At 64.7% G+C, this 226222-nt stretch carries 222 protein-coding genes and 3 tRNA genes (2 of these 225 only partly in view); 100 read left to right on the forward strand and 125 right to left on the reverse strand.

The genetic code is table 11. The features are described 5' to 3' along the window. The 9 genes from AC07NK_RS00710 to AC07NK_RS00750 all read right to left on the reverse strand — a co-directional run. A protein-coding gene (locus tag AC07NK_RS00710; RefSeq protein WP_495168651.1) for a hypothetical protein crosses the window boundary here: on the reverse strand, window positions 1-664 show its 5' end (the start). The gene continues 677 nt to the left of window position 1, outside the view; the window shows 664 of its 1341 coding nt (coding positions 1-664); it begins with the start codon at window positions 662-664; its stop codon lies beyond the left edge, outside the window. A gap of 64 nt (window positions 665-728) precedes the next feature. Then, window positions 729-1964 carry a glycosyltransferase family 4 protein gene (locus AC07NK_RS00715; RefSeq protein WP_495168652.1) on the reverse strand — a complete coding sequence of 412 codons (1236 nt, stop codon included), beginning with the start codon at window positions 1962-1964 and terminating at the stop codon, window positions 729-731. A 19-nt stretch (window positions 1965-1983) separates the two neighbouring features. Continuing rightward, window positions 1984-3117, reverse strand: coding sequence for a non-hydrolyzing UDP-N-acetylglucosamine 2-epimerase (wecB, locus tag AC07NK_RS00720; protein WP_495168653.1), 1134 nt, complete (start codon window positions 3115-3117; stop codon window positions 1984-1986). Window positions 3118-3124: 7 nt separating this feature from the next. Then, window positions 3125-4225 carry a UDP-2-acetamido-2,6-beta-L-arabino-hexul-4-ose reductase gene (gene wbjC, locus AC07NK_RS00725; protein ID WP_495168654.1) on the reverse strand — a complete coding sequence of 367 codons (1101 nt, stop codon included), beginning with the start codon at window positions 4223-4225 and terminating at the stop codon, window positions 3125-3127. Next, window positions 4222-5262, reverse strand: coding sequence for a polysaccharide biosynthesis protein (locus tag AC07NK_RS00730; RefSeq protein ID WP_495168655.1), 1041 nt, complete (start codon window positions 5260-5262; stop codon window positions 4222-4224). The genes wbjC and AC07NK_RS00730 overlap by 4 nt, the downstream gene beginning before the upstream one ends. Before the next feature lie 12 nt (window positions 5263-5274). Then, a complete protein-coding gene (locus AC07NK_RS00735) occupies window positions 5275-6051 on the reverse strand; it encodes an AglZ/HisF2 family acetamidino modification protein (protein WP_495168656.1) in 777 nt (258 codons plus the stop codon). Window positions 6052-6054: 3 nt separating this feature from the next. Next, window positions 6055-6669, reverse strand: a complete 615-nt coding sequence (gene hisH / locus AC07NK_RS00740) for an imidazole glycerol phosphate synthase subunit HisH (protein WP_495168657.1) — start codon at window positions 6667-6669, stop codon at window positions 6055-6057. After that, window positions 6666-7808, reverse strand: a complete 1143-nt coding sequence (locus AC07NK_RS00745; protein WP_495168658.1) for an N-acetyl sugar amidotransferase — start codon at window positions 7806-7808, stop codon at window positions 6666-6668. The genes hisH and AC07NK_RS00745 overlap by 4 nt, the downstream gene beginning before the upstream one ends. 64 nt (window positions 7809-7872) lie before the next feature. Beyond that, window positions 7873-8640, reverse strand: a complete 768-nt coding sequence (locus AC07NK_RS00750; RefSeq protein ID WP_495168659.1) for a hypothetical protein — start codon at window positions 8638-8640, stop codon at window positions 7873-7875. 188 nt (window positions 8641-8828) lie between these two features. Here AC07NK_RS00750 and AC07NK_RS00755 point away from each other — a divergent pair, with 188 nt between their 5' ends. The 3 genes from AC07NK_RS00755 to AC07NK_RS00765 all read left to right on the forward strand — a co-directional run bounded on the left by AC07NK_RS00755 (window position 8829) and on the right by AC07NK_RS00765 (window position 12393). Continuing rightward, entirely contained in the window at window positions 8829-9731 is a 903-nt protein-coding gene (locus AC07NK_RS00755) for a UDP-3-O-(3-hydroxymyristoyl)glucosamine N-acyltransferase (RefSeq protein WP_495168660.1), read from the forward strand. Between the two features lie 50 nt (window positions 9732-9781). Next, complete coding sequence (locus AC07NK_RS00760) at window positions 9782-11473, forward strand: right-handed parallel beta-helix repeat-containing protein (protein WP_495168661.1); 1692 nt, start codon at window positions 9782-9784, stop codon at window positions 11471-11473. 86 nt (window positions 11474-11559) lie between these two features. Continuing rightward, window positions 11560-12393 (forward strand): class I SAM-dependent methyltransferase, encoded by an 834-nt coding sequence (locus AC07NK_RS00765; protein WP_495168662.1) that lies wholly within the window; start codon window positions 11560-11562, stop codon window positions 12391-12393. 79 nt (window positions 12394-12472) lie between these two features. Here the strand turns inward: AC07NK_RS00765 and AC07NK_RS00770 are convergent, their stop codons facing one another. The 12 genes from AC07NK_RS00770 to AC07NK_RS00825 all read right to left on the reverse strand — a co-directional run bounded on the left by AC07NK_RS00770 (window position 12473) and on the right by AC07NK_RS00825 (window position 25754). Next, window positions 12473-13642: a glycosyltransferase family 4 protein gene (locus tag AC07NK_RS00770; protein WP_495168663.1), complete on the reverse strand. Its 1170-nt coding sequence runs from the start codon at window positions 13640-13642 to the stop codon at window positions 12473-12475. 6 nt (window positions 13643-13648) lie between these two features. Next, window positions 13649-14845 carry a glycosyltransferase family 4 protein gene (locus AC07NK_RS00775; RefSeq protein ID WP_495168664.1) on the reverse strand — a complete coding sequence of 399 codons (1197 nt, stop codon included), beginning with the start codon at window positions 14843-14845 and terminating at the stop codon, window positions 13649-13651. Then, a complete protein-coding gene (locus tag AC07NK_RS00780; RefSeq protein WP_495168665.1) occupies window positions 14842-16101 on the reverse strand; it encodes an O-antigen ligase family protein in 1260 nt (419 codons plus the stop codon). Before AC07NK_RS00780 ends, AC07NK_RS00775 begins: the two co-directional genes overlap by 4 nt. 4 nt (window positions 16102-16105) lie before the next feature. Then, a complete protein-coding gene (locus AC07NK_RS00785) occupies window positions 16106-17545 on the reverse strand; it encodes a lipopolysaccharide biosynthesis protein (RefSeq protein ID WP_495168666.1) in 1440 nt (479 codons plus the stop codon). Next, complete coding sequence (locus tag AC07NK_RS00790; RefSeq protein ID WP_495168667.1) at window positions 17523-18683, reverse strand: glycosyltransferase; 1161 nt, start codon at window positions 18681-18683, stop codon at window positions 17523-17525. The genes AC07NK_RS00785 and AC07NK_RS00790 overlap by 23 nt, the downstream gene beginning before the upstream one ends. Further along, complete coding sequence (locus AC07NK_RS00795) at window positions 18671-19822, reverse strand: DegT/DnrJ/EryC1/StrS family aminotransferase (protein WP_495168668.1); 1152 nt, start codon at window positions 19820-19822, stop codon at window positions 18671-18673. The genes AC07NK_RS00790 and AC07NK_RS00795 overlap by 13 nt, the downstream gene beginning before the upstream one ends. Then, window positions 19773-20330: an acyltransferase gene (locus AC07NK_RS00800; protein WP_495168669.1), complete on the reverse strand. Its 558-nt coding sequence runs from the start codon at window positions 20328-20330 to the stop codon at window positions 19773-19775. The genes AC07NK_RS00795 and AC07NK_RS00800 overlap by 50 nt, the downstream gene beginning before the upstream one ends. Beyond that, complete coding sequence (locus AC07NK_RS00805) at window positions 20327-21391, reverse strand: Gfo/Idh/MocA family protein (protein WP_495168670.1); 1065 nt, start codon at window positions 21389-21391, stop codon at window positions 20327-20329. The genes AC07NK_RS00800 and AC07NK_RS00805 overlap by 4 nt, the downstream gene beginning before the upstream one ends. A gap of 5 nt (window positions 21392-21396) precedes the next feature. Further along, complete coding sequence (locus tag AC07NK_RS00810; RefSeq protein ID WP_495168671.1) at window positions 21397-22698, reverse strand: nucleotide sugar dehydrogenase; 1302 nt, start codon at window positions 22696-22698, stop codon at window positions 21397-21399. A gap of 43 nt (window positions 22699-22741) precedes the next feature. Further along, complete coding sequence (locus AC07NK_RS00815; RefSeq protein ID WP_495168672.1) at window positions 22742-23917, reverse strand: sugar transferase; 1176 nt, start codon at window positions 23915-23917, stop codon at window positions 22742-22744. Between the two features lie 499 nt (window positions 23918-24416). Then, window positions 24417-24575: a hypothetical protein gene (locus tag AC07NK_RS00820; RefSeq protein WP_495168673.1), complete on the reverse strand. Its 159-nt coding sequence runs from the start codon at window positions 24573-24575 to the stop codon at window positions 24417-24419. 30 nt (window positions 24576-24605) lie between these two features. Further along, the gene (locus tag AC07NK_RS00825) at window positions 24606-25754 is read right to left on the reverse strand and encodes an MFS transporter (protein ID WP_495168674.1); all 1149 of its coding nucleotides are present in this window, start codon (window positions 25752-25754) and stop codon (window positions 24606-24608) included. Window positions 25755-25987: 233 nt separating this feature from the next. On the opposite strand from AC07NK_RS00825, the gene AC07NK_RS00830 reads away from it, so the two are divergent. After that, the gene (locus tag AC07NK_RS00830) at window positions 25988-26539 is read left to right on the forward strand and encodes a TetR/AcrR family transcriptional regulator (protein WP_495168675.1); all 552 of its coding nucleotides are present in this window, start codon (window positions 25988-25990) and stop codon (window positions 26537-26539) included. Window positions 26540-26805: 266 nt separating this feature from the next. Here AC07NK_RS00830 and AC07NK_RS00835 read toward each other — a convergent pair whose 3' ends face one another. From AC07NK_RS00835 to AC07NK_RS00855, 5 genes are all read right to left on the reverse strand, one after another. Further along, the gene (locus AC07NK_RS00835) at window positions 26806-27243 is read right to left on the reverse strand and encodes an SRPBCC family protein (protein ID WP_495168676.1); all 438 of its coding nucleotides are present in this window, start codon (window positions 27241-27243) and stop codon (window positions 26806-26808) included. A 300-nt stretch (window positions 27244-27543) separates the two neighbouring features. After that, window positions 27544-27738, reverse strand: coding sequence for a hypothetical protein (locus AC07NK_RS00840; protein WP_495168677.1), 195 nt, complete (start codon window positions 27736-27738; stop codon window positions 27544-27546). A gap of 16 nt (window positions 27739-27754) precedes the next feature. Beyond that, a complete protein-coding gene (locus AC07NK_RS00845; protein WP_495168678.1) occupies window positions 27755-30391 on the reverse strand; it encodes an RHS repeat domain-containing protein in 2637 nt (878 codons plus the stop codon). Window positions 30392-30549: 158 nt separating this feature from the next. After that, window positions 30550-32379 carry a hypothetical protein gene (locus AC07NK_RS00850; RefSeq protein WP_495168679.1) on the reverse strand — a complete coding sequence of 610 codons (1830 nt, stop codon included), beginning with the start codon at window positions 32377-32379 and terminating at the stop codon, window positions 30550-30552. A gap of 202 nt (window positions 32380-32581) precedes the next feature. Then, window positions 32582-32947, reverse strand: a complete 366-nt coding sequence (locus AC07NK_RS00855; RefSeq protein ID WP_495168680.1) for a phage integrase central domain-containing protein — start codon at window positions 32945-32947, stop codon at window positions 32582-32584. A gap of 438 nt (window positions 32948-33385) precedes the next feature. On the opposite strand from AC07NK_RS00855, the gene AC07NK_RS00860 reads away from it, so the two are divergent. The 4 genes from AC07NK_RS00860 (at window position 33386) to AC07NK_RS00875 (ending at window position 36473) form a co-directional block, all read left to right on the forward strand. After that, entirely contained in the window at window positions 33386-34576 is a 1191-nt protein-coding gene (locus tag AC07NK_RS00860) for a tyrosine-type recombinase/integrase (RefSeq protein ID WP_495168681.1), read from the forward strand. A 117-nt stretch (window positions 34577-34693) separates the two neighbouring features. After that, window positions 34694-34954, forward strand: a complete 261-nt coding sequence (locus AC07NK_RS00865; RefSeq protein ID WP_495168682.1) for a helix-turn-helix transcriptional regulator — start codon at window positions 34694-34696, stop codon at window positions 34952-34954. After that, window positions 34911-35213 carry a hypothetical protein gene (locus AC07NK_RS00870; protein ID WP_495168683.1) on the forward strand — a complete coding sequence of 101 codons (303 nt, stop codon included), beginning with the start codon at window positions 34911-34913 and terminating at the stop codon, window positions 35211-35213. The genes AC07NK_RS00865 and AC07NK_RS00870 overlap by 44 nt, the downstream gene beginning before the upstream one ends. 801 nt (window positions 35214-36014) lie before the next feature. Beyond that, window positions 36015-36473, forward strand: coding sequence for a Ros/MucR family transcriptional regulator (locus AC07NK_RS00875; RefSeq protein WP_495168684.1), 459 nt, complete (start codon window positions 36015-36017; stop codon window positions 36471-36473). Between the two features lie 238 nt (window positions 36474-36711). Here AC07NK_RS00875 and AC07NK_RS00880 read toward each other — a convergent pair whose 3' ends face one another. Beyond that, window positions 36712-37176 (reverse strand): hypothetical protein, encoded by a 465-nt coding sequence (locus AC07NK_RS00880; protein WP_495168685.1) that lies wholly within the window; start codon window positions 37174-37176, stop codon window positions 36712-36714. Between the two features lie 225 nt (window positions 37177-37401). Then, complete coding sequence (locus AC07NK_RS00885) at window positions 37402-37941, reverse strand: hypothetical protein (protein ID WP_495168686.1); 540 nt, start codon at window positions 37939-37941, stop codon at window positions 37402-37404. A gap of 178 nt (window positions 37942-38119) precedes the next feature. Here AC07NK_RS00885 and AC07NK_RS00890 point away from each other — a divergent pair, with 178 nt between their 5' ends. Beyond that, window positions 38120-38698: a recombinase family protein gene (locus AC07NK_RS00890; protein ID WP_495168687.1), complete on the forward strand. Its 579-nt coding sequence runs from the start codon at window positions 38120-38122 to the stop codon at window positions 38696-38698. A gap of 19 nt (window positions 38699-38717) precedes the next feature. On the opposite strand, the gene AC07NK_RS00895 is transcribed toward AC07NK_RS00890, so the two are convergent. The 5 genes from AC07NK_RS00895 to AC07NK_RS00915 form a co-directional block, all read right to left on the reverse strand. After that, entirely contained in the window at window positions 38718-38900 is a 183-nt protein-coding gene (locus AC07NK_RS00895) for a hypothetical protein (RefSeq protein ID WP_495168688.1), read from the reverse strand. Window positions 38901-39388: 488 nt separating this feature from the next. Then, window positions 39389-40462 carry a serine/threonine-protein kinase gene (locus AC07NK_RS00900; protein ID WP_495168689.1) on the reverse strand — a complete coding sequence of 358 codons (1074 nt, stop codon included), beginning with the start codon at window positions 40460-40462 and terminating at the stop codon, window positions 39389-39391. After that, on the reverse strand, window positions 40462-41529 hold the full coding sequence (locus AC07NK_RS00905; protein WP_495168690.1) for a serine/threonine-protein kinase: 1068 nt from the start codon (window positions 41527-41529) through the stop codon (window positions 40462-40464). Before AC07NK_RS00905 ends, AC07NK_RS00900 begins: the two co-directional genes overlap by 1 nt. Then, entirely contained in the window at window positions 41513-42640 is a 1128-nt protein-coding gene (locus AC07NK_RS00910; protein ID WP_495168691.1) for a PP2C family protein-serine/threonine phosphatase, read from the reverse strand. The genes AC07NK_RS00905 and AC07NK_RS00910 overlap by 17 nt, the downstream gene beginning before the upstream one ends. A gap of 143 nt (window positions 42641-42783) precedes the next feature. Then, a tRNA-Ser gene (locus AC07NK_RS00915) sits at window positions 42784-42874 on the reverse strand. An 87-nt stretch (window positions 42875-42961) separates the two neighbouring features. On the opposite strand from AC07NK_RS00915, the gene AC07NK_RS00920 reads away from it, so the two are divergent. Continuing rightward, window positions 42962-43816 (forward strand): peptidylprolyl isomerase, encoded by an 855-nt coding sequence (locus tag AC07NK_RS00920; RefSeq protein WP_495168692.1) that lies wholly within the window; start codon window positions 42962-42964, stop codon window positions 43814-43816. A 5-nt stretch (window positions 43817-43821) separates the two neighbouring features. Here the strand turns inward: AC07NK_RS00920 and AC07NK_RS00925 are convergent, their stop codons facing one another. Continuing rightward, window positions 43822-44310: a GNAT family N-acetyltransferase gene (locus tag AC07NK_RS00925; protein WP_495168693.1), complete on the reverse strand. Its 489-nt coding sequence runs from the start codon at window positions 44308-44310 to the stop codon at window positions 43822-43824. A 166-nt stretch (window positions 44311-44476) separates the two neighbouring features. Here AC07NK_RS00925 and AC07NK_RS00930 point away from each other — a divergent pair, with 166 nt between their 5' ends. The 4 genes from AC07NK_RS00930 to AC07NK_RS00945 are packed head-to-tail and all read left to right on the forward strand — an operon-like array spanning window position 44477 to window position 49324. After that, the gene (locus AC07NK_RS00930) at window positions 44477-45982 is read left to right on the forward strand and encodes a TolC family protein (RefSeq protein WP_495168694.1); all 1506 of its coding nucleotides are present in this window, start codon (window positions 44477-44479) and stop codon (window positions 45980-45982) included. Then, window positions 45979-47034 (forward strand): HlyD family secretion protein, encoded by a 1056-nt coding sequence (locus AC07NK_RS00935; protein ID WP_495168695.1) that lies wholly within the window; start codon window positions 45979-45981, stop codon window positions 47032-47034. The genes AC07NK_RS00930 and AC07NK_RS00935 overlap by 4 nt, the downstream gene beginning before the upstream one ends. Next, entirely contained in the window at window positions 47031-48182 is a 1152-nt protein-coding gene (locus AC07NK_RS00940; RefSeq protein ID WP_495168696.1) for an ABC transporter permease, read from the forward strand. The genes AC07NK_RS00935 and AC07NK_RS00940 overlap by 4 nt, the downstream gene beginning before the upstream one ends. Then, a complete protein-coding gene (locus tag AC07NK_RS00945) occupies window positions 48179-49324 on the forward strand; it encodes an ABC transporter permease (protein ID WP_495168697.1) in 1146 nt (381 codons plus the stop codon). Before AC07NK_RS00940 ends, AC07NK_RS00945 begins: the two co-directional genes overlap by 4 nt. On the opposite strand, the gene AC07NK_RS00950 is transcribed toward AC07NK_RS00945, so the two are convergent. The 4 genes from AC07NK_RS00950 to AC07NK_RS00965 are packed head-to-tail and all read right to left on the reverse strand — an operon-like array spanning window position 49269 to window position 52796. Next, window positions 49269-49880, reverse strand: a complete 612-nt coding sequence (locus tag AC07NK_RS00950) for an ABC-type transport auxiliary lipoprotein family protein (RefSeq protein ID WP_495168698.1) — start codon at window positions 49878-49880, stop codon at window positions 49269-49271. The two genes, AC07NK_RS00945 and AC07NK_RS00950, sit on opposite strands and share 56 nt — an antisense overlap. A gap of 8 nt (window positions 49881-49888) precedes the next feature. Next, on the reverse strand, window positions 49889-50860 hold the full coding sequence (locus tag AC07NK_RS00955) for an MlaD family protein (RefSeq protein WP_495168699.1): 972 nt from the start codon (window positions 50858-50860) through the stop codon (window positions 49889-49891). A gap of 8 nt (window positions 50861-50868) precedes the next feature. Beyond that, entirely contained in the window at window positions 50869-51690 is an 822-nt protein-coding gene (locus AC07NK_RS00960; RefSeq protein WP_495168700.1) for an ABC transporter ATP-binding protein, read from the reverse strand. Next, window positions 51690-52796, reverse strand: a complete 1107-nt coding sequence (locus tag AC07NK_RS00965) for an MlaE family ABC transporter permease (protein ID WP_495168701.1) — start codon at window positions 52794-52796, stop codon at window positions 51690-51692. Before AC07NK_RS00965 ends, AC07NK_RS00960 begins: the two co-directional genes overlap by 1 nt. A gap of 120 nt (window positions 52797-52916) precedes the next feature. Between AC07NK_RS00965 and AC07NK_RS00970 the strand changes: the two genes are divergently transcribed. Beyond that, a complete protein-coding gene (locus AC07NK_RS00970) occupies window positions 52917-53567 on the forward strand; it encodes an HAD family hydrolase (RefSeq protein WP_495168702.1) in 651 nt (216 codons plus the stop codon). Window positions 53568-53617: 50 nt separating this feature from the next. Beyond that, window positions 53618-54076, forward strand: a complete 459-nt coding sequence (locus tag AC07NK_RS00975; protein WP_495168703.1) for an ASCH domain-containing protein — start codon at window positions 53618-53620, stop codon at window positions 54074-54076. 27 nt (window positions 54077-54103) lie between these two features. Here AC07NK_RS00975 and AC07NK_RS00980 read toward each other — a convergent pair whose 3' ends face one another. The 4 genes from AC07NK_RS00980 to AC07NK_RS00995 form a co-directional block, all read right to left on the reverse strand. Then, a complete protein-coding gene (locus AC07NK_RS00980) occupies window positions 54104-54382 on the reverse strand; it encodes a PepSY domain-containing protein (protein ID WP_495168704.1) in 279 nt (92 codons plus the stop codon). Window positions 54383-54420: 38 nt separating this feature from the next. Continuing rightward, window positions 54421-55626, reverse strand: a complete 1206-nt coding sequence (locus tag AC07NK_RS00985) for a DUF445 domain-containing protein (RefSeq protein WP_495168705.1) — start codon at window positions 55624-55626, stop codon at window positions 54421-54423. A gap of 130 nt (window positions 55627-55756) precedes the next feature. Beyond that, the gene (locus tag AC07NK_RS00990; RefSeq protein ID WP_495168706.1) at window positions 55757-58891 is read right to left on the reverse strand and encodes an efflux RND transporter permease subunit; all 3135 of its coding nucleotides are present in this window, start codon (window positions 58889-58891) and stop codon (window positions 55757-55759) included. A gap of 22 nt (window positions 58892-58913) precedes the next feature. After that, window positions 58914-60122, reverse strand: coding sequence for an efflux RND transporter periplasmic adaptor subunit (locus tag AC07NK_RS00995; RefSeq protein WP_495168707.1), 1209 nt, complete (start codon window positions 60120-60122; stop codon window positions 58914-58916). A gap of 254 nt (window positions 60123-60376) precedes the next feature. Between AC07NK_RS00995 and AC07NK_RS01000 the strand changes: the two genes are divergently transcribed. Together AC07NK_RS01000 and AC07NK_RS01005 are read left to right on the forward strand one after the other, a co-directional pair. After that, entirely contained in the window at window positions 60377-60637 is a 261-nt protein-coding gene (locus AC07NK_RS01000; RefSeq protein WP_495168708.1) for a GlsB/YeaQ/YmgE family stress response membrane protein, read from the forward strand. A 90-nt stretch (window positions 60638-60727) separates the two neighbouring features. Then, window positions 60728-61444, forward strand: coding sequence for an SIMPL domain-containing protein (locus AC07NK_RS01005; protein ID WP_495168709.1), 717 nt, complete (start codon window positions 60728-60730; stop codon window positions 61442-61444). A gap of 124 nt (window positions 61445-61568) precedes the next feature. Here AC07NK_RS01005 and AC07NK_RS01010 read toward each other — a convergent pair whose 3' ends face one another. The 3 genes from AC07NK_RS01010 to AC07NK_RS01020 form a co-directional block, all read right to left on the reverse strand. Then, window positions 61569-61832 (reverse strand): GlsB/YeaQ/YmgE family stress response membrane protein, encoded by a 264-nt coding sequence (locus tag AC07NK_RS01010; protein ID WP_495168710.1) that lies wholly within the window; start codon window positions 61830-61832, stop codon window positions 61569-61571. A 132-nt stretch (window positions 61833-61964) separates the two neighbouring features. After that, complete coding sequence (gene sciP / locus AC07NK_RS01015; protein WP_495163413.1) at window positions 61965-62264, reverse strand: CtrA inhibitor SciP; 300 nt, start codon at window positions 62262-62264, stop codon at window positions 61965-61967. A gap of 100 nt (window positions 62265-62364) precedes the next feature. Next, window positions 62365-62553, reverse strand: coding sequence for a hypothetical protein (locus AC07NK_RS01020; protein WP_495168711.1), 189 nt, complete (start codon window positions 62551-62553; stop codon window positions 62365-62367). Window positions 62554-62710: 157 nt separating this feature from the next. Here AC07NK_RS01020 and mnmA point away from each other — a divergent pair, with 157 nt between their 5' ends. Together mnmA and AC07NK_RS01030 are read left to right on the forward strand one after the other, a co-directional pair. Further along, window positions 62711-63820, forward strand: a complete 1110-nt coding sequence (gene mnmA / locus AC07NK_RS01025) for a tRNA 2-thiouridine(34) synthase MnmA (RefSeq protein ID WP_495168712.1) — start codon at window positions 62711-62713, stop codon at window positions 63818-63820. Between the two features lie 227 nt (window positions 63821-64047). Next, on the forward strand, window positions 64048-64344 hold the full coding sequence (locus AC07NK_RS01030; protein ID WP_495168713.1) for a hypothetical protein: 297 nt from the start codon (window positions 64048-64050) through the stop codon (window positions 64342-64344). 40 nt (window positions 64345-64384) lie between these two features. Here AC07NK_RS01030 and AC07NK_RS01035 read toward each other — a convergent pair whose 3' ends face one another. The 4 genes from AC07NK_RS01035 to AC07NK_RS01050 form a co-directional block, all read right to left on the reverse strand. Continuing rightward, window positions 64385-65071: a GNAT family N-acetyltransferase gene (locus tag AC07NK_RS01035; protein ID WP_495168714.1), complete on the reverse strand. Its 687-nt coding sequence runs from the start codon at window positions 65069-65071 to the stop codon at window positions 64385-64387. Next, the gene (locus AC07NK_RS01040) at window positions 65071-65991 is read right to left on the reverse strand and encodes a cation diffusion facilitator family transporter (protein WP_495168715.1); all 921 of its coding nucleotides are present in this window, start codon (window positions 65989-65991) and stop codon (window positions 65071-65073) included. The genes AC07NK_RS01035 and AC07NK_RS01040 overlap by 1 nt, the downstream gene beginning before the upstream one ends. Next, window positions 65988-66566: a pyridoxamine 5'-phosphate oxidase gene (gene pdxH, locus AC07NK_RS01045; protein WP_495168716.1), complete on the reverse strand. Its 579-nt coding sequence runs from the start codon at window positions 66564-66566 to the stop codon at window positions 65988-65990. The genes AC07NK_RS01040 and pdxH overlap by 4 nt, the downstream gene beginning before the upstream one ends. A 199-nt stretch (window positions 66567-66765) precedes the next feature. Further along, entirely contained in the window at window positions 66766-67884 is a 1119-nt protein-coding gene (locus AC07NK_RS01050) for a glycoside hydrolase family 130 protein (protein ID WP_495168717.1), read from the reverse strand. Between the two features lie 135 nt (window positions 67885-68019). Between AC07NK_RS01050 and AC07NK_RS01055 the strand changes: the two genes are divergently transcribed. Then, entirely contained in the window at window positions 68020-69069 is a 1050-nt protein-coding gene (locus AC07NK_RS01055) for a LacI family DNA-binding transcriptional regulator (RefSeq protein WP_495168718.1), read from the forward strand. A gap of 15 nt (window positions 69070-69084) precedes the next feature. On the opposite strand, the gene AC07NK_RS01060 is transcribed toward AC07NK_RS01055, so the two are convergent. The 9 genes from AC07NK_RS01060 to AC07NK_RS01100 all read right to left on the reverse strand — a co-directional run bounded on the left by AC07NK_RS01060 (window position 69085) and on the right by AC07NK_RS01100 (window position 83187). Then, window positions 69085-70173, reverse strand: coding sequence for a fumarylacetoacetate hydrolase family protein (locus tag AC07NK_RS01060; protein WP_495169610.1), 1089 nt, complete (start codon window positions 70171-70173; stop codon window positions 69085-69087). A 130-nt stretch (window positions 70174-70303) separates the two neighbouring features. Then, the gene (locus AC07NK_RS01065) at window positions 70304-71878 is read right to left on the reverse strand and encodes an aldehyde dehydrogenase (NADP(+)) (RefSeq protein ID WP_495168719.1); all 1575 of its coding nucleotides are present in this window, start codon (window positions 71876-71878) and stop codon (window positions 70304-70306) included. A 175-nt stretch (window positions 71879-72053) separates the two neighbouring features. After that, a complete protein-coding gene (locus tag AC07NK_RS01070) occupies window positions 72054-72809 on the reverse strand; it encodes a FadR/GntR family transcriptional regulator (RefSeq protein ID WP_495168720.1) in 756 nt (251 codons plus the stop codon). A gap of 182 nt (window positions 72810-72991) precedes the next feature. After that, window positions 72992-75871 (reverse strand): TonB-dependent receptor, encoded by a 2880-nt coding sequence (locus AC07NK_RS01075; protein ID WP_495168721.1) that lies wholly within the window; start codon window positions 75869-75871, stop codon window positions 72992-72994. Window positions 75872-75975: 104 nt separating this feature from the next. Continuing rightward, complete coding sequence (locus AC07NK_RS01080) at window positions 75976-76824, reverse strand: rhamnogalacturonan acetylesterase (protein ID WP_495168722.1); 849 nt, start codon at window positions 76822-76824, stop codon at window positions 75976-75978. After that, window positions 76824-77576 carry an SDR family NAD(P)-dependent oxidoreductase gene (locus tag AC07NK_RS01085; RefSeq protein WP_495168723.1) on the reverse strand — a complete coding sequence of 251 codons (753 nt, stop codon included), beginning with the start codon at window positions 77574-77576 and terminating at the stop codon, window positions 76824-76826. The genes AC07NK_RS01080 and AC07NK_RS01085 overlap by 1 nt, the downstream gene beginning before the upstream one ends. A gap of 9 nt (window positions 77577-77585) precedes the next feature. Further along, entirely contained in the window at window positions 77586-78857 is a 1272-nt protein-coding gene (locus tag AC07NK_RS01090) for an MFS transporter (protein WP_495168724.1), read from the reverse strand. Continuing rightward, the gene (locus AC07NK_RS01095; protein WP_495168725.1) at window positions 78854-81028 is read right to left on the reverse strand and encodes an alginate lyase family protein; all 2175 of its coding nucleotides are present in this window, start codon (window positions 81026-81028) and stop codon (window positions 78854-78856) included. Before AC07NK_RS01095 ends, AC07NK_RS01090 begins: the two co-directional genes overlap by 4 nt. After that, window positions 81025-83187 (reverse strand): chondroitinase-B domain-containing protein, encoded by a 2163-nt coding sequence (locus tag AC07NK_RS01100; protein ID WP_495168726.1) that lies wholly within the window; start codon window positions 83185-83187, stop codon window positions 81025-81027. Before AC07NK_RS01100 ends, AC07NK_RS01095 begins: the two co-directional genes overlap by 4 nt. Window positions 83188-83369: 182 nt before the next feature. Between AC07NK_RS01100 and AC07NK_RS01105 the strand changes: the two genes are divergently transcribed. The 5 genes from AC07NK_RS01105 (at window position 83370) to AC07NK_RS01125 (ending at window position 88403) form a co-directional block, all read left to right on the forward strand. Then, window positions 83370-84278: an SH3 domain-containing protein gene (locus tag AC07NK_RS01105; RefSeq protein WP_495168727.1), complete on the forward strand. Its 909-nt coding sequence runs from the start codon at window positions 83370-83372 to the stop codon at window positions 84276-84278. Between the two features lie 81 nt (window positions 84279-84359). Continuing rightward, window positions 84360-84848 carry an asparaginase domain-containing protein gene (locus tag AC07NK_RS01110; protein WP_495168728.1) on the forward strand — a complete coding sequence of 163 codons (489 nt, stop codon included), beginning with the start codon at window positions 84360-84362 and terminating at the stop codon, window positions 84846-84848. A 141-nt stretch (window positions 84849-84989) separates the two neighbouring features. After that, window positions 84990-85916: a 5-dehydro-4-deoxyglucarate dehydratase gene (gene kdgD / locus AC07NK_RS01115; RefSeq protein WP_495169611.1), complete on the forward strand. Its 927-nt coding sequence runs from the start codon at window positions 84990-84992 to the stop codon at window positions 85914-85916. Window positions 85917-85935: 19 nt separating this feature from the next. Next, window positions 85936-86862, forward strand: a complete 927-nt coding sequence (locus tag AC07NK_RS01120; RefSeq protein ID WP_495168729.1) for a LysR substrate-binding domain-containing protein — start codon at window positions 85936-85938, stop codon at window positions 86860-86862. Beyond that, window positions 86859-88403 carry a carboxylesterase/lipase family protein gene (locus AC07NK_RS01125; RefSeq protein WP_495168730.1) on the forward strand — a complete coding sequence of 515 codons (1545 nt, stop codon included), beginning with the start codon at window positions 86859-86861 and terminating at the stop codon, window positions 88401-88403. Before AC07NK_RS01120 ends, AC07NK_RS01125 begins: the two co-directional genes overlap by 4 nt. 135 nt (window positions 88404-88538) lie before the next feature. Here the strand turns inward: AC07NK_RS01125 and AC07NK_RS01130 are convergent, their stop codons facing one another. Together AC07NK_RS01130 and AC07NK_RS01135 are read right to left on the reverse strand one after the other, a co-directional pair. Next, window positions 88539-90368 (reverse strand): DUF8034 domain-containing protein, encoded by a 1830-nt coding sequence (locus AC07NK_RS01130; protein WP_495168731.1) that lies wholly within the window; start codon window positions 90366-90368, stop codon window positions 88539-88541. Beyond that, the gene (locus tag AC07NK_RS01135) at window positions 90365-91696 is read right to left on the reverse strand and encodes an MFS transporter (RefSeq protein ID WP_495168732.1); all 1332 of its coding nucleotides are present in this window, start codon (window positions 91694-91696) and stop codon (window positions 90365-90367) included. The genes AC07NK_RS01130 and AC07NK_RS01135 overlap by 4 nt, the downstream gene beginning before the upstream one ends. Window positions 91697-91976: 280 nt before the next feature. On the opposite strand from AC07NK_RS01135, the gene AC07NK_RS01140 reads away from it, so the two are divergent. Both AC07NK_RS01140 and epsC read left to right on the forward strand, forming a co-directional pair. Next, complete coding sequence (locus tag AC07NK_RS01140; protein ID WP_495168733.1) at window positions 91977-94766, forward strand: TonB-dependent receptor; 2790 nt, start codon at window positions 91977-91979, stop codon at window positions 94764-94766. A 149-nt stretch (window positions 94767-94915) separates the two neighbouring features. Continuing rightward, window positions 94916-95875 (forward strand): serine O-acetyltransferase EpsC, encoded by a 960-nt coding sequence (gene epsC, locus AC07NK_RS01145; protein WP_495168734.1) that lies wholly within the window; start codon window positions 94916-94918, stop codon window positions 95873-95875. 22 nt (window positions 95876-95897) lie between these two features. Here epsC and AC07NK_RS01150 read toward each other — a convergent pair whose 3' ends face one another. Further along, the gene (locus AC07NK_RS01150) at window positions 95898-96344 is read right to left on the reverse strand and encodes an Lrp/AsnC family transcriptional regulator (protein WP_495168735.1); all 447 of its coding nucleotides are present in this window, start codon (window positions 96342-96344) and stop codon (window positions 95898-95900) included. A 175-nt stretch (window positions 96345-96519) separates the two neighbouring features. On the opposite strand from AC07NK_RS01150, the gene AC07NK_RS01155 reads away from it, so the two are divergent. Next, window positions 96520-97779 carry a D-amino acid dehydrogenase gene (locus tag AC07NK_RS01155; RefSeq protein ID WP_495168736.1) on the forward strand — a complete coding sequence of 420 codons (1260 nt, stop codon included), beginning with the start codon at window positions 96520-96522 and terminating at the stop codon, window positions 97777-97779. A 91-nt stretch (window positions 97780-97870) separates the two neighbouring features. On the opposite strand, the gene AC07NK_RS01160 is transcribed toward AC07NK_RS01155, so the two are convergent. The 7 genes from AC07NK_RS01160 to infA form a co-directional block, all read right to left on the reverse strand. Beyond that, on the reverse strand, window positions 97871-98218 hold the full coding sequence (locus AC07NK_RS01160; protein WP_495168737.1) for a hypothetical protein: 348 nt from the start codon (window positions 98216-98218) through the stop codon (window positions 97871-97873). Further along, on the reverse strand, window positions 98215-98502 hold the full coding sequence (locus AC07NK_RS01165) for a hypothetical protein (protein ID WP_495168738.1): 288 nt from the start codon (window positions 98500-98502) through the stop codon (window positions 98215-98217). Before AC07NK_RS01165 ends, AC07NK_RS01160 begins: the two co-directional genes overlap by 4 nt. Before the next feature lie 39 nt (window positions 98503-98541). Then, window positions 98542-98617 (reverse strand) — tRNA-Phe (locus tag AC07NK_RS01170). A 55-nt stretch (window positions 98618-98672) separates the two neighbouring features. Beyond that, window positions 98673-98867 carry a DNA gyrase inhibitor YacG gene (locus AC07NK_RS01175; RefSeq protein WP_495168739.1) on the reverse strand — a complete coding sequence of 65 codons (195 nt, stop codon included), beginning with the start codon at window positions 98865-98867 and terminating at the stop codon, window positions 98673-98675. After that, window positions 98864-99802, reverse strand: a complete 939-nt coding sequence (locus tag AC07NK_RS01180; protein WP_495168740.1) for a ribonuclease — start codon at window positions 99800-99802, stop codon at window positions 98864-98866. Before AC07NK_RS01180 ends, AC07NK_RS01175 begins: the two co-directional genes overlap by 4 nt. Window positions 99803-99811: 9 nt before the next feature. Next, window positions 99812-100381 carry a Maf family protein gene (locus tag AC07NK_RS01185; protein WP_495168741.1) on the reverse strand — a complete coding sequence of 190 codons (570 nt, stop codon included), beginning with the start codon at window positions 100379-100381 and terminating at the stop codon, window positions 99812-99814. Window positions 100382-100391: 10 nt separating this feature from the next. Beyond that, window positions 100392-100610, reverse strand: a complete 219-nt coding sequence (infA, locus tag AC07NK_RS01190; protein ID WP_066578926.1) for a translation initiation factor IF-1 — start codon at window positions 100608-100610, stop codon at window positions 100392-100394. Between the two features lie 164 nt (window positions 100611-100774). Between infA and AC07NK_RS01195 the strand changes: the two genes are divergently transcribed. From AC07NK_RS01195 to AC07NK_RS01225, 7 genes are all read left to right on the forward strand, one after another. Then, the gene (locus AC07NK_RS01195; RefSeq protein ID WP_495168742.1) at window positions 100775-101347 is read left to right on the forward strand and encodes a NifU family protein; all 573 of its coding nucleotides are present in this window, start codon (window positions 100775-100777) and stop codon (window positions 101345-101347) included. Continuing rightward, window positions 101347-101937: a malonic semialdehyde reductase gene (locus AC07NK_RS01200; protein WP_495168743.1), complete on the forward strand. Its 591-nt coding sequence runs from the start codon at window positions 101347-101349 to the stop codon at window positions 101935-101937. The genes AC07NK_RS01195 and AC07NK_RS01200 overlap by 1 nt, the downstream gene beginning before the upstream one ends. Then, entirely contained in the window at window positions 101930-102559 is a 630-nt protein-coding gene (gene tsaB, locus AC07NK_RS01205; protein WP_495168744.1) for a tRNA (adenosine(37)-N6)-threonylcarbamoyltransferase complex dimerization subunit type 1 TsaB, read from the forward strand. The genes AC07NK_RS01200 and tsaB overlap by 8 nt, the downstream gene beginning before the upstream one ends. After that, the gene (locus AC07NK_RS01210) at window positions 102556-103032 is read left to right on the forward strand and encodes a GNAT family N-acetyltransferase (protein ID WP_495168745.1); all 477 of its coding nucleotides are present in this window, start codon (window positions 102556-102558) and stop codon (window positions 103030-103032) included. Before tsaB ends, AC07NK_RS01210 begins: the two co-directional genes overlap by 4 nt. Before the next feature lie 109 nt (window positions 103033-103141). After that, on the forward strand, window positions 103142-103558 hold the full coding sequence (locus AC07NK_RS01215) for a Ros/MucR family transcriptional regulator (RefSeq protein WP_495168746.1): 417 nt from the start codon (window positions 103142-103144) through the stop codon (window positions 103556-103558). Between the two features lie 135 nt (window positions 103559-103693). Then, window positions 103694-104116 carry a Fur family transcriptional regulator gene (locus AC07NK_RS01220; protein ID WP_495168747.1) on the forward strand — a complete coding sequence of 141 codons (423 nt, stop codon included), beginning with the start codon at window positions 103694-103696 and terminating at the stop codon, window positions 104114-104116. A 115-nt stretch (window positions 104117-104231) separates the two neighbouring features. After that, entirely contained in the window at window positions 104232-105086 is an 855-nt protein-coding gene (locus AC07NK_RS01225) for a lysophospholipid acyltransferase family protein (protein ID WP_495168748.1), read from the forward strand. Window positions 105087-105124: 38 nt separating this feature from the next. Here AC07NK_RS01225 and AC07NK_RS01230 read toward each other — a convergent pair whose 3' ends face one another. After that, on the reverse strand, window positions 105125-105895 hold the full coding sequence (locus AC07NK_RS01230) for a L,D-transpeptidase family protein (RefSeq protein ID WP_495168749.1): 771 nt from the start codon (window positions 105893-105895) through the stop codon (window positions 105125-105127). A gap of 242 nt (window positions 105896-106137) precedes the next feature. Here AC07NK_RS01230 and AC07NK_RS01235 point away from each other — a divergent pair, with 242 nt between their 5' ends. From AC07NK_RS01235 to AC07NK_RS01250, 4 genes are all read left to right on the forward strand, one after another. Next, window positions 106138-106857 (forward strand): murein L,D-transpeptidase catalytic domain-containing protein, encoded by a 720-nt coding sequence (locus AC07NK_RS01235; RefSeq protein ID WP_495168750.1) that lies wholly within the window; start codon window positions 106138-106140, stop codon window positions 106855-106857. 64 nt (window positions 106858-106921) lie between these two features. Continuing rightward, entirely contained in the window at window positions 106922-108970 is a 2049-nt protein-coding gene (locus tag AC07NK_RS01240) for an NAD(+) synthase (RefSeq protein WP_495168751.1), read from the forward strand. After that, complete coding sequence (locus tag AC07NK_RS01245) at window positions 108967-109806, forward strand: metallophosphoesterase (RefSeq protein ID WP_495168752.1); 840 nt, start codon at window positions 108967-108969, stop codon at window positions 109804-109806. Before AC07NK_RS01240 ends, AC07NK_RS01245 begins: the two co-directional genes overlap by 4 nt. Window positions 109807-109868: 62 nt before the next feature. Beyond that, complete coding sequence (locus AC07NK_RS01250; protein ID WP_495168753.1) at window positions 109869-110192, forward strand: hypothetical protein; 324 nt, start codon at window positions 109869-109871, stop codon at window positions 110190-110192. 31 nt (window positions 110193-110223) lie between these two features. On the opposite strand, the gene AC07NK_RS01255 is transcribed toward AC07NK_RS01250, so the two are convergent. Beyond that, window positions 110224-111444, reverse strand: a complete 1221-nt coding sequence (locus tag AC07NK_RS01255) for a phospholipase D-like domain-containing protein (protein ID WP_495168754.1) — start codon at window positions 111442-111444, stop codon at window positions 110224-110226. 133 nt (window positions 111445-111577) lie between these two features. Between AC07NK_RS01255 and rpoZ the strand changes: the two genes are divergently transcribed. The 6 genes from rpoZ to AC07NK_RS01285 all read left to right on the forward strand — a co-directional run bounded on the left by rpoZ (window position 111578) and on the right by AC07NK_RS01285 (window position 117957). Further along, window positions 111578-111922: a DNA-directed RNA polymerase subunit omega gene (gene rpoZ, locus AC07NK_RS01260; RefSeq protein WP_495168755.1), complete on the forward strand. Its 345-nt coding sequence runs from the start codon at window positions 111578-111580 to the stop codon at window positions 111920-111922. Between the two features lie 139 nt (window positions 111923-112061). Beyond that, the gene (locus AC07NK_RS01265) at window positions 112062-113447 is read left to right on the forward strand and encodes a glycosyl transferase family protein (protein ID WP_495168756.1); all 1386 of its coding nucleotides are present in this window, start codon (window positions 112062-112064) and stop codon (window positions 113445-113447) included. Then, a complete protein-coding gene (locus AC07NK_RS01270) occupies window positions 113444-114439 on the forward strand; it encodes a hypothetical protein (protein WP_495168757.1) in 996 nt (331 codons plus the stop codon). The genes AC07NK_RS01265 and AC07NK_RS01270 overlap by 4 nt, the downstream gene beginning before the upstream one ends. A 61-nt stretch (window positions 114440-114500) precedes the next feature. Next, window positions 114501-115415: a sulfite exporter TauE/SafE family protein gene (locus AC07NK_RS01275; RefSeq protein WP_495168758.1), complete on the forward strand. Its 915-nt coding sequence runs from the start codon at window positions 114501-114503 to the stop codon at window positions 115413-115415. Next, window positions 115412-116179 (forward strand): TIGR02186 family protein, encoded by a 768-nt coding sequence (locus AC07NK_RS01280; protein ID WP_495168759.1) that lies wholly within the window; start codon window positions 115412-115414, stop codon window positions 116177-116179. The genes AC07NK_RS01275 and AC07NK_RS01280 overlap by 4 nt, the downstream gene beginning before the upstream one ends. Before the next feature lie 116 nt (window positions 116180-116295). After that, on the forward strand, window positions 116296-117957 hold the full coding sequence (locus tag AC07NK_RS01285) for an ATP-binding protein (RefSeq protein WP_495169612.1): 1662 nt from the start codon (window positions 116296-116298) through the stop codon (window positions 117955-117957). Here AC07NK_RS01285 and AC07NK_RS01290 read toward each other — a convergent pair whose 3' ends face one another. Beyond that, the gene (locus AC07NK_RS01290) at window positions 117958-118653 is read right to left on the reverse strand and encodes a LamG-like jellyroll fold domain-containing protein (protein ID WP_495168760.1); all 696 of its coding nucleotides are present in this window, start codon (window positions 118651-118653) and stop codon (window positions 117958-117960) included. Then, window positions 118643-120130, reverse strand: coding sequence for a M23 family metallopeptidase (locus tag AC07NK_RS01295; protein WP_495168761.1), 1488 nt, complete (start codon window positions 120128-120130; stop codon window positions 118643-118645). The genes AC07NK_RS01290 and AC07NK_RS01295 overlap by 11 nt, the downstream gene beginning before the upstream one ends. Window positions 120131-120361: 231 nt before the next feature. Between AC07NK_RS01295 and AC07NK_RS01300 the strand changes: the two genes are divergently transcribed. From AC07NK_RS01300 to fdxA, 3 genes are all read left to right on the forward strand, one after another. After that, window positions 120362-122848, forward strand: a complete 2487-nt coding sequence (locus AC07NK_RS01300) for a helicase-related protein (RefSeq protein WP_495168762.1) — start codon at window positions 120362-120364, stop codon at window positions 122846-122848. Continuing rightward, window positions 122841-123140, forward strand: coding sequence for an RNA-binding S4 domain-containing protein (locus AC07NK_RS01305; protein ID WP_495168763.1), 300 nt, complete (start codon window positions 122841-122843; stop codon window positions 123138-123140). The genes AC07NK_RS01300 and AC07NK_RS01305 overlap by 8 nt, the downstream gene beginning before the upstream one ends. A gap of 102 nt (window positions 123141-123242) precedes the next feature. After that, the gene (fdxA, locus tag AC07NK_RS01310; protein WP_495163463.1) at window positions 123243-123584 is read left to right on the forward strand and encodes a ferredoxin FdxA; all 342 of its coding nucleotides are present in this window, start codon (window positions 123243-123245) and stop codon (window positions 123582-123584) included. Window positions 123585-123590: 6 nt separating this feature from the next. Here the strand turns inward: fdxA and AC07NK_RS01315 are convergent, their stop codons facing one another. Beyond that, the gene (locus AC07NK_RS01315) at window positions 123591-124469 is read right to left on the reverse strand and encodes a tetratricopeptide repeat protein (RefSeq protein WP_495168764.1); all 879 of its coding nucleotides are present in this window, start codon (window positions 124467-124469) and stop codon (window positions 123591-123593) included. Between the two features lie 254 nt (window positions 124470-124723). Between AC07NK_RS01315 and AC07NK_RS01320 the strand changes: the two genes are divergently transcribed. The 3 genes from AC07NK_RS01320 to AC07NK_RS01330 all read left to right on the forward strand — a co-directional run bounded on the left by AC07NK_RS01320 (window position 124724) and on the right by AC07NK_RS01330 (window position 126851). Then, window positions 124724-125257 (forward strand): CarD family transcriptional regulator, encoded by a 534-nt coding sequence (locus AC07NK_RS01320; protein WP_495163464.1) that lies wholly within the window; start codon window positions 124724-124726, stop codon window positions 125255-125257. Window positions 125258-125367: 110 nt separating this feature from the next. Further along, window positions 125368-126093: a head GIN domain-containing protein gene (locus AC07NK_RS01325; RefSeq protein ID WP_495168765.1), complete on the forward strand. Its 726-nt coding sequence runs from the start codon at window positions 125368-125370 to the stop codon at window positions 126091-126093. A 56-nt stretch (window positions 126094-126149) separates the two neighbouring features. Beyond that, window positions 126150-126851, forward strand: a complete 702-nt coding sequence (locus AC07NK_RS01330) for a GIN domain-containing protein (RefSeq protein ID WP_495168766.1) — start codon at window positions 126150-126152, stop codon at window positions 126849-126851. 8 nt (window positions 126852-126859) lie between these two features. Here AC07NK_RS01330 and pdeM read toward each other — a convergent pair whose 3' ends face one another. From pdeM to AC07NK_RS01345, 3 genes are all read right to left on the reverse strand, one after another. Continuing rightward, window positions 126860-127522: a ligase-associated DNA damage response endonuclease PdeM gene (gene pdeM, locus AC07NK_RS01335; RefSeq protein WP_495168767.1), complete on the reverse strand. Its 663-nt coding sequence runs from the start codon at window positions 127520-127522 to the stop codon at window positions 126860-126862. Between the two features lie 31 nt (window positions 127523-127553). Continuing rightward, a complete protein-coding gene (locus AC07NK_RS01340) occupies window positions 127554-128498 on the reverse strand; it encodes an aspartyl protease family protein (RefSeq protein WP_495168768.1) in 945 nt (314 codons plus the stop codon). Between the two features lie 76 nt (window positions 128499-128574). After that, the gene (locus tag AC07NK_RS01345) at window positions 128575-130983 is read right to left on the reverse strand and encodes a ligase-associated DNA damage response DEXH box helicase (RefSeq protein ID WP_495168769.1); all 2409 of its coding nucleotides are present in this window, start codon (window positions 130981-130983) and stop codon (window positions 128575-128577) included. A 60-nt stretch (window positions 130984-131043) separates the two neighbouring features. On the opposite strand from AC07NK_RS01345, the gene AC07NK_RS01350 reads away from it, so the two are divergent. Both AC07NK_RS01350 and AC07NK_RS01355 read left to right on the forward strand, forming a co-directional pair. Further along, window positions 131044-131373, forward strand: coding sequence for a YnfA family protein (locus AC07NK_RS01350; RefSeq protein WP_495168770.1), 330 nt, complete (start codon window positions 131044-131046; stop codon window positions 131371-131373). Then, window positions 131366-132064 carry an NAD-dependent deacylase gene (locus AC07NK_RS01355; protein ID WP_495168771.1) on the forward strand — a complete coding sequence of 233 codons (699 nt, stop codon included), beginning with the start codon at window positions 131366-131368 and terminating at the stop codon, window positions 132062-132064. Before AC07NK_RS01350 ends, AC07NK_RS01355 begins: the two co-directional genes overlap by 8 nt. A 90-nt stretch (window positions 132065-132154) precedes the next feature. On the opposite strand, the gene era is transcribed toward AC07NK_RS01355, so the two are convergent. Genes era through lepB (AC07NK_RS01370) form a run of 3 tightly spaced genes read right to left on the reverse strand, consistent with a single transcriptional unit; the run spans window position 132155 to window position 134628 of the window. After that, entirely contained in the window at window positions 132155-133060 is a 906-nt protein-coding gene (era, locus tag AC07NK_RS01360) for a GTPase Era (protein ID WP_495168772.1), read from the reverse strand. Window positions 133061-133078: 18 nt separating this feature from the next. After that, window positions 133079-133744 (reverse strand): ribonuclease III, encoded by a 666-nt coding sequence (gene rnc / locus AC07NK_RS01365; protein WP_495168773.1) that lies wholly within the window; start codon window positions 133742-133744, stop codon window positions 133079-133081. Further along, window positions 133741-134628: a signal peptidase I gene (lepB, locus tag AC07NK_RS01370; protein WP_495168774.1), complete on the reverse strand. Its 888-nt coding sequence runs from the start codon at window positions 134626-134628 to the stop codon at window positions 133741-133743. Before lepB (AC07NK_RS01370) ends, rnc begins: the two co-directional genes overlap by 4 nt. A gap of 115 nt (window positions 134629-134743) precedes the next feature. Between lepB (AC07NK_RS01370) and pgi the strand changes: the two genes are divergently transcribed. Next, window positions 134744-136237 (forward strand): glucose-6-phosphate isomerase, encoded by a 1494-nt coding sequence (gene pgi, locus AC07NK_RS01375; protein WP_495168775.1) that lies wholly within the window; start codon window positions 134744-134746, stop codon window positions 136235-136237. Further along, window positions 136237-136536, forward strand: coding sequence for an alkylphosphonate utilization protein (locus AC07NK_RS01380; RefSeq protein ID WP_495168776.1), 300 nt, complete (start codon window positions 136237-136239; stop codon window positions 136534-136536). The genes pgi and AC07NK_RS01380 overlap by 1 nt, the downstream gene beginning before the upstream one ends. Window positions 136537-137006: 470 nt before the next feature. On the opposite strand, the gene AC07NK_RS01385 is transcribed toward AC07NK_RS01380, so the two are convergent. Next, window positions 137007-137870, reverse strand: a complete 864-nt coding sequence (locus AC07NK_RS01385) for an NAD(P)H-binding protein (RefSeq protein ID WP_495168777.1) — start codon at window positions 137868-137870, stop codon at window positions 137007-137009. A gap of 120 nt (window positions 137871-137990) precedes the next feature. On the opposite strand from AC07NK_RS01385, the gene gor reads away from it, so the two are divergent. Then, entirely contained in the window at window positions 137991-139337 is a 1347-nt protein-coding gene (gor, locus tag AC07NK_RS01390; RefSeq protein ID WP_495168778.1) for a glutathione-disulfide reductase, read from the forward strand. A gap of 33 nt (window positions 139338-139370) precedes the next feature. On the opposite strand, the gene AC07NK_RS01395 is transcribed toward gor, so the two are convergent. Next, on the reverse strand, window positions 139371-140708 hold the full coding sequence (locus AC07NK_RS01395) for a dicarboxylate/amino acid:cation symporter (protein WP_495168779.1): 1338 nt from the start codon (window positions 140706-140708) through the stop codon (window positions 139371-139373). A 71-nt stretch (window positions 140709-140779) separates the two neighbouring features. Here AC07NK_RS01395 and glmM point away from each other — a divergent pair, with 71 nt between their 5' ends. Next, a complete protein-coding gene (gene glmM, locus AC07NK_RS01400; protein WP_495168780.1) occupies window positions 140780-142120 on the forward strand; it encodes a phosphoglucosamine mutase in 1341 nt (446 codons plus the stop codon). 36 nt (window positions 142121-142156) lie between these two features. Here glmM and AC07NK_RS01405 read toward each other — a convergent pair whose 3' ends face one another. Then, window positions 142157-142729, reverse strand: coding sequence for a hypothetical protein (locus AC07NK_RS01405; protein WP_495168781.1), 573 nt, complete (start codon window positions 142727-142729; stop codon window positions 142157-142159). Window positions 142730-142824: 95 nt separating this feature from the next. Between AC07NK_RS01405 and AC07NK_RS01410 the strand changes: the two genes are divergently transcribed. Together AC07NK_RS01410 and AC07NK_RS01415 are read left to right on the forward strand one after the other, a co-directional pair. After that, window positions 142825-143049 (forward strand): DUF1272 domain-containing protein, encoded by a 225-nt coding sequence (locus tag AC07NK_RS01410; RefSeq protein ID WP_495168782.1) that lies wholly within the window; start codon window positions 142825-142827, stop codon window positions 143047-143049. Between the two features lie 5 nt (window positions 143050-143054). After that, the gene (locus AC07NK_RS01415) at window positions 143055-143417 is read left to right on the forward strand and encodes a DUF6463 family protein (protein ID WP_495168783.1); all 363 of its coding nucleotides are present in this window, start codon (window positions 143055-143057) and stop codon (window positions 143415-143417) included. Between the two features lies 1 nt (window position 143418). On the opposite strand, the gene AC07NK_RS01420 is transcribed toward AC07NK_RS01415, so the two are convergent. Then, window positions 143419-143892, reverse strand: a complete 474-nt coding sequence (locus tag AC07NK_RS01420; protein ID WP_495168784.1) for an Lrp/AsnC family transcriptional regulator — start codon at window positions 143890-143892, stop codon at window positions 143419-143421. A gap of 112 nt (window positions 143893-144004) precedes the next feature. Between AC07NK_RS01420 and AC07NK_RS01425 the strand changes: the two genes are divergently transcribed. From AC07NK_RS01425 to AC07NK_RS01445, 5 genes are all read left to right on the forward strand, one after another. Further along, complete coding sequence (locus tag AC07NK_RS01425; RefSeq protein ID WP_495168785.1) at window positions 144005-144898, forward strand: EamA family transporter; 894 nt, start codon at window positions 144005-144007, stop codon at window positions 144896-144898. A 57-nt stretch (window positions 144899-144955) separates the two neighbouring features. After that, complete coding sequence (locus AC07NK_RS01430) at window positions 144956-145576, forward strand: FMN-binding negative transcriptional regulator (RefSeq protein WP_495168786.1); 621 nt, start codon at window positions 144956-144958, stop codon at window positions 145574-145576. 310 nt (window positions 145577-145886) lie between these two features. Then, window positions 145887-146756: a bifunctional hydroxymethylpyrimidine kinase/phosphomethylpyrimidine kinase gene (gene thiD, locus AC07NK_RS01435; RefSeq protein WP_495168787.1), complete on the forward strand. Its 870-nt coding sequence runs from the start codon at window positions 145887-145889 to the stop codon at window positions 146754-146756. Continuing rightward, the gene (gene rnhB, locus AC07NK_RS01440; RefSeq protein WP_495168788.1) at window positions 146749-147372 is read left to right on the forward strand and encodes a ribonuclease HII; all 624 of its coding nucleotides are present in this window, start codon (window positions 146749-146751) and stop codon (window positions 147370-147372) included. Before thiD ends, rnhB begins: the two co-directional genes overlap by 8 nt. A gap of 13 nt (window positions 147373-147385) precedes the next feature. After that, window positions 147386-147820 (forward strand): VOC family protein, encoded by a 435-nt coding sequence (locus tag AC07NK_RS01445; protein ID WP_495168789.1) that lies wholly within the window; start codon window positions 147386-147388, stop codon window positions 147818-147820. Between the two features lie 120 nt (window positions 147821-147940). Here AC07NK_RS01445 and AC07NK_RS01450 read toward each other — a convergent pair whose 3' ends face one another. Then, complete coding sequence (locus AC07NK_RS01450; RefSeq protein ID WP_495168790.1) at window positions 147941-149536, reverse strand: isocitrate lyase; 1596 nt, start codon at window positions 149534-149536, stop codon at window positions 147941-147943. Between the two features lie 343 nt (window positions 149537-149879). On the opposite strand from AC07NK_RS01450, the gene AC07NK_RS01455 reads away from it, so the two are divergent. Both AC07NK_RS01455 and folP read left to right on the forward strand, forming a co-directional pair. Continuing rightward, complete coding sequence (locus tag AC07NK_RS01455; protein ID WP_495168791.1) at window positions 149880-151022, forward strand: site-specific DNA-methyltransferase; 1143 nt, start codon at window positions 149880-149882, stop codon at window positions 151020-151022. Between the two features lie 136 nt (window positions 151023-151158). Then, entirely contained in the window at window positions 151159-152247 is a 1089-nt protein-coding gene (gene folP, locus AC07NK_RS01460) for a dihydropteroate synthase (RefSeq protein ID WP_495168792.1), read from the forward strand. Here folP and AC07NK_RS01465 read toward each other — a convergent pair. Further along, entirely contained in the window at window positions 152244-152786 is a 543-nt protein-coding gene (locus AC07NK_RS01465) for a hypothetical protein (RefSeq protein WP_495168793.1), read from the reverse strand. The genes folP and AC07NK_RS01465 overlap by 4 nt on opposite strands. 111 nt (window positions 152787-152897) lie before the next feature. Here AC07NK_RS01465 and AC07NK_RS01470 point away from each other — a divergent pair, with 111 nt between their 5' ends. Beyond that, window positions 152898-153449, forward strand: coding sequence for a cytochrome b (locus AC07NK_RS01470; protein ID WP_495168794.1), 552 nt, complete (start codon window positions 152898-152900; stop codon window positions 153447-153449). Between the two features lie 45 nt (window positions 153450-153494). Here AC07NK_RS01470 and AC07NK_RS01475 read toward each other — a convergent pair whose 3' ends face one another. Further along, window positions 153495-154925, reverse strand: coding sequence for a sigma-54-dependent transcriptional regulator (locus tag AC07NK_RS01475; RefSeq protein WP_495168795.1), 1431 nt, complete (start codon window positions 154923-154925; stop codon window positions 153495-153497). An 87-nt stretch (window positions 154926-155012) separates the two neighbouring features. Here AC07NK_RS01475 and AC07NK_RS01480 point away from each other — a divergent pair, with 87 nt between their 5' ends. The 7 genes from AC07NK_RS01480 to AC07NK_RS01510 all read left to right on the forward strand — a co-directional run bounded on the left by AC07NK_RS01480 (window position 155013) and on the right by AC07NK_RS01510 (window position 160404). After that, window positions 155013-155201, forward strand: coding sequence for an aa3-type cytochrome c oxidase subunit IV (locus AC07NK_RS01480; RefSeq protein WP_495168796.1), 189 nt, complete (start codon window positions 155013-155015; stop codon window positions 155199-155201). A gap of 1 nt (window position 155202) precedes the next feature. Then, the gene (locus AC07NK_RS01485) at window positions 155203-156324 is read left to right on the forward strand and encodes an NAD(P) transhydrogenase subunit alpha (protein ID WP_495168797.1); all 1122 of its coding nucleotides are present in this window, start codon (window positions 155203-155205) and stop codon (window positions 156322-156324) included. Beyond that, window positions 156324-156692 carry a hypothetical protein gene (locus AC07NK_RS01490; protein WP_495168798.1) on the forward strand — a complete coding sequence of 123 codons (369 nt, stop codon included), beginning with the start codon at window positions 156324-156326 and terminating at the stop codon, window positions 156690-156692. Before AC07NK_RS01485 ends, AC07NK_RS01490 begins: the two co-directional genes overlap by 1 nt. 5 nt (window positions 156693-156697) lie before the next feature. Then, window positions 156698-156976 (forward strand): NAD(P) transhydrogenase subunit alpha part 2, encoded by a 279-nt coding sequence (locus AC07NK_RS01495; RefSeq protein WP_300497114.1) that lies wholly within the window; start codon window positions 156698-156700, stop codon window positions 156974-156976. 4 nt (window positions 156977-156980) lie between these two features. Then, on the forward strand, window positions 156981-158414 hold the full coding sequence (locus AC07NK_RS01500) for an NAD(P)(+) transhydrogenase (Re/Si-specific) subunit beta (protein WP_495168799.1): 1434 nt from the start codon (window positions 156981-156983) through the stop codon (window positions 158412-158414). A gap of 37 nt (window positions 158415-158451) precedes the next feature. After that, window positions 158452-159348, forward strand: coding sequence for a hypothetical protein (locus AC07NK_RS01505; RefSeq protein WP_495168800.1), 897 nt, complete (start codon window positions 158452-158454; stop codon window positions 159346-159348). Between the two features lie 132 nt (window positions 159349-159480). Next, window positions 159481-160404 (forward strand): hypothetical protein, encoded by a 924-nt coding sequence (locus AC07NK_RS01510; RefSeq protein ID WP_495168801.1) that lies wholly within the window; start codon window positions 159481-159483, stop codon window positions 160402-160404. 28 nt (window positions 160405-160432) lie between these two features. Here AC07NK_RS01510 and AC07NK_RS01515 read toward each other — a convergent pair. The 3 genes from AC07NK_RS01515 to folK form a co-directional block, all read right to left on the reverse strand. Next, window positions 160433-160508: transfer RNA gene (locus AC07NK_RS01515), tRNA-Lys, on the reverse strand. A gap of 43 nt (window positions 160509-160551) precedes the next feature. Beyond that, window positions 160552-161166 carry a M23 family metallopeptidase gene (locus AC07NK_RS01520; protein ID WP_495168802.1) on the reverse strand — a complete coding sequence of 205 codons (615 nt, stop codon included), beginning with the start codon at window positions 161164-161166 and terminating at the stop codon, window positions 160552-160554. 10 nt (window positions 161167-161176) lie between these two features. Next, window positions 161177-161650 carry a 2-amino-4-hydroxy-6-hydroxymethyldihydropteridine diphosphokinase gene (gene folK / locus AC07NK_RS01525; RefSeq protein WP_495168803.1) on the reverse strand — a complete coding sequence of 158 codons (474 nt, stop codon included), beginning with the start codon at window positions 161648-161650 and terminating at the stop codon, window positions 161177-161179. A gap of 23 nt (window positions 161651-161673) precedes the next feature. On the opposite strand from folK, the gene AC07NK_RS01530 reads away from it, so the two are divergent. Further along, complete coding sequence (locus tag AC07NK_RS01530) at window positions 161674-162330, forward strand: uracil-DNA glycosylase (protein WP_495168804.1); 657 nt, start codon at window positions 161674-161676, stop codon at window positions 162328-162330. 273 nt (window positions 162331-162603) lie between these two features. On the opposite strand, the gene aguB is transcribed toward AC07NK_RS01530, so the two are convergent. After that, entirely contained in the window at window positions 162604-163458 is an 855-nt protein-coding gene (aguB, locus tag AC07NK_RS01535; protein ID WP_495168805.1) for an N-carbamoylputrescine amidase, read from the reverse strand. Window positions 163459-163547: 89 nt separating this feature from the next. Here aguB and AC07NK_RS01540 point away from each other — a divergent pair, with 89 nt between their 5' ends. After that, on the forward strand, window positions 163548-164141 hold the full coding sequence (locus AC07NK_RS01540) for a hypothetical protein (RefSeq protein ID WP_495168806.1): 594 nt from the start codon (window positions 163548-163550) through the stop codon (window positions 164139-164141). Between the two features lie 54 nt (window positions 164142-164195). Here AC07NK_RS01540 and AC07NK_RS01545 read toward each other — a convergent pair whose 3' ends face one another. From AC07NK_RS01545 to rpiB, 8 genes are all read right to left on the reverse strand, one after another. Continuing rightward, window positions 164196-164858, reverse strand: a complete 663-nt coding sequence (locus tag AC07NK_RS01545) for an FABP family protein (RefSeq protein ID WP_495168807.1) — start codon at window positions 164856-164858, stop codon at window positions 164196-164198. Window positions 164859-165051: 193 nt separating this feature from the next. Next, complete coding sequence (locus AC07NK_RS01550; RefSeq protein ID WP_495168808.1) at window positions 165052-166017, reverse strand: agmatine deiminase family protein; 966 nt, start codon at window positions 166015-166017, stop codon at window positions 165052-165054. Between the two features lie 6 nt (window positions 166018-166023). Further along, window positions 166024-167670: a M28 family metallopeptidase gene (locus AC07NK_RS01555; RefSeq protein ID WP_495168809.1), complete on the reverse strand. Its 1647-nt coding sequence runs from the start codon at window positions 167668-167670 to the stop codon at window positions 166024-166026. Between the two features lie 127 nt (window positions 167671-167797). Then, window positions 167798-168412 (reverse strand): 30S ribosomal protein S4, encoded by a 615-nt coding sequence (gene rpsD, locus AC07NK_RS01560; protein ID WP_447727493.1) that lies wholly within the window; start codon window positions 168410-168412, stop codon window positions 167798-167800. Between the two features lie 160 nt (window positions 168413-168572). Beyond that, window positions 168573-169298: an RNA methyltransferase gene (locus AC07NK_RS01565; protein ID WP_495168810.1), complete on the reverse strand. Its 726-nt coding sequence runs from the start codon at window positions 169296-169298 to the stop codon at window positions 168573-168575. Further along, entirely contained in the window at window positions 169295-169771 is a 477-nt protein-coding gene (gene nrdR / locus AC07NK_RS01570) for a transcriptional regulator NrdR (RefSeq protein WP_495168811.1), read from the reverse strand. The genes AC07NK_RS01565 and nrdR overlap by 4 nt, the downstream gene beginning before the upstream one ends. 121 nt (window positions 169772-169892) lie before the next feature. Continuing rightward, window positions 169893-171200, reverse strand: coding sequence for a serine hydroxymethyltransferase (glyA, locus tag AC07NK_RS01575; RefSeq protein WP_495168812.1), 1308 nt, complete (start codon window positions 171198-171200; stop codon window positions 169893-169895). 13 nt (window positions 171201-171213) lie between these two features. After that, window positions 171214-171651 carry a ribose 5-phosphate isomerase B gene (gene rpiB / locus AC07NK_RS01580; RefSeq protein ID WP_495168813.1) on the reverse strand — a complete coding sequence of 146 codons (438 nt, stop codon included), beginning with the start codon at window positions 171649-171651 and terminating at the stop codon, window positions 171214-171216. A 107-nt stretch (window positions 171652-171758) separates the two neighbouring features. Here rpiB and AC07NK_RS01585 point away from each other — a divergent pair, with 107 nt between their 5' ends. The 3 genes from AC07NK_RS01585 (at window position 171759) to AC07NK_RS01595 (ending at window position 174192) form a co-directional block, all read left to right on the forward strand. Further along, window positions 171759-172226, forward strand: a complete 468-nt coding sequence (locus AC07NK_RS01585) for a hypothetical protein (RefSeq protein ID WP_495168814.1) — start codon at window positions 171759-171761, stop codon at window positions 172224-172226. Between the two features lie 86 nt (window positions 172227-172312). Continuing rightward, a complete protein-coding gene (locus AC07NK_RS01590; RefSeq protein ID WP_495168815.1) occupies window positions 172313-173548 on the forward strand; it encodes a BtaA family protein in 1236 nt (411 codons plus the stop codon). Between the two features lie 20 nt (window positions 173549-173568). Next, window positions 173569-174192, forward strand: a complete 624-nt coding sequence (locus AC07NK_RS01595) for a class I SAM-dependent methyltransferase (RefSeq protein ID WP_495169613.1) — start codon at window positions 173569-173571, stop codon at window positions 174190-174192. On the opposite strand, the gene AC07NK_RS01600 is transcribed toward AC07NK_RS01595, so the two are convergent. The 3 genes from AC07NK_RS01600 to AC07NK_RS01610 form a co-directional block, all read right to left on the reverse strand. Further along, window positions 174189-174773, reverse strand: a complete 585-nt coding sequence (locus AC07NK_RS01600; protein WP_495168816.1) for a hypothetical protein — start codon at window positions 174771-174773, stop codon at window positions 174189-174191. The genes AC07NK_RS01595 and AC07NK_RS01600 overlap by 4 nt on opposite strands. 13 nt (window positions 174774-174786) lie before the next feature. Continuing rightward, window positions 174787-175560: an SDR family oxidoreductase gene (locus AC07NK_RS01605; RefSeq protein ID WP_495168817.1), complete on the reverse strand. Its 774-nt coding sequence runs from the start codon at window positions 175558-175560 to the stop codon at window positions 174787-174789. Between the two features lie 104 nt (window positions 175561-175664). Further along, window positions 175665-175955: a 4a-hydroxytetrahydrobiopterin dehydratase gene (locus tag AC07NK_RS01610; protein WP_066581323.1), complete on the reverse strand. Its 291-nt coding sequence runs from the start codon at window positions 175953-175955 to the stop codon at window positions 175665-175667. Between the two features lie 39 nt (window positions 175956-175994). Here AC07NK_RS01610 and AC07NK_RS01615 point away from each other — a divergent pair, with 39 nt between their 5' ends. From AC07NK_RS01615 to AC07NK_RS01625, 3 genes are read left to right on the forward strand one after another with little or no spacing between them, the layout of a single operon-like run. After that, window positions 175995-176402 (forward strand): metallopeptidase family protein, encoded by a 408-nt coding sequence (locus AC07NK_RS01615; protein WP_495168818.1) that lies wholly within the window; start codon window positions 175995-175997, stop codon window positions 176400-176402. A 10-nt stretch (window positions 176403-176412) separates the two neighbouring features. After that, window positions 176413-176997, forward strand: a complete 585-nt coding sequence (gene ccmA / locus AC07NK_RS01620; protein ID WP_495168819.1) for a heme ABC exporter ATP-binding protein CcmA — start codon at window positions 176413-176415, stop codon at window positions 176995-176997. After that, a complete protein-coding gene (locus tag AC07NK_RS01625) occupies window positions 176994-177638 on the forward strand; it encodes a heme exporter protein CcmB (RefSeq protein WP_495168820.1) in 645 nt (214 codons plus the stop codon). The genes ccmA and AC07NK_RS01625 overlap by 4 nt, the downstream gene beginning before the upstream one ends. A gap of 130 nt (window positions 177639-177768) precedes the next feature. Here the strand turns inward: AC07NK_RS01625 and AC07NK_RS01630 are convergent, their stop codons facing one another. From AC07NK_RS01630 to AC07NK_RS01675, 10 genes are all read right to left on the reverse strand, one after another. Beyond that, on the reverse strand, window positions 177769-178653 hold the full coding sequence (locus AC07NK_RS01630) for a class I SAM-dependent methyltransferase (RefSeq protein ID WP_495168821.1): 885 nt from the start codon (window positions 178651-178653) through the stop codon (window positions 177769-177771). Window positions 178654-178725: 72 nt separating this feature from the next. Beyond that, on the reverse strand, window positions 178726-180126 hold the full coding sequence (thrC, locus tag AC07NK_RS01635) for a threonine synthase (protein ID WP_495168822.1): 1401 nt from the start codon (window positions 180124-180126) through the stop codon (window positions 178726-178728). 42 nt (window positions 180127-180168) lie between these two features. Beyond that, a complete protein-coding gene (locus AC07NK_RS01640; protein ID WP_495168823.1) occupies window positions 180169-180819 on the reverse strand; it encodes an SURF1 family protein in 651 nt (216 codons plus the stop codon). Beyond that, a complete protein-coding gene (locus AC07NK_RS01645) occupies window positions 180816-181217 on the reverse strand; it encodes a DUF983 domain-containing protein (RefSeq protein WP_495169614.1) in 402 nt (133 codons plus the stop codon). Before AC07NK_RS01645 ends, AC07NK_RS01640 begins: the two co-directional genes overlap by 4 nt. After that, the gene (locus AC07NK_RS01650; RefSeq protein WP_495168824.1) at window positions 181192-181695 is read right to left on the reverse strand and encodes a DUF3291 domain-containing protein; all 504 of its coding nucleotides are present in this window, start codon (window positions 181693-181695) and stop codon (window positions 181192-181194) included. Before AC07NK_RS01650 ends, AC07NK_RS01645 begins: the two co-directional genes overlap by 26 nt. Before the next feature lie 2 nt (window positions 181696-181697). Next, window positions 181698-182603, reverse strand: a complete 906-nt coding sequence (locus tag AC07NK_RS01655) for a cytochrome c oxidase subunit 3 (RefSeq protein WP_495168825.1) — start codon at window positions 182601-182603, stop codon at window positions 181698-181700. A 110-nt stretch (window positions 182604-182713) separates the two neighbouring features. Next, window positions 182714-183253: a cytochrome c oxidase assembly protein gene (locus tag AC07NK_RS01660; RefSeq protein ID WP_495168826.1), complete on the reverse strand. Its 540-nt coding sequence runs from the start codon at window positions 183251-183253 to the stop codon at window positions 182714-182716. Continuing rightward, window positions 183250-183396 carry a cytochrome c oxidase system small membrane protein gene (locus AC07NK_RS01665; protein ID WP_447727514.1) on the reverse strand — a complete coding sequence of 49 codons (147 nt, stop codon included), beginning with the start codon at window positions 183394-183396 and terminating at the stop codon, window positions 183250-183252. Before AC07NK_RS01665 ends, AC07NK_RS01660 begins: the two co-directional genes overlap by 4 nt. Next, window positions 183393-184295, reverse strand: a complete 903-nt coding sequence (locus tag AC07NK_RS01670) for a heme o synthase (protein ID WP_495168827.1) — start codon at window positions 184293-184295, stop codon at window positions 183393-183395. The genes AC07NK_RS01665 and AC07NK_RS01670 overlap by 4 nt, the downstream gene beginning before the upstream one ends. A 71-nt stretch (window positions 184296-184366) precedes the next feature. Then, window positions 184367-184795 carry a GFA family protein gene (locus AC07NK_RS01675; protein ID WP_495168828.1) on the reverse strand — a complete coding sequence of 143 codons (429 nt, stop codon included), beginning with the start codon at window positions 184793-184795 and terminating at the stop codon, window positions 184367-184369. A 95-nt stretch (window positions 184796-184890) separates the two neighbouring features. On the opposite strand from AC07NK_RS01675, the gene AC07NK_RS01680 reads away from it, so the two are divergent. Next, a complete protein-coding gene (locus AC07NK_RS01680) occupies window positions 184891-185235 on the forward strand; it encodes a winged helix-turn-helix transcriptional regulator (protein WP_495168829.1) in 345 nt (114 codons plus the stop codon). On the opposite strand, the gene AC07NK_RS01685 is transcribed toward AC07NK_RS01680, so the two are convergent. From AC07NK_RS01685 to coxB, 3 genes are all read right to left on the reverse strand, one after another. Beyond that, a complete protein-coding gene (locus AC07NK_RS01685; protein WP_495168830.1) occupies window positions 185228-186325 on the reverse strand; it encodes a serine hydrolase domain-containing protein in 1098 nt (365 codons plus the stop codon). The genes AC07NK_RS01680 and AC07NK_RS01685 overlap by 8 nt on opposite strands. Before the next feature lie 156 nt (window positions 186326-186481). Further along, window positions 186482-188158, reverse strand: coding sequence for a cytochrome c oxidase subunit I (gene ctaD, locus AC07NK_RS01690; RefSeq protein WP_495168831.1), 1677 nt, complete (start codon window positions 188156-188158; stop codon window positions 186482-186484). Window positions 188159-188161: 3 nt separating this feature from the next. Continuing rightward, complete coding sequence (gene coxB / locus AC07NK_RS01695; protein ID WP_495169615.1) at window positions 188162-189298, reverse strand: cytochrome c oxidase subunit II; 1137 nt, start codon at window positions 189296-189298, stop codon at window positions 188162-188164. 305 nt (window positions 189299-189603) lie between these two features. On the opposite strand from coxB, the gene pyrE reads away from it, so the two are divergent. Genes pyrE through AC07NK_RS01730 form a run of 7 tightly spaced genes read left to right on the forward strand, consistent with a single transcriptional unit; the run spans window position 189604 to window position 195989 of the window. Next, window positions 189604-190188 (forward strand): orotate phosphoribosyltransferase, encoded by a 585-nt coding sequence (gene pyrE / locus AC07NK_RS01700; RefSeq protein WP_495168832.1) that lies wholly within the window; start codon window positions 189604-189606, stop codon window positions 190186-190188. Next, window positions 190185-190913, forward strand: coding sequence for a pyridoxine 5'-phosphate synthase (locus tag AC07NK_RS01705; RefSeq protein ID WP_495168833.1), 729 nt, complete (start codon window positions 190185-190187; stop codon window positions 190911-190913). Before pyrE ends, AC07NK_RS01705 begins: the two co-directional genes overlap by 4 nt. After that, the gene (acpS, locus tag AC07NK_RS01710) at window positions 190910-191314 is read left to right on the forward strand and encodes a holo-ACP synthase (protein WP_495168834.1); all 405 of its coding nucleotides are present in this window, start codon (window positions 190910-190912) and stop codon (window positions 191312-191314) included. The genes AC07NK_RS01705 and acpS overlap by 4 nt, the downstream gene beginning before the upstream one ends. A gap of 3 nt (window positions 191315-191317) precedes the next feature. Next, complete coding sequence (gene lepB / locus AC07NK_RS01715; protein ID WP_495168835.1) at window positions 191318-192193, forward strand: signal peptidase I; 876 nt, start codon at window positions 191318-191320, stop codon at window positions 192191-192193. Between the two features lie 6 nt (window positions 192194-192199). Continuing rightward, complete coding sequence (locus AC07NK_RS01720) at window positions 192200-193336, forward strand: AI-2E family transporter (protein WP_495168836.1); 1137 nt, start codon at window positions 192200-192202, stop codon at window positions 193334-193336. Then, window positions 193333-193959 carry a maleylacetoacetate isomerase gene (gene maiA / locus AC07NK_RS01725; RefSeq protein WP_495168837.1) on the forward strand — a complete coding sequence of 209 codons (627 nt, stop codon included), beginning with the start codon at window positions 193333-193335 and terminating at the stop codon, window positions 193957-193959. The genes AC07NK_RS01720 and maiA overlap by 4 nt, the downstream gene beginning before the upstream one ends. Further along, entirely contained in the window at window positions 193956-195989 is a 2034-nt protein-coding gene (locus tag AC07NK_RS01730) for a TonB-dependent receptor (protein WP_495168838.1), read from the forward strand. Before maiA ends, AC07NK_RS01730 begins: the two co-directional genes overlap by 4 nt. Here AC07NK_RS01730 and AC07NK_RS01735 read toward each other — a convergent pair. Beyond that, window positions 195974-197059, reverse strand: coding sequence for a glycosyltransferase (locus AC07NK_RS01735; protein WP_495168839.1), 1086 nt, complete (start codon window positions 197057-197059; stop codon window positions 195974-195976). The genes AC07NK_RS01730 and AC07NK_RS01735 overlap by 16 nt on opposite strands. A gap of 173 nt (window positions 197060-197232) precedes the next feature. On the opposite strand from AC07NK_RS01735, the gene AC07NK_RS01740 reads away from it, so the two are divergent. Genes AC07NK_RS01740 through AC07NK_RS01750 form a run of 3 tightly spaced genes read left to right on the forward strand, consistent with a single transcriptional unit; the run spans window position 197233 to window position 199894 of the window. Continuing rightward, window positions 197233-198162 carry a hypothetical protein gene (locus tag AC07NK_RS01740; RefSeq protein WP_495168840.1) on the forward strand — a complete coding sequence of 310 codons (930 nt, stop codon included), beginning with the start codon at window positions 197233-197235 and terminating at the stop codon, window positions 198160-198162. Further along, on the forward strand, window positions 198162-198695 hold the full coding sequence (locus tag AC07NK_RS01745; RefSeq protein WP_495168841.1) for a DUF2141 domain-containing protein: 534 nt from the start codon (window positions 198162-198164) through the stop codon (window positions 198693-198695). The genes AC07NK_RS01740 and AC07NK_RS01745 overlap by 1 nt, the downstream gene beginning before the upstream one ends. Before the next feature lie 8 nt (window positions 198696-198703). Continuing rightward, window positions 198704-199894, forward strand: a complete 1191-nt coding sequence (locus tag AC07NK_RS01750; protein ID WP_495168842.1) for a glycosyltransferase — start codon at window positions 198704-198706, stop codon at window positions 199892-199894. Here AC07NK_RS01750 and AC07NK_RS01755 read toward each other — a convergent pair. Together AC07NK_RS01755 and AC07NK_RS01760 are read right to left on the reverse strand one after the other, a co-directional pair. Further along, the gene (locus AC07NK_RS01755; RefSeq protein ID WP_495168843.1) at window positions 199884-201422 is read right to left on the reverse strand and encodes an ArnT family glycosyltransferase; all 1539 of its coding nucleotides are present in this window, start codon (window positions 201420-201422) and stop codon (window positions 199884-199886) included. The two genes, AC07NK_RS01750 and AC07NK_RS01755, sit on opposite strands and share 11 nt — an antisense overlap. 98 nt (window positions 201423-201520) lie before the next feature. Beyond that, window positions 201521-203179, reverse strand: a complete 1659-nt coding sequence (locus AC07NK_RS01760; RefSeq protein WP_495168844.1) for a DUF8614 domain-containing protein — start codon at window positions 203177-203179, stop codon at window positions 201521-201523. Window positions 203180-203287: 108 nt separating this feature from the next. Here AC07NK_RS01760 and AC07NK_RS01765 point away from each other — a divergent pair, with 108 nt between their 5' ends. After that, window positions 203288-204910 carry an alkaline phosphatase D family protein gene (locus tag AC07NK_RS01765; RefSeq protein WP_495168845.1) on the forward strand — a complete coding sequence of 541 codons (1623 nt, stop codon included), beginning with the start codon at window positions 203288-203290 and terminating at the stop codon, window positions 204908-204910. Here the strand turns inward: AC07NK_RS01765 and pepN are convergent. Continuing rightward, entirely contained in the window at window positions 204907-207495 is a 2589-nt protein-coding gene (pepN, locus tag AC07NK_RS01770; RefSeq protein WP_495168846.1) for an aminopeptidase N, read from the reverse strand. The two genes, AC07NK_RS01765 and pepN, sit on opposite strands and share 4 nt — an antisense overlap. A gap of 112 nt (window positions 207496-207607) precedes the next feature. Here pepN and AC07NK_RS01775 point away from each other — a divergent pair, with 112 nt between their 5' ends. Beyond that, window positions 207608-209290: a M28 family metallopeptidase gene (locus AC07NK_RS01775; protein ID WP_495168847.1), complete on the forward strand. Its 1683-nt coding sequence runs from the start codon at window positions 207608-207610 to the stop codon at window positions 209288-209290. Window positions 209291-209321: 31 nt separating this feature from the next. Beyond that, complete coding sequence (locus AC07NK_RS01780) at window positions 209322-210146, forward strand: Rossmann-fold NAD(P)-binding domain-containing protein (protein WP_495168848.1); 825 nt, start codon at window positions 209322-209324, stop codon at window positions 210144-210146. Here AC07NK_RS01780 and AC07NK_RS01785 read toward each other — a convergent pair. The 5 genes from AC07NK_RS01785 to AC07NK_RS01805 all read right to left on the reverse strand — a co-directional run bounded on the left by AC07NK_RS01785 (window position 210056) and on the right by AC07NK_RS01805 (window position 215487). After that, the gene (locus tag AC07NK_RS01785) at window positions 210056-210973 is read right to left on the reverse strand and encodes a DMT family transporter (RefSeq protein ID WP_495168849.1); all 918 of its coding nucleotides are present in this window, start codon (window positions 210971-210973) and stop codon (window positions 210056-210058) included. The genes AC07NK_RS01780 and AC07NK_RS01785 overlap by 91 nt on opposite strands. After that, window positions 210970-211971: a threonine aldolase family protein gene (locus AC07NK_RS01790; protein WP_495168850.1), complete on the reverse strand. Its 1002-nt coding sequence runs from the start codon at window positions 211969-211971 to the stop codon at window positions 210970-210972. The genes AC07NK_RS01785 and AC07NK_RS01790 overlap by 4 nt, the downstream gene beginning before the upstream one ends. Before the next feature lie 664 nt (window positions 211972-212635). Beyond that, window positions 212636-213661 (reverse strand): GGDEF domain-containing protein, encoded by a 1026-nt coding sequence (locus AC07NK_RS01795; protein WP_495168851.1) that lies wholly within the window; start codon window positions 213659-213661, stop codon window positions 212636-212638. Window positions 213662-213783: 122 nt separating this feature from the next. Further along, complete coding sequence (locus AC07NK_RS01800; protein ID WP_495168852.1) at window positions 213784-214326, reverse strand: peroxiredoxin; 543 nt, start codon at window positions 214324-214326, stop codon at window positions 213784-213786. 54 nt (window positions 214327-214380) lie between these two features. Further along, window positions 214381-215487 (reverse strand): phospholipase A, encoded by a 1107-nt coding sequence (locus AC07NK_RS01805; RefSeq protein WP_495168853.1) that lies wholly within the window; start codon window positions 215485-215487, stop codon window positions 214381-214383. Between the two features lie 117 nt (window positions 215488-215604). Between AC07NK_RS01805 and AC07NK_RS01810 the strand changes: the two genes are divergently transcribed. Then, window positions 215605-216036 (forward strand): hypothetical protein, encoded by a 432-nt coding sequence (locus AC07NK_RS01810; protein ID WP_495168854.1) that lies wholly within the window; start codon window positions 215605-215607, stop codon window positions 216034-216036. Window positions 216037-216138: 102 nt separating this feature from the next. On the opposite strand, the gene AC07NK_RS01815 is transcribed toward AC07NK_RS01810, so the two are convergent. Further along, the gene (locus AC07NK_RS01815) at window positions 216139-224454 is read right to left on the reverse strand and encodes an Ig-like domain-containing protein (protein WP_495168855.1); all 8316 of its coding nucleotides are present in this window, start codon (window positions 224452-224454) and stop codon (window positions 216139-216141) included. Window positions 224455-224912: 458 nt separating this feature from the next. Here AC07NK_RS01815 and AC07NK_RS01820 point away from each other — a divergent pair, with 458 nt between their 5' ends. Then, window positions 224913-225548: a phage tail protein gene (locus tag AC07NK_RS01820; RefSeq protein ID WP_495168856.1), complete on the forward strand. Its 636-nt coding sequence runs from the start codon at window positions 224913-224915 to the stop codon at window positions 225546-225548. Window positions 225549-225641: 93 nt separating this feature from the next. Here the strand turns inward: AC07NK_RS01820 and AC07NK_RS01825 are convergent, their stop codons facing one another. After that, entirely contained in the window at window positions 225642-225932 is a 291-nt protein-coding gene (locus tag AC07NK_RS01825) for a DUF6916 family protein (protein ID WP_495168857.1), read from the reverse strand. A gap of 103 nt (window positions 225933-226035) precedes the next feature. Here AC07NK_RS01825 and AC07NK_RS01830 point away from each other — a divergent pair, with 103 nt between their 5' ends. Then, window positions 226036-226222: the start of a GNAT family N-acetyltransferase gene (locus AC07NK_RS01830; protein ID WP_495168858.1), read on the forward strand. 380 nt of this gene lie beyond the right edge of the window; only the first 187 of its 567 coding nucleotides appear in the window; it begins with the start codon at window positions 226036-226038; its stop codon lies beyond the right edge, outside the window.

Here is a 226222-nt window from a genome sequence, read left to right on the forward strand (position 1 = left end):
GATGCTGGATATGAGCAGCAGCATTCAGGAACAACGACGCGAAGCCGGGCCGCGCGGCGCGAACTTCCTTTACGAAGACGTCGGTGAGCAGGCGATCGAGCAACATCGCCTTGCGCCACGGCCTGCGACGCGCAGCCCCTACCAGGTCGGAGGCATAGCCCGTGTAGCTTCCCGGACGAGCGTAGCGCACCAGCCCCGCTGCGAGCTGAGCGAGCATGGACGTCGTCATCTTGGCATCGGCGTTGCCGTTCACTGCCGCGGCGACGGGGCGATACAAGCTGGCCAGTGCATCGCCGGTGATGGGCGTGCTCGTCCATGGATCGGGCATAAAGAATGCAGGTTCGCTGCATCGGTTGCTAGCGTTCATTGGACTGATCGCTCCAACCGTCACGCCCTGGCGTTCAAGCACCTCCCATATTTGGTCCAGCGGCCGATCTTTGATGTCGCCCAGACGATAGACGCCGTGGCTCTCGAGCAGAAGACCGGTGTGTGCGGTGACCCACTGGATCCACGGCTCGAGTTCGTCATACCGCTGTTCCGAGGTCGTTGTGGACAGGCCGTGACGCCGCACGAGACCCGCCAGGTTCTGCAGCTTGCCAGCCTCGGCATAGCGCAGCACCTGTTCAAAGTTGACCTCATTAAGTTCCAGGAGGAGGACGCTCATGTGATTTTCCCTATAGAAATCATCCCCGATCCACAATTGCGCTTTTGGCGGAAGCGGATCAGCACTACCCCTTAGGCAACCGTACGCTAACCTCGTGCATCCAACCTTCGAGTTCGTCCATCAGACGCCCTCGCCCGAAAGCATTTTCGCCGTAGCGCATACCGGCCTGGCCCATCTCGGCTCGCGATCGCGCATCCAGCGACATCAGCCTCCGGACCTGCTTCGCCAGCGCCTCTCCGTCGCCGGCGGGTGCCACGAATCCCGCCCCGGCTTCTTCAATGACCCTCGCGCCCTCGCCATCCAGCATCGCGAGCAGCGGCTTGCCGGCTGCCAGGTAGCTCTGGACCTTGCCAGGGATCGTCATGCCCCAGATCGGCTCAGGACGCAGGGTTACGAGCAGCGCGTCCGCTCCGGCGAAAAAGGACGGCATCCGGTCCAGCGGATGTCGTCCGACGAGAATAACGCTGTTCTCAAGCCCGCGGCGCGCGATCTCGTCCCTCAGCATCGGCGCGGCGCGACCGTCGCCGACCACAATCCAGCGCAGTCCCGGCGTGTCCCGCAGCGATTCCGCGGCTTGCAGGATCGCCGGAAAGTCCTGCGCCTCGCCGATATTGCCGGCGAACAGGATCTTGAAGTCTTTCTGATAGGGAGCGAGTTCAGGCGCCGGCGACGCGGGGGTGCCTGCCTTGAAGACGCCCTCGGCCCAACCAGGAAAATAGCGGATCTTGGCGTTGCCGCCGGCCAGCGCTGCCACCTTATGCTCGAACGCCTGCGATTGAACGAGGATACGGTCGCATCGTTTGTAGATGAAGCGGACCATCGCGCCGACCATCGAAAGCAGACGCGGCGACTTGATGACGCCGATTGCGGCTAGCGTGTCGGGCCAGATGTCGAGGATCCACAGCAGCACAGGAGCCCGCTTCAGCTTCCGCAGCAGAATCGCCGGCAGCGCCGTCGTGATAGGGGAGGGCTGAAAGACGAAGATCGCATCGAACCTGCGCCCACGCAATTTCCAGGCGCCAATCAGCGACGCACTCACCGCAGCACTAACATAGCTCAGCAGCAGGCCGATGCTGGTTTCACCGCGCGGGATGATGGGCACCCTCACGACTGGCACGTCGCCAAACCGCGCGAAGGCCTTAGGATCTGCCCGATAGGCAGGGAAAATCCGTCCTTCGGGATAATTGGGCTTACCGGTTAGCACCGTGACCAAGTGGCCGCGTCGCGTCAGTTCCTCTACCAGGTCATTGACGCGGAAATTTTCTGGCCAGAAATAGTGGCTGACGATCAGGATGCGCATGGGATGTCGCCCGACCGGTTCAGTCGTATTCGCGCCACACCACACGACGCACATAGTCGGTGTAGCTGTGCAGGATGCGTACCACCTTGTCCGACACATTGGGCATCGAATAGTCGGCGACGAGGCGCAGGTCGCGGGTGTCGCCGCGTGACTGGCTTTCCAGGATCGTCATGGCCTGCTGGACGCGCTCCAGGCTGAGCCCGGTCATCATCACGGTGCCTTCTTCCATCCCTTCGGGTCGCTCATGCGCCTCGCGGATGTTGATCGCGGGGAAGTTGAGGATCGAGGATTCCTCGGTGATCGTGCCGCTGTCCGACAGCACCACCTTGGCCGACTTCTGAAGACGGACATAGTCGTGAAAGCCAAGCGGCTTGCCGAGCTGGACATTGGCGTGGAACGAGACGCCCGCCGCGTCGATCCGGTTCTTGGTGCGCGGATGGGTCGAGACGATGACCGGACGGTCATAGCGCTCGGCCAGATCATTGATGATGTCGACCAGGCGGAAGAATGTCCGGTCGGACTCGATATTTTCCTCGCGATGCGCGCTGACGACGAAATACTCGCCTTCGCTCAGGCCCAGGCGGTCGAGCACGTCCGACGCATCGATCCGGTCCATATAGTGATGGAGCACCTCGAACATCGGACTGCCGGTCTTGATGACCCGGTCGGGCGGCAGTCCTTCGGCAAGCAGGTAGTCGCGCGCAATGGTGCTGTAGGTCAGGTTGATGTCGGCGGTGTGATCGACGATCCGGCGGTTCGTCTCCTCCGGCACGCGCGCGTCGAAGCAGCGATTGCCCGCTTCCATGTGGAAGATCGGAACGCGCCGGCGCTTGGCCGGGATCACTGACAGACAGCTATTGGTATCGCCCAATACGAGCAAGGCGTCGGGCTTTTCCGCCACCAGCACCTCGTCCATCGCGATCAGGATGTTGCCGATCGTCGCCGATGGGCTGCCCCTGGCCGCTTCCAGAAAGCGATCGGGCTTGCGCAACCCCAGATCGTCGAAGAACACCTGGCTCAGTTCATAGTCGTAATTCTGGCCGGTATGGACGAGCACATGGTCGCAGGTACGGTCGAGCGCTGCCAGCACGCGCGACAACCGGATGATCTCCGGGCGCGTTCCGACCACCGTCATGACCTTCAGTTTCTTCATGTGCGCCTCAAACCTTCATGGCGATCGTGTCAGGACGGGCGCGATCGAAGATCTCGTTCGCCCACAGCATGACGACCATCTCGCCCTCGCCGATATTGGTGATGTTGTGGGTCCAGCCCGGGATGGTCTCGACGATCCGCCCCTCGCTGCCATCAACAATGATCTCGTGGCCTTCGCCGGTTCCAATGTGGCGAAACCCGAAATGTGCCTTGCCCGAAATGACGAGAAACTTCTCGACCTTGCTGTGATGATAATGATCACCGCGGGTGATGCCCGGGCCGGCGGTGAAATAGGAGAATTGCCCGCTATCGGGCGTCTTCAGCATCTCGACAAAGCGGCCGCGCGGATCGGCATGGATCGGCACGTCATAATGGAACGCGTCGACCGGCAGATAGCTGAGATAGGTCGAGTAGAGCGCGCGCACGAGGCCCGTGCCGACCCGCGGCGTGACCATCGTGTCACGGCTTGCGGGGAAGCCGCGGATGAGATCGGCGACTTCGCCCACGGTCGTTTCATAGACCGGTGCCATGTCCTTATGACCCGCATCGAACGCGCCGCCCAGCAGCGGCAGGAACGCATCGATCACATCGTCGACATAGACGAGCCGCAGGGGCGCGGCAGGATCATGGATCTCGATCATCTCGCCACGAGCAATGCGGTGGCAAAAGGTCGCGACGGCGGAATTGTAATCGGGACGCGCCCATTTGCCGAACACGTTGGGCAGGCGGAACACCGCCACGCGCGCACCGGTCGACTGCGCATGGTCAAGCAGCACCCGTTCGGCTGCCGCCTTGCTGCGGCCATAGGGATTGTCGCTCGCCGCCTGGATCGATGAAGCGTACACGATCGGCGCGGCGTTGCTCGCGTCAGCAAGCAGGTCGCACAACCGTTGCGTCAGGCCGACATTGCCCGTTTCGAACTCGGCGGGGTCAAGCGGGCGGTTGGTGCCGGCCAGGTGAATGATGGCTTCGGCATCCCCCGCCGCTACAGCCCAAGCCGCATCATCCGCCTCACGGCCGATCGCCAGTACCTCATGACCAAGTTCGCCGAGCCGGACCGCCAGGTTCTGACCGACGAACCCCCGCGCGCCGGTGACCAGCACCTTCATGCGTAGGCATCCTCGGAAACCGGCTCACCCTTCATCACCTTGTGGATCAGCGGCAGCTTGAGCAGCAGCGCCTTCATCCCCTCGACATCGAGGCGATGGGTATTGTGCGAATTATACTCTTCGCCATGGCTCAGCCGCTCTTCGCCCTTCTCGACGAACTTGTCATAGTTGAGGTCGCGCCCATCGGGTGGCACGCGGAAATAGTCGCCCATATCGTCGGCGACGGCGCGTTCCTCGCGGCTCAACAGGCTCTCGAACAGCTTCTCGCCGTGACGCGTGCCGATCGTGCGCACGTCATGCCCGGGCTTGCCAAGCAGGTCCTTCAGCGCGGCGACGAGCGTGTCGACGGTCGCTGCCGGTGCCTTTTGAACGAAGATGTCGCCATTGGATCCGTTCTCGAACGCGAACAGCACCAGTTCGACCGCATCGTCGAGCGTCATCATGAAACGCGTCATGTCGCCGTCCGTGATCGTGATCGGCCGACCCGCGATCATCTGGTCGACGAACAGCGGGATAACCGACCCGCGCGAAGCCATCACGTTGCCATAGCGCGTGCCGCAGATCGTGGTGGCAGTCCCCTCCAGATTGCGCGACGAGGCGACCATGACCTTTTCCATCATCGCCTTGCTGATGCCCATGGCGTTGATCGGATAGACCGCCTTGTCGGTGGACAGGCAGACGACCCGCTCGACACCGGCGGCGATCGCGGCGGACAGGACGTTCTCGGTGCCCAGCACGTTGGTGCGCACCGCCTGCATCGGGTGGAATTCGCAACTCGGCACCTGCTTCAGCGCGGCGGCATGGAAGAGGTAATCGACGCCACGCATCGCCGGCCCGACGCTGCGCTCGTCGCGCACATCGCCCAGATAGAATTTGATGCGCGGGCTGTTGTACAGCTTGCGCATGTCGTCCTGCTTCTTCTCGTCACGGCTGAAGATGCGGATCTCGCGCAGCCCCGAGTTGAGAAAGCGCCGCAGCACGGCGTTGCCAAAGGAACCGGTCCCACCGGTAATGAGCAGGGTCTTATCGTCGAACATGTGGGTCCTCTGTCAGGCGGCGAGCGCGGCGCGCACCATCTGTTCCTTGGTATCCGGGTTGGGATAGTTGATGAGCACCGCTCGATAGGCGCCCTTGAACACGAACAGGCTGCCTGCCGATGCGCCGACGACGCCGACTTCGCGGATCAGTGCTTCGATATCCGCCAGCGAGCCGGCGCCGCCCAGGAAGGTGACGGGCACGCGTACCGCGTCGCGGATCCGCTTGGCGAGTTTGAGGTCATAGCCTTTCATCGTCCCATCGAGGTCAATCGAATTGACCACGATCTCACCGGCTCCGAGCCGTACCGCTTCCTGCGCAAAGGCGACCGGGTCCAGCTTGTGCGCTTTCTTCCCGTTGTGCGTACGGACCTCAGGGCCGCCCACCATCTTCTTGCGGACGTCGATCACGACCACCACGCTCTGGCCTCCGATCTCCGCCGCGATTTCGCTGATCAGTTCCGGCCGCTCAACGGCTGCGGCGCTGATCGCGACCTTTTCGACGCCCAGGCCGATGATCCGCTTCGCCTGCGCCGCAGTGCGTACGCCGCCGCCATAGCAGAGCGGCATTCGGCATTCAGCGGCAAGATGCGCGATGACCGCGAAATCCGGCTCGACGCCGTTCACCGTCGCGTCGATATCGAGCACGACGAGCTCGTCGCTTTCTTTCTCGTTGAAAATCTTGACCGCATTGACCGGGTCACCGACGTATTTGGGATCCTTGAACCCGACCGTCTTCACCAGGCCGCCTTCGTGGATCAGCAGGCAAGGAATGATGCGCGGACGCAGCATGACTCAGAGCTCCGCAAAATTCTTGAGAAGCATCGCGCCGAAATGATGGCTCTTCTCGGGATGGAACTGCACGCCCCACACATTATCGCGCCGCACGGCGCAAGCGAACGAGGTACCATAGGTCGCGCTCGCGACCCTGTCTGCCAGATCCGCAGGCTCGTAATAGAAAGAATGCAGGAAATAGAAGCGCGCGTCCTGCTCCAACCCCTTGAACAGACCACCATCGTTCGTCGGCGCGACGTCGTTCCACCCCATGTGCGGCAGCGGCAGGTCATCAGGTGTCGGCATCGAACGGAAGTGACGCACCGTGCCAGGCACCCAGCCAAGACCGCGCCCCTGCCCTTCCTCGCTGGTGTCGGCCAGAATCTGCATACCGACACAAATGCCGACCACCGGCACCTTGTCGCTGACCACCTTTTCCTCGAGCAGCGGGCGCATGCCCGAGGCCTCGAGCAACTCCATCGCATGATCGAACGCGCCGACACCGGGCAGCACGATGCGCGTCGCGTCCGCCAGCTCGTCCACCGTGCGGACGGACTTCGCCGGCACATTCATTCGCTTGTACATGTTGAGGAACGCGCCGATGTTCCCCAACCCATAATCGATGATCGAAATCACCGGATGATCGCTCGCTGGATGCCCGCGGCGCGAAGCACCTTCGTGCCGAGATGGATCATGCCCATGTCATTCTTGTAATCGCGGAACGTCTTCTTCGGCCCTTCATGATAGGACCGCAGTTCATCGACCGTGATGCCGAGCTTGGTCGCGATATACTCGAAATCCTCGGCGATCGTATCTGGATCGTACGCCGGGACCGCGATCTTTGCGAGCGCCTCATCCCGGCTCAACTGGCCGGTCAGAATCAGGCTGGAGAAGTGCGCGCGGCGCTTGTCGTACCCGAACTTGGTCGGCAACCAGTAGCTTTCATAAAAGCGCGTGAAGCGCGATTCATAGTGCTTGTGCGCGTATTTCTGCCACCCGAACTTGTCGACCAGCTCCTGCATCGCCTCCTCCTTGTGGAAGGGGATGGAGTTGAGCGGCTTCACCACCTGGACGCCCTTGGCAAAGCGATACCAGATCTTGAAGCGAAAGATGCCCGCAAGCGGGAACTTCTTCAGCGGTCGCGTGCCGAACCGGCGATGGATATCCTTTAATTGCCGAAGATCGGTCGCGTGATAATGCCATTCCAGCGGCTCGCGCACGCATTCCGTGGAGTAGTTCGCACCGGTCAGGATGTACTTTATCCCATTCTTCGCGGCGAAATTGTAGAGGCCAGCGAAGAACGCATGGTCCTGCGGCGTGTCGAGGTGTGGCACGTTCGCCTTAAAAAAAGCGAGCTGCAGATCGCGCATCTCAGGCCAGTCGACGACTTCGGTGAATAGATCGAGATCAAGCCCGTCGACGAGCTTCTCGATATTGTTGACCGCTTGCTGAGAGTTCCAACCCGCGTCAACGTGGTAGAGTAAAGGACGCAATCCAAATTTTTCTTTTGCGATATACGTCACATAGCTGCTGTCGACGCCACCGCTAAGCCCAATCAGACAGTCGTGATCCAGCCCCTTGCCATCGCGCTTGATCCGCTCGACCTGCGCCATGATCTCCCGCTCGCCTCGCTCGTCGGGATGCCAGTTAGGAACGATGTTGTCGTAGTAATTATTGCAATAATCGCACCGACCCCGCTCGTCGAAAACGATACCCGCGTCGCTGGTGTCCATAATGCAGTTTTGACAAATCTGATACGGCCTGCCCGTCACCACCAAACTCCAAATCTCGAGGAAAGCGCTCTAGACGCAGTCCGGAATGCTGCCAAGCTCCTTAAGGTCACAGGCAGTGCGCCTCAGCCCGACCATCCAGCGCGTGTCGATATGCGGTGACCGTTCCGGTGAGCGACCTCAACAAATCTTCCCGACCGGCCGCGTAGAAGCGATCCATCGTCTCAACCGTGGAAAGCGGAGCCTCGTTACACCACCAAATAGGATGGGTCAGAAGCTGAATCGCACGTCCTTGCGCCACGGCAGGATGGTCAAGCGGATGCCCATGGCGCCACGCACCATTGCTATCGGAGACATAACCGATCTCGCTGAAAAAGGCAGGCTCATAACAATGCCTTCGCCCCGCGATTGAGCCTGAGCGGTTCAAATACGCCGGCGCGGGCCGATGAAAGGATACCGACTCTACCGGCGCTCCCGCGCATCGGGCAAGCAAATCACATTCTCGCTGCGCGCAATCATCCAGATCGTCCGATTGGACGGAATACTGTTCTACGTCAAAATGAAGGCCAACGTGGTGGCCCAGATCAATGATCTCGGACAGAATTTTGCGACTATCGGCTGCCGCGATAGAATAGAACGACGTCGACACGAGAACGTAATAGGTCGAACGCACGCCGATATCGCTTTCGCGGCGCGCGAGACGCAACGCATAATCGAGAGACAAGTCGACATCATGACGAAGAAACATGTGTCGCTGCTCGCGATCCAGCTCCGGCAACATCACGTCCCTGTATCCAAGCGCAAGCAGTGCTTTAAGCAACGCTTCATACTCCCGCGCGGGGAATGCGGTTTGCGCCCATTTAGTTCGTTCAGTCACAAATAGTCTCCACCGATATCATGCGCTTTGGCATCGGTTACACCGACTTATCTTCCGGCACGCGCTGATGCGCCGCCGTTTGTGGATGTCCTTGCCGCGATGTCGGCATCGGTGCTAGCTAAATCCGCTCAGCGCAACCGAGAACACGGCGACGAAAGTTAGGGCGCTGCGCGTGGCGAGGTGGTTTCATGTTTCAGTCGAATTCCGGCGAAGTTCTTCGGTTAGCTCTGAAAATAGGTGATGCCTCACTCCGCAACTGCAATGAAAGTCTCCCTATCCTGCAGTTGAGTTCGGCAAACAGCATGAGGCGCGGAAGCCTCGCTTTTGCCAAACGGGCACTTACCGAAGGCGAGATTCCCCTCGCCGACGCCTTGCTAATAACAACTCCGGAAATCGGAGGCGATATCAATATGCCTCTGCTGATCGTGGAGAATCCCCGGCTGACCTTTGCCTACACCGCGAATGCATTGGTTGCACGGGCAGCAGCCATCGGCGGCGGGGAGGAGCATCCTGTATCTACCGACGCCACGATTCACGAAACCGTGAGGATAGGGCACGGCACCGTCATCGGACGCGGCTGTCGGATCGGTCCAGGCACCCGCATCGGTCATTCGGTTACCATCGGCCCCGATGTGTTCATCGGACAGGACTGCGTTATCGGATCAAATAGCGTGATCGGCGAGACAGGATTCGGTGTCGAGAGCTTCGGGAACTTCGAAAATGTCCGTCTTCCGCATGTTGGGGGCGTGGTTATCGGCGACAATGTACATATCGGCGCGCTCAACTCAATTGCGGCAGGAACTCTGAACCCCACGATCATCGAGGATCATGTTCAGACGGACAATTGTGTACATATCGCCCACAACTGCCGCATCGGCCGAGGGACGCTGATCACCGCCTGCGCAGAGATCAGCGGCAGTGTCGATGTCGGCCGGGGCGTATGGATCGGACCAAACAGTTCGATCATGAACGGCGTAACGATCGGCGATCGAGCGCTGGTCGGGATTGGTACGCTGGTTCGGAAGGACTGCGATGCGGGGATGGTCTATGCAGGAACGCCCGCAAAGTGCCTCGGCGAACGCGCGCCATAAGCCTGTGACGCGTTCAGCATGAGGCAAGCGGCAGAGTGGTAAGACGGATTATGAAACCCACGATTGAAACCATCCGGTCAGGACGCTCATCACGCCGGCCTTTCTTGAAATCGATTCTTCTTGCTTTTGGAATGGGCGCGCCCGGCGCGCTTAATGCTGCTCAGACGAGGGCCGACCCTGAGGCTGGAACACGCACCGACACCGATTCACCCGCAGCGCTGCAGCGACTGCAGGATGGCCTGGCCTCCATGAAGTCGGCGCTTGCGCGCGATGCATCGCCGTCGCTCGGACTGAAATATCCGGAAGAAGGGACGCGCACGCGTAACTGGGCAGAGGTGGCGTCCAAACAAATCGAACTGTCGGGGATATCGGGAGCCGATCCTTCGGCAAGATCGGACAGCTACGCTGCAGTCCAACGCGGTCTGCAAATCGCGTCGGAACGCCGCGGCGAATTGATCGTGGACGGCGGATACCGGATCAACGCGGCGGGCCGGATGCCCATCGAGATCACAGCGCCGATGACGCTTCGCGGTGCCCAGCAACGCTCCGGCAACATCCCGTCGCTCGATGGCCACCAGGCCGGCCTGTATTTCGATCACGATGTCGCATCGGGCATCCTTGTCAGGGACAGCCAGCTAACCATCGACGGTTGCGCCATTATCGGCCCTGCACGATTGTCTACCGGCGCCGGCATTCGGGTGACCGGCGAAAACGCGGCCCTGCGGCTGTGTGGCGGCGCGGTCATCCAGTCCTGGCGGACCGGGGTGCGATATGAAAACGGCTATTATCACCGGATTAATGACGCCTGTGTCATCGATTGCATGATCGGCCTGCAGGTCTCGGCATCTTCGGCGCTTCCACCGATCTACAATCTCGTCATCACACAACTGAAGCTGACGGCGGCGGCGGTGCCGGGATCGACAGGCCTCAGCCTGGAGGGAGGAAGCCAGGTCAGCATCGCCCAGAGTTCGTTCGAAAGTTTCGGCAGCGCCGGGATCGACCTCCGGGATTCGAGCCTCGACCTGTTTTCGAATTATTTCGAGGGATATGGCGGCGACAACGTCAGACTGTCCGACAAGGGGCGGGTTAACGCCATCGGAAACCGCGTTTACCTGAGCAAAGGCGCGAGCCGCTGGATCAGAGTTGCCGAAACGGCAGCCGAAACCCAGGTCGTGTCCATCGGCAACCACTTCGTCATGCCGGAAGATGCGGTGGCTGCGGATGCCTATGTGCTCAGAAACGACGACCCGCTCGCCGTGTCGAATATCGGCGAGGACATCATCCTCAATCGGACGACAATCGGGCCAAACGCGCACTACCTCGCTGCGAACTTCTTCGCGGGTCGTGGTCCCGCGGCACTGCGCGGATCGCATAGCATCCGCTTCCCGGTCGGTCATGCTCGCCACTATCTGCCGGTCTCAACGGTGCCCGCTGCGACCTGTCCCGCCCAATCCGCCTTCGAGCCCGCGCCGATCGCGCCCGTCATCCTCCCGTTCGCCTGCACCGGATCGGCAGGGGACGATCCCGGGCGCTGGCGATCGTCGGGATGGGGCGCGCATCCCATGATGATGGCGTTCCATCGCTCTGCCGACATACCCGAGGGGCAATGGGAAAAGGTCGGCCTGCGGCTACCACACGTACCCACACCATCCGGCGGTTCCGTCGTGGACGTGGAGGCGCGGGCAACCCTCTCGGCCTTGCTGCACGCCTTCGCTAAACAGGCCGTCATGCCGCCCCGCTAGAGGCCCCTCGCGCACGACGCGGAACACCTGGCATCAAAGGACCGCGATGCGTATGCCGGCCAGGACACATGAGATCGGAAGTAGTTATGAACGCCAACACCAACCAGATCAACGATCGCCATATGTCCGCTTTCCTCGACGGCACGCGTCTCTACGGCAACGACTTCGAACTCGACGCCCTGCAAAGATGGTATGATGAGGAAGCGGAAGGCTATGCCGATCTGGGCGCGAAGGATAGCGGCTCGTACCGTTACGAATACCATGAACTCAACCGCCAGCATGCTTTCCGGCATCTGCCCGAGCAATCGTCCCTCCGGATCCTGGGTCTGGGCAGCGCTTATGGCGAGGAGCTTCGCCCGTTGCTGCCGCGTGCGCAGTCCATCACGATCCTGGATCCGTCGTCGGCGTTCGTCCACGACACGCTGGACGGCATCCCCCTGCGCTACATCAAGCCGCAAATCTCCGGAGTGATCCCGGCGGACGATGCTAGTTTCGACGTCGCGACCAGCTTCGGCGTTCTCCATCACATCGCCAACGTCGAATTCGTGTTGTCCGAGCTGCACCGCACGCTTGCGCCGGGCGGCCATCTTGTCCTGCGCGAACCCATCGTTTCGATGGGCGACTGGCGCCAACCGCGAACCGGGCTGACGAAGAACGAACGCGGCATTCCGCTCCGCATTCTCGAGGACTTTGCCCGACGAGCGGGTTTCGCCATCGTCGAGGAAACGTTGTGCGACTTTCCGCTGACCCGCCTGACTTTCGGTCGCATTCGCTCCGACGTGTTCAACGACAGGACCGCAACCCTGGTCGATGCGATGATCAGCCGGCTCTTCGCATGGAAAGTTCGCTATCACGCGACGACGGGTTGGCAGAAGCTGCGCCCGGCCAGCTGCGCGATGGTCCTGAAGAAGTCCGACTGAATTCTGCACTCAATCGAGCCGATCTTGCTTCAGGCAAGACGGCTGCATGGGGATGGGCAGAAAACCACGTCGCCGCGCTCTACGCCGTTACCGCGACAGGTCGATCCCGTTCTGTGATCGCCTCCCCTATGATGGAAAGCAGGGCCTCATTATAGCGCTCCGCCGTAAACCGGGTCTTTGCCACGTCGGCGTTGTGTTGCGCGATCGCGACGAGCTTCGCGTTGTCGGACAGGCAGGTTTCCACCGCCTGCCTGATCGAATTGACCGAATGTTTTTCGACCTCCCAACCGTTCTCGCCCGGCGTGAAGATATCGAAGATTCCGCTATGATCAGTGGTCAGGACTGCGCACCCCGCAGCATAACCTTCGAGAATGCTGATCGGCTGACCTTCGAACGGATAATAGGTCGGCAATGCGAGGACATGCGCCTGCTGCAGTAACTGCTTCTTGCGCTCTCCGTTGACCACGCCGTGATAGCGCACATAGGGTCGATCGGCGATCGACGCGAGGAAATCGGCCTTGTCGTCCTCGGTCACGAACGCACCGGCGAAATCCAGCTGTACTGCACCGGGATGGTCACGTTCCAAAGCGTGGACGGCGTCGCGCAGCAGCAGATAGCCCTTTTCGGCGATCATGTTTGACAGGAACAGGACGCGCAGCCGCCCGCGTTCGAGGAACTTGGCTCGAACCAACTCCGCGGGAAGCTGATACTCCTGTTCCGCAAAATTCTCCACGACACGCAGCTTGTCCGGCGCGATGACACCGTCATAGACGCGCCGCAATCGATCGCCGAGCACGATGACGGCCGCCATGCGCCTGAGAAAGGCTGCGTTCAGTCGCCGGATCACACCGACCGGTCCGTGCAGCAGCCGGATCATGCCCGCACCGCCATGAAGGTGAACGACCGTATTCGGCAGAAGGCGACGACACGTCAGATAAATCAGAAGATCCTTCGCATTGCCGAGGATCGATTCCGTGATGGTGAAATAGACCCCGTCAACACCATCGGCCTCGCGTCGCACCTGCCGCAGGATTCCCATGATCTCCTTGACGCGCCCCCAGACGAATCCGCCACTGGCGAGGTCGGATTTGTTGATGTTGATGACGCGGACATCATAATGTTTCGCCAGTTCCTGCAGGAAGACCGCACAGGCCAGCGACTGCCCGGTAATCGGGGGCGGGACAGTGCCGATGAAAAGAATGGTCTTCCTCGTCGGCATGCCGACGGCCGACCCATGTTCCGACGCCACAGTCGCTCAACCTCCGCAATATGTCAGTGTTCTTGCCGCGATCGCGTCATAGTCGAGGATTTCCGCTGCCGTCCGCGATGCCCCGTCCGACATGCGTTTCAGTGCGTCGCGATCCCGATGCAGCCGTTGCAGCTCGCGAGCGATCTGGACCCGCAGAGGCTCTTCCGTATCGAGGACGATCAGGTTGGCGTGCCGGTTCAGATATCCCACGGGTTGCGTTCCCCGCAACGTCTCCGATCGCTCGCTGACGATCAGCGGCAGCCCCATCCCGAGCGATTGCTGCCATAATACGGACTGGCCCGCAGGAAATATCGCGACGTCAGCGGCCGCCATATGCGCATAGAGGCCGGCTCGATCCTGCCAGCCAACTCGATGGATCCGCGGATCTTGATCCACGAGCGCGCCGACGCGTTCGTCGTAAGTCTGGTAGGCGGAGTCGGCGGTCCCGACCAGGATGACGTGGATAGGCGCACCCGGGAGGTCACCGACGGCTTCGAGAACGGCTTCCGTGCGTTTGTACGGCGCGAGCTTACCACCGGTGAACACGACCAGAGCATCGTCGGGAATACCGAGCGCCGACCGGATCTGACCGCGCGCGCCGCTCGCCAGGACGCTGCGCGCAAGAACTTGGTCGGTTCCTAACGGCAGCAAATCCATTTCCGCATCCGGAATATGGTACAGCTCGCGCAGGAACGTCGCGCTCCCCGGTGTCACGGGAAGTATCCGCTTCAGATAAGGGCGGGCTCGATCGAGCATGCGGCGCCGGATGACGCTATGCAGGATTTTGCGTGACACCCAGTTCGCGCCCGAATTGGTATGGTCTCCGTGATAGTCCATAATCATCGCGCAATCGGGATGCTCGCGCACGTAACGTACGCCTTCGGACATGTTCGGGATGATGTCGTGGAAATACAGCAGATCCGGCTGCACTTCCCTGATGATCGGAAGGATCGGTTCGAACCACTTCAATCGATGCGCGATGTTGCGGCGAAACGGAACCCGTATCAGGCGGCCCCATGAATGATTGTCTTCGGTGCCTGGCCCCTGGCCACGATCCCTGTCGTTCACATAGTCGCCCAGCACCCGGATCGTCGATGCGACGACCGTCACCTCGTGGCCTGCCCTGTGATAGCAGCGGGCGAGCATGTTTTCCTGATAGTCGAGCGCGTCGTCGAAGAACTCGCAGATCATGAGAATCTTCATACTGGAACATTCCGGCCAATATCTGCCTGCCGATCCTCCGCAGTGCCGAAATATCCCAAGGCCTGTGGCGGCATGCGCACATCGACCATCGCGCAAAGCGTTGCAAGCCACACCCACCAATAGACATAGCCAATGGCCTGGCTCGGAACGACGCCGATGATCGGAACCCCGAGCGCACCGAGCAGTACCGCCATCCGGAAGCCTTCAGGAATATCCCGGCGGGACAACGCTGTGAGAAATAGCTTCACGATCATTACGACAAATAAGATGAGTGGAATAATACCAAAATTAACGGCGATTTCGAGGAAGATATTATGTGGATTAGGAATTAGATAATTATAGTAATCGATGATATATTCTTCAAATCCACCCGCGCCGATCCCAAACCCGAAGGTCGATATCAACCCTTCGATCCCCGCACCGATCAGACCCGATCGCTGATCGTATGATTCGTCGGTCGCACCGATATATTCAAATCGCAGCGTAGCCAAACCATAGAGATCCCTGATCGCGTCCGCATAGCGGATCAGGATGAACGGTATCGCCAAGAGAAGGACCGGTATCGCGTAGGTCCGAAAGGTTCGGAACCGCACGAAATAGACGACACAAACCAATGAAGCATAGATGAGTGCGCCGCGGCTCGTGTTGACGAATACAACCGCAAGCAGCCCGAGATTAACGGCCAATACCAATAGGCGTTTGCCGATGCTGCGCATTTCGAGAAACATGCCCATAGTGATCGGCAGGCCGAGGCAGAGCCAAGCGCTGAAGTCATTGTAGTTTCCGAACAAGACTGACGCGAACGGAAATTGCCCAAGCCCTCTGATGGTTCGATCGTCGAGCGCGAACTGGAAGTGGTTGCCGGTGGCGAGTTCGTAGAAGGCGACACACAACGACAGTCCGATGACGACGAGCCATGCCGTCATCAAACGGCTGACCCCCAGCGGGCTGAGATCGCTGTGCATGACGATATAGAGCGACAGGGCGCCGACGCCTATCGCGAGGAGGATGCCCAACCCGCCCAGCACATCGACTGTCCAGAACAGCGATATCGCGCCGCCCAAGACCATGACCCCCGCCATCGTCAACATCTGCCTTGTCATCCTGGCCGGCGCCGCCGGTTCCTTCGATGAGATTAGCAGCAGTAATGCAGACGCGATGAGGACCACGCGCGCCGGCTGGAACGAGCCCCCCGCGCCGCCCGCCAGCGTCGCGATGATAACCGTGCAAAGCAGATAGGTAAAAAGCCGCGGCACAGCGTCAGTTTCTCCGCAGAAGAGTTCGGTTTATCAAGCCAATGCCCACCACGAGCCGATGCTGGAACACTACCAGACACCCGACACAAAAAACCGCCCAATAGAGCGGGAAAAATGCCCCGAGACGTTCACCCCACGACAGCGACACAGCGGCGCCGATCACATAGACGATTGCCAGGGCGTACATTCTACGGCTTGGCAAGCGATACCAAAGTTGGGCAGCGATCTCAGTCCGAGTGATCAGGAAGCATAGCGACCCGGCGAGAATGCCGGCTGCGGCACCCTTAGCGCCCAGACCGGGAACCAGCAAGAAACTGACGGAGAATGCAACGGCCGCGCTCATAGCGCTCGCCAGCATCGCGTACCCCATCCGCCGCGACACGCCTATTCCGATCCCGAACGCTTCAGCCAGGATATACAGCAGCGGCAACGCCATGCAGGCAGGGACGAGATAGGCGACGCCCGAATAGTCCTTCGGAAAGATATACGGAAAGAACCATGCTATCGTGGCGATCGCCCCGCCCGCCAGAAACGTCAGCAGGGTCGCGATATCCAGATAGGGTTGAATGACTGCGGCATCCTTGGCGCGCACCTCGTTGCCGTAGACGAAGGGAGCCCAGATGATGGTGAAGATCGAGGTGAAGATCGTCACCGATCCGGCGATACTGAGCGCCACCGCGTATATTCCAAGGTCCCTGGCGGTGCCGAAGAATGCCATGGCGATCCGGTCGGATGATGAAAGCAGCGCGTAGAGAAACGCGGATGCGGCAGCGGGAAGGCCGAACGCCAACAGGGACTTGTACAGCGGCAGCGGAAACCGGCTTGCAATTGCGGTGACGATCTGGCGCCGACAAGCCAAGAGATGAAGAGCGACTGACGCCAACGCACCCGTCAAGTAGCAGGCCAGAACGACCAGAGGGGATCTTGTAGCGGTCATCGATAGCGCCGATGCCAGACATACGAGGGCAACGCCGCGCTGTACCACTTGAAGAACGGCGAAAAGCTGTGGCGTCGCACTCATTCTGAGAGAGGTCGACAACATTCGAATGACGAGACTCGAGACACCGTAGAGCAACGCTATCGCCGTACCCGTCCAGCCAATATTCGGCAGGATGGCGACATGAAGTGTCGAAAGCGCAATGGCTGTCATTATGGCGAAAGCTGTCGCCAATGCCAAAGGTGTCAGGATAGCCGCCGCGAACAACGTCGCCTTATCTTCAGCGCCGGCATGTTCCCGGACATAGGCTTGATCCAGGCCCAGCGTGAACACCATCACGAAAAACAGCGCAACCAGCTCCAGGATAGCCAGAAGGCCGACGATCTCCGGGACGAAGTTCCAGGATATTATGAACGTCAGGACGATGCTGAAGAGTGCCGACCCGAGCGGCCCGGCCGCGATGATGATCGCGCCCAGACCACCGCTACCGCGCAGCACGGTAAACAACCCTGGAGTAGAGGGCGTCCAGCGCCTCGCTGATGACCGCCGCCGAGAAGCGCGATTCGCAGTTCGCACGGATGGCCGCCGGGTGAAAGCCGTCAGCACTTGTTACGATCTCCTCGATCGAATCCGTGACCGCCTCCACACTCCATTCATCAACCAATCGCCCAACATCGCTTGTGACGATGCTTTCTGGCCCACCGGAGCGAGTTGCCACGACCGGCATTCCAAGCGCCATCGCTTCGACCAGGGTCACGCCAAACGTCTCCCGCTCGCTGGCCGAGACGAGTAGGTTTCCCTTCGCCATTTCGGCGGGCATTTCCGTGCTAGCGACTTGGCCGACAAACTTCACCTGCGCCCGAAGTTTCAGATCGTCGACAAGATGTTCCAGGTGAGGTCGCTCAATACCATCCCCTACGATAGTCAAAGTTGCATCAATGCCTCTTTTCCCTAGCAGGGATACAGCACCGATTATCAAGTCCATCCTTTTTCGACGCGATAATAAAGCTACCGAGACAATGCGGGGACGACCGTCAAATCTTTTGACCATTGGGTAAGATAAAAATCGTTCTGAAACAATATTAGGAAGGTATGACCAACTCCCTCCATAGCTATTATTTAGCTTTTCAGCAAATATTTCTGATACAGCCAAATTCGCATTGCTGGCGCTAGCCAGCTGTGAATAAATCAATTTCGAGCTTGAAGAATTTGATACTGCAAGATGGTATGTCGAATGTTCAGTAGTTACAAATGGAATACCGTAACGTTCCTTCACCTGCGCCGCGAAATGAGCGGCCGGTTCCATGCTATGGACATGGATGATATCCGGTTTGCCAAATCGCTCGCAGTAGACATCGAACGCGCGTCGGGCGTGCCAGCACCATAACGTGCGATAACCGGCTGCATTTCGGGAAAACCAGTTGAAGCCGTGCGATCGGACTTCGTTCAGCATCCCATCGGCCTTGACGGCCAGGCCGGATTCCCGGCCAAGACGGAAATACCGCCCCGGTCCCCGCAGGTCGGCAAAGACTACGCCGACCCGCAACCCTCGCGCAGCAAGCGCCTGTGCCTGGTCCCGAAAGAAGCTACCCTCTGCATCGCCGTCGAACCTCGGGTACCAGCTTGGAAGTATCAGGACATGCATGACCTGATCTTCTCGACCACTCGCAATTGCATCTCCGCGCTCAGATAAGGATGCATCGGCAGGCTCAGGACTTGCTCGGCCGCTCTTTCGCTTTTTGCCAGCGAACCAGCCTGTCGGCTTGTCGTCGCATATGCACGCTGGTGGTGGAGAGGTATCGGATAGTGAACGGCCGTTGGGATGCCGGCCTCCTTCAAGGCGCTCACGACAGTTTCCCGACGGTCCAGGCAAATCGTGAACTGACCCCAAACCGACGTCCGGTCGTCCGCTACCCGGATTGTCTCCACGCCCGGGATATTCGCCAGCATCGCAACATATCGATCGCCAATCTCAACGCGTGCTGCGATTTCCTCATCAAATGTATCGAGCTTCGCCAGCAGGATCGCGGCTTGAAGCGTGTCGAGCCGCCCGCCCACGCCGACGCGGTCATGTTGGTAGCGCTTGCTTTGGCCATGGACGCGGATCTCGCGCATCACCTGGGCCAGGCCGGCGTCGGTCGTGAAGATCGCGCCGCCATCGCCATAGCAGCCAAGCGGCTTGCTCGGGAAGAAACTGGTGCAGCCGATCGTCGAGACACCACAGCTGCGCCGGCCCTTGTAGGTCGCGCCGAAGCTCTGCGCGGCATCCTCGATCACCGTGATGCCGTGACGCGCGGCGATCGAATTGATCGCATCCATATCGGCGCACTGGCCGTAGAGCGACACCGGCATGATCGCCTTCGTCGCCGGGGTGATCGCGGCCTCAATGAGCGTCGCATCGATGTTACAGTCGGCCAGGTCGATGTCGACGAACACAGGCGTAGCACCGACCAGTGCGATCACTTCGGCGCTCGCGGCGAAGGTGAAGGGCGTGGTGATGACCTCGTCGCCCGGGCCGACGCCCAGCGCCATCAGCGCGATCAGCAGCGCTTCGGTGCCCGACGCGACGCCGATGCAATGATCGACATCGACGTACGCGGCCAAGCGTGCCTCGAGCTCACCGATCTCGGGGCCCATGATATAGCGGCCATGGTCGAGCACGCTCGCGATCCGCGCGTCGATCGCTGGCTTGAGGTTGCGATACTGCGCCTTGAGGTCGATGAATTCGATCGTATCAGTCATGGAGAATGCAGCTTTCCGTATCGATCGTGTATGTCCGCCCACAGTCGCAGCGGACCTCCCCTTTGCCTGCCAACCGCAAGCCGCACAGACACATCCACCCGATGCGATGCGCCGGCACGCCGACCATCAGCGCATGGGGCGCGACGTCGCGATTCACCACGCTGCCTGCGCCGACAAATGCGTTTTCGCCAATCGTGACGCCGCAGACGATGGTGCAGTTCGCGCCGAGCGTCGCGCCGCGTTTCACCAGCGTCGGGCGGTATTCGTCCTTGCGGGCAACCGCTGAGCGCGGGTTGTAGACGTTGGTGAACACCATGCTGGGGCCACAGAACACATCGTCCTCGAGCCGGACGGCGTCATAGACCGACACGTTGTTCTGGACCTTCACATTGTTGCCGATGACGACATCGTTGGCAACGAAGACATTCTGCCCGAGCGAGCAGCCTGCACCGATGCGGGCACCTGAACAGACATGTGCCCAATGCCAGATGCGCGTCCCCTCACCGATCGTTGCGCCAGCGTCGACAATCGCGGTTTCGTGAATGCTCACTCCCCCCGCTCCAGCGGCAGCGGCACGCGCACACCGTCACGCGCCGAACGGTAGATCGCGGTCAGCAGCTCGAGCGATTGCAACCCCGAGCGACCATCGGTTTCGGGCTGGGCCTCACCGCGCAGCACGTCGATGACGTTGCGATAGTAGAGCGGATGGCCAAAGCCATAGACTGACGTCGTCTCGTAGCTTGCCTCGGCAATACCGGCATCGTCGGGGTGCGGTTCGGCGAATTGCCATTCCTTGACTTCGTTGACCGCGACGCCACCGATCCGCGCAGTCCCCTTTTCGCCCAGGATGGTGATGCTGCCCTCAAGGTTCTTGGGATAGGTCAGCATTGTGACGCTGAGGCTGCCGAGCGCGCCCGAGCGCCAGCGCAGGGCAGCGACCGCGGTGTCCTCCGCCTCGATCTTGCGCTCGAGCGTCGCCGAATAGGCCTGCACGCTCTCGACCGGACCGATCAGCCAGCTGAGCAGGTCGATATAGTGGCTGGCCTGGTTCATCAGCGCGCCGCCGTCGAACTCCCACGTTCCACGCCATTTGGCGGCATCGTAATAGTCCTGTGGGCGGGTCCAGAAGACATTGAGCGCGACCAGGTGGATGCGGCCGAACCGGTTGCCCTCGACCGCGCGCTTGAGCATCTGTAGCGTCGCGTTGCGGCGGTTCTGCTTGACGACGAACAGCTGCACACCGGCTTCGTCGCATTCGCGGACCATGCGCAGGCCATCCGACCAGCGTGTCGCCATCGGCTTTTCCGACACGACGTGACGACCGCTGCGCGCGATCGCGATCGTCTGGTTGGGATGCAGCCCGCTCGGCGTGGTGACGATCACCGCGTCGGCAGTCGTCCTCGCCAGCATCGCGTCGAGCGACGTGTGGCCGGTCGCGCCGGTCTCGTTCACCGCAGCCTGGAGCGCTGCCGCGTCGATGTCGCAGACATCGACCAGTTCGGCATCGTCGGCATGGGCTGCGACAGCGCCGAGATGGTTCTTCGAAATGCGGCCGCAGCCGACGAGGGCGAAGCGGACCTTGCGTCCGGTGACGGGATTTGAAACGGGCATCGCGATCAAGCCTTGATCACATTCGCCGCAGCGGGCAGGCGCCCGCGGCTGTCGACGATCAGCGTCGCCTTGGCGATCAGGTCATAATCGAACCGGTCATGGTCCGTCGCGAGCAGAAGGCAGTCGAACTCGCCGATATTGGCATCGGTCAACTCGACACTCGACAAGTCGAAATGATGTTCGCGCGTCTCCGGGAACACCGGCACGTGCGGGTCGCTGTAGCTGACTTCGGCACCGGCATCGCGCAGCTTCTCCATCAGGATCACCGACGGCGATTCGCGCATGTCATCGACATTCTTCTTGTAGGCGATGCCGAGCACCAGGACCTTCGTGCCCTTGATCGACTTGCGACGGTCGTTGAGCGCGCCGGCGAGCTTCATCATCACATAATCGGGCATGGCCGAATTGACCTCGCCGGCCAGCTCGATGAAGCGGGTGTGGACACCATATTCGCGCGCCTTCCACGTCAAGTAGAAGGGATCGATCGGGATGCAGTGACCGCCCAGGCCCGGGCCGGGCTGATAGGCGGTGAAGCCGAACGGCTTGGTGGCGGCGGCCGCGATCACTTCGTGAATATCGATGTCGAGCTTGTCGGCGACGATCTTCATCTCGTTGACGAGGCCGATATTGACCGCGCGGTGGATGTTCTCGAGCAGCTTGGTGAGCTCGGCTGCGCGTGTCGAGCTCACCGGCACGAGCTTGTCGATGACCTGCCCGTATAGCGCCATGCCGACATCGAGGCAGGCCGACGTACGGCCACCGACAATCTTAGGGATGGTATTGGTGGTGAAATCCGGATTGCCCGGATCCTCGCGCTCGGGCGAGTAGACGAGATAGATGTCTTCGCCGAGCTTCAGCCCCTGACGCTCGATCCGCGGGCCCAGTTCCTCGTCGGTGGTACCGGGATAGGTGGTGCTCTCGAGCGAAACGACCTGGCCCTTGCGCAGATAGGGCAGCAGCGACTGGAGCGTATCGAGCACGAACGACAGATCGGGTTCGCGGTGTTTGGTAAGCGGCGTCGGGACGCACAGGATCAGGGCGTCGGCCTCGCCGATCCGGGCAAAATCGGTCGTGGCACTGAAGCCGGCAGCACATGCCGCGACGACGGCGGAGGACGGGATATGCTCGATCAGCGTCTCACCACCGTTCAGCTTCGCAACCTTGCCGGCATGAATGTCGAAACCGAGGACGCGGTAGCCGATATCCGAATAGCGCAGCGCCAATGGCAGTCCGACATAACCCAGTCCGACGATCCCGATAGTCGCGGTCTTCTTCTCGAACTTCTCGATCACTTCGGCTGTCGTCATAAGTTCCTCAAATAAAGTCCTGTCGCTGGCAGCATCTGCCGCCCTATTTTGCCCCGAACCCGGTCAGCATCGTCATCATCGTGCGGAACACGATGAGGCTGTCGATCCAGAGCGAGAAATTCTTGATGTAGTAGAAATCGTAATAGAGCTTGCTGCGAACCTCACTGACGTCGGCGACATGCCCCTGCATCACCTGCGCCCACCCGGTCACGCCGGGTCGAACGACGTGCCGATAGCGGTAAAAGGGGATTTCGTCTTCATACCATTTCGACAGCACGGCCGCTTCAGGACGCGGGCCGATCCAGCTCATCTCACCTTTCAGGATATTGATGATCTGGGGCAGCTCGTCGATCCGGCTGCGCCGCAGGAAACGGCCAAGGCGTGTGATACGGTCGTCATTGGCGCGCGTGATCGCGTCATCGCGCGCGCCAGCCTGGTCGACTGTGCGGGTTCGCATCGTGCGGAACTTGTAGACCGTGAACGGCTCGCCACGGAACCCAATGCGCTCCTGGCGGAAGATCGCCGGCCCGCTGGAATCGAAACGGATCAAGATCGCCACGACGCCCAGGAAGGGTGCGAGGATCACCAGCGCGACTGCGGCGGCGAGCCGGTCGATGATGCTCTTTGGGAGCATGTAATTGTCGGGCGGTGACAAGGTGCCGTAGCTGGTTTCCGACAGATGCTCGAGTTCGACCCGGCCCGTCAGCGATTCCATCAGATGCTTGCTGTGATAGACCGGCAGATCGGTCAGCGCGAGATCGGCAACCCGCTGATCCCAGGCATCCGGCAAGTCGATTCGCAAGTCGACCGCCACCGCATCAACAACTGGCAGCGTGCGATCGGGTGATTCGAAAACGATCCAGTCGATCCCAGGGATTCCCAGCAAGGATCGAATATCGTCTCCCAGCGGGATCACGGCGATCTTGAGCCGTCTACGGCCAAAGATCTGCGTATAACCGAGGTAGAAGATAAAGATGGCGCAGAAATAGGCGCCACCCAGCGCCCAACGGCTATAGTCGAGCCGAAGCATCAGCAACGAGACGACAAGGATGCCGAATGACACTGAAAAGCCCGGAATAATTGCCGATGCGCGCTCAACACCAGGATAGCGTCCGACATTGCGGATCAGCAAGATGCCGAGAAGGATCGCGATCAATCCGCCCCAGAATGCATTGACAAGGGCGTTGAAGCCTTGCTCCAGCGAATGGTCGATCAGCAAAATTCGAGCGATAATCGGCAAAGTTGCCGCGATCACCCCGGAGACGATCTGCCACCGGAGGCGATACCAATGGTTCCTTTGTAAAGCCGATTCCTGCGTCACTGCTATTAAGCCCTATCAACAAACGCTGCAGGCGACGGGCGCCAAAGATAGACCATCGCAGCACAAAGATCCGACCGACGCCTGGATACCACCGCAAATCCCATGCATCGTTCGACATTCTCGCATTGCGCTGTCTCACAACGCGATCGGAACAATGGTTGACACCCCCATTTGCGTTTTGCGATCGTCGCGACGCTTTACCGATCAAACAGCCTTTGTCGAGGATGATGTGGGTGATGGGTGGCAGAGCCGCGCTGAGCGCCGCTCGTGCGCAATTCCAACTGATGCCTGTCGATAAAACCGGGCGCGCGCTGGCGCATTTTGGCCAGCTTTGGATATGCGTATGTTTCCAGCGAGGTCAGAACGGCGTCGGCATTAAGAGATTGGATGCGAAGCGTCACGGGCTGAGGTCCAGCTGGCCATCGCTCCGGGCATAGGCCCGCAGCTGATGCTCGCGCTTACGGGCGAGTCCAAAGTCTGATTTATGCGGCGCCGCCTTCCGGTCCTTGATGAAGATCTCACGCTTGCCATCGGGCGACACGACAGCGGAACCCATCTCGGCATCCCCGCTTTGACGCCGCGCGCCTCACGGTGCCGATACCCTGACACTGCGCGGCATCAGACTGACAAGGCCGAGCACTGCGAGCGTGACACCGATCCAAAGCGGAGACCGTAATCCGTAGCCGGTGAGAATGCCGATGCCGCCGAGCCAGGCGCCGGCAGCAAGGCCGATATTGATAACCGAGGTATGAACCGTGTTGACCAGCGGACCCGGATGCGCCGCTTTCATCACCCGTGCGATCATCGCCGGATTCATCGGCACGCCCACCAGGCCGATGATCAGGAATGCGGCGACGCTGATGAAATGATTCTCCGCGAACATTGCAAATATCGCGAGTGTCGCAGCCAGCACGGCCAGTCCGCCGACGAGGATCGGGATCGCATGCTTGTCCGCAAAGCGTCCGACGATCAGGTTACCGATCACGTTGGCGGCACCGTACATTCCCAGCAGGATTGGCATGGAGGCAGGGGATAAACCCGCCAGCTCCGTGAAAATGGGCGCAAAATAACTGAACGCTGCGAAGGTCGCCCCGATAATCAGACCGCTGGTGGCATAGGCTGCCCAGAGCTGGCCGCTTCGGAACGACGCCAGTTCCTTGCCCAGGTCAGCCCGGGACGATGGCCTGGATGCGGGGACCAATACGGCAATGACGGCCGCGCATAGCACCGCAAGCACAACGACCAGCCAGAAGCTCGCACGCCAGCCGAAATTCTGGTCGATCACCGTCGCCGCCGGCACCCCAAGCACCGTCGCGAGCATCAGCCCTGCCAGCACGATCGACGATGCACGCCCTCTCGCCTCGGGCACGACAAGATCGGCGCAAATGGCCAATGACACACCGAAGCACGCCGATCCCGCAACGCCGGTGATAATCCGCGCAATGACCATGATGGCATAGCCTTCGGCTGTCGCGGCCACGACGCCTCCGACCGTATAGAGCGCCAGCAAGCAGAGCAGTGCCTGCTTGCTCGGAACGCCCAACCGAAGGAGCATGATGGTGAGCAATGGCCCGCCGACGACCATTCCCGCCGCATAGATCGAGATCAGATACCCGACCTCGGCAATCGAAACGCCGAGCGCCGTCGACAGCGATGGCATCATGCCGGCGACCATGAACTCTGACGTGGTCAGCGAGAAGATCGTCAGCCCGAGGATATAGACGACGAGCGGCATGCCTCGCCGCATCTGCTGGCCTGACCCGGCCCCGGGTAGAACGCCTGCCGACGCGCTGGAATCTACGCTGCTCATCGCCGGCGGATCAATTCTATAATTTACACTACATAATTCGCTACCCAGCTTGCTTCAGAGGGTCAAGCGATTTACATAATTTCGACTACAGAAAGGGCATAGTGGTGACCCGAGGCAGGCCGCGCAGCTTTGATCGAAATCTCGCGCTCCGGCGCATCATGGAAGTGTTCTGGGCCAAGGGGTATGAAGGCGCGCAGCTCAACGACCTGATCGTGGCGATCGGCGTTACCCCTCCAAGCTTTTACGCAGCCTTCGGCTCGAAGGAGGCTGCGTTTCGGGAGGCTGTCGAGCTTTACCTTGCCACCGCAGGATCTGTCGTGCCGCAGGTGCTCGAAGAGGGGCTGACGGCTCATCAATCGATACGCGACATGCTCATGGCCAGCATTGATACGGCGCTCAGCGCTCCGCATTCGGGCGGCTGCCTGCTGATCCTTGGCGTCGTCAATTGTCAGCAGGAAACTGCACCCTTACGCGACCTGCTCAAACGCACGCGCCGGGACACGGAGGCACGCATTCGCACGCGGCTGGAACGCGCTGTGGCAGAGGGCGATCTGCCAGGCTCGACGAGCCCCGATATGCTGGCCAGCTATTATGGCACCGTGATGCAGGGCCTCTCGATGCAAGCCCGCGATGGCGCGACGAGAGAAGCGTTGGAAGCCTTGGTCGCGCCGGCCCTGGCCGCCCTCCCGGCGCCGATTTCGCCCCGCTGACCCCGGTCAGTCACCGTAATGTGCCGAAAGAGAATCATGGAAACAGGCGCGACAAGGTTTTGACCTCACCATTCTAAGGCGATGCCCGGCAGCCGCCGTTCGACGCTTGAAGCGGGCTCGAAGATCTAAGCGTCTGATTGTCGGGAACGGGTTCGCTACCCGCTTTCTCGCAAGCATCGTCGACTAGCTGGCGGTCATCTTGCAGGATGCAATCGGAAATGCGGCAGAACGGTGCCGCGATTATATCCGCGCGCAGGTTGCTGTCGCTATGCACCGGTATCCGTGGGTCCATGACGCCTCTCTGCATAAGCCTTCAGCGACCGCATTGTCTGTGGCAGCCCCTCCCGAACCTGCCTGGCGACACCCGGCCCGAAAAGAAAGGCAAGCGCGCCAGTGAACCAAACGCGATGGACGACTTCCGAACCACCATCCATCTGTGAAACCATGTGCTCGAAATGCATTCTGAACAGCGGAATATAGCCCTCGACGGTGAATGACCGGCCCTCGGTGCGCTCCTTGACGATCATCGGCACACCCATGCCCTTGCGGGGCGTAATTCGCCCCTTTGTTCCGACTGCGAATGGACCATCGAGCCGGGCATTCTTTGTGTCCGGATCCCAGAGAGGCCATTGATCGACCTCGCTCCAGATTCGATCAACCACCAAAGGCGGAACGGCGATGTGGATGCGTTCTTCTATGTGCATGGAATTATTGATGCCTGCCGATGCTGCAAAAAGCCCATCTACACGCGCACAACTGTGACGTCGCCCGTGCGCGGACAGAGTTTCATGAATTGGACACTCATGCCCCTGCCCGCTCCACCCAGTTCAGAGGCTCGCTAGTGGCCCTATGGGATGCCGGAAGGCAGGGAAACCGATCGCATCGTCGGTCTTTCCGCCTGCAGCTCATGCAGCCCGTCGTCGCGGTGGGAAACGCAACGCTGCGTCGTCGTTCACAGTCACATCTCAACGCGCCATATAAAGGCGAGATCATCAAGATACGTATCAGTCATCTTTCCACGGGGCATTTGCCCGAGGCTCATCTTCGATAGTTAAGCCATCTCTTCCATGGGCAAATGCCTTTTTAAGCGCCGCGACGATTTGAACCTTAATATAGTCACTTCTGTGATCCGGCCCTAATTCATCTCCCAATCTCAAAATTCTTCCGGCTTCGAATTCAATCCAATCGCTAAAATTCATGGTAGAAACATTCCTTTCAAGGATAAGGCTCGCGCGGAAGTTGATTAACATCAAATCCACGCTCTTGCAGAACCTGGAGCCTGGTGTTTCCGTTCATGACCGTTCCGTCGCTTTTAACCTTCAAAGATTCTGACCGCCCAGGTTTCAGAGAGTCCACAATCTCATCAGTGCTCCTGCCTCTCCAGTAGTTCGATGAGGATTGATTCCCCCGCATCGCTTCTGAAGAATGCAACCCCCTGAGTGGAGGCATGCCAGCGGCCGAGGCAAGAGCAGCGCCATAATTGACCGAAGAACTACTACCCAGATATGAAAATGCATTGCTGGAAAAATGTGACCCGATAATATCTATCAGCCCGGTTGGAGAGAATGCGCCGCTAGCGCCCTTGACCCCATACGCTTCAAGTTGCGATCCGGCGCTCGCCAATTGCTGCGCTGCTGAACCCTCATGACGCGTAGTAGATGTGTGAGAAATGATATCACCATTCCACTGCGTATCTTTTTGAGTGAAACTCAGCGTCGTGTAATCATTCCCGTCATCCGTTGCCTTACACGTAACAGGACCGCCGTTGATTTGAGTGCACTCAAGGGCCAATGTGCCCGTCGGATCAGTCCCATTAACCGGATCGTTTGCGACATAGCCGTAGAGGTTGATCTGATCTTCATACCCGATGGGATCGGTCTGGAGGAATCGTCCGAGCATCGGCGAGTAGACGCGCGCCTTGTAATGATACATGCGCAGCTCCGGAATCCAGGCTTGGCCAGTGTACTGGAACCGCCCCTCATTGACGCCGGGAACGCCGTACGCATCATAGCTGTTCACCTGAACGCGATTACCGTTCGCATCGGCGACGGCGATGATCGAACCCTGATGATCCGCGAACAGATAGCGCGGCGACGCCACACCCGATCCCACAAATTCCACCAGCGGATCGTCCTGCCCTTCGGCGGTGCCGTGCACGTAGCGCTTGAGCATGTTGCCCGCACCATCATACTCGGCCAGCAGCGCATCGCCATCGTACAGGAACTGCGTCGTCCCGGTCGACGGCGAGTAGGTCTGCGACAAACGCCCCAGCGGATCATAGGTCAGCGTGACGCCGGCGCTGGTGCTCACCAGCCGGTTCTCGATGTCGTAGGTGTAACTGGTCACACCATCTGAGGTCAGATTGCCGTTCGCATCATAGGCGTAGGCGTTGCCGCCGACAGCCGAATATTGATTGAGCCCGTTTGCGACGTAGCCCAGGTTGACTCTGGTGTAGTTGGTGTAGCGGTAATCGTCATTGTTGCGCGTGCGCGAAACGATCTGGTTTGTCGCATTGTAGCCGAAAGACGTTGTGACGTTCGCACCGCTGCTCATGAACACGTGACCATAGCTCGACAGCCGCGCAATCCCGTCATAGGCGAAGTTGGTTCCGAACGTCCAATTCCAGGCCGGAACGTTCAACCGCAGCAACGAGGCGACACGCCCCGCCGCGTCGTAGGGCGTGTGAAACAATGGTGCTGAGCCCGACTCAGCGAAGTAGAGCCGATCGAGGCCATCCCGATGATAGTTGAAATATTGGCCATCCGGATGCGTCACCCGGGTGCGGTTGCCGTTGGCGTTATAGGCGAAGTTGAGGTTCCGGATCACCTCACCGCCGCCGAGCGGCATCACCGCCGTCGTCGCGGTGAGCCGGCCAAACCCGTCATAGGCGCTGGTGATGCCCTGACCCGACAGGGAGTCGAACCGCGCCATGGTCTGCAACCCGCGCAGATTATAGGCATAATAGACCGGTCGCGCGCCGCCGCCGGGATACGTCTTGCTGGCGACGCGATTCAGCGCGTCATAACTATAGTTGATGACCCGGCCATCGCGCTTGCGCAGATACGTCCGGTTCCCGTTGGCGTCATATTGATAAGCCTCATAATCGCTCGCCGACGTCACGCCGGGAGCGTTCCCGTCCGGGAAGTTCCATTGGAACAACCGATCATGCCCGTCGTAGATAAACCGCGCCTGATAGCCCCGCGCGTCGGTTACATATTCCTGCTTGCCGTTGGGCGTGTAGGTGTAGGTCGCATAAACCTGCTCGAGACTCGTTCCCACAGCCTTACGAACCTGCAGCACCTGACCGGCAGCATCGTAAACACTCTTGGTGATCTTGTCCGGACCCTGAGCGCCTTGCGGCCCCAGCACGCATGCACTCGTCGGCAGAGAACCAAAGGTGGCCGAATTCATCCGAACCGCCGTGCACTCGAGCCGGCCGATATTGTCGTAACTGTACTGGGTAACCTTGAATGGCACTCCGTTCGCGTCGGCCAACGCCTCCTTCACCTTGCGGTTTCCGGCATCGTACTCGAAGAGGGTCATAGTCGCGACTGTGAAGCCTGGCCACAGGCCGGGCTTCACATCCTCCCCCTGCCAACTCGCCAGGTGCCCGCTTTCAACCTTGCTCAAGTTGCCGCGCGCATCATAGCTGTTGCGCACCGCAGGGTGACCGGCGGGAGCCGCCCCTCCCGGTACCGGCGCGATGGTACCCGTCACACGTCGTGCATCATCATAACGTGTCGCGTGCGTGAATGCGGATGGAGCACTCTGCGCGAGCGCGTTCGGGGCCGCACACGCCAGCAACGCGATTGCCGCAGCGACCAGCGCAGGACTTCCCACCGACACGCTCATGTTCGGATCTCCTATCGAAAAGCTGCGCTGACGCCGTACGTTCCCGCGTTCGTACCGGAGGTCGCGGCCCGGCCTCGGCACTACTTGACGAGCGCCAGGATCAGGCTTGCCCGGACGCATATGGCCGCCGCCCGCACGCCCGTTTCCCGGGGCCGCGCTCATGGACAACTCGCCAAACCGGCGTTGGGCGACGTTTCCGCGACCTTGTCGCCGAAATAATTGTAGCGGTAGCAGCTCCGGTGAACTTCCATCTGACCCGCTGAATTAGCCGCTGTTACGGCCATGCCCCGCAGGAGCAGGTTATTTGGTCCGGAAATCGGGCCGTAGTCATATTCGGTGATAACTTCGTCAGCAGTCCCTGCGCAGCCTTCCGTTGCGCGACATTCCGACTTGCGCGTGAGCATCGATATCGGCGATCCGGCCGCGACAACACCCCCGCCACTATCGAGGATATATGCCGTACGCATCGTGTACGTGTATGTCGTGATCGACCTTGCAGCGCCCACCGTTGGTGCGGCGCCCGTCATGGTAAGCGCCTGCCCGCTTGAATTATACGTATAGTCCGTACGATTTCCCATCGGATCGAATACCGATGTCGGCAAGTTGCAATAACTCTGCGTCGCGGCACTACAAGACGACATGTATTCATACCGCGTCGTTGCTGCCGTTTCGCTAGTGCCCGGCTTCGGATGCCGGGTGACTTCAGTCACATTATACCGGCCATCGAATTTATACTCGACGCTGTTCCCTTCCGGGTAAACAGCCCTGGAGACGGTTCCCATCGCATTGTACACGAAAGACGTTGTTCGCGATAAACCGTTCGTCACACTATCAAGATTCAGATTTCCCAGCGGCCAGGCGGGAACAACGAGACTGCGTGAATGGGCATTGAGCTGTGCCTGGCCACCTATTGCCGAGGATACTGTAACCTGATGGCCGGTCGGCCCTCCCCAGCTCCCCGTAGGCGAATAGATGTTGTAATAGTCAACAGCTACGCCGTTTACATCTGCGTGGTTCACCAATATCTCGTTATGGGTGGCGCTTCCCGGAGCTCCGTAGCGCATATACGACATGGCAATATTGGGACTCGTCGATCCTGGAAAAGTCACCTGGCTTGGATAATAATAAGTCCATTTGGTGCCATTCCACTGACATGGCTGACCGGGTGGTCCGTAACAAGTGGGCTCGGAGTCGAATGCCTCGATGGGCTCCAGCACGACTTGGGTCAGCTCACCTGCCGCATTCGTAAGCATGATTTGCGAGCGCGAAGCCCTCTGCACCGAAGCGGACCGCACGCTTTGCAGCCCCTGACACTGCACCGTGAGATCATTGTTACAATAGTTCAAAGCCATATTGACGGCTTGGGTTACAAATGTCGGATTCTGGTTCGTCGTGCGCAATCGAAATCCAAAATTGTTCCGGATATCGACGGCATCGACGAAAACTGGATCGACGCCAGTCGAGTATGTTCCTCCGCCGAAAATCTCCCGACCGTCCGGGTACGTCACCTTACCGTGCTCGACCCTGAGGCCGTACTTGTCGGTGAAGACCCAGCTATCCCAGGTCGCGCCTGAAACATACGTCGCGCCGGTAGCATATTCAGGAGTCCAGTTTGACGTGCCTGGCTTGCGCCGGAAGCTGCTGCTGCCCCCCGGGTATCGGACCGTAACGACCTCATATGGATCATACTGGTTCGGAATGTTGCTGAGATTGATCACGGAGTAATGTTGATTGGTAATCGACTGAACGAGCACCTCTCTCCCGTTCTGGGGCGCATAGACTCGAGACAGGGAAGAAGCCTTATCTCCGCCAATGGAAATAATAGAGACACTGAGCCCGCCATAGCGCCCACTCTTCAGCTCCACGCCATAATCGTCGAGCACGGGGCTCTCGATGGGGGGCGGGAAGGTCTGGGCTTCGGCAGAACACAAAGTGGAGAGCGATAGAATAACAAATGCATACGGACAAAAACGCGACCTGATTGCCATACCACCCCCTCCGCGGAATTCCGTTCTCATATTATCGGCCACATTCACCCTGAATATAGCTAGCCGTTACCGTGGACTTCTATCACGGAGCGCCCGTCGCTGATCGCCGCCGCCCCCAGAGATGTTTACCTATGTGAACATCTTTGTGAGGCCTCATCAATCCCAATATTTACACCCGAATTGGAGCGTTATCATAGTCTTGCTACGATTTCTTAATCTTGATCCTGGACTGCTTCATCACGAGATCACTAGCGCCCGCCTTGTGCTTCCTGGCGCGCTCAAACACCTCGACTGCGTGCGGTGACAGCGGGCACGAGATGCGGCATGGCCGCGAAATGCCCCTCCTTTTCGGTTGCCGCGGCAGTCCCTTGGCGAGCGATCGCTTTGGAACCTCAGTCGTGCGAAAGCCCTTCGCGTAGGCCCAGTCGAGGACGGTACCGATGCGCTGCCTGCCTCGCCAGGCCGTCTCCGGCTTCGCCAGCCAGATCGGCGCAAGGACATCACGAATCAGCGGTCTCTCGATCTCGTTGACGGGCAAGGCGCCCAGCTTGGGAAAGGCATAGGTCACCAGTGCCGCAAGCCACTGCTTCTGACGCTTGCCATTCAATTCCAGGAAAAGGCCATCGCCATCGGAATACCGACCCGGTTCGGTCAGTGTCCGGACCTGGTTGCAGTGAGCTTTCCCGTCGCATCCCGCTCCAATTTACCCCACACATTTTGTGAGATGGTGTCGGATCACCTGAAACTCAGCGAGACCAAAGAAGCGCTGATTTCTGCGGTTTTATAGCAGTTTTAGGGGGATTCGCGAGCGCTTCAAAGGGCGCAAGTGGCGGAGCGGGAGGCCGCCAGCACCGATTCCAGAACTTTCCGGTGCGTTCCACAAGCAACTGATATTAGATATGATTTCTAGTACGCGTTCCAGCGCTGTCCGCAACAATCCGGCCTATTCCAGAAAATTATGTTGGGCGCTATGTGGGGTAGAATCGCCAGTTACTGGGGTCCGCCATTGCCAAAGCAGAACGGAAAGCATGAGGAAAAGCGGCTTAGCGCCGCGTTCGTCCGCACAGTTAAAGAGTCGGGTCTATATGGCGACGGCAACGGGCTTTATCTCAAGGTCGATCAATCCGGCGCTAGGCGCTGGATTCAACGGATCGTCGTGCAGAGCAAACGCCGTGATATCGGCCTAGGGTCAGCATCGCTTGTCGGCCTCGCAGAAGCCCGAGAGAAGGCGCTAGAGCAAAGAAAGTTGGCTAGGCAGGGTGGAGACCCGCTAGCGGCAAAACGCCTCGTTACGGGCCTCCTGACGTTCAAACAGGCGGCGTTGAAGGTTCACGAGCTATCCGCTCCGACGTGGCGGAACGATAAGCACAGCAAGCAGTGGCTTAGCACGCTAGAGACGTTCGTATTTCCCGCTTTCGGCAACAAGCCTTCAAACGCGATAACGGGCGCTGACGTGTTGGAGGTGCTGTCCCCTATCTGGAATAAGCGTCCGGAAACTGCCCGCCGCGTGAAGCAGCGCATCGGAACGGTGATGAAGTGGATCATCGCGCAGGGGTGGCGAACCGACAATCCCGCGGAGACGATCAGTAAGGCGCTGCCAAAGCATGACCGGTCCAAGGTCAAGCACCGTCTGGCATTGCCCTACGACGCAGTGCCAGCTGCGATGCAAACGGTTCGCGATAGTGATGCCGGTGCAGTTACGAAGCTGGCGTTTGAGTTCCTAGTTCTTACTGCCACCCGCTCTGGCGAAACCCGACTTGCTACATGGGACGAAGTCGATCTGGAAAAGCGTGTTTGGACCATCCCGGCCAGCCGCATGAAGGCGAAGAAGCTGCACCGTGTGCCGCTGCCGGGTCGGTGCATTGCCATCCTTAAAGAAGCGAAGAAGCTGCAATCCGACGACAGCAATTTAATTTTCCCCGGATCGAAGGCGGGCAAACCGCTGTCGGACATGACCCTGTCCAAGCTGGTGAAGGAACTTGGCATACCAGCGGTGCCGCACGGTTTCAGATCGTCCTTTCGGGATTGGGCAGGTGAGCAAACCTCCCACCCCCGAGAGGTTTTGGAGTTCGCATTGGCGCACGTGATCAGCGACAAAGCGGAGGCGGCTTATGCTCGTTCCGACCTGTTTGAAAAACGAGATAAGCTAATGCGTGATTGGGCCAATTTCTGCCAGTTGATAGATAATCAGAAGTGACTTCTACTTTTCAAGTATAAGGAATAGTATCTAATAATAAACTTCCTTAGCAATTTGAGTTTATTCTTGACGGCTATTTCCGTCGCCGCTAGCCGGACCTTCGAAAGGAACGGAATCTTGGACAAGCTGCTGCGACGATCGGATGTTGAGAACATCGTTTCCCTAAGTAGATCGTCTATCTACGCCATGATGGCGGATGGAAGATTTCCTAAACCGATCCGTATTGGGAAAAATGCCGTCAGGTGGAAAGAGACGGAACTCACTGCGTGGATTGATCAATGTTCGAAGCGATTATGCATGATCTTCGGACTTCATCAAACCATAGGAGCTAATAATGTCTCTAATCGCAGAAATCACGAGAAATTTGCCGCCGGTTGACCGCTCTCTTGTCGTAGGTGTTCAGCTTGAGCGACAAATTCTAGTCGATGGCGATACCCAAGCCGCGAGCCTCATCGTTTACACGGACAGGATGATGACCTTTGATGGAGGCGACGGCCATCACGGTATCGATGCGGCTGCCATTTCCAATCTGCGCAAGGCTGTCCGGCGTGCGCTAATGGACGAAGGGGCGCTGGAAATGGTTAAGCAGATTATCGTTCGACAGAATGACGTGATGGCAAGGTTTTCAAGTCTCTAGTGATTGGGGGTGCATCTATTGATGCATCCCTTTTCCTGCCATTTTTAAAATGGGCACAACTCCGCCTCCGAAGGGGTGATCAACAGCAATGGCTTTTATGCTATCCACCTTCAGGTTTTACCTTATAGGACTATTTGAAGCATCGTATATCCTAACTGCTTATTTCCCTACCCTTGAAAGGTTAGAAGGTAGCCACACCCGGCGATCCCTAGTGAATGCACTAGAACAATTATATCAGCCCACAATGTTAGGTTTGTCCCTTGAGCCTTGGTCCTGCTCTGCGGGAGGGTCGGAGGCAGCCCTACGGCTTAAAAGTTCCCCCGATGCTAACCCTTGCCGTATCTTCAAGGGATATAATTACGGAAAGCTATAAGGCCCATGAGAATGGTATGTAGCGCATCAGGTAAGAACCCTTCGCATACGATCGATCTAAGGCTATAATAGCTTCGGCGATATGAGCCACGCCGGTGGCATTTGTCTTGGATGATTATAGACGTTCCAGCCAAGGTAAGCATCGTCTTGATTGGAATCATATCAAAAATTGGCCAAACATTCAATACTGAACTGTGAGCATCAGGATTCCACGTGAATTTTGTTGCCGATGACGGGCTCGAACCGGATAAATCGGCACATTAGGCCTTATTAGGCTTGATGCTGTCACAATACTCGTTAAGCCCTTAACTTGTTTAAACATTACTTCAGTTTAAATAGTAGCTCATGGTGTAATTTACTAAATATATCTTAGGTTGTGGTATCACTCCGCCTTGCTATGCTCGGCTCGTTCACGTCAGGAGCCAGAACATGAGCGATGAAATCACCCTAAGTCCTGTTGAACTTGCTGCGGAGCTGACCGCCGCTTGGTTGGCCAATAACAACACCCGCGCAACAACGGAGGAAGCGGTCGCCTTCCTAACCGCTATGCACCAGACAGTAGGTAGTCTGGGTGGATCAACGGCGGCAGCGCCGGAAGTAGAGGTCGAGCCAGAATACACCCCGGCCGTTAGCGTGCGTAAGAGCCTCGCCAGCAAAGAGCATATTATCTCGCTTATCGACGGGAAGCCCTACAGGACGTTGACCCGCCACCTTAGCACCAACGGCCTTACACCGGCGGAATATCGCGCCCGTTATAATCTGCCCGCTTCATACCCGATGACTGCCCCTGCCTACAGTGAGCAGCGCCGGGAAATGGCAAAGAAGATCGGCTTGGGACGTAAGGCAGGTCAGAAAGTTCCTAGAAAGGCTAAGGCGAAGTCAGAATAGGCTCTATCTTCATTTCTAAGCCCCGTAGGGCGCAATTTGAGCGATTTGGCAGGTTCGGGGTGGCCATTGCAGTCGGATAGCGCTTTACGGGCGACATCGTGTTTGGTTCTTATAAACTAATAAGGTCGAATCCCAGTCATGATATCAGGAACATTATAAGTGTGAGGGCAGCATAAAATCGAGGCTACTATGTGAAACCACCGGGAATAGGGTTTCGGTGATTTTCTAAGACTTCGACCTATTGGATGGCGTTAATTGTCTCTTTGTATGCGGCGTCTATCGCCTTCATTGCCTCCTTCTGGCACCCACCATCACTTGTTGCCTCGGCGGATGCACGGAGAATGTTGCCTCCTTTCATGCATACTGGATGCAGCTTTCGGAATTGGCACTTCTCGTTCGCTGCCATGCCCGGATTGTCCGTGAGGGAGCCGTTCTCAAGGAGCAAATCCGTACCTCCATCCCGGTATAGAAAACCCTCATTCCCGGTGTATGCGCCGAAGGAGTTCTTCGCGTTGAGCTGACCGCAAACCGAACCATCTTCGCTAATGCGGACGTTGGTGAAGATCACCGAGGTTGGGTCTTTCATCCGCGCAGCGATCTGCCCCTTGGCAGTCGCGATCTTGTTGGCATCTGTACCCGGTACATGCTCACAACCCACAACAAGGAGTGAGGCGATGGTGGTGGTGATGGCGATGGATCGCATTTGGCACCCTCTCAATTTGAAGGGGCAATCCGGCGACAAAGCCGGGTGTTAGACTCCTCGCAGATCGCAAGGCGCGCCGCTTTTAGGCAAGCCTTGGACATAACGACGCCACCCGGCCGAGAAACCTCGACCGGTGATCTGACAAGGGGAGTCTAAGCCCCACGCTTAGGACTCACTAAGCGCGAAAAAACGATGGCGGCGAAATGGATGAACTGCAAGCCTTGGCTAGCCAGCCGCTTTGGTCGGTTCGCCGGGCCATTCTGGGCGCTTAAGGTCTTTACCGGCCAAGAGGTCGCGAATGAGGCCGAGGCGCCCGGATAGGAACTCTCGCATCATATCTCGATCTTCCACGGTCATGCAGCCATCACCGACCGTCGCTTCCAGCGTTTCTAGATAGAGGACCAAGCCCCGAAGCTGGCCAGCGGTGGCGACCAAATGTCGCGCCAATGATTTAGGGCCTTGGTTATCCAGCTCATAGATAGGAAAACGATCAATCTCGCTTGCAACTCCATGCATGGTTGAGGCCGCGAACTTCAACGACAATGATCCGGGCAGGAAATGCGCCGACGTATGGTGATAGCTCTCAACCACCTCATATCCGTTAGCTAACAATCTCGCGCCAGCAGCCCTTAGCTGCCTCTTGCGATGCCAGATTGGCACGAAGGCGGTGAAGTAGGTGATGATCAAAGCGAGCATGGCGCCAGCGAACTGTGCCCACCCTGACAGCTCTTCATGAGCTTCAAGCCAAGTCAATAAACTGCTCATCCTTCCCCCCAATGCCAACCCCTAGGGGATATAGCCCCATTCAGGCGTTGATGGCTCCTAAGTTGTAGGTGTTGAGCCAACCGCCAAACGCCGTCTTCATATGGCTCATATGATATATTGACTCTTTATGATCCTGGCTCATTATATTTAGGTATCTAGTGAGCGAGTTGAGGCAGATATGAGCCGCATTTCCTACCTGCGTTGTTCAACGGGCGATCAAAGCGTTGAGGCTCAACGCAGAGCGCTAGGCGGCGCCTTCAATAAGGAGTTTGTCGATGAAGGTGTTTCGGGCGCGATCCTAGCTGCCGATCGCCCCGGCTTTGCTGCATTGCTCTCTTATATCCGTGAGGGGGATACTCTTTGCATCGCGGCGATCGACAGGCTTGGGCGTGATGCGCTCGATATCCAAGCCACCATCCGCAGCCTTCTTACCAAGGGTGTCACCGTGGACGTTCTTGGCCTTGGTCCCATCGGCAAAGGTGTGGGTGAACTTATCGTCGCTGTTCTGGCGCAGCTAGCTGACCTAGAGCGCAACAGGATCAAAGAGCGCTGCGATGCTGGTCGGGCGGCAGCTAGAGCCTCCCTTGCCTCTACAGGGCGGACCCATCGCGGCAAGGTCAGCCTTGGACGGCCCTTTGCTGCCGATGCCAGTGAGGTCCAAAAATGGCGGAAGGACAATGGTGCAAGCATCGCCACCACGGCGCGCCAGTTCGATCTCTCTCTTGCAACGGTTAAGCGATACTGCGCGAGTTCGTAAGCTAGCGTCTCAACCCTTTTCAAAGGAACTTGAGTAACGCGATCGTGAGAATGGCAAATAAACCCGTGCCGCTCATGGCGGTAAGGCCGGTCGGCGAATGAGCCAATGCCACTATCGTCGCGAGGAACGGCCTTCCCTCACGCAAGAAGGATTGAACCATTTTCGTTTCCGGACGGACGGGTGGCTTGGGACTTCGGATCATTGGGCCTTCCTCACAGCAAAAAAAGCTGGGGTTGGGTGGCTCAACTCCTTCGGAGTGTGTGGACTAGCAGATTCAACTCGTCAACCAGGCTGTGTTCATGTATTGTTCGACTCAACCCTCTTGATCCACCCTAAATTACTCAATTCCCACAGCTTATTCGCGGCCGCAAAGGCTGTGGAGAACCACTTCTAGGACCAACTCACCGCCCCCTTGTGCGGCGGATCGGATCAGTCGCTCATGCGACGAACGATGGGGCAGTTGGAGGGCGCCGTCCTGCTGGCGAAACGCCTCGCAAACGCGGTTCGAATACGCTTGTGCGTCGAAAATGGCTCTGTCCTAGATTTCGGCTTAGGCGCTTGAGGGCGCATCGAAACCGGACGATTTCGGGCTAGCAGATGAGCGTCGAGGCCATATGCTGCGTGGAGAAACGAGGACACGGATACCCAATCCTGCCCAGCAATGTGCGGCATCGCCGACTTTCAGCGAGACTAGTTCGCCAGCCTCACCAACGGGAAGGCGCGATCGTTCCCGGTGCCGGGATGACGCGCAAACCAAACTCGCTGGCCGACAACCGGGCCTACGCCGCCATAGAAGCTATCGACATGGTACATCGCTTCCACGCCCGCATCTGAACGCAGGAATCCCCAATATGCATTTGGAACCTTGGTAATCTGGCCCAGCTCATATTCATCGACTGGATAGCACAAAGGCTCCAAGGCCTTGATAAGTTGTTCAGCGGTTAAGCGCGCCGCCGGGTCGGGATTGAGGCACTGCAAAATGTTATTGTAGAGGTCAGTTCCTAAACCTCGAAATTGCATTGCAGAGATAGCGGCTGGCTTGGGCGGAGGGTCGCCTTTGAGGATGGCCGGGATGCTAAGAAGGCCTTCACCAAATGGCAGTTTTCCCGACAGAAGCTGGTAGGTAATGGCGGCAATCGCCCAAACGTCTGCTGGAGCCGATGCTTCCGAGAAGTTTGTTACGCTTTCCGGCGCCATGTAGGGAATCGCGCCAAGCACCGTCTTGGAGGACGTGGTGCCTCCCTTCCCAACCCCAGCCCATTCGCCAATTTCCGCCTCCGCCATCTTAGCGATGCCAAAGTCGGTTATCTTTACCGATGACAGAGCCGAACCATTCACGACCATTATGTTGCTTGGCTTAAGGTCTCTGTGAACGACCCCGGCATGGTGTGACGCCGCCAAGCCTCGCGCAAGTTGATGAAAAATTCGAGCGCATGCCGATGGAGGCATGATAGGCACTATGCTTGGGAAAAACTTCGAGAAGTCCTCCCCAACGACCAATTCTTCGATGAGGTAAGGCGCACCATCATGCTCAACGTAGTCAAGGGTCTTTGCTACGTTTACATGATTCACCCTAGCGCTCATGACCGCTGATTTCTCGAACCGGGCTAGTGTTGCCCCCTCTTTAGGCGTCTTGAGCGCTACATCGCGCCTGAAAAGCACATCGTGTGCCGCATAGACATTTTGCATGCCGCCTGCGCCAATCCATCGCTGGATTTGATAGCGGCCTGAAATAGGCGGCGAGGAAGCGTTTAATATAGGCACTACAACATAACCTCTGGATGCGAAACATCACAAGTAACCGAAAGCGGCCTTCCTACACCGCGCAATACAATAACGGTCGATCCGGTAAGAATCTGTCCGACAGATGCCGGAGCATTGTTTATAGACACGTCACCAGATACCGATGAAACTTCGAATGAAATTCCACTATAATTTACGCCGATGGCACTACCATTTCCCTTGATGGTTCCATTACGCTTATTCTTGTCAACTATGGCTTGGCTCACCCCCCAAGTTAGCGCCATCTTATGTTGGTCGCGCAGGAGTTCGTCAGCAAGATGACCTTTGCATACAGCCATAGTCGGACGATTGATTGGATTTGGCGCTAGACACTGAAGTAGCAAAGCAGCAGTTGGCGCACCCACCTTCACTGGCAAATTTCCAAAGTCGAAGCCAGCCGGAATAGAGGGCGCGAATCCCATCATCTCGGGCGGGATCGCTCCACCATTCAGGAGCCAAATGGCGACACAACCGAACGCGTACACATCGAGCGGGTAATCAAAGTTGTGCAGCCCATTCACATCCTTTGCAAAGGACTCGGGCGCCGCAAACCCTTCAGAGAAATATAGAATCTTAGTGCCTGGAGCCGCCCCAAGCTTAGCCAACCCGAAATCGAATATCTTAAGCTGCCCCTCTGCATCGTACCGCATATTGTCGGGCTTTATGTCCCGGTGCACACGCTGATGCGCGTGAATATCGGCGATACCAGCGGCTATTGGGTATAGCACCTTGAGCGCATCCAACGTTGTTGCAGTAGCTACACATGGAGGCAGCTCGTCTCCGGGCAAGAACTCCTCAACAAATCCAACGGGCTTGTCCGCATCGATAATAACATCGAATACTTGAACAACATATCTGGAGCGTATAGCCGACAAAGCCGCAAGTTCGTCAATTAGACGATGCGACTCTATACCCGGCTTAAGGCTTTTAATAATAACCTGCCGCTGAAGATGTGAGTCCTCACAGAGCAGCGTATCCGCCATCCCTCCGGCGGTAAATTTATTTAGGACTTTTGCGTATCGCGGCGGCAAACTAATCATCTTCGCCATCGACTTGAAAAATTACATCCATTGGGAGTTCTTTGTCAGCGTCAGGGTTGCCGCGCTGGCGCACGGCTCCTTTCTTGCGGTTCGCTCGCGCTTTGCGGGAACGCGCCGCTCTGGGTAGCTGCGCCTTTTGACCGTCTTCCGATGGCTCCATTGGCACGGAACGGACGCCTCCGGCGTCACTCGTGGGCGCAATCTTTATCACGCTAGGCGGAAGCCAAATATCGAGGTTTCGATCTGGAGCAGTGATTTGAATCGTCAAGCCCTCGTGCTCCTCCGCAGAGGACTTCACATGGCCAGACCTAATACAAATAGCAGTGGCGTTATCTTGCGTGTTGATAGCTTCGGAAACGAACACCAGTTTACGAACCAAGTCGAGCGGATTCCGACTCCCTTCACAAACCCCGGCTAACACCTTTCTTCCCACACTATGGGCGCCGTCCGAAGTTATTAGCCAAAGATCGTGCTCATTGTCATTTGATAGCTCAATCAAATGCGGCTCAACACTGTCCCCAATCCCAACGAACTGAAGTAAGCGATTATCGAGATCGTCCTCGTCGTTTTGACCGAGATGGGCATTAACGGCACCAGAGACGGTATCATCACGGGTCAGAAGATCGATTTTCCGGTATTCATCAAGGCCGTACAGTCGGCTATCGCCCACATGCACGGCCCACCTCGTGCTAACGCCAAGCGCTATTGCGGTTAGGGTCGTCCCGGCCTCACCGCGGAACGCGTTAAACACGGAAAAATTCGCAAATCGGCAAGCCTTATCGAGTCGCTCATTCAACGAGCAATCTGGATCGATCGTAGCGAAAGCAGATACAAATGCCCCCATTGCCAGAGAGGCCGCCTCTCCACCCTTAGCCATGCCCCCCATTCCATCGCAAAGAATGCCTAGCCGCAAGTCTGGGCGCATCGAACCAAACCGAAAACGCACTACAGCGCATCGATCTTCATTGCGTTCTCTATGAGGGCCTTGCGAGGTCGCAACTGCGGCTCCCGCATCAAGACTCGCGCTACGCCCATCAGCCGCTTCGACGAAGAATGAACTCAAACGTTCAGCGATCTCGCGTCGCAGGGCTCCATACGGGGAAAGTGCATCGCTTATCATCAACGCATAGCTAGCCACCAACCATGTAGAATGAAAGCGTCGCGATCCTCTACGGACGCGAACACGGCATGTTGGTCAAATTGTTGGTCGAGAAGCATGAGCCGCAAAATTACGACACGAAATCAGAAACATACACAGAGGCGTGGCGGAGCGGGAGGGATTCGAACCCTCGATACGCTTTTGACGTATACTCACTTTCCAGGCGAGCGCCTTCGACCACTCGGCCACCGCTCCGCATTTGCCAGGAAGGCGCTGCCCTAGTGATTTGCGGCGCGCACCGCAAGCGTTGCGCAGCATGCGCCGTCATGTCAGCCTCGCGCCATGCTGACCGCCCTCCTCGCCCTCACCCTCCAGGCCGCGCCTGCCGCGCCGCCCAGGCCCTCCGACCCGCTCCCCGCCGACTGGCGCGCGGTGCCCGATGACGAGCTGCTGGTGATGACGCTGGCGGGCGAGCGGCGCGTCTATATCCGCCTCGCCCCGCGCTACACCTCGGTGCATGTCGCCAATATCCGCAAGCTCACCGCGGCGCGCTGGTGGGATGGCGAGAGCGTCTATCGCGTCCACGACAATTATGTCGTGCAATGGGGTGACCCGACCGAGAAGAAGGCGCTGCCCGCGGGCGTGATCGCCCAGCCGCCTGCCGAATATGACTGGCCGCGCTACGATGCGGTGACGAAGCTCACCCGCACCGATCCCTATTCGACCGCCGCCGGGCACAGCGCCGATGGCTGGCCGCTCGCCACCAACGGCAAGGTCGCCTGGCTGCCGCATTGCTACGGCATGGTTGGCGTCGCGCGCGACATGGCGCCGAGCACCGGCAGCGGCGGCGATCTCTATGCGGTGATCGGCCACGCCCCGCGCCATCTCGACCGCAACATCGCGATCGTCGGCCGCGTGCTCGAGGGGATCGAGCATCTCTCGTCGCTCCCGCGCGGGACCGAGGGCGGGCTCGGCCTCTACAAGGAAGCGAGCCAGCGCGTGCCGATCGTCAGCGTGCGCCTCGCCAGCGAATTGCCCGCCGCCGAACGTCCCCGCTTCCAGTATCGCGCCGCCGGCAATCCCCGCTTCGCCGCCTGGGTCAAAGCGCGCGAAAATCGCGAGCCGCCCTTCTTCACCTTGCCAGCGGGCGGCGCCGACATCTGCAACGCGATGCCGCCGGTCCGCCGCGCGCCCTGACCGGATCAGATCCTGCGGATCATCGCGCGGGCTTCGTCGCCATAGCCCTTGGCCGGGTCGACGCGCCCGTCGCCGATCTCGGCAAAGCCCTGATGCCGCCAGAAATCATGCGCGTCACCGACCGCGATCAGCGCGATCGTGTCGAGTCCCGCACGGCGCGCATCGGCGACGACGATCTCCACCGCCTTGCCCGCCAGCCCGTGCCCGCGCGTCACCGGCGCGAGCGCGAGGTCGTGAAGATAATAGCAATCCGCCGGCGCGGGCAGCCGCTCGAGCGGCACATGCAGCACCGATGGCGTATCGAACCGCCCCGGATGCGCGATCAGATAGCCGCCAAGCTCACCGTCGCCGCTATCGACGATATGGCAGCCCGCCGGCCAGAGGTGGAAACAGGCAGCAAAGATCGCCGCATCTTCCCAATATTCCTCGTGCGCGATCCGCGTGAGCGCATCCATCCGGGCGAGGTCCGCCTCGGTCATCGCACGCCAGTCCATGATCAAACTCCCATTGTCGCCGCATCCAATGGCCCGCGGCCCGCTCCGTTCCACGACATCGCAGGATTTTCCTTGCCGCCCGGCGATTGTTGGCCGAAATTCCCCCCATGCTTTGCAGGATGTTGGTGGAGCGAATGCGAACGGGCCGGACCGCCGGGCAACAATCATGCTGAGGCGGATCGCGATCGCCGCGCTCTGCACGCCGATCGCAGCCTTTGCCCAAACCCCCGCCAATCCACCCGCCGATCGACCCGCGTCCGCGACCGAACCCGTCGCGCTGTCCTTCGATGCCGCCCGCGCCCGCCTCGACACCGTCTCGCCCACGCTTAAGGGCGCCGCGCTCGATGTCCGGGCGAGCGAGGAGCAGGAAGCCTCGCTGCGCCCGCTCAACCGCCCGCTGGTCAGCGCCTCGGCCTCGGTCATCACCTATCAAAAGTCGCTGTCGATCGACCTGACCGGCCAGAAGAACAGCTTCGATTCGGCCGCCAACGGCTTTCTCGACGGGCTGCCCGCGCAGTTTCCGGGGTTCGAGGGGGTGGTGCAGCAGGTCACCGGCCGCATCGAACAGGCGCTGCCCGGGCTGCTCGGGCTGATCCCCGACCAGCTCGATTTCCGCACGCGCGATACCGTGCTGCGGCCCAATCTGACCGCGGTGATGCCGCTCTATTCGGGCGGCGCGATTCCCGCGGTCCAGCGCGGCGCGGCCGCGGCATCGGCACTGGCGCGCGCCAAACAGGCCGGGGTGCGTGACCTTGCCCAGATCCGGCTGGTCCAGACCTATTTCGGGCAACAGCTCGCCGCCGCGCTGCTCGCCTCCGCGGTCGAGACGCGCGACAGCCTCGACCGGCATTTGTCCAACGCGCAGAGCCTGTTCCGCGAAGGCGTGATCCCGCGCGCCCGCGTGCTCGAGGTTCAGGTCGCGCGCGACACCGCCCAGCGCGCGGTCGAGCGCGCCGAGATGCAGGCGAAGACCGCGAACGATACGCTCGCCCGGCTGCTCGATGCCGATGGCGGCGTGCGCCCGACCACGCCGCTGTTCGTCAACAGCGCTTCGCCCGCGCCGCTCCCCGACTTCCTCGCCAGCGCGACCGGCGGCAATCACCCGCAGGCACTGGCGGCGGAGGCCGCACGCGAGCTGGCGGGCGCCGGGACCGATCTCGCCAAATCGCGGCTGCGGCCGCAGGCGTTCGCCTTCGGCTCGTACAATTTCAACCGCAACGACAGCATCCCGGTCGACCCCGATTGGATCGTCGGCGTCGGGGTCCGCTACACGCTCTTCTCCAATATCGGCCGCCGTCACGCGCTCAACGCAGCGCAATTGCGCGAAGCCGCCGCCGCCGAAGCGGCGCGCGAGGCGCGCAAGACGATCGAGCTCGAAACGACCCAGGCCTATAATCTGACCGAAGCGGCCCGGCGCGCCTTCCTGCTGCTGGACACCAATATCGTCGCGGCGAAGGAAAATCTGCGGGTGCAGGACATCGCCTTTCGCGAGGGCGAGGGCACCGCCAGCCAGCTGATCGACGCGCGCAACGCGCTGACGCTGGCGCAGACCCAGCGCAGCGCCGCCGCCTATGAATATGTGGTGACGCTGGCCGCGCTGCTCGCGGCGAGCAACCGCGGCGACAGCTTCCCCGACTATCTCGCCCGTGCCGACCGGATCGCAGCGCCATGACCGATCAACCCCAGACCCCAGAACTGCCCGCCGAATCGCCTGCCGAACCCGCGCCCGCGGAAACCCCGCCGAGCGGCAATCGCACGCGGATCCTCGTCGCCGTGCTGCTTGCGATTGCCCTGTTGCTCGCATTCGGCCTGTGGGTCGCCGCGCGGCCCGGCCCCGACCAGCTTCAGGGCATGGTCGATGCCGAACAGGTCAATGTCGCGACCAAGGCGCTGGCGCGGGTCGAGCAATTGATCGCCAAACCGGGTGAGACGGTGCAGCCCGGCGCGCTGCTCGCGACCCTGTCCAGCCCCGAGCTCGACGGCGGCAAGCAGCAGGCCGAAGGGATGCTCGCCGGCGCGCGCGCGATGGAGGCGATGGCGCAGACCGGCGCGCGGCGGGAGGATATCGCCTCGCTCCATTCGATCTGGCAGGCGTCGCAGGCCGCCGCCAATCTCGCCGCGGTCACCGCGCGGCGCTCGGACAATCTCTATGCCGAAGGCGTCATCGCCGCGCAGCGCCGCGACGAGGCCCGCGCCGCGCGCGACGCCAGCGCCCGCAATGCCGAGGCTTCGCGCCAGCAATATCTGAAAGCGCTCGCCGGCGCGCGCGTCGAGGAAAAGGAAGCTGCCCGCGCGCAGGTTCAGGTCGCCGCCGCCGGGGTATCGACCGCCAATGCGCTGCAGGCCGAAAAGCGCCTCGTCGCCCCGATCGGGGGGGAAATCGTCAAGCGCCTCGCCGAACCGGGCGAGATCGTCGGGCCTGCCGTGCCCGTCTATCAGATCATCGACACCGCCAATCCCTGGATCTCGCTCAACGTGCGCGAGGACAGCTACAAGGGCTTCGCGAAAGGCCGCATCCTCAAGGCCAGCGTCCCCGCGCTCGGCCTCACCGGCGTGTCCTTCCGCGTCTATCATATCAGCCCGCAGGGCGATTTCGCGACCTGGCGCGCGACGCGGCAGTCCACCGGGTTCGACATCCGCAGCTTTGAGGTCAAGCTGAAGCCCGAACGGCCCGTCGAGGGCCTGCGTCCGGGGATGAGCGTGTTGTTCGACTGGCCGCAATGAGCGGCTTCACCGCCGCCTTCCGGCGCGAATGCACGCATCTGACGCGCAACCGCTGGGATCTGGCGATGGTGACGCTGTTTCCGGCGCTGGCGATCCTGATCGTCGCGGCGATGCTGATTCAGGGCGTGCCGCGCGAGCTGCCGGTCGCGATCGTCGATCAGGATCAGAGCGCGTTCAGCCGCGCGGTAGTGCGCGCCGCCGCCGCCGCGCCGTCGGTGACCATCGCCGAACGCCCGGCCGACATGACCGCGGCCGAGGCGCTGACGCGGTCGGGCAAGGTGTGGGCGGTGCTGCACATCCCCAAGGGCGCGTCCGACGGCCTCGCCCGCAATACGACGCCCGCGATCCATATCTTCTACAACGCCTCGTTCCTCACCATCGGTGCCAGCGCTGCGAGCGGCCTGTCGGGCGCGGTCAAGGACGTGATCGCCGAACGCGGGCTGGACGCGCTGCACGCGCGCGGGCTGCCCGCGGTGCGGATCCATCCGCCACCGGTTCAGGTGACGATCCTGTTCAATCCCCAGACCAGCTTCGAATGGTATCTTCAGGCGCTGGTCCACCCCGCGGTGCTGCATCTCCTCACTGCGTGCGTCGCGGTGATGGCGCTCGGGCGCGAGCTTGAGGGACGCTCGCTCGCACGCTGGAAGCGTGAGACCGGGGGCGGGCTCGCCGCGCTGCTCGGCAAGTTCGCGCCCTATCTCCTGCTGCTCGGCATCTGGGCGGCGGTGTGGATGATCTGGCTGCTCGGCGTGCGCGGCTGGACGATGGGGGGCAGCCTGATGCTGACCCTCGCCGCGCAGATCCTGCTGTTCGCCGGGACGATGGCGATCTCGGTCCTGCTCGTTACCGGCGTGCGCAAGCCGAGCTTCGCCTTCTCGGCCAGTGCGCTCTATGCCGGGTCCGCGCTCGCCTATTCGGGCGGCACGCTCCCGCTCGAGGGCGGGTCGCTGTTCGCGCGCGGCTGGAGTCAGGCGCTGCCCTTCACCCATTATCTGCGGCTGCAGATGGACCAGTTCCTCGGCACGCCGATTGCCGCCGCGGTGCCGGAGCTGCTGGTGCTCGGCCTCTATCTCGTCGTGCCGCTCGCGCTCGCGCTGCTGCTGCTCCGGCGGCCCGAAGCCGAGACCAGCGCAGAGACGGTCGCATGAGCTTTTCCGCCGCCTTCGCGCAGGTGTTCCGGTCGATCGCGTCCAACTTCGCGCTCGCTTCGATCATCGTGCTCGCGGTGATCCTCTACGGCTTCTACTACCCCGCCCCCTATGCGCATCAGACCGCGCGGCAATTGCCCGTGGTCGTGGTCGACGAGGAGCAGACCGCGGTCACGCGCCAGCTGATCCGCAACCTGTCCGACGCGCGCGAAGTGCGGATCGCGGCCGAAGCGCCGTCGGTCGCCGCCGCCGAACAGCTGGTCCGCGCGCGCGAAGCCGATGGCATCCTGCTGCTGCCGCGCGGCCTGACGCGCAGCCTGCTCACCGGCGCGCGCGGCGGCGGGATGGGGCTGTGGCTCAACGGCACCTATCTCGTCCGCGCGCGCGACATTGGCGGGGCGATCCAGTCTGCGGCGCTCGCGGTCGGCATCCAGCGGCTCGGGCCGGTGGCGGAGGGGCTTCACCTCCATCCGCCGATCGAAGTGGTCGAGCGCCCGTTGTTCAACACGCGCGAGGGCTATGCCGACTATATCTTTCCCGCGGTCGCCGCGGTGATCCTCCAGCAGACCCTGTTGTTCGGGTCGGCGATGCTGGTCGCCGGGCGGCGCGAGGAACGGCTACCGCCGATACGCACCGCCGAGTTTTTCGGCACATGGAGCGGGCTCACGCTGATCGGCTGTTTCGGCGCGATGCTCTATTTCGGCTGGATCTACTGGTTCCAGGACGTGCCCCGCGCCGGCAACCTCCCCGCGCTGCTTCTCGCGGTCCCGTTGTTCGCCGCCGCCGTCGCCGCGCTCGGAATGCTACTCGGTGCGCTATTCGATCGATCCGACCGCGCCCTCCACATTTTGATCCCGACCTCGATCATTCTCTTCTTCCTCGCCGGCGCGGCATGGCCGCTGAGCTCCATGCCCGGCTGGGTCGCGGCCCTCGCGCATCTGTCTCCGGCGACGCCCGGCGCGCAGGTCTTTGTTCGCCTCAACGAAATGGGCGCATCGCTGCGCGAGGTCGCGCCGCTGCTCGCCGGCCTTGCGCTGCTAGGAACGCTCTACGGCCTTGCCGCATATGTCCGGACAACTCGCGCGCCTAGTGCCCGACCCAGTCCGAGACCTGAACCGCAACCTGATTCGCCGCGCGGTTGAGCGCCGTCCCCGCCGACGCCGCATCGATCACGGCGACCGGCACGCGCGCTTCGAAGCGCCGCCGCTCGAAAATCTGGGGCGTACGCGCGCCGCTCGCCTCTGCGGGGCGGTCGCGCACCAGCGTCGCGTCGAAGGTCACGACCGCCTCATTCGTCTGCGCGTCGATCCCGAATGCGCGCAGATCGCCGCCCAGCCGCGCGCCCGGATCGGAGAGCGACTGGCGCAGACTCAGCACCACGCGGCCGGTCCGCGCCGAGACGGTGTCCGACAAAAGTCGTCCGAACAACCTGCTCGGTGGCTCGACCCAGTGCGCGTCCTTGAGATAGGCGATGTTCGTCACGTTTGACCGCACCGGAACCCGCGCCACCGCCAGTTCCTGCGGCACATTGAGCGCCGCGACGCTGATCGACTTTGCCGTCGCCGAACTCGCCGTCTCGCCAACCGCAACCGGCGCGTCGGACGTCAGCGTCAGCAACGAGGGCGGTGCGTCGGCGCCAAAGCGGATGCAGCCGCCCAGAATGAGCGGGAGTGCGAGGGCGAGGGGAAGCGTCTTCATGGTCGAACTCACTTCTTCCGGGGTTCATATTCGGGCAGCTTCGGCCCGCCGATCAGCGATCCCGCACCGCCGCGATCGACCTTCTCCGCGACCGACTGCAGCGCAATCGCCATCTCGCGCAGGTCCTGGATGAGCTGGTTGACCTCGGGAATGGTGCGGTTCGAAACCTGATCGATCCCGGCATCGGCCTTGCCCATCGTGCGCTCCAGCGCCTTCATGCTGCTATCGGCCGAAGCGATCGCCTTGCGCAGGTCCTGCATCGCCGGGCCGACCTGGTTTGCCAGCACCTGATCGGTCGTGCCCGAAAGCTTGCCGATCTGCTCGGCGGCGAAGCCGGCCTGCTTGACCGTGTTGCGGAGCTCGCCGATTGCGGCGCGCAGGTCCGGTGCCCCCTTGGCAAGCTCGGCGGTCATTTTATCGGTGTTTTCGAGGATGCCCGCGATCGACGCCTGATTGCGGTCGGACAACAATTCGGTCAGCCGCTCAGTCAGCGTCGACAGCCGCTCGAGCAGCCGCGGCGCGGTGTTGAGCAGCGCACCGAGACCGCCCTGTTTGGTCGGGATCACTGGCACGCCGAGCGGGCAAACGCTGCGCGGATCGACCTCGGGACAGACGATCGGCGGCGCACCCTTGACCGCACCGTCGAGCTGGATCTGACTGACGCCGGTGAAACCGACCCCCTGAATCGTCGCGGTCGTGCCCTGAAGCACCGGCACTTCCTTGTTCACGCTGATCCGGACGCGCACCAGACTGGGATCGGGCGGGAACAGCGCGATTTCCTTCACCTGCCCGGCGGGCACGCCTGAAAAGGCGACCGCCGATCCCTTTGCGATGCCATCGACCGCCTGCTTGAAGAAGATGTCATACTCCTTCTCCGCTGCGGTATTGAGCCGGGCGAGCCACACGGTGAACAGCGCCAGCACGGCGAGCAGGATCAGCACCACCGCGCCGACCAGCACATGATTTGACCGGGTTTCCATCTAGTGCCTCATGCTCCCCCAGCGTCCGACCGGGTCTTGACCCGTTCCGCGCTGCTGACTGCTGCCCGGCCGCGCGGACCGTTGAAATATTCCTGGATCCACGGATGATCCAACGCGAGAAGCTCGTCGATGGTGCCGACCGCGATGACTCGCTTGTCGGCCAATACCGCGACCCGGTCGCAGATCGCGTAGAGCGTGTCGAGATCGTGCGTAATGAGGAAAACGGTCAGCCCCAGCGTGCGCTGGAGCGACAGCGTCAGTTCGTCGAATGCCGCCGCGCCGATCGGGTCGAGGCCCGCGGTCGGTTCGTCGAGAAACAGCAGCTCGGGGTCGAGCGCGAGGCTGCGGGCAAGGCCCGCGCGCTTCTTCATGCCGCCCGACAGTTCCGCCGGATATTTGGGACCGGCATTCGGCTGAAGTCCGGTCATCACCACCTTGTAGCCCGCAATCTCGTCGAGCAGCGCCTGGTCGAGCCTGGGGTAGAACTCCTTGAGCGGCACCTGGACATTCTCGGCCACGGTCAGCGTCGAAAACAAGGCGCCGCCCTGGAACAGCACACCCCAGCGCTTTCGCATGTCGATCGCCTCGGCCTCATCGACGTTCAGCGCATCCTCACCGAACACCTCGACGGTGCCGGTATCGACTTGCTGCAGACCGATGATCGAGCGCATCAACACCGACTTGCCGGTGCCCGATCCGCCGACCACGCCCAGGATCTCGCCCGGCCGGACATCGAGGTCGAGATCCTCATGCACGACCTGCTCGCCAAAGCTGTTGCTCAGGCCGCGCACACGGATGATCGCGTTCCCGTCAAAGGTGGGGGCGGTCATCAGTTCCACCCTACATTGGTGAAGAACACCGCGAAGAAAGCGTCGAGTACGATCACGAGGAAGATCGCCTGAACGACCGCAGTGGTGGTGCGGGTGCCGACCTGTTCGGCGTCGCCCTCGACCTGCATCCCCTGATAACAGCCGGCGATCGCGATGATCGCGCCGAACACCGGCGCCTTGACCAGCCCGACATAGAGATCGGTGATCGGCACCACTTCACGCAGGCGCTGGACGAAGGTGACCGGCGGGATATCGAGCGAAATCCAGCACAGCAGCCCGCCGCCGATGATCGCCACGACCGAGGCATAGAAACCAAGCAAGGGCAGCATCAGCACCGCCGCAATCACGCGCGGCAACACCAGCGCCTCCATCGGGTTGACCCCGATCGTCCGCATCGCGTCGATCTCTTCAGTCAGCTTCATCGTGCCGAGTTGCGCAGCGAACGCCGATCCCGACCGCCCCGCGACCATGATCGCGGTCATCAGAATGCCGAGTTCGCGCAGGGTAATGCGCCCGACAAGATTGATCGTGAACACCTCCGCGCCGAACTGGCGAAGCTGCACCGCGCCCTGCTGGGCGATGACGATGCCGATCAGGAAGCTCATCAGGCCGATGATGCCGAGCGCGGAGACGCCGACCACTTCGAATCTGTGCACGGTGGCGTGGAAACGGAAGCGGCGCGGGTTGAGGATCACCGCACCGAACGCCATCGCGGTCGCGCCCATGAAGCCGAGCAGGCCGTGGAGCGTCTGGAACGCCTGGATCACCGCCCCACCAATTTCGGCCAGCAGGCGCTTGAAGGTGCCATAGGGCGCGGACGGCATTTCGATCGGCTCATCGGCTTGCGCCACCTGATCGAACAGATGCTGCGAGTCGGAGTTGAGACCTGAAACCCTGGCGCCGTGGTCGCGCGCAAAGCGATGGATCAGCCAGGCGCCGACCGTATCGATCCGGTCGATGCCCGCCATGTCGAGGTCGGCGACCGGTTCGCTCACCGCTGCCAGCCGCTCAGGCAGATCGCCAATCGAGCGAAGCGAGAGGTTGCCGCTAAAGCGGAGCGTGCCACCATTGGCCGCGTCGTGCTGGAAATCGGCTGGCGCGCTCATCCCTCATCCATGGTTGATTGGCACTGGAACGGCAAGCGCTTGCCTTTACAGATGTTTCACCCCCGACCCAATCCCCAAAGCGCCCCGAGAGTTCCGATGCGAAGTGTTGCAATTTATGACATGGACAAGACGATCACGCGCAAGGCGACGTGGACGCCGTTCCTGATCCATGCCGCAGTGGTTCGCGCGCCGTGGCGACTGCTGCTGCTACCCGCAGCGGGGATCGCGTCACTCCTGTACATCGCCAAAGCCATCGACCGCGCGAAGCTCAAGGAAATCACCCACCGGCTGATGCTTGGCCGCAGCATTCCGCGCGAGGATCTGGATGCGGTCGCAGAAGCGTTCGCCGACAGCGTCGCGGCCAGCAACATGTTCGCCGACGCGCGCGCGCGGGTGGAGGCGGATCGTGCCGCGGGCTGGGAGCCGGTGCTGGCGACCGCGAGCCATGGCTATTACGCCCGCGCCATCGCCGCGCGGCTGGGCATCACGCAGGTGATCGCGACCGAGGCGCGGCGTGACGCCGACGGCAATGTGCTGGCGGGGATCGAGGGCGAGAATTGCTACGGCCCCGCCAAATTGCGGCTGATCGAGGCATGGATGGCACGCGAGGGGATCGCGCGGGGCGACATCCGGGTACGCTTCTACAGCGACCATGTCTCCGACGCGCCGGTGCTGGAATGGTCGGACGAGCCGTTTGCGGTGAACGCGCACGGACCGTTGCGAAAGCTGGCAGCGGCACGCGGATGGACGGTGCTGGATTGGGAAGGATGACAGCGCCTGTCCCGCTTGAGCGCGAGAGATTTCGCTGATAGCGCAAGGACATGAACCCTTCAGTAGCCGCGCTCTGGGAGCGTTACCGCCTTGCCGATCCGTCCGCCCCCGTCGAGGCGCAGGCCGTCTACCATTTCTGTGACAATCAGGAAGATGCGGACGTTTGCGCGGACCTCGTCGTGGCGGGGCGCAAGTGCGCGACCGCGACCTCGCTTGCCGAGCTGGAACGCGACAGTATCCCGACACCCGAAGCCGGCGACTATGCCGTGATCACCGGCTGGAGCGGTGATGCGCGCGCGGTGATCCGGACCACATCGGTCGAAATCCGCAGGTTCGGCGACGTCGATGCGGATTTCGCCCGCACCGAGGGTGAGGGCGACCTGACGCTCGAATGGTGGCGCGACGCCCACCGTGCTTATTATGAGCGCGCGCTGGCAGGTACCGACTACACCGTCGACGACGATCTGCTGATCGCCTGCGAACGGTTCGAAGTCGTGTTGCTGCCCTGAATCGCGCTCCGGATCAGCGGCGCGGCGTCAGTCGTCGCGTTCGGTCTGGAGAAGCTTCAGAGTTCGCGGCTCAAGCTCGATATCGAAGCGCGGGCCATTGCCCTTGCGGGCATCGTCGATTTCCCATTTCGGCTGATGATGGGGCCGGTCGTCGTCCAGCTTGATGTCGTCCCAGCTGGTATAGCCCAGACCGCGCAGCGTCTTCTCGATCGCGACCCGCTCAGCCGCGGTGGGCGACCGATCCTTCGCCGCCGCAGGAAGGGACAATCCCATCGCGATCAACATTGCCGCTGTGAAGACCTTCATGACACTCTCCAACCTTGCCGATGGATAGGGATGCCATCCTATAGCACGGTATGTAACGTGTGGATGACGAGACCGACCAGCCCCCCGACCAATGTGCCATTGATACGGATATATTGCAGATCCTGCCCCACGGCATTTTCGAGCCGCCCGGTGATCGTCCGCGCGTCCCAGCCGCGCACCGTGTCCGATACCAGCCTGACAATACCGTCGCCATAATCGGCCGCGGTGCCGACCGCGGCGCGGCGGACGAAGCGGTTGATCATGTGGCTGAGGCGCGGGTCGTTCTGCAGAGTCTCGCCCAGCTGGCGCAACGCGTCGCCCAGCTTGCCGGCGAGCGCCGCATCGGGATCGCGCGCGACGCGAAGCAGCGCGGCGCGGGCTTGTTCCCACATCCCCTCGATCCAGCGGGCGAGCGCCGGGTTATCGAGCAGGTCGGCCTTGAACTCCTCGACCTTCATCCGAGTCGGAATGTCGAACTGGAGGTCGAAGGCGAGCTTCTCCAGCCCCTCCTCCACCTTGGCGCGCAGCGGGTGGGCGGGGTCTTCGGCGACATCGGCGACGAGCTTGTAAAGGCCGTCGATGATCGCGTTCGCCAGCGTCTCGTCGAGCCCGGTCCAGCGCATGATCGAGCCGGCGCGCTCATGCACCATCTTGCGGATCAGCGCTTCATTCTGATCGACCACCTTGGCGAGCCAGCGCAGCGAACCGTCCATCAGCGGCGTGTGGCGCCCCTCGGCGATCGCGGCGCCCAGTGCCTGACCCATTAGCGGGGCGATGTCGGTCTGGCGGAGGCGATTGGCGACCGCGCCCTTGATCATCCCGCCCAGTTGCTCCTGATCGAGCGATTCGAGCAGGCTTGCTGCCATGCGCGACGCGCCGCGGCGCAGGCGGCCTGAGCTTCCCGGCGGCTGCGCAAGCCATTTGCCCGCGGCGGTCGCGACATCGACGCGGTGCATCCGCCGCGCGACGACCGATGGGACCAGAAAATTGTCGCGCAGGAAATTGGCGAGCGCGGTGGCGATCCGGTCCTTGTTGCGGGGAATGATCGCGGTGTGCGGGATCGGAAGGCCTAGCGGGTGTCGGAACAGCGCGGTGACCGCGAACCAGTCGGCAAGGCCGCCGACCATTGCGGCTTCGGCGAAGGCGCGCACGAACCCGATCGCGGGATAGGTCTGCTCATAATGGCGCGCGGCAAAGTACACCGCTGCCATCGCCACCAGCAAGCCGGTGGCGATGAAACGCATGCGCCGCAAACCCGGTGGCGCAGGTTCGCGGCGAACGCGGGCGGCGAACACGCCGCCGGATCCTGTACGGCGAGACTGCGTGCGGGGGACCGGGTTCATGCCCGTAACAATCCCCCCGCGCGCGATTGGTTCACTCGGCAGGCTGGGTACCCTCCCCGCCCTGATGGCCAAGGCGGCCCTGCTGCTCGATCACCGGCCCATCCTGCGGCCCGTGCTCGTCGCCGGGGGTGTAGGTCAGCAGACGGCGGCGCAGGCGCGGCCCCATCCACTTCTCGACCCCGATCGCGAGGCTGAAGCTCGCCGGGACGATCAGGAGCGTCAGGATGGTGGAGAGGATCAGGCCGCCGATCACGGTAACGCCCATCGGCGCGCGCCACGCGGCATCGCCCGACAGCGCCAGCGCCGTCGGCACCATGCCCGCGACCATTGCCACCGTGGTCATCACGATCGGCTGGGCGCGCTTGTGCCCGGCGTCGATGATCGCCGTCATCTTGTCGACGCCCTTCTCCATCTCCTCGATCGCGAAGTCGATCAGCAGGATCGAGTTCTTGGCGACGATACCGAGCAGCATCAGGATACCGATATAGACCGGCATCGAGATCGGCTGGCCCGCGAGCTTGAGCGCGAACAATCCGCCCAGCGGCGCGAGCAGCAGCGACCCCATGTTGACCAGCGGCGAGACGAAGCGGCGATAGAGCAGCACCAGCACCGCGAAGACGAGGAAGATACCCGCCACCACCGCGATGATGAAGTTCTGGATCATCTCCGCCTGCCATTTGGCCTGTCCGACCTCGAGCTTGCCGACGCCGATCGGCAGCTTCTTCATCGTCGGCAGCGCGTCGATCTGCTTCATCGCGTCGCCGCTGACCACGCCGGGGGCAAGGTCGGCACCGATCATGATGCGGCGCTGCTTGTTGATCCGGTCGATGCGCGTGGGGCCCGCGCCGAAGCCGATGTCGGCGACCAGGCTCAGCGGCACCGAACCGCCCGACTGGGTCTGAACCGGCAGGTTCTGGATCGTCGACAGCTTGGCGCGCGCATTCTCCTCCAGCGCAACGCGGATCGGGATCTGGCGATCCGAAAGCGAGAAACGCGCGCTGTTCTGTTCGATATCGCCCAGCGTCGCGATGCGGATCGCACTGGAAAGCGCCGCGGTGGTGACGCCAAGATTGGCAGCCAGGTCCATGCGCGGGCGGATCACGATCTCGGGCCGCTGGAGGTCGCCCGAGATGCGTGGTGCGACCACGTTCTTGAGGCCCTCCATCTCCTCGACGATCTTCTGCGCGGTACGGGTAAGCTGCGCCGGGTCCTCACCGCCCAGGGTGATGGTGAGGGCTCGGCCCGACCCGCCCCAGCCCTGCTGATTGCGGAACGACACGCGCGCATCGGGGATGGCCGCGAGCGCGGGCGTCATGCGCCGCTCGAACTCGTCGCTCTTGAACGGGCGCTCGTCCGCCAGCATCGCGGTGACGCGGCCATTGCCCACGAACGAACGCGAATAGGTGTTCTCGACCCCTTCCTGCTTGGCCAGAAGGTCGCGAACCCGATCGACGACGACCTTGGTCTGCTGAAGCGTGGTGCCGGGCACCATCTCGATGCTTGCGGTGACCGAATCCTGGTCGAGATTGGGCTGGAAGGTCTTGGGCAGATCATAGAAGAGCCAGACGGTGAGGCCGAGCGACACCGCGCCGCCCACCACCGCCGACCAGCGATGACGCAACGTCCATCGCAGGATCTTCATATACTGGTCCATCATCCACCCTTCACCATGGGTGGCGTGGCCCTTCGCCTTGAGGAAATAGGCAGCGATCATCGGTGAGATGAGGCGCGCGACGGCAAGGCTCATCAGCACCGCCGCGACGACGGTGAGACCGAAATTCTTGAAGAACTGACCCGAAATGCCCGGCATCATGCCGACAGGCAGGAACACCGCGACGATCGACATGGTAGTCGCGACCACCGCGACGCCGATCTCGTCCGCCGCGTCGATCGACGCCTGATAGGCGGTCTTGCCCATGCGCATGTGTCGGACGATGTTCTCGATCTCCACGATCGCATCGTCGACCAGCACGCCGGCCACCAGGCTGAGCGCAAGCAGCGTCATCTGGTTCAGGTTGAACCCGAGCAGCTCCATGAAGAAGAAGGTCGGGATCGCCGATAGCGGAATCGCGAGCGCCGAGATCAGCGTCGCGCGCCAGTCGCGCAGGAACAGGAAGACCACGATCACCGCAAGGATCGACCCCTCGATCAGGGCTTCCAGCGCGGAGTGATATTGCGATTCGGCATATTCGCTGTTGTTGAACAGGATCTCGAAGCGGACCTTGGGATTGGTCTCCTGAAGCTTCTTCAGCTTCGCCTCGGCCTCATGGAACACCGCGACATCGGATGCGCCCTTGCCGCGCTTGATCTCGAAGGCGAGCACCTGGTTGCCGTTCCATTCGGCATTGCTGCGCAGCTCGGCGTAGAGATCCTTGACCTGCGCGATGTCGGACAGGCGAACCGTCCGGCCGCCGCCGATCGCGATCTGGGTCTGGCCCAGCGCATGGGCATTGGCCGCGTTGCCGAGCACGCGCACTGACTGTTCGGTTCCCGAAATCTCGGCGCGACCGCCCGCAGCGTTCAGGTTCACCTGGCGCAGCTGCTGGTTCACCTGGCTCGCCGTCAGGCCATAGGCCTGGACCTTGGCGGGATCGAGGATGATGCGGATCTCGCGGTTGACGCCGCCGATGCGATCGACCGCGGTGAGACCGGATACCGACAACAGCTCCTTCGTCACCGAATTGTCGACGTACCAGGACAGCTCCTCCATCGTCATGTCGGTGGCGATGGCAGTGAAGCTGGCGATCTCGTTATCGGTGGTGTTGGCGCGGAACACCTGCGGCTCGAGAATGCCATCGGGCAGCTGGCCGCGGATCTGGTTGACCGCCTCGCGCACGTCGTTGACCGCACGATCGATCGGCGTGCCGATGTCGAGCTGGATAACCGTGGTCGAGTTGCCCTCGGTCACGTTCGATTCGATCTGGTCGATGCCCTGCAGCGCGCGCACCGCGGATTCGACGCGCTGGGTGATCTGGGTCTCCAGCTCAGTCGGCGCGGCGCCGGGCTGGCTGATCGTGACGATCGCGACCGGGAAGTCGATATCCGGATCGTTGTTCACGTCCATCCGCGCGAAGCTGACGAAGCCCGCGATGGTGAGCGCGATGAAGAGCACGATCGGCGGAACCGGGTTCCGGATCGACCAGGCCGAGATGTTGCGAAAACCCATGCCTCTAGTCCTTAAGTCCGCGTCAGCGCTGCAGCTTCATGAGGTTCGGCTTCACCTTCTGCCCCGGGTTGAGGAAGGCGCCGGCGGTCACCACGACACGCTCGGTGCCCTGCAGACCGCTCGGGATCGCCACACCCGCGTCCGAAACGTCGCCGGTGGTGATCGCACGACGCTCAGCCTCGTCCTTGGCATTCAGGATATAGACGAAATTGCCCTTGGTATCGCTCTGGATCGCCGATTGCGGGAGCAGCGGCGACACCTGTCCGCCCGAATGGATGGTCGCGCTGGCGAAGCCGCCGGGACGGAGCGCCTTGCTGTAGGTCAGCGCGACGCGGGCGATGCCCTGGCGGGTCTGCGGATCGATCACCGGAGACACCTGCCACACCTGGCCCGCGAACTTCTCTTCGGTGCCGACCGGCGTGACATCGACGCGCGCGCCGACCGGGATACGCTGGAGATCGGCCTCGCTGAGCTGAACGCGCATCTCGAACTGGCCGCCCTGCGCGACGCGGAACAAGGTCCCCGAACCGGCGCTGACGATCTGGCCCGGCTCGACCGCGCGGGTCAGGACCAGACCAGCCGAGGGCGAGCGGATGTCGAGACGGCGGTTGCGCGCGTTGGTTTCCGAATGCTGCGCCTGCGCGACGCGGACGCGCGCGGCCGCAGCATCGCGGGTCGCGGTCTTGCGGTCGATGTCGGCCTTCGACACGAACCCGCGCGCGACGAGCTGCTTGGCCCGATCAAGTTCCGCCTGGGCGATACCCAGATCCGCCTGCGCGACCCGGACATTCGCCGCCTGCGACTGCGCAGTCTGCGCCTGGACCGAGCGATCGACCGTCGCCAGAACCTGTCCGGCGGCGACCCAGTCGCCCGGTTCGACCAGCACGCGGGTAACCTCGCCACCCTCGCCCGCGACACCGACCGGCATCTCGCGGCGAGCGGCGAGCGAACCGGTGCCGGTGATCGTGCGATCGATTGCCTGACGGCCGGGCACCATGACGCTCACCACGGGAAGCTGGCGATTGCCGCCCTCGCCCCCGGCGCCCTTGGCCGCAACAGCAGCCTTATCACTGCTCGCGTTGCCCGAGGCGAAGGCGAACCAGGCACCCGCGAGTACAGCAACCACGATCAGCGCGCCGATGATCCACCAGAGCCGCCGCGACCGACCTTCACCCTCGCCAGCAATCGCCAGCTGCTCGTCCCTGCCAAACATCCGTGCCTCATAGTTCATGCGCGACCCCATTACCCCGGCCATTACGGCCGCTTCGGGCCATCCCGTCGCGCTGTATTATCTGAATATATCACCGGCCTCAAGAGCCGTCGTTACGCTCTTGGTTTACCTGCCCGGTTTCGGTTTGTTCCGCAAGGGGACAGGCGGCCGTTTCATGCTGCGGCGCATGGTCGAATCGGGGTTTGCAGCGCCCGCATCCTAAGGCAAGTTCCCGCCCGGTTCCCCGGGTGGGGGCCGCAGAACAGGAGGAAGGCATGCCCGACGGTATTATCGGTTGGATCCTCATTGGCCTCGTCGCAGGGGCTCTCGGCAAGCTGATCATGCCCGGCAAGGACCCGGGCGGCATCATCGTTACCATCCTGATCGGTATCGCGGGCGCGTTGCTCGCTGCTTTCATCGCGCCGGCAATCGGCATCAACCTCACCGGTAAATTCGCCAGCTATATCGCTGCCACGGTTGGCGCGGTCGTCCTGCTGGCGCTCTATCGCGTCGTTATCGCCCGCCGGGCAGCCTGATTACGGGTTCGCCTATTTGGGTCCGTTCAGCTTCCGTTGTCCCGCCGCCCGGTAGCGCGGCGGGACAATTAGCTGGAAAGGCCCTATTGAATGGTTCGATTGCTGACCCTCGCGGCCGCTGCCGCCGCGCTTCCTCTGACCGCCGCCGCCGCACAGGTGCCGGCACCGGGTTTGCTTATGTCTGAAGGCACGCTGCTCGATGTGGTCGCCGAGGGAGAGGCTAACCGCGTACCCGACATCGCGACGATTCGCGCCGGCGTGGTGACGCAGGCGCCAACCGCCGCCGCCGCGCTTTCCGCCAATGCCACGCAGATGAAGAGCGTGCTCGCTGCGCTGAAGGCGGCCGGTGTCGCCGATCGCGACGTGCAGACCGCAACGATCTCACTCAATCCGCAATATCGCTATGCCGAGAATCAGCCGCCGGTAATCACCGGCTATCAGGCGTCGAACACCGTTTCGGTCAGGTTCCGCGACATCGCCAAGAGCGGCAACATCCTCGACGCACTGGTCAAACAGGGTGCCAACCAGATCGACGGGCCCAACCTGTCGATCGATCAGATCGAAGCCGCGCAGGACGAGGCACGTGTCGACGCCGTCAAGCGCGCCCGTGCCCGCGCCGACCTCTACGCCAAAGCGCTGGGAATGCGCGTCGAGCGACTGGTATCGCTGAGCGAGGGTAGCGACGTCGGGATGCCCGGCCCGATGCCGGTGATGATGGCCCGTATGGAAGCCAAGGATTCGACTCAGGTCGTGCCGGGCGAACAGCGCGTCGGCGTCACGGTCCGCGTCCGCTTCCTGCTCAAGTAGATCCTGCTCAAGGAAATTGAGAAGGGCCGCCCCGAAAGGAGCGGCCCTTCTTGATTCAGAGACACGGTGCCGCCCGCGGACCTCCCGTTCAGACTAGCGAGCCGGTGCGGTACAGAGCAAAATCTCAGCGCACCGAACCGCGGCGCACCAGATTGACGATCGCCAGCAGAATGATCGCGCCGACCAGCGACACGATGAAGCTGTACACGGTCAGCCCCTGATTGATCGATCCGCCGCTGAAGATCAGCCCGCCGATGAACGCGCCGACGATCCCGACGACGACATTGAGCAGGATGCCCTGCTGCGCATCGGTGCGCATCACCAGGCTGGCGAGCCAGCCGACGACGCCGCCGATCACAAGCCACACGATGAGTCCGACGAGGTCCATGTTTTTCCTCCATCTTTTCGCGCCCGCCTTGCTGCGGGGCCGTGGAGGGAAAGACTCGCGACGCCCAAAAATGGTTCCGCCCGCGTTTTGAGGCGCGGGCGGTGGGAGAGACCGATATTCAGGGAAAGCGGGTCAGTATTTCTGCTGCCGCTCGTACAACGAGCGGTAGTGCTGGATGCGCGTCACGCGCAGGCCAGGCATGCCTGACCGGTCGATCGCGCGCTGCCAGCCGGCAAACTCCTCGACGGTGAGGCTATAGCGATCGCACACTTCATCGACGGTGAGCAGCCCACCATTGACGGCTGCGACCACCTCTGCCTTGCGGCGGACCACCCAACGGGTCGTTTCGGGCGGCGGCAGCGAGTCGAGCGTCAGCGGCTCGCCGAGCGGTCCGATCACCTTGGCTGGTCGGATCTTCTGGTTTTCAATCATTACCTACCTCGATCAGGGCGGGGGGTCCCCGTCTTTGTTCTGTAACGACCATAGTCGTCCCGGCTTGAGCATCGCCTAAGCGGCACGGTAAACGCCGCCTTCATAGCTCTTTCCAGTCGGTTAGCGTGGCCTCCATCGCGCGGCTGAACGCACCGTGCACGGGGGCGAGCAGCGCGCCGGCCGGCAAGGGCCGGTCGAGCACTGCCTGAAGCTGCGCAGTCGGACTCGCCGCCTGACGGGCGGCAATGCCGACCATCAGCACCGCGAGTTCGGTGGGAATTGCGGTCATCACCGCGACGTCCCGGTCGAATCGGAAGCTCAGGTCCACAAACGCTACTCACCTTGAGGTCGAATCCACCCATTTTGGATAGGGCCGAAGGTTGAAGGGGGAGTAAACGCCGGCTGTTTTTTGCATCTCGCCCTCCAAATCCCTATGTGGCGGCGCGATGACCGGACCCGATTTTCAGTTGAGCGGACCGCTTGAGAAGCGTCGGATCGTCGTCGCCATGTCGGGCGGCGTCGATTCCTCGGTAGTGGCCGCGCTCGCCGCGCGCACCGGCGCCGAGACGATCGGCGTGACGCTCCAGCTCTATGACCATGGCGAAGCGACCGGGCGCTCGGGCAGTTGCTGCGCCGGCCGCGACATTCGCGACGCGCGCGCGGTGTGCGACCGGCTCGGCATTCCGCATTATGTCTTCGACCATGAGAGCAGCTTCCGCGAGCAGGTGATCGACGATTTCGCCGACGAATATCTCGCCGGGCGCACCCCGATCCCGTGCGTGAAGTGCAATATGGGGCCCAAGTTCACCGATCTGTTCGCGCTCGCTCGCGACCTCGGCGCCGACTGCCTCGCCACCGGCCATTATGTGCAGCGCGTGCTCCGCCCCGAAGGTCCGGAACTGCATAGAGGCGCCGACCCGGCACGCGACCAGAGCTATTTCCTGTTCGCGACGACGCGCGACCAGCTCGATTTCCTGCGCTTCCCATTGGGCGCCCTGCCCAAGAGCCGGGTGCGCGAGATCGCCGCCGAAATCGGGCTGGGCGTGGCGACCAAGCCCGACAGCCAGGACATCTGCTTCGTCCCCGATCGCAACTATGCCGGACTGGTCAAGAAGCTGCGCCCCGAGGCTGACACCGCAGGCAAGATCGTTGACGAGGCAGGCAATATGCTGGGCGATCACAAGGGCCTGATCCACTTCACCGTCGGCCAGCGCCGCGGCCTCGAGATCGGCGGCAGCCCGGAGCCGCTTTACGTCATCCGCCTCAACCCCGAGCGCCGCGAAGTGGTCGTCGGCCCCAAGGCCGCGCTCGCCGTCCGCGCGGCGCGGATCGAGGGGGTGAACTGGCTCGGCGGCAGCTATGACGGCCCGATGACCGCCAAGGTCCGCTCGATGGCCCGCCCCGCCCCGGCGCGGTTCGAGGATGGCCGGGTGGTGTTCGAGAACCCCGAATATGGCGTAGCGCCAGGCCAGGCCGCGGTGCTCTATGCCGGCGAGCGCGTGCTGGGCGGCGGCTGGATCAGGCAAACCGAACGGGCGGAGCTGGCGACGGCCTGAGGCACCTGCGACGATTGCGACGTCGAGTGACGGCCAGATTCAGGCATTGCCAATAGATCGTCATCCCGGCCCTGTGCCGGGATCCACCGGGAGGCCAGCCGAAAGCAAGAGGCTCAATCGCACCCTTTACGGCACCGTGGATCCCGGCACAGGGCCGGCATGACGGAGAAGAGGAATGACCGCTAGCGACCCATTGTGGTCGTTCGTTTCGCTGATACCCTCTCGCCATGAACGACGCGCCGGACTGGGAAGGTGACTGGTATGAGGTCACCAGCGAAACCGAGAAGCGATGGCTCGAAGAAGAACTCGTCAGTGAGCTAAGTCCGGGGCACGTACTCTACGGCGTTGCAGCGACGGCTTTGGGTCGGCGGTGGCGCCGCGACGATGTGTTGTTTCAACTTTCCGACGGTAAATATGCTCGACTTCATCTGACCCGTCGCAAAGAGAGCAATCCTGCTTGGCCTTCGACGGACATTTTTGAAAGCTTCGCCGCCTGGAAGGCCCTGCCGATCGAGGATCGCTGAACGGCAGCTTCCCACCCAATTGCCGCCGAAAGCATCTCGCTCAGTCCCGCCGCTCCAGAAACGTCGCGATCACCTCTCGCCGGACACGAAACCCCAGTTTCTCGTACAACGCGATCGCTCCTGCATTGCTGGCATAGCTGTGAAGAAAAGGTGTCTCGCCGCGCGCGACGATGCGGTCCATCACCACGCGCATCAGCTTGCCGGCAAGGCCGCGGCCACGCCAGTCGGGGTGGGTGCAGACCGCGCTGACCTCGGTCAGGCCCGGCGCGCGCATGCGTTCACCCGACATGGCGACGAGCTGGCCATCGACGCGGATGCCGATGAACTCGCCCAGCCGGTGAGTCGCCTCTACGAACGGCCCCGGCTCGGTCAGCGCGGCGAGCGCCAACATCTCGGGCGCGTCGGCATCGACAAGGTCGAGAAAGTCGAGCGGCTCGGCAGGTTCGGGGTTTTCCGCGATCATCTGGACGAGCATCGCCTGCTTCACGACGGCCAGCCCCGGTGGCACCGGGGTCTCGATGCTTTCGATCGTCGCAACCTTCCCACCGACCGGCACCAGCGCAGCGAGCGCCGCCAGCGCCTCAGGCGAATCATCGGCGGCGGCGGCGAGCAGGTTGATTTCCGGCCGGTAGCGTAGCGCAAGCCCGTCGCCCGCAGCGAAGGCCGTCTGCCGCCCGGTCAACGCGGTCCATACGGGCCGGTCGAGCGGGTGCGAAGTGTCAGACATCAGTTATCCTTGAGCCGTTCGATCTCGTCGGCCTCACGCAGGTCATTGCCGGGATGATCGACATGTCCCGCGGGATCGACATGGATCAGAATCTCGGTGCCCGGGAACGCCGCTTCAAGCCGCCCCTCAAGCTTTTCGACCAATGTATGTGCGTCGGCCACCGACGTCGTGCGGGGAAGCGTGATGTGGAACTGGGCGAAGTCCTGCGATCCGCTGGTGCGGGTGCGCAGGTCGTGCAGGCTCTCCAGCCCCGGCTCGCGCGCCGCGACCTCGACGAAAGCACGGCGCTTATCATCCGGCCATTCGCGATCCATCAGTTGGCCGATCGCCTCGCTCGCTCCGTGCCATGCACCCCACAGCAACCACGCGGCGATGGCGATGCCGAACAGCGGGTCGGCACCGGTGAAGGCGAGATACTGGTCGGACACCAGCGCCACGATCACCGCGGCGTTGAGCAGCAGGTCCGACTGATAGTGCAGCCGGTCGGTCTTGATCGCCACCGATCCGGTCGCGGCGATCGCACGGCGCTGATAGGCCGTAAGCAGCAGCGTCACCACGATCGCCGCGAGCGACACAGCGATCCCGGATTCCGCGTCCGCGGCGACGTCCCCGGAGCCAAGCCGTTGCACCGCCCGCACCGCGATCAGACAGGCGGAGACCGAGATCAGGGCGACCTGGAACAGCGCCGCCAATGCCTCCGCCTTGCCATGACCGAAGCGATGGCCGGCATCCGCGGGCTGCGCGGCAATATGCACCCCGGCCAGCGTCACCAGCGAGGCGACGAGGTCGAGCAGACTGTCGGCAAGGCTGGCGAGCATCGCCACCGACCCGGTCCGCCACGCCGCCCACGCCTTGAGCGCGCCAAGCAGCACCGCCGCACAGACACTGGCGATCGCGGCCCGGCGGGCAAGGTTGCTCACGGGAACAGCAGCCCTTCATCCCACCCGTCAGTGGTGCGGGTGAAGACGCGGCGTTCGTGCAGCCGGTGTTCGCGATCCTGCCAGAATTCGATCCGCTGCGGGGTCACGCGATAGCCGCCCCAATGCGGCGGGCGCGGCACGTCCGACCCCTCGAACCGTTCGCGCGCGGCTTCGTAGCGCGCTTCGAACGTCGCGCGCGCTTCGAGCGGGCGGGACTGGTCGCTCGCCCAGGCGCCGAGCTGCGAATCGCGGCTGCGGCTGGCGAAATAGGCGTCGGATTCGGCATCAGTGGCGAGCGTCACCGCGCCCTCAATCCGGATCTGCCGCCGCAGCGATTTCCAGTGGAGCAGCAGCGCCGCGCGCGGCACCGCCGCCAGCTCTCCCGCCTTGCGGCTCTCGCGGTTGGTGTAGAAGACGAAGCCGTCGGGGCCATGGCCTTTGAGCAGCACCATCCGCACCGACGGCTGGCCGGCGACGTCCACCGTCGCCAGTGCCATCGCGTTGGAATCATTCGGCTCGGTCGTGCGAGCCTCGGTGTACCATTGATCGAACAGCGTGAAGGGATCGGTCGTCATGCGCCGGCCTCATACCGCTTCGGGTCACACATAAAAAGGCGCCGTATGGACGGCCCTTCAATCCTCTCGTCACCCCGGACTTGTCCGGGGTCCACCGCGCAGCCCGGTACGGATTTGAAGGTTCCCGGCACGACCTCAATACCCGTCCCTGTGGGCGGGTGGATGCCGGAACAAGTCCGGCATGACGGCTTGGACGGGTTCAGGCGAATACGGACTTGGGGATGTGCGTGATCCGGCAGGCCAGATCCGCCTCGCCCGACGCGACGACATAGTAATCGCCCGCATCCACGATGCCGGTCGTGAACACCACGTCGTGGATGTACATGCGCTCGGCGAGCGGCGCGGTCAGTTCGGGGCTGGCTTCGAGCAGCGGCACATGTTCGGTGTGCAGCGTGATCGAGGGATCGTCGCGATCAAGCAGCGACCAATAGGTGCGGTAGATGCCGACCACCTCCTTGGGCTCCACGCCGTGCCACAGCGTCAGCCAGCCGCGGTCGGTCAGAACCGGCGGCGTCCCCCCGCCGATCCGCGCGGTCGCAACCGTCCCGGCATGGGGGCGGATGCCGGGGTTAAGGTGCGGCTTCCAGTGCCGCCCGTCGGGCGAGGTGGCAAGGTTGATCGACGGACCCGCACGCCAGCCGCTCCCCGGCGGATAGGCAAAATAGAGGTCCCCCAGCGGGCGCGTCTGCGCCCAATATTGCCCGCCCGCCTTGCCCTCGAAGATCAGCATGTCCTTATTCTGATGGTCGAGCACGATGCCCTCGAACCGCCAGTCGATGCCGTTGTCCGAAGCGTAGAGCGTGGTCGAATGACGCTCCGGGCTGACCGAACAAGTGGTCATCAGCCATTCGTCGCCGACCCGACTGATCCGGGCATCCTCAACGCCATAGCATTGCACATTGTGCCGCGGCGCGATTGCCTTGTCGTAATGCGCAGTAACGACCTTCAGCCCGTCCGGCGTCAGTTCCACTGGCAACAGCCATGACAGCGACGTCAGCGCCATGATCTTCCATCCCCCGCCATGCAGCAGAAATTTCCGCGGGTCCGACGTATCCACCAACGCCAATGGCCAGCCGTCGAGGACATAGCGCCCGTCCTGCCAGCGGATCGCGTGCACCTTGCCGCCCCGTACCGGCTCTTGCAGCGCCTCGGCGACGCGTACCATCATCAGCAGATTGCCATTGGACAACCGCGTCAGCCCGGGATTGAACGCGCCGAGCACATAGGTTTCCGCATCAAACTGGCCAGCGAGCGGCGAGCGCGTGAGATCGATATCCGCCGGGCCGAACACCAGCCGGTCGGTCGGAAAACGGGTCATGCGGCAGCACTCGGCATCGGGAGCTCCAAGGCAGTAGCTAAGGTCTCAAGCCGCCAAGTAAGCTCAGGTTCCATCTTGGGCCGCCCGATTGCAATGTGTGCATCCCGCCCATATCCCGTGCCCCGGGAGATTTTGATGAGCCGTTCGACTCGCAGGACTTTGGGCGGCGTGACCGTACAGGACGTAGCACGCGCCGCCGGGGTCTCGGCGATGACCGTTTCGCGCGTCATGAACGGCGGCACCAATGTGCGCGAGGATACACGCAAGGCCGTACTCGCGGCGGTCGGACAGTTGAACTATCGCCCCAACGCCGCTGCACGCTCGCTCGCTGCAGGCGGCGCGTCGCAAATCGGCCTGCTCTATGCGAACCCCTCGGCGGGGTATCTCAGCCAGTTCCTGATCGGCGCGCTCGAAACTGCCCGGCGCACGGGCTGTCATCTCGTCCTCGAATCGTGCGAAGACGATAGCGCGGCCGCGCAGGAAGAGGCGGTGCGCCAACTGATCGATGCCGATGTGCGTGGCGTGGTGCTTCCGCCACCGCTCTCCGAATCCACTACAGTGCGCAAACTACTCGCCGAAGCAGGCATCCCCTGGGCGGCAATCGCGATGGGATCGCATGAGGCGGGGACGCTCAATGTGCGGATCGACGATTTCGGGGCCGCGCGTACGATGACCCGGCACCTGATCGAGCTCGGCCATCGCGAGATCGGCTTCATCAAGGGGCACTTCAACCAGATCGCGAGCGCCGAACGCCACCGCGGTTTCGTCGCGGCGCTGGAAGAAGCGGGAATCGACCCTGCGTCAGCCCATATCGAGCAAGGGCTGTTCACCTACCGCTCGGGCCTCGACGCGGCTGAGCGAATTCTTGCGGGCACCAGCGCGCCGACGGCAATCTTCGCGTCGAACGACGATATGGCCGCCGCTGCAGTAGGCGTCGCGCACCGACGCGGGCTTCAGGTGCCGGGCGACCTCAGCGTCGTCGGGTTCGACGATACCGCGATCGCCACCAGCATCTGGCCCGCGCTCACGACGATCCGCCAGCCGGTCTCGGCGATGGCCGAAGCCGCGATCACCATGCTGCTGCGCCGCGTGCGCGAGCGGCCGGGCGAGACCGAAACGGTCGAAGAAGAAGTGCTGCCCTACGAACTGGTGTTGCGCGATTCGGCGGGGCCGCCGAAACGCTAGGCTGCGCTTGCGCGTTCAGGCAGGCTCCGCCCCCCGCCGCGCCGCGATGCTGCGATAGAGGTCGCGAATGCCGAAGGTCCACGGGACCGCATCCTTCGATGTCGTGACGACATTGGTGAGCGTACCGAGGCGGGGCGATGAAATGCGCACCGTGTCGCCGACCTTGTGGGTGAAGCCGCGGCCCACATCATCACGATCCTGTACCGGCGCGAACAACGTACCGAGGAACAGCGCAAAGCCGTCCGGATATTGATGCTCCGACAGGGTCTGGTGCACCAGTTCCAGCGGGTCGCGGCTGATCTGGTTCATCGAGCTATGCCCTTCGAGGCGATAGCCCTCCGGCCCTTCGATCAGCAGGTCGAGTTCGGCATTGCGCACATCGTCGATCCCGAAATGCGCGTCGAACAGCCGTACGAACGGCCCGATCGCGCAGGCGGCGTTATTGTCCTTCGCCTTTCCGAGCAGCAGCGCACTGCGCCCTTCGAAATCGCGCAGATTGACGTCGTTACCCAGCGTCGCGCCGATCACCTTGCCCGCTGCATTTGCGATCACCACCACTTCGGGCTCAGGATTGTTCCAGCTCGAATCCGACCGAATTCCGACCTGCGCGCCCCAGCCGACCGAGGACAGCACCGGCGCTTTGGTAAACACCTCGGCATCCGGGCCGATCGCGACCTCAAGATATTGCGACCACATGCCGACGTCGATCAGCGCAGCCTTGAGCTTCGCGGCTTCGTCGCTGCCCGGCACCACCGAACGGATTCCGCTACCGATCTTGCCTTCCAGCTCGGCACGGATCGCCGCCGCCTGGCTTGCATCGCCGCGTGCACGCTCCTCGATCACCCGCTCGATCGCAGAGACCGCGAAGGTAACGCCGCACGCCTTGACGCATTGCAGGTCGATCGGCGCGAGCAGTGCATAGGCACCGCCACCGATGGTGAGGTCCGCGACCTCGCAGAGATAGCGGCCCTCGACGCTTGCCGGATCCGCGAGGTCGAACAAGTCAGCGGTCGTGGCCGCCACGGCCGATACGTCATAGACCCGGCCTTGGCGGACGATCACCGGCACCGGTCCGTCGGCGAGCATCACGCGGCCGGCGAGCATGGCGCGCTCGGCATCGTCGGGAAGCGCCGAGACATCAAAAGCTACAGGCACAAATCTCTCCTTCACTCCGTTCCAGACGAAGCAATGATGGCGCGATTGCCATTCCTACCGGCCCGCAATGGGCGCGGCCTCAGATCGTCCAGACCCCGTCGATCCGTGCGACCATGCCGACCTGCCCGCCCTCGCGCAGGCCCGCAGGCAGCAGCGCGTCGGGCATGCCCTGATAGCTGACAGGGCGCAGGAAGCGGTCGATCGCCAGCGTGCCGACCGAGGTGCTGCGCGGGTCCGAGGTCGACGGATAGGGACCGCCATGCACCATCGCGTGCGCCACCTCGACGCCGGTCGGCCAGCCATTGGCGATCACGCGGCCGACAGTCCGTTCAAGCACGGGCAGCAGGGCGCGCGCCGCATCATAATCGCCCGCATCGACCTGCAGCGTCGCCGTCAGCTGCCCTTCCAGCTCGCCCAGCACCGCCGTCAGCTCGTCGAGGCTGGCGCAGCGGACCACGACCGAAGAGACGCCGAACACCTCGTGCAGATGCACCGGGTCGGCGAGGAAATCCTTGCCCGCTACGCTGAACAGCGCCGCGCGGCCGCGGTTCGGCCCATCGGCCTCGACGCCTTCTGCCACCTTCGTGACGAACGCGCTGCCCGCAAGCTTCGCCTTGCCGCCTTCGAACGCTTCCCAGATACCGTCGGTCAGCATCACCTGCGCCGGCTGGCCCGACAGCACTTCGCCCGCACGTGCGATGAAGGCGTCGAGTTCGGGACCATCGACGCCCATGACGAGGCCGGGGTTGGTACAGAACTGGCCCGCGCCCATCGCGAGGCTCGCGACAAAGGCTTCAGCCAGCGCGGTTCCACGCGCTTTCAGCGCTTCAGGCATCAGGATAACCGGGTTGATCGCCGCCATCTCGGCATAGACGGGGATCGGGCGCGGACGTGCCGCGGCGATCCGCATCAGCGCCTCACCACCGCCACGCGATCCGGTGAAGCCCACTGCCTGGATGCGCGGATCGGCGACCAGCGCCTCGCCCACCTTGCGCGAGGTACCATTGACCATCGAGAAGGTGCCTGCGGGCATCCCGCATTTCTCGATAGCGCGCGCAATCGCCGTCGCGATCAGCTCTGCGGTACCGGGGTGTGCACGATGTCCCTTGACCACAACCGGACAACCCGCAGCGAACGCCGATGCGGTGTCGCCACCTGCCGTGGAAAAAGCGAGCGGGAAGTTGGATGCGCCGAACACCGCGACGGGGCCGAGCGGGACCATGCGCAGGCGCAGATCGGGCTTGGGGGGCGTGCGCGCCGGGTCAGCATGGTCGATCCGCAGCTTCTGCCATTGGCCATCGCGCACTTCCTTCGCGAACAGGCGAAGCTGGCCCGCCGTGCGCCCGCGCTCACCGGTGATACGCGCGGCGGGAAGGCCGGACTCGCGCGACGCACGCTCGATCAGCACGTCTCCGAGTGCCTCGATCTCATCAGCGATGGTTTCGAGGAAGCGGGCGCGCTCCTCGAGCGGTTTGGTCGAATAGGGCAGAAAGGCGGCTTCAGCGGCCGAACAGGCGTCCGCGACATCCTGCTCGCTCGCACCGGCGAAGCCCGCATCTTCGATGTCAGCACCCGCGGCGGGATCATAGGCGTAGAAGCGTGCATCCGACTGACGGCGCTCGGCGCCGATGAAAAGTCCGCCCGTCAGTTCCATGATCGTCTCCGTAGATCGGCTGCCGCGGCGTCGCGCGGCAAGGGACATGCCCCGCCCATCTACAAACATCATACGAATTTTCAAGCCGGGCGGGCAAGATTGGTAGCGCTGCCCGATTCTGGCGCGGGCACGGTAACGCCGTCAACGCGCGATCATTGCGTTTTCGGCTCGGATCTCAGCGCAGCCGCGCACTCATCAGGAAGCGCTCGCGGCTCTCGGCCGCCTTGCGCCGCAGTTCGGAGATGGCGTGCTCCTCGGTCGCGTCGAGCATCGCTTCGAGCAGCCGGTTGAAATGCTGGCGCATCGCCACGCGCGCGCCATTGGAATCGCGCGCGCGCAGCGCATCGACGATCGCGCCGTGCTCGCGCCGGCGGGTGCGCCCATCATGCTGGCAGACGCTGGCATAGGTCGTACGCACCTCGGGCACCTCGGTGCGCATCCGCCACAGCGACTTGATGACGTGGATGATCGCCTGATTGCCCGATGCCGATGCGATCAGCAGGTGGAACTCCTGATCCGCCTCGGTCGATTTGGCGTCGTCGCCATCATCATTGCCCATGATCTCGAGTAGCTCGTCGAGCCGGTCGAGCATTTCGGACGTGACGGTCGATGCCGCCAGCGCCGCCGCCTCGGATTCGAACAGCGACCGCGCCTCGGTCAGCTCGAACGCGCTGACCGCGGGCGGCTCGTCGGTACGTATCGCCTTGGCATCGGTAACATAGACGCCCGATCCGGTCTTGATGCGGATGCGGCCATTTGCCTGCAGTGCGATCTCGGCCTCACGGATCGTCACGCGGCTGACGTTGAACCGCTCGGCCAGTTCACGCTCGCCGGGCAAGCGCGAACCCGGCGGGTACACACCCTCATCGATCAGTACGGTGATCTGATCGGCAATGCTCTGGTATAGCCGGTCAGCCACGATGATCCTCACCAATTCCCCTGGCCCGATCCTTATTCGGTCCGCCTGAAAGCGCAAGCGCCCCCGTTATGGGCTTCACGCGCAGCGGCTCGCGCCCCGAACCGGGCGCCTGCGGGGAGGTAGTGCAGACGACCGGAAGGGGAGCGAGCCGACACCGTTGCGGCAATGCCGAACGGGAAGCCATGATCGGGCGCCTAGAGCCTGACGCGCGCGCCGATGAAGTAGCGCGGGCCATAATAATGGTACTGACGGATGCTGCCCTGCACCGGCATGTCGGTGATCTTCGGCGAGTCGAGGATGTTCGTTGCCTCAAACCGCAGCGATACATTGCGGTTGATGTCGTACGAGGCGCGCAGATCGACCGTCTCGTTGCCACGGACGTAACGCAGCTGCGAATTGCCGCCGACAAAGTCCTGATAATAGTTCGAGCGGTAGTTGTAGATGCCCTGGATCGAGAAGCCCTTGAGCTGATAATAGAGCTGCGCCGAAACAACGTGCTTCGAGAAGCCCGACAGACCGGCCGGCGGCACGATCCGCGGCGTCGTTACCCCTGTCGCCGGGTTGAAGATCTCGCCGAGCAGAATGTCCTCATTCTCGAAATTGGTGTCGGCATAATTGTAGCTGACCTTGCCGCCAAACCCGTCGAGCGGCTTGGGCAGCCACGAGAAGCGGTTGGCGAGCGTGATCTCGACACCCCAGAGCTGGCTCTTGTCCGGGCTGTTGGCGGTCTGGACCACCGGCACGCTGACGTCGCGGCCGCCGATGCTGAAGGTCTCGTTGCCGACCACCGGCATGAACCCGCCGCTGAACTCCTTGAAATAGACCGTCGCCGAGAACAGCGAATCCCGATTGGGATAATATTCGAGCGCGAGGTCGCCGTTCCACGACATCAGCGGCTTCAACGCCGGGCTGCCATTGGCGCGGATTTCGCTGATCGCATCCTCGATCGTCGTACCGCTCGAATCGAGGAAGAAGGTACGGCCAGCTCCCAGCGCGCTCGGCGCCGGGCGCGACATCGCGCGATAGGCGGCGGCGCGCAGCAACAGCCGGTTAGGCTGAAGCTCGAAGATCGCATTGACGCTTGGCAGGAAGCGGGTGGTCTCGCTCTCCAGCGTCACCGTCTCGAACGTGTTCGGGGTCGGTGTCAGCGAAATCGTGCCGTCGGGGTTATTGACCACGGTGAACGCGCTGCGCAGGCCGATCGAGCTGACCTTGGTGTTGACCACACGCGCACCGAAATTGCCGCGTACAGGCATGTCGCCGAGGTCACCCGAATATTCGGCCATGATGTAACCGGCGAGCGTCTTCTCGGTCACGTCGCGGTTGGCGGGCGAGCGCATTTCGGCGGGACGGCCCGGATCCTCGGACCCGGTATATTCGCGCATCAGGCACAGCGGATCAAAGGTGGCCCAGCTGGTGATGGTGTTGCCGCGCGCCTGTTCGAGGAAGCCGGTCTGCGGGAATTGCGTGCGGCACATCGTGTTGATCCGCGCATCCTCGCGCCCCGCCTGGGGCGGTCCCGACGGGTTGAGGTTGAACTCGTTGCGCACGTCGTAATCGGCATAGGTCTGCTGCGCCCAGCGGCCGCCCACGGCGACGTTGGTGATGAACCCGTCGAGTTTGTAGTCGGCGTCGAGCCGCACACCCCAAATCTCATTCTGTCGACGAGCCTCGTCGCGGCGGGCGCGGGCGTCGTCCCAGAACAGCGCATGGTTGTTGGGATCGAAGCGCGGGTCGAAGGTGATGCTCGGCGCATAATTCCCCGGCTTTACCTCATAGGTGTAGGGAATTCGCTGATTGTTGATCGCGGTGCGGTTGCCGTTCATGTCGAACGGATCGGTGCGCAGACGAACCTGACGTTCGATCTCGGTGCGGATCGTGCGCGAATAGGAGCCGTCGAGCACCAGCGTCAGCCGGTCGGTTGCCTTCCAGCGCAGGTTGGCGCCGCCGCCCAGATATTCCTCGGAACGCTCGAGGTTCGACGCGGTCGACTCGATCGAGCTCAGCCCGTTCATTTTCTGGATAACGCCGTTCGAATCATAGACGACGTTGGTCAGCCCGTAGCGCATCTCCGAAATGTTCAGATCGCGCCGGTTCTCGACGAAGGTGCGGTCCGAATATTGCCCGTCGATGTTGAGTTCGACCCGGTCCGAGAAGCGCCACTGGAGCGCGCCGAAGATCGCATCGCGCTGATCGCTTTCGCTGATCTGGCGCCAGGTCATCGCATTGGGCGCGAGGAAATAGGGCGTACCCGCAGCCGCCTGCGCTGGCGTCACCGCGGTGCAGTTGTTGTTGGCGACGACGATATTGGCGTTGCACGCGGTCCAGGTCGAGCTGCCCGCGACCGTCTCTTCGGGGTTGTTGGTGCTGTTGCGCTGCACACCGATCGCGATGCCGACCTCGCCAAGACCGCCCAGCTCATACTGGTCGATATAGGACAAGGTCCCGCGCCAGCCCCAGGCCGACGAGCCGATCACTTTGTCCTGATAGGGGCTGTAGTTCGCCTTGATCTCGCCCTGGATGCGGGTCTTGCCGAAATCGAGGGGGCGGAGCGTGCCGATGTCGATCGTGCCGGCGACGCCGCCCTCGACCAGATTGGCCTGCTGCGTCTTGTAGATCTTGATGTTGTTGACCAGTTCCGACGGGAACTGGTTGAAGTTGACCGAACGGTCGCCCGAGCCGTTGGTGGCGTCGCGGCCGTTGAAGGTCGAGTTGGACAGGAACGGCCCGAGGCCGCGCAGCGCGATTTCCGAGGCGCCGCCCTTTTCGCGGTGCGTGGTCGCGCCGGTGATCGTCTGGATCGCCTCGCCCACCGACAGCGCCGGCAGGTCGCCGATCTCGTCGGTCGACAGCGCGTCGACGATCGCAGTCTCGCGCTTCTTGACGTCGATCGAGGTACGAAGGGTCTCGCGGATGCCGGAGACGACGATCTCCTCCTCGTCCGCCGGCGCGTCAGCGGCGGGCGGCGGGGCATCCTGCGCCATCGCCTGCGTCGCCGCGAACAGCGACACGGCAGCGCCTGCCATCAACCACGCGCGGGTGCGCGAGCGCTCGGCGGTTGCCGGCTTACCCATTCGTCCTCTCCCTGAGTCCAATTTTGTTAATTCACCCTTGCCGGTTGCAAACCAGTTGTCAACCTAAGTCACATGCCAATTATCGAATAATTGGTCCTACCAATTTACGGCACGAGCTGTGAGGCCAGCGCCGGAACGGCGCGCGCGAGATCGTCGGCGACCAGCTTGGCGAACACGCCGGCGCCGGTCTCCCCGACATGGGTATAGTCGAACTTGCGATTATGCTGGCCGCGCGGTCCACCGGGCTTGACCGGGACGTCGGGCAACCGCGCCTCCTCGGCAGAACGCGGCTTGAGCGTCGTCCCCGCCTTACCGGCAGCGCGTTCCTCTGCGATCGGCTCGGCCTGAGCCAGCGCCATCGAATCCTCCGGCCCCAGCTTCTGCACCACCGCCGCGCTGCGCCGGTTGAGATCGACCAGCGGCGCCTTGGTCTCGGCCGCAACCTTGCGCACCTCCTCCGACCAGGCGTCGAGCGTGTTGTCGAGCTTGCCGTCCTTGAACTCGCGCCGCGTCAGCGGGGTGACGAGGATGGGAATCGCGCCCGCCGCGCGGACCTCCTCGACCATCTTGCGCAGGTTCGCGGGGAACTCGGTCGCGCGGTCGGTCCAGCGCTCGGGCCGGGTCGACTGATCGTTATGGCCGAACTGGATGAGGACGTAGCTGGCGCGATAGCCAGGCACCTTGGCCTCGGCCAGCGCGATCGCCCACGACCCTTCCTGACGATAGCTGCGGGTCGAGCGGCCGCCGCGCCCGACATTGAGGCAGGCGACCGACGACTTGACGTGCCGCGCACAGAAGATCGAGGCCCAGCCGCTGGCCGGAGCCATCGTCGAATCCCCCACCAGCACGACCTTATAGGGTTCAATCGGCGGGGCGTCGGTGCGCTCGCGCGTCTGCTGCGCGAGCGCGGCGGGAACCGCGATCAAAGCGGCGGCGGCGAGCGCAAGCCGCATCACGAGAAGAACAGCCCGCCGTTGATGTCGACATTCGTACCGGTGAGGAACGAGGCGTCGCCCGAAGCGAGGAAGGCAACCGCGGCCGCGACCTCATCGGGATGGCCTTCGCGGCGCAGCGGGGTGTTGCCCGCCACCGCAGCGCGGCCCTCGGGCTTGGAGAAGATGTCGTGGAACGAGGTGCCGATCAGGCCCGGGTTCAGCGCGTTGACGCGGATGCCCTGCGGCCCCAGCTCCTTCGCCCAGCTGCGCGTCAGCGTCATCAGCGCGCCCTTCGACGCAGCATAGATGCTCGCGCCCGGCCCACCGCCGTCACGGCCGGCCTGCGAGGCGATATTGACGATCGCCGCGCCGCTTTCGAGATGCGGGAGCACCGCCTTGGTGACGAGGAAGGCGGATTTGAGGTTCAGGTCCATCACCGTGTCGAAGAACGCCTCATCCATGTCGGCGAGCGTCTTGCGTGCGACCATGCCGCCCGCGCAGTTGACGAGGATGTCGACCTTGTCGCCAAACGCGTCGGTCGCGGCCTTGACCAGCGCCGCGACCTCATCGGCCTTGGTCACATCAGCGCGCGCGAGCAACGCGGTGCCGCCCGCCGCTTCAATCTCGTCGAGCGTCGCCTTCGCCGCCGCCTCGTCGCTGCGATAGTTGATGACGACCTTTGCGCCTTCGCTGGCGAGACGCAGCGAGATCGATTTGCCGATATCGCGTCCGCCGCCAGTGACGATCGCGACCTTGTCCTTGAAACGCATAAATGCCCCTTAGTCTTGATTTTTGGGTTGAACGGGTTCGATCCGGCCGCCGAGCCAGATGCAGAGAAGGGAGAGCGGCACGAGCGCCGCGCCCAGGATGAAGATCGGCGCGAAGCTCGTCTTGGTCATGACGGGCACGAGCCAGGTGGTGATCAGCGTGCCCGCGACCGCGGCGGTGCCGCTGATCCCGGCGAGCGAGCCGACCGCGCCGCCACCGAACCAGTCGCTCGGCAGCGTCTGGATGTTGTTGATCGCGACCTGAAAGCCGAACAGGATCGCCGCGATCAGCAGCACCGCATAGAGCGGGGTCGCAGCGGTGGCGGTGAGCAGCAGCGCCGGCAGCATGATCACGCAGCCGAGCGTGATCGCGAGCTTGCGCGCCTTGTCCGCGCTCCAGCCACGCTTGATGAGGGCGCCCGACAGCCAGCCGCCCGAGAGCGAGCCCGCCATTGCGCCGACAAACGGCACCCAGGCGAACATGCCGATCTGCTTGACGTCGAAGCCGAAGCTTTCGTTGAGGTAGATCGGCAGCCACGACACGAACAGCCACCAGATCGGATCGAGGAAGAAGCGCCCGGACAGCAGCGCCCATGTCTGGCGATGGCGCAGCAGCTGCCCCATCGCCGGCGCATAACCGGCGGGCTTCGCGCCCGCATCGATGCGCTCGTTCGCGCCCAGAATATGCTCGCGCTCGGCCTTGCTCAGCCACGGATGCGCATCGGGATCCGACTTGTAGACCCACAGCCATGGCAGCAGCCACAGGAAGCCGAGCACGCCGATGATGGCGAACGTCATCCGCCAGCCGACAAAGCCGAACAGGATCGCGATCAGCGGCGCCGAGACGATCGCACCCATCGATGCGCCCGCGTTGAAGATGCCCTGTGCGAATGCACGTTCGGAACGCGGAAACCAGGTGGCGTTCGCTTTGGCGGCACCCGGCCAGTTACCCGCCTCGCTAATGCCGAGCAGACCGCGCAACGCGCCGAGCATCAGCATCGACCGGACCATCGAGTGCGCGGCTATCGACAGCGACCACACCACGATCGAAATCGCAAAGCCCATACGCGTACCGACCACATCGAAGATCTTGCCGAACAGCGACTGGCCGAGCGCGTAGAAGACCATGAAGATGGTCACCAGCAGCGCGTAATCTTCCTTGCCGGCGCCGATATCCTTGGCGACCGCAGGCCACATCACGGCGAGCGCGTTGCGGTCGATGTAATTGATCACGGTCGCGACCGCGATCAAGGTGATGATCCACCAGCGGAAACCCGATTTCATTTGCCTGCCTCTCCGTCGAACCGGCCGACCGGTCCGCGCCATTCGAGCTTGCGCCCGTTCGCGGTGACGCTGTGCGCCTTGTCCGCTGTGGTATCTGTCGCGATAGCGACGAGGATGTACCGCCAGCCGGTGAGCGAAATCGTTGCGACGCGCGCGCCGCCGGACTCGGTCATGGTGAGGCCCGTCACCGCGCTGCGGCTGTTGGTGGTGGTCTCGGTCGCGGCGTCGTAGCGGCCATGCGGCTCGACCAGGCTAACGAACGCCGCGTCCCCCGCACCCGCGACCCGCTGGATCACCACCGGCTCGCGCCGCAGGTTGAAGCGCGGATCGTTGGCACCGCTCTCCGCGAGGATCACCTGCGCGCCAGCCGTCGCCATGCGATAGGTGTAGAAACGGCCGTCATTGATCCAGGTGACGCGGCCCTGTCCATTGGCGAGCGGCGCGGTCGCATCGACCCAAAGGTGCTGATAGCCATTGGCCTTGCCCAGTACCGGCCGCGCCGCGACGTTCGAGGTCAGCTTCAGATCAGTGTCGATGATATGCCCGGCAAAGTGCAGCGGCAGATCGTAGGTCGCCTTGCCCGCATTCTTCACGGTGAGCAGATCGAGCACCAGCGGGGCGCCTTTGCCCATCTCGAGCTGCACCAGCGCGCGGCGGAAACTGACGCCGGGATAGGCGCCCGTCATCTCACCAATCGACCAGCGCGCCGGTCCCTCGCCGTTGAAGGCGAGCTGCACCGGCGACACCGCTTCGGCGGGCTTGAGCTTCGTCTCGAAATGGCTGGTCTCGTTCACCACCAGCGTGTTGTGCGCGATCGTCTGCTGCGCCCAGCTGTCATTCTCGGGCAGATAGCGCCCGCCGTCCTTGGCCTCGATGTTCAGGAACCGCGCCGCGCCGTAATCGGTCACGATCGCGTTGCCATTGTCATAAAGCAGCCAGTTGAGCTTGTCGAAATGGCCATGGCCCATGCCCTGAGCGGTATTCTTGGCGACGACGACCTGCGCCTTGTCCTCCGGCCCCGAGCGCAGGATCGCGAGCGCACCGTCCTTGCCCTCTGGCCCGTCGCGCAGCAGCGTCGAGGCGAAAGCAAACGGCTTCGCCTTGCCCGCTGCGAGATCGCGCGCGACCGCGAACCCCTGCGGCGACAGCGCAACCTTGTTCTGCCACTGCGCGATGTCGAGCAGCCCGGTGTCGCCGCTCGCCGTGTAGCCGATCGCCACGCCCTGATAGAGCTCCTCGGTCTTGAGGCTCTTGTCGGGCATCGCGTCGTTGATCGGGAAGAAATAACCCGCATAGGTGGTCTGCACTGCGGTACGGATCGCCTTCAGGACGATGCCGTCGCGGTAGGCGAAGATCTTCCGCTCCGGTTCATTGTCCTGGATGGCCTGCGCGAACACCACGAAGGGCTGGAGCGCATAGCGCTGGTAGTAAGGTCCCTCGGCATAATAGCCGTCGGGCGAGAAGAGCAGGTCGAGCTGGCGCAGGAAGCCGACCTTGCCCGAGCGGTCGCTGCCCTTGAGCGCCTGCTCGACCAGCAGCTTGTCGCGCAGCACATAGCCGGTCATGCCGACCCCGGCATTGGCCCAGGTCGAATGGTTATGGATGCGATCGAACGTGGTCGGCTCGCCGGTCAGGAAGACGGCCATGCGGCGGAAGACATTGTCGTCGATCGTCTTGCGATCGACAGACGTCAGGTCGCCGCGCACCGCGTCATAGCCCTGGATCGCATGGACCAGCCACACGCTGTCGTTCAGGCTCTGCCAGAACAGCCGTCCGGGCACCTGATTGGCGGCGGCGGGATGCTTGCCTAGGCCGGGATAGAGCTTGGCATAGGCGAGCAACATGTCGCGAACATAGTCGGCATAGCGCTTGTCGCCGGTGACGCGGTAGAGCGTGCCGGCCATCTGGATCAGCTTGTAATTGGCCTTGTGCCGCTCATGCGTCGGCCCGCCGCCGCGATCCTTCGGCACCGGCACGTCGATGCCGGCGCGGATGCCCGCCTCGACCGCTTTCTTCGCCGACGCCAGCTCGCGCACGAACAATGGCGCGCGGGTGCCCTCGGCCGCCATGGCGCGATAAGCCTCGGTGCTGGCGAGGACTGGGGCGGCGTCCTGCGCGAAGGCGGGGACCGCGCCGGCGAGCAGCGCGGCGATGAATGCGGCGCGGATCATGGACGGCCCTCCGTGATGTTGCCGTTCAGCGTCACGTCGGGCTTGCCCTGCGGGTAGAGGTTGGTGACGCGCGGTTCGGGAGTCGCGGCGAAGCGGTTGTCGGCGATGCGCACCACCGGCGCGCCGACGCTGTTGGCGACATCGATGCCGGTCGAATTGGCGAAGCGGTTGCGCGCGATCTCGACCCACTGCACGCCCGACAGGCGCACCGCGCCGCCGCCGCTGACGCTATTGCCGGTCATGGTGAAGCGCGGGCCGAAGGTGCTCTCGTCGGTGCCGAGCCGTGCAAGGTTGGCGATCACCGCAACCTCAGCGAAGCTGTTGTCGGCAAGCTCGACCTGCTCGGCGCTGTAGAGGCCCTTGCTGCCGGTCTCGGCCGCCGCAGCGACCACCGCGCCAGACACTTTGGCGAAGCTCGACCCGCGGATCTCGACCGCGTCGGCGAAGGTCGCTGGGGTCGCCGCGACGACATCATAGGCGGGGGCGACGAGATCGCGGACCGCGACGGAGTCGAGTGTCACGCTGTAATTCAAAGTGCTCACCGACTGCGGTGCACGCACGAGCGCGTTGCCCGCCACAGTCGGTGAGGCGGCGCCGGAGAGGGTGGCGCCACGAAGAACGATGCTGCCGCCCGGCAGCAGCTGAAACAGAGTAGACGCTGCGCTCTCGATCACCGCCTCGCGCGGGCCGGAGACGGTCAGCGAATGCGCGACCGCGATCGGCGCGGTGACGCGGTGGGTGCCTGCGGCGATGCGGACAGTGTCGCCGGCCGACGAAACCGCGACGGCCTTTGCCAGCGCGCCTTCGCTGGCCGGCACCGCGATCTCACGGCCTGTCGCGGTGGCGGGCGCGTCCTTTGCGTACCAGGTTGGCCCGGCCTCGACGCGCTTCAGCACGGCCAGATCGCGCGGGGCGCCGACGCCCGCAAGCGCGGAATCGGCGGGGTAGAGCAGGCCATTGGTGGCCCGCTCGAGCTTGATCGCCTGCTTCACGTTTCTGGACAACGCGATGCCGGTCACAGCGCCTTCGAAGCGGACAATGTCCTTGCCATCGGCGTTGGCGATCAGGTTGCGCTCGAACCAGCTGCTGATGGGCGGGGCGCTGCGTTCGGCGTCGGCGCCCGCGCCGAAGGTGATGCGTGCCGCCTCAATGATCGAGTTGCGCTCGATCCGGGCGTTGGCGACCTGATGATAGCGGTTGATCACTGAGTTGGGCACGCCGTTCATCACCGCGATCGCGCTCAGGAACGAAGTGCCGGTGACGCCCTCGAGGTAGTTGTCGCGGACGATCTGGTCGCGGTTGATGACGCGGATGCCACCGGTGTTGGGCTTGCCCTTGCCGAGGAAGATGTTGCGCTCGACCAGATTGCCGTTGCCGTGACGCAGCACTACCGCGCCCTGCGATTCCAAGAACATGTTGCCGCGAATGATGTTCGCGCCCGACTTGATCGAGACGATCTCGACCTCGCCATCGCATTTCTCGAACCAGTTGCGCTCGATCACGCTGTTCGACTCGTTGAGCGATTCGTCGCTGGTGCCGACGCGGATCGTCTCGCCGCCGTTCGAGCCGAGCGGCGGGCGCGGCCCGAAATAATTATGGTCGATCCGCGCGCGGTTGGCCTCCGGCTGGCCCTTGGGGCGGATCACCGCAAGCGTAACGCCGGCATTGCCCTTGCCCGCGAACCAGCTGTGGTCGACGCGGTTGTCGGCGCCGTAGATCGCGACCCAGATATCCTCGGCCCGGCGATCGGGATTGGTGAAATTGTCGACGACGATTTCGGTGAGTCGCGCGTTGCGCGCGGGAGTCTTCGAATCGCGGCGGAAGGCGATCAGCTCACGGGTCGGCGAGAAGCCGTTGCGGAAGACCAGGCCCGACACCACCAGATGCGCACCACCGATGCGCAGGTTCGACTGGCCCGAGAGAATGACCTTGCCCGGAGTCTGCGCGGCGAGCGTGATCGGCTTCGCTTGCGTGCCTTGCCCGGTGAACACGATCTGGAAGTCGCGCCATTCGCCATCGGCAAGGAGGATGCGGTCGCCCGGCGCCGCTTTCTTGACCGCAGCAGCATAGGCCGCAGGATCACGAACCAGATGATCTGCGGCGAGCGCGGGCACCGGCGCCAGCAGCACACAGGTGATCAGTGCTCCCATTGCCCGCATATCATCCGCTCCCAGCTACTGTTCTGCCCACTGGACTAACCAAGTGGCATGTACTGTTCAAGAGTTGAATATACCACTCATCGCAATTGGTATGATCCATCTCCGAGCGCAACGCATGGCCCGCGCATTGACATTTGCGCCGAACAGGCGCGCCATGCGCACTCCTCGGCAGGGAGAGAGACATGCGCAAAACGGCTTCGTTCGGCATCGTATCCGTCATCGCCACCGGCATCGCCGCGGCCATCATCGTCCCGGGCATGGCCCAATCCCAAAGGATTACCGCGAAAAACAACGCGCCCCTCAAGGCCGCGCCAAGTCCACAGGCGGCGATCCTCGCGACCGTGCCGCGCGGCTCCACCCTCAGCCTCGAACATTGCAACGCCGATCAATGGTGCCGCGTTCAGTTCGGCCGGCGCTCCGGATGGATGGCCGCGGTCAACCTCAACCTCCCCGCAGGCCATGAGACCGGCCGCATCACCGGCCGCGCGCAGCTGCGCGCGGGGCCAGGCACGCAGTATCAGGTACTGGGGACGCTTCAGCCCGGAACCCGCGTCAACGTGATCCGCTGCCAGCCGCAATGGTGCAACGTCGTCGCCGGCCAACGGCGCGGCTGGGTCGCGAGCCGGCTGGTCGACCGCGGCGATGACTGGAATGAGCCGCGACCGCCGCTGCCCGGCCCGGGCGCGCGGTCCGAGCTTCAGATGTTCACCGAGCGGAACTGCCGCGGCAACACCTATTCGACGCGCGAAGCGGTGCCCAACCTCAACTACCCGGTCCGCTCCGCGCGCGTCATCGGCGGCAGCGGCGATGTCAGCCGCGACGGCTGGCAGCTGTGCGTCGGCACCAACTATAACGGCGTCTGCACCTCGACCACGCCCAGCTGCTCGAACCTCGACGAGCTGGGCGGCCGCGGTTTGCGTTCGGTCCGCCCGGCCCATGGCGAGGGCAGCGGCATGCCCCTGCCCGCCATCTGCACCAAGGAATATGCGCCCGTCTGCGGCCAGTTGGGTCGCGAATACAAGACCTTCGGCAATGCGTGCGAGGCGCGCGCGGCGAATTACGCGATCCGCTATCAGGGACGCTGTCGCTAAAGGCGGGAGAATAACGGCGCGGCTGAACATATCAGCCGCGCCGTCTTTGCCGTGACGCCGCGCATCGCTATAGGCGCGCGCATGGCAGACATCCTGATCCTCACCACTGGCGGCACCATCGACAAACTCTATTTCGATGCGCTGAGCGAATACCAGATCGGCGACAGCGTCGTTGCGCGCCTGCTCGCGGTCGCGCGCTCGGCGCTCGACGTCCGCGTGGTCGAGCTGATGCGCAAGGACAGCCTCGAGCTGACCGATGCCGATCGCGCGACGATTGCGCAGGCGGTGCGCGATGCGCCCGAAGATCGTATTGTCATCACCCATGGCACCGACACGATGACCGATACCGCCGCGGCCCTGAAGGACATCCCCGGCAAGCGCGTTGCGCTGCTCGGCGCGCTCGCCCCAGCACGCTTTGCCGAGAGCGACGCCGCGTTCAACCTCGGCATGGCCTTTGCCACAGTGCAGGTCGCCGCCGAGCCGGGTGTGTGGATCGCGATGAACGGAACGGTCTTCGCAGCGGGCAGCGTGCGCAAGGACCGCACCCGCAACAGCTTCGTCCCAATCTGATCTCCCCCTGATCGATCCAAGTCGCGCATCGATTGATGGCGGCTTTGGTTTGGACGCCCGCGCGCCGACCCAATAGTCACACCCTCGAAGCGTTTCGCGCATCGATGCGGAACGGCGACTTGGGAGACGCATGTGACGACGATGAGCCCGGCCGATATGGGCCGCAGCCTTGGCCAGGGCCTTCTTTCCTTCCCCGTCACGCATTTCGACGCCGACGGCCGGTTCGACGAAGCCCCCTATCGTGCGCATTGCGCATGGATGCTCGAGCATGATCTGGCCGGCCTGTTCGCCGCAGGCGGCACCGGCGAGTTCTTCTCGCTCACCCCGGCCGAGGTGGTCGAGGTGGTGAGAGCCGCTGTCGCCGAGGGGCAGGGCAAGCTCCCGGTGATCTCGGGCTGCGGCTACGGCACCGCCATCGCGACCGAGATTGCGCGCGGCGCCGAAGCTGCGGGTGCCGACGGCCTGCTGCTTCTGCCCCCCTATCTGGTCGGATCGAGCCAGGAAGGTCTTGCCGCACATGTCGAGGCGGTATGCCGCTCGACCGGGCTCGGCGTGATCGTCTATAATCGCGACAATGCCGTGCTCAACGACGACACCCTTGCGCGGCTGTGCGATCGCAACCCCAACCTCGTCGGCTTCAAGGACGGCGTCGGCGATATCGAGCTGATGACGCGCGTCTTCCTGCGGATGGGCGATCGCCTCACCTATATCGGCGGCCTCCCCACCGCAGAGACCTTCGCGACGCCCTATCTGACAATGGGGGTCACCACTTACTCCTCGGCAATCTTCAACTTCATGCCGCAATGGGCACTGGCCTTCTACGCTGCGGTGCGCGCAGGCGATCACCAAGAGGTGCAGAAGCAATTGCGCGACTTCGTGATGCCCTATCTCGCCCTGCGCAACCGCGGGCGTGGCTATGCGGTGTCGATCGTCAAGGCAGGGATGCGCGTGGTCGGCCGCGACGCCGGGCCGGTGCGCACCCCGCTCACCGACCTTACGGCCGAGGAGCAGGACGAGCTGCGCGTACTGGTCGAGCGGGCATCCGGCCCGCTCGCCAAAGCCGCCTGAGGGCGCCGTGAGCCTCGGCGTGACAGGACTTGCCGCGCCGCGCTACACCGGCGCCATGTTCGAGCTCAGCCAGCTCCGCTGCTTCGTCGCCGCGGCCGAAGAACTCCATTTCGGCCGCGCCGCCATACGCCTCAATATGACGCAATCGCCGCTCAGCCGGCAGATCCAGCTGCTCGAGCGCATTCTGGGCGTCACCCTGCTCGAACGCACCAGCCGCCAGGTCAGCCTGACCCCCGCGGGCCATGTTTTCCTGATCGAGGCGCGACGCATCGTCCGCCTCGCCGAAAGCGCGTCGCTCTCCGCGCGCCGCGTAGCCAAGGGCGATGCAGGCAAGGTCGCAATCGGCTTCACCGCGGTCTCGGGCTACAGCCTCGTCCCCCAGATCGTCGCGCAGGCGCGCGCGAGCCTGCCCAATATCGACCTCGAGCTGCGCGAGATGGTGAGCGGCGATCAGGTCGATGCCCTGCTCACCGGGCTGATCGATATCGGCTTCGTCCGCCCGCCGGTCGACCGGCACGAATTCGATACACTGTGCGTACTGCGCGAACCGTTGCTGGTTGCGCTCCCGCCCGGCGATCCGCGACAGGGCGAGCCGGCACTGTCGCTCGACGCATTCGATGGCGAGCCGCTGATCATGTATGCGCGGCAGGGCGCCGGCTATTTCCACGACATGCTCGTTCGCCTGTTCGACGATGCCGGGGTGACGCCGAGCTATGTTCAGCATGTCACGCAGATCCACTCGATGCTCGGCCTTGTCCATGCCGGGCTCGCCGCGGCGATCGTACCGCAATCGGCATCGGGGCTTCATCTGATGGACGTCCAGTTCCGCGCGCTGCGCACCGAGCCCGAGGCGCCGGTCGAGCTGCACATGGCGTGGCGGCGCGACAACGCCAATCCGGCGCTCGAGCCGATGCGCCTGCTCTGCGCACAGATGGCGGGGGCATGATCGGTCGCCGCGCGCTACTCGGCGCGCCGTTGCTGATTCCCGCCGCGGCATGGTCTGCTCAGTCCGCCGATCCGGTTGCCACCACACGCTACGGCCGTTTGCGCGGGACCAGCGAGCGCGGCGTGCTCGTCTTTCGCGGGGTACGCTACGGTGCCGACACGCGCCCGCGCCGCTTCGAGCGCGCGCTGCAGCCCGGACCCTGGCTCGATATCGTCGACGCCCTGCACTACGCGCCGGCCGCACCACAGACTCGCGCCGAGGAACCGACCAGCGAGGATTGCCTGTTCCTCAACCTCTGGACCCCGGCGCTCGATCGCGGGCGGCGTCCGGTGATGGTCTATTTCCATGGCGGCGGCCACGCGCACGGTTCGGGGTCGGACCCGCTCTATGATGGCGCGAGCCTCGTCCGCCGCGGCGATGTCGTGGTGGTCACGCTCAACCACCGGCTTGCAGGTATCGGCTATGCCTATCTCGCCCAGCTCGGCGGCCCGGCGGAGTCGGGCAATGTCGGCAATCTCGACATCGTCCTCGCGCTTAAGTGGATACGCGACAATATCGCGGCATTCGGCGGCGACCCGGATCGGGTGATGATCTTCGGCCAGTCGGGCGGCGGGGCCAAGGCGGTGACGCTGATGGCAATGCCCGAAGCGCGGCCGCTGTTCCACCGCGCCGCGACGATGAGCGGCCAGCACGTCACCGCCGCGGGTCCGCGCAATGCGACGATCCGCGCGCGAGCGTGGATGGAAATGGCGGGCGCGAAGAGTGTCGCCGAGCTCAAGGCGCTTCCGGTCGAGCGGCTGGTCGAGGCGATGGCGATGACCGACCCGATCGAGCGCAAGGGCGAGATCAGCTTCACCTCGACGCTCGACCACCATGTCCTCCCGCGCCACCCCTTCGTCCCCAACGCCCCGCGCGAGGCGGCGCATATCCCGCTGATTGCCGGCAACACGCATGACGAGACCGGGCTGTGGATCGCCGACTGGCTGAAGCGCGGCGACACCGATTGGGACAATCTGGCCGAGCGCATCGGCACGCAGATCACCAAGGACGTCGTCCCCGACTGGGTGGTGCAGCGCTACAGGGCAATCTATCCCGAGAAGACCCCCGGCCAGATCCTGCTCGCAGCGACCACTGCAGGCCGTTCCTGGCCCGGCCATCTCATTCAGGCTGAAGAGCGCGCGAAGATCGGCGCACCGACATGGATGTACCAGCTCGACTTTCCTTCACCCGAAGCGGGCGGCGTGCTCGGCGCCTTCCACACACTCGATATCCCGCTGGTGTTCGACAACACCGCTGCAAGGGGATCACGCACCGGCAATACCCCCGTCGCAAGCCGGCTCGCCGGGCGGATGGCCGACGCCTTCATCGCCTTTGCCCGCACCGGCGACCCCAATTGCGCGAGTGTGCCGGCGTGGCCGCAGTTCACGCTCGAGCAGCGGCAAACGATGATCTTCGACACCGACACGCGCGTCGTAGCCGATCCACGTCGCGAGGAACGCCTGCTCTGGTCGGTCGCACCCTATATCAAGCCCGGCGGATAATCCTCTAGCGCGTCATCCCGGCCTTGTGCCGGGAGCCACCGTGACGCGAGTTATGGACAAGAGGCTCAATCGCATCGCGCGCGGCATCGTGGATCCCGGCACAAGGCCGGGATGACGAAACCCACCAACCGCGGCCTAGCGATCCCAGGGGAACGCCAGCGTCGGCATATTGGCGTAGCGCCGCATCGCAATCTTCAGCCGCGCGCCGCAGCCCGGCTCCAGCCGCAGCGTGAAGGCCCGCCCGCCGACCGGTACCTCCTGTCCGTCGAGTGTTACCGTCTCCATCCGGTGCTCGGCATAAGCGCCGCCCTGAACCACGATCGTCCGCGCGACCTTGCCGAGATTGACCAATGTAACCTGCGTCGAGGCATCGCCCAGCGTATGGACCAGCGCCGCGACATCCTCCGGCACTCCCGCGCGCCGCCGCTCGGGATCGAAATAGCGCAACCGGCAATGCAGCACGACGCCGCCCTGATTGGGTGAGGTCGACGACCAGGGCGGGCGGGCGATGTGCATGCCGCCGGTCATCAGCTGGATCAGACTTTTGACGCTCGCCGGGGTCTTGTCGAGCGGCCAGTCGGCGAGCCGCGTGTCGCGCGTGGTGGTGTCCTCACGCATCCTTTTCTCGCGTTCGGCGACCCGCGCGAGATCGGCATTGAGCGCCTCGACCGGATAGGCCTCGTTCTTGCCATGCAGGAACGACACCCAGGGATTGTCGCCCGCCAGTTCCAGATCATTGGCCCGCTGGGTGACGTACCAGATCTCGAAGCCATTGGTGCGATAGGGGCCGGGCTTCCACCCGTACCAGCCGTCCGCGCCATACATGGTCGGCGTCTCGAACCGGCCGTCACGCTGGCGCCCGGCGTCGTTGATCCGGGCGTTCTGGCGCCGCCACACTTCGATGTAGGCGCTGTCGCCGGTGAGCAGCGTGCCATTCAGGAACGCGGTGATCGATCGCGGCACGCGGTTGCGGTCCTCGCGCTTGCCGGTCTGCGGCACGATCGGAGAGAAGCCCCAGCCATAGACCCCGCCCCACCAGTCGCGCGCGGCCTTGCCGTCGAGCCCGACCTTGCTCGGCACGATGCCGCCATTGGCGCTGGCGCGGCTCACCCAGGCGTCGAGATAGTCGAGCGCCCAGCGCCGGTAGCGCTCGCCCCCGCCCAGCGCATAGGCGTTGAGAGCCAGCGTCGTCGCCTGCAGGTTGAGCGGGTTGTCGCCGACCACATCGGTATACTCGACATAGTGATCGAGCGTCTCCTGATAGGTAGACTCGCCATGCTCCATATGGAAACGCTCACCCGCCTCGAACGGGTCGCCCGCCCAGTCCAGCGCGGTGGCATCGCGCATCATCGGCCCGCGGCTGCCGTTCATCACGCTGCGGATGATGCGGTGCGCGGGGTCGTAATTGCGCACGCTCGCGTCGTGCCCGGTGTAAAAGTCCGCAAACCGCCGGGTGCGCGCGATCAGCGCCGGGTCGCGGGGGGCGGAAAGGCCCAGCACGTTGAACGTCGTCAGCCCCTCGGCATTATGCTGCCAGTCCATCTGCACCGGGAAGTCGCGGTGATACATGCCGGCCCTTGCGATCGGCACATCGACCGTCCGCATCGCCGCATATTGCCGCAGATGCCCTTCCCAGAAGCGCTGGGTCAGCGTGAGGATGCGGTCGGGCGCGCCGAGCGCATGGAGGATCGCCCAGTCGTTGGTCGCTTCCGCCGCGTCGTCGGGACCGTCATTGGCGCCCCAGCGTTCGAACACCAGCAGATGATCGCGCCGGTCGACATATTTGGCATAGAAGGCCTCGCACGCCTCCGCGTTACGCGCGATCAGCTTGCGCTGAAGCAACGCCCATTCGGGTGCCGCCATCGGCGTGGCGACCACCAGCCGGACCTTTGCCGCCAGCGCTGCGGCAGGAACCAGCGTCGCTGCAGCGCCGCCGAGCAACAGGCCTCTGCGATCCACCCTCATTCGCCGATCTGCATGCGACGGATCGGGCCCGCGACGACGAGGAAGGCAAAGATCGTCAGCAAACAATGCGCGCCGACGAACACCAAAGCCCAGTCGAACGATCCGGTCGCCGCGACGATGAAGCCCACCACGATCGGCGTGACGATCCCAGCCATGTTGCCGAACATGTTGAACACCCCGCCCGACAGCCCCGCGAGCCGCTTTGGCGCGACATCAGCCATCACTGCCCAGCCGAGCGAGGCGACACCCTTTCCAAAGAAGGCGACCGACATCAGCGTTACCACCAGCCACTCCTGCTCGGCCCACACGCAACCGATGATCGCAGTGGCGAGCAGCATCCCCACCGTCAGCGGCCCCTTGCGTGCCCAATCGAGCGACCCGGTGCGCTTGAGGATACGGTCGGAGATATAGCCCCCGGCAAGCCCGCCGACAAAGCCGCACAGCGCCGGCGCCGCAGCGGCGAAGCCCGCCTCCATGATGTTCAGCCCGCGCTCCTTGACCAGGTAGATCGGGAACCAGGTGACGAAGAAATAGGTCAGAACATTGATGCAATATTGGCCGAGATAGATGCCCAGCATCATCCGGTTGGCGATCAGCTTGCCGACATTGCCCCAGTCGAATGCCGCCGCCTTGCCGGCGCCGCCATCCTCCATATGAATCAGGCCGCCCCCCGCCTCGATATGGTCGAGCTCGGCTTGGTTGATCGACGGATGGCGCGCGGGGCTATGGATGAAGCGCAGGAACACCGCAGTCGCGATCAGCCCGAGCACGCCCATCACCCAGAAGATCGACCGCCAGCCATAGCTGTGCGCGAGCCAGCCCATCAGCGGCGCGAACGCGACCAGCGAGAAATATTGCGCCGAATTGAAGATCGCCGAAGCGGTGCCGCGCTCGGCCGATGGGAACCACGACGCCACCAGCCGTGCATTGCCGGGGAAGGACGGCGCTTCGGCAAGACCCACCAGAAAGCGTAGCGCGAACAGCATCGCCACCGCGGGCAGGAACGCGATCATTCCCGCAAAGCCCTGCAGCGCGGTGAATACCGACCACAAAGCGATCGCCGCGGCATAGACGCGCTTGGTGCCGAATCTGTCGAGCAGCAGCCCGCCCGGCACCTGCGCGAGCACATAGGCCCAGGCAAAGGCGGAGAGGATGAAGCCGGTCTGAATCGCGTTCAGCCCCAGCTCGTGCGCCGCCGCGCTCCCCGCGATCGAGAAGGTTGCGCGATCGGCATAGTTGACGCTGGTGATGATGAAGATCAGCGCAATGATCGCGTATCGCACATGCGTCGGGCGCGACTCTGTCGCCGGGGTGCGCTGGTCGGTCACGCGTCGCTCTCCTCATGCCCGCGCGTCGGATGCGCATGGTCCTTATTGCGGTTAGTCGGTAACCGGGGCAGCGGAGCGGGTCCAAGACAAAGAGCGGGACGATCAAGTCGCAAACTGGCTGGATCGACATGAGGTTCGCCAGCGCCGAGACACGATCAGTGCGCGTCGCGCATCGATCCATGTTCGATTGGCGTTGGCCTCGCCGCCCCGGTCCCGCCTAGCAGAACATCGCAATCGGCTCGTCCACGAAGCCGTACACAGCTACCGAGGGGAGTCTGAAATGTCCCGTGCCCATGTCCTGAAATCCGTGTTCGCGCTGTCGGCTGCGGTTACCGCCCTTTCCGCCGCACACGCCCAGACCGCACCGGATCAGCCCCCCGCGGAAACCGCCACGCCCACCGAAGCCGGCCAGGAAGTGATCGTCACCGGCTTCCGCGAAAGCCTCAGCAGCGCGCTCAACATCAAGAAGCGCGAGACCGCCGCGGTCGATGCGATCAAAGCCGAGGACATCGCCGAATTCCCCGACCTCAACCTCGCGGAATCGCTTCAGCGCATCCCCGGCGTTGCGATAAGCCGCGTCAATGGCGAAGGCCGCAACATCTCGATCCGCGGCCTTGGCCCCGATTACAGCCGCGTGCGCATCAATGGGATGGAAGCGATCGGCACCACCGGCGGCACCGACAATTCGGGCGGCGTCAACCGCGGCCGCGGCTTCGACTTCAACATCTTCTCGTCGGACCTGTTCAACAGCCTCACGGTCCGCAAGACCGCGACCGCCGATGTCGAGGAAGGGTCGCTCGGTGGCACTGTCGATCTCCAGATCGCGCGCCCGTTCGACTATCGCAAGCCGACTGCGGTGTTCTCTGCCGGAGTGAGCTATAACGACCTTGCGCAGAAGGCGACGCCACGCGTCTCCGCCCTGCTCACCACCACCAGCCCGGACGGCAAATTCGGCGCACTCGTCTCTATCGCCTATGAGGAACGCCGTCTCGTCGAGGAAGGTGCCAACATCACGCGCTGGACCTATGGCGGGTTCAACGGTGGGTTCAACGCCGCGTCGACCATCGCCGGCAAGACGATCGCGCAGATTAACGACACCAACCCCGAAACCGCGCTCTATCATCCGCGCATCCCGGGCCTCGTCAGCTACGACATCGCCCAGAAGCGTCTCGGCGCCGCGATCGCGCTGCAATATCGCCCAAGCGATGCAACGCTGATTTCGATCGACGGTCTCTATTCGCGCCTCGACGGCACCCGCAAGGAAGCGCAGTTGCAGGCGATCGGCTTCAGCCGCTCGGGATCGGGCAAGCCTCAGACGATCATCCGCTCGGGCACGGTCGACAGCAACAACAACATCATCAGCGGCACGTTCGACGCGGTCGATCTGCGCGTGCAGGCCCGCTACGATGAGCTCAAGACCGACTTCTACCAGCTTACCGGCACACTCGATCAGAAGCTGGGCGAGAATCTCAAATTCGGCGCGATTGTCGGCTATTCGCGCTCCGAATTCCGCAATCCGGTGCAGACCACTGTGACGCTCGACGCCGCCAACACCAACGGCTTTTTCTACGATTTCTCGACCCGCTTCCCGACGATCAAGCCGGGTGTCGACGTCACCAACCCGGCGACCTTCGCCTTCACCAATGGCACCTCGGAAGTGCGCATCCGGCCGCAGTCGGTCGACAACAGCTTCACCAACGCCAAGGGCTTCCTTGAATGGACCGCGAGCCCGGTTCTGAAGCTCAAGGCCGGGGCGGACTGGCGACGTTTCGACTATGATTCGAGCGAGCGCCGCCGCCTCTCGGGCGAAACCGTCGTAACCACACTCACCGCTGCGCAGATCGCACCGCTGGTCACCCAGTTCACCGGCTTCGGCCGCGGCCTCGCTATGCCCTCAGGCACCCCGACCGGCTGGGTGGTACCCAATCTCGACGCCTTCCTCGCCTATCTCAACGCGCCGACCAATCCGACCTACGCCACCGGCGGGATCGAGAACGCCACCGCGCGCGGATCCTTCGTCACGGTGCGCGAGGATGATCTCGGCGTGTGGGGCATGGCCGAGTTCAACCTTGCCGACGCGGGCTTCCCGCTGCGCGGCGATGTCGGCGTCCGTTACGTCAAGACCGACCAGCTCTCGACCGGCTATGCCAGCCAGGGCGGCACGGTGAACCTCGTCACCGCCGACCGCAGCTACGACCGCTGGCTGCCCTCAGCCAATCTGGTCTTCGACGTCACCGACACGCTGCTCGTCCGCTTCGCCGCGGCCAAGACGATCGCGCGCGCCGGGATCGGGTCCCTCACCCCGGGCGGCAACCTCAACGTCTCGGGCGGCAACCGTACCTTCAGCTCGGGCAATCCGGACCTGACGCCGACCGAATCGACCAATCTCGACGCGTCGATCGAATGGTATCCCACGCGCGGCGCAATCTATGCGGTCTCGGCGTTCCAGAAGGATATCGGCAGCTTCGTCCAGACGCTCAGCACCGGCGTCCCCTTCTCCAGCCTCGGCCTGCCCGATTCACTGCTCACCGGCACCACCGCCTCGCCGTCGGACATCTTCATCGTCAGCCAGCCGGTCAATTCGAAGGGCGGCATGCTGCGCGGGTTCGAAGTGAATATCCAGCAGCCCTTCACCTTCCTGCCGGGCTTCCTCAAGAATTTCGGGGTGCTGGCGAACTACACTTACGTCGATTCCGACATCGAGTACCGCCTCTCCGCCACGGGCACCGACAGCGTCACCGCGACCTTGCTCGGCCTGTCCAAACACGCCGCCAACGCGACGCTCTATTACGAGACCGAGAAATTCTCGATCCGCGGCTCGATCGCCTATCGCTCGAAATATCTGACCGCAGTGCCGGGGACCGAGGGCAACGCCTATAACGGCACCAACGCGACAACCAATATCGACGCGCAAATCTCCTACAACCTCACCGACAAGATCAAGCTGAGCCTCGAAGGCATCAACCTGACCGACGAGCTCAACGACCAGTTCGTGGACGAGACCAACCGGCTCAACGTGCTGACGCACAGCGGCCGTCAGTTCGTGCTGAGTGCCCGCGTGGCGTTCTGATCCTCCCTTTCAAGCAGAACGCCGTTCGCACATTCCCTGGCCAGCCGCCCTCCCGCGGCTGGCCGTTTTTTGATCTGCACGAACCAAAACTATCTTTCCGTGCCGCACATTTCCTATCAATTTGATAGGCGAATAGTGAGGAATGGACGATGGGCAGGGAACAGGCAGCGGCAGAGATTTACCCGCGCAATCTGGACCGGGTAGTCACGGGCCTGCGCGAAGCCCGTCGCGACTGGCGGCAAGGGCATGACCGCCATGCCGAGCAGGGCATCGAGTTCCCGTCGCGCCGCGTGCTCGCACGGTTGTTGCGTGAGCTCGGCACCGCGCTGTTCCCGCTGCGCCTCGGCCCGCCCGAGCTGACCGCCAGCAACGAGAATGCCTGGGTCGAGGCCACGCTCGAATCGACCCTGTCGCAGCTTGGCGCGCAGATCGAGCTCGAGTTGCGCATCGCCCGCCCCGGAATCTCACGCGTCGAAGAGGGCTATGCCGTCGAGCATATCCTCACCGACTTCGCCGAAAGCCTGCCCGGCATCCGCCGCCTGCTCGATGCCGATGTCGCCGCGGGCTATGCCAACGATCCCGCCGCGCGCAGCGTCGACGAGGTGCTGCTCTCCTACCCCTCGATCGCCGCAATCATCCACCACCGCCTCGCGCATTGCCTCCATGCGCTCGGAGCGCCTTTGGTAGCGCGCATCATCGCCGAGATCGCGCACAGCGAGACGGGGATCGACATTCATCCCGCTGCGGCGATCGGGCGCAGCTTCTTCATCGACCACGGCACCGGCATCGTCATCGGTGAGACCGCGGTGATCGGCGACCGCGTCCGCATCTATCAGGGTGTGACGCTGGGCGGAGCGCCGCTCGCGGCCGGCGCCGCGCACGCCGCCAACCACCGCACCCGCCGCCACCCGCAGATCGGCGACGATGTCGTGATCTTCCCCGGCGCAGTGCTGCTCGGCCCGATCGCCGTGGGCGCGCGCAGCCGCATCGGCGGCAATGTCTGGCTGAGGAACGATGTGCCGGAGGACAGTCTGGTCGAACTGCCTGCCCCGATCGTCGCGCTCAATCCCCCGGCGGCGGATCGGCAGCCCGCGCCGCATCGCGGATAGTCTCACCGGATTCGCCGCGCGATCAGCCCCTGCGGTGACTCCGCATGGCGAAGCTCGAGTTGATGCGCGAGACCCCCGGCAGCCGCGACAGGACATCGCGATGGAAGTGCGAATAGTCTTCCATGTCCGAAACCCGCAGCCGCAACAGATAGTCGCCCGCACCGCTCAGGAGGTACCATTCGCGGATCTCCGCGTGTCTGCGCATCGCCGCCTCGAAGCGCGTGAGATACTCTTCCGTCTGCCGCTCCAGCTCGACCTGCACAACGGCGTCGATGCCCTCTTCGGGATCGCCGCCCGAGATGATCGCCGTGTACCCGCGGATGACGCCGCTGCGCTCCAGCATCTTGAGCCGCCGAAGGCACGCCGACTCCGACAGGCCCACCTCCTTTGCCAGCGCGCTGTTGGTGACGCGCGCGTTCAACCGCAGCTGGTTCAGGATGCGGCGGTCAACGGCATCGAGCGCACTCACGGCATATTCCTCCACAAATTCGCAGAAACTTTGACAGTCCCCCAGATTTAACAGGTTTTAACGCAGAATTCGTCGATAATTCGCACCCGCTTCATCCACATTCCCGCCCGGCGAACCACCACCGCCCCGCGCACGCGGGCAACAATTACATCAAACTGATGTCGGGAGAGATGCGTTGAAGGCCGTGATCCTTGGAGCGGGCGTCATCGGCGTCACCGCAGCCTATTATCTCCGGCGCGCGGGACACGAGGTCGTCGTGGTCGATCGTCAGCCTGGCGCAGCGCTCGAGACCAGCTTCGCGAACGCGGGCGAAGTTTCGCCCGGCTACGCCTCGCCCTGGGCAGCGCCCGGCATCCCGATGAAGGCGATCCGCTGGCTGATGATGCGGCACGCTCCGCTGATCCTGCGCCCGACCTTCGATCCCGCCATGCTGCGCTGGCTGGCCGCGATGCTCCGCAACTGCACCACGGCGCGATACGCCCTCAACAAGAGCCGCATGGTCGGGCTCGCTGAGTTCAGCCGGGATGAACTGACGGGCATCCGCGCATTGCTGGACATCGCCTATGACGAACGCGCGCAGGGCACGCTGCAGCTGTTCCGCACGCCCAAGCAGATGGACGGGAGCGCCAAGGACATGGATGTCCTGCGTTCCTACGGCGTCCCGTTCGAGCTGCTCGACCGGGATGGCTGCGTTGCCGCCGAACCCGGCCTCGCCGCGTCGCGCGACCGGATCGAGGGCGGGCTTCGCCTTCCCAATGACGAGACCGGGGACTGCCATTTGTTCACGACCCGGCTGGCCGAGCGGCTGGCGTCCGCCGGCGTCGAGTTCTGCTTCTCGACCGATATCCACCGGCTCGAGGAACAACAGGGCGCGATCAGCGGCGTGCAGACGAGCAAGGGCCTCATCCGGGGCGATGCCTATCTGCTCGCGCTCGGCAGCCACTCGCCGCTGCTGGCACGCCAGGTCGGCCTCCGGCTGCCCGTCTATCCGGTCAAGGGCTATTCGATCACCGTGCCCGTGGCGGATCCTGACGCTGCCCCCGTCTCGACCTTGCTCGACGAGACGTTCAAGATCGCCATCACCCGGCTTGGCGGGCGCATTCGCGTGGGAGGCATGGCCGAGATCTCGGGCTACGACAATTCGCTTCCGGAGCGCCGCGAGGCGACCTTGCTGCACTGCCTCAACGATCTGTTCCCGTCGGCAGCTGGCCGCGGCGAGACCAATTTCTGGAGCGGCCTGCGTCCGATGACACCCGACGGCCCGCCGATCATTGGACCAACCCGCCTGCCCAACCTCTTCCTCAACACCGGGCATGGAACACTCGGCTGGACAATGGCCTGCGGCTCCGCAGCCGTCACCGCCGCAGTGATGACCGGCGAGCGCCCGCCGATCGACATCCAGGGCCTCGGCCTCGACCGCTACGCCCGATCCTGAACGCGCAAGCGAATGCCAGATCGATCGGGCGCCGTCTCGAGGATTGGTGCGGAAGGACATGGTGCGTGTCCGTTCCCGTCACGCGATAACGCTAAAAGCGGATGAAGATGATCTGGCAGAATGTGTTACCGCTCGCCGACACCGGCGCTGCAACCACAGACACAACCTTCTCTGACATATATGCAGAAAGAAGTGCGCTGACATAGGCTTCGTAATTGGAATCGGTTGGCTCCAAGAACGCCCAGTTGGGACCGCCCGTACACATCGTCGGATTACCGACCAACATTACACGAAAGCCATAATTTCCGCCCGAAGTGACCTCCACCGTCGCGATCTTCGCCGTCGAGGACGTTTGTTGAGCGGACGCGGGTATGGCCGATACTGTACAGGCGAATGCCGCGAGCGCTGCCGTGAATGAACGTCGGATCATATCTGTCATCCAATTTGCCTGGTTGGGAACACTCGCCTGCCGTGCCGCATGAGCGATACCTGACCTCTATGCAATTCAAAGTAACCGCATAGTTTATGCTCCCGAGATAAGATCTCGCTGGCAGAACGTGGCACCTTTTCCTGCAGATGAAAGCTGGCATGCACGAAAAGCCCGTAAAGTCCGCCGTCGCTACTGGAGTGCATATCGACAAGACGATGGATCAGCTTGAACGAAACATCGGCGCCGTTTTCTGATGCGATTGCAGCAGAATGCGCGCACGCATCCTGCGCCATGCAGCGCCTTCTAGAAAACCAATGATTTCAGGCGACTAATGGTGCCCGGGGACGGATTCGAACCGCCGACACTGCGATTTTCAGTCGCATGCTCTACCAACTGAGCTACCCGGGCCCAACCGGCTAAGCCGGGGACTTTATGCGTCCGGATTGAACCGGAAGGCGCGCTCTTAGTCGGGGCTTTCGCCCCTGTCCAGCCTGCTTTGCGCACCTTCGGCATCATCGGGGTCGATCGCGGCGCCGGGCAGGCGATAGCCGTCGCCCAGCCATTGCAGCAGATCGCGGTCCTTGCAGCCGCGGCTGCAAAAGGGTTTGAACGCCGGGTCGGGGGTATTGCCACAGATCGGGCAGTCGTCGCGTTTCACGTTTGCTCCAAAAATTCTGTGCGCCCGCCGGTGCGGCGGTGCAGCTGCGCGACCCATTCGGGTTCGCGCTCGAGCCGCCGCAATAGTGCCGGATGCAGCATATGGGTATCGGGCGCGGGCGGGGGAAGCCGCTCAAGCCGCCGCAGCTCGGCCCGCAGCGCAGCGCCCGCAGGATCGGCGGCGAGCAGCTCGGGCAGCGACATGCGCGATTTGCGCCGCACGATCTGAAGGAAGCCGAAGCCGTTCATCGCGGTCCGCTCGAACGGCTGCGGCAGCGCCGCATCGATCGCCTCGGCCACCGCGTTGCGCTCGCTTTTGTTGGCCAGTGTCGGGAAGTCGATGCCGATCGATCCCGCGATCCCCAGCCGCTCCATCGCCGCTGCGACAGCGTGTGCGGCATCGACCGACAGCGTGCCCAGCGGCGGACCGCCATCGACGTCGAACAGGGTCATCGCCGGGGTCAGCGCCACCCGCAGCGCGCCGGTTGCGAAGCCGATCTCGCCGGTTCGTGCTTCCTCCAGCACTTCGGACCAGCCCGCGTCTTCGAGCGCATCGGGCTCGTGCGCGCGCAGCTGCCGCACCGGCAGTCCGCTCGCGCTGATCCGTGCCAGCAGATCAGGTCCCGCTGCGGGTGCGGCATCGAGCGCGGGAACCGCCTTGGCGAGCTTGGGGCGCCCGCGTTCGGCGATCGATTCGCGGACGATGCGGACGATGAACGATGCGCCCTGCGTCACCCGCGGCGGCAGCGGGTCGCACAATGCTTCCTCACCGCTTTCGAGCATGACCTTGCCGGTCGACTTGTCGATCAGCCGGGCCCTGGCAATTGTCCCGCTACGCAGCCCCGGCAGTTCGATCCGCGCTTTCCGAATGGTGCCGCGCGCGACCAGCGCCGCACGATTCTCGCCGATTCCGGCCTCGTAGAGCCACTCAGCCAAGCGCCAGACTCATGACAAGGGATATCCAGCGCTCTCCAGCAGCGCGCGGGTCTCGAACACCGGCAGGCCCACCACCCCGGAATGGCTTCCCGACAGGAAGCGCACAAACGCTTCGGCGCGGCCCTGAATCGCATAGCCGCCGGCCTTGCCCATCCCCTCGCCGCTCGCGACATAGCGATCGATCTCGGCGTCTGTCAGCCGCTTGAACGCGACGACCGTGTCTGAAAGCCGCATCCGCGCCTTGCCCGCGCCGTCGATCAGGCAGACCGCGGACAGACAATGGTGCCGCCGTCCCGACAACAGCCCCAACATCCGCCGCAGGTCCGCCTCGTCCTCGGGCTTGCCCAGAATGCGGCGACCGACGGCGATGGTGGTGTCGCCCGCCAGCACGATCTCGTCGTCGTCGCGCGCGACCGCCTGCGCCTTGCCCAGCGCGATGCGCTGCGCATAGGCGCGCGGCAGCTCGTCCCTGAGCGGCGTCTCGTCAATGTCGGGCGCGGCAATTCTGTCGGGCGTCACGCCGATCCGGGCAAGCAGATCGCGGCGGCGCGGCGATGTCGAGGCCAAGACGAGCCGCATGGCCCGGGCCTTACTTGAAGCGATAGGTGATGCGGCCCTTGGTCAGGTCGTACGGCGTCAGTTCGACGAGCACTTCGTCGCCCACCAGTACGCGGATGCGGTTCTTGCGCATCTTGCCGGCGGTGTGGCCGAGAATCTCGTGATCATTTTCAAGCCGGACGCGAAACATCGCGTTGGGGAGAAGCTCCACAACGCGGCCGCGCATTTCAAGCAGTTCTTCCTTGGCCAAACAAACCTCATGCGATCGATAGAGAAAAAGACGCGGTGCCTTACGCTTCCTCGCCTCAAAAGGGAAGCGCGACCGTTTCGGGCACCAAATGGCTACAGAGGTGGCAACAATCGGTTTCCCGTTGCTCGCTTGATGCGGGACACGTTCAGGCCCAAATGGGGGGCATGTTGATCGAGACAGAAACCACGCCCAACCCGGCGACCCTCAAATTCCTGCCCGGCCGCACCGTGATGGATGCCGGCACCCGCGATTTCGCGACTCCGGAGGAGGCCGAGGCGTCGCCGCTCGCTGAGGCGCTGTTCAACCTCGGCGATGTCACCGGCGTGTTCTTTGGCCGCGACTTCATCTCCGTGACCGCCGGCCCGGGCGTCGAATGGCCGGGCCTGAAGCCCGACGTGCTCGGCATTCTGCTCGATCATTTCAGCGCCAGCATGCCGCTCTTCCGTCCGGGCACCGCTGCAGGCTTTTCGGTTCCTGCCGAAGACGCCTTCACCGACGATCCCGAAGACGCCGATATCGTCGCCCAGATCAAGGAACTGATCGAGACGCGCGTCCGCCCCGCAGTCGCCAATGACGGCGGCGACATCGTCTATCGCGGCTTCGACAAGGGCAAGGTCTACCTCCAGATGCAGGGCGCCTGCGCCGGCTGCCCCTCATCCACCGCGACACTCAAGAACGGGATCGAACAATTGCTCAAATACTACGTCCCGGAAGTCACCGAAGTGCGTTCGGTCTGATGGGAACGCCGCTCGACGAGGCCGGCCTCGACACGATCTTCCGCACCGCACGCACCTACAATGGCTATCTCCCCGGCGAAGTGACCGAAGCGGATATCCGCGCGATCTATGAGCTGCTCAAGATGGGGCCGACCTCGGCCAACATGCAGCCCGCTCGGTTCGTCTGGTGCCTGTCGCAGGAAGCGAAGGACAAGCTCGCCGATTGCGCGACCGGCGCCAACCCGCCCAAGATCCGCGTTGCGCCCGCTGCCGTCGTGATCGGAATGGATTATGATTACCACGAACAGCTTCCCTGGCTGTTCCCGCACACCGACGCGAAGAGCTGGTTCCCCGATCCCGAGGCGCGCGAGATTCACGCACTGCGCAACGGCTCGCTTCAGGGCGCCTATCTGCTGATCGCGGCGCGCGCACTGGGGTTCGATACCGGCCCGATGTCGGGAATCGACTTCGAGGCGACGGATCGCGCCTTCTTCGCCGATCAGCCCTCGGTCCGCACCAATTTCATTGCCACCATCGGCCATGGCGATCCGGCAAGCATCTTCGGTCGCAGCCCGCGGCCCGAATTTGGGCAGTTCAACCAGATTGCCTGACGCGCCGCTCACCCTCGTCATCGAAACCGCTACTGCCGCCTGCTCGGTCGCGTTAATCCGCGGCGGAACGGTCGTTGCCGAGCGCCATGCGGAGGTCGGCCGCGGCCATGCCGAGCGGCTGATCCCGATGATCGCCGAGCTTCCCGATGGCGGCCGCGCGGATCGCATCCTGGTCGATTGCGGCCCTGGCAGCTTCACCGGCATCCGTGTCGGCATCGCCGCCGCGCGCGGTCTGGCGCTCGGCTGGGGGACGCCGGTCAGCGGCTTTTCCTCGCTCCCGCTCGTCGCCGCCGCCGGCTTCGCCGCCGATCCGGCACTGGCTGCGCTTGCCGTCGCGCTCGAAGGCGGACATGGTGAGGTGTTCATGCAGGCCTTTACCCGCCCGCTGGCCGAAACCGGGCCGTTCGCCTCGCTCAAGCCTGAGGCCGCCTTGGCCGCGCTCGCCGGTCGCACCGCCATCGGAAACGGCATCCGTCACCTCGCCGCGCTCGATCCGTCGCTCGATCTGCGCGACACGTTGCCACACGCCGCCCATGCCGCATTGCTCACGCCCGGCTTCACCGCGCTCGACCCGCGTCCGATCTATGGCCGGGCGCCGGACGCCAAGCCGCTGGCGACATGAGCGCGGCGCCGCAGATCATCGAAATCGTCCACGGCACTCCGGCCGATATCGCCACGCTCAACGCGATCATGGCCGACGCGTTCGACCCACGCTTCGGCGAGGCCTGGACTCCCAGTCAGTGCATGGGGATGATCGCGCTGCCCGGCGTGTGGTTCAGCATTGCGTGGAGCGGCAATCGCCCCGCGGGCTTCGCACTCGCCCGCGTTATCGCGGATGAAGCGGAGCTGCTATTGCTCGCGATGCGCCCGGCGATGCGCCGCCGCGGGATCGGCACAGCATTGCTCCGGTCTATCGTCGCAGATTCGCACGAACGCGGCGCCGATTTGCTGCATCTCGAAGTGCGCGCCAACAATGAAGCCGTGCGGCTATATCATAACCAAGGCTTCAAAAAGGTCGGAGAGCGCCGCGATTACTATCGCGGCAATGACGGTAAGCTGTTCGACGCGCACACCTTTTCAAAACAGATCGCCTGAAATCGACGAAATGCATTACAACTGCACTTGCAATCGCTCCATTCCCGATCAATAGCGCACAAAGCGGCGTGTAATCTTGCGGCCGCGGCACCCGTACGAAAGGATCACTATGGACGCTCAGAACGACCTGCAGGAAACGCTGGTCACGCTGACCGCGGACATCGTCGCGGCACATGTCAGCAACAACAGCGTTGCGGTTTCGGATCTTCCGCTGCTGATCTCGAACGTGCACGGCGCGCTCACGGGTCTTGGCACCAAGGCGCCTGAGCCCGAAGCGAAGAAGCAGGAGCCGGCGGTTTCGATCCGTTCGTCGATCAAGCCCGACTATATCGTCTGCCTTGAGGACGGAAAGAAGCTCAAGATGCTCAAGCGCCACCTGATGACGCATTATCAGATGACGCCGGAACAGTATCGCGCCAAGTGGAACCTCCCCGCCGACTATCCGATGGTTGCGCCCAACTACGCTGAACAGCGCCGCACCCTCGCCAAGAAGATTGGCCTCGGCACCAAGCGCCGCAAGCGCTAAAGCCCTCCGATCGAGGGCGGTGCCGACCCGGCACCGCCACTCCGGCAACGACGCCGGTCCGGGCCATTGCCCGGGCCGGCGTTGTTCGTTCTTGCTCCCCTTTTTTATCGGCGTGATTGTCGCTACATCACCGCCATGGCCCGCAAGATCGATCTCGAAGCCCTTTGTCACGAAAAGGGCCTCCGCATCACCGAGCAACGCAAGGTGATTGCCCGCGTCCTCTCCGAAGCGGAGGATCATCCCGACGTCGAGAAGGTCTATGCCCGCGCATCGGCGATCGATCCCGGCATCTCGATTGCGACGGTCTATCGTACCGTCCGCCTGTTCGAAGAGGCAGGAATCCTCGACCGCCATGATTTCGGGGACGGCCGGGCGCGCTACGAACCGGCACCCGAAGCCCATCATGATCACCTGATCGATGTCGAGACGGGCAAGGTCATCGAGTTCGTCGATCCCGAACTCGAGCAACTCCAGAAGCTGATTGCCGAGCGGCTGGGCTTCCGGCTGGTCGACCACCGCATGGAACTCTACGGCGTCGCCCTCGACCGCAAGACCTGATCTGCCGCTCTCCCTTCTCCGTTCGTGCTGAGCTTGTCGAAGCCCTGTTCTTTCCGCGCAGCGCAAGACGAACAGGCCAGCGCTTCGACAAGCTCAGCACGAACGGGGGGATAGCGTGACGGAACGCCTTGCGGATCGCCGTCTCGCCGCTGCGCGCGGCGAGCAGACCAGGCTCACTCCGACCGAGGCCTTTCGCTTCTGGCGGCGAATCGGCTTGCTGCTGCTCACCCTGCTCACCCATGTGCCGATGCACTATTTATGGCGGCTGCTGCGCCTGCCATCCCCCTGGCCGCGCTGGTTCCTGCGACGCGTCGGGCGGATCGCGGGGGCGCGAGTCGAGGTGATCGGCACCCCGCTCCGCCGTGACGTTTTCTACATCTCGAACCACCTATCGTGGATCGACATCCTCGCGCTCGGTGGCGCGAGCGGCACCGCTTTCGTCGCCAAGGCAGAGATCGGCGCAACTCCGGTTGTGGGATGGCTCGCGGGGCTCAACCGCACCGTCTATGTGAAGCGCGAGAACCGGATGGGCGTCGCCGAACAGATCAACCAGCTTCGCGATGCGCTCGCCGACAACTGGGCAATCGCCGTCTTCCCCGAAGGCACCACGACTGACGGCCACTCGCTGCTTCCGTTCAAGACGCCGATGCTCCGCGTCCTCGAACCGCCGCCGCCCGGGGTGATGGTACAGCCGGTACTACTCGACTACGGCGCCGTCGCCGAAGAGATCGGCTGGGTCGGCGACGAGGGCGGGATCAACAACGCCCGCCGTGTGCTCGCGCGCCGGCACAGCTTCCCGCTGCGCATCCACTTTCTCGACCCCTTCGATCCGCGCGACTTTCCGGGCCGCAAGGCGATCGCCGCGGAAAGCCGCCGCCGGATCGAGGAGGCGCTGGTCGTCGCTTTGGGCGGTCCGCTCCGCCCCTTCGCCTGGTCGGTCGCCCCGGTGAATTACGCGCCGCCTGCGTGACGGGTTAGCCGCAACGACTTCAGCGAAGCTGAGAAACCTTAACGCCGCTTGTCTGGAGCCTGCTGCACCACCGGCTCCAGCGGCGCGAAGACGACACCGCCCTCGCTCACCACATCGCGTGTTTCGACCACCGGGATGATGACGTCGTTACTTGCGGTCACCTGATCGAACCCGCCCACCTGGAACACCGCAGGGTCGGTGCTCAGGAACGGCGGAGGATCGGGGGCTTTCGCCACCTGTTCGGGAACCAGCCGTGGAACGCCTCGGCGCACGCGCGGGTCCTCGATCTCGTAGTTCACGATCGAGACCGGTGCGCCCAGTTCGGTAAGCTCGAACAATCGCCGCGCGAATTCGCGCGGAAATCGGATGCAGCCATGCGATGCCGGATAGCCCGGCAGCACCCCGGCGTGCAGCGCGATGCCAGTCCAGGTCAACCGTTGCATGAACGGCATCGGTGCGTTGCTGTAGAGATTGGAGCGGTGGAATTCGCGCTTCTGCAGGATGGTGAAGTCGCCCGCCGGAGTCGATTTGCCGCGCTTGCCCGTCGAAACCGTCGAGGCCGCGATCAGCACCCCGTCGCGATAAACATAGGCGATCTGCCCCGGCAGGCTGATCAGGATCGAAATCGACCCCGGTCCGCCGGCCTTCTGAAATGCGCCGTCCTCCAGCCACGCCCATTGGCCGTTGCGCAGCAGCAGTTCCTCGCCTCCGACCGCGCGAACCTGCTGAGCGGCGGCTGGCATGGCAGCGGCAAGCGCAAAGCCCAGTCCCCCCGCCAGCATCACCCGAAACCGCATCCGCACAGCCACGATTCTCCGCCTCGACTCGCCAATGGTTAGCAGCGCTTCAACCAAACGGGTGCCACGCAGTTCCGGCGTTTCAAAGCCGAATCCGTGATCGGCGCGGTCCCGTTCCGGGCCGGGCCCGAACGACAAACCGGGCCGCAGACGGGGTGAACGGGTGTATTTTAGGGAACTTGTTCAGGGGAATCGGAAGATTCATTTGCTATATTCTGTTGCAGAGCGAGTTTTAGTCGGGGCGCAGACAGCGCATGAATGAACTGGTCAACGCGGTCGCTTCGCGCCGCGCATTTTTGAAGTCGGCGGCTGCGGTCGCGGGTACGGGTTTGCTTGCGGGTTGCGCAGCACGCAGCGTCACCACGGCCGCCGTTCCCGCGCCGGCCGCACCGGTTGCGGTGCCCGCACCACCGGTCGCGACGCCGATCATCCAGCCGGTCCAGATCACCACCGCCCCGCGCGGCATCCGGCCCGAACTGTTCCAGCGCGCGATGGCTGCGCTCCAGCGCCACGGCAGCCGCATCCGCCAGCAGGACCGGATCGCGATCGCCGATTTCTCGATTCCGTCGTCGCGGCTACGCTTCCACTTCGTCGATCTGCACAATGGCGCGACGCGGTCGATGCTCGTCTCACACGGCATCGGATCGGATCCCGGGCATACCGGCATGCTCCAGCATTTCTCGAACGAGGTGAATTCGGAGGCGACCTGCGAAGGCGCGTTCCTCGCCTCCAACTATTATGTCGGCAAGCATCAGCTCTCGCAGCGGCTGATCGGGCTCGACGCCACGAACAACAACGCGCTCGACCGGGCGATCGTGATCCACGCCGCCTGGTATTCGAACGCCGACATGATCGCCAAGCACGGCAAGCTCGGCCGCAGCCAGGGCTGTTTCGCCGTGGGTGAGAACGAGCTCGACAAGGTCTTCACCCTGCTCGGCGAAGGCCGGATGATCTACGCCGAAAAGACCGCCTGACGCTCTAGTGGCGTCGGCGCGCCCGAGCCGCTACATCCCCGGCAACTGACGGGACAGGCGGCAGATGGCAAAGCATCCATTCTATTCGATCCATTCGCACGGGCTGGTACGCGTCGGTGCCTGCACCCCGCGCGCGACCGTTGGCGACATCGCCGCCAACACCGCCTCGCACATTGCGCTCGCGAAACAGGGTGACGCTGCGGGCGCCGACCTGCTTGTCTTCACCGAACTCGGCATCACCGGCTATGCGCTCGACGATCTGCACCTGCAGGACGCCATTTTACGCGCCACGCGTCAGGGCCTCGCTGATCTGGTCGCCGCCAGCACGAAGCTGCGGCCGGCGCTGGTCGTCGGCGCCGTGCTCGAGCGCAACGGCCGCCTCTACAATTGCGCCGTGGTGATCGCGCGCGGGCGCGTGCTGGGGGTCGTCCCCAAGACCTTCCTGCCCAATTATCGCGAATATTATGAGAAGCGCTGGTTCGCCTCGGGCCTTGGCCTGTCCGGCGAGATCGAGATCGCGGGCCAGACCGTGCCGTTCGGCCCCGACCTGATCTTCGCCGCCGACGACCTCCCCGACTTCGTCTTCCATGCCGAGATTTGCGAGGATTTCTGGGCGCCGATCCCGCCCTCTACCTATGGCGCGCTCGCGGGCGCGACGATCCTCTGCAACCTCTCCGCCTCCAACGTCACCATCGGCAAGGCACGCCAGCGCGCGATGCTCTGCGCAGCGCAGTCGGAACGCGCCGCCGCGGCCTATATCTTCTCCGCCGCCGGGCCGGGCGAGAGCACCACCGATCTCGCCTGGGACGGGCAGAGCCTGATCCACGAGCTGGGCGAGCAGCTCGCCGCTTCGGGCCGCTTCGACCTCGAGGAAGAGCTGGTCCTCACCGATATCGACGTCGCCCGTATCCGGCAGGAGCGGATGCGCAACGGCACCTTCAACGACAGCGCCGCCGCACTCGGCCACCCCGAAACCGAATTCCGCCGCGTCGCCTTCCATCATGATCCGGGCTTCGACGACATCGGGCTGCACCGAAAGATCCGCCGCTATCCCTTCGTCCCCAACACCCCCGAAAAGCTCGACGAAGATTGCTACGAAGCCTTCAACATCCAGGTCGAAGGCTTGCGCAAGCGCATCGAATCGACCGGGTCACAGCGGCTCGTCATCGGGATCTCGGGCGGTCTCGATTCCACCCACGCGCTGATCGTCGCGGCCAGAGCGATGGACCGTCTCGGCCTGCCGCGCGCGAACATCCTCGGCTTCACCATGCCCGGCTTCGCAACCGGTGAAGGGACCAAGGCCAATGCCTGGGCGCTGATGAAGGCGCTCGGTATCACGGGAGAGGAAATCGACATCCGCCCGGCGGCGAACCAGCTGCTCACCGACATGGGCCACCCCTATGCGACAGGCGAACCGGTCTACGACATCACCTTCGAGAATGTGCAGGCGGGCCTTCGCACCGACTATCTCTTCCGCCTCGCCAACCAGCGCGGCGGCTTCGTCGTCGGCACCGGCGACCTCTCCGAGCTGGCACTCGGCTGGTGCACCTATGGCGTCGGCGATCACATGTCGCACTACGCCGTCAATGCGGGCGTGCCCAAGACGCTGATCCAGTTCCTGATCCGCTGGTGCGTCGCGACCGACCAGTTCGACGCCGCGACCGACAAGATCCTGGAAGCGATCCTCGCGCAGGAAATCTCGCCCGAGCTGGTGCCTGCCGACGCCGACGGCGCGATGCAGAGCACCGAGAGCAAGATCGGCCCCTATTCACTCAATGACTTCTTCCTCCATTATACCGTGCGTCAGGGCGCGCCCCCTTCGAAGATCGCCTTCCTCGCCTGGCATGCATGGAAGGACGCCGCGGCGGGCGACTGGCCGATCGGCATTCCGGCCGCTGCACGCACGCAATACGACCTCCCCACGATTCGCTTTTGGCTGGAAAAGTTCCTCGTCCGCTTCTTCATCACCAGCCAGTTCAAACGCACCGCGATTCCCAACGGGCCGAAGGTCTCGCCGGGTGGAGCGCTTTCGCCACGCGGCGACTGGCGTGCGCCGTCGGACAGCACGGCCAGACCCTGGCTCGATGAGCTGGAAGCCAACCTCCCCAAGTGAAGCGCATCCTCGTCGTCTTGCTGCTGCTCGCGCTGGCGGTGCCGGTGCTTGGCTATCGCAACGCCATCGCCGATCCGGTTGTGCGGTCGGCCAATGTCGCCTTCCAGAGCTGGCCCGCGGGTACGCCGCCGGTCCGTGTCGCACTGCTCGCCGATCTCCATGTCCAGGGTCCAGACCTCAGCCCCGAGCGCATGGCGCGCATCGCAGCGCAGGTGAACGCACAGGAGCCCGACCTCATCCTGATCGCAGGCGATTTCAGCGGCGACCGCACGCTGCGCACGCGCCTCTATTCGGAGGCCGAGATCGCCGCCTCGCTCAAGAGCCTCAAAGCACCGCTCGGCATCTATGCGGTACTGGGGAATCACGACCATTGGCGCGATGGACCGACGATGCAGCGCGCGGTCACCGCCGCGGGCATCCCCGTCCTCGTCAATCAGGCAGTGCGCGCCGGGCCGCTCACCATCGCCGGTGCCGACGACATCCACACCCGCAACGCCGATATCGAGGCGCTCACCCGTTCCGCCGCCGCACTTCCCGGCCCTACCGTCGTGCTGAGCCACAGCCCAGACATCACCCCCGTCCTTCCCCCGCAATTCGGGCTGGTGCTCGCCGGGCACACCCATTGCGGCCAGATCGTGCTCCCGCTGGTCGGCTACCTCGCTACCGCATCGCGCTATGGTGAGCGCTATGCCTGCGGCATGATGCGTGAGCGCGGGCGCACCACCATCGTCTCGGCGGGGATCGGCACCAGCGTGCTGCCCTTCCGGTTTGGCGCTCCGCCCGATTTCTGGATGATCACGCTAGGCCCTCTCGCGCCCGCCGCATCGCCGCGCTAGGTTCCGCGCCGCCCCATGGGCCGGCCGCGATTCCCGCGTGCCGTTGGGAGGGATGTGGTTCCATGAAGATCGCCCTGTTCGCCGCGCTCGCGGCCGTTTCGCTCGCGCCCGCTGCAGTGGCCCAAACCACTCCGGCTCCAGCGCCCGCTCCGGCCGCTGATGCAGCAGCAGCCGCCAAGTTCAATCTCGACACCCCTGTCCAGGATCTCGTCGCCGACGCGAAGGCCAAGGCGGTGCTCGAAGCCAATCTGCCCGGCATCAGCACGCATGAATCCTACGAGATGTTCAAGGGCATGAGCCTCAAGCAGCTGTCGAGCTACGCTGCCGACAAGCTGACGCCTGAGGTGCTGGCCAAGACCGAAAAGGAACTGGCCGTCGTGAAATGACCCGGATGGCCCCGGACCATCGCGTCCGGGGTCAGTCGCGCGGCCCGAAATTGAGGAAGCGCGTCACGCGATAGTCGAGCACGGCGACCACCAGATACACCGCCGCCTGCTTGATCCGCGTCCACAGCCCGGTACGCGCGCGATGCAGTTCGCGCGTCACCTCCAGCGACCGTGCCACCTCCGCGTCGACATAGGCGCGGACATGCGCGGCGAACACATGGTCCTCGATCCGCAGCATCACCTCAAGGTTGAGGAACAGGCTGCGCGTATCGAAATTGGCCGATCCGATCTGCACCGCATCGTCGATCACGAACAATTTGGTGTGCAGCTTGGTCGGCAGATACTCGAAGATCCGCACCCCGCGCCGCAGCAAGCCGCGATAGGTGAAGCGCGCCGCATAGAGCGTCAGGTAATTGTCCGTGATCGAGGGGACGATCACGCGCACCTGCCCGCCGCGCCGCGCCGCGCGATCCAGCCGCATCAGCATCGCCGGACTGGGAAAGAAATAGGCGGCAAGAATATCGATCCGCCGCGCATGTTTGAGGTCGCGGCGAACCGCACGCGCCCAGGGCGACAGCTTGCGCGTCGGCCCGCCGAGCAGCCAGCGCAGCTGGCCCGCGGGTTCGCTCCACTCGGCCAGCGCCTTGCGCAGCACGCGCAGCGGTGCACGCGGCCGCTTCGCCCAGCGCCACAGTGCGTCGAAATAGCCCGCGAGCCGCGCCGCCGCCGGCCCCTCGACCAGCAGCCCCAGGTCGCGCCACGCGCCGGTGCCCGGCGCGCCGAAATAGTCGTCTTGAATGTTGAAGCCGCCGATTACGATCCGCGCATCTGCTGTTTCCGCATCGGCGAGCGCGATCTTCTGATGGTTGCGCAACAGATAGCGGCGCCCGAGCCGCGGTACGAAGAAGCAGACCTTGCCTCCCGCTTCGCGCAACGGCGCAAAGAAGTCCCGATCATAGGCCGGATCGCTGCCCAGCCCGTCGACGATCAGCGTTACCTCGACACCGCGCGCCGCCGCTGCGGCCAGCGCTTCGCGCACCCGCTCCCCCACCCCGTCGTCGGTGTAGATATAGTAGAGCAGCCGCAGCGAGCGGCGTGCACCGTCGATCAGATCGAACAGTGTATCCAGCCGTCGTGGCCCGGTGTCGAGCAACGTCAACCGGTTGCCCTCAACCGCGAACACCGGCTGCGGCGGGGGGTCGGCAGGCAGGCCGGGCGGACCTGCGGATCGGATCGGGTCGGCCTGCTCCATCTCCCGACGGATTGCACCAAGCCTGCCGCGACCGCCAGCCCGGCGTCGCACCCACTCCCGATTTTCTTGACTCTTGGAGGGGGCATCCCTAATTGGCCCCCTTTCCTGTATCTCTGCCCAAAGGAAGCGTTTCATGGCGCGCGTTACAGTCGAGGATTGCGTCGACAAGATCTCCAACCGGTTCGACCTGGTGTTGCTTGCTGCGCAGCGCGCACGGCAGATCTCCGGCGGTGCCGACCTGACGATCGAGCGCGATCGCGACAAGAACCCGGTCGTCGCACTGCGCGAGATCGCCGAAGAGACCGTGCGCCCCGACACGCTCGAGGAATCGCTGGTCGGCAGCCTGCAGCGCGTGCAGATCGACGACGAAGAGGCACCCGATGAGGTTGGCTCGCTCGCCGCATCGGCGGAAGCGCTTCGCCTCACCGCTGCTGCGCCGCCGCGCAACCAGAATCTGGGCGCCGACTACGACGGTTAATCCGTTTCGGACCCAGTTTAAGAATTCAGGACGCCGGTATCCCTCGGGATATCGGCGTTTTTGTGTTTTTCGCGAATCGAAACAGGCACTTGATCCCATCCTGTCCGAATCGGACAATCGCTGATCCGAATCGGGGGGGATGCCGTTGCCAGGCGTCGATGCGGTCATTTCGGCGATCGACGCCGTTGCGCGCGAGGCGATGCTGTTCGCTGCGATCGGATTCCTGATCGGCGGGATCGATGACCTGTTGGTCGATCTGGTCTTCCTCTGGTCGCGCCTGCGCAGATGGTGGCAGCCCGAGCCGCAGCGCACGCCGCTCTGCAACAATGGCCGGATCGCGATCTTCGTGGCCGCATGGGACGAAGCGCAGGTGATCGGCCCGATGCTGCGAACCGCGCTCGCGCGTTATACCTATCTCGATTACCGCATCTATGTCGGCGTCTACCCCAATGATCCGGCAACGCTCGCCGCGGTCGGTGCCGTCGCGGCTACCGACGATCGTGTGCGCATCGTCATCAACCCCTTGCCCGGCGCGACGACCAAGGCCGATTGCCTCAACGCCGTCTGGCGCGCGTTGCTGCGCGACGAGGCCGAGGAAACGCCCGTGCGCGCGGTCGTGCTGCACGATGCCGAGGATGTGGTGCATCCCGACGAGCTTGGCGTGATGGCCGCGTGGCTTGTGGACCATCAGGCGGTGCAGATCCCGGTCCTCCCACTCCCCGACCCGCGCGCGCCGCTGATCGCCGGCCATTACCTCGACGAGTTCGCTGAAGCGCACGCCAAGAACCTTGCGGTGCGCGAGGCGCTGGGCGCGGCGCTTCCCTTTGCCGGGGTCGGCTGCGCGATCGACCGGGCACTGCTGGGGCAGATTGCGCAGGCACGCGGCGGGCTTCCGTTCGACGAATCCAGCCTGACCGAAGACTATGAACTCGGCCTCACCGTCGCCGCGATGGGTGGGCGAACCAAGCTTGCGCGGGCCTATGATCGCGACAACACGCTGGTTGCCGTGCGTGCCTATTTCCCCGCCTCACTGCACGCTGCGGTTCGCCAGAAGGCGCGCTGGATGACCGGGATCGCGCTTGCGGGCTGGGACCGGACCGGCTGGGCGCGCGGTGGTTCGATGGGTGAGCACTGGATGCGGATGCGCGACCGGCGCGCGACGCTGGCGATTCCTGTCCTCGCTATCGCCTACGTCGCGCTCCTGGCCTGGGGTCTGTCGCTCGGCGCGCATCTCGTGATCGGGACGCCGTTACCCACGCCGCAAGGCGGACTGGCGATCCTGCTTGCAGCGAATCTGGTGTTGCTGGGCTGGCGCATTGCAATGCGGATGCGCTTCACCGCGCACGCATTCGGGCTGGTCGAAGCTTTGTTGTCGGTTCCGCGGCTGTTCGTCGCGAACCTCGTCGCGCTCCTCGCGGCGCGGCGGGCAATCGTGATCTACCTGCCCACATTGCGCGGCAAACCGCCAGTGTGGGACAAGACCGAGCACCATTTCCCTGAAACCGGCGAAAGCGGCGCCGCATGAACGGGCGGCCGCTCCGCTTCGTCGCGCTGGTCGCCATCGGCTGGGCGAGTACGCGGACGATCATGCTGTGGCCCGAGGGCGCGACGCTTCCCCAGGCGATCGAGGCCGCCTTCCCGCTGCTCCCCGCACAAGCGGCCACTGCACAAGCTCCGCGACCTGTGCCGCCGACAGTCATGCCTCGCAGGCCGATTGCGATGGCCATCCACGCTATTCCGCTCGTCGCGACCGGTCCCGTGGCACAGCACAGCGATCCAGCGCGCGCCGATCTCGCGATGCTCGGTCTGATCAGCTTCGGACGTGAAGAGGTGCTCGGTGCCCCCTCCGGCGCGCTGCCCCGCCCTGCCGCTCCTGTATTGATTCCTCAATCCGCCCAGCCTTCGCGCTGGTCCGCCAGCGCGTGGCTCGTCACCCGCCGCGGGACCTCATCCGGCGGACCGATGCTCGGCGGCGATCAGGCCGGACTGCGTGTCGCCTATCACCCCGGAAGCGGGCGGATTGCGCTGTTCGCGCGGTTGACCGCCCCGCTCGCCGGCCGGGGCAGCGAGGCCGCCGCGGGAATCGAATGGCAGCCGACCACCGCCCCGGTCCGCGTTGTCGTCGAGTATCGCGCAGGGCTCGACGGCGCGCCGGGCGGCCCGGCGGTGGGCGTGGTGGCGGGACTCTATGCCGTTCCGCTCCCACTCGATTTCAGTCTCGAGGCCTATGGTCAGGCGGGCGCGGTCGCGCGCGCGCGCATCGACCCTTTCGCCGACGGAGCGCTGCGCGTCACGCACCAGATCGCAACCGCCGGCCGCGCCCGTCTCGACCTTGGGGCAGGGGCCTGGGGTGCGGCACAGCGCGGCGTAACGCGGCTCGATATCGGCCCCAGCGCGGTCGCCAGCGTGCCCGTCGGCGACAATGCGCTGCGTCTCGCACTCGACTGGCGCGAGCGAGTCGCCGGAAACGCCCAACCCGGTTCCGGCCCTGCGCTCAGCGTCGGCGCAGACTTCTAGCAAACTTTCGTCCGCATCCGCCTTCCGCATGCCCTGATCAGGGTCTAGGCATGGTCTGCCCATGGATCTCTACCTTCCCATCGCCAATCTATCGGTCAACGCGGTCGTGATCGTGATGCTGGGGCTGGGCGTCGGATTGCTGTCGGGCATGTTCGGCGTCGGCGGCGGGTTTCTCACCACGCCGTTGCTCATCGTCTATGGCATTCCGCCCACGGTGGCCGCGGCCTCGTCCGCCAGCCAGGTGACCGGCGCGAGCGTCTCGGGTGTATTCGCGCACCTTCGCCGCGAGGGAGTCGACCTCCACATGGGCGGAGTCCTGATCGCCGGCGGGGTCCTGGGATCGGGCGCCGGCGCGCTGCTGTTCAGGCTGCTTCAGGCAACGGGACAGATCGATACCGTAATCGCGATCCTTTATGTGCTCATGCTCGGTTCGATTGGCTGGCTGATGCTTTCGGAATCGCTCGGGGCGATCCGCGCCCAGCGGCTCGGCTCTGCGCCCAAGGCCAGGCGGCGGCGGCACCACCCGATGGTCGCCGCGCTGCCGCTACGCTGGCGCTTCTATCGGTCGGGCCTCTACATCTCGCCGCTCGCTCCGCTGTTGCTCGGCTTTGCGACCGGTATCCTGACGATGCTGCTCGGCGTTGGCGGCGGGTTCATCCTGATCCCGGCGATGCTCTATCTGCTCGGAATGCCCGCACAGGTCGTGGTCGGCACTTCGCTGTTCCAGATCCTGTTCGTCAGCGCCGCAGCGACGATGGTCCATTCGGTGACGACCAAGGCGGTGGACATCGTCCTCGCGGTGCTGCTGCTGCTCGGATCGGTGGTCGGCGCGCAGGTCGGCGCGCGCTTCGCGGCGAAAGCGAAGCCCGAATATCTCCGCCTCGCGCTCGCCGTCATGGTGCTGCTGGTGGCGCTACGCATGGTGCTCGGCCTCGCGTGGCGTCCCGACGAGATCTTCACGGTGCAGCCGGGATGAAGCGTGTTGCGCTCCTCCTCGCGCTCGCTGCGCCGCTGCTGATGGGACAGGCCAAGCCTGTTCTCGTCCCTGACGTCTCCCAGCGCGAGATCGAGATCGCTTATAGCTTCACCGGCGCCGACCTGTTGCTGTTCGGCGCGATCGTCCATGCCGGGGGCAGCGCCGCGCAGCCCGGCGAACCGCCCGCGGACATCGTCGTGGTCGTGAAGGGGCCGACCGAATCGGTGCTGGTGCGTGAAAAGCAGAAGATCGCCGGCATCTGGGTCAATGCCGACCGCACCCGCTACCGCTCGGCGCCGTCCTTCTACGCGGTCGCCTCGTCGCGCCCTATCCGCGATATCGTCGACGCGCGCACCCGCGCCATTTACGAGCTCGGGCTCGACAGCCTCCAGCTCTCGCCCGCCTCGGGCGCAGTGCCCGCAGTGCAGGCGCGGTTCGATGCCGGGCTGGTCGACCTCAAGAAGCGCACCGGCCTCTATTACGAAGCGCCCGGCACCGTCGAGATTTCGGACAGCGTCCTCTATCGCGCCCGCATCAACATCCCCGCGCGCGTCCCCGTCGGCCGCTTCACCGCGGAGACGTTCCTGATCCGCGACGGACGGGTGCTGGCGGCGGCTGTGCGCGACATCGACATCCGTAAATCCGGCTTCGAGCGTTGGATCGCGCGCGCCGCGGAGCGATCTTCGGTGCTCTATGGAATGGCCGCCGTGTTCCTCTCGGTCTTCTTCGGCTGGGCAGCAGGCGCAATCTGGCGACGGTTCTGAGGTGGACCGAAGTCGGCGCTGCAACGCCATCATCGCTATGCACACCCATTCTTTACCTTGAATACGCCATATCGGTCGGGCTTGAACCGGGGGAGCTTGCCTTGACGACCGACGATATGGGCGGACAGCATTTCGATCCGATCCGTCCCGCGTCCGACGCGGCGGCGCCCGCTGGTGGTGCGCCGAAATCCGGTATCGGCGCTGTCTTCGCGATCGGCGGCGCGTCGAGCGAGGTGGTGTTCGACCCCGCCGCCCTCGAGCATGTCTCAACAAGCGCCGACCCCGCAATCGCCAGTGCAGGCACCGTCGGCAGCCAGGTGAAGATGCGCTCCGGCGCATCGTGGCTGGTCGCAAATGTCCGCTCGCTGCGCTTCGACGACACGACCGGCCGGATCGTCGCCCAGGTCGATTTCCTCGGCGAAGGCGTCGAAGAGAAACTGACCGGCAAGCTCTATGGCTTCCGCCGCGGCGTCACCCGCTATCCTTCCCCCGGCACCGGCGTCTTTCCCGTATCGACCGCCGATTTGCGCCAGATTTACGCCGCGGATGACCGCCCGCACATCGAAGTGGGCAACGTCCATCCGACGCGCGACATCCGCGCCGCGCTCTATATCGATGCCATGCTGGGCAAGCATTTCGCGCTGCTCGGCTCGACCGGCACCGGCAAATCGACCAGCGCCGCGCTGATCCTGCATCGTATCTGCGAACTCGCGCCGCAGGGCCATGTCGTGATGATCGATCCCCACGGCGAGTATTCGGCTGCGTTCAAGACCAACGGGGCGCTGTTCGACGTCTCCAACCTCGCCATGCCCTATTGGCTGATGAACTTCGAAGAGCATTGCGAGGTCTTCCTGACCACCGAGGGCTCAGACCGTCAGGTCGATGGCGACATCCTCGCCAAGTGCATCCTCATGGCGAAGCAGAAGAACCGCCTCGCCGCCGAGTTCGGCAAGCTCACCGTCGATGCGCCGATCCCCTATCTCCTGTCCGATCTGACCACGATCCTGCAGAACGAGATGGGCAAGATGGACAAGGCGACCGACACCGCCCCCTATCTGCGCCTCAAAAGCAAGATCGACGAGATCAAGGCCGATCCGCGCTATGCCTTCATGTTTTCGGGCATGCTGGTCGCTGACACGATGGCGAGCTTCATCAGCCGCGTCTTCCGCCTGCCCGGTGACGGCAAGCCGATCTCGATCATCGACGTGTCGGGCGTGCCGTCCGAAATCACCTCCGTCGTCGTGGCCGTCCTCAGCCGCATGGTGTTCGACTATGCGATCTGGTCGCGCGGCGAATCGCAGCGCCCGATCCTGCTCGTCTGCGAAGAGGCTCACCGCTACGTCCCCAATGAACGCAATGCCGACGGCTCCTCGGTTGGTCGCATTTTGAGCCGGATTGCCAAGGAAGGCCGCAAATATGGTGTCTCGCTCGGCCTGATCACGCAGCGCCCGTCGGACCTTGCCGAGGGCGTGTTGTCGCAGTGCGGCACGATCATCGCGATGCGCCTCAACAACGATCGCGATCAGGCCTTTGTGCGCGCGGCAATGCCCGAAGGCGCACGCGGCTTCCTCGATTCGATCCCGGCGCTGCGCAACCGTGAAGCGATCATGGTCGGCGAAGGCGTCGCCACTCCGGTCCGCGTCGCGTTCGATTCGCTCGACGAGGCAAAACGCCCCGCATCGAGCGACCCGCTCTTCTCCGAATTGTGGAAACACACCGGCGGTGAGGAAGCGAGCCTCGAGCGCACGATCAAGCGCTGGCGCTCGCAGGGGCGCTGATCAGCCTCTCGGAATACCCAGCACGAAGCGGTCCGGCGCCTCACCGCGGGTGAACGCCGCCTGCCGCACGGCACCGCGGAACGGGCTGACCTTGTTCATCCGCATGCCCACCGATGCCCGGCCCGGCCCTTGGGGAGTGAACGCCAGCGCGGCTTCGGCCTGCAGCGCGCCGTTGACGAAGGCGCGATAGGTGGTCCCATCATAGCTCTGCGCGACATGGTGCCAGCGGCCCGTCGGGAAGCGCTTTTCCGGCACGATCAGCGGCTGGCGATAGCCGGGGCCGAGGATGAAGGTGTCGAGATACCATTCGCTGCCCTCGACCCGGATCTCGAACAGCATGCGTGAGCCGGTCTTCGCCGTCGGGTCGGTGCCCGCACCACTTTCGAGGTGGAACCAGCGCTGCTCGAACGCCCCGCCATCGGGACGGAACAGCGCCTCGAACGTGAACCGCGCCGCGCCCGCCAGCGGATGCCGGTCGAGGAACAGTATGTCGTTCACGCCGTCGAACGCGACCGCCCTGCCCAACGGGCTGTCGATCAGCTTCGGCGCGCCCTCGATCTGCGGCTTGAGGCCACCGATCCTCGTCAATGAATCAAAGGTCCAGATTTCGGTATCGCGCGCCTTTGCCCGTGCCGGGGACAGCCCGGCCAGCAGCGCGCCACCGCCGATCAGCAATGTCCGGCGGTCAGTTTGCACCGGCGGCGTCGTTCTCGGTCTTCTTGTGACGCGTTCCGCCCACCGGTACCGCCAGCAGCCGGGCAAGCTTCGCCTTGAACTCGCGCAAATCGCCACCGCTCAGCGCCTGGACGACCGAGAAGGACACCGAGCGCGGATTGATCGCGGCGCCGTTTCGATAGAGCTCATAGTGAAGGTGCGGACCGGTCGAGATGCCGGTCGACCCGACATAGCCGATCACCTGCCCGCGCGCGACGCGCTGGCCGCCACTCACCGCGATCCGGCTCATATGACCATAGCCGGTGCCCATCCCGCCGCTATGGTTGAGCCGGACGAAATTGCCATAGCCGCCATTGCGCCCGGCAAAGGCGACCGTGCCGTCATTCGCGGCGCGGATCGGCGAACCGTAGCCCGCGGCGATGTCCAGCCCCTTGTGCATCCGTGAGAAGCCCAGAACCGGATGGCGGCGCAGGCCGAAGCCCGAGCTGATCCGGCCCGCAGCGGGCATCGCCATCTGTCCCTTGCGCTCGCCGGTACCGCGCCCGTCATACCAGGTGGTGCGGCCATCCTCTTCCCAGCGAACCAGCTGGAGCTTGCCCGCACCGCCATTGAGGCCGGCATAGAGAAGGTTGCCCATCTGCACTTCGCCCGTCGCAGCGCGCGCCTGTTCGACGATGATGTCGAATTCGCTGTCAGCGCCGACGCGGCCGATCGGCACACGTGTCGCGATCGAGCGGATATAGGCTTCGACCGCCTTGGCGGGTACGCCAGCGGCACGCGCCGAGCGATAGAGGCTGTCGCCGACCCGGCCGCGGATGCGCAGCGGGGTATGGTCGATCGCGATCGGAATTTCGTTGAGCGCCAGCCCGCCGCCGCTGCGCACCAGCTCGAGGCTAAGGTCGAAGCGTGCGCGGAACGCCAGCTTCTCGAGCGGGCGCGGCTGCGCCTTGTCCATCCGGCGCCCGAGCGTCAGGTCAAGCTGGGTGCCCGATTTGAGGTCGCCCAGCGCCACCGCGCCCGCGACGAGGTCGGCGGCACGCGCCGCATCGGCGGTGCCCACGCCCGACCGCGTCAGCGCCGCCTGCAACGCGCCGCCGCTGCCCAGCGTCACGGTGCTCTGGAGGATCGGACGTTCGGGCGTGTCGGTGAGGTTGGCGACGAGATTGGTTGCGCCGAGCTTCGTCCCCGTGGCCGATCCGGCAGCGAGCGGCGCGATCGCCTGCGCATGCGCGATATCGGCATCGGTACCCGTCAGCGCGGCGGGGACATTGGCATAGATTGGCCGTTCGAACCCCGGCGAGAGCAGCACCGCCAGCGCGCACAGGCCGCCACAGGTCACGACGCCGCGGAACCATTCGCCGCTGCCGATACGCGAGCCGAGATCGGGAACCAGATCGAAATCAGGGAAACGTTCGCGAAACTTATCGGCCAGCGTCGCCTTGCGGATCACAAGCGCACGACCGAACGAGCGCGCATTGGCGCCGCCCGCTTGCTCCACCCCATGATCATTGCGCAAAAACAAGGTGCGCTGCCCCACTCCTTCGCCGCCAGCCACCTGGCAGCCTGTGGAATCGTTGTGGAACCGAGTCCCTAAAGTCAAATTAAGTACCTAGCAGATTTTGGCACTTGCGGCGAGTCGTGCGGTGGCGCGGACGGGGCGTTGACTGTCCCGGAACCGGGCAGACAGGCACTTGCGCGACCCGCCCCGTCGCCCGATCTTGGCAAGGAAATGAGCCGCTTCTCGAACAGTCCGGTCACTGCGGTGCTCGGCCCCACCAACACCGGCAAGACCCATCTCGCGATCGAGCGGCTGTGCGGCCATTCGAGCGGGATGATCGGTTTCCCGCTGCGCCTGCTTGCACGCGAGGTTTATGACCGTGTCGTCGCGATGAAGGGGCTCAAGGAGGTCGCGCTGGTCACCGGCGAGGAGCGTATCGTCCCGCCGGGCGCGCGCTGGTTCTTGTGCACCGCGGAATCGATGCCCACCGATCGCGAAGTCGGCTTCGTCGCGATCGACGAAGGCCAGCTCGGCGCCGACCCCGAGCGCGGCCATGTCTTCACCGACCGCATCCTCAACGCCCGCGGCCGCGACGAAACGATGATCCTCGGCTCGGATTCGCTGCGCCCGGTGCTCAGGAAGCTCGTCCCCGAGGCTGAGATCGTCGCCCGCCCGCGTTTCTCGACCTTGCGCTATGCCGGTGCGAAGAAGCTCTCGCGCTTACCCAAGCGTTCCGCGATCGTCGCCTTCTCCGCTGAGGAGGTCTACGCCGTCGCCGAAGCACTGCGGCGGCTGCGCGGCGGCGCCGCGGTGGTGATGGGCGCGCTTAGCCCACGTACCCGAAACGCACAGGTCGCGATGTTCCAGTCAGGCGAGGTCGATTACCTCGTCGCAACCGACGCGATCGGCATGGGCCTCAACCTCGATGTCGGCCATGTCGCCTTCGCCTCGCTCAACAAATTCGACGGCAAGCGCCAGCGCCGCCTGACGATCGCCGAAATGTCGCAGATCGCGGGCCGCGCCGGACGGCACCAGCGCGACGGCACCTTTGGCGCGCTGGTCGAGGAAGGGCCGGGCGCGTTCACGCCCGAAGAGATCCGGGCGATCGAGGATCACCACGTCCCCGCGCTCGATCACTTGTTCTGGCGCGAGGGCGAACCCGATCTCGCCACTATCGACACCCTGATCGCCAGCCTCGAGCGCAAACCCGATTCCTCCGTGCTGCGCGCCGCGCCCGAGGCGGTGGACATGGCCGTGCTCAGGCAATTGTCGGGCGAAGGCTGGGTGCGCGACCGCGTCCGCTCACCGCGCGCCGTCGCGCGCCTCTGGGCCGCGTGCGGCCTCCCCGATTTCCGCAAGCTCGGCGCCGATCCTCATGCCCGCTTCGTGGCACGGGTCTTTCGGCATCTCAGCGAAAGCACCGGCCATATCCCCCACCAATGGTTTGCCGACGAGATCGCCCGGCTCGACCGCGTCGATGGCGATGTCGAGACGATCGCCGGACGCATCGCCGCCACGCGCAGCTGGGCCTATATCGCGCAGCGTTCCGACTGGCTCGCCGAGCCGCTCCACTGGGCCGAACGCACCCAGTCACTCGAAGAGCGGCTGTCCGACGCGCTCCACGCCAGTCTGACCCAGCGCTTCGTCGACAAGCGCACCACCGCATTGCTCCGCCAGATCGGCGCGGGTGCATCGCATCTGCCGGTCGTCGTCGGACCGGAGGGTGAGGTCAGCGTCGAGGAGCATGTCCTCGGTCACCTTCAGGGTTTCCGCTTTGCGGTCGATCCCGATGCGCGCGCCGCCGACAAGCGCATGCTGCTCGCCGCCGCCGAAAAGGGGCTGGCGAGCGAGCTGCGGCGGCGCGGCGATGCCCTGATCGCGGCGCCCGATGACGAACTCGCGCTCGACACCGCTACGATCATCTGGCGCGGTGTCCCCGTCGCCACGATCGAAGCGACCGGCAATCCGGTGCGTCCGCGCATCCAGCTCGACCGTTCGCTCAACGTGCTCGACGCCCGGATCCGTGCGGCCGCACAGGGACGGATCGAGTGCTGGTTCGCCGACCGGCTCGCCGCCGACATTCCCGACCTGACGCGGCTCGACGCGCTGAGCCGCGACGAAGCCGCCGGCAGCCGCGCCCGCGCGCTCGCCGGTATGCTGGTCGAGGCCGGTGGGCTTCTCCCCCGCCGCGCCGCCGGCGCGCAGGTCGAGGCACTCGACCCGCACGACCGCAAGCTTCTGCGCAAGGCCGGACTCATCATCGGCACGCTCGATATCTTCGCCCCCACGTTGCTCAAGCCACGCGCTGCCGCCGCACGCCGTGCGCTGCTCGGCCTCGGTGAAAAGCCCGCCGAGGGCGCGACCGTCCTCCCTCGCGCCGCCCCCGGCGCGGCGCTGGACTATGGCTTCCGTCCCTTCGGCGCACAGGCGGTCCGCGTCGACCTCGCCGAACGGATCGCCCATGCCGCGCACGACGCCCGCAAAGGCCGTGCGCCCTTCACCCCCGATCCCGCGCTCGCCACATCGATGGGGCTGACCCCCGATACGCTCGCGCGGCTGATGACCCAGATCGGGTTCCAGGGCGTCCGCACGCCGAAAGGTGAACCGCAGCGCTGGGTGTGGAAGGGGTTGACCCCGCTCGCCAAAACCAAGGCGCCGCCGCGCGATACGTCGATGGCGCGCGCTTTTGCTGCGCTGACGGAACTGGTCGATGACTGATCCCACAATGCGGATCGACCGCTTCCTGTGGTTCGCGCGCCTCGTGAAGACCCGCGGGGCCGCGCAGGAAATGGCGGAGGCGGGCACGCTCCGCCTCGACGGAAGGCGGATCGAGCGGTCCTCGGCACAGGTCCGCATCGGTTCGATCATCGCCTTTCCGCTGCGTGGACAGGTGCGCGTGCTGCGCGTCGAGGCGCTGCCGCACCGCCGCGGCCCAGCGCCCGAAGCCGCCACATTCTATCAGGAATTGCTCACCGGACCCGCCTCATCCCCGGAAAAGCCTGAAATTTGAGAACGTATCGCAGAAAGCGTCTCTTGATTGACGCGCCCGGAGCACGGGCATAGCAGAGGCTGTCACACTGCCTTTCCGGGCGTTTCAGGGGCCGTAACTGCCATGACCTATGTCGTCACCGATGCCTGCATCCGCTGCAAGTATATGGACTGCGTCGAGGTGTGTCCGGTCGACTGCTTCTATGAGGGCGAGAACATGCTCGTCATCAACCCCAGCGAGTGCATCGACTGCGGCGTGTGCGAGCCTGAATGCCCCGCCGAAGCGATTCTGCCCGATACCGAGAGCGGGCTGGAGCAGTGGCTCGAGCTCAACAACACCTTCTCGGCACAATGGCCCAACGTCACGCGCAACGCCGGCCAGACCCCGGCCGATGCCGACGAGTTCAAGGGCAAAGAGGGCAAATACGACGCCTATTTCTCGCCGGAACCCGGCGCCGGCGACTGAGCCGTCTCAGTCGCGCTTTTCGAGCGCGTCCACCGATTGCTGCCATTGTGCCCGCCGCGCCGGATCGGGATCCTCGGCCGCAGCGGTCTTGAGCCACTGAACCCATTCGGGAATACGCGCGCGGTCGGCGATCTCTCCGTCCGGCGCGATCTGCTTGAAGATCGCCTGCGCGACGTGAATCGCGGCGTCCTTGCGTCCGCCATCATAGGCGACGCGCCACCAGCGCTCTGCCAGCGCACGATCGTGCGGCGTGCCGTCGCCGAACCAGTGGATCTGCGCGACCAGGAAGGCGGCATTGGCCTGTTTCTGCTCGGCCGCCATCGTCAGCCAGCGCCGCGCTTCGACCATATCCTTGGGCACGACCTTTCCCCGGAGCAGGAAGATCCCATAGTCGGCCTGGGCATTGGCATTGCCCGTTTCCGCCGCCTCACGGCATAGTCGAACGCCCCGCGCCGCATCGACCGGGCCGCCCTGCCCGTTGACCAGCAGATTGCCGAGCGCGCATTTCGCCTGCACCCAGCCAAGCTCCCCCGCCTGCGCGTACAGCGCGCGGCTGCGCGCAAGGTCTTTCGGCCGGCCACTGCCGCGTTCGAAGCATAGCGCCAGATTATGAGTCGCATCGCCGCGCTTGCCTGCACCGCGCTCGAACCATTGACAGGCCCGCGCTTGATCGACGGAAAGCCCGAGCCCGCCGAACATCAGTGCTTCGCCCAGCAGCTCTGCGGCAACGGCGTCGGAGGCGGCGAGCGTCTCGAGCTTTCGCCCGAACTCGCCGGCCGGCATCGAATTGCGCTGATCGAGCAGTGCGCGGACCGCGGGCGTCGTCGCGGGCGCGGCGGGGGCATCCGATGTCTGAGCTGCGATGAGCAGGATCATGGTAAGCATGCCCGGGATATGACCGGAACGCCGAACCCGCGCAATCATGGCGTATCGGCGGCTGGCAGCCGCGATCAGCCCGCTTTCGAGGGTGGTAATTTTATTTCATCTGTGTTAAATAGCGCGCCGGACGCGAGGAATCGCGTTTCGGTACTGGAGACCGTTGTTGATTTGCCCCGATCCCGCGTCTTCGTCTCGGTAACCGCACCGGACGATGCACGCAATCCCAAAGGGGCCACGTTGATTAGAAAGGCTTCCCACACATGGCTGCCAAGGCGCTGTCCTTCGATGTCGGCGATTATGTCGTATACCCCAAGCACGGCGTTGGCCGTGTGATCGAACTCCAGAAGTCGGAAATCGCGGGCATGCAGCTTGAGCTGTACGTGCTCCGCTTCGAAAAAGAGAAAATGACTCTCCGCGTTCCGACCAACAAGGCCGAGAGCGTCGGGATGCGCAAGCTTTCGAGCGACAAGACGCTCCGTGAGGCGCTCGACACGCTCAAGGGCAAGCCCAAGGTCAAGCGTACCATGTGGTCGCGCCGCGCCCAGGAATATGAAGCGAAGATCAACTCGGGCGACCTCGTGTCGATCGCCGAAGTGGTCCGCGACCTGTTCCGCGCCGACGACCAGCCCGAGCAGAGCTATTCGGAGCGCCAGATCTTCGAAGCCGCCGCATCGCGTCTCGCACGCGAGCTCGCTGCGATGGAACAGATCGACGAAAAGGCCGCGCTTGAGAAGCTGCTCGACATCCTGCGCGCCGCCGCAGCGATCTACAACAAGGACAAGGTGCCCGCGTAAAGCGGATGCTCTGTCGAACCGAAAGGGGCGGCCCGCAACGGCCGCCCTTTTTGTTTGCACCGCCTCGACACCAAGTGTATTATCAACACAACACACATAGGAGAGTCGCGATGAAGCTCGCCCTTGCCATCACTGCCGCCGTTCTTCCGCTCGCCGCATGCAGCTTTGCCAACGGCATGAGCGGCGACGTCGTCCAGCCCAGCGGATCGGGCAGCACCCGCAATTTCGATGTCTCGGGCTTTACCGAAGTCTCCTTGCGCGGCGCCGACGATGTCGAGGTCAAGACCGGCCCCGCATTCAAGGTCACTGCGGAAGGAGACAGTGCGCTGCTCGACCGGCTCGAGATCCGCAAGGATGGGGACTCGCTGCGCATCGGCCGCAAGGACGGCGACTGGAAATGGGGTGGCGACAAGGGCGCGAAGATCACGGTCACGCTCCCCAGATTGCTCGGCGCCAGCGTTGCCGGATCGGGCGACATGACCGTCGATCGGGCGGAAGGCAATTTCGACGGTTCGGTAGCCGGATCGGGCAATCTCAACATCCGGCAGTTCGTGGGCGGCAAGGCCGATCTCTCGATCGCCGGATCGGGTGACCTGCATGTCGCCGGAGGCCAGGCAACCGAGATCGAAGCCTCGATCGCCGGGTCAGGCGATATCGATGCAGCGTCGCTCAAGGCGACACGCGGCGAATTGTCGATCGCAGGTTCAGGCAATATCCGCACGCAGGTGACCGGAGAGGCCGATATCTCGATCGTCGGATCGGGGAATGTCGATCTGACCGGCGGCGCCAAATGTTCGGTCAGCAAGATGGGTTCGGGCGCAGCAAACTGCAGCTAGCGCACGCGGTCCGGCGATGCTTGCACATCCCGGTGGATTGATGCGATTCACCGGCGATGCGCACCGCCCTGCTGATCCCGCTCGCCCTTCTCGCCGCCGGGTCTGCCCCCGCGCCTGAAGAACGCCGCGTCCTGCTCACCGGCTTCGACCGGATCCGGATCGACGGCCCGTTCAATGTGCGCGTGGTCCCGGGAGCACCCTCCGCCACCGTCACCGGCGATCGCAACGCGGTCGACCGGGTGAGCATCCGCAATCAGGGCGGCGTGCTGGTGGTCGGCGTCAGCACCGCAACCTGGGACGGCTGGCGCGACAAGGAAGGGCTGGCGGCGATCACCGTCGCCGTTCCGCGGCTGCGCGCCGCCAATATCAACGGCGGCGGCAAGCTCGAGATCGCGACCATTACCGGCCAGCGCATCGATCTCGGCGTCAACGGCGCGGGATCGCTCACGGTGCGGAGCCTGACCGCCGATCAGCTGGCCACGACGCTCACCGGCACCGGCATCATCCGGCTCGATACCGGCACCGTGCGTACCGCGCGGTTCATGTCGTACGGCGCGGGGTCGATCGATGCCGCAGGGGTCGCGATCAACGACCTCACCGTCCACTCGCAGAGCGCAGGCGACAGCCGCTTCACCGCGCGCTTTACCGCCAGCGTCTCGACGCTCGGCACCGGCTCGGTCCGCGTCGAGGGCAACGCTGCCTGCCGCCTCGCCGGACCCGGCCCGGCAAGCTGCGCAGGGAAGGTCGAAGGACGCTAGAAAAAGACCTAGGCCGCAATCGGGAAGCGCAGGATCCGGTCTTCCAGCGCCACCAGCGCCTCGGCGCCGCGGCCTACCGCACGCACGATCTCGGGATGATGCGCATCGAGGCCGCCGGTCAGCGCCCCGAACGCGGGCAGGATCAGCTTGGTCGGGGTCGCGACGAAGCAGCGCCGCGCCACCTGTCGCCCGCGCAGCCGCACGCGCAGCTTGGGATGGAAATGCCCCGACAGCTCGGGCCGAATTTCCCCCGGCTCGGCCTCGTGCCGCAGCAGCAGTCCGTCGACCTCCGCCTCCTCAACGATCTCGCCACCGAGATGATCGGCAAGCGCGGCGTCGTGGTTGCCGGTGATCCACACCCAGCGCAGCGACCCGGTCAGCGCCGCCAGCGCCATCCGCGCCGCTTCGGGTAAACGCTCACACCCTTCCGAATCGTGGAAGCTGTCGCCCAGACACCAGAGTTCGCGCGCCTCGGTCCGCTCGACCAGCCCAGTCAGCGCCGCGAGCGTTGCCATCGAATCATAGGGCGGCAGCATCTGGCCCTTCAGCGCGAACCAGCTCGCCTTCTCGAAATGGAGATCGGCGACGATCAGCGCGTTCCGCGCCGGCCAGTAGAGCGCACCTTCGGACAGCGCGCAAAGGTCATGATCGGCGAACGAAAAGGGAACCATGGGGACGCTATCGCCGCACCGCGCGATCAGGTCAATCGAGCCGGGTTCCGGTCCTTCCCGCGCGCGGCATCATGAGCCGCAGCTTGCGGTCGGGGAAATCGATCTCGACCCGCCGAAAGGCCCGCAGCGCGTCCATCCCCAGCATCAGCGCCGGGCGATCGGAAAGGCCGAAGCGCTCGAAAGGCGGAACATCGGCAAAAGCGACCGGCAATTCCTGCAAGGTAACGCCACCCAGCTCGACACGATGCGCGATATGATAATTGGCGCTCAGCGTCTCGCCAGTGACGCTCGTCAGGGTGATCGGCCCCTTCAGCCTTACCCGCCGCAGCTTCTTTTGCAGCGCCATATTGCCCATGCTGATCTGCGATCCGGTGTCGAGCACCACCGTAACCTTGGTGCCTTCGAACCACGCCTCGGTAATGATGAGCTGCCCGAGAAGGCTCTTGGCGGTAATCACGATCTCGTCGGTGAAAGCCAGGCGCGGCGAGGGTTTGCCGCCCGCACGTCGCGACGGCCGCACCGCCATTTCATTCTTGTCGAAGTCGATCGATACCATGTGCGTGCGCAGCTGCTGGATTCCGAGCAGACCATGTGCACCCAGATGCGAGGCTTCGAGCGCGGGCGCATTGAAAGCGATCGCATCCCGCACCGGGCCGACCACAAGCGATGGGATCACCACCGTCGGCACGCTGGCGCTTCCAGTCATCGTCGTCAGCTTCACCCGTGGTCCCGCCGGCAGGCGCAACGTCCCCGCCAACTGGCGCGAGATCACCGAGCGTTCGGCGCCGGTATCGATGACGAAGGGCTGCGGCTTGGCGCCGTTGATCGAAACCGGTACGGTCATGCGGTCGGCAAGCGCACCGAGGGCGAGCGTACCGCTCCCATCATCTGCTGCCGCTGGTGCAGCAGCCTCCTGCGTCGCCGCGGGGGCCGCGGCGAGCATGATCAGCAAAGGCGTCAACAGGCGAAGCTGCATAGCACGCGCATTGTACGCCTGTTCATGCTGCGCAGCAAATGTCGTTGGTCGAAAGGTCGCGACGCTTGCGAAACGCTCAGTCCATCCGCATCGCCTCTGCGGCCAGCGCCTCCGCTTCGATCAGCATCGCGTCCTCCGCCGACCCCTGCGCGATCGACTCACGCCCGATCATGATCAGCACCGGCACCGCCATCGGGCTAACGCGATCGAGGTCGACATGCTCGATCGTGTCCGCCGCTGTATCGAGCAGATGCGCGAGCCGGCCGATATCGGTCATCCGCGCGCGCGCGTCGGCCCACGCCGCCTTGAGCAACAGATGGTCGGGCTCGTATTTACGCAACACGTCATAGATCAGATCGGTCGAAAAGCTGACCTGACGCCCGGTCTTTCGCTTGCCCGGCTGCTGGCGCTCGACCAGGCCGCCGATCACCGCCACTTCGCGGAACGCGCGCTTGAGCAGCGCCGATCCCTGCACCCACTCGACGAACTCATCCTCAAGAATGTCGGGCAAGAAGAGCGGCGCGGGATCCTCGATCTTCTCGAGGCCATAGACCGCCAGCGCATAGTCATTGGCGACGAAGCCCGTGGGCTTCAGCCCCATCGCCTCCATCCGCCGCGTGATCAGCATCCCCAGCGACTGGTGCGCGTTCCAACCCTCGAAACAATAGGCGACCATATGGTGCCGTCCGCCATGCGGAAAGGTCTCGACCAGCAGCTTGCCCGGCGCCGGCAGCCGCGAGCGCCAGGACTGCACCTCCAGCCATTCGCGCACATCCGCCGGGAACCGCGCCCAGATTGCGGGGTCGTCGAAGAAGCGCCGCACCCGCGCCGCCAGCGTCGAGGTGATCGCCAGCCGCGCGCCCATATAGGAAACATAGCGTGCCTGTTTTGCAGTCGCGCGGACAAGGATGTCGGTGACCTCGATCCGTTCGACCTCCAGCGCCAGTCCCGCGAAAAAGAAGCGATCTCCCGGCGACAGCGACGCGCCGAACGCTTCTTCCACCCGGCCCAGCTTCCGCCCGTTGCGGAAGCGCACCTCCATCATCGGCGCCTCGACGATGATGCCCGCGTTCAACCGATGCTGCGCAACAAAGGCGGGCTTGGTCACCCGCCACAGACCATCGTGATCCCGCGTCAGCCGCTTGAACCGGTCGTACGCGCGCAGCGAATAGCCGCCATCGGCGATGAAGTTCAGCACCCGCTCGAACACGTCTTTAGTCAGTGCCGAATAGGGCAATGCGCCCTGCACCTCCCGCAGCAATTCCGCAGCATCGAACGGCGCCGCGCAGGCCAGCCCCATCACATGCTGCGCCAGCACATCGAGCGCGCCGGGGCGGAAGATGTCGGGATCGAGCTCGCCCGCCTCCACGGCATCCAGCGCCGCGCGCGCCTCCAGATACTCGAAGCGATTGCCCGGCACGAGCACCGCCTCGCTCGGTTCGTCGAGCCGGTGGTTGGCGCGTCCGATCCGCTGCAACAGCCGCGAACTGCCCTTGGGCGCTCCCATCTGGATCACGCAATCGACGTCGCCCCAGTCGACGCCGAGGTCGAGGCTCGCGGTGGCGACCAGCGCGCGCAGCCGGCCATCGGCCATCGCCTGTTCGGCGCGCTGCCGCGCTTCGAGGCTCAGGCTGCCATGGTGCACCCCGATCGGCAGCTTAAGCTCGTTCACCTTCCACAAATTCTGGAACACCAGCTCGGCCAGACCGCGCGTGTTGCAGAAGATGATCGTCGTCTTGTGCATCTCGATCTCCGCCATCACCTGCGGGATCGCATAAAGGCCCGAATGGCCCGCCCACGGCACGCGCCCCTCGGGCAGCAGGATCGCGATATCGGGATCGGCGCCCTTCTCCCCCCGCACCAGCTCGACCGCATCGATCTCGCCATGCGGCGCGAGCCAGGCGCGATAGCCGTCGGGGTCGGCTACCGTCGCCGACAGCGCCACGCGGCGCATCCCGGGCGCCAGCGTCTGGAGCCGCGCCAGCGCCAGCGCCAGCAGGTCGCCGCGTTTGCCGGTGGCAAAGGCATGGACCTCGTCCACCACCACCGTCTTCAGCCCCGCGAACATCAGGAAACTGTCCTCGTACGACAGCAACAGGCTGAGCGATTCGGGCGTGGTCAGCAGGATCTGCGGCGGCCGCGCACGCTGGCGCATCTTCTTTTCGTGCGGGGTGTCGCCGGTTCGCGTCTCGACCCGGATGTCGAGCCCCATCTCCTCGATCGGGGTCAGCAGATTGCGCTGCACATCCACCGCCAATGCCTTGAGCGGCGAGATATAGAGCGTGTGCAACCCCTCGCCCGGCTGCTCGATCAGCTCGGTCAGTGTCGGCAGAAACCCGGCCAGCGTCTTGCCCGCCCCCGTCGCCGCGACCAGCAGCGCGTGGCGCCCGGCCCGCCCCGCCGCGAGCATGTCGAGCTGATGCCGCCGCGGCGTCCAGCCGCGCGACGCGAACCATTGCGCAAGAACTTCAGGGAGTTCGCTCATTCGCCTCATATAGTCATCGCGGCTACGCGCCCGCCACCGATTGCGCTAAGCCCGCATGCGATGACCCTGTTCGCCTATGTTCTCGCCGCCTTTGCCGAGATTGCCGGGTGCTTCGCCTTCTGGGCGTGGCTGCGGCTCGACAAGTCGCCGCTGTGGCTGATCCCCGGCGTGGCCGCGCTGATCGTCTTTGCTTGGGCGCTGACGCTGATCGAGACCAGCCATGCCGGGCGCGCCTATGCCGCCTATGGCGGGATCTACATCACCGCCGCGATCGCATGGCTGTGGGCGGTCGAGGGCGCCCGGCCCGACCGCTGGGACGTGATCGGCGGCGCGGTCGCGCTGCTCGGCACCGCGATCATCCTGTTCGGGCCGAGGGGGACGAATGCCTGATATCCGCAATATCGTCATCCTCACCGGCGCCGGCGTGTCCGCGGAATCCGGCGTCGCCACCTTTCGCGGCCCCGGCGGGCTGTGGGAGGGACATCGCGTCGAGGATGTCTGCACCCCGGAGGCGCTCGCGCACGATCCGGTGCTGGTCCATCGCTTCTACGACGAACGCCGCGCGAAGCTGACGGCCGTCGCGCCCAATGCCGCGCACCACGCACTCGCCCGGCTCGACGCGGCGTGGCCGGGCGAATTGCTGCTGGTCACGCAGAATGTCGACAATCTGCACGAACGCGCCGGCTCCAAACGCCTGATCCATATGCATGGCGAGCTCAATTCCGCGCTCTGCGCCGAGTGCGATGTGCGCCAGCCGTGGACCGACAGCCTGCCGCCGCGCACCCGCTGCGCGACATGCGGCGCACCGGCGCTTCGCCCCGACATCGTCTTCTTCGGCGAGATGCCTTACCGGATGGACGCGATCGACGCGGCGATCTCTCGCGCCGACCTGTTCGTGTCGATCGGCACCTCGGGCGCGGTCTATCCCGCCGCGGGCTTCGTGCGCACCGCGCGCTATCACGGTGCCGACACGCTCGAACTCAACCTCGACCGCTCCGAAGGCAGCGCGTGGTTCGGGGAAAGCCGCCTCGGCCCGGCGGGCACGCTCGTGCCTGAGTGGGTGGACTCGCTGCTCGGCTAGAGCGGCCCGCCCTTTGAAACCTCCGTCACCCCGGCCTTGTGCCGGGGTCCACTCAGCCTCCCGGGATGACGGGAAGCCGACGGCTTCGACCTACTCGACCCAGTCCAGCCCGATATCGCGATACAAAGTGCGATCGTCCTCCCAGCCCGGCCGCACTTTGACGTGCAGGTACAGGTGGACCTTGACCCCCATCAGCCTGGCCAGTTCGGCCCGGGCCCGCGCGCCGATCTCCTTGATCCGGCTGCCACCCTTGCCCAGCACGATCGCACGCTGCGTCTCGCGCCCGACCAGGATCTGCTGGTGGATCTCGACCGACCCGTCCTCACGCTCCTTATACTGCTCGGTCTCGACCGCGCTGGCATAGGGCAGCTCGGCGTGGAGCTGCAGATAGAGCTGCTCGCGCGTGATCTCCGCCGCGAGCATGCGGTCGGTCGCGTCGGACACCTGATCCTCGGGGAAATGCCACGGCCCTGCGGGCATCTTGGCGGCCAGCGCAGCCTTCAACTCCGACACGCCATCGCCAGTCGTCGCCGACACGAAATAGGTGTCGTCGAACGCGCCCAGCTCGTTGAGCGTCGCGGCATGGCCGAGCAGCCGCGGCTTGTCGGCGATATCGACCTTGTTGAGGATCAGCAGCTTGCGCTCGCGCCGGTCCTTGAGGCTCTCGGCGAGCCCGCGCACCTTCGGCCCGACCCCGCCCTTGCCGTCGACCACGAGCGCGATCAGGTCGGCATCCTTGGCGCCTTCCCACGCCGCCGCGACCATCGCCCGGTCCAGCCGCCGCGACGGATCGAAGATACCCGGCGTATCGACCAGCAGCAGCTGCGTATCGCCCTCGATCGCGATGCCCATCAGCCGCACGCGCGTCGTCTGCGCCTTGGGACTAACGATCGCCACCTTCTGGCCGACCAGCGCGTTCACCAGCGTCGACTTGCCCGCATTGGGCGCGCCGACCACGGCAACCAGGCCGCAGCGTTGTTCTTCTACGTTATTCACTTGGTCTCCGTAGCCGGTCTAGCCGAGCTTCTCCAGCAGCGCCGTCGCCGCAGCGGTTTCCGCTTCCTGTTTCGAGCTGCCTTCGCCCTCGGCTTCGGCGAGCTTGCCGATCACCGCGCGCACCTTGAAGCGCGGCGCATGCCCCGGCCCCGAACGCTCGACCAGCTCATATTCGGGCTGGCGGCGATTATTGGCCGCAGCCCATTCCTGTAACGCCGATTTGGGGTGTTTGGGAGCGGATGCCTGCGCATCGATCCGGCTGTCCCACAGCCGTCGCACCAGCGCCCTGGCCGTCTCGAACCCGCGCTCGACGAAATGGGCACCGATCAGCGCCTCCATCACATCGCCCAGCACATTGTCGCTCGACGCCGCGCCGTCGTCGCGCGCCTGCTTGCCCAGCTTGAGGTGCGCGGGCACGCCGATTTCGCGCGCCACCTCGGCACAGACCTGCCCCGTCACGAGCGAGTTGAACCGCCGCGACAGCTTGCCTTCGGGTTCGTCCGGAAAGCGCTCATATAGCCATTCGGCGATCGTCAGCCCCAGCACCCGGTCGCCCAGAAACTCGAGCCGCTCGTAATTGGCCGCACTCTGGCTGCCATGCGTCAGCGCGCGCTCATAGCCCGCGAGGTCACCCGCGGGGCTGCCCAACACCCCCGCCAGCCAGTCGGCCAGCTTCTCGGTCAAAAGCCTTCCCCGATGCGGCTCCACCGCGCCGCGCTGAACCAGGTCCAGGGCAGCACCCATTGCGCGCCGCCATCGGTGGACCAGAAATTCACCACCGCCTTGCCTTGCAGATTCTCCATCGGCACGAAGCGGATACCGCCGCGGTTCTGCCCCATGCTGTCGAGCATCGGCACGAAACGGCTGTCGGCGCTATTGTCGCGATTATCGCCCATCAGGAAGACATGGCCCGCAGGGACCGTGAACAATTCGGTATCGTCGGCACCGGGGTTGAACCCCTCGTCGAGGACTTCATAGCTCTTGCCGCCCGGCAGCGTCTCGCGGAAGCGTGGGATGCGGCAAAGCTGGGTGCCGTTCGGCCCCGATTCGACGAACCTGACATCGCAGCCACCGTCCACACCGGGACCCGCGACCGGGAAATTGGGGCTGATCGGCACCACGAAGTCCGCGATCGGCTGCTTGGGGATCGCCTGACCGTTGAGGACCAGCTGGCCATTGCGCATCTGCACCGTATCGCCGGGCAGGCCGATCACACGCTTGATCCAGTCGGTGTCGTCGGTCGGCGGCGCCTTGAACACCACCACATCGCCGCGCGTCGGATCCTTGGCGAAGATGCGGCCCGGGATCAGCGGCAGGCTCCACGGCAGCGAATGCTTGGAATAGCCGTAATTCCATTTGGTGATGAACAGAAAGTCACCCACCAGCAGCCGCGGCAGCATCGATCCCGACGGGATGCTGAACGGCGCGAAGATGAAGCTGCGCACCACGAACACCAGGATCGCGAGCTTGACGAGGAAGCTCAGCGTATCGCGCCATTCGGAACGCGGCTTGGGCGTGTGGATGGGAGCGGGCTTGATGCCGGAATCGGTCGGGGCGGTATCGTCCATGTCGCTGCTCTGCGCGGGCCATGTGGCAGCGTCAAGGCGGTGACGTGCAGCACCCATCTGGCGATGCCCGAAATGGCACGCTACATGGCGCCCCGAATTCAACAGGAGACAGGCAGTGAGCACCCCCGACTGGACCGCGATCGAAAGCCTGCCCCGTACCCCGCTGACCCAGCTGTTCGCCGCCGACGCGGACCGGCTGGCTTTGCTCTCCACCGATGTCGCGGGCATCCATTTCGACTTCTCCAAGACGCATCTCGACGGCGCCGCGCTCGATGCCTTCGCCGCGCTGGCCAAGGCCACTGACCTCGCCGGCAAGCGCGAAGCGCTGTTCGCGGGCGAGGCGGTCAACGTCACCGAAGGCCGCCCTGCCGAGCATAGCGCCGAGCGCGGCGAAGGTTCGGACGACAGCGTCGCCCGCGCCGCCGCGTTCCACGCCCGCATGCGCGGCCTGATCGACGCGATCGAGGCCGAAGCGCTCGGCCCGATCCGTCACATCCTGCACATCGGCATCGGCGGCTCAGCGCTCGGGCCCGAGCTGCTGATCGACGCGCTCGGCCGCGAAGGCGGGCATTATGACGTCGCCATCGTCTCCAACGTCGATGGCTGCGCGCTCGAAGAGGCGATCGCCGATTTCGACCCGCACGCGACGCTGATCGCGGTCGCGTCCAAGACCTTCACCACCACCGAGACACTGCTCAACGCAACCAGCGCGCTCGACTGGATGCGTGAGCATGGCGTCGAGGATCCCTATGGCCATGTCATCGCGCTCACCGCTGCGCCCGACAAGGCGATCGAATGGGGTGTCGACGAAACCCGCGTGCTCCCGTTCGCTGAATCCGTGGGCGGCCGCTATTCCTTGTGGTCGTCGATCGGCTTCCCCGCCGCGCTCGCGCTCGGCTGGGATGCGTTCGAGGCGCTGCTCGAGGGCGCGGCCGAGATGGACCGCCATTTCCGCCTGACCGACCTCAAGAGCAACGCCCCGGTCCTCGCCGCCTTCGCCGACCTCTATTACACCCAGAATCGCGGCTGCGAGACGCGTGCGACCTTCGCCTATGACGAACGCCTCCGCCTGCTCCCGCCCTATCTCCAGCAGCTCGAGATGGAATCGAACGGCAAGGGCGTCACCGCCGACGGCCAGCCGGTCGGCCGTCCGACCGCGCCGATCACCTGGGGCGGCGTCGGCACCGACGCGCAACATGCGGTGTTCCAGCTGCTGCATCAGGGCACCCGCCTCGTCCCGCTCGAGTTCGTCGCGGTGATCGAGCCAGGCGACGATCTGGCTGAGGATCACCATCGCCAGCTGCTGATCAACGCCTTCGCGCAGGGCGCCGCGCTGATGGCCGGCCGCGCCAATGCCGATCCGGCGCGCGCCTATCCCGGCGACCGCCCCTCGACCACGATCCTGCTCGACGAGCTCGACCCGCGCACGCTGGGCGCGCTGATCGCCTTCTATGAGCAGCGCACCTTTGTCAGCGCCGCGTTGCTCGGCATCAACCCGTTCGACCAGTTCGGGGTCGAGCTGGGCAAGGAAATGGCCAAGGCCGCGGACCAGGGCGGGCAGGATTTCGATCCCTCGACCGACGACCTCATCCGGCGGGCGTTCGGATGATGTCGGGCGACGAGTATGTTTATGACGAGGCGAGCGGGGAATGGGTCCCCGCCTCGCAGCTCGCAGCCCCGCCTGCGGGCGAGACGGTCGAAGTCCGCGATTCGGTCGGCAACCTCCTCGCCGACGGCGATCAGGTCACGCTGATCAAGGATTTGACCGTCAAGGGCGCCGGCCAGACCTTGAAGCGCGGCACCCTGATCAAGTCGATCCGCCTCACCGGCGACCCACAGGAAATCGACTGCAAATACGAAGGTATCAAGGGCCTGGTCCTGCGCGCGGAGTTCGTGCGCAAGCGGTGAGGGTTAGGGGGATTGCCCCTTTGGAGGGCATGCATGTCATATACTTCCGCTGATCCTTGGTTTGGCGTGGTGTTGAAGGCCGCAGGGTGGAACGAAGTGGCGCCATTCTGTGAGTTTAGAAAAGATCATCGAAGAATTGTCTTTGATACTAGCAGCTGGATGGAATTCTCGACGGACACGAATCCGAGTATCTCTGGTCTCCCGGTCCCTGAGAGAGGAGATGAACGTCGGACGCTAGACCTCATCGAGAGCGTGTTCGCCGCAGAGGAAGAAGCTATGAAGCGGTGACTGTTGCGGGGTAGGCAAAACGACTCGGTCAGCGACCAAGCTCCCCGTCACCCCGGCCTTGTGCCGGGGTCCACTCAGCCTCGCGGACTGACCTCCAGCCTCTCGTCCAGAACCAGCCTCCCGGTGGACCCCGGCACAAGGCCGGGGTGACGGTGGAGGTGTGGGTAGATATCGCTGTGGTCTTACGCCACCTCCACCTCCCGATCCACCAGCGCCGCGATATACTTCGCCAGCCGCACCTCGCCGCGCACCGGCGCATCGGGCAGTTCCAGATCATCCACCGTTGCCGCCGTCATCCGCGCATAGCTCTCCGCCGCGGGGCATGAGAAGCCGATCGCCTTGAACGCCGGCACCCACTGCTCGCGCGGAATGGTCTCGACGCGTACGCTGCGATCCAGCGCCGCGGCAAAGGCGTTGGCGACGTCCTGCGGCGTGTAACGCTGCGGTCCCTCGGCGAAGAACACACCGGTGCGATCGTCGGTCATCAGCGCGGCGGCGTGCTTGCCCAGATCCTCGGGCGCCGCCATCGGCAGCTCGAAATCACCGTCGAACATCGTCCGCAGCACGCCCGCTTCGCGCACCTCCTCCAGATTCGCCGCCCAGTTGCTGAAATAATAGGCGCCGCGATTGATCGCGAACGGGACCGGCTGCTCGGCCAGCCCCTTCTCGAGCTCCCACAGCGTGTTGAGGTCGCCGCACCGCTCGCCGGGCTGCGCACCATAGGTCGATTCGGCGACCAGCTTCTCCAGCCCCGCCCCCTCGGCCGCAGTCAGGATCGCCTCGACCGTGCGGCGCTCCTGCGCATCGGTATCGGTATTCGGCGCGGCCGGCGGGTTGAGCAGGAAGGCGCGCGTGCCGGTGCAAAGGACATCGGTCAGCGCGCGCACGTCGAGGATGTCGGCGATCGCGACGTTCGCGCCGCTATTCTCCCATTCCCGCACCTTCGCGGGGTCGCGGCTGACGATCGTCACCGGCTCGCCCGCGGCGAGCAAGGTGCGCGCCACCGCCGAACCGACATTGCCGGTCCCCCCAAGGATGATGTGCATCGGATCTCTCCTTCGCCAGCAAAACCCCCGAGCAGGGTAAGCCGATCCGTTGGCATCCGCCCTCCGCACGCCTATCTCCCGCTCCTGCGCGACGAACCGGCGCATGAGCGGGAGCAAGTGATGGCCGACTTCGACTACGACCTCTTCGTCATCGGTGCGGGCTCCGGCGGCGTCCGCGCCAGCCGCGTCGCTGCCGCGCACGGCGCGAAGGTCGCGATCGCCGAGGAATATCGCGTCGGCGGCACCTGCGTCATCCGCGGCTGCGTGCCAAAGAAGCTGCTCGTCTATGGCGCGCATTTCGCCGAAGATCTGAAGGACGCCCGCCGTTTCGGCTGGAACGTCCCCGATTGCGACTTCGACTGGGCGGTGCTGCGCGACAATGTGCTGGCCGAGGTCGACCGATTGAACGGCGCCTACACCCACACGCTCGACAATCACGGCGTCGAGGTCATCCACGAACGCGCCACCGTCTCCGGCCCCAATGAAGTGACGCTGGCCAGCGGCCGCAAGATCACCGCCGGCAAGATCCTGATCGCGGTCGGTGCCCGCCCCGCCGTCCCGCATTGCCCGGGCAGCGAGCATGGCATCACCTCGAACGAGGTATTCCACCTCGACGCGCTGCCCAAGCGCGTGCTGATCGCGGGCGCGGGTTATATCGCCAACGAATTCGCCGGCATCTTCAACGAGTTCGGCAGCAAGGTCACGCTGATCAACCGCTCCGACGTGATCCTGCGCGGCTATGACGAGCAGATCCGCGACCGCCTGCTCCAGATCAGCATGACCAAGGGCATCGACTTCCGCTTCCATGCCGAATTCCGCGGGATCGAGAAGCAGGCCGACGGCAGCCTCAAGGTCAGCATGACCAACCATGAGCCGATCGAGGTCGATTGCGTCCTCTTCGCCACCGGCCGCGTCCCCAATACCGAGGGACTGGGCCTTGCCGAGGCCGGGGTCGAGCTCGACGCCAAAGGCGCGGTGGTCGTCGGCGCGGACAACAAGTCGTCGGTCGAGTCGATCTATGCCGTGGGTGACGTCACCAACCGCGTCCAGCTCACCCCGGTGGCGATCCGCGAAGGACAGGCCTTCGCCGACACCGTGTTCGGCAACAAGCCGACCGTCGTCGACTATGACTGCATCCCCGCCGCGGTGTTCAGCCACCCGCCGATCGCCGGCGTCGGCCTGACCGAGGGGCAGGCCAAGCAGAAATACGGCTCGGTCCGCGTCTACACCTCGGACTTCCGGGCGATGAAGAACGTCCTCGCCAACCGTAACGAGCGCGCGCTGTACAAGATGGTGTGCGAGGCGGATTCGGGGAAGGTGCTCGGCCTCCACATGATCGGCCCCGATGCGCCGGAAATCCTTCAGGCCGCCGCTATCGCGGTCAAGGCCGGCCTGACCAAGGCCGATTTCGACCAGACCGTCGCGCTCCACCCGTCGATGGCCGAAGAGCTTGTGCTGATGAAATGAGCCGCGCCGCCCCGGCTCGCGCCGGGGCGATGCTCAGCCTTCGTTTCTGAGAAGCCGGTCGGATTCATCCTCCAGCCCGTCCTCGCCGCCGGTATGCAGGCTCACCACGCGCGTCGCGCTGACGTCCATCGCGACGTTGCCGAGCGTGCGGAACAGGTCGGGGATCGTCTCGACCGCGACCAGCAGGCCGAGCATCGGGAGCGGTACGCCCATCGCAGTCGCGATCGGCGCGATCGAGCTGACGAAGCTGATCGTACCGGGCAGGCCGACCGCGCCCATCGTCGTGATCGCCGCGACCACCCAGCCCGCCGCAAGCTGGCTCGGCCCGAGCTCGATCCCCAGCAGATGCGCGACATAGATCGCCACCGCGAAGTTCATCGCGGGTCCGGTCCAGCGGAAGATCGCGACCGCAATCGGCAGCGCCACGCCCGAATGTGCCGCGGGGACGCCCAGATTCTCGGTCGCCTTGAGCATCGCCGGCAGGCTGGCGAGCGACGATTGGGTCGAGAAGGCGACCGCCTGTGACGGCGCCACCGCGCGGATGTAGCGCATCGGCGAAACCCGGCCCGCCAGGATACCGAACGGCGCCGCGAGCAGCCACATAACGATGCCGACGCCGCACAGGATCGCGACATAATGGAGCAGCGCGCCGAACGCCGCCGTCCCCGCCCTTGCACCGACCATATAGGCCAGCGCCGCGACGCCGATCGGCCCGAGCCACAACACCCAGTTGATCACCACCAGCATCGTGTTGCCCAGCGCCTCGAAGAAGCGGGTCAGCGTCTCGCGCTGTTCCTTGGGCAGCCGCGTCAACGCGAAAGCGAACACGGTGGTGAACAGGATCAGCGGGAGGAACGCGTCGTTCGCCGCCGAGGTCACCGGGTTCGACGGCACCATCGCGACGATGAAGTCGACGAACGGCGGGATCGTGCCGATCTCGGGCGTCTTGTCGGCGAGTGCGCCCTGCAGCGCCTGCGCCGAGGACGAAGCGAGCGGGAACAGGTCGAGATAGAAAACCGTCAGTGCGCCGCCGAGCGCCGAGGAAACCCACAACAGCGCAATGAAGGTCAGGAATGCCCGGCCCGCCAGCCGCCCCGCGCGCGCCTTCTCCGCGGTCGCCGAAATGCCGGTGATCAGCAGCGAGACGACCAGCGGGATGATCGTCATCTGCAGTGCGTGCAGCCAGATGGTGCCCACCGGGGCGATCCAGTCGGCTGCGACGAGCGCCCGCTCGGGTGCGGTGGCGGCGGCGCCGACGCCGATCACGAGCGCGGCGACAAGGGCGATCAGGATGCGTACCGGCTGCGCGCGGTTCGACGGCCCCAGCACGATGCGGATCAGAGAGGCGAAGGTTCGGAAGATCAGCGACATGCTCGCCCTTGAGAAAAAGCGGCGCTATGACCGCCTGCCAGAAAGACGGCAACGTCGCAAAGCAGGCGGATATGGCAAGGAAATATTTCGGCACCGACGGAATTCGCGGCAAGACCAATGTCGCGCCAATGACCGCAGCGATGGCGATGCAGGTCGGCATGGCCGCCGGCGCGCACTTCCGCCGCGGCGATCACAAGCACCGCGTCGTGATCGGCAAGGACACACGCCTGTCGGGCTATATGATCGAGAACGCGCTGGTCGCGGGCTTCACCAGCGTCGGCATGGATGTGGTGCTGGTCGGCCCGATGCCGACCCCTGCCGTCGCGATGCTCACCCATTCGATGCGCGCCGATATGGGCGTGATGATCTCGGCCAGCCACAACCCCTATGCCGATAACGGCATCAAGCTGTTCGGCCCCGACGGCTACAAGCTCTCCGACGCGGACGAGCACGCGATCGAGGCACTGATCGACGGCGAGATCCCGCTCGCGCCCGCCCCCGATATCGGCCGCGCCAAGCGGATCGAGGACGCCAGGGGCCGCTATATCCACTTCGCCAAATCCACCTTCCCCGAAGATCTGCGCCTCGACGGGCTCAAGGTCGTGGTCGATTGCGCCAACGGCGCCGCCTATCAGGTCGCTCCTTCGGCGCTGTGGGAGTTGGGCGCGGAAGTTGTCGCGATCGGCGTCAACCCGAACGGCAAGAACATCAACGATCAGGTCGGCTCGACCGCGCCGCTGACGCTGTGCGAGACCGTGGTCGCCTCCGGCGCGCATATCGGCATTGCGCTCGACGGTGACGCCGACCGGCTGATCGTGGTCGACGAGCAGGGCGAGGTGGTCGATGGCGACCAGCTGATGGCGACGATCGCCGCCGGCTGGGCGCGGCAGGGGCGGCTTCGCGGGGGCGGCATCGTCGCCACGGTCATGTCCAATCTCGGCCTTGAGCGCTATCTCGCGACCCACGGCCTCGGCCTCGAACGCACTGCCGTCGGCGACCGCTATGTGCTCGAGGCGATGCGCGCCTCCGGCTATAATCTCGGCGGTGAGCAGTCGGGCCACCTCATCCTCTCGGACTATGCCACCACCGGCGACGGGCTCGTCGCCGCGCTTCAGGTGCTGGCCGAGCTGGTCCGCGCCGGCGTTCCGGCGAGCGAGATGCTCCACCGCTTCGACCCGCTGCCCCAGCTGCTCAAGAATGTCCGCTTCTCGGGCGGCAAGCCGCTCGAGAACGACACGGTCAAATCGGTGATCGCCGCCGCGCAGGCCGAGCTCGACGGCACCGGCCGCATCGTCATCCGCGCCTCTGGCACCGAGCCGGTGATCCGCGTGATGGCCGAAGGCGAAGACCGGGCACAGGTCGAGGCGATCGTCGACCGCATCTGCGACGCGGTGCGCAAGGCAGCGGCGTAGCGTTTGATCCGCTGCGCTGAAGCGGCACCCGCCCGGCTAGCCGTTCCGGGCCGGGCAGGACGCCTGTTGCTCGGGCGAGTCGGGCGCCACCCGCTTTCCGTTCCTGGGATTCCACGCACCCGGTAGCGCCACGGTCAGGTTCAGGCCGTCGCGCCAGCCCGCCGGCTGCACGACCAGCACGTCGAAACCGGCCGGGCACCATTTCAACACCATGGTCTTGCGGTACACGGTGCTGACGCTGCCGCCCGCAGCGAGTGCGGCGGCATAGCCGTAACCGCCATCGGTATTCGGCTTGCCATAGACTCGTTCCAGCGCCTGCATGCCGAGATCGTAGCAGCCCGCCCCCTTGATCTGCAGATCGATCGTATAGACCGCGTTTCCCCGATCGCGCTTGTAGAGCCTGGCCGCGCATTGCGCCGCAAATGCCGTGCCCTTGCCGCCCGGAAAGGCGCGCTTCAGCTCTTGCGGACTGCGTCCCAAATAAGCGGCGAGCAGCGCGAAGGGATCGGCAGCCCGCGCGTCGATCCACGGCGTAGCGACAACGGTCTGGCCGCTCGTCGGCGCTGGAAGCAAGAGCAACCCGATCGTCGCGCCGAATGCCTTCCGCATGTCCTGTCCTCCCACCCGCGACACGAGGGTAAAATGGCGCCGCGCGCAGTGCAATCATACTTCCCGCCTCCGCCAAAGGAGGCTAGTCGCCGGTCATGCTTGAGATGCGCCCCGATTGCGAACGCTGCGGCACCGATCTGCCCGCCGATCAGGGCGGCGCGTTCATCTGCTCGTTCGAATGCACCTTCTGCGCGGACTGCGCCGATTCAATGGACGAGGTCTGCCCGAACTGCGGTGGCGAATTGCTCGACCGGCCCGCGCGCGTGGGCGATGCACTCAAGCGCAATCCGGCGAGCACGCAGCGGATGTTCAAGGGCTGAGCGGGGTGGGCACGCCCCGCCGCTGGATCGGTCGCTGGTTCATCGCCGTCGCGCTGCTGCACGGCATCGCCACCTTCTTCCTCTATGCCGCGCCGCTGCAGGAGATGGCCGGCGCCGGGCTGATCGCCACCGCCGACGATTATTCGCTACGCGCGACGGCCTATTGGTTCCTCGCCTTCGCTCCGGTGCTTGGCGTCACGGGCCTGCTGATCGATGCGATGGAGGCGCGCCGCATCGCGGTTCCCTTCAGCGCTGCGCTGCTCCTGCTGCTCACTCTGATCGCCATGGTGGCGGTGATGCCCGCCAACGGCGCGTGGCTGCTGTTCCCGCCGGTCATCGCCCTGCTGCTACGCGCGCGTCGGGGCTAGCTCAGCCGGCAATCGGGATCGGGCTCAGCTCCTTGAGCTGGCGGATCACCACCAATGTCTGGAACGCGCGCACCCGCGGGTTGGCAGAGAACAGCCGCACCACCGTATCGTCATAGCTCTCCATGTCGCGCGCGATCATCTTCACCGCGATGTCGAAATCGCCAGTGACGTTCCACGCCTCGATCACCTCGGGTTCGGCACGCAGGATCGCCATCATCTCCTGCGTCGTCCGCGCATCCTCGCGCTCGAGCGTCACCATGACCAGCATCGACAGCGGCCAGCCCAGCGTCTTTGGCCGCACCATCGCGACCTCGCGCTCGATCGCGCCGATCGCACGCAGCCGCCGCATCCGGCGATAACAGGCCGGCACCGACAGCCCCACCGCCCCGGCGACCGCCGTCATCGGCCGCTGCGTGTCCTGCTGCATCAGCTCGAGCAGCTTGAGGTCGAAACTGTCCAGCGCGTCATTTCGCATCGCGAACGTCCACCTTGTCGATAAAAATTATCGACATAACGTCAAAATCGAGCGCCTTTGTCAAAACCTCCCGGTAAATTGCCGATGACAACGTTTTCCCCGAGTGAGTCCCATGACCGTCCTTGCTTCCCGGCCGGCGCCCGCGCGCGTCGATGTCCTCGCCCTGCTGACCTTGCTCGCCGCGATGATCTCAGTCGCGACCGGCGCGTCGTTCGCCAAGACGTTGTTCCCCTCGGTCGGGCCGGAGGGGGCGACGACGCTGCGTCTCATCATCGGGGCGATCATCCTCTCGGCGATCTTCCGGCCGTGGCGGCTGGACTGGCGCGGCGGCTGGCGCTCGCTCGCCGGCTACGGCCTCGTCCTCGGGCTAATGAACCTGACCTTCTACAAGTCGCTGACCTTCATCCCGCTCGGCATTGCCATCGCGATCGAGTTCATCGGGCCGCTCTCGGTCGCCGTCCTCACCTCGCGGCGCAAGTCCGACCTCGTCTGGATCGGTTTCGCGGTGGCGGGCCTGTTGCTCCTGCTTCCACTCTGGGGTGGCACGACGCAGCTCGACTGGCGCGGCATCGTCCTCGCGCTGATCGCCGGTGCCTGCTGGGCGGGCTATATCCTGCTCGGCAAGCGCGCGGGTGAGGAGCATGGCGCGGGCGCCGTCGCGGGCGGGATGATCGTCGCCGCGCTGGTTGCGGCGCCGGTCGGCATCGCCCATGCCGGTACCGCGCTGCTCCGGCCGGAGATTCTGCTGCTCGGCGTCGCCGTCGGCATCGCGTCGAGCGCGATCCCCTTCGCGCTCGAGATGATCGCGCTGCGCCGCCTGCCCTCGAACACCTTCAGCACCCTGATCAGTGCGGAGCCGGCGATCGGGGCGATGGTCGGCTTCCTCCTGCTCGGCGAGTATCTGTCGCCGCTCCAATGGTTCGCGATCGCGCTGGTCGTCTGCGCCTCGGTCGGTGCCGCGCTGGGCAGCAAGACCCCGGTAGTCCAGGAACCTGCACCGCTATGATGACGCCCGGCTCGGATCGGGTATAGCGCCCGCATTCCATCCCTGCGAGGACACGCCATGTACCGTCCGCCCGCCTTTCGCGAGGATCGTCCCGCGCCTCTCCACGCCACGATCCGCGCGCACCCGCTGGCGACATTGGTCACGCATGGCCCGTCCGGTCTCACCGCCAATCTCGTGCCGTTCATGCTCGTGCCCGGCGAGGACGGCCGCGACCTGCTCCGCGCCCATCTGGCCAGGGCCAACCCCCAGCTCGCGGACCTGCGCGCGGGCGGCGAGGCGCTGGTGATCTTCCAGGGTCCGCAGGCCTATGTGACCCCATCCTGGTATCCGTCCAAGCACGAACATGGGAAGGCCGTGCCGACCTGGAACTATATCCTCGTTCAGGCGCACGGACGGCCCCGGGTGATCGAGGATGCGGTGTGGCTCCGCGCGCAGATCGACGCACTGACCACGCTTCAGGAGGCTGACCGCGACGCGCCCTGGGCGGTCGCCGACGCCCCGGCCGACTATATCACCGCCCAGCTCAAGGGCATTGCCGGCGTCGAGATCGCGATCGAGCGGATCGAGGGGAAGTGGAAGACCAGCCAGAACCAGCCCGCCGCCAACCATGCGGGCGTCGTCGCCGGATTGCGCGACCAGGACCCGGCCTCGCCGATGGCCGCTGCAATGGCGCGCTAGCAGGCCGCCCCATTGGCGCGTCACGCATGTGGAACTTTCCTACTGCCCGCTGCCTGTGCAATGGCGACGGCATGCGCATCGCCGTTCTCCTTCCAACCCGTTTCCCGCGTGCGTGTCGCGAAGCTGGCGCGCGAGCGTCGCCTGTCCGTCGCGTCGGTGGCGCGCTGGTGGCGCGCGGATGTCGCGTCACTGACGCCGCCACGGCGCGTGCCCGTCGTCTTGCTGTCGCGTCGTGGTCGCGAACCGGTCGCGTCGCAGTCGCTTCGGCAAGAAAACCGCGCGAATCTGTCAACTTTGTCGGCAGCGCACCATGATCCCCCGCATCCTCATCATCGCCGGTTCTGACTCGGGCGGCGGCGCGGGCATTCAGGCGGATATCAAGACCGTCACGATGCTCGGCGGCCACGCGATGACCGCGATCACCGCGATCACCGCGCAGAACACGCTGGGCGTCACCGCCGTCCACCCGATCCCGGTCGACATGGTGCTGGCCCAGATCGACGCAGTCGTCTCCGACATCGGCGTCGATGCGGTGAAGATCGGCATGATCGGCTCGGCCGAAATCGCCCATGCCGTCGCCGGTCGGCTCGAAGCGCTGTCGGGCGTGCCCGTGGTGTTCGACCCGGTGATGATCGCCACCAGTGGCTCGATCCTTGCCGACGATGCGACGATCGCCGCGTTCGAACGGCTGATGCGCCGCGCCACGGTCGTGACACCGAACGTGCCGGAACTCGGCGTGCTCATCGGTCGTGACGTTGCCAGCGAAATCGAAGGCAGGATCGCAGCGGAAGACCTTGCAGACGATTTCGGTTGTGCCGTGCTGGCAAAGGGTGGGCACCGTCCACCGAGCGCAACCGCGCAGACTCTCGCAATGCCCGGGGGCATTGCCACAACCGATCTGCTGACTGACTGGCTGATCATCCCTCCCGGGGAATGCCATAGCTGGTCCGCCCATTGGATTGACTCAAGACACACCCACGGAACCGGATGTACCCTAGCCAGCGGCATCGCGACCGGGCTTGGCCAGGGACAAACCCTGCCTGAAGCCACCGGGCGCGCGCATCGTTTCGTTCAGGCTGCGCTGCGCGCTGCGCCGGGCTTGGGCCAGGGGCATGGCCCGATCGGGCATACCCTCGGCAAGTCTCCGTTCGACGCGTTCACCGAGGCCCCCGATGCCTGATCTCGTCTACGAGACCCGCCACGGCATCCGCGGCCCCGTCGCCGGGGTGGATGAGGCCGGGCGCGGCCCGCTCGCCGGCCCGGTGGTCGCCGCCGCCGTGATCCTCGATCCCGCCTGTATCCCCCCCGGCATTGACGATTCCAAGGCGCTCACCGCCGCCAAACGCACGGCGCTGCACGACGCCATTCTCGGTTGCGCGCGCGTCGGCATCGGCATCTGCACCGTCGAGGAGATTGACCGGCTCAACATCTTCTGGGCAACGATGCTGGCGATGACCCGCGCGGTCGCCGCGCTCGACCTGCGCCCCGGCTTCGTCCTCGTCGACGGCAACCGCTGCCCCGACTGGGAGCACGCCTCCGAGGCGGTGGTCGGCGGCGATGCGCGTTGCCTGTCGATCGCCGCCGCCTCGATCATCGCCAAGCACCATCGCGACGCCATGATGATCGAGCTCGACGCCCTCCACCCCGGCTATGGCTGGGCGAGCAACAAGGGTTATGGCGCCAGGGTCCACCAGCAGGCGCTGCGCACGCTCGGCCCGACCCCGCACCACCGCCGCAGCTTCGCGCCGGTTGCGCAGGCGGAACTCGACTTCGGCCCGGCGGTTGCCTCCCGGTAAGAGGAGAGAACCGATGGAAACCCAGCAGCTCCACCGCGGCCGGCTGATCGATCACATCCAGCTCGTCGTCGCCGATCTCGACGCGTGCCGCCGCTTCTACACGGCGATCTTCGACACGCTCGGCATCCCGATCGCGGGAAGCGGCGAGAATTTCTTCTGGGCGGACGAGCTGTTCATCTCGACCGCCGACAGCGAGGCGGCGATGGGCAAGCTCACCGGCTACCACCACCTCGCCTTCCAGGCCGCCGATCGGGCGATGGTCGATGCCTTCCACGAAACCGGCCTCGCCGCCGGCGGCACCGACAATGGCGCCCCGGGCGAGCGCCCCTATCACCCCGGCTATTACGGCGCCTTTCTGCTCGATCCGGCGGGCAATAATATCGAGGCGGTCTATCACGGCCCGGCGCGCAAGAGTGCGGACTCGGTGCTGGTCGAGTTCGAGATGTGAAGGAAAAGGTCCGCCGCCACGCAAGGGCGTGACGACGGACCTCCTTTCCTCCCCAGGAAACTTGTTCGTTTGCTCGAGTGCGCCTGGTGCCGCTATCCGGCGATAGCCGGATCCAGCAACCTACGCCGCGAACTGGTTCATCGTGTTGTGGGCACCGCCGGCCTTGAGCGCCGCCTCGCCCGCGAAATACTCCTTGTGATCGTCGCCGATGTCCGAGCCGCTCATATTCTGGTGCTTGACGCACGCGATCCCCTGCCGGATCTCCTCGCGCTGCACGCCCTTGACGTAACCGAGCATCGCCTCGTCGCCGAAATAGGCCTTGGCAAGATTGTCGGTGCTCAGCGCCGCGGTGTGATAGGTCGGCAGCGTGATCAGGTGATGGAAGATGCCGGCGCGCGCCGCAGCATCGCGCTGGAACGTCCGGATCTTCTCGTCCGCCTCGCTCGCCAGATCGGTGCCGTCATAATCGACGCTCATCAGCCGCGCCCGGTCATAGGCCGAAACGTCCCTGCCCGCTTCGCCCCAGGCATCGAACACCTGCTGGCGGAAGTTGAGCGTCCAGTTGAAGCTTGGGCTGTTGTTATAGACCAGCTTGGCGTTCGGGATCACCTCGCGGATGCGGTCGACCATCGACGCGATCTGCTCGATATGCGGCTTCTCGGTTTCGATCCACAACAGGTCGGCGCCGTTCTGCAGACTGGTGATGCAGTCGAGCACGCAGCGGTCCGCCCCGGTCCCCTCGCGGAACTGGAACAGGTTCGATGGCAGGCGCTTGGGCCGCATCAGCTTGCCGTCGCGCTCGATCACGACGTCGCCGCGCAGGGTCGACGGGTCGGTCACCTCCTCGCAATCGAGATAGGCGTTATACTGATCGCCCAGATCGCCCTTCTCCTTGGAATAGGCGATCTGCTTGGTCAGCCCGGCACCCAGCGAATCGGTGCGCGTGACGATGATCCCGTCATCGACGCCCATCTCGAGGAAGGCGTAGCGGCACGCGCGGACCTTCGCGAGGAAGTCCTCGTGCGGCACGGTGACCTTGCCGTCCTGGTGTCCGCACTGCTTCTCGTCGCTGACCTGATTTTCGATCTGCAGCGCGCAGGCGCCGGCCTCGATCATCTTCTTGGCGAGCAGATAGGTCGCCTCGGCATTGCCGAAGCCCGCGTCGATATCGGCGACGATCGGCACGACGTGCGTCTCGAAATTGTCGATCGAATTCTGGATACGCGCCGCCTCGACTTCGTTGCCGGCGTCGCGCGCGGCGTCGAGATCACGGAACATCATGCCCAGTTCGCGCGCATCGGCCTGCTTGAGGAAGGTATACAGCTCCTCGATCAGCGCCGGGACGCTGGTCTTCTCGTGCATCGACTGGTCGGGCAGCGGCCCGAAATCGCTGCGCAGCGCCGCGACCATCCAGCCGGAGAGGTAGAGATACCGCCCCTTGGTGGTGCCGAAATGCTTCTTGATCGAGATCAGCTTCTGCTGCGCGATGAAGCCATGCCAGCAGCCGAGCGACTGGGTGTAGGCCGCCGGGTCGGCGTCGTACGCCGCCATGTCGCGGCGCATGATCGCGGCCGTGTACTTGGCGATGTCGAGGCCGGTCTTGAACCGGTTCTGCAACCGCATCCGCGCAACCGATTCAGCATCGATGCCGTTCCAGCGGCCATTCTCGGCGGCGATGGGCGCGTTGGCGCGGGCGATTTCGTCTTGATAGGTCATTGGCCACCTCGTTCGATTTGAGGTGCGTCTATTCATCTTTACACACCCGATGCCTGCAAAACCGCCGCATCACGAGGTGAAGGGGTCGCCCGACATCGCAAAATCGATGTGCGTTTGTAAATTCATGACAAAACTCGCTACTCAATTCGGCGCAAATTGAGTCTTCCCCGCCACACCCCATCCCTAGCGCCTGTGGATAACTTCCAGACTCAACATCTGGTCCAGTCTCGGAATGTTCCGCCAAGTTAACGGAATCGAAAGGATTTTCGTTAACTAATGTTCGCTTGACGGAGTCCGTCCTTTCATGGCGTTTCGCCCCCTCAACAGGGGTATGGAGTAGTTAATGGGGGTCATCGAAAAGGTCGCGCCAGCGCGCCAGGGGACAGAGGTCCGCACCCGCAGCTGGGTCGATGTCCTGCCACTCGACACGATCATCCAGCAGGATTGTATCGAAGCGATGCGCGCGCTCCCCGCCGCGTCGATCGACATGATCTTCGCCGATCCGCCCTATAATCTGCAGCTCGGCGGCGACCTGAACCGCCCCGACGGCAGCTTCGTCGACGCCGTCACCGACGATTGGGACAAGTTCGATTCGCTGAATGCCTATGACGCGTTCACCCGCGCCTGGCTGGCCGAGGCGCGCCGCATCCTCAAGCCCAACGGTACGATCTGGGTGATCGGCAGCTACCACAATATCTTCAAGGTCGGCTCGGCGATCCAGGATCTCGGTTTCTGGATCCTCAACGACATCATCTGGCGCAAGGCCAACCCGATGCCCAATTTCAAGGGCACGCGCTTCACCAACGCGCATGAGACGCTGATCTGGGCGTCGATGGGCGAGAAGTCGAAATACACCTTCAACTACCGCAGCATGAAGACGCTCAACGACGAGCTTCAGATGCGCAGCGACTGGGAATTCCCGATCTGCGGCGGGCAGGAGCGGCTCAAGAAGAACGGCGTCAAGGTTCATCCGACCCAGAAGCCCGAGGCGCTGCTCTACCGCGTGATGCTCGCCTGCACCAAGCCGGGCGACGTCATCCTCGATCCCTTCTTCGGCACCGGCACCACCGGCGCGGTGGCCAAGCGCCTGCGCCGTCACTGGATCGGCATCGATCGCGAGGGCACCTATATCGAAGCGGCGCAGGAGCGCATCGCGGCGGCGCTGCCGCTCGACGAGAGCGCGGTCACTACGATGATGGCGCCGCGTCAGGCACCCCGCGTTGCCTTCGGCACGCTGATCGAGACCGGCTATCTCACCCCGGGCACGGTGCTGTGCGACACCAAGCGCCGCTGGCGGGCGGTGGTGAAGGCCGATGGCTCGCTGCTCACCGATTGCGGCACTGCGGGATCGATCCACAAGGTCGGCGCGACGCTGCAGGACGCGCCGTCGTGCAACGGCTGGACCTTCTGGCACTATGAAGCCGAGAACGGCCTCAAGCCCATCGACGCGCTGCGCCAGACCTATCTGCTCGCGACCCAGCCGTAAGGCACAACGAACGTTTTCCTACATCGCGTGATTTTGCGATGATCCGTCCTGTCGTCATATCGGCGACCACGCTCCCAGATGCGCCTCGCGCGTGTGGGAGTGTGACTTTTGGGACTTTTGGAGCGCGATCACGCGAATGACGTTCACCTTGCCCGCACAGGCGCAACTCTATCTGCGCCCGGTTCAGTTTGCCGATTCACCGATCGAGCGCGACGGTGAAGTCGCGCGGCTGGCGGGCGGACTTGTCTGGTTCTCGGCCTGGGAGCTGATCGCGGTCGAGAACGGGAAGCGCATCCTCCAGCGCACCGTGTCCATCAGCGACCTGCCCGCCGACGAACGGCTTCAGGCGCTCGCCGCGCGCATCACCGCGCCGCGCGCACCGCTGACGCTCGGCGCGCGCACGCTCCGCTTCGACCAGCCGCAGGTCATGGGCATCCTCAACGCGACCCCCGACAGCTTCTCGGATGGCGGCAAGCACGCCGACGACGCCGAAGCCGCGGCCGCGGCGGGTGTGGACATGGCGGCGGAAGGCGCAGCGCTGATCGATATCGGCGGCGAATCGACCCGGCCGGGCGCGCAGGAAGTATGGGAGGGCGACGAGATCAAGCGCGTCGTTCCGGTCATCGAACGGCTCGTGCGCAGCGGAACGCTCGTCTCAGCCGATACGCGCAAGGCCGGCGTGATGGAGGCTGCGCTCGCCGCCGGCGCGCATATCGTCAACGACGTGTCGGCCTTGTTGTGGGACGATCGTGCGCTCGAAGTCGTCCTGCGTGCGCAATGCCCGGTGGTGCTGATGCATGCCGGCGATCCCAAACAGGGCGCGGACGGCGGCGCTGGCTATGGCGACCCCTTGATCGAAGTCTATGACTGGCTGGCGGCGCGGATCGACGCGGTCGTGGCGGCGGGCGTCGATCGTTCGCGCATCATCGCCGATCCCGGCATCGGCTTCGGCAAGACGCTCGCGCACAACCTCGCCTTGCTTAACGGCCTCGCGCTGTTCCACGGGCTCGGCGTGCCGCTGTTGCTCGGGGCCAGCCGCAAGCGGATCATCGGCGCACTGTCGAATGAAGCCCCCGCCGACCAGCGGCTCGGCGGCTCGCTCGCGCTGGCGCTCAAGGGCGCGGATCTCGGCGCACAATTGCTGCGCGTCCACGACGTGCCGGAAACGGTGCAGGCGCTGCGCGTCTGGCGCGGAATGCGTGACGCCGCGCTGATCGGGCGCTAGCCCAGCGGGTCGGGCCTTGTGCGCTGCTCGACATAGGTGCGCTGGACCGCGAACGGGCTCACCCGCGCCTCGCGGAACCGGTCGCGGCGGCGGTCGGCCTCAGCACCGATCTTCTCGAGGCTCTCGACCAGATCCTCGAGGTTGCGGCGGCGCTCGGCCCCGGTCGCGTCGCGGCATTCGTTGCGGCACGCCGCGACCAGATCGGGCACGCGGCGGCGCACGACATTGGCCCAGTCGACCGCATCGGCGGCGAGCGGCTCGGCATCGGCGATCGCGATCAGCCGCGCGCAGCTGGTGCGCGCCGCCGCGATGCGGCTGACGGCCCAGTCGGCTTCACCGGCGGCAGCCGCCCAGGCGGCTTCGAGCGGATCGGCAGGCCGCGCCTGCTTCATGCGCTTGAGCTTGGCACCGGCAAGGCGCTGGCGGAGTTTGCGTGCGCCAAAGAAGAGCACGAAGCCCGCCGCAGCCACCGCGAACAGGGTGACCGCGACGAAAGCCAGCGCCGCCAGCGCGACGATCACGAGCAAGAATCGAAGCATCGTCCCAGTATATGGGAAGCGGCATGGTTTTCGCCAGATATCGCGTGCCGGCACCGGAACAATCCGCCGCTTCGTGCGATTGACGACAATCAGGTCGTCAGGAGAGGAGCCATGCGCGAAGCCTATGACCGTTATTCGAACGTATCGATCCTGATCCACTGGACCGTCGCGGTGCTGGTGGTCGCCAACCTCGTCATCGCTATCACCATGCCGAACGATCGCGATCTGTTTGGCTGGTACAAGTCGATCAACATCGCGGTGCTGTTGCTCACCATCGTGTGGATCGGTTGGCGCGTCGCCCATCCCTGGCCGCGCTTCCCCGACAGCGTACCCAATTGGGAGCGCGTCTTTGCCCGCACCGTCTATGTCGGCTTCTATCTGATGCTGCTCGCGGTACCGCTGCTCGGCTGGGCGGCGATGTCGGCAGGAGGCGGCACTGGCGAGATTTTCGGCAGCATCCCGTGGTTCGACCTTCCGGTCGGCAAATCCCCCGAATTGCGGGAATGGCTGGCCGGAATGCAGGAGATCGCCGTCTATGCCCTGCTCGTGCTGATCGTCATCCACATCTGCGGAGCGCTAAAGCACCAGTTCTTCGACGAGGACGTGGTCTTTCACCGCATGCTCCCAAGCCTGCGGCAAAGCCATATGGACGACGAGATCTAAGGGGTTCCACCGCGGCACTGGCACATGCCGGCGCCGCCACTGGCATCACGCCGCGTTCTGGTCGATCCCCAGTTCGCCGAGCTTGCGGTAGAGCGTCGAGCGGCCGATGCCGAGACGGCGTGCCACCTCGGTCATCCGCCCGCGATAATGGCCGATGGCGAGCCGGATCACGTCCGCCTCGATCTCGTCGAGCGCGCGCAGATTGCCGTCCGCCCGAAACAGTGTGATCCCGGCTCCTGATGCAGCGCCGCCATGCGCCGTTCCGCCCGGCGCAGGCCGCCCTTCGGAAAGCTGGGCGATCTGCGGGAAATCGGCACGGGTAAGCGCATCGCCGTCGCACAGCACCGCAGCACGGAACAGCGCGTTCTGGAGCTGGCGGACATTACCCGGCCAGTCATAGCTTGAGAGCAACGCGATCGCGTCGTCGGTGATCCCCAGTGGCCTGAGGCCCGGCTGCTCGGCGATCCGCGCCAGCAAATGCCTGGCGAGCGGTGCCACGTCCCCGGCACGCTCGCGCAGAGGCGGGATCGTCACCTGCACCACGTTGAGACGGTAATAGAGATCCTCGCGGAAGCGGCCTTCCTCAACCTCGGTCAGCAACGTCTTGTTGGTCGCCGCAATCACGCGGACATCGACTTCGCTGACATGCCGCGCGCCGATCGGATGCACCTCACCCGATTGCAGCACCCGCAGTAATTTGACCTGCGCCTCGAGCGGCATCTCACCGATCTCGTCGAGCAGGATCGTGCCGCCCTCGGCTTCCTGGAAGCGACCGATTTTGCGCTCGAAGGCGCCCGTGAACGCGCCCTTCTCGTGCCCGAACAGCTCGGATTCGACGAGGTTGGCAGGGATTGCTCCGCAATTCACCCGGACGATCGGCTTGGCATGGCGCGGTGACGCGGCGTGGATCGCCTCCGCCACGACTTCCTTGCCCACGCCACTTTCGCCCTCGATCAGCACGGGGACGCGCGCGCGCGCTGCCTTGGCCGCAATCGCGAGCGCCGCGCGGAACTGGGGGGCGCTGCCGACGATCTCGTCGAATGCCAGATGCGCACTCAGTTTTTCTGTCAGCGGGCGCAGTTCACCCGAAACCTTTGCGCCGACTGCAGTGTCGAGCGCAGCCAGCAGCCGCTCGGGCGCCAGGGGTTTGACCAGAAAATCGGTAGCGCCAGCGCGCATCGCGTTAACCGCAGCGGCGACCGATCCGTTCGCGGTGAGCAGCAGAATCGGGAGCATCGGCCGATTGGCACGCAATTCGGCGATCAGCCCCGCCGCATCGAAATCGGGCGCCCAGTGGTCGAGCACGATCGCGTCGAGCGCCATCCCGTCGGGCGTGCCAAGCGTCGCCAGTGCAGTCTCACCGTCGCCCGCGGACACCGTCCGCCAGCCGCGGCGCGCAGCAATTGCCGTCACCAGCCGCCGCTGGGCCGGTTCGTCGTCGATCAGCATCAGGAGGCGCTGGCCGTTGCGCGTCATCCAATTGTCCCTGTTGTCCCTAAATCGGTCACTCGGGATAACGGCATTGGGTAAAGACCCGCTTAAGCCTGCCCAAGTCCGGGGGGCTTGAGGGGCAGGGGCACCGCGTCTAATGAAGCTGTCGATAACGCGTCAGAGGGGAAGCTACGCATGGCACAGAGCGCCGACATGAAGGCCCATGAGAACACCTATGGCGGGTTCATGCGGATGATGAAGATCGGTACTGTCATCACCGTCATTCTCGCCGCAATCGTCATCTGGTTGATCGCTTCCTGACGTGAAGATCGCGGTCCTCAAGGAGACCGCCGCTGGTGAGCGGCGTGTCTCTGCGACGCCGGAAACGGTCAAGAAGTTCGTCTCGCTCGGGGCCGAAGTGGCCGTCGAACGCGGGGCGGGTGACACCGCTTCCCTTGATGACAACGCCTTTTCCGCCGTTGGCGCAAAGATTGGATCACGGGCCGACGTGCTCGCGGATGCCGATATCGTGCTCGGCGTGGCGGGACCGGATCCGGCGAGCCTCGCCGGCATCAAGCCCGGCGCCTGGCTGGCCGCGGGCCTCAATCCATTTGGCGAACGCGCCCGCGTCGACGCCTATGCAGCGCTGGGAATCGAGGCGCTGGCGATGGAGTTCATGCCGCGCATCACCCGCGCGCAGTCGATGGACATCCTGTCCTCGCAGTCGAACTTGTCCGGCTACAAGGCGGTGCTCGACGCGGCGGGCGAATATGGCCGTGCCTTTCCGATGATGATGACCGCGGCGGGCACCATTTCGGCCGCCAAGGTGTTCGTGATGGGCGTCGGTGTCGCCGGGCTTCAGGCGATCGCCACCGCCCGCCGCCTCGGCGCGCAAGTCTCGGCGACCGACGTACGCTCGGCGACCAGGGAGCAGATCCTATCGCTCGGCGCCAAGCCGATCTTTGTCGAGACCGTCGCAGGGATCGAGGGCGAGGGCTCGGGCGGTTATGCCACCGAGATGAGCGACGACTACAAGGCCGCGCAGGCCGAGCTCGTCTCTGCGCATATCGCCAAACAGGACATCGTCATCACCACCGCGCTGATCCCGGGGCGCCCTGCCCCGCGCCTGATCAGCGACGCGCAGATCGCGTCGATGCGACCGGGTAGCGTCATCGTCGATCTCGCGGTCGAAAGCGGCGGCAATGTCGAGGGCTCAGTCGCGGGCGAGGTGGTCGAGAAGCATGGGGTGAAGATCGTCGGGCACAGGAATGTGCCCTCGCGCCTCGCTTCGGACGCCTCGGCGCTGTTCGCACGCAACCTCTACAACTTCCTGTCGGCCTTCTGGGACAAGGAAGCCGGCAAGCCGGTGCTCGACGAAGAGATCGGCGACGCGATCCGGTTGACCCGTGACGGCAAGGTGGTGAACGAGAGGCTGCTCGGGTGATGGCCTTCGGCCTGTTGGCCGCGGTCGCGCTTCAGGGTGGTTGGGATCAACGCCTTCTGCCTTTGGCTGAAGCGCGAATACCGGGCTCGCTGCGGCACGAGATGTTTCTGTGCGGCGCGATTGACCTGATGGATCGCCAGAGCGAACTGGTGGCTCGATTCGACCGGGTCAAACAACGAATCCGCACCGCCAAGGGCAATGTGGACCTGAACCGCCTCATGCCGCCGTCAACGGTCATCGTGGACCCCAGCGGGCGCGCGAAATGCCTGACACGAACTGAAATCACGCGAAGGCTGGATCAAGGCGAATCAGCAATCGCAAAGCTCGAACGGTCATTCCCGCCGCGCACGCCTAGGAAAAGGAATTAGGGGCGATGGACTTCATCTCGATCCTGTCGATCTTCGTACTGGCGTGCTTCGTCGGCTATTATGTCGTGTGGTCGGTCACGCCGGCGCTGCACACGCCGCTGATGGCCGTCACCAACGCCATTTCCTCGGTCATCATCGTCGGTGCGCTGATCGCTTCGGCCGCGGCCGGGAGCGAAACCGCAAAGTGGCTGGGGCTGATCGCGGTCGCGCTGGCCAGCGTGAACATCTTCGGCGGTTTCGCCGTCACCGAGCGCATGCTCGCCATGTACAAGAAGAAGGGCTGAGCCGATGCATGAGGCTGCTCCCGTCAACCCCTGGGTTGCGCTCGCCTATCTGATCGCAGGCGTCTGTTTCATCGTCGCGTTGCGTGGGCTGTCCTCGCCCGCGACCAGCCGCCGCGGCAATCGCTTCGGCATGGCCGGCATGCTGATCGCTGTGGTGACGACGCTGGTCACGCACGAGATCGCGTCATTGCCCGAGATCCTCGGCGCAATCGCCATCGGCGGCGGCTTTGGCTGGATCGTCGCACGTAAGATCAAAATGACCGATATGCCGCAGCTGGTCGCGGGCTTTCACAGCCTTGTCGGCCTCGCTGCCGTGCTGGTCGGGGTCGCGGCCTATCTCAACCCGCAGGCATTCGGGATCGTGTTTCCCGAAACCTCGAAGTTCGCCGGGCTGATCCTGCCGGTCAGCCGCATCGAACTGGGCCTGGGCGTCGCGATCGGCGCGATCACCTTCTCCGGCTCGGTCATCGCCTTCCTCAAGCTCAACGGCAATATGGGCGGCAAGCCGATCATGCTGCCGGGGCGGCATGTCATCAACCTCGGCACGCTGGCCGCGATCCTCGGCCTGATCGCCTTTTACACGATCGAGCTTCAGGCACCGGTGTGGGTGTTCTGGACGGTGCTGGCGCTGTCCTTCCTGATCGGCTTCCTGTTGATCATCCCGATCGGCGGCGCGGACATGCCGGTCGTGGTTTCGATGCTCAACAGCTATTCGGGCTGGGCGGCGGCGGCGATGGGCTTCACGCTCGGCAACACCGCAATGATCATCACCGGTGCACTGGTCGGCAGCTCGGGCGCGATCCTGAGCTACATCATGTGCCGCGCGATGAACCGCAGCTTCATCAGTGTGATCGCGGGCGGCTTTGGCGGCGACAGCGGCGGCGGTGCGGCTGCTGCGGCAACCGATCGTCCGTGGAAGCGCGGATCCGCCGAAGACGCGGCCTTCCTGATGCAGCAGGCCGAGCAGGTCATTATCGTCCCCGGCTACGGCATGGCGGTGGCGCAGGCGCAGCATGTGTTGCGTGAGATGGGCGACAAGCTGAAAGAGCATGGCGTCCGCGTGAAATATGCGATCCACCCGGTCGCGGGCCGTATGCCCGGCCACATGAACGTGCTGCTGGCTGAAGCCAATGTCCCGTACGACGAGGTGTTCGAGCTGGAGGACATCAACAGCGAGTTCGCCCAGACCGACGTCGCCTTCATCATCGGCGCCAACGACGTGGTCAACCCGGCGGCAAAGACCGACAAGTCCTCGCCCATTTACGGTATGCCCGTGTTCGACGTGAACAAGGCCAAGACCGTGCTGTTCATCAAGCGCAGCATGGGCGGTGTCGGCTATGCGGGGGTGGACAACGACGTCTTCTATCAGGACAACACGATGATGCTGCTGGCCGACGCCAAGAAGATGGTCGAGGAAATCGTCAAGTCCCTCGACTGAACTAAGCGTTGCGGCGGCCACATTTGGGGGCTGGGCAATGATCAGTGTCGGACGAATCCTGGAAGGCGCGTTCGGCGTCTTTCGCGAGCATTTCACTGCGGTCGCGATCTGGGGCGGCATCTATCTCGCCTGCAACCTGGCGATGGTGCTTGCGATGCAGCCCCTGTTCGGCGTGGCGACCGACCCCGCGCTCGCCCAGGATCCGGCGGCGACCTTCAATGCGATGGGGCCAGTATGGCTGCTCGCCTTCCTCCTCGGGATTGTCGGCGTCGTTCTCTACACTGCGTCAATGCGTTCAGTGCTCCGGCCTGAGGCGGGCGGCATCGCGTTCCTGCGGCTCGGCATGGACGAGCTCCGCACATTCGGTCTGGTGGTGCTGTTCACGATTGCCGGCTTCGTATTGGCTTTCGGCGCAAGCCTTGTCGTCGGCCTCTTCATCGGGGTTGTTGCCGACGGCAGCGAATCGGTGGCACTTATTGCGATCCTTTCCCTGATCGTGGGCCTGATCGTATTCGGCGCCGTGATCTTTCTCGTTGTGCGTTTCTCGCTCGCCTTCCCGCTGACCCTGCATCGCGGCGCATTCGCGATCGGCGAAGCATGGCGGCTAAGCCGCGGCCATTTCTGGAAGCTGTTCGGCGCTGCGCTGGTCGTCTCTGTCATCGGCTTTGTGCTGTCGATGGCGGTCAACCTCGCCGCGATGGGCGGCTATTTCACAGATCTCATGTCGGCAGCCGGTGATCCGGAAGCGACGACACTGGTCCTCGAGCGCCAGGCCGCGGCTGCCGGCAGTCTCAACACGTTAATGATCCTGCAATCGATCGGCGGCTCGATCATCGCTGCGATCTGGCTTGCACTGAGCGGCGGCAGCGTGGCCAGTGCTGCACGACTGCTCATCGACGATGAGTTCGACGATGCCGAAGGCGTGTTCGGGTGACTTGCCGCTTGCGTTCTTGATCCGTTCCGGAGATAGTTCATCCGAAACGGATTGGGAACGGAGGCATTTTTGCTTACGTCTGAGCCACGAACCGGTGAAACATCCGCAATGCAATGCAAAGCGGAGGTTTTAATGCCTGAGACGGTCGTCCCTGCTCCTCTCTCGCCGACGACTGATGCTGGGGCGCTTGTCGTCGCCACGCCGGACCGGCTCACGACACTCCAGACTCTGGTCGAAGCATCGGGCGCTCGCCTGCTCGGCGCGGTGACGCCCGAACATGCCGCGGCGCGGCTCGCGAATCAGATCAGCCTCGATGTGCTGCTGTTCGACACTGTCGGGCTGTCCGATGCCGAGGCGGCGGATAGCGCGGCTGCGATCGCCGGGTCGATCGGCGAGCGCGATTGCCGGACGGTGGTGCTGCTCGACACCGCTACGATCGATGCCGTTGCGGGACCGATGCTTGCGGCGAACGCTGTGTTGCTGTGCAACGCCAGCCCTGCTGAACAGGCCGCAGCCCTGACCAATGCGCTGACCCCCGGAACGACGCGGCTGCACGATGCCGCCCGTGAGCGGGAAGCCGAGCGGCTGCGGCTGCTCAACGAGGAGGTTGCCCGGCTCGCCGAAGTGCTGAGCCAGCTCACCGCCGCACCACCCACGGGTCTCCGCGACCGCACCCCCGGTTATCGCGGCGAGCCCGTCGCCGAACCCGATCCCGATCCGCGTGCCATCCGCGCCACGATCCGTGCCCGGCGGCTGCGCGACCAGCATTTCGCGTCGGAGCTGTTCGCCGACCCCGCCTGGGACATGCTGCTCGATCTCTATGCCGCTCGGCTCGAGGGGCGCCGCGTGTCGGTTTCCAGCCTGTGTATCGCCGCGTCGGTGCCGCCGACGACAGCGCTGCGCTGGATCGGGACGATGCACGATGCTCAGCTCTTCGGCCGCGAGCCGGATCCGACCGACAAGCGCCGCGCCCATATCACGCTGACCGATCGGGCTGCGGCGGCGATGCGCGGCTATTTTGGAGCTGCGGGGCGTGCCGGGCTGGTTCCTGCCTGACCTCGCGATGGGTCGGGTACGCCTCAAGTGGTGGGCTCGTCGGGGCTCGAACCCGAGACCTACAGATTAAAAGTCCGTTGCTCTACCAACTGAGCTACGAGCCCGCACTTGAGGGTGGTGTGCCCCTAAGGGCGTGATCCCGCGCGGTCAACCGGCACAGCGCCTTGCAACATGCACCTCGTCCTTGTTGATCGTCCCCTTGATGTCACAGAAGCGCGGTTCGCGGTTACGCTTGCCGCCTTCATTGTCGGTCAGGAAGCCGCCCGCATCGACCGGTTTCGCCGGATCGGGCGCCGCCACCTCGAAATGGAGGTGGTTCAGCATCGAGCAGCCGACATCGCCCTCGATCCCGAGCAGCTGCCCGGCGCGCACCTGCTGGCCAACCTTGAGCTTTGCCGTGCCGGTCGCCGAGCCCCTGGCGACGTGCGAATAGCCCGTCCACTCGCCATTGGGATGCGCGATCCAGACGAAATTGTTGCGGCATTCGCTCGCCGGACGGCCGGTCTGGCGCTCGCCATAGCTGTCCTGGATCGCCATCACCCGCCCCGCGGCCGCTGCGACGATGCGATAGGGCTTCGGACCGCCAACGGCGAACAGGTCGATCCGCGCGCGTGGCCGGTGGGTACGGGTGTCATCGAACACTTTCACCTGCGTCGCTTCGCCATAGGGCAGACGGTAGATGCCCGTACTCGGCTGTGGCGGCGGCGGCGCCTCGGCAGCCTGAAACGCAGCCAGCACAAGCGGCAACAACATCATCGGCATCATTTTCTCCCTACCCGTTCGTATGCGCGGCGAGTTGGCGGACCGTACGGCCAGTGACCGGGTCGCGCCAGTCCGGCACGATCGCGTTCAGGGGCGCCAGCACGAAACCGCGGCGGCGGAATTGCGGGTGCGGGACGATAAGGCCGGGGCTGGCCCATGCGCCGCCGGACCACAGGATGATGTCGAGATCGATCACCCGGCTGTCCCAGCGCCGCCCGCGCCGGCGGCCAAAAGCACGCTCGATTTGCTTGAGACGCGCGAGCAGCGCCGGCGGCATCTCGTCGCTTTCGATCAGCGCGGCGGCATTGGCGAAGCGGCGGCGCGCCGGCCCGAGCGGAGCGGTGGCGATGATCGGCGATACCTTCACCACCCCGCCGATCGCTGCCAGCGCGGCGCGCAGCTCGGCCTCAGGCGCGCCGTGGCGGCCGCGGCGGTTGGAGCCGAGAGCAACGACATAGAGCGGTGCCGGGGTTGAGCTTGTCACGCTGCACGGCCTATCGCTGACGCATGATCCCGCCAAGCCCGCTTCCCGATACCGAACCCCCACATGACTGCCCGCGCTGTCCGCGGCTGGTGGGGTTGCGCGAAGACCTGCGCAGTGAACATCCCGATTGGTGGAACGCGCCGGTGCCCGCCTTCGGCGATCCGAACGCGTGGCTGGGCATCATCGGCCTTGCCCCAGGCAAGCATGGTGCCAACCGGACGGGGCGGCCCTTTACCGGCGATTTCGCGGGCGACCTGATGTTCGCGACGCTGAGCAAATTCGGACTTACCGAAGGGACGTATGAATCGCGGGCCGATGACGGGCTGCAGCTCAAGGGCGCGATCATCATCAATTCGGTCAAATGCCTGCCGCCCGAAAACAAACCGACGCCCGAGGAAGCCCGGACCTGCCGCCCCTTTGCCGATGCACAGGCCAATGCGATCCCCGCCCGCATCTTCATCGCGCTGGGCCAGATCGCGCACCAGAGCGCGGTCAAGATCCTGGGCGGCAAGCTGCCCAAATGCCGCTTCGCGCATCTGGCCGAGCACCGGGTGCCCGACGGGCGGGTGCTGATCGATAGCTATCACTGCTCGCGCTACAACCAGAATACCGGGCGGCTGACGGCGGGGATGTTCGAGGCGGTGTTCGAACGGGCGCTGGCACTGCGCGGGACGGTCTGAAGCGCGACGCGAACGCTGGAAAGTCCCAAAAGTCACACTCCTACGCGTGCGCGAGGGATTGAGGCCGTCGACACGGGTGCTGATATCGGTGGTGGCGGGGCTATTTCGTTCCATCGACAAGGATGGAGCAAATCAGTTCCAACATTTCAACCGGTCATGCTCTTGTGCCGGTGTGCGTTGAACGAAGGGCGCGAGCCGCTCCGCCAGCCCGTCGGGAACCGTGGATCCCGGCACAAGGCCGGGATGACGGGTAGTGGCATTCGGCGCTGGCGCTCAGATATCCTCGACCATTCGCTTGTACAGCTCGGGCCGGCGGTCGCGGAAGAAGCCCATGCCGGCGCGGTGTTTGCGCGCGCGGTCGAGGTCGAGCGTCGCGGTGAGGACGCCGGTCTCCTCCGCCCCGAACTCCGCGACGATGTCGCCCCATTCGTCGCAGATGAAGCTGTGGCCGTAGAAGCGCTGGTCGCCCTCGGTGCCGATGCGATTGGAAGCGATCACCGGCACGACATTGGACACGGCATGGCCGACCATCGCACGACGCCACATGCGGCTGGTGTCGAGATCGGCGTCATAGGGCTCCGAGCCGATCGCGGTGGGATAGAAGAGCAATTCCGCCCCCATCAGCATCATCGTGCGCGCGGTTTCGGGATACCATTGGTCCCAGCAGATGCCGACGCCGAGCGTCGCGTCTGCGGCCGGCCCGTCCCACACCTTGAACCCGGTGTTGCCGGGGCGGAAATAATATTTCTCCTCATAGCCCGGGCCGTCGGGGATGTGGCTCTTGCGATAGACCCCCGCGACCTTGCCGTCGGGGCCGATCATCGCGAGCGAATTGTAGAAATGCGGCCCGTCGGCCTCGAAGAAGCTGGTCGGGATGTGGATGCGCAGTTCCCCCGCGAGCGCCTGCATCGCGGTGACCGCAGGGTGGCTGGCGAGCGGCTTCGCGCTGGCGAACAGCGCCTCGTCCTCGACCCGGCAGAAATATTCGCCCTCGAACAATTCGGGCGGCAACACGACCTGCGCGCCCTTCCCTGCCGCTTCGCGCACGAGTTCGGTGACGTTGGCGATATTGCCCGCGATGTCGTTAGTGAAGGCGAGCTGGAGCGCGGCGACGGTGATCTGAGTCATGGCGCGCTATTTAGGGGAACGAGGTGCAAATGGCACGCTGCGCTGGCATTTTTTCCGGCACGGCGGCATTCCGATAGTGAGGGGGATACATGGCTGAACTTCCATTGGAATTCCGGCTGGCGTTCCGCGCCTTTCAATTCGAGGCAGGCATCGGGCGCATTCGAGCAAGCTTTCGGGCTTCGATTGAAGCGATGAAGCAGGCCGCCGATCAAGCACGCGCCGAAGAATATCGCTATCTCGGCGGCGGCGAGAATGACGACGAGTATGATGAAGACGGCGTGCTGATCCGAAGCACCCGCATCGGGCTTCAGCATGAGGCGCTACAAGCGGCAATCGCACTGAATGTGGTGCGGGAAGCGTTCATAACGAGCGCATTCCACTATTGGGAACGATCCGCACGAGCATGGACCGGGAGCGATGAACGCACCTTCGAGCGCCTTCGAAAGCGCGTCATCGCGGAAGGTATCGAGGTAAGCGACGAGCTTGAGCTCCTGAACTCGCTCAACAACCTGCTGAAGCACGACAATCCGGCCCGCGGATGCGAGGTTTTCGACAAGCGAAAGGATCTGTTCCGGTTCTCGCGCGCGCCGAGCGGCAGCTGGCAGTCGGCATTGGTGATCGCGAACGCCGATGTGGAGCACTTTATCGACGTCGTCAGCGCATCTGGCCCCCGCACGGGATGATCTCTACCGCCGTCACCCCGGCCTTGTGCCGGGGTGACGGCGGCTTTCGGTGGGTCAGCCGGACGGATGCGCGGCGCGGCGGTCGAGGATCTGCTTGAGCGGATTGGGCCGGCCCGCGGCGACGCGCTTCAGACGGTTCTGGTCGTGATGCTCAAATGGATCGGGCCGGCCATGGACCAGCAGCATGGTACGGACATCGTAGCTCCAGGCATCGTCGCCTTCGAATTCGATGTCGATGCTGTAGCTGTCGGTGCGGAAGCCATATTCGAGGAAGGCGGTCGAGCAGATGCCATAGTCGGTCTGCCCGCGCGTCGCGGTGAGCGTCAGCTTGTCGTCATCGACCCCTGCCTTGCCCGAGGCGAGCGCGACCTGGCCGCGCGGGATCGCCAGCGTCTGGAGCACCAGGCCCGTCGCCGGTTCCCACAGCCAATAGCCGACCTGCTCGTGGAAGGTGATGTCCTCTTCGCGGGTGGTGATGTGGATATGGTAGCGCAGGCCATAGAGGAGCTGCGGGCCGTTGGTCTGCGGATCGATCGCGTCGAAGGCGATGCGTTCGATGAACTCGCGCCGTTCGGGCGCATCGGCCTTGGGGTTGATGTCGATGCCCTTGTGCGCCTCCCACCGCCCCGCCAGCCGCCGCAGCGGCCCGAGATTGGCAAGCGTGTCGGGATCGACGTCGCTCGGTTCGGTGAAGATGTCGTGCGGAAAGGGATTCACGGCCGGCTCCCATTCTATGGTCCGGCGCGATCATAGGCCGGGGGAGGCGCGCGATTCCACCCTCGCCGTCACCCCAGCCTTGTGCCGGGGTCCACGGTTCGTCGAGCGACGCGGCATGAGTGTGAGGGCATCGCCGGCGGCACGGTGGATCCCGGCACAAGGCCGGGATGACGGTGGTTGGTGAGGGTGCGGGTTACTTCGGAATTTGCTGGCTGATGCAGTGGAAGCTGCCGCCGCCCGTCAGGATATGGTCGGCGCGCAGGCCGACCGTCTCGCGGCCGGGGAAGAGTGCGCCGATGACCTCGACCGCCTTGCGATCATTGGGCTGGCCATAGACCGGCACGACCACCGCGGCGTTGCCGATGTAGAAGTTCATATAGCTCGCGGGCACGACCTCATCGCCGCGGATCACGCGGCCGGGCGAGGGGATCGGAACGACCTCGACCCCGAACGCCTCTGCGCGGCGTTTGGCATCGGCATAGACCAGCCAGTTGGGATCGTTTTCCTCGGGCACGGGGATCGCGAGCCGGTTGGGGCCGACGAAGCGGGCGAGGTTGTCGACATGGCCGTCGGTATGGTCGTGGCTGAGGCCGTTGCCGAGCCACAGCACGCGATCGAAGCCGAGATCGTTGTACAGCCGCTCCTCCGCCTCGTGCTGCGAGAGCGTCGGGTTGCGGTTGCGGTTGAGCAGGCATTGTTCGGTGGTGACGACGAGGCCGGTGCCGTCCCAGTCGATCGAGCCACCCTCGAGCACCCAGTCATGCGGCTCGATCTCGATCCGGCGCTTGTCGGCGAGCAGGCGGCCGACCTCTTCATCGCCGTCATACTCATATTTGCCGCCCCAGCCGTTGAAGCGGAAGGCGTGGCCGACGCCCTTGTCGTCGAGGATGACGCCGGTGTCGCGCAGCCAGATGTCGCCGAACGGGGCGACCACGACCTTCGCCGCGTCGCCCGCGAGCAGGCGTGCGGCGGTGGCGGCTTCCTCATCCGCAGCGACGAGCAGCACCTGCTCGCCGGTGCCGCCCGCATGGACCGCACGGGCAAAAGCGGCGACCTCGGCCCGGGCGGCGTTCAGCGATTCCCACAGCTCGGGATGGCTGGGGAAGCCGATCCATACGGCCTTGTGCTTGGCCCATTCGGCTGGCGGCGTCGGCTTCATTGGTGTTTATTTCGCTCCCTGGCGTGACTTGTCGCGGGCGGCGCGGAATTCGTCGCCCTCGTTCCAGTTGGGCCAGTCGCTGCCCGTCGCGAGCATGCGGCCGACCGCGTAATAGAGTTGCAGGTCCTTCTCGACCCCGGCCCAGTTCCAGTTCGGATCATACTCGTCCTTGGGGCCGTGGTATTTGTTCTTCTCATAGTCCTGCGCCGCGGCCTTGCCCGCCGCGGTGCCGCCCTCGACGAGGTCATCGCCCGCGTCGAAATAGAGCATCGGGACGCCGTGCTTGGCGAACATGAAGTGGTCGGAACGATAGTAGAAGCCCTTCTCCGGGGTCGGCTCCCCGCTGGCGGTGCGGCCCTGCGCGGCGAGCGCGCGGTCGAGATAGGCTTCGAGCCCCGACTTGCCCTTGCCGACGACGACGACGTTCTTCGCGGGAGGCGTCAGGTTGAGCGCGTCCATATTGACGCCGCCGACCGTCTGGGCGAGCGGGAAGATCGGGTTGTCGCCATAATATTTGGAGCCGAGCAGGCCCGATTCCTCGGCGGTGACGGCGAGGAAGACGAGCGTGCGGTCGGGCGCGCCGGCCTTCACCTGCGCTTCGGCGAGCGCGACCAGCGCGGCGGTGCCGGTGGCGTTGTCGATCGCGCCGTTGCAGATGTCGTCGCCATCGGGCGCCGCTTCGCACCGGCCGAGATGGTCCCAGTGCGCGGTGTAGAGGACATATTCGTTCGGCTGCTTCTTGCCGGGGAGAATGCCGATGACGTTCTTCGACGCGTGCTTGCGGATGTCGTTGTCGAAGCTGATCGACGCCTTCACGTCGCCGAGCGCGACGGGCTTGAAGCCCTTCACCTTCGCAGCCGCGGCGAGTTTGTCGAAATCCTGCCCGCCTGAGGCGAACAGCGCCTTCGCCTTGTCGAGCTGGATCCAGCCGATCGCGGCAGACTGGTCGGCATGGCCGTTGGCGGCGTCGGCGACCTGCTGCTCGCCGGTCCAGCTCGACTGGACGACGTTCCAGCCATAGGCGGCGGGTTCGGTCTGGTGGACGATGATCGCGGCGGCGGCGCCCTGACGCGCGGCCTCCTCAAACTTATAGGTCCAGCGGCCATAATAGGTCATCGCGCGGCCGTTGAACTCGCCCTTCGCTTCCGCCGTCTGCCAGTCGGGATCGTTGACGAGGATAACGACGGTCTTCCCCTTCACGTCGACGCCGGCATAGTCGTTCCAGCCCTTTTCGGGCGCGTTGATGCCATAGCCGACGAATACGACCGGGCTGTCCTTGAGCGCGACCTTGGGCGTCACGCGATAGGTGCCGGCGACGAATTCGGGGCCGTATTTCAGGCTGATCGGCTGGGTGCCGCCGGTGAAGCTGAGCGGCGAGACGTTCTTCGCGGTAATCGCGACGAGCGGCACGTCCTGGAACCAGCTGCCGTTATTGCCGGGCTGGAGCCCCGCCTTCTGGAATTGCTGGACGAGGTAGTCGAGCGTCTTCTTCTCACCCGCCGTGCCCGGCGCGCGACCCTCGAATTCGTCGGAGGAAAGGACGCGGGTCGCCTCCTTCATCGTCTCCATCGGCATCGCGGGCAGTTCGGGCGCGGTGGACTGGCCGCCGCTGCACGCGGCAAGGCCCAGCAGGGCAAGAAGGGCGAAGCGCATCGACATCGTCTCCGGGTAATTTCGTTGCGCGACTTGTGGCAGCGGGCGGCGCGAGGGGCAAGCGGGGCGCAAACGAAAAGGGCGGCCCCGAAGGACCGCCCTTTGCTGTTTCGGCTGAGACCGGAACTTAGCGCGAATAGAATTCGACGACCAGGTTCGGTTCCATCTTCACCGGGTACGGCACCTCGTCGAGGGTCGGCACGCGGGTGAAGGTGATCTTCGACGCGCCGTCCGGGGCGACGTAATCGGGGATGTCGCGCTCGGCGAGGCTCTGTGCTTCCATCACCAGCGCCATTTCCTGCGCCTTCGAACCCAGCTCGACGGTCTCGCCCGGCTTGATGCGGCGCGAACCGATGTTGCACTTCTCGCCATTCACCTTGACGTGGCCATGGTTGACCAGCTGGCGTGCGGCGAAGATCGTCGGCGCGAACTTGGCGCGGTAGACGATCATGTCGAGGCGCATTTCGAGCAGGCCGATCAGGTTCTGACCGGTGTCGCCCTTCATCTTCGAAGCGTCTTCGTACGAGCGCTTGAACTGCTTCTCGGTGATGTCGCCGTAATAGCCCTTGAGCTTCTGCTTGGCGCGCAGCTGGATGCCGAAGTCCGACATCTTGCCCTTGCGGCGCTGACCGTGCTGACCGGGGCCATATTCGCGCTTGTTGACGGGCGACTTGGGACGACCCCAGATGTTCTCGCCCATCCGGCGATCGAGCTTGTACTTGGCGCTGGAACGCTTCGACATTTGAAATTCCTTACAATTGCTACGACGTTGACCCGGCAGTTTCCTGCCTGATCGCGTTTCCGGTATCGCCCGTGGAAACCACAGGGCCGCTGCTTCACCGGAGTGCAGGGCCGATTGCGAAGGCGCGCGGTTAGCGGCGACCCCGTTCCGAGTCAAGTTTTCAGCTCTTGGGCTGCTTCTTGCCCTGAATGGCCGAGAGCACGCCGCGCACCGTCCGCACCTCCTGTGCGGTCCAGCCGGGCTTGGTCAGAAGGTTGCGCAAGGTCAGCCGCGTCACCGCCACGCGTTCGGGCGGATAATAATAGCCGCTGTCGGCGAGCAGCATCTCGAAATGGCCGATCATCCCCTCAAGCTCGGCCTGCGGCGCGGGCAGGTCGAGATCGGTGCGCGGCGGCTGGACGAGGTCCTGCGCCTTCGACCATTCATAGGCGACCAGAATGACCGCCTGCGCGAGATTGAGCGAACCGAATTCCGGGTTGATCGGCACGGTGAGGATCGTGCGCGCCAGATTGACGTCCTCGGTCGCCAGCCCCGAACGTTCGGCGCCGAACAGGATCGCGCTGCGGCCGGGCGCGGCGTGAATTTGAGAGGCGGCCTCAGCGGGGTTGACCACGGGCTTGGTCACGCCGCGCTTGCGCACCGTGGTGGCGTAGACATGCTCGCAATCGGCGACTGCGTCTGCGACGCTTTCGAACAGACGCGCCTGCTCGAGAATGACATCCGCACCGCTTGCCGCCGGACCCGCCTTGGGGTTGGGCCAGCCATCGCGCGGGGAGACGAGGCGCATTTCGGGTAGCCCGAAATTGAGCATCGCGCGCGCCGCCTTGCCGATATTCTCGCCGAGTTGCGGGCGCACAAGGACGATGACGGGCGCTGGCGCGCTCATTCGCCGCGCGCCTTCTCGTGGCCGACTTCATTGACGCTGCTTGCGAACGCCTCGAAATCCTTCGCCTCGCGGAAGTCGCGATAGACGCTGGCGAAGCGGATATAGGCGACCGAATCGAGTCCCTTGAGCCCGGCCATCACCATCTCGCCGATGCGGGTGGAGGGAATTTCGGTGTCGCCGAGCGTCTCGAGCTGACGCTGAATGCCCGAGACGAGCTTTTCGATCTGGGTCGCATCGATCGGGCGCTTGCGGCAGGCGAGCGAGACCGAACGGATCAGCTTGTCGCGCTCGAACGGCTCGCGCTTGTCTTCCGACTTGAGCACAGTCAGCTCGCGCAGCTGGATCCGCTCGAAGGTGGTGAAGCGCGCCGCGCACGCTTCGCACTGGCGGCGACGGCGGATCGCCGCCCCATCTTCGGTGGGGCGGCTGTCCTTTACCTGGCTGGCTTCATGTCCGCAGAACGGGCAGCGCATTCTTGGTTCCTTGGCGGTGCCGGCCTACTCCCCCACCCGGCCACCCATATCATATCGTCGTTGGGTGGCCGGGTGGGGGAGTGGGCCGGCACCGCATGCGCGTCAGCGCATCAAATCAGGCTCACGCCTCCGGGTAGATCGGGAAGCGCTCGCACAGCGTACGAACGCGCTCGCGGACATTGGCTTCGACCTGCGCGTCGCCCTGCTCGCCATTCTTGCGCAGCCCGTCGAGCACGTCGGCGACCATGTTGCCGATCTCACGGAATTCGGCCGGACCGAAACCGCGCGTTGTGCCGGCAGGCGAACCGACGCGGATGCCGCTGGTCTTGACCGGGGGCAGCGGATCATTCGGGATGCCGTTCTTGTTGCAGGTGATCGCCGCACGCTCGAGCGCCTCGTCCGCGTCGCGGCCGGTGACGCCCAGCGGGGTCAGGTCGATCAGCGCGAGATGCGTGTCGGTGCCGCCCGAGACCACGGCGGCGCCACGCTCGGTCAGCGTCGCGGCGAGGATCTTGGCATTCTCGACGATCGCGGCTGCATAGGCCTTGAAGTCGGGGCGCAGCGCTTCGCCGAACGCGACCGCCTTGGCAGCGATGACGTGCATCAGCGGGCCGCCCTGAAGACCCGGGAACACCGCCGAGTTGATCTTCTTGGCGATCGCCTCGTCATTGGTGAACACCGCGCCGCCGCGCGGACCACGCAGCGTCTTGTGGGTGGTGGTGGTGACGACATGGGCGTGACCGAACGGGGTCGGGTGCACGCCGCCGGCGACGAGGCCCGCGAAATGCGCCATGTCGACCATGAAGATCGCACCGACTTCGTCGGCGATCGCACGGAACTTCGCGAAATCGATGTGGCGCGGATAGGCCGAGCCGCCCGCGATGATGATGCGGGGGTTGTTCGCTCGCGCGAGCTCCGCGACCTGATCATAATCGATCAGATGGGTGTCGGGCTTCACGCCATATTGGACCGCGTTGAACCACTTGCCCGACATCGCCGCCTTGGCGCCGTGCGTCAGGTGGCCACCCGAATCGAGGCTGAGGCCGAGGATCGTGTCGCCGGGCTTGGCGAGCGCGAGCATCACCGCGCCATTGGCCTGCGCGCCCGAGTGCGGCTGGACGTTGGCGAAGTCGCAGCCGAACAGCTGCTTGGCGCGGTCGATCGCGAGCGTCTCGACCTCGTCCGACGGGTGGCAGCCCTGATAGTAGCGCTTGCCCGGATAGCCTTCGGCGTACTTGTTGGTGAACACGCTGCCCTGCGCTTCGAGCACGGCCTTAGAAACGATGTTCTCCGACGCGATCAGCTCGATCTGGTAGCGTTCGCGCTCGAGCTCGTGGCGAACGCCCGCGAACACGGCGGGGTCGGCGGCGGCGAGATCGTTGGTGAAGAAGCCATCGGGCTGGACGGCGGAAATCGGATTGGTGCTCATGGTCTCTGGTCCTTCAGAGGGCCGGGTTGGTCAGCTTGTCCACCCGGCGCTGATGACGATCGCCGCCGAAACCGGTGGCGAGGAATTCGGTGATGCAGGCCTTGGCCATTTCGGGGCCGATCAGCCGGGCGCCCATGGCGATGACGTTCGCATCATTATGCTCGCGCGCGAGACGGGCGGAGAGCGGCTCCGAGACCAGCGCGCAGCGGGCCTGCGGCACGCGGTTGACGGCGATCGAGATGCCGATGCCTGAGCCACACAGCGCGATGCCGCGCTCGGCCTGGTTTTCCGCAATCGCCTTGCCCACGGCAAGACCGAAATCGGGGTAATCGACGCTCGCGGGGCCATCAGTGCCCAGATCGAGCACCTCGTGTCCTTCGCCGCGCAGCCATTCGGCAAGCGCGGACTTGAGTTCCCAGGCGGCGTGATCCGAAGCGATGGCGATTCGCATTGGAAGAGTGGTTCATTCCTTGAGCTGAACGGATGCCCGGCTCTCTAGGCGCTTGATGCGGCAAAGGCTACACCGGATGCACGAAACTTATCCTGGGGGAGGCCATGATGCGGCTTTGGGCAGTTGGAACGATTTTGGCCGGCGCGGCGGCGCTGGCCGGGTGCGGCGAGATGAGCAACGAGCAACAGGCGGCCTTGGTCGAGAATGCCGTCGCCAACGCACAGGCGATTGCCGAGAACGTCACGGCCGAAGCGGAGAAGGCCGAGAAAGCGGCCGAAGCGCCCAGCCGCGATGGCTGGATCGGCAAATGGGTTGGCGTCGAGGGACTGGTGCTGACGATCGAGAAGGATCCGTCGGGTCCCGGCCGCTATCGCCTCATCAACACCTACAGCCTCGATGAGGGCGCGACCGGCACATTCGCCGGGGTCGCGACGCAGGAGGGCATCGCCCTTACCCGACCCGATGGCGCCAAGATGCTGCGCGCGACCGATGGCGCGGCGACGGGCCTCAAATATCTCGACGGCAAGAAGGACTGCCTGACCGTTTCGGTCGGCGAGGGTTATTGCCGGGATTGAAGGATGTGACAGCGGCGTGACGCCGGGCGTCACGCGGCTGACATGCGGCGGACCTAGGGGCCGGGAAATTCCCGGGAGCCAAGACCATGGGTTCGATTGCCAGCCAGCCGCGCAACCGCGCGGTGCGCACCGCCGTCCACCGCCACGACCATCTGAGCAAGGAAGGGCTGCTTGAGCGCGCCTTCACCTTCGCGTTCCGCGGTCTGGTCTATGCGCAGATCTGGGAGGACCCGGAGGTCGATATGGAGGCGCTGGCGATCACGCCCGACTGCCATGTCGTGACGATCGCGAGCGGGGGGTGCAACGTGCTGTCCTACCTGACCGCGAACCCGGCGAAGATCATCGCGGTGGACCTCAACACCGCGCATATCGCACTCAACAAGTTGAAGGTCGCCGCCGCACAGCATTTGCCCGATCATGCGGCGTTCCACCGCTTCTTTGGACAGGCGAACCGGCCCGAGAATGTCGCGGCGTATCGCGCGCACCTCGCCCCGCAGATCGACGAGACGACGCGGCGCTATTGGGAAGGCCGCGATCTGGCCGGGCGGCGGCGGATCAAGGGGTTCGCCGGCGGCTTCTACAAGCGCGGGCTGCTCGGCGGGTTCATCGGCGCGGCGCATCTGCTCGCCAAGCTCTACCGCATCGATCCGCGCGAGTTGCTCGCCGCAAAGACCCCGGAAGAACAGCGCGCGATCTTCGAGCAGCGCCTCGCCCCGGTGTTCGACAAGAAGTTCGTGCGCTGGCTGATCGATCAGCCCGCATCGTTGTTCGGCCTCGGCATCCCGCCCGCGCAATATGAGGCGCTGGCGGCGGACGATCCGCGCGGGATCAAGGCGGTACTGCTGCGCCGGCTCGAGAAGCTCGCCTGCGACTTCGATCTCTCCGACAATTATTTTGCCTGGCAGGCGTTCGGGCGCGGCTATGGCGCGGCGCCGGATGCGCCGCTGCCCCCCTATCTGCGCGCCGCCAATCACGAGATCGTCCGCGAGCGCGCAAGCCGTGTCGAGGTGCGGCACCAGAATTTCGTCGAGTATCTGGAATCGATGCCGGACGCCTCGCTCGACCGCTATATCCTGCTCGACGCGCAGGACTGGATGACCGACGACCAGCTCAACCGGCTGTGGGGCGAGATCACGCGAACGGCGAAGCCCGGCGCGCGGGTGCTGTTTCGCACCGCCGCGGCGCCGACGTTGTTGCCCGGCCGGGTCGCCGACGCGATCCTCGACCGCTGGGACTATGCCGAGGCCGAGTCGCTCGACTTCACCGCGCGCGACCGTTCGGCGATCTATGGCGGCGTCCACCTCTATCGCCTGAAGCCGTGAGCGGCAGCCACGCCGCGCGGATGGACGGCGTCTATGCGGCGCAGCGGCACATCTATGACCTCACCCGCAAATATTATCTGCTGGGGCGCGACCGGCTGATCGAGGAGCTGGCGCCACCGGCGGGCGGGACGGTGCTGGAAGTCGGCTGCGGCACCGCGCGCAATTTGATCGCGGCGGCGCGGCGCTGGCCGGAGGCGCAATTTTACGGCCTCGACATTTCCGAGGCGATGCTGGCGACCGCGCGGGCCAAGGTGGCGAAGGCCGGCCTGTCCAACCGAATTACGCTGGTTCAGGGCGATGCCGCGAGATTCGATGCGACGGCACTGTTCGACATCGACGGGTTCGACCGGGTGTTCCTGAGCTACACGCTGTCGATGATCCCGGACTGGACCGCGGCGATCGAACGGGCGGCCCGCTCCGTGGCGCCGGGGGGAGCGCTGCACATCGTCGATTTCGGGCAGCAGGAGCAGTTGCCCGGCTGGTGGCGACGGGCACTGTTCAGCTGGCTGGCGCGCTTCCATGTCACCCCACGGCGTGAGCTGCCGGTGGCGCTGCGGCACACCGCGATGGCGGGCGGGCTGGAGCTGGGGTTCGAACCGCTGCTGCGCGGCTATGCGTGGAGCGGGAGCTTGCGGCGCGCCTAGTCGCGCCAGCCCCACGGCATCGGCGGAGCGGCAATGGGGCGAGTGAGGTCGAACTCGACGCGGAAATGGCGGCCGGGACGACGAAGCTCATAGACGAAGACGGTTTCGCCCGCCTCAACTGCCCAGACATTGGTCACCGACCGCTCGGCATTCAGCGAGCGGAACAGCGCGATCGATTCAGCATCGACCGGGAATTCCTGACGCGTGGCGGTGCCCGCCGCCGCCGTGTCGCCGCCATACATGGTGAGCTTGTCGGAGGTGCCATCCTCATGCCGGTGATCGTGCTTGAGCCGGATGCCGCTGGCGGTGCGGGTGAACACCCAGGTGCGCGAGCGGTCCTCGCCGACATGGAAGGGGACACGCACCCGGCCCGGCTCGCACGATGCGACGTGCATCACCAGCGACTTACCGGCGAAGGACGCATCAGCAGGGTCGTTGGTGGCGACGCGCCCCGCAAATGCCTTGCCGCACAGCGACGCGAGCCGCGCCATGAAGGCGTCTGCAGGAGCCGTCGGGGCCGGCTTGGTTGCGCACCCGGCGAGCGCGAGCGCCGATGCGGTAATCAGGATCTTCAACTTCATTCCAACTCCGGATTCAGGTGAGGCCGCGCGCCTTTTTACGGAAGGTTCCGCGCATGAAGCGCGCGGCGAACCACATGCGGCGAGCGGTCTTGCCGACCAGCGTATGCAGTCGGTCACCATGCACCGCGTCCCATGCCGCCTGCGCCGCGGCCTCGACCGGGGTGAATTCGAGCCCGGCAGCGCGCACGCCATCGCGCGCAGTGCCATTGCGGCCTACCGGCACGCTATCGAGGATCGCGGTATCGATGAAGCTGGGCAGCAATGCGCGGACGCGGATGCCGTCAGGATGCCATTCGGCATCGAGCGATTCGGTCAGGCCACGCACCGCGAACTTGGTCGCCGAATAGATCGCGACCCCCGACGTGCCATAGATGCCCGCCGCCGACGCGGTGTTGAGCAGGCACCCGCCCGTAGCCTTGAGATAGGGGTAGCCGGCATGCGCGCCATAGACGACGCCCATCAGGTTGATGTCGACGCAGCGGTCGAGCTCGGCCACCGTCGTCTGCGCGAAATTACCGCCGACGCCGATCCCGGCATTGTTGAACAACACATCGAGCCTGCCGCCGCTGTCGGCGGTGAATTCGGCGAGCGCGCCATCCCATGCCGCACGGTCGCGCACATCAAGCTTGTGCACCGTCACCGGCGCGCCGCCGAGCAGCCGCGCAGTCTCCGCCATCCCGGCGTCGTTGATGTCGGCGAGACCGACCCGCCAGCCGCGCGCCGCGAACAGGATCGCAACCGCCCGGCCAATTCCCGATCCGCCGCCGGTGATGAAGATCGACTGCATGACCCCTCCCCTTAAGATTCGCCGTACCGCTCTATCGAAATCGGCTTCGAATACAGGGGAGCAGAGCTAACCCGTTTTTGCAAGCAGGCGTTACTCGACGCCAATCACTCGACCAGCGCGTCGATCGCCTGCGCCATGTCGATATCGCGGCCGGAGAGGCCGCCGGCATCATGCGTGGTGAGCAGGATATCGACCCGGTTCCACACATTCGACCATTCGGGGTGATGGTCGGACTTCTCGGCGAGCAATGCGACCTGAGTCATGAAAGCGAAGGCCTGGCTGAAATCGTCGAAGGTGAAGCTGCGCGTGATCGCGTCGCGCTCAGCCTGATGATCCCATTCGGGCAGCCCCTCCAGTGCTTCTTCGCGTTCCGCCTGGCTCAGTTGCTCGACCATTCTTCCACTCCTTCGTTGGGTGGGGCATAGCGCAGGGCAATGGCCAGTCAAACCGAGACCTTCGCCCCGAGCGCCGCGCAGATGGAAGCGCTTGCCCGCGCCGCGCTGGCACGGATTCCCGAACCGTTCGCCGCGTATCTCGCCGATGTCGTGCTGGTGATCGAGGAGTTTGCCGACGAGCAGACATTGCGCGACATGGGGATGGAGGATCCGTTCGAGCTGACCGGCCTTTATTCGGGGCGACCGGTGGGGGAGAAGGACGGGTTCACGGGACAGTTGCCCCAACCCGACACCATCCACCTCTATCGCCGCCCCTTGCTCGACGAATGGGTCGATACCGGGGTGAGCCTCGAGGCGCTGGTGACGCATGTCGTGGTGCATGAGGTTGGGCATCATTTCGGGCTGTCGGATGACGATATGCATGCGCTGGAGGACAGCGTTCTATGAGTTTCTGGGGGTGACCAGCCCACGCCTCGCCTTTGAGGACGTCGCCTGTCTGCGCGGCGGGCGGCTGCTGTTCGAGGGGCTGAGCTTCGTTCTGGAGGAAGGCGGTGCGGCGCTGGTGACCGGACCGAACGGGGCAGGCAAATCGAGCCTGATCCGGGTCGCGGCGGGGTTGCTGAAACCGGCGGCGGGCGTCGTGACCATCGAAGGCGAATGCGCGTTGCTGACCGAGGCGGCGGCGCTCGATGCGGAACTGCCGGTCGCTAAGGCACTGGAATTCTGGGCGGGGTTGGACGGGGGGCGTGATTCGGTAGAGGCGGCGCTGGAAGCCGTGGGGTTGGCGGAGCTGGCGCCGGTGCCGGTGCGCCTTCTATCGACCGGGCAGCGGCGGCGTGTGTCAATTGCGCGGGTGGTCGCCAGCGGGGCGCCGGTCTGGTTGCTCGACGAGCCGGCCAACGGGCTGGATCAGGCTGCAGTCGCGATGCTGGGCCATTTGATCTCCGAACATCGCCTCAACGGCGGCATCGTAGTGGTCGCAACGCATTTGCCGATCCATATCCCCGGTGCGCATGGCGTAGTGATCGGGGACGCGGCATGAGCGGTTTTGCCTCGTTGGTGTGGCGTGAGCTGCGGCGCGCATGGGCCGCGGGCGGCCTGACACTGCCGGTCGCCTTCTTCCTGCTGGTGGCGATCCTGTTTCCGTTCGCGATCGGGCCGGAGGGCAAGCTGCTCGCGCGCGTCGGCGGCGGCGTGATCTGGGCGGCGGCCTTGCTCGCGGCGCTGCTGCCGGTCGAGCGGCTGGTGAATCCGGACCTCGAAAATGGCGTGCTCGATCAGCTCGCGGTGCGCGGCTGGACCGATGCGAGCGTGGCGGCGGCGAAGACGCTGGGGCATTGGCTGGGCTTTGCGCCGACCTTGCTGGTGGCGACGGTGATCGCGGCGGCATTGCTCAACCTCTCGCTCGACCAGACGCGCGCGGCGCTGATCGCGCTGCTGATCGGCACGCCGGGGCTGGCGGCGCTCGGCGTAGCGACCGCGGCGCTGACCGCGGGCCTGCGCGGCGCGGGCGCAGTGGCGGGGCTGGTGATGCTGCCCTTCGCGGTGCCGCTGCTGATCTTCGGCGCGGGCGCGATGGGGGGCAATCCCGCGGCGCTTAAGCTGCTGGGGGCGGTGAGTTTGGTACTGGTAGCGGGGTGCCCGTTCGTTGCGGGCGCGGCGATGCGGATGGGGCGGGGTTAGAGCCTGCCCGTTCCTTCGTCATCCCGGCCCTGTGCCGGGATCCACGGTGCCGACCGCAGCTCGGCTGAGGCTCTTGTTCATGGCTCGCTTCACGGTGGATCCCGGCACAAGGCCGGGATGACGGCTCGGCCTAGCGGCTCCACCGCGCAAAGATCGCGGTCGGCAGCAGCAACCCCCTTGCCTCTTCGCGCACCGCGAGTTCGCCGCATTCGATCTTGCCACCGAGATCCGCGAAATGCTGGTTGAGCAGTTCGCCGATTGCGAGCGCCGACATGCGGATCGCGTAGACGGTGAGGAACAGGAAGCGCGAGTCGGCGTCCAATAGCTGGCGGCAATTGGCGATCAGGCCGGGCAGGTCCTGTTCGAGCTGCCATACTTCGCCGGTGGGGCCGCGGCCATATTTGGGCGGATCGAGCAGGATGCCGTCATAGCGGCGGCCGCGACGCACCTCACGCGCGACGAACTTTCCGGCGTCGTCGATGATCCAGCGAATCGGCTTGTCGCTCATTCCCGACAGCGCAGCATTGCCCTTGGCGGCCTCGACCGATTTCTTGGACGCGTCGACATGGACCATCTGCGCGCCCGATGCGGCCATCGCCAGCGTGCCGACACCGGTATAGCCGAACAGGTTCATCACCGTCGGCGCATCGACGCCTGCGGTCTGCTCGCGCATCCAGCTCCACACCGGCGCCATGTCGGGGAAGAAACCCAGGTGGCGGAAGGGCGTGGTCTGCGCGGTGAACTTCGCCTCGTTCCACGCTAGCGGCCAGCCTTCGCGCGGGACCGGCTGATCCAGACCGCTATGGCCGAACACCCAGCGACCGCCGCCTTCGTCATCGGACGCAGGCATGAACTCGCCATGCGCCTGCCAGTCTTCGGAGGCGGGTGCCCACATCGCCTGCGGCTCAGGGCGGATGAAGCGATAGTCGCCATAGCGTTCGAGCTTGCGGCCATGGCCCGAGTCGACGAGGCCGTAATCGGCCCAAGGTTCGCCGGTGAGAGTGAAGAGGTTCATGGGAGCCTTTAGCGCCATTCGGCCCGCCAAGGTCAACCGTCCCCCCGGCACAAGGCCGGGGCGACGAAAAGGTTATGCGCGGGGCTTGGCCCGTTCCGCGATGAACGAGGTCACCGCGCCGAAGGTCGCGGGGAGGACGTCGTAGCGCTCCTCGCGGTCGAACAGGTCGCCGATGCGGGCGGGGAGCGACGGGCGAAGGCCGGTGGCGCGCTCGACCGCGTCGCCGAACTTGGCGGGGTGCGCGGTGGCGAGGGTGACGACCGGCACGTCGGCGGCGATGTCCGCGCGGCGCGCGGCGGCGAGGCCGATTGCAGTGTGCGGGTCGAGGATCTCGTCAGCGCGGCTCGCGGCCCACGCCATCGCCTGCGCCATCTCCGCCGCGTCGATGCGGTCGCTGGCGAACAACGCGGCGGCGCCCTGCTGCTGGGCATTGGTCAGGCGCATCGCCTTGCTCGCCTCGAACCCGCGCATCTGTTCGGCAAGCGCGTTGCCGTCGCGGCCGGCAAGGTCGAACAACAGCCGCTCAAAGTTCGAGCTGACCTGAATGTCCATGCTTGGCGCGGCGGTCGGGGTAACGGTGCCGGTCGAATAGTCGCCGGCCGACAGCGCGCGGTGGAGGATGTCGTTGACGTTGGTCGCGACGATCAGCTTCGCGACCGGCAGCCCCATGCGCGCCGCGACATAGCCCGCGAACACATCGCCGAAATTGCCGGTGGGGACGCTGAAAGCGACTTCGCGCTGAGGGGCGCCGAGGCGGACGGCGGCGTAGAAATAATAGACCACCTGCGCCATCAGCCGCGCCCAGTTGATCGAGTTGACCGCGGTCACCTGAAAGCGCGCCGAGAAGTCGGCGTCGTTGAACATCGTCTTCACCATCGCCTGCGCGTCGTCGAAGCTGCCCTCGATGGCGATGTTGTGGACGTTGGGCGACAGCACCGTGGTCATCTGGCGGCGTTGGACGTCGCTCACCCGCTTGCTGGGGTGGAGCATGAAAATGTCGATGCCCTCACGCCCCGCAACCGCGTCGATCGCGGCCGAGCCGGTGTCGCCGCTGGTCGCGCCGACGATGGTGAGGTGCTGGTCCGTGCCCTTGAGGAACCGTTCGAAGAACAGGCCAAGCAGCTGGAGCGCGACGTCCTTGAAGGCGAGCGTCGGGCCGTGAAACAGTTCGAGCAGGAAATGGCGGTGGTCGAGCTGGACGAGCGGGGTGACGGCATCGTGGCTGAAGCGACCATAGGCCTGTGTGCAGAGGTCGCGAAGCTCGGCTTCGCTAAGACTGCCCGCGACGAACGGAGCCATTACGCGCACCGCGGTCTCGACGTAAGACAAGCCCGCCAGACCGGCGATCTGCTCCGGCGTGAATCGCGGCCATTCGACCGGGACATAAAGGCCGCCGTCGCGTGCCAGCCCGGCGAGCGTGACGTCACGGAAATCGAGTTCGGGCGCGGTGCCGCGCGTGCTCTGATAGCGCATGGGCCGCGGGTTAGCCGCGGCGCGACTGGACGGCAAGAAAGTCTAGCTTTGCGGCGGAGCGGGTTCAGCGGGCGGCGCGGCCTTCCGCTCCCGCCAGCGCAGTGCAAGGACATAGATCACCAGCGCCGCCAGCGCGAACAGGAACCATTGCACGGCATAGGCAAGGTGGTTGTTGGGGACGCCCGAAGGATCAGGCCGTGCGCTTTCGGCAAGGCCCGGCGCGGGCGTCTCGGAAACCAGCATCAGCGGCCGCGGGGGACGCTTGCCGAACAACGACGCGAGCAACGGCGTCGAATCGGGCGCCTGCGTGATGCTGCCCGTCACCTCGCCACCATTCCACACCGGGATCACGCCGGGAGCCTTGCTAACGCCCATGTCGAACCTGACGGTCAGCGCTTCGACCCCCGTGCGGCACTCGGCGATGTGACGCCAGCCCTTCAGACCATTCTCGGCGCGGCCTGCCTGCTCGCTCCAGCCGGTGACCTCAAGGCACATGGCGCTGGCGCGGCGGAAGAGATTCTCGTCCCCGATCGCGGGACGCGGAAAGGCCATGACGGGCAACGCGCGGTTGCCGGCATAGCGCGCGATCGCCGTTTCCTTCTCCGCGCGGCGGTCGAGCTGCCAGACGCCAAGTCCGATCATCGCAGCGACGGCGAGAGCAACGACGATGGTCGGGATGACAGGCATCTTCATGCGTCAGGCTCCTTCAATTGCCCTTCACGCGCCGCGTTGTGATATTCGAGCGCGAGCAGCGCGCCCTTGGCCCAGCGCAGCGAAAACACGACCAGCAACGTCGTCAGCGGAATCCACAACAGCAGGTGCAGCCACACCGGCGGCCCGATCGACAGCTCAAGCCAGATCGAGAGCGTGACGATGATCGTCCCGACGATCAGGGTGAGGAATGCCGCAGGGCCATCGCCAACGTTGAACGCGGCATAGTCGAGTTGGCACTGGCCGCAGCGAGGGGAGAACTTCACCCAGCCGGAGAACAGGGTACGCGCGCCGCACCGCGGACATGCCCCCTTCAACGCCGAATCGAGAATCTGAGACGCGGAGAACCCCGGTTCAGGCACGCCCTTCGCACCAGGGATCGGGCTTCATGTCGACCGGCGAGCCAAGCATGCCAGGGGCCGGGAACCGGACCTTGAAGGTGAAAGCATGGGCGCTCGGCCCGAAACGTTCGAGCATCCACAAGCGGGCAAACACGTCCGCCACGCCCGGCGTCTCACCGGCCGCGATCCACCACATCACCTGATGGTGACCGTCGAACCGCTCAAACCAGTGCTTGCGCTGCGCCATCACCGGTGTGTGGCCGCTACGATAAACATAGTCGAACAGCGCCTCGGCGCTTTCCCACACCGAAAGGTTGGCGATCAGCAACGGGTCCGGCGTGGGCTGCAGGTCGATGGCGTTGTTGCCGTCGCCCTTCAGCCGCCAGACAAATCCCGGGCTCGCCTCGGCCAGTGCATTGATTCGATCGAGCTCGTCGAAAAAGCCGGCGACTTGCGGGTGATCGGGCGGCGCAAGCAGCCGCCCGATATTGGCCTGTGCAAGATGCCAGCCCGGCACCGTCACCCGTGGACCGGCGCGCCCGCGCTGCCCCAGACATAGACGACGACGAACAGGAACAGCCAGACGACGTCGACGAAGTGCCAGTACCACGCAGCCGCTTCGAAGCCGAAATGCTGGCGCGGGGTGAAGTCGCCCTGATAGGTGCGCATCAGGCAGACCATCAGGAACAGCGTACCGACGATCACGTGGAAGCCGTGGAACCCGGTCGCCAGATAGAAAGCCGACGAATAGTTCGACTTGCCGAACACGAACGGCGCATGTGCATATTCATACGCCTGGATGGTCGAGAAGATCAGGCCGAGGATGATGGTCAGCCACAGGCCCTTCTTGACCACGTCGTTCTCGCCGACGCCGATCATGCCCCACAGGCCCTTCATCTCGCCGCCGCGCTGATTGTGAATCAGCCCATGATGCGCCCAGGTGATGGTGGTGCCCGAGAGCAGCAGGATGAAGGTGTTGAGCAGCGGCAGGTGGAAGGCGTTCATCACCTCCATGCCCTTGGGCGGGAAGGTCGCTACCGCACCCTCGAGAATCTCGACGACGCTGGCATGCTCACCGCTGACCGCGATCGCCGCGGGGAAGAGCGCGAAATCGAACCATGCCCAGAACCAGCCGACGAAGAACATCACTTCCGAAGCGATGAACAGGATCATGCCGTAGCGCAGGTGGAGCTGGACGACGGGGGTGTGGTCGCCGGCATTGGCTTCCTTGACCACATCGACCCACCACGACGCCATGCAGAACAGCACCGCAGCGAGGCCCGAGAGGAACACCCACTCACCGTGCCCGGCGCCCTTCATCCACATCAGGCCGCCGACCGCGAGCCACAGCGCGGCGAGCGAGCTGAGCATCGGCCACGGGCTGGGCGGGAGAATATGGTAATCGTGATTCTTGGCGCCGGCCATCGTCCGTCCCTGTTCTTATGGCGTTATTCCCGCCTCCCCTAAGGGGTGAGCTTGGCGGGCGCAATGGTGGTTGAGCAGGTCACCTGCGACACCGCCCGATAACCCCGTTCTCAGCCCTTGGGCTTGGACTTGTCGACCGGGTAGAAGGTGTAGGAGAGCGTGATCTTCTCGATATCCTTGGCATCGGGATCGGTCATGATCTTGGGATCGACGAAGTAGATCACCGGCATCCGCACCGTCTCACCGGGCTGCAGCGTCTGCTCGGTGAAGCAGAAGCACTGGATCTTGCTGAAATATTTGCCGGCCGCTTCGGGCGTGACGTTGTACGTCGCGGTGCCGGTGATCGGCACGGTGCCGGTGTTGGTGGCGGTGTAGAAGGCCATGTCGCGCGCGCCGATCGAGATTTCGTCCGACGCGACTTCGGGCTTGAACTTCCAGGTCAGCGCGGGGCTGACATTGCTGTCGAATGCGACGGTGATCTTGGCATCCACGGCCCCCGGCGCGGCATCGGCGCGCATCGTGGTTCCGCCGAAGCCCGTCACCTGACAGAACAGGCGATAGAGCGGCACTGCGGCAAACGCGACGCCGGTCATGGTGCACACGCCCAGCACCGCCAGCAGCGCCGTGCGCAGCTTGCGGTCGACCTTCATCGCTGCATCACCGGAATGCCCTGAGTGATCTTCACGATGCTGATCGCGAAGACCAGCACGACGAAGGCAAGCAGCAGCAGCGCCATCACACGGGCACGCGACTTTTGCCGCGCGCGAACGATTTCTTCTTCTTGAGGAGTCATGCCAACCACCGGTCTGCCGCGACTGCCGCGAACAGGATGAACAGATAGGAGATCGAGTAGGCGAACAGCCGCTTCTCGGGCTTCATCGCGTCGCCCTCGACGGCCATGCGCGTCGAGACCTGAAGCGCAAAGAGGGCGAACAGCGCCGTCGTCGCCACTGCGGTCACGCCATAGAGCGCGCCGGTGAGGCCCAGTGGCCAGGGCGCGATCGCGGCGATCGCCATCGGAATGGTGTAGAGCCCTATCTGGACGCGCGTCGCCTTTTCACCCGCGACAACGGGGAGCATCGGCACCCCGGCATTGGCGTAATCGGTCTTCACGAACAGTGCGAGCGCCCAGAAATGCGGCGGTGTCCACAGGAAGACGAGGCCGAACAGCAGCACCGGCAGCAGCGCCACGTCGCCGGTCGCCGCAGCCCAGCCGATCAGCGGCGGGAAGGCGCCGGCGGCGCCGCCGATGACGATGTTCTGGGGCGTGCGGCGCTTGAGCCAGACCGTGTAGACGAGGACGTAGAACAGGATCGAGAGCAGCAGGATGCCGGCGGCGACATAGTTGACCGCCAGCCCCATCAGGATCACCGACAAGGCAGCGACCCCGACCCCGAAATGCAGCGCCGACTGGCGGTCCATCCGGCCGGCAGGAAGCGGGCGCCCCTGCGTCCGCTTCATCTTCGAATCGAGATCCGCCTCATACCATTGGTTGAGCGCGCCCGCTGCACCAGCCCCAAGCGCGATGCACAGAATCGCGGTGAAGCCGATCACAGGGTGGATCGGTGCGGGCGCTGCGAGCATCCCGCACAGGCCCGTGAACACGACCAGCGTCATCACCCGCGGCTTGGTGAGCGCGAGGAAGTCGCGCCAGTCGGCGGGCAGGATCAGGGCGTGGTTGGCGACGGACATTTGCGGGGCGCTATAGGCCGGGTTGAGGCCGGGGGAAAGGGGACGGAACGTCTCACCCCCGCCCCGCCTGCTTACGGATCGGGCGCGAACGCCTCCAGTTCGAGCCATGGCGGCGCGCGGTGCAGATTGTGGATCGCCGAGGGGGCCGGAAAATCGCGCTCGACGAAGCAGCCCATCGATACCGAGATCGCGCCGGGCAGCGCCTCCGCGCTCATGTACAGCAAGGTCCCGCAGCCGGGACAGAAATGCTGGTCGATCCAGCGGCCCACATCGCTGATCCGGCGCCAGCTGCGCACCTCGCCCACGACCTCGCGCACCGCTTCGTCGGCAAAGATCGCACGATAGGCGAAGGCGGTGCCAGTCGCGCGCTGGCATTCGATGCAGGCACAGCCATAGACGCGGCGTAGTGCCCCGGACAGGTGCAACGAGAGCGCACCGCAACTGCAGCGTGCGACGCGGCCGGGATCGGCGTGATTCGTTACGGGGCTGGCAATCGGCATCCTCGGTTCCCAAGTTATTGGAATAGTGGATGCGGCCGATACCGCCCTGCTCTTTCCCCTGAAACTACGCACTTTGAAGTAAGGACCCGACAGCGATGAAACCTCTACTGCCCGACGATTGCGGCTTTGCCACCGCGTTCAATGTGGTCGGCGGCAAGTGGAAGATGTCGATCCTGTGGGAGATCCACGATCAGCCGCGCCGATTCGGCGAACTGCGCCGCCGGCTGCCGGGCATCAGCGAGAAGGTGCTGACCGAACAGCTGCGGCAGATGGAGGCCGACGGCCTGATCGCGCGTACCGTCTATGCCGAAGCCGTCACGCGCGTCGAATATTCGGCGACCGAAATTGGCCTGTCGCTCAACGACGCGATCGGCACGATGGCGACCTGGGGTAAGGCGCACAGTGCACGAGTGGCAGCCGCAACGTCGCCGACTAGTTAGCCGCCGCGCCGCGCTGGAACATCGTCCGGGCAATGCCGCGCGCGATGTCGCGCGGCTCGGCAGCACCGTTGTTGGTGAGCACGATGATCGCCAGCTTCGCATGCGGGTAGCGCGCGTAGTAGGAGCGGAAGCCGGGCAGGCTGCCGCCATGGCCGATCTCGGTATGGCCTTCGACCGGCTCGATCCGCCATCCGAAGCCATAAGGCGCTGTCTCGCCATTCAAGAGCCGCGCCGGCTGCCACATTTCCATTCGGGCTGCAGCGCTGACGAGCCCGCCACGCGCGAGCACCGCTTCCCATTTGGCGAGATCGGCCGCCGTCGAGGTGAATGCACCGCTCGGCCGGAGCGCGCGATAGGATGGCGCGTTCTCGAAGCGCCCGGCGTTCCACGCATAGCCGCGCCCGCGATGCGGGATCAGGTCGGTCAGGCTGGTCGGCCGTGTGGCGGTCATTCCGGCCGGGCCGAAGACACGCTCGGCAAAGAAGGCGGGCCATGGCTTGCCCGAGGTGCGGGTGATAATCTCCGCCAGGATGAAATAGCCGAGATTGCAATATTCGAACCGGGTGCCCGGCGGCGCGTTGAGCGGGGTGGCATAGGCCGAGCGGATCACATCGGCGTCGCTCTGCACCTTATCGCCATCGAAGCCCGGCGCTTCGCGAATCAGCCCGCTGGTGTGGCTGAGCAGATGACGGACGGTGATCGCCGACCAGCTCGCCGGCGCATCGGGCAGATAGCGCGACACCGGCGCGTCGAGCGCGACCTTGCCCTCCTGCACCAGCAGCAACGTCCCCTCCGCCAGAAACTGCTTGCTGAGCGAGCCGATGTTGAACGCGGTATCGGGTCGCACAGGCAGGTTCTGCTCGAGATCAGCTGTGCCGAAACCGGCCTGATGGATCACTCTGCCATCGCGCAGGATCATCAGCGCCACGCCGGGAATATGCTGCCTGACCATCTCCTCGCGGACCACCGCATCGGCGCCGGCGAAGGCGCTGCTCGCGGCAGCCGGGGCCTCGCGCGCCGCGAGCGTGGCAGGCGTGGCAAGCGCGGTTGCGGCCAGTGCCACAGTGCGAAGAAGCAGCACGATACGCATTCAAAGCTCCCGGCACGGTCACGGATCGGATGAGGCCGGCGCGAGGCTATCGCGCACGCATGCGTCTTACAATGACAATAGAAGTTACGGAAAGTGATGACAAAACGCCCCGGAGGTTTCCCTCCGGGGCGTTTTCGTTTCAGCCGTCGCTAAAACTCAGTGGTGCTTGTCGTCGTCGATGACGGGCAGCGTTTCGAACTGGTGGAACGGCGGCGGGCTGGACAGGGTCCATTCCAGCGTCGTCGCGCCTTCGCCCCACGGGTTGGCTTCCGCCTTCTTGCCCGCGAGCAGCGACCAGAACAGGTTGATGAAGAAGATCACCATACCCGCGAGCATGATCAGATAGCCCATGCTGGAGATATGGTTCCAGTAAGCGAAGGCGTCGCCATAGTCCGGGATACGGCGCGGCATGCCCTGCAGACCCAGGAAGTGCTGCGGGAAGAACATCACGTTCACGCCGATGAAGAACACCCAGAAGTGCAGCTGGCCGAGGAGCTCGCTGTACATCCGGCCCGACATCTTCGGGAACCAGTAGTAGAAGCCCGCGAACAGACCGAACACCGCGCCGAGGCTGAGCACATAGTGGAAGTGCGCAACCACGTAATAGGTGTCGTGCATATAGTCGTCGACGCCACCGTTCGCGAGCACCACGCCGGTGACGCCGCCCACGGTGAACATGAAGATGAAGCCGATCGCCCAGACCATCGGGGTCTTGAAGCTCATCGAGCCACCCCACATCGTCGCGATCCACGAGAAGATCTTCACACCCGTCGGCACCGCGATGATCATGGTCGCGGCGGTGAAGTACATCTTCACGTTCACGCTCATGCCGGTGGTGAACATGTGGTGCGCCCACACGACGAACCCGACCACGCCGATCGCGACCATGGCATAGGCCATACCGAGATAGCCGAACACCGGCTTGCGGCTGAAGGTCGCGACGATCTGGCTGACGATGCCGAAGCCCGGCAGGATCATGATGTACACTTCGGGGTGACCGAAGAACCAGAACAGATGCTGGTAGAGCACCGGATCGCCGCCGCCGGAAGGATCGTAGAAGGTGGTGCCGAAGTTACGGTCGGTCAGCAGCATGGTGATCGCGGCGGCGAGAACCGGCAGCGCGAGCAGCAGCAGGAAGGCGGTGATCAGCACCGACCATACGAACAGCGGCATCTTGTGCAGGGTCATACCCGGCGCGCGCATGTTGAAGATGGTGGTGATGAAGTTGATCGCGCCCAGGATCGAGCTGGCGCCCGCGAGGTGGAGCGACAGGATCGCCATGTCGACCGACGGTCCCGGCTCGCCATAGGTCGAGAGTGGGGCGTAGACGGTCCAGCCAACACCCGCGCCACCGCCGACGAAGGGCGAGGCGAGCAGCAGCAGGAACGCCGGCACGAGCAACCAGAAGGACAGGTTATTCATGCGCGGGAATGCCATGTCCGGCGCGCCGATCATGATCGGCACGAACCAGTTGCCGAAGCCGCCGATCATCGCCGGCATGACCATGAAGAACACCATGATCAGGCCGTGAGCGGTGATCAGAACGTTCCAGAAATGCTGGGCTTCGTCGAAGGTCTGCGGGCCGCCATGCACCCATTCGGAGATATAGCCGAGGTGCTGGATGCCGGGTTCGGCCAGCTCGAGGCGCATCACGCCCGAGATCGCGCCACCGATGATCCCCGCGAGAATCGCGAAGATCAGGTACAGCGTGCCGATGTCCTTGTGGTTGGTCGACAGGAACCAGCGCGCGAAGAAGCCGGGCTTATGATCCGCGTCATGGTGGTGGTCGTCATGCGCCGTAAAGGCGTGGGCGTCGCGGGCTACGTCGGTCATGGCTTACTGGTCCGTGTTGCCGGTGGCGGCTTGATTGGTGGTTGCGGCAGCTTCGGTCGCGTTGGTCGCTTCAGCAGTGTTGCCGGCGGGCGCAGCAGCAGCAGGCGCTGCGGCTGCCGGGGCAGCAGACTTGGCCTCGGGCATCTTGCCGCCCTTGGCCGCGACCCACTGCGCGAACACGGCAGGCTCAACCGCTTCGACCGCGATCGGCATATACGCGTGGCGCGCGCCGCACAGTTCCGAGCACTGGCCGAAATAGACGCCGGGCTTGTCGACGATGAAGCTGGTTTCGTTGAGGCGGCCGGGGACCGCGTCGATCTTGATCCAGAAGGCCGGGATCGCCCAGCTGTGGATCACGTCGCTCGCCGTAGCGATCAGACGGATCGGTGTACCCACCGGAACAACAATGCGGTTGTCGACCGCAAGCAGGCGCGGACCGTCGACATCGGTGCGGTGACGCGTGCCGGCCGGAACATCGCCCTTTTCCTTGAGCATGTTGGCGGTGATCGAAATGCCGCCATGGTCGGGATATTCGTAGCTCCAGAACCACTGGTTGCCGATCGCCTTGATCGTCACCGCGTTATCCGGCGCAGGCTTGAACTGCTTGGCAAGCAGCGAAATCGACGGCCAGGCGATCACCGCGAGGATCAGAACCGGGACGACCGTCCAGATGATCTCGATCAGCGTGTTGTGGCTGGTCTTCGAGGGATTGGGGTTCGCCTTCCGGCGGAAGCGGACGATCGTCAAGCCGAGCAGGATCAGAACGAAGATCGAAACCGCGAAGATGATCGGCAGCAGGATCCAGTTGTGGAAATGCGCCGCGCTTTCACCAAGCTTGGTCACCTGCGGCTGGATGCCGAAATGGCCGTTGACCGGCTGACCGATACCCGCAACCGGGCCAGTCTTGTGCGTGCCGTCGGGATTGAGCGTCGGATCGGCGGGAGTCGCCGCTGCTGCGGGAGCCGCTGCGGTGGCGGCGGCAGGCGCCGCGGTTGCCGCCGGCGATTCGACCGCGACCGGCGCGGGAACCGCGGGTGCTTCGACGGCCGGTGCAGCCGGAGCCGTCTGTCCCTGGGCCATGCCGCCGGCGAGCGCGAGGCCAGCGGCCAGGACGATCGCCTTCAATCCATGCATGCGCATCTTGTCGTTCAACCCCATGTTTCCTTTACCCCATATGCGGGGGCGCCGGGCTTCCGGTCGCGCGGGCGCAACTTGCCCGTTGGGGCTGGCCTATAGCAGCAAGATCGCGTGTCTCAAGCTTGTCGCGCCTCTTTTTAGTTGCGGCGCCTGCCCGCTCCCCCACCCGACTACCCATAAGATGCTGTCGCCGGGTGGCCGGATGTAAAGCGGGCAGGCGCCGCGATTCGCTCCGCTGATACACCGCGGTTGCGGCGCAGGCGGCCCGCGCCTAGATGCGAACAGCGCGAAAAAGGGTGGAAAGACGCATGACTGACGACGAGGTTCTGGACGAGTTTCGCGCTGCCGAGGCGCTGCTTGAAGGGCATTTCATTCTATCCTCGGGCCTGCGCAGCTCGCGCTATCTGCAGTGCGCGCGCGTGCTGATGAATCCGGCGCGCGCCGGGCGGCTCGCGCAGGCGGTGGCGGCGAAGATCCCCGCCGAACTTCGCGCGCAGATCAGCGCCGTCGTCGCCCCGGCCATGGGCGGCGTGATCGCCGGACAGGAAGTCGCGCGCGCACTGAACGTCGACGCGATGTTCGTCGAACGCCCTACCGGCACCTTCGAGCTGCGCCGCGGCTTCCGGCTGTCGCCGGGTCAGAAGGTGCTGATGATGGAAGATGTCGTCACCACCGGACTGTCGTCGCTCGAAGCGATCAAGGCGATTGCGGAAGCGGGCGGCGAGGTGATCGCCGCGGCGTCGCTGGTCGACCGCTCGAACGGCGCCGCCGATCTCGGCGTCCCCTTCTTCCCGCTGATCCGACTCGACGTACCGAGCTACGACGCCGATTCGCTGCCGCCCGAACTGGCGGCGATTCCGGCAATCAAGCCGGGGAGCCGGGTGGAGGCATGAGCGGCAAGCTGCGCCTTGGCGTGAACATCGACCATGTCGCGACCGTGCGGAATGCGCGCGGCAGCGGCTATCCCGATCCGGTGCGCGCGGCGCTGCTGGCAGCACAAGCCGGAGCCGACGGCATCACCGCACATTTGCGGGAAGACCGCCGCCACATCACCGACGACGACATCGCCCGCCTCTCGGCCGAACTGCCGGTGCCGCTCAACCTTGAGATGGCCGCAACCGAGGAAATGCTGGGCATCGCGCTGCGCCATAAGCCGCACGCCGCGTGCATCGTCCCGGAAAAGCGCGAGGAGCGCACGACCGAGGGCGGACTCGACGCGCGGGGGCAGCACAATCTGCTCGCACCAATGGTGGCCGAGCTGCGCAACGCAAACATCCGCGTGTCGCTGTTCATCGAACCCGACCCCGCGCAGATTGAGGCGGCGTTGCGGCTGGGAGCGCCGGTGGTCGAGCTGCACACCGGGCGCTATTGCGAGCTGGAGGGCGAGGCGCAGACCGTCGAGCTGCGCCGCATCGCCGACGCCGCAGCACTGGCGGCAAAGAACGGGATCGAGGTTCATGCCGGGCACGGACTGACCTTCGACAATGTCATTCCCATCGCCGCGATCCCGCAGCTCGCCGAACTCAATATCGGCCATTTCCTGATCGGCGAAGCGATCTTCGACGGTCTGGCACCCGTGGTGACGCGGATGCGAGCGCTGATGGATGCGGCGCGTTGATCATCGGGATTGGATCCGACCTCTGTAACATCGAGCGAATTCAGTCGACGCTCGACCGGTTCGGGATGCGCTTCGAACAGCGCGTGTTCACCGATGTCGAGCTGCGCAAGGCGGCGAAACGCCCGCTCAACTACGCCGCGACGCTGGCCAAGCGCTTCGCTGCCAAGGAGGCGTTCTCCAAAGCCGTCGGCACCGGGTTCAAGGCCGGGGTGTTCATGCGCGACATCGGCGTGGTCAACGCGCCCTCCGGCGCGCCGACGCTGGCGCTGACCGGCGGCGCAAAGGCACGGCTTGACGCCATGACTCCGGCGGGTCACGTCGCGAAGGTGCATCTGACGCTGACCGACGATCACCCCTGGGCGCAGGCGCTGGTGGTGATTGAAGCAGTGGCGGCGGAATAGAAGATGGCCGAGGAGTTGGCGTTGACGGCGAAGAGCGACGTGAAGACCGGGCGCACCGACTGGTGGGGCGAGATCAAGGGCATCTTCTGGCTCGTCGTCGCGGTGCTCGGCTTTCACAGCCTGATCGCCAAGCCCTTCTACATCCCGTCCGAATCGATGATGCCATCGCTGCTGATCGGCGACCGGCTGGTGGTGACCAAATATCCTTACGGCTATTCCTACGTCACCCCGACCTTTCACGTCCTGCCGTTCATGAAGGGGCGGCTGTTCGGGAGCGTACCGAAGCGGGGCGACATCGTCATCGTCACGCCGCCGCACGCCCGCACCGACTATATCAAGCGCGTGATCGGCCTGCCGGGCGAGCTGATCGAGACGCATGGCGGCATCCTCTATATCAACGGACGACAGGTCGCGCGGGCGGCGATGGGCGAGCGGCTGATCCCGATCGACGCCTACACGCGGTGCGGACTCGACACGCCGCCCGACCAGCGCAACATCTATGAGGGCCGGGTCGTCAGCGACGCGGCGGGCAAGCAGTTCTGCAGGGTGCCGATCATACGCGAGACCTTGCCCGAGGGCGCGAGCTACGACACGATCGACCTTGGCATGACCAGCGGCGACAATTTCGGCCCGATGCGGATTCCCGCCGGCCATGTCTTTCTGATGGGCGACAATCGCGACAATAGCGCCGACAGCCGCATGACCATCGATCAGAACGGTCTGGGGGGCGCGGTGCCGGTCGAGAGCATCGGCGGACGCGCCGAGTTCATCACTTTCAGCCTCGATGGCAGCGCGAGCTGGAACCCGCTCACCTGGGCGGGTTCGTTCCGCTCGGGCCGCGCGGGCGACTCGCTTCATCCCGAACGCCCCGCGGAGTAACCAGCGATGAGCAAGGAAAACGTCTCGATCGTCCGCGAGCCCGGCCCCAACGAGATGCGCGATCCGGTGATGCGCGCCGAGCTGCGCAAGGCGTCGGTCTGGTTCGGACTCGCTATCGCCACAGCCTTGGTGGTGCTGCTGATTCAGCCGCTGCTGCTGATCTTCGCCGGTCTTGTCGTTGCGTCGATGCTCGACGGCGGCGCGCGCCTGATCCGCAAGATCCTGCCAATTCCCCGCGGTTTCGCGCTGGCGATCGTCGTCCTGCTGGTGATCGCGTTCGTCGGCGGAGTGATTTATCTCACCGGGGTGGAAATCGCCGCGCAGGCCGAGCAGCTGCGGCAGACGCTGGAAGCGCAGGCGAACCGGGTCAGCGCCTGGCTGACCGAGCTCGGCATCATGCCTGCGGCATCGGACCTCACCGGGCTCGCACAGCAGGCGCTCGGTTCGGTCGGACGGGTGACCTCGTTCATCGGCGGCGCGATCGGCGCGATCGGCAGCTTCTTCCTCGTCCTCGTCATCGGGCTGTTCGTCGCGATGGAGCCGCGCATCTACGAGCGCGGGCTGCAGTGGATGGTCCCGATGGCAACGCGCGATCAGTTCGCGATCACGCTGGCGCGCATGGCTCGGACGATGCGCGTTCTGCTGGCCGGACGCATCCTCGGCATGATCTTCGAAGGCGCGCTCACCTGGATACTCCTGTCAGTCGCCGGTGTACCGATGGCGCTTCTGCTCGGCATCCTGACCGGCATCCTCGCCTTCATTCCCAATATCGGTGCATTCATCTCGGGCGTGCTGATGGTCGCGGTCGGCTTCAGCGCCGGGCCCGAGCAGGGCTTGTGGGCGATCGCGATCTACTTCGGCGTGCAGACGTTCGACGGCTATGTGCTGCTTCCGCTGGTCGCGAAGCATACGGTCGACATGCCGCCGGCGCTGACCGTCTCGTCGCAGATCCTGGCAAGCACGCTGTTCGGCTTCCTTGGCCTCGCTCTGGCCGATCCGATCGTGGCGATGATCAAGGTCGCGCTCGAGCGGAAGTCGGAGCAGGCGATCGCCGCCGGAATTGGGGCCGAACCCGAGCCGGACCCCGGTCCACCCCCGGCCAGGCCGCGCGCGCGCCGCGCCGTTCCACGGAACGCGGCATGATCCTCTACGACTATTTCCGTTCGTCCGCCGCCTATCGCGTGCGGATCGCGCTCAACCTCAAGGGCGTCGCGTACGAACGCCGCGAAGTGCATCTGGTAAAGGGCGAGCAACGCTCGGCGGAGCATGTCGCGCGCAATCCGCAGGGGTTCGTCCCCGCACTCGACATCGGAAACGGGCGCGTGCTGACGCAGAGCCTGGCGATCATCGAATGGCTCGATGCCACCTATCCCGAGCCGCGGCTCATCCCGGCCGATCCGCTCGCCCGCGCCGATGCGATGGCGCGTGCGCTGCTGATCGCGGCGGACACCCATCCCGTGAACAACCTGCGCATCCTCAAGCGGCTCGAATCCCAGTTCGACGCGGATGAGGCGGCCAAGGCCGAATGGTATCGCCACTGGATCGCCGAGGGATTTGTGGCGCTGGAAGCAATGGCAGGCGACGGCCCGTATCTTGGGGGCGACGCGCCCGACGTCAGCGACGTGCTGCTGGTACCGCAGATGTACAATGCGCGCCGGTTCGAGCTGCCGCTCGACGCCTATCCCAAGCTGGTCGCGGCCGATGCCGCCGCATCTGCGCTTGAGGCCTTCGCCACCGCGCATCCCGACCAGGCCAAGCCTGAATGAGGGCCTTCGCGGCTCTCCTGATCCTTCCCCTGCCCGCCCTTGCCCAGGACATCGTGGTGACCGGGCGCGGACTCGATGTGCCACCGGGCGAGGCCGCCTATGCCGTTGCCGAGATCGATCGCGAGCGGCTGACCGAATCGGCCAGCGGACGGATCGAGGATGTGCTGCGCGATGCCGCCGGCGCAGCGCAGTTCCGCCGTGCCGATTCGCGCTCTGCGCACCCAACCGCACAGGGGATCACCTTGCGCGGGCTCGGCGGCAATGCATCGAGCCGCGCGCTGCTACTGCTCGACGGGGTGCCCCAGGCCGACCCGTTCGGCGGCTGGGTGCCCTTCCCCGCCTATCTGCCCGAGCGGCTGGCGTCGGTACGCATCACGCGCGGCGGGGGCAGCGGCTATCACGGCGCGGGGGCGCTCGCCGGCACAATCGAGCTGACCAGCGCCGATGCGGCGATGCTGGGACCGCTGGCGCTGACCGGTTTCCATGGCAGCCGCGAATCGATCGATCTGGTGGCGACGGGCGGCGCGAAACTCGGTGCAGGATCGTTGACGATCGCGGGACAGTTCGCGCGGGGCGATGGCTTTATTCCAATCGTCGAGGAGAATCGCGGTCCCGCAGACAGGGCAGCGCCCTACCGGCAGGCGAGCCTTGCGCTGCGTGCGGTGTTTCCGGTCGGCGAGAGCGTCGAACTTCAGGCCAATCTGTCGGGGTTCAGCGACGAGCGCGACCGCGGAACCGATTTCACGGCGATGACGAGTCAGGGCACGGACGCAAGCGTGCGACTGGTGGGACGTGGGCGCTGGCGCTGGTCGGCGCTCGCCTATCTCCAGCATCGCGACTTTTCGAGCGGGTTCGCGAGCGTCAGCGCGGGTCGCGCAACGGCGTCGCCGACACTCGACCAGCATGTCCCGGCGACCGGCGCTGGCGCGCGGATCGAGATCGAGCCACCGGTCGGCAGCGGCGCAACGCTGCGGCTGGGCGGCGACCTGCGCCACACATCGGGGCGGACCCAGGAGCTGTACACTTATGTCGCGGGCCGCCCGACGCGGCGACGCAGCGCGGGCGGCGAAACGCTGACCGGCGGGCTGTTCGCGGATTTGAGCCTCGAACGCGGACCGCTGACGCTGAGCGCGGGCGGGCGCGTCGATCGCTGGACCATCTCCAGAGGATCGCTGTTCGAGGCACCGCTTGCAGGCGGCGCGGCGCTTACCGATGCGCGTTTTGCAGATCGCAGCGGCTGGGAGGCGAGCGGACGGGCGGGCATCGCGGTCAGGCTTGCGCCGGCGGTGTCGCTGCGCAGTGCCGCCTATACCGGCTGGCGGTTGCCGACGCTTAACGAGCTTTACCGCCCGTTCCGCGCCGGCACCGACGCGACAGCCGCCAACCCGCTGCTCGATCCCGAACGGCTGGTGGGAGCGGAGGCCGGGATCGATCTGACCCCAACGCCCACGCTGACGCTGAGCGCAACCGGCTATTGGAACCGCATCCGCGGCGCGATCGGCAATGTCACGCTGGGTACAGGGCCGGGCAGTTTCCCCGGTGTCGGCTTCGTCGCGGCGGGCGGTGCCTATCGCCAGCGGCTCAATCTCGATGCGATCGTCGCGAAGGGCGTGGAGGTCGACTTGCGCTGGCGTTCCGGACCGTGGCGCGCAAGCGCGTCCTGGGCCTTCACCGATGCCGGCGTCGAAGCCACAGGTGCGGCGGCAGCGCTCGACGGCAAGCGGCCTGCGCAGGTCGCACGGCATCAGGGATCCGCGAGTCTTGGCTGGACGCGCAAGCGCGTGTCGGTCTCGGTCACGGGCCGTTACATCGGAAGCCAGTTCGAGGACGATCAGAACGCGCGGATGCTAACCGATGCGGTCACGTTCGATGCGCGGGTCGCGGTGCCGCTGACTGCCGGGTTGGCGATCGAAGTGCGTGGCGAGAACCTGAGCAATGCGCGAGTCGAGACCGCGATTACCGGCAACGGTATCGTTGAGCGCGCAACCCCACGCACGCTCTGGGTCGGCGTCAGCTACCGGCCGCGCTGAGCCACCAGATCGTCGAACAGGTCGAGATAGGCCTGCACCGGATCCGGACCCGTCTCGACGCGCGGCTCGGGGCGCTGACGACCGGGCGCCAGCCAGTAATTAAGCGCTGCCACCAGACGGGCGCGGTCGCCCGGTGGGATCACCGTACCGCGCTCGGGCGTATCGATCAGTTCGGGAATCGCGACGCTCGAATCGGTGGCGACGGCCGGTGTGCCGAGCGCGATCGCTTCGCGTAACACCCCCGGCACGCCTTCGAATTCGGAGGTCAGCGCCATCACCGCCGCACGCTCGATCGCCGGAAGCGGATCAGGCGCATGGCCGGGCATCAGAACCCGTCCGGCGAGGCCCAATCGCTCGACCAGCCGCTCGAGTGATGCGCGCTCCCCGCCCTCGCCCAGGATGAGCAGCTTGACGTCCGGATCATTCAGCCGCGGCATCGCGGCAATCAACCGGTCCCAGCGTTTCTGCGGGGCGAGCCGCCCGACACCGACAATGAAGCGCCCCTCGGGCATCGGGGGTGGAGGTGCGCCGGGGATCGGCAGGGTGGCCGGATTGGCGATGACGTGCACGCGCGATGGCGCGATTCGCATCTGCTCCACCGTCTCCTTCGCCATCGCCGGCGTCATCGCGACCAGCGCATCGAGAAACCCGGGATGCATGCGCAGCCACGCGCCATAGCCCCAGCTCACCGCGCGAAGCAGGTCGGATCGCACCAGCGAGTTCGACACCTGCGCCGCCATCGGCGGGCACGATTCGCCCAGGCGGCGGCGCAACCAGAATGCGGCGGCGGTATAATGGTTGCCCGGGCAGAAGATCACATCGGGGCGCACCTCCCGCACGATATCGGCAAGACCGAACATCGCCCGATACCGCGCGTCGCCAAGTTCATGCAGCGTCACATTCGGAGGCAATTCATGCGCGAGCGCGCCGCCTGCATCGCCGATCACCAGCGTGACCCGCCGCCCGGCTTGCTCCCACCCGGCAGCCATGCGCATCAGCGCGCGCTCCACCCCGCCCCCCTTCAGCGTCTGGGCGAAACTCAGGATATGGGATGCTGGCGGATGAGGCATGGACTTGTAGATTGCCTTGTTAAAGCCCAAATCGCCCCGCGATGAAACCGTATTCTGGTGTGAGAGACGCACCTGCTAGCATCGTGGCCATCTTTTGACGTCCTGACATGCTCGAATATGCGGGGAGAGAGGTAGCCTGATTGGCTTATGTTGAACCGCCGGGAGCGCAATTCTTGACGACGAGTACGCTGGCCGGTCCGGCTCCCCAGCCCGGCATGGCGGAGCCATCCGGTCTGGAGCCGATCGCGAAGATCAAACGCCGCTGGCCGACCTGGCTGGGCGCGGTGCTCTCACTGCTGATGGTGGTGGGCGTCGGCCATGAACTGCTCGACAAGGGGCTGCACGGGCTGACCAGCACAGCGCCGGCCAGCTGGATTTTCTATATCTTCTTCGCGCTCAAATACATGGTTGGGCCGACCTTCGATTTCATCATCTATCGCCGGCTGTGGAACATCCCCTGGTCGGGCATGATTGCGCTGCACCGCAAGCGAATCGCCAACGACGTGGTGCTCGGCTATTCGGGCGAGGCCTATTTCTATGCCTGGGCACGCCAGCGGACAAAGATGGTCGCGGCACCCTTTGGCGCGGTGAAGGACGTGTCGATCCTCTCGGCGATGGCCGGCAATGCGATGACGCTGTTGCTGCTGGCGCTCGCGCTGCCGCTGGCATCGGAATTGCTCACACCGGCGCAGTTCAAGACCGGTATCGTCTCCGCCGCGGTGATCGCCGTGATGTCGGTGCCGTTCCTGCTGCTCTCGCGACGCGTGTTCTCGCTCCAGCGGCGCGAGCTGTGGGAGGTGTTCGGCATCCACGGCGCGCGGCTGATCTCCGATTCACTGCTCGTCGCACTGGCCTGGGCGTTCGCCATGCCGGGTGTTGGGCTTGGGACCTGGATCCTGCTGGCGGCGGCGCGAATGCTCGTGTCCCGCCTGCCGTTCGTTCCGAACAAGGATCTGCTGTTCGCCGGCTTTGCAATCCTTCTGATCGGTCAGGGCGAGGCGCTGACCGAACTGCTTTCGTTCATGGCCGCCCTGACACTGTTGATCCATGCGGTGCTGATCGCGGGGTTCGGCATCCTGGGACTGGTGAGGAAGGAACTGTGATGAATAGGATAACACCAGCATGCGGCGCCGCCGCGATCGGTGTTGCGCTGCTGGCGGCAAGCGCACCGGCAGCGGCTCAGCAAGTGCGCGGCGAAGACGCCCAGGCCTGTATCGACGGCAGCGGGCCTGCGATCCGTGTCAACATCGTCGGCCTCAAAGACCGGCGCGGCCGCCTTAAGCTTGAGCTCTATCCCGGTCAGGAGGGGGATTATCTCAAGGACGACCATGACCTCAAACGCGAAGGCAAGTTCTTTGGCCGGAGCTTCGCCGACACGCCGGCAACGGGCGCCGTCGTCCTGTGCATCAAGGCCCCGCGCCCCGGCACCTATGGGCTGTTTTTCACCCATGACCGCGACGGCAAGAACAAGTTCAATTTCTGGCAGGATGGCGCAGGCTTTCCGAGCAATCGCAAGATGGGGCGCAGCCGCCCTAAAGTTGCGGACGGGTTGGTACAAGTCGGTCGCGGTGTGACGACGGTGACAATCCACGCCCAGTATCTGCGTGGTCTGGGCTTTAGCCCGTTGAGCAGCTAAGACGCGCCATGCGCATCGTCGACGTCAACGAATATTATTCGCCGACCGGGGGCGGAGTCCGCACGTATCTCGACCGCAAGATGCGAATCATGGCCGAGCTTGGTCATGAGCTGATCGTGATCGCGCCGTTCGATGAAGACCGGATCGAGGACCGTCCCGATGGCGGGCGCATCTACTGGGTCAAGGCCCCGCCGCTGATCGTCGATCGCAACTATTGGCTGTTCAAGGATATGGCGCCCGTCATCCGCCTGCTCGACCAACTCAAGCCCGACGTGGTCGAGACCAGCTCGCCCTGGCGTCCCGCCTGGGCGCTCAGCCGCTGGCGGGGCGACGCGCTCAAGGTCTTCTTCGCGCATAACGACAATATCGGCGCCTATCCGCAGCGCTGGCTGGCGCCGTTTGCCAGCCCCGACCGGATCGAACAGCTGTTCGGCTGGTACACGCGCTACATGAACAAGTTTCTCGAAGGGTTCGACACCTTCGTCACCAACGGCCCTGCGCTGGCGAAGCGCTACCGGCGGCGCGGGACGCGAGTCGATGCGGCGCTGCCGCTCGGTATCGATCGCAACCATTTCTCGCCGGCGCTGCGCGACGAGAAGCTGCGCGCGGCGATGCTGGCGCAGCTCGACCTGCCCCCTGACGGACATTTGCTGATCGGGCTGGGGCGGCATCACAAGGAGAAGCGCTGGCCGGTGGTGATCGACGCGGTCGAGCGCGCCGGAGCGAAGCTGCCGGTGGGCCTGATGCTGCTGGGCGACGGACCGCAACGCTCGGCGCTGGAGCGCCAGATCGCGGGCAACACGCATATCCGTCTGTTCCGCCCGATTTACGACCGCGAGCGTTTCTCACGCATCATGGCGAGTGCGGACGCGCTGATCCATGGATCGGACCAGGAGCCGTTCGGACTGGTGGCGTCGGAGGCGCTCGCTTCCGGTCTGCCGCTGATCGTTCCCAATGACGGCGGCTGTGCGGAAGTCGCCGACCCCTTGTTCGCCGAAACCTATCGTGGCGGCGACTCCAAATCGGGCGCGGCGGCAATCCGCCGTCTGTTCGCGCGCGAGCCGTCGATCCTGCGCGCAGCAGCGCGGCACGCTGCGGGACATGTTCTGTCGGACGCGAACCATGCGATGGCGCTGATCGACTTCTACGAATCGCTCCTGGCGAACCGGCGGAGCGGCGTCGCAGACGCTATTCGGTAATGTCCCGGAACACCTCGGGCGGGCATTGTTCGATCCTGCGCGGCCAGGCCTCTTCCTTGCGGCGATAGACCACGCGCGTGCGGTTGCGCGCGTTCAGGACGCACAGCACCGGCGTGTAATGCGCCTTCAGAACGCGATGAAGCAGCGCGCGCGTCGGGCGGTTGCCGCCGCCGAACGCCGGGAAGGTCTCGACGATCGCGTCGGGGCGCCGGTCAAGGATCGCCTTCGTCTCCTGCAGCGGGTCGACACCCAGCGCCCAGGCGTTGTTCTCGTCCTGTGCGTTGACGTGCCCCGGGAAGGACCAGCGCGAGGGCATGCACGAGCCGGTCATCATATAGAGACCCGGATAGCCGTTATAGACGAAGATGCAGCCCTTGTCCGGCTTCGCCGCGGCAGCGACCGCGCGCATGGCGTCGTTCCCGCCCTTGATCGCGATCAGGTGCAGCTGCACCGCCTGCCCGGCTACCAGCGCGACCAGCGCAATGCCGATGCCCAGTCGTCGCTTCGCATCGAGCGCGGACGCGAGCAGCAGGCAGAGCGGCGGCAGCAGCGGAATGGCGTAATGCGGGCTGTTGAAGCGCCAGTAGATGATGACGCCGAACGCGGCGGCGACCAGCCACAGGCGCAACAGCTTCGCCTCTTGCGACTGAAGGTCGGCGCGGATCGCGCTGCGACCGAAAAAGGCAATGATCCCGAACGGCAACAGGATCGCACTGACTTCGAACAATTTGCTTACCTGCGCCAGCGGCGCACCCTTGCCCTGTCCGAAGATCGAAACGAAATTGCAGAAGATGAATTCCTCTGCATGGCCCACCGACCAGTAATAGAGCAGCGCAAGCAGCGTCGGCACCAGCGCGACGGCCACCATCGCCACTGCGAACAGCGGGATCCGACGCCAGGGCATTTGCTGCTTCCAGGCGAGCCAAAGGAAGGCGCAGCCGAAGAACGCACCCTCGAACACCACCGTGTATTTGATCTGGATCGCGGCGCCCAGCAGCAGCATCGCCGCGCAGCCGTTCAGCCACAGGCGGCCCCGCGCCCGCAGCGCGCCGAACAGCAGCGCCATCGCCCCGACCACCAGCAGATTGTAGAAGACCGGCGTCTGCCCGCCCTCGCCCTCCATGAAATTGAGCCACAGGATGTACAAAGCCGCGGCCAGACCCGCGCCCCACGGCCCAGCCCGACGGCGACCGAGCAGATAGATCAGCCATGAAGTCGCCACGACGAATACGAGCGCGACGAGCTTGTACTGCAGGAATCCTTCGCCGCCGAGCAGGCGGGCACCGGCATAGATCAGGAAGATCCCGATCGGCTTGCGGTCGAAGATATCGACATAGGGCAGCTCGCCCTGCAGCATCCGGTCGCCGACAAGCAGATAGAATTGCTCGTCAAAGCCCAGCGCCGGATTGCCGAAGGTGACGAACCGCACAGCGATCGCCAGGATCAGCAGCAGCGCGAGGATCGCGCGGTCCGTACCCAGGAAATGAACAGGACCGCCAGGCGCTGGCGTGGGCTGGCTAACCGTCAACGCGTACCTTTCTCAACCGCATGCCGCGAACCGGCCGGGCGGCCGTTGCGGCGCGCCGCCTTCCGCTATCGCGTCGGAATTGGCAAGGGATCTGCCGCTCACACCTTGTTCGGATAGACCGGCACGATGTCGACCGGGATCGACTTCATCGACGCGATCACGGTGCGGGCATTGTCGTCGAGCACCGCCCATTTCGCCATGAACGCCTTGACCCCATTATAGTCGCCATTGCCCTGAAGCACGATCATGTCGCGCAACAGATCGCGCAGCCCGAGTTCGAACCGCGCCTCGTCGACGCGGTAGCGACCGGCCTTGGCGTCCCAGACGAACGCGCCCTTGGCCTTGAGGTAGCCGTACTGCATCGCCGCGCCCTGACCGTGAGCCTCCTCGATTCCGAAGCGCATCGCGCGGAAGGTGCCGGTGAGGTAGGTGGCGAAGAGCTGGGATTTCTCTGCTGCGGGCAGCTCGCCCTTCTGCATCATGAACAGGATGTTCCACGCGCCCATGACATCGGCCTTGGCCTCCTCGAGGCCGCCCGCCTGCTCCTTGAGCGCCTCGCTCACGGTGGTCTTCTGTCCGTTCACGACGATCGTGCCCGGCCCCAGGCTGTGCGACAGCTCGTGGAACAGCGTTTCGAGCTGCATATACTTCTTGGACACCAGCTTCGCCTGATCGGGCACCAGCACCAGCGGCGCCATCGGGGCAAGGATACGTTCGTACTTGGCGCCCAGCACGTTGGAGAGGATCACCTTCTTTGCGCCCTTGGCCTCGCGCACGCGTTCGTCATTGGGCAGGTTGAAGGCAATGGTCTGCACGCCCGGCACATTGTCGCCGCCCCCGCGCACCTGCTCGGCCACCGCGATCGGCGATTCGAAGCCGCGCTGGAAATTCTTGTACTTGGCGGCGACGGGCAGGTTCGCCTCCATGTCGCGCAGATAGCGCTTATACTTGTCGAGCGCTGCAGATTCGGCCGGGTCCTTGAGCGTCACGAAGCTCTCGAACGCAGTCTTCTGACCGTGGAGCCGGTCGGTATAGACTTCGTACGGCCCGATCGCGACCTCGATCGGCGTGCCTTCCAGATCCATCCACGCCAGTTCGGACGCGAAATAGTCATCGGTCAGGAACGCTTTGGCACGCAGCGTCAGGAACTTCTTGAGGCTGGCGTTGGTGGTGATCGCCGCGGCTTCGTTGAGCAACCGTGCCGCCTCGGTCAACTCGGTCTTGTACGCGACCGAATAGGGGATCGCCTTCAGTTTCGCGCCGTCGCGGACGACGATGGTGTAGGGGTTGGTAAGCGCAGCTTTCTCCGCCGGGTTCTTCGCGAGATAGGCGTCAAACGCCTCCTTGGTCAGATCCGCGGGATAGAAGCCCCCGCCTTCGGGCATCTTCGCGTCGCCAAAGAACGGGCGGTTGTCGGCAAGGTCGTCCCACGGGCCGTAATAGCGGTCGAACATCTCGAGCGGCAGCCTGCCGCCCGCCTTCTCAATCGCGGCACGCGTCTGCTTCCAGTTGGCATCGCGCTGAGCGCGATAGATCAGCGACATCTGTTCCGACGCCTGGATCAGCAGATTGACCACCTGCCGCTCCTCATCGTTGAGGAAACTGGTGTCCGGCTTCATGTCGATCACCGCGAGTTTCGCCTTCTGCGCGGCGAGATCATAGCTGTCGGCGGCGGCCGTGGCGTCGTTCCCCGCAGACGGGGCCTGATTGCAGGCTGCGGTGGCGAGAAGCAGGGCGGCGAGGGCGGATCTGCGCATCGGTAACTCCGGAAACCATTCGGTTGCGGCAAGCTCTAGACCTGTCAGGATCGGCTGTCACGAACCAGCCATATGTGCGGGCCAGGGACGCGGGGAGGGAGACCAGCTATGACCATCCGTATCGATCGCCGTTCCTTGATCCTCACCGGCACGCTGGGCCTCGGCGCCTACGCGATTCCCGGCTTCGCGCAGGGGCCGAACTGGATCGTCGACGGCTTTACCCATTCGGTGGCGAGCGGCGAGCCGGGTCCGGATTCGATGCTGTTGTGGACCCGCTATGTCGGCAAGGGCGACTCGGCGAAGCTGCGGGTCGAGGTCTCAGAGAATCCGGACTTCGCCAAGGTCGTCGCCGGCGGTGAGGCAATCACCGGGCCGTGGCGCGACTGGACAACCAAGATCACGGTCACCGGCCTCAAGCCCGGGACCCGCTATCATTATCGCTTTGTCGCGGCCGACGGCACCAAGTCGCCGGTGGGACGGACGCGGACGCTGCCGCAGGGCAATGCAGCGCGCTTCGACATCGCGGTCTTCTCCTGCTCGAACATGGGCTTTGGCTATTTCAACGCCTATGCCCACGCTGCGGCGCGCGACGACATCGATCTCGCCGTACATCTCGGCGACTATCTCTACGAATATCCGCACGGCAACTATCCCTCGCTCGATCAGACTGTGACGGGCCGCCTGCCGCTCCCCGCCACCGAGCTCATCCACCTCGCCGACTATCGCCTGCGCTATGCGAGCTATCGCGCCGACCCGGACCTGCAGGCGCTGCACGCCGCGAAGGCGATGGTCGTGCAGATGGACGATCACGAGTCCGCGAACGACAGCTGGGAAGGCGGCGCGCAGAACCACTCGCCCGACAAGGAGGGCGACTGGAGCATCCGCCGCGCCGCCGCGATGCAGGCATGGCGCGAATGGATGCCGGTCTCCGACCAACCGTGGAAGACGTACGAGATCGGCACGCTCGCGACATTGTTCCGTACCGAGACCCGGTTGCTGGGACGGACCAAGCCCTACAGCGCAGCCTCCTTCCTGATGGCCGACGATCCGGTCGCCGCGTTGAAGGCATTCCGCGACGGCGCGTGGCAGGACCCGGCAATGACGATGATGGGCTGGGAGCAGGAGGCATGGATCGCCGCCGAGCTCAAGCGATCGGCGCGCGCAGGCACCCGCTGGCAGGTCGCCGGGTTCGGCACGATCATGGGCAAGCAGGTCGCGCCCAAACAGGCGATGGACTGGCTCAAGCCAGACGCCCCGGAAATCGCAAAACGCTATGTGAAGGCGGGCGTCACGCTGGCTTCGCTCGGACTACCGACCAATCTCGACAATTGGGGCGGCTACCCCGCGGCGCGCGCGCGGTTCCTCAAAGCTGCGCAGGCGGCGAACGCCAACCTCGTCGTGATCGCCGGGGACAGCCACAATGCCTGGGCGTACAACCTCGCGCAGGACGGCAGGCCCGCCGGGGTCGAATTCGCGGGCCATGCGGTGACCTCGCCCGGCTATGAAAGCTCGACCGCCGCTGACCCGAAGGTCATCGCTCGCGCGCTGGTCGAGACCAATGCCGAGCTCAAATGGTGCGATACCTCGCGCCGCGGCTACATGGCGCTGACGCTGACGCCCGATGCGGTGCGCAACGACTGGATGTTCGCCGATACGGTGCGCACCCGCACGCCCGCGGCATCGATCGGCCACAGCGCAACGGTGCGCCGTGGTCGCAATGTGATGGCCTAGCCTTCCAGGCTCTTGCCGACCTGCTCGGCCATATCCTTGCTGAGGCCCGGTGTGGCGAGGATGCGCTCCAGCTCGGCGCGCATCTTCGTCGCGGGCGTCTCGTCGAAGCGCTTCCAGCGGCCGAGCGGCGGGACGAGCTTGGCCGCGGTCTGCGGGTTGAGCTTGTCGAGCGCGATCAGCTGGTCCGCAACGAAGCGGTAGCCGCGCCCCTCGCCGGAATGGAACGCACGCTGGTTGATCGCGAACGCGCCCACCAGCGATCGCGCACGGTTAGGATTGGCGAGAGTGAAGTCGCGATGCTTTGCGAGCTCCTCAACCGCTTCGGCGGTGTCCTCGCGCGTCGCCAGCGCCTGCGTCTGGAACCATTTGTCGAGCACCAGCGCATTGTCGGCATAGCGGTTGTAGAAGATGTCGAGCGCGGCGATGCGCTTGTCCGACTTGCTGTTGACCAGAGTCATCAACGCGCCCTGACGGTCGGTCATATTGTCCGCACCCTCGAACTGGCCGAAGGCGAGGTCGGGACCGTCCGCCGCGCCGCTCGCGTTGATATAGCCGAGCGACACGGTACGCAGCCGCCGCGCGCCCTTGCCCGCAGGCGAATATTCGAAGCGGTTGGCCCTCACCGCATCATGCGCATCGCGCCATTGCTGCTCGAGCACTCTGCCAAGATCGCGGCGCAGCGCCTCACGCTTCAGGAAGATCAGCTCGGGATCGACCACCGGCAGCTGGTCGCCGATGAAGCTGTCCGAAGGGAGAAGCACCGCTTCGGCGACGAAGGCGCGGTCGAGCGCAGGATCGGCGAGCGTGTTCGCGACCGCCTCGATCACCGCGCTGTGATCGGCGCGGCCCTGCGTCACCGCCGCGACCAGCGTGTCGAGCATCAGCTGCTGCATCGCCTCGTACCGGGCGAAGGGATCGTCATCATGCGCCGAAAGGAAGGCGAGATCGGCGGCGCTGCGGTTGGTGTCGACGATCACCGGGGCGGAGAAACCGCGGTTGATCGACAGCACCGGACGCTCGGTCACGCCCTCGAACGCGATCTCGGTCTCGGCATCCGACAACAGCACCAAACGCTCTGCCGCCACCGGCCTGGCGGTCTCGCCGCCAAACAGACGCAGTTTGAGCGGAAGCACCATCGGCGCCTTGTCCGGCTGGCCTGGCGTCGGCGGCACGCTCTGACGGATCCTCACGCGCGCGCGGCCGTCACCCGCTTCATGCTCCAGCGTCGCGCTGACACGTGGGGTTCCGGCCTGTGAATACCAGAGGCGAAACTGGGTGAGATCGGTGCCGCTCGCTTCCTCCATGCACGCGACGAAATCCTCGCACGTCGCGGCGGTGCCGTCGAAGCGCTGGAAATAGAGGTCGGTCGCCGCGCGGAACTTCTGCGGGCCGAGGATCGTGGCCATCATGCGGATGACCTCGGCGCCCTTGTTGTAAATGGTAGCGGTGTAGAAGTTCGAGATCTCGAGATATTCGTCGGGACGCACCGGATGCGCGAGCGGCCCTGAATCCTCTGGGAACTGCGCCGCGCGCAGACCGCGCACATCCTCGATCCGTTTGACCGCAGCTGAACCCTGATCGGCCGAGAAGCTTTGGTCGCGGAAGACGGTGAAGCCCTCCTTGAGCGAGAGCTGGAACCAGTCGCGGCAGGTAACGCGATTGCCCGACCAGTTATGGAAATATTCGTGCGCGACCACCGCAGCAACCGCGTCATAGTCGTAGTCGGTGGCAGTGTCGGGGTCAGCGAGGATGTAGCGGCTGTTGAAAATGTTCAGCCCCTTATTCTCCATCGCGCCGAAGTTGAAATCGTCGACCGCGACGATGTTGAACACGTCGAGGTCGTACTCGCGGCCATAGACCTTCTCATCCCACGCCATGCTGAGCTTGAGCGCGTGGAGCGCATGGTCGGTCTTGGGCAAGTCCTTCTCGCGCACCCAGATACCAAGCTGTACCTCGCGCCCCGACAGCGTGGTGAAGGTGCCGCGATTGGCGGCAAGGTCACCCGCGACCATCGCGAAGAGATAGCAGGGCTTGGGGAACGGATCGTGCCACTCGGCCCAGTGCTTGCCGTCGGACGCATCGCCCGAAGTCACCGGATCGCCATTCGCGAGCAGCACCGGGAAATGCACCCGGTCCGCGGTCATCTTCACCCGGTACTTGCTCAGCACATCGGGCCGGTCGGGGAAGAAGGTGATGCGGCGGAACCCCTCCGCCTCGCATTGCGTGCACAGGTTCCCACCCGAGGCGTAGAGGCCCATCAGCTGCGTGTTGCGTTCGGGCGCAATCTCGACCTGAGTCTCGACGACATGGCGGTCACCGGTCAGTTCGATCACCAGTGCGGGGCCATCCATCGCATAGGCCGCATCCGCGCCGTCGACCTTGACCGAAAGCGGCGTCAGTCCGTCGCCGTCGAGCCGAAGCGCGCGATCATGTGCACCGTTACGTTCGACCGTCAGCACAGCCTTCACCCGCGTCGCCGCCGGATCGAGGTCGAAGTCGAGCGCGATCTCCGGCACCAGCCAGTCGGGAACGCGATAGTCGTCGCGGCGGGTGACATGCGGGGTAGCGGCGAGGGCGTCGATCATGGGACAAGCCTATAGGCGGTGCCGTCCGGGCGGCACCACGAAATTTCGTTGCGGTGCATAGCCGTAATGCTACGCCTCAGAGCATTCTTTGTTCAATTCGGAAGACCCTTAGATGCTTCGTCCGACGCTCACGCTTGCTTTGCTCAGCCTCTCCCTGCCACTCGCCGCCCAGGAAGCCGCTCCCGAAGCCGCCAAGACCCCCACAGCGGCCGAGACCAATGCCTTCGTCAACGCGACGCTTCCGGCCGATCAGGCGGCGATGAAGGCACATGTCATGTTCCTCGCATCCGATGCGATGAAGGGGCGCGACGCGGGTTCCAACGAGTATGAGATCGCCGCACAATATGTCGCCGCGCAATTCTATGCCGCCGGATTGAAGCCGGCAGGCGTAGACGGCAGTTATCTCCAGCCCGTGCCACTGCTCAGCTTCCGTCCCGTCGACAAGGGCACGCTGACCGTCACTCGCAGCGGCGCGGCGCCGCTGACCCTCGCATTCGGCGAGGATTACATCCCCGGTGGCAATCCGGAGAAGATCAGCACCGTGATCGACGCGGGCGTGGTGTTCGCGGGCTATGGCATCGTCGCGCCGCAATATAAGCGCGACGACTATAAGGACGTCGATGTCCGCGGAAAGATCGTGGCGATCTTCTCAGGCGCGCCGGGCGGCTTCGACGGCGAGGAACGCGCGCATTTCGGCAGCAACGCCAACAAAGCCGTAATCGCGGCGAGCAAGGGCGCGGTCGGCGTCATCGTACTCGAAAGCCCGAGCTCTGCGAAGGTCCGCCCCTTCTCACGGATGACCGAAGTATGGGACGAGTGGCGGATGACCTGGGCCGACGCGCAGGGCAACGGTCATATCCCTGCCAAGGGTACGCCCACCATCGCCTCGCTCAGCGTCAAGGGCGCGGACAAGCTGTTCGGCGCTGACAAGGGCTGGACCGCGGCGAAGAAGGCGGCCGAAGCGGGCAAGCCCATCGTGGCGCCATTCGCGAGCGGCGCGACGCTCGCAGCGGCACTCAAGACCGAGCGCAAGATCGTGACCAGCAGCAACGTCGCGGGAATCATCCCCGGCAGCGACCCCAAGCTCAAGGACGAAGTCGTCGTGCTCTCCGCGCATCTCGACCATGTCGGCGTAGGCAAGGCGGACGAGAAGGGCGACACGATCCACAACGGCGCGATGGACAATGCCATGGGCATCGCATCGCTGATCGAGGAAGCGAAGCGCTTCGAGGCGTCGGGCAAGCCGCCGCGTCGTTCGATCATGTTTCTTGCGGTCACCGCCGAGGAAAAGGGGCTGATCGGCGCCGATTATTTCGCGCATAATCCGACCGTGCCCAAGGCGAACCTGGTCGCCAACGTCAATCTCGACATGCCGGTGATCACCTACAAGTTCGAGGACATGATCGCATTCGGCGCGGCGCGTTCGACGCTCGGCCCGATCGTCGCGCGCGCGACGGCAGCGGTGGGCGTCGGCGTCGGCAAGGATCCGATGCCCGAGCAAGGCTTCTTCGTCCGCTCGGACCATTACCGCTTCGTCCAGCAGGGCATCCCCTCGGTCTTCCTGTGGCCGGGCATGGCAGGCGTGGGCGGCGAGGCGTTCAATCGCTTCCTCGCCACCCGCTATCACCGCCCGTCGGACGAAATCTCCAACCCCGAGATCAAATGGGATCAGGGCGTGCGTTTCATCGAGGCCAACTACGCGATCGCACGCGAGATCGCCGACGCCGATGCGCGCCCGGCGTGGAACAAGGGCGATTTCTTCGGCGTGCTGTACAACGGATATGGCGCGAAGTGAGCTGATCCTCCCCCGGCGGGGGAGGACCTAGATGCGCCTGTTCATCTTCGGCCTTGGCTACACCGCGTCGGCAATCGCTGCGCGGCTGTCGGGTGCGCGGATCGCCGCCACCGGCAGCGTGGGCAACATCGCCTTCGACGACGCCGAGCGCGTGCGGTTCGAGATCGCGCAGGCGACTCACATCCTCTCCACGATCCCACCGGGCGAAGGCGATCCGGTGCTGACAGCCTATGGCGACACGCTGGCCGCAGCCGGCGCATGGCTTGGCTATCTCTCCTCGACCGGCGTCTATGGTGATACCGGCGGCGCATGGGTCGATGAAGGCGCGCCGATCGGCACAGGGCGCCGCAGCGCGCGGGCCGTGGCCGATGCGATGTGGGTCGCTCAAGGCGCTCGCGTCTTCCGGCTACCAGGCATCTACGGTCCCGGCCGCTCGCCGCTCGACCGGATTCGCGGTGGAGAGGCGCGCCGGATCGACGTGCCGGGACAGGTGTTCAGCCGAGTCCATGTCGACGACATCGCCAGCGGGGTGATCGCCGGTTTCGACGCGGCACCGGGCGCTTACAACCTCGCCGACGACGAGCCTGCGCCACAAAGTGACGTTATCGCGTTCGGCTGCCGCTTGGTGGGATTACCCGTACCGCCTTTGGTGACACTCGAGGAAGCAAACCTCTCGCCCGCGGCGCGCGCCTTCTATTCGGAGAATCGCCGTGTCGCCAACGGCAAGGCGAAGCGTGCGCTGGGCTGGAAGCCCGCCTGGCCGGATTACCGATTGGGCCTGCGCGCTCTCAACGCCAGCACCAGCCCGGCACCCGCGAGCAATGCGCCCCCGGCGGCGAGCAGCGACCACCGATAGCCCTCGAACAAGGTCGAGAGCAGCATCGCCAATACGGGAATGATGACGCTCGAATAGGCCGCCTTGGCCGGCCCGATCTTGCGCAGCACGCTGAAATAGAGCGGGAAGGATACCGCGGAGCCGAAGATACCGAGATAGAATACCCCGGCAATATAGCTCAGCCGCGTGTCGAACACCGGCGGGCCGACCGTGATCCACGCAAAGGTCGCGTCCATCGTCGCGCCGAGCAGCATCGCCCAGCCGAGCATCGTCGCCATCGGATAGCGTTTGGCGGTATCTGTCGCCTGCATGATGTTCGCGGTCGAGGCCGAAAGCACACCGAGCAAAGTAAGGCCGATGCCGAGCCAGATCTCACCGCTCGCAGTCGGGTCGCGGCGAAGCTCATGCAGGAAGAGCAGCCCGACACCGGCCATCGCGATCAGCGACCCGATGATAAGCTGGCGCCCCATCCGCTGGCCGAGGAAGATGCGCGAAAACACCGCGTTCGGCACCAGCAGCAACGCGAACACCACCGCGACAAGGCCGGAAGTGACATGCCCTTCCGCGCGGTAGACGAAATTGAAATTGAGCGCGAACTGGAACGCGCCCATCAGCGCGGCGAAGACGATGCCGCGCCGGTCGAGCTTCAGCGACTGGCGGGTGAACACCGCCCAGCCGAGCATCGCGACACCTGCGATCAGGAAGCGATAGGTGACCGACCAGGTCGGCGGGACCACACCCAGCTGCCCAGTGATAACGATCCAGGTCGATCCCCAGATGAGTGTCACCGCAGCGAAGGGCAGCAGCACCGAAAGCCGCGCGGAATTGGGCGTCGGCTTGCCGATCACAGCCTGCGAATCGCTTCGGCCAGCGGTCGGACCGCTGCCTCGCCCTGATCCCAGGACACGACCAGCCGCACCACGCCGGGTGACCAGTCGTAAAAGTCGAAGCCCTGCGCGCGCAGCGCCACGGCCTCGACCGGCGTAACCTTGAGGAACACCGCGTTCGATTCCACGGGATGGGCCAGTCGCCCTTCCGCCGCGTGCCCGATCAGCGTCGCGCCGGCATTGGCGGCGCGCGCGTTGCGCAGCCACAAATCGCCATCGAGCATCGCGTGAAGCTGCGCGGCGAGGAACTTGCCCTTGGATTGAAGATGCCCCGCGCGCTTGCGCCGGACGCGTGCGGCATCGGCATGGTCGGGGCCGAAGAATATCAGCGCCTCGGCGCCCATGCCGCCATTCTTGATGAAGCCGAAGCTTAGCGCGTCGACCCCGGCGCGCCAGGTCAGGTCGGCAGGCGTACAGTCCAGATGGACAACCGCATTGGCAAAGCGCGCGCCGTCCAGATGGAATCCCAGCCCGCGTTCGCGCGCCACGGCGCCGATCGCGGCGGTCTCGTCGGGCGTGTAGACCAGCCCGTACTCGGTGGCATTGGTGATCGAGATGGCGTGCGGCTGGGTCCAGTGGACGCCCGGCTTGATCCGGTCGATCACTGCGCGGATCGTGTCGGGAGTGAGTTTCGCGCCGTCGCCCTCGGCGAGCAGCAGCTTGGCGCCATGGGTGAAGAACTCGGGCGCGCCGGCTTCGTCGGCCTGGATATGCGCCTCGCGGTGACAGACCACACCGCCATAGGGCGGGCACAGCGACGCGAGCGCCAGGCAGTTGGCGGCGGTGCCGGTGGGCAGCCACAGCACGCCGACCTCGGTCTCGAACAGCTCGGAAAAGCGCGCATCGAGCGACTGGCTCAGCGCGTCGCCGTCATAGGCGATGTCCTGCACATTCGCCGCCGCCAGTGCCGCAAGCACCTCGGGACTGGCGGGCGCGGTGTTGTCGGAGAAGAAGCGCATGGCGGCCACATGCGCCTGGCGACTCATGCCGTCAACGGCCGTCCGTCGAACGATCGCCCCGATCCTGATGGGAGATGCGGCTGACGGGCATTGGTCATCTGGAGAAGGTCGCCTGAGCGATCCTCGAACCCGAGGGGAGGATCAGCTTCATCGAGCGGGACGGCGATGGCGATTCTTCGCCTCCCGATAATCCCAAGGCGACCTGGCGCCCCGGGCCGGCGGGGGCTCAGGCGATGATGCCCGAGCCCGGAACGGCGGTGGTGGTGAAGATGGTCACGGCGGTGATGCCGAAGGAGATGAGGGTCACGAGGATCTGGCGAGTCATGGTTTGCTTCCCTGTTTTCTGAGTTCTGCGCGGGTCGGTCAGGCGACCGGGCCCATGCTGATCGTGTTGGCGATGAGGAAGGCAGTGAAGCCAGCGGCACCGACCAGCGAGAAAGCGTAGCGGCTGAGCGAGTCGAAACGGAGAGCCATGATGTTGTTCCCTTTGTTGTTCCGCCGGACGATCCGGCGAGATGCCAAGAGATTTGCATGGTCCGTGCCAGTTTTATAACTTACTGAATTATATGGATTTATTATTTTGTTGCTGCAGATATTGGCGTTTTCCGCCAAGATATATGGTGTAAATTACCAACACTTGTTGCGCATATGCCCCGTTTGCGCATCAGCTGATGTGGACACAGTTCCGCCCGTTATTCTTGGCAGCGTAGAGCAGCCGGTCGGCACGGCCGACGCTGTTGGCGAGCGGCTCGCCATCAGCAACCAGGGTCAGCCCGGCCGAAAAGGTGATTTCGCCGAGCGGCGCGTCGGTCTCACGCAGGCGATAGCGTTTCGCGGCGACGGTGGCGCGCGCATTGTCCAGCGTTATCCGCGCGGCCTCAAGGTTCGCGGCAGCGAACAGGATCGCGAACTCCTCGCCACCATAACGCGCGACATGATGACCCGCACAGCTCGCCTTGAGTGTCTCGGCAATGGTCTTCAGCACGCGGTCGCCCACGGCGTGGCCGAAGCGGTCGTTGACCGCCTTGAAATAGTCGACGTCGCAGATCGCAACGCACATGCCCCCGCCAGCGGCAGCCAGCTCGGCATAGGCTTCCTCGAATGCGCGGCGGTTGGGCAGCTCAGTCAGCGGGTCGCGACGGGCATTGTCGCGCGCCTCCTCGAGCTTGTCGCGCAGCTCGGTTGCCTCGCGCGTCGCATTCTCAAGCCGCGATTCCGCGCTGTGGACGCGTTCGAGCATCGTCGCGGTGACGCGCGACAGCTCATCGAACAGCGCGCCCTCACCGCCTTTGCCAAACCGGTGGATGGCATCAGCGCTCGCCGCAAGATCGCGGCCAAAGCCGACGGTCTCGTCGTGGATGGCCTGGACCATGTCCTGAAACCCTTCGACCTGCATCTGAGTGCGGGCGACGAGTCCGTCGGCCTTTTCGCGAACGCTGCGCGCATTCGCGGGCGATTCGACGCCGAGCGATTCGATATCGCGCTTGGTCAGCCGCACCCCGCCATCGGTCAGCGCCGCCACCGCTTTGGCAAGCGGCCCGGCGGGATCATGGAGCAGATGCCAGGCGAACGCGAAGTTCGCCGGATCCGGCTCCAACCGCTGATCGAACAGAAATGTGCCGATGCGCTCGTAAAGCTGCCAGGCCGGATCGTCGGTCCTCGCAGATCGAGCGGCCCTCGCCACCGTCATAGAATTCTATCCCCACGCTCATCGGGGCGCCGCAACACGCGCCCGCAAACGCACTCTGATAGGCGTGGTCTAGGTGCTAACTGCTAAAATCCGGTGAAATCGTTACACGCCTAATAAGCATATTATTTGCGCTGTTTGGCGCGCCATTCCTTCACCGCGGCCAGCGTGTTGCGGATGTGCGGCGCGGGGCTCATCTCGCTGTGCGCGTAGATCACCTTGCCGTCTGGGGTGATGACGAAGCTGGTGCGGCTGGTCATCGCGGTCTTCGTGCCGTTGCGCTTCAACGCGACGTCATAGCCGTCGATGATCGCCGGGGTTGCCTGCGCCACCGCGAACTTGCTGGCGCAGTCCTTGGTCGAGAAGTCTTTGAGCTTGTCGATCGGATCGGCGGCCATCCCGATCACCGTCGCGCCCACCGCCTTGAACTCGGGTGTCGCGGCAGCGAACGCCTGCGCCTCGGCGCTGCACCCGGGCGTGAACGACATCGGATAGAAATAGAGGACCACCGGCCCCTTTTTGAGCTGGTTCTTGAGGTTGAGCGTGAACGCCTTGCCCGCGAGCGCACCTTGGGTGGTGAAGTCGGGTGCGGCCGCGCCTGGTGCGATCTGGGCGGTGGCGGGTACAGCGGCAGTCAGGGCGAGGGCGGCTACGATCGTCATGCGCATCTTGTCTCTCCTCAGTTGCGGCGCTTATGCGCCTCCCACGGTTCCGCGCCAAGGTCAGCGCGTGAGCGAAATTCCAAGTCGACCATGCGTATCGCGGCGGCGATAGTCATCGAGCGCCTCGCCGAAGCCGGTGAAGCCCTGTCCGAACAGATAGATGCCGAACCCACCGCCGAGGTCCGCAAGCGGATAGGAGGCGAACAGCTCGGCAGCGCCGCGCCCGCCACTGGGGCTGCCACGCACGTTGAGGCTGAGCTTGAGACTGTCGGGCTTGAGCAATGTCAGCCCCAACGAGCCATTACCCCAATAGCGGTCGAGATCGGGCGCCACCCCCTGCTTGCCGACATAGATCCACGCCTGCGGGGTCACCTCGGCGCGCCAGCCATCGCCGAGGTCGAACGCCTTGGTGAAGCGCGCGAAGATACGATTCGAATCGATCGAGGTCGCCGGCCCCTCGCCGTTCGAATCGTGGCGCCAGCCGATTCCGAACATCGCGGTGTCGTCGATCGCCTTTTCGTAGAAGACCTCAGGCGAATAGGTCGTGTGCTCGAACGGCCCCGACGGCAGGTCGAGCCGCCAGAACATCGTCTGGGTATAGGCGAATTTGAACCCGCTGAGCGGGCTTTCGCTACGAAAGGGCTGAAAGGCGAAACTGAACTGAAGCTTCGTCCCCGAATCGCCCGGCCCGAACGCGCCATAGATGGGCTCGTGCGGCGTGAAGCGCGCGAGGAGGCCAGAGGAGGTTCCCGCCGAACGCCGCACCTCGGTCTCGCCATCGATATCGGCGCTTGCGGCAACCGCAGCAGCGCGCGCGTCAGCCGGATAGGCGCTCCCCACACCCGGCGGAAGCGCACCGGCAGTCGTGGGTGCCGGACGCGCGGCATAGGCAACGGGGACGTAACGCGCCTTGGCAAAGCCGCCGGGTGCAATCGTCGCGGCGGGTGCAGGCAGGCGCTCGAGCATCATCCGCGTACCGTCGACCGCGGTCACCTCGATCTGGCGCGGCCCCTCGGCGGGCACCGGCGCCACCCCTTCGTTGAGCAGGATCACCTCGACCCCGCGCAGCGCGTCGCGCTCGGTCGCGGGCTGAGTGGGCACGGCGCGGACCTGCGCCAGCGCGGGCACAGCGGTTAGGGCGAGCGGGATCAGCAGCAAGGAACGCATCGCGCCCCGGATGCCAGCAAGCGATGACGATTGCGAGTCGCTTGGCGCGCAAGCGCTATCGGCAACCAGCCAGCCGCGTCCTACAGTGGATGAATCACAAACAGCGGAGAGACCGGAATGAGCGCAGACGAGACCGAAATCGGAAAGGTGCTGGACGAACTCTACGACGTGATCTCAGGCCCCGCAGGGCCGCGCGACTGGTCGCGCCAAACCGCGATCTTCCACGACGAGAGCCGCCAGATGCGGACCTGGGTCGAACCGGACGGAAGCCCCGCGATCAAGATCATGGGTCGAGAGGCCTATGCAGCCGATACCACCCCCTATTTCGCGGTGAATGATTTCTACGAGATCGAGACCGCACGTCGTATCAATGTCTTCGGCAATATGGCGCATGTCTGGAGCATCTACGAAGCACGTCGCTCACCCGACTCCGCCGATCTCGACCGGCGCGGGATCAACTCGATCCAGCTCTACAAGGACGCGGATGGCTGGAAAGTCATGAGCATGATCTGGGACAATGAGCGCGAAGGCGTGGTCGCCAGCCTCTAGAACCCCGCGGACCGGTCAGGTCGGTTAACACGGGACCGGACGCCGGCGCAGGGCTGCTTCTTAGAGAAAGCAGCCCGCCCGGTATCCGGTCCCGGCTCCCGTCTAGAACCGGCGCGACACGCGCAGTTGCAGCGTTCCTGCTTGGCCACCCTGGCCACCGCGCCAACCGGTCTCGAAGTCGAGCGACCAGCGGCTGGCGAGGAGGTCGAACCGAGTTCCCAGGTTCAGCTGGATCTGCTCGCGCGACCAGCCATTGCCGGACAGCGAGTAGAATGCCGCGCCGGGGATATCAGCATAATCGAGCCACTGCGGATCGATATCGGCGAACTCGTGGTTCCATTCGGCCCGCAGGCGCGGCGTGATCGAACCAAAGCTCACCTTCTGGCGATACTGGATGCGCCCGCCCACCGTTCCGACCACCGAACGCACTTCCCGCGCGTCGAAGCGCAGATTGTAGCGTCCCGCACCGCTCTCGGCATAGGCATTGAGATCCGCATCGAGATACTCGCCCCGGCCGTAGATCGACCATTGCAGCGGGCCTTCGCCACGGTCGATACCGAGCGAGAGCGCGGCGACCGTGTAGCTGCCATCGCGGCTCCCGCGCGCTTCCGAATTCACCGCCAGGACGAAACGCCGCGTGCTGAAATCGAGCTGACCGCGACCGAGCATGCCGTCGATGAAGAGCCCGTCGACGGGTAGGATGCTGGCATAGGCCGCGAAGAGCGAGCTGGTACCACGGACCTGCGCCGCAGTGCCGATCCGGCTCAGGTCGTTGCCATAGCCGCCGCCCACACCAACGACGACCCCGTCCGCGAGCTTGATGTCCGCGCCGCCGCTCAGACCAGCCGTAGTCGCGGTGATCTTGCTGCGGTCGGTAGTCTCGTTGCGCGTGCCTATTTCGATCGCGCCGCCTGCCCAAAGGGCAACCGAACCGTTCCGGCGTTTGCCGTCTTCGTCCACAAATCCCGAGCCAGGTGCCTCGGCTTCACCCACCTTGCGGGCACCCTGACCAGGCAAAGGCTCTCCGAACGCGCCACCGGACGTGGCGAGCATGCGGCCATCACCCAGCCTGTCCGGCCGCGAGAGCGGCGAGCGCAGGTCATTGGCGACGCGCCCGATCGCCGGGTCCTCGCTCGACCTGCGCATCCGGTCGGTGATCATCAGCCCCCAGGTCGAATCGTCGAACTGGTCCATTGCCCCCGTCCCGTCGCGCGAATTGAGGGTGATCCCCATCGCCGACCCGTTGCCGCCACCATCATTGTGGAGCTGTTCGGCCCGCCGCATGAAGTTCGACACCTGTGCGCGCGCAAAGCGCCGCGCCGTCTCAGCCTGAGCGTCGCTGATCGCACCCACGACCGGGTCGCTGCGCGGATCAGGACGCGCCTGCACGGTGAGCGTGACCGTCGACGGCGCTGACGTGCCGAAGGCGTTGCTCAGCGTATAGGTGACGACGATCGTCCCGCCGAAGCGGTTGTTCGGCGTCGCATCGAGGCGATAGGTCCCGTTGCCGGCCGCGACGATCGTCGTGACGACCGAGCCGGCGGGCGATACGCTCACCACATTAGCGCCGGTGAACGGCCCGCCGTTGGCGCCATCGGTCAGCATCACCGAAACGATCTGGCCATCCCCTGTAGTCGCGGTCTTGGGCAGCGCCACCGGCACGGCGCCGACCACCGTTATCGTCACGGTTCCCGGCGTCGAGGTTCCGCCCGGGCCGACGGCGACGAAGGTGAAGCTGTCGGCACCTGAATAGTTCACCGCCGGCTTGTAGGTGGCGACATAGGGCGCTCCCGCACTCAGCGTCACCGTGCCGTGCGCAGGCTGGGTGGCGATCTGGATCGAGCTGGAGACGCCGCTGACCAGCGCCGAGAGATCGATCGCAACACTGTTGTTCGTCACAGCCGTGTTGCCGGTTACGGTACCCGTACCCGGCGCCGCAACCGGCGCAGGCGGGTTGGCCACCACCATGCTTACCGTCGCAGGCGCTGAAGTGCCTCCGGGTCCGGTTGCCGTGTAGGCGAAGCTGTCCGCGCCATAATAGCCAGCGGTCGGGATATAGGTGACGACGTTCCCGCTCACAGTCGCCGTGCCATGCGTGGGCGCGGTGGTGATGGCGATGCCCGTATGGACGCCCGTGATCGAACTGGTCAGATCGATCGTCGTGCCGGGGCTGTTATACGCCACCGAGACGCCGCTGCGGCTGGCAGCGGTCGGCGCAGGCGGGTTCGCCACAGTCATGCTCACCGTCGCGGGCGCCGACGTGCCGCCCGGACCTGTCGCGGTGTAGGTGAAGCTGTCCGCACCGAAGTACGTGGCCGACGGCGTGTAGGTAACGACGTTGCCGCTCACCGTCGCTGTGCCGTGCGCAGGCGCAGTCGCGATAGCGATACTGGTGTGGACACCCGTGATCGAGCTGGTCAGGTCAATCGCCGTCCCGCTGCCCGCATAGGGCACTGCCACGCCGCTGCGATCGGCAACGGTCGGCGCCGGAGGCACGGCAACGGTCAGGTTCACCGTCGCGGGCGCCGACGTGCCGCCCGGACCCGTCGCCGTATAGGTGAAGCTGTCTGCACCGAAGTAGGTCGCTGCAGGCGTGTAGGTGACGACGTTGCCCGCCACTGTCACCGTGCCATGCGCGGGTGCGCTCGCCACCGCGATACTGGTGTGGACACCCGTGATCGAACTGGTCAGGTCAATCGCCGTCCCGCTGCCCGCATACGGCACCGCCACGCCACTGCGATCGGCAGCGGTCGGTGCCGGCGGGGTCGCCACGGTCATGCTCACGGTCGCGGGCGCCGACGTGCCGCCCGGACCGGTCGCCGTGTAGGTGAAGCTGTCCGCACCGAAGTACGTCGCCGATGGCGTGTAGGTCATCACATTGCCGCTCACCGTCACCGTGCCGTGCGCGGGTGCGCTCGCCATCGCAATGCTGGTGTGCACGCCGCTGATCGAGCTGGTCAGGTCAATCGCCGTGCCCGTGCTCGCATAGGGCACCACTACGCCGCTGCGGTTCGCCACGGTCGGCGCCCCGGGCGTCGCCACGGTCAGGCTCACCGTCGCGGGCGCCGAAGTGCCGCCCGGTCCCGTCGCCGTGTAGGTGAAGCTGTCCGCACCGAAGTACGTCGCCGATGGCGTGTAGGTCACCACATTGCCCGCAACCGTCACCGTGCCGTGCGCTGGCGCGCTCGCCACCGCGATGCTGGTGTGCACGCCGCTGATCGAGCTGGTCAGATCGATCGCCGTTCCGCTACCCGCATAGGGCACCGCGACGCCGCTGAGGTTGGCCGCAACCGGCGCGGCCGGCGTTGCCACGGTCAGACTAACCGTCGCAGGTGCGGACGTGCCGCCCGGACCCGTCGCCGTATAGGTGAAGCTATCCGCGCCGAAGTAGGTCGCATTCGGCGTGTAGGTCACGACATTGCCGGCAACCGTCACGGTGCCATTCGCAGGTGCGCTCGCCACCGCGATGCTGGTGTGAACGCCGCTGATCGAGCTGGTCAGGTCGATCGCCGTACCCGTGCTCGCATAGGGTATTGCGACGCCGCTGCGATTAGCCGCAACCGGTGCAGCCGGTGTCGCAACAGTGAGGCCCACCGTCGCAGGCGCCGAGGTGCCGCCCGGGCCGGTCGCCGTGTAGGTGAAGCTGTCCGCACCGAAGTACGTCGCCGATGGCGTGTAGGTCACCACATTACCGCTTACCGTCACCGTGCCGTGCGCAGGTGCGCTCGCCACCGCGATGCTGGTGTGCACGCCGCTGATCGAGCTGGTCAGATCGATCGCCGTTCCGCTACCCGCATAGGGCACCGCGACGCCGCTGAGGTTGGCCGCAACCGGCGCGGCCGGCGTTGCCACGGTCAGACTAACCGTCGCAGGTGCGGACGTGCCGCCCGGACCCGTCGCCGTATAGGTGAAGCTATCCGCGCCGAAGTAGGTCGCATTCGGCGTGTAGGTCACGACATTGCCGGCAACCGTCACGGTGCCATTCGCAGGTGCGCTCGCCACCGCGATGCTGGTGTGAACGCCCGTGATCGAGCTGGTCAGGTCAATCGCCGTACCCGTGCTCGCATAGGGCACCGCCACGCCGCTGCGGTTGGCCGCAACCGGTGCGGGCGGATTTGCCACGGTCAGAGTCACGGTTGCGGGCACGGATGTGCCGCCCGGGCCGGTCGCCGTATAGGTGAAGCTGTCCGCACCGAAATAGTTGGTGGTCGGCGTGTAGGTGACCACAGTACCGGCAATGCTCACCGTACCGTGCGCCGGTGCCGTGCCGATCGCGACGCTCGAATAGACCCCCCCAATCGACGGCGCGAGATCGATCGCGGTACCTGAGCTGTTATAAGGGATCGCGGCGCTCGTGTCGGCGGCCGTTGGTGCTGTCGGCGTTGCCACCGTCAGGCTCACCGTCGCGATGTTCGACGTGCCGCCCGGGCCGGTCGCCGTATAGGTGAAGCTGTCCGCACCGAAATAGCCGGCTGTCGGCGTATAGGTCACCACGTCGCCCGCAATGGTGGTCGTGCCATGCGCGGGTGCCGTGCCGATTGCGATGCTGCTGTGCGGACCGCCAGTAATCGAGGCCGAAAGATCGATCGCGGTGCCGCTGCTGTTATAGGGCACCGCCACGCCGGGCTTGTTCGCCGCGATCGGCTTGTCGATGAAGTTGAAGGTTGCCGAGGTCGTGCTGGTCTGCCCGTTGACGGTGACCGTCACGGCCTGCGCGCCCGAGCCTGCGGCCGGCGCGGTGACGGTGAGCGAGGTCGCGCTCGCCGCGGTTACTGTACCGTTGCCCGCCGAGCCGAAGGTTACCGTGTTGTTGCCCGGCGTCGTGCTGAAGCCGGTGCCGCTGACGGTCACGACCTGACTGACCGGACCCGAAGGCGGTGCGACGCCGGTCACAGTCGGGACGACGGCGAAGCTGCCGCTCGGCGCAGCCGACGTCGTCGGGTAGCCGCTCGGGGTGAAGGCGCCGAGCGAGAACCCGGCGGTCGAACCCGCCGTGGTGCCGGTATAGCCGATCGTGACGGTGCAGCTGCCCGAGGGAATGCTGAAGCCGTTGAACTGGAAGTTCGCACCGCTATCCGAGCCGCTGGCGCCGCAACTGCCGCCCAGCGTACCGCGGCTGACCAGCGCCGAGCCGCTAAACAGCGGCGCGATGTTGGGCGAGACCGAAGCATTGGGATTGGTGAAGGTGATCGTCGCGGTGCCGGTCTGGCCGACACCCAGCGACGCGGTCGAGAAGCTGACCGAGGTGGTGATGGCGCTCGCTGCGCCGACGGTGACGCTCTGCTGGACCTGCGCGGCGGCGTTCCAGTTGGAGTCGCCCGCCTGGTTGGCGTTGATGAGGCAGGTGCCGGACGATTGGAACGTCACCGAGCCGCCGGAGAGCGTGCAGATCGCGGCCGAACCGGCGTCGATCGAGAGGACTGGCGTCAGGCCCGAAGAGGCCGTGGCGGTCACGGCATAGGCGGCGCCACCCACCGACGCGGCCGGCGCAGTCGAGGTAAAGCTGATCGTCTGGTTGCCCTTGGCGATCGTGACCGTGGTGACTCCGGTGTCCGCCGTGCGGGGCGGCCCCTGCGAGTCGCTCACCCGGACAATATAGGAGAAGGTGCCCGCGACGGTCGGTGTGCCCGAGACGACACCGGTCGTGCCGCTGAGCGTCGTGCCCGGTACGAACGCACCGGCGTTGAGCGTATAGGTATAGGGAGCGAGACCGCCCGCGGCGGTGTTGGCCTGGCTATAGCTGGCGCCGACCTGGAGACCCGAAGCGGCGGCAGCGTTGATCGTCAGGGTCGCCGGAGTCACGGTGAAGCTCTGGACGACGTCGGGCGCGGCGTTCCAGTTGCCGTCACCGGCCTGGCTGGCGGTGATCGAGCAGGTGCCCGTCTGAAGCAGGGTGAGCGTGGTGCCCGAAACGGTGCAGATGCTCGTGGTGGTCGAAGCGAAGCTGACCGTCAGGGTCGACGACGCCGTTGCCGAAAGGGTCAGCGGCGACGCCGAAAGCGAAGCGTCGGACAGCGGGCCGAAGGTGATCGTCTGGCCGCCCTGGACCACGGTGATGCTGTACGACTGGGTCCGGGTGTAAGGTCCGCCGCTGCCCGCGGTCGAGCTGTCGGTTGCCGTGATATCGAAGTTGAAGGTGCCGGTGGCGGTCGGCGTGCCCGACAATGTGCCGCCCGACAGGGTCAGTCCGGTGGGCAGCGTGCCCAGCGTCCGCGCATAACTATAGGTGGCCGTACCACCGTTCGCCGTGACGCTCTGCGAATAGCCGGTGCCGACCGTCCCACCCGGGAGCGCGCCGGAGGCGGGGGACAGGGTGATTGTCGGTGCCGCGATCGTCACCGACAGCGCGCCCGTCGCCTGAGTGAAGGGACCGGTGCCGAGCGAGCTGTCGGTGACGGTGGCGGTGAAGTTGAACGTGCCGCTCGCCGCCGGAGTCCCGGTGATCGTGCAGTCGGCGTTGATCGCCGTTCCCGCAGGCAGCGAACCCGATGCGGGCACCGTGCCGCAGCTATAGGTCGCCCGGCCACCGGTGGTGTTGATCTGTGTCCCGGACAGCACCTGGCCACGCGTCCCGCTGCCGCCGGCAAGCGAGGAGGACAGCGTCGGATTGCTCACGGGAACCGTGGTCGTCGCTGGCGCCGACGTTCCACCCAGATTGGTCGCGGTGAAGGTGAAGCTGTCGTTCCCGCGGAACCCGGTCGGTGCCGAATAGGTCACCAGCCCGGCGCTGTCGATCGAGACCGACCCACCCTGGGCGGTCGTAGCCGAGCCGACCGCGAAATTGGTCGGGCTGTTCGTCGCATGACCGGCAACGCTGAAGTTCACTCCGGCGGCGTCATAGGCCACCGCCGACGCCGTGAACGAGCTGGCGACCGGCGGGGCGATATAGCTGAACTGATCGGCCGCGCTGGTCGCGCTGGTGCCACCGGGCGTGGCGACCGTGATGTCGTACGTGCCCGCGGAATTCGCGGGCGAGGTCGCGGTGATCTGACTGTTGCTGTTGATCGTATAAGTCGCGTTCGTCGCGCCGAACTTCACCGCGCCCGTTCCGGGCGCCGCCCCGAAGCCGGTACCGGTGATCGTCACCGTGGTACCGCCGCTGGTCGGGCCAGCCGTGGGCGAGACCGACGTGACCGTCGGCGCCGTGATATAGGTGAACTGATCCGCGGCGCTGGTCGCGCTGGTGCCGCCGGGCGTGGTGACGGTGATGTCGACTGTACCTGCGCTGCCGGCGGGCGAGGTCGCGGTGATCTGGGTGTTGCTGTTGATCGTATAAGTCGCGTTGGTCGCGCCGAATTTCACCGCGCCCGTGCCTGGCGCCGCCGCAAAGCCGGTGCCGGTGATCGTCACCGTCGCCCCGCCCCCGGTCGGGCCGGCAGTGGGCGAAACCGACGTGACCGTCGGCGCCGTAATATAGGTGAACTGATCCGCGGCGCTGGTCGCGCTGGTGCCGCCCGGCGTCGTCACCGTGATGTCGTACGTCCCCGCGGAGTTCGCGGGCGAGGTCGCGGAGATCTGCGTGTTGCTGAGGATCGTGTAATTCGCGTTCGCGGCGCCGAACTTGACGGCGCCCGTCGGGTCCGCCGTCGAGAAACCGGTGCCGTTGATCATCACACTCGTGCCGCCCCCGGTCGGGCCAGCAGTGGGCGAGACGGAGGTCACGGTGGGCGGCGGCGGGCTCACCGTCAGCTGGAAGTTCTTGGACGACGTGCCCGTCCCCTGGTGGCTTACGGTGACGGTAAAATTGGTCGCGGCGAGCGCGGCAGTCGGCGTGCCGCTGACGGCCCCGGTGCTCGTGTTGAACGTCATGCCGCTGGGGAGCGTGCCGCCGCTCAGCGCATAGGCATAGGTCCCGTAGCCGAAGGCCGCCGTGACCGGCGTAAAGTTCATCGCCGTGTTCACGGTGCCCGTGGCCGAAGCCACCGCCTGAGTGGTCCGGACCGCACAATAGATCGTCCAGGTCACCGTACCGGAACCGGCACCCGGCACATAGGCCGACGCCGCCATGAAACGAGTGTCCACTGGCAAGGTTATGGAGCCGCTGCCACTGGTGTTGGTATCCACAAAGACAGTGGCGACACCCGCAAGAGGCGCGCGATTCAGACGCGCGTTCACCGCGGAATTGGAAACCGTGTACGCGTAGTAGACCTCAGTCCCCGCCGCGAAATTGACGACGCCGGTTTGATTTCCGAACGGTGCCTGATTGATGAGGACCGCCGGCCCGCTGCTGCTGACGTTATAGCTGGCGTTGTCGTAGAAACTTGGATTGTTCCTGAGATAGTTGCAGCCATCGCCATCTGCGGCATGGGCAGCCATCGGCGTGAGCAGGAAGAGGATTCCCGACAGCGTAAGCACGAGAGCGTGCGCCTTGCCGCGAACGCTGCTCGACAGCGAACCAAGATCGGGAAGCAGCTTCATCAGCTCCGCGAGCCATCGCGACCCCGAGGTACGCGACGCCGCGCGTCCTCCGGACCCGACACGCGCCACGTTCCCCGCACGGGCCGCCATTGGCGTGATAAGCTGCTTCATATTCCCCCGACCCCGACGTCAGCGCAGCGGATCTTCATCCGGCACATTCTTTGCACTCGATTCACGACGAAGCGGCAAGCATCCCCCTTGACCGCGACATCCTCATTTACATGCGATAACTCGGCAAATGAGGCGAAATCGTAAAAATCTGCCGCATTATGCATATAAATTCAGATGCGCGCAATCTTGTGCCCACGCGCCGACTTCGAATAGGTCAACCCTTCGTTCATCAATAATTGCACCATATCGGATGTTACAGATGATTCTGATCTGATTTGGAAACATGGACGGGACACGTTACGATTTTTGAGTTACGATCCGTCCCACTTCAAAGTGGGAGGGGTAGAATGTCAGAACCTTTTGTTGGTCAGATCATGCAAGTTGGCTTCACCTTTGCACCGCGCGGTTGGGCGCCGTGCCAGGGTCAGCTCATCTCGATCACACAGAATTCCGCGCTGTTCGCGCTGCTTGGCACGAACTTCGGTGGCAACGGCCAGAGCACGTTCGGCCTCCCCGACTCACGGGGTCGCGTTTTCGTCGGTCAGGGCAACGGCCCGGGACTCACGCCGATCGTCATAGGCGAGCTCGGCGGTGTGAACAGCCAGGTTCTCACCATCGCGCAGATGCCAATCCACAACCACCCGGCCACCTTCACACCGACCGGCGGCACCCCGGTAGCCGGCACGCTTCAGGCGATGACCGGCGCGCTCTCCGCAGAGACTGCGGCACCGGCCGCGGGCTCGTTCCTTGGCGTTGCCAATGATTCATCGGGCAGCGTCGCACCGACCTTCTACGTGCCGGCCGGCCAGGCGGGCACCACGCCGGTCAATCTGGGCGGCCTGAACATCACGGGCGGCGGCGGTGGCGGCGGCACCGTGACCGTCGGCAACAATGGTGGCAGCCAGCCGTCATCGCTGATGCAGCCCTATCTCGGCATTCAGACCAACATCGCCCTCGAAGGCGTGTTCCCGTCACGGAACTGAGCCGAAATTCGGCAGAAAGGGTTCGGCCGCGCACTGCATAAGCAGTGACGCGGCCGAGCTTTTCATGGGCCGGGCCGCAACCCGGCCTGCCGGTCAGGAAAAGACCGCTTGATAGTGGCGCGCGGTGGCCGAGGGCACCAGCTGGCTGATCATGATGTCGTGCGGGCCGCCCTTGCCGCAATCCATCTCGTACGAGGCATTCATCAGATAGACCTCGAGCGGCGCATCGAAAAAGAGCGAGAAGGGCAGGCGTGTATCGATGCCGATCAATGGCCGCCCGCGCTCGATGCGGGCCAGCGTGATCTCCACCGGATTGGGCAAAGTGTTGATCCGAACCTTGCGTCCGACCCACGGCTCGAAATCTTCCGGCGTCAACAAATACATGAAATTCCTCCCCACCCGTACACGGCACGCTAGCGCTGCGGATTGCCCGGTGACAACCCGGTTGTGAAGCGGCCATGATCGATCGCGTTGTGGACCAGAGGGAATGGTGACGGTGGCAGAAGCGACATTGCGCCCGTTCCCGAACGCGCGGCCCGCCCCGCCCGGCGACGCGCGGCTCGCTGCCCGCGCCATCACGCTTCGCTCCGCGACCAACAGCGATCTCCCGCTACTCGCGCGCCTGTATGCCGGCCTTCGCAACGCAGAGCTGCTGCTCGTGCCCTGGAGCACCG

The sequence above is a fragment of the Sphingomonas sp. GW821-FHT09B04 genome (genome assembly GCF_059418285.1).

Bases quoted from the DNA above. Each gene is read 5' to 3' on its own strand.
- AC07NK_RS00890 (WP_495168687.1), top strand. From the start codon at position 38,120: ATGAGCCGCATTTCCTACCTGCGTTGTTCAACGGGCGATCAAAGCGTT.
- rpoZ (WP_495168755.1), top strand. From the start codon at position 111,578: ATGGCGCGCGTTACAGTCGAGGATTGCGTCGACAAGATCTCCAACCGG.
- AC07NK_RS01345 (WP_495168769.1), bottom strand. From the start codon at position 130,983: ATGAGCGAACTCCCTGAAGTTCTTGCGCAATGGTTCGCGTCGCGCGGC.
- AC07NK_RS01250 (WP_495168753.1), top strand. From the start codon at position 109,869: ATGAAGATCGCCCTGTTCGCCGCGCTCGCGGCCGTTTCGCTCGCGCCC.
- AC07NK_RS01240 (WP_495168751.1), top strand. From the start codon at position 106,922: ATGGCAAAGCATCCATTCTATTCGATCCATTCGCACGGGCTGGTACGC.
- AC07NK_RS01475 (WP_495168795.1), bottom strand. From the start codon at position 154,925: ATGACGCGCAACGGCCAGCGCCTCCTGATGCTGATCGACGACGAACCG.
- AC07NK_RS01670 (WP_495168827.1), bottom strand. From the start codon at position 184,295: ATGTCCGTCGCCAACCACGCCCTGATCCTGCCCGCCGACTGGCGCGAC.
- AC07NK_RS01675 (WP_495168828.1), bottom strand. From the start codon at position 184,795: ATGCCGATTGCCAGCCCCGTAACGAATCACGCCGATCCCGGCCGCGTC.
- AC07NK_RS01060 (WP_495169610.1), bottom strand. From the start codon at position 70,173: ATGCTCGCCGGCCGCGTGATGCTCGCCGACGGACCGGTGCCGGTGATC.
- AC07NK_RS01395 (WP_495168779.1), bottom strand. From the start codon at position 140,708: ATGTCGCTGATCTTCCGAACCTTCGCCTCTCTGATCCGCATCGTGCTG.
- AC07NK_RS01605 (WP_495168817.1), bottom strand. From the start codon at position 175,560: ATGCAGTCGATCTTCATCACCGGCGGCGGATCGGGAATTGGCCGGGCG.
- pyrE (WP_495168832.1), top strand. From the start codon at position 189,604: ATGACTGACGACGAGGTTCTGGACGAGTTTCGCGCTGCCGAGGCGCTG.
- maiA (WP_495168837.1), top strand. From the start codon at position 193,333: ATGATCCTCTACGACTATTTCCGTTCGTCCGCCGCCTATCGCGTGCGG.
- AC07NK_RS00775 (WP_495168664.1), bottom strand. From the start codon at position 14,845: ATGAAGATTCTCATGATCTGCGAGTTCTTCGACGACGCGCTCGACTAT.
- epsC (WP_495168734.1), top strand. From the start codon at position 94,916: ATGGGCAGGGAACAGGCAGCGGCAGAGATTTACCCGCGCAATCTGGAC.
- AC07NK_RS00970 (WP_495168702.1), top strand. From the start codon at position 52,917: ATGGACAAGACGATCACGCGCAAGGCGACGTGGACGCCGTTCCTGATC.
- AC07NK_RS01520 (WP_495168802.1), bottom strand. From the start codon at position 161,166: ATGCCGATGATGTTGTTGCCGCTTGTGCTGGCTGCGTTTCAGGCTGCC.
- AC07NK_RS00850 (WP_495168679.1), bottom strand. From the start codon at position 32,379: ATGGCAATCAGGTCGCGTTTTTGTCCGTATGCATTTGTTATTCTATCG.
- fdxA (WP_495163463.1), top strand. From the start codon at position 123,243: ATGACCTATGTCGTCACCGATGCCTGCATCCGCTGCAAGTATATGGAC.
- AC07NK_RS00840 (WP_495168677.1), bottom strand. From the start codon at position 27,738: ATGAATTTTAGCGATTGGATTGAATTCGAAGCCGGAAGAATTTTGAGA.
- AC07NK_RS01745 (WP_495168841.1), top strand. From the start codon at position 198,162: ATGAATAGGATAACACCAGCATGCGGCGCCGCCGCGATCGGTGTTGCG.
- AC07NK_RS01305 (WP_495168763.1), top strand. From the start codon at position 122,841: ATGACTGATCCCACAATGCGGATCGACCGCTTCCTGTGGTTCGCGCGC.
- ctaD (WP_495168831.1), bottom strand. From the start codon at position 188,158: ATGACCGACGTAGCCCGCGACGCCCACGCCTTTACGGCGCATGACGAC.
- AC07NK_RS01140 (WP_495168733.1), top strand. From the start codon at position 91,977: ATGTCCCGTGCCCATGTCCTGAAATCCGTGTTCGCGCTGTCGGCTGCG.
- AC07NK_RS00835 (WP_495168676.1), bottom strand. From the start codon at position 27,243: ATGCACATAGAAGAACGCATCCACATCGCCGTTCCGCCTTTGGTGGTT.
- AC07NK_RS01105 (WP_495168727.1), top strand. From the start codon at position 83,370: ATGCGCAAAACGGCTTCGTTCGGCATCGTATCCGTCATCGCCACCGGC.
- AC07NK_RS00905 (WP_495168690.1), bottom strand. From the start codon at position 41,529: ATGGCGAAGATGATTAGTTTGCCGCCGCGATACGCAAAAGTCCTAAAT.
- AC07NK_RS01825 (WP_495168857.1), bottom strand. From the start codon at position 225,932: ATGTATTTGTTGACGCCGGAAGATTTCGAGCCGTGGGTCGGACGCAAG.
- rnhB (WP_495168788.1), top strand. From the start codon at position 146,749: ATGCCTGATCTCGTCTACGAGACCCGCCACGGCATCCGCGGCCCCGTC.
- AC07NK_RS01280 (WP_495168759.1), top strand. From the start codon at position 115,412: ATGAAGCGTGTTGCGCTCCTCCTCGCGCTCGCTGCGCCGCTGCTGATG.
- AC07NK_RS01550 (WP_495168808.1), bottom strand. From the start codon at position 166,017: ATGAAGCCGACGCCGCCAGCCGAATGGGCCAAGCACAAGGCCGTATGG.
- AC07NK_RS01055 (WP_495168718.1), top strand. From the start codon at position 68,020: ATGAGCCGTTCGACTCGCAGGACTTTGGGCGGCGTGACCGTACAGGAC.
- AC07NK_RS01445 (WP_495168789.1), top strand. From the start codon at position 147,386: ATGGAAACCCAGCAGCTCCACCGCGGCCGGCTGATCGATCACATCCAG.
- AC07NK_RS01800 (WP_495168852.1), bottom strand. From the start codon at position 214,326: ATGCGCATGACGATCGTAGCCGCCCTCGCCCTGACTGCCGCTGTACCC.
- AC07NK_RS01500 (WP_495168799.1), top strand. From the start codon at position 156,981: ATGCATGAGGCTGCTCCCGTCAACCCCTGGGTTGCGCTCGCCTATCTG.
- glyA (WP_495168812.1), bottom strand. From the start codon at position 171,200: ATGAGCACCAATCCGATTTCCGCCGTCCAGCCCGATGGCTTCTTCACC.
- AC07NK_RS01385 (WP_495168777.1), bottom strand. From the start codon at position 137,870: ATGCACATCATCCTTGGGGGGACCGGCAATGTCGGTTCGGCGGTGGCG.
- AC07NK_RS01555 (WP_495168809.1), bottom strand. From the start codon at position 167,670: ATGCGCTTCGCCCTTCTTGCCCTGCTGGGCCTTGCCGCGTGCAGCGGC.
- AC07NK_RS01265 (WP_495168756.1), top strand. From the start codon at position 112,062: ATGCCGTTGCCAGGCGTCGATGCGGTCATTTCGGCGATCGACGCCGTT.
- AC07NK_RS01610 (WP_066581323.1), bottom strand. From the start codon at position 175,955: ATGGTCGAGCAACTGAGCCAGGCGGAACGCGAAGAAGCACTGGAGGGG.
- rpiB (WP_495168813.1), bottom strand. From the start codon at position 171,651: ATGCGAATCGCCATCGCTTCGGATCACGCCGCCTGGGAACTCAAGTCC.
- AC07NK_RS01020 (WP_495168711.1), bottom strand. From the start codon at position 62,553: ATGACCGCAATTCCCACCGAACTCGCGGTGCTGATGGTCGGCATTGCC.
- AC07NK_RS01810 (WP_495168854.1), top strand. From the start codon at position 215,605: ATGAGCGCAGACGAGACCGAAATCGGAAAGGTGCTGGACGAACTCTAC.
- AC07NK_RS01100 (WP_495168726.1), bottom strand. From the start codon at position 83,187: ATGCGGGCAATGGGAGCACTGATCACCTGTGTGCTGCTGGCGCCGGTG.
- AC07NK_RS01215 (WP_495168746.1), top strand. From the start codon at position 103,142: ATGGACGCTCAGAACGACCTGCAGGAAACGCTGGTCACGCTGACCGCG.
- AC07NK_RS01420 (WP_495168784.1), bottom strand. From the start codon at position 143,892: ATGCGAAATGACGCGCTGGACAGTTTCGACCTCAAGCTGCTCGAGCTG.
- AC07NK_RS00910 (WP_495168691.1), bottom strand. From the start codon at position 42,640: ATGATAAGCGATGCACTTTCCCCGTATGGAGCCCTGCGACGCGAGATC.
- AC07NK_RS01720 (WP_495168836.1), top strand. From the start codon at position 192,200: ATGAGCAAGGAAAACGTCTCGATCGTCCGCGAGCCCGGCCCCAACGAG.
- AC07NK_RS01455 (WP_495168791.1), top strand. From the start codon at position 149,880: ATGGGGGTCATCGAAAAGGTCGCGCCAGCGCGCCAGGGGACAGAGGTC.
- AC07NK_RS01255 (WP_495168754.1), bottom strand. From the start codon at position 111,444: ATGGAGCAGGCCGACCCGATCCGATCCGCAGGTCCGCCCGGCCTGCCT.
- AC07NK_RS01355 (WP_495168771.1), top strand. From the start codon at position 131,366: ATGCCTGATATCCGCAATATCGTCATCCTCACCGGCGCCGGCGTGTCC.
- thiD (WP_495168787.1), top strand. From the start codon at position 145,887: ATGATCCCCCGCATCCTCATCATCGCCGGTTCTGACTCGGGCGGCGGC.
- AC07NK_RS01410 (WP_495168782.1), top strand. From the start codon at position 142,825: ATGCTTGAGATGCGCCCCGATTGCGAACGCTGCGGCACCGATCTGCCC.
- AC07NK_RS00825 (WP_495168674.1), bottom strand. From the start codon at position 25,754: ATGCCGCTCGTCGTCTATATCCTCGGGCTGACGATCTTCTCGCTGACC.
- AC07NK_RS00735 (WP_495168656.1), bottom strand. From the start codon at position 6,051: ATGCTGCGTCCGCGCATCATTCCTTGCCTGCTGATCCACGAAGGCGGC.
- AC07NK_RS01010 (WP_495168710.1), bottom strand. From the start codon at position 61,832: ATGGACCTCGTCGGACTCATCGTGTGGCTTGTGATCGGCGGCGTCGTC.
- AC07NK_RS01750 (WP_495168842.1), top strand. From the start codon at position 198,704: ATGCGCATCGTCGACGTCAACGAATATTATTCGCCGACCGGGGGCGGA.
- AC07NK_RS00985 (WP_495168705.1), bottom strand. From the start codon at position 55,626: ATGCGTTTCATCGCCACCGGCTTGCTGGTGGCGATGGCAGCGGTGTAC.
- wecB (WP_495168653.1), bottom strand. From the start codon at position 3,117: ATGAAGAAACTGAAGGTCATGACGGTGGTCGGAACGCGCCCGGAGATC.
- AC07NK_RS01660 (WP_495168826.1), bottom strand. From the start codon at position 183,253: ATGAAGGTCGACCGCAAGCTGCGCACGGCGCTGCTGGCGGTGCTGGGC.
- AC07NK_RS01125 (WP_495168730.1), top strand. From the start codon at position 86,859: ATGATCGGTCGCCGCGCGCTACTCGGCGCGCCGTTGCTGATTCCCGCC.
- AC07NK_RS00945 (WP_495168697.1), top strand. From the start codon at position 48,179: ATGAGCTTTTCCGCCGCCTTCGCGCAGGTGTTCCGGTCGATCGCGTCC.
- AC07NK_RS01275 (WP_495168758.1), top strand. From the start codon at position 114,501: ATGGATCTCTACCTTCCCATCGCCAATCTATCGGTCAACGCGGTCGTG.
- AC07NK_RS01095 (WP_495168725.1), bottom strand. From the start codon at position 81,028: ATGATCCGCGCCGCATTCATCGCCGCGCTGCTCGCCGGCGCGGTCCCC.
- AC07NK_RS01005 (WP_495168709.1), top strand. From the start codon at position 60,728: ATGGTTCGATTGCTGACCCTCGCGGCCGCTGCCGCCGCGCTTCCTCTG.
- AC07NK_RS00755 (WP_495168660.1), top strand. From the start codon at position 8,829: ATGTTTCAGTCGAATTCCGGCGAAGTTCTTCGGTTAGCTCTGAAAATA.
- lepB (WP_495168835.1), top strand. From the start codon at position 191,318: ATGGCCGAGGAGTTGGCGTTGACGGCGAAGAGCGACGTGAAGACCGGG.
- AC07NK_RS01425 (WP_495168785.1), top strand. From the start codon at position 144,005: ATGACCGTCCTTGCTTCCCGGCCGGCGCCCGCGCGCGTCGATGTCCTC.
- AC07NK_RS01595 (WP_495169613.1), top strand. From the start codon at position 173,569: ATGGACGGCGTCTATGCGGCGCAGCGGCACATCTATGACCTCACCCGC.
- coxB (WP_495169615.1), bottom strand. From the start codon at position 189,298: ATGCGCATGCATGGATTGAAGGCGATCGTCCTGGCCGCTGGCCTCGCG.
- AC07NK_RS01510 (WP_495168801.1), top strand. From the start codon at position 159,481: ATGCCTGAGACGGTCGTCCCTGCTCCTCTCTCGCCGACGACTGATGCT.
- AC07NK_RS00805 (WP_495168670.1), bottom strand. From the start codon at position 21,391: ATGCCCGTTTCAAATCCCGTCACCGGACGCAAGGTCCGCTTCGCCCTC.
- aguB (WP_495168805.1), bottom strand. From the start codon at position 163,458: ATGACTCAGATCACCGTCGCCGCGCTCCAGCTCGCCTTCACTAACGAC.
- AC07NK_RS01210 (WP_495168745.1), top strand. From the start codon at position 102,556: ATGAGCGCGGCGCCGCAGATCATCGAAATCGTCCACGGCACTCCGGCC.
- AC07NK_RS01200 (WP_495168743.1), top strand. From the start codon at position 101,347: ATGGGAACGCCGCTCGACGAGGCCGGCCTCGACACGATCTTCCGCACC.
- AC07NK_RS01585 (WP_495168814.1), top strand. From the start codon at position 171,759: ATGCGGCTTTGGGCAGTTGGAACGATTTTGGCCGGCGCGGCGGCGCTG.
- AC07NK_RS01405 (WP_495168781.1), bottom strand. From the start codon at position 142,729: ATGCGGAAGGCATTCGGCGCGACGATCGGGTTGCTCTTGCTTCCAGCG.
- AC07NK_RS01000 (WP_495168708.1), top strand. From the start codon at position 60,377: ATGCCCGACGGTATTATCGGTTGGATCCTCATTGGCCTCGTCGCAGGG.
- AC07NK_RS00965 (WP_495168701.1), bottom strand. From the start codon at position 52,796: ATGAGCGCGCCAGCCGATTTCCAGCACGACGCGGCCAATGGTGGCACG.
- AC07NK_RS00895 (WP_495168688.1), bottom strand. From the start codon at position 38,900: ATGATCCGAAGTCCCAAGCCACCCGTCCGTCCGGAAACGAAAATGGTT.
- AC07NK_RS01630 (WP_495168821.1), bottom strand. From the start codon at position 178,653: ATGAACCTCTTCACTCTCACCGGCGAACCTTGGGCCGATTACGGCCTC.
- AC07NK_RS01030 (WP_495168713.1), top strand. From the start codon at position 64,048: ATGAACGACGCGCCGGACTGGGAAGGTGACTGGTATGAGGTCACCAGC.
- AC07NK_RS01050 (WP_495168717.1), bottom strand. From the start codon at position 67,884: ATGACCCGTTTTCCGACCGACCGGCTGGTGTTCGGCCCGGCGGATATC.
- mnmA (WP_495168712.1), top strand. From the start codon at position 62,711: ATGACCGGACCCGATTTTCAGTTGAGCGGACCGCTTGAGAAGCGTCGG.
- AC07NK_RS00830 (WP_495168675.1), top strand. From the start codon at position 25,988: ATGGAAGTGTTCTGGGCCAAGGGGTATGAAGGCGCGCAGCTCAACGAC.
- AC07NK_RS01430 (WP_495168786.1), top strand. From the start codon at position 144,956: ATGTACCGTCCGCCCGCCTTTCGCGAGGATCGTCCCGCGCCTCTCCAC.
- AC07NK_RS01600 (WP_495168816.1), bottom strand. From the start codon at position 174,773: ATGAAGTTGAAGATCCTGATTACCGCATCGGCGCTCGCGCTCGCCGGG.
- AC07NK_RS01625 (WP_495168820.1), top strand. From the start codon at position 176,994: ATGAGCGGTTTTGCCTCGTTGGTGTGGCGTGAGCTGCGGCGCGCATGG.
- AC07NK_RS01795 (WP_495168851.1), bottom strand. From the start codon at position 213,661: ATGACGGTGGCGAGGGCCGCTCGATCTGCGAGGACCGACGATCCGGCC.
- AC07NK_RS01760 (WP_495168844.1), bottom strand. From the start codon at position 203,179: ATGCGCAGATCCGCCCTCGCCGCCCTGCTTCTCGCCACCGCAGCCTGC.
- AC07NK_RS00820 (WP_495168673.1), bottom strand. From the start codon at position 24,575: ATGGGTTCCGCTGTCGTGTCGCCCGATGGCAAGCGTGAGATCTTCATC.
- AC07NK_RS01065 (WP_495168719.1), bottom strand. From the start codon at position 71,878: ATGGAACTGACGGGCGGACTTTTCATCGGCGCCGAGCGCCGTCAGTCG.
- pepN (WP_495168846.1), bottom strand. From the start codon at position 207,495: ATGATCGACGCCCTCGCCGCTACCCCGCATGTCACCCGCCGCGACGAC.
- AC07NK_RS01490 (WP_495168798.1), top strand. From the start codon at position 156,324: ATGGCCTTCGGCCTGTTGGCCGCGGTCGCGCTTCAGGGTGGTTGGGAT.
- folP (WP_495168792.1), top strand. From the start codon at position 151,159: ATGACGTTCACCTTGCCCGCACAGGCGCAACTCTATCTGCGCCCGGTT.
- AC07NK_RS01815 (WP_495168855.1), bottom strand. From the start codon at position 224,454: ATGAAGCTGCTTCCCGATCTTGGTTCGCTGTCGAGCAGCGTTCGCGGC.
- AC07NK_RS00880 (WP_495168685.1), bottom strand. From the start codon at position 37,176: ATGCGATCCATCGCCATCACCACCACCATCGCCTCACTCCTTGTTGTG.
- AC07NK_RS00925 (WP_495168693.1), bottom strand. From the start codon at position 44,310: ATGGACTGGCGTGCGATGACCGAGGCGGACCTCGCCCGGATGGATGCG.
- AC07NK_RS01465 (WP_495168793.1), bottom strand. From the start codon at position 152,786: ATGCTTCGATTCTTGCTCGTGATCGTCGCGCTGGCGGCGCTGGCTTTC.
- AC07NK_RS01495 (WP_300497114.1), top strand. From the start codon at position 156,698: ATGGACTTCATCTCGATCCTGTCGATCTTCGTACTGGCGTGCTTCGTC.
- rpsD (WP_447727493.1), bottom strand. From the start codon at position 168,412: ATGTCGAAGCGTTCCAGCGCCAAGTACAAGCTCGATCGCCGGATGGGC.
- AC07NK_RS00730 (WP_495168655.1), bottom strand. From the start codon at position 5,262: ATGTTCGACGATAAGACCCTGCTCATTACCGGTGGGACCGGTTCCTTT.
- AC07NK_RS01195 (WP_495168742.1), top strand. From the start codon at position 100,775: ATGTTGATCGAGACAGAAACCACGCCCAACCCGGCGACCCTCAAATTC.
- gor (WP_495168778.1), top strand. From the start codon at position 137,991: ATGGCCGACTTCGACTACGACCTCTTCGTCATCGGTGCGGGCTCCGGC.
- AC07NK_RS01330 (WP_495168766.1), top strand. From the start codon at position 126,150: ATGCGCACCGCCCTGCTGATCCCGCTCGCCCTTCTCGCCGCCGGGTCT.
- AC07NK_RS01130 (WP_495168731.1), bottom strand. From the start codon at position 90,368: ATGAGGGTGGATCGCAGAGGCCTGTTGCTCGGCGGCGCTGCAGCGACG.
- AC07NK_RS01340 (WP_495168768.1), bottom strand. From the start codon at position 128,498: ATGCAGCTTCGCCTGTTGACGCCTTTGCTGATCATGCTCGCCGCGGCC.
- AC07NK_RS01820 (WP_495168856.1), top strand. From the start codon at position 224,913: ATGTCAGAACCTTTTGTTGGTCAGATCATGCAAGTTGGCTTCACCTTT.
- AC07NK_RS01765 (WP_495168845.1), top strand. From the start codon at position 203,288: ATGACCATCCGTATCGATCGCCGTTCCTTGATCCTCACCGGCACGCTG.
- pdeM (WP_495168767.1), bottom strand. From the start codon at position 127,522: ATGGTTCCCTTTTCGTTCGCCGATCATGACCTTTGCGCGCTGTCCGAA.
- AC07NK_RS00920 (WP_495168692.1), top strand. From the start codon at position 42,962: ATGCTGACCGCCCTCCTCGCCCTCACCCTCCAGGCCGCGCCTGCCGCG.
- AC07NK_RS00930 (WP_495168694.1), top strand. From the start codon at position 44,477: ATGCTGAGGCGGATCGCGATCGCCGCGCTCTGCACGCCGATCGCAGCC.
- AC07NK_RS01705 (WP_495168833.1), top strand. From the start codon at position 190,185: ATGAGCGGCAAGCTGCGCCTTGGCGTGAACATCGACCATGTCGCGACC.
- AC07NK_RS01035 (WP_495168714.1), bottom strand. From the start codon at position 65,071: ATGTCTGACACTTCGCACCCGCTCGACCGGCCCGTATGGACCGCGTTG.
- AC07NK_RS00765 (WP_495168662.1), top strand. From the start codon at position 11,560: ATGAACGCCAACACCAACCAGATCAACGATCGCCATATGTCCGCTTTC.
- AC07NK_RS01530 (WP_495168804.1), top strand. From the start codon at position 161,674: ATGATCCCGCCAAGCCCGCTTCCCGATACCGAACCCCCACATGACTGC.
- thrC (WP_495168822.1), bottom strand. From the start codon at position 180,126: ATGCGCTATCAGAGCACGCGCGGCACCGCGCCCGAACTCGATTTCCGT.
- AC07NK_RS01315 (WP_495168764.1), bottom strand. From the start codon at position 124,469: ATGCTTACCATGATCCTGCTCATCGCAGCTCAGACATCGGATGCCCCC.
- AC07NK_RS01735 (WP_495168839.1), bottom strand. From the start codon at position 197,059: ATGCCTCATCCGCCAGCATCCCATATCCTGAGTTTCGCCCAGACGCTG.
- AC07NK_RS01655 (WP_495168825.1), bottom strand. From the start codon at position 182,603: ATGGCCGGCGCCAAGAATCACGATTACCATATTCTCCCGCCCAGCCCG.
- AC07NK_RS01320 (WP_495163464.1), top strand. From the start codon at position 124,724: ATGGCTGCCAAGGCGCTGTCCTTCGATGTCGGCGATTATGTCGTATAC.
- AC07NK_RS01325 (WP_495168765.1), top strand. From the start codon at position 125,368: ATGAAGCTCGCCCTTGCCATCACTGCCGCCGTTCTTCCGCTCGCCGCA.
- pdxH (WP_495168716.1), bottom strand. From the start codon at position 66,566: ATGACGACCGATCCCTTCACGCTGTTCGATCAATGGTACACCGAGGCT.
- AC07NK_RS01540 (WP_495168806.1), top strand. From the start codon at position 163,548: ATGGCTGAACTTCCATTGGAATTCCGGCTGGCGTTCCGCGCCTTTCAA.
- AC07NK_RS01160 (WP_495168737.1), bottom strand. From the start codon at position 98,218: ATGACAGATATGATCCGACGTTCATTCACGGCAGCGCTCGCGGCATTC.
- AC07NK_RS00960 (WP_495168700.1), bottom strand. From the start codon at position 51,690: ATGACCGCCCCCACCTTTGACGGGAACGCGATCATCCGTGTGCGCGGC.
- AC07NK_RS00790 (WP_495168667.1), bottom strand. From the start codon at position 18,683: ATGCATGTCCTGATACTTCCAAGCTGGTACCCGAGGTTCGACGGCGAT.
- AC07NK_RS01590 (WP_495168815.1), top strand. From the start codon at position 172,313: ATGGGTTCGATTGCCAGCCAGCCGCGCAACCGCGCGGTGCGCACCGCC.
- AC07NK_RS00990 (WP_495168706.1), bottom strand. From the start codon at position 58,891: ATGGGTTTTCGCAACATCTCGGCCTGGTCGATCCGGAACCCGGTTCCG.
- kdgD (WP_495169611.1), top strand. From the start codon at position 84,990: ATGAGCCCGGCCGATATGGGCCGCAGCCTTGGCCAGGGCCTTCTTTCC.
- AC07NK_RS01185 (WP_495168741.1), bottom strand. From the start codon at position 100,381: ATGCGGCTCGTCTTGGCCTCGACATCGCCGCGCCGCCGCGATCTGCTT.
- AC07NK_RS01470 (WP_495168794.1), top strand. From the start codon at position 152,898: ATGCGCGAAGCCTATGACCGTTATTCGAACGTATCGATCCTGATCCAC.
- AC07NK_RS00975 (WP_495168703.1), top strand. From the start codon at position 53,618: ATGAACCCTTCAGTAGCCGCGCTCTGGGAGCGTTACCGCCTTGCCGAT.
- AC07NK_RS01615 (WP_495168818.1), top strand. From the start codon at position 175,995: ATGGCCAGTCAAACCGAGACCTTCGCCCCGAGCGCCGCGCAGATGGAA.
- AC07NK_RS00955 (WP_495168699.1), bottom strand. From the start codon at position 50,860: ATGGAAACCCGGTCAAATCATGTGCTGGTCGGCGCGGTGGTGCTGATC.
- AC07NK_RS01780 (WP_495168848.1), top strand. From the start codon at position 209,322: ATGCGCCTGTTCATCTTCGGCCTTGGCTACACCGCGTCGGCAATCGCT.
- AC07NK_RS00870 (WP_495168683.1), top strand. From the start codon at position 34,911: ATGTCTCTAATCGCAGAAATCACGAGAAATTTGCCGCCGGTTGACCGC.
- AC07NK_RS01285 (WP_495169612.1), top strand. From the start codon at position 116,296: ATGGGCGGACAGCATTTCGATCCGATCCGTCCCGCGTCCGACGCGGCG.
- AC07NK_RS01505 (WP_495168800.1), top strand. From the start codon at position 158,452: ATGATCAGTGTCGGACGAATCCTGGAAGGCGCGTTCGGCGTCTTTCGC.
- AC07NK_RS01380 (WP_495168776.1), top strand. From the start codon at position 136,237: ATGTCGGGCGACGAGTATGTTTATGACGAGGCGAGCGGGGAATGGGTC.
- glmM (WP_495168780.1), top strand. From the start codon at position 140,780: ATGGCAAGGAAATATTTCGGCACCGACGGAATTCGCGGCAAGACCAAT.
- wbjC (WP_495168654.1), bottom strand. From the start codon at position 4,225: ATGAAGGTGCTGGTCACCGGCGCGCGGGGGTTCGTCGGTCAGAACCTG.
- AC07NK_RS00995 (WP_495168707.1), bottom strand. From the start codon at position 60,122: ATGAACTATGAGGCACGGATGTTTGGCAGGGACGAGCAGCTGGCGATT.
- AC07NK_RS01085 (WP_495168723.1), bottom strand. From the start codon at position 77,576: ATGCGTTTCAAGGACAAGGTCGCGATCGTCACTGGCGGCGGACGCGAT.
- AC07NK_RS00885 (WP_495168686.1), bottom strand. From the start codon at position 37,941: ATGAGCAGTTTATTGACTTGGCTTGAAGCTCATGAAGAGCTGTCAGGG.
- AC07NK_RS01165 (WP_495168738.1), bottom strand. From the start codon at position 98,502: ATGGCGCAGGATGCGTGCGCGCATTCTGCTGCAATCGCATCAGAAAAC.
- AC07NK_RS01450 (WP_495168790.1), bottom strand. From the start codon at position 149,536: ATGACCTATCAAGACGAAATCGCCCGCGCCAACGCGCCCATCGCCGCC.
- sciP (WP_495163413.1), bottom strand. From the start codon at position 62,264: ATGATTGAAAACCAGAAGATCCGACCAGCCAAGGTGATCGGACCGCTC.
- AC07NK_RS01685 (WP_495168830.1), bottom strand. From the start codon at position 186,325: ATGCGTATCGTGCTGCTTCTTCGCACTGTGGCACTGGCCGCAACCGCG.
- AC07NK_RS01775 (WP_495168847.1), top strand. From the start codon at position 207,608: ATGCTTCGTCCGACGCTCACGCTTGCTTTGCTCAGCCTCTCCCTGCCA.
- AC07NK_RS01350 (WP_495168770.1), top strand. From the start codon at position 131,044: ATGACCCTGTTCGCCTATGTTCTCGCCGCCTTTGCCGAGATTGCCGGG.
- nrdR (WP_495168811.1), bottom strand. From the start codon at position 169,771: ATGCGCTGCCCGTTCTGCGGACATGAAGCCAGCCAGGTAAAGGACAGC.
- AC07NK_RS01665 (WP_447727514.1), bottom strand. From the start codon at position 183,396: ATGACTCCTCAAGAAGAAGAAATCGTTCGCGCGCGGCAAAAGTCGCGT.
- AC07NK_RS00980 (WP_495168704.1), bottom strand. From the start codon at position 54,382: ATGAAGGTCTTCACAGCGGCAATGTTGATCGCGATGGGATTGTCCCTT.
- AC07NK_RS00715 (WP_495168652.1), bottom strand. From the start codon at position 1,964: ATGCGCATCCTGATCGTCAGCCACTATTTCTGGCCAGAAAATTTCCGC.
- AC07NK_RS01090 (WP_495168724.1), bottom strand. From the start codon at position 78,857: ATGAAATCGGGTTTCCGCTGGTGGATCATCACCTTGATCGCGGTCGCG.
- AC07NK_RS00875 (WP_495168684.1), top strand. From the start codon at position 36,015: ATGAGCGATGAAATCACCCTAAGTCCTGTTGAACTTGCTGCGGAGCTG.
- AC07NK_RS01110 (WP_495168728.1), top strand. From the start codon at position 84,360: ATGGCAGACATCCTGATCCTCACCACTGGCGGCACCATCGACAAACTC.
- lepB (WP_495168774.1), bottom strand. From the start codon at position 134,628: ATGGACGATACCGCCCCGACCGATTCCGGCATCAAGCCCGCTCCCATC.
- AC07NK_RS01300 (WP_495168762.1), top strand. From the start codon at position 120,362: ATGAGCCGCTTCTCGAACAGTCCGGTCACTGCGGTGCTCGGCCCCACC.
- AC07NK_RS01565 (WP_495168810.1), bottom strand. From the start codon at position 169,298: ATGAGCGCGCCAGCGCCCGTCATCGTCCTTGTGCGCCCGCAACTCGGC.
- AC07NK_RS00760 (WP_495168661.1), top strand. From the start codon at position 9,782: ATGAAACCCACGATTGAAACCATCCGGTCAGGACGCTCATCACGCCGG.
- AC07NK_RS01220 (WP_495168747.1), top strand. From the start codon at position 103,694: ATGGCCCGCAAGATCGATCTCGAAGCCCTTTGTCACGAAAAGGGCCTC.
- AC07NK_RS01805 (WP_495168853.1), bottom strand. From the start codon at position 215,487: ATGCGTTCCTTGCTGCTGATCCCGCTCGCCCTAACCGCTGTGCCCGCG.
- AC07NK_RS01640 (WP_495168823.1), bottom strand. From the start codon at position 180,819: ATGAAGATGCCTGTCATCCCGACCATCGTCGTTGCTCTCGCCGTCGCT.
- AC07NK_RS01080 (WP_495168722.1), bottom strand. From the start codon at position 76,824: ATGCGGCTTGCGCTCGCCGCCGCCGCTTTGATCGCGGTTCCCGCCGCG.
- AC07NK_RS01270 (WP_495168757.1), top strand. From the start codon at position 113,444: ATGAACGGGCGGCCGCTCCGCTTCGTCGCGCTGGTCGCCATCGGCTGG.
- AC07NK_RS01075 (WP_495168721.1), bottom strand. From the start codon at position 75,871: ATGGGTAAGCCGGCAACCGCCGAGCGCTCGCGCACCCGCGCGTGGTTG.
- AC07NK_RS01790 (WP_495168850.1), bottom strand. From the start codon at position 211,971: ATGCGCTTCTTCTCCGACAACACCGCGCCCGCCAGTCCCGAGGTGCTT.
- AC07NK_RS00950 (WP_495168698.1), bottom strand. From the start codon at position 49,880: ATGAAGACGCTTCCCCTCGCCCTCGCACTCCCGCTCATTCTGGGCGGC.
- AC07NK_RS00810 (WP_495168671.1), bottom strand. From the start codon at position 22,698: ATGACGACAGCCGAAGTGATCGAGAAGTTCGAGAAGAAGACCGCGACT.
- AC07NK_RS01235 (WP_495168750.1), top strand. From the start codon at position 106,138: ATGAATGAACTGGTCAACGCGGTCGCTTCGCGCCGCGCATTTTTGAAG.
- AC07NK_RS01680 (WP_495168829.1), top strand. From the start codon at position 184,891: ATGAAACCTCTACTGCCCGACGATTGCGGCTTTGCCACCGCGTTCAAT.
- AC07NK_RS00940 (WP_495168696.1), top strand. From the start codon at position 47,031: ATGAGCGGCTTCACCGCCGCCTTCCGGCGCGAATGCACGCATCTGACG.
- AC07NK_RS00845 (WP_495168678.1), bottom strand. From the start codon at position 30,391: ATGAGCGTGTCGGTGGGAAGTCCTGCGCTGGTCGCTGCGGCAATCGCG.
- AC07NK_RS01730 (WP_495168838.1), top strand. From the start codon at position 193,956: ATGAGGGCCTTCGCGGCTCTCCTGATCCTTCCCCTGCCCGCCCTTGCC.
- AC07NK_RS00935 (WP_495168695.1), top strand. From the start codon at position 45,979: ATGACCGATCAACCCCAGACCCCAGAACTGCCCGCCGAATCGCCTGCC.